At 40.3% G+C, this 230,686-nt stretch carries 188 protein-coding genes, 3 tRNA genes and 1 pseudogene (2 of these 192 only partly in view); 126 read left to right on the top strand and 66 right to left on the bottom strand.

The annotated features are described in order from the left end of the window. From ACULLH_RS14580 to ACULLH_RS14535, 10 genes are all read left to right on the top strand, one after another. Positions 1-463, top strand: the 3' portion of a protein-coding gene (locus tag ACULLH_RS14580; protein WP_454089488.1) for a PKD domain-containing protein. Its footprint begins 1,505 nt before the window's first position; only the last 463 of its 1,968 coding nucleotides appear in the window; its start codon lies off the left edge, out of view; its stop codon occupies positions 461-463. A gap of 78 nt (positions 464-541) precedes the next feature. Further along, entirely contained in the window at positions 542-1,456 is a 915-nt protein-coding gene (locus tag ACULLH_RS14575) for a polysaccharide lyase family 7 protein (protein WP_454089487.1), read from the top strand. 56 nt (positions 1,457-1,512) lie between these two features. Beyond that, a complete protein-coding gene (locus ACULLH_RS14570; RefSeq protein ID WP_454089486.1) occupies positions 1,513-2,400 on the top strand; it encodes a polysaccharide lyase family 7 protein in 888 nt (295 codons plus the stop codon). 166 nt (positions 2,401-2,566) lie between these two features. Beyond that, positions 2,567-3,268: a FadR/GntR family transcriptional regulator gene (locus ACULLH_RS14565; protein WP_454089485.1), complete on the top strand. Its 702-nt coding sequence runs from the start codon at positions 2,567-2,569 to the stop codon at positions 3,266-3,268. Between the two features lie 226 nt (positions 3,269-3,494). Then, on the top strand, positions 3,495-4,772 hold the full coding sequence (locus ACULLH_RS14560) for an MFS transporter (protein ID WP_454089484.1): 1,278 nt from the start codon (positions 3,495-3,497) through the stop codon (positions 4,770-4,772). A gap of 24 nt (positions 4,773-4,796) precedes the next feature. Then, positions 4,797-5,558: an SDR family NAD(P)-dependent oxidoreductase gene (locus tag ACULLH_RS14555; protein WP_454089483.1), complete on the top strand. Its 762-nt coding sequence runs from the start codon at positions 4,797-4,799 to the stop codon at positions 5,556-5,558. An 8-nt stretch (positions 5,559-5,566) separates the two neighbouring features. Then, complete coding sequence (locus ACULLH_RS14550; protein ID WP_454089482.1) at positions 5,567-6,322, top strand: SDR family NAD(P)-dependent oxidoreductase; 756 nt, start codon at positions 5,567-5,569, stop codon at positions 6,320-6,322. Between the two features lie 33 nt (positions 6,323-6,355). After that, on the top strand, positions 6,356-7,402 hold the full coding sequence (locus tag ACULLH_RS14545; protein WP_454089481.1) for a PfkB family carbohydrate kinase: 1,047 nt from the start codon (positions 6,356-6,358) through the stop codon (positions 7,400-7,402). Positions 7,403-7,409: 7 nt separating this feature from the next. Then, positions 7,410-8,078, top strand: a complete 669-nt coding sequence (locus tag ACULLH_RS14540) for a bifunctional 4-hydroxy-2-oxoglutarate aldolase/2-dehydro-3-deoxy-phosphogluconate aldolase (protein WP_454089480.1) — start codon at positions 7,410-7,412, stop codon at positions 8,076-8,078. Between the two features lie 4 nt (positions 8,079-8,082). Continuing rightward, complete coding sequence (locus ACULLH_RS14535; RefSeq protein ID WP_454089479.1) at positions 8,083-9,360, top strand: NRAMP family divalent metal transporter; 1,278 nt, start codon at positions 8,083-8,085, stop codon at positions 9,358-9,360. A 27-nt stretch (positions 9,361-9,387) separates the two neighbouring features. Here ACULLH_RS14535 and ACULLH_RS14530 read toward each other — a convergent pair whose 3' ends face one another. Further along, complete coding sequence (locus ACULLH_RS14530; RefSeq protein ID WP_454089478.1) at positions 9,388-9,984, bottom strand: RNA polymerase sigma factor; 597 nt, start codon at positions 9,982-9,984, stop codon at positions 9,388-9,390. Positions 9,985-10,182: 198 nt separating this feature from the next. On the opposite strand from ACULLH_RS14530, the gene ACULLH_RS14525 reads away from it, so the two are divergent. From ACULLH_RS14525 to ACULLH_RS14490, 8 genes are all read left to right on the top strand, one after another. Further along, complete coding sequence (locus ACULLH_RS14525; RefSeq protein WP_454089477.1) at positions 10,183-11,337, top strand: FecR family protein; 1,155 nt, start codon at positions 10,183-10,185, stop codon at positions 11,335-11,337. A gap of 178 nt (positions 11,338-11,515) precedes the next feature. After that, positions 11,516-14,860: a TonB-dependent receptor gene (locus ACULLH_RS14520; protein WP_454089476.1), complete on the top strand. Its 3,345-nt coding sequence runs from the start codon at positions 11,516-11,518 to the stop codon at positions 14,858-14,860. 10 nt (positions 14,861-14,870) lie between these two features. Further along, entirely contained in the window at positions 14,871-16,376 is a 1,506-nt protein-coding gene (locus ACULLH_RS14515; RefSeq protein WP_454089475.1) for a RagB/SusD family nutrient uptake outer membrane protein, read from the top strand. A 16-nt stretch (positions 16,377-16,392) separates the two neighbouring features. After that, positions 16,393-17,193, top strand: a complete 801-nt coding sequence (locus ACULLH_RS14510; RefSeq protein WP_454089474.1) for a hypothetical protein — start codon at positions 16,393-16,395, stop codon at positions 17,191-17,193. Positions 17,194-17,469: 276 nt separating this feature from the next. Next, positions 17,470-19,722 (top strand): prolyl oligopeptidase family serine peptidase, encoded by a 2,253-nt coding sequence (locus ACULLH_RS14505; protein ID WP_454089473.1) that lies wholly within the window; start codon positions 17,470-17,472, stop codon positions 19,720-19,722. A gap of 47 nt (positions 19,723-19,769) precedes the next feature. Next, positions 19,770-21,302 (top strand): M43 family zinc metalloprotease, encoded by a 1,533-nt coding sequence (locus ACULLH_RS14500; RefSeq protein ID WP_454089472.1) that lies wholly within the window; start codon positions 19,770-19,772, stop codon positions 21,300-21,302. After that, a complete protein-coding gene (locus tag ACULLH_RS14495; RefSeq protein WP_454089471.1) occupies positions 21,302-21,703 on the top strand; it encodes a hypothetical protein in 402 nt (133 codons plus the stop codon). The genes ACULLH_RS14500 and ACULLH_RS14495 overlap by 1 nt, the downstream gene beginning before the upstream one ends. A gap of 165 nt (positions 21,704-21,868) precedes the next feature. Continuing rightward, a tRNA-Arg gene (locus tag ACULLH_RS14490) sits at positions 21,869-21,942 on the top strand. Positions 21,943-22,049: 107 nt separating this feature from the next. On the opposite strand, the gene ACULLH_RS14485 is transcribed toward ACULLH_RS14490, so the two are convergent. The 3 genes from ACULLH_RS14485 to ACULLH_RS14475 are packed head-to-tail and all read right to left on the bottom strand — an operon-like array spanning position 22,050 to position 23,497. Further along, a complete protein-coding gene (locus ACULLH_RS14485) occupies positions 22,050-22,307 on the bottom strand; it encodes a hypothetical protein (protein ID WP_454089470.1) in 258 nt (85 codons plus the stop codon). A gap of 24 nt (positions 22,308-22,331) precedes the next feature. Continuing rightward, positions 22,332-22,910 (bottom strand): hypothetical protein, encoded by a 579-nt coding sequence (locus ACULLH_RS14480; RefSeq protein ID WP_454089469.1) that lies wholly within the window; start codon positions 22,908-22,910, stop codon positions 22,332-22,334. Beyond that, complete coding sequence (locus ACULLH_RS14475) at positions 22,907-23,497, bottom strand: hypothetical protein (protein WP_454089468.1); 591 nt, start codon at positions 23,495-23,497, stop codon at positions 22,907-22,909. Before ACULLH_RS14475 ends, ACULLH_RS14480 begins: the two co-directional genes overlap by 4 nt. A gap of 157 nt (positions 23,498-23,654) precedes the next feature. Here ACULLH_RS14475 and ACULLH_RS14470 point away from each other — a divergent pair, with 157 nt between their 5' ends. Next, positions 23,655-24,200: an RNA polymerase sigma factor gene (locus ACULLH_RS14470; RefSeq protein ID WP_454089467.1), complete on the top strand. Its 546-nt coding sequence runs from the start codon at positions 23,655-23,657 to the stop codon at positions 24,198-24,200. Between the two features lie 9 nt (positions 24,201-24,209). Beyond that, a complete protein-coding gene (locus tag ACULLH_RS14465; protein WP_454089466.1) occupies positions 24,210-24,992 on the top strand; it encodes a hypothetical protein in 783 nt (260 codons plus the stop codon). Here the strand turns inward: ACULLH_RS14465 and ACULLH_RS14460 are convergent. Further along, a complete protein-coding gene (locus ACULLH_RS14460; protein WP_454089465.1) occupies positions 24,984-28,073 on the bottom strand; it encodes a CHAT domain-containing protein in 3,090 nt (1,029 codons plus the stop codon). The two genes, ACULLH_RS14465 and ACULLH_RS14460, sit on opposite strands and share 9 nt — an antisense overlap. Positions 28,074-28,310: 237 nt before the next feature. Here ACULLH_RS14460 and ACULLH_RS14455 point away from each other — a divergent pair, with 237 nt between their 5' ends. The 16 genes from ACULLH_RS14455 to ACULLH_RS14380 all read left to right on the top strand — a co-directional run bounded on the left by ACULLH_RS14455 (position 28,311) and on the right by ACULLH_RS14380 (position 57,461). Beyond that, complete coding sequence (locus ACULLH_RS14455) at positions 28,311-28,898, top strand: RNA polymerase sigma factor (RefSeq protein ID WP_454089464.1); 588 nt, start codon at positions 28,311-28,313, stop codon at positions 28,896-28,898. 122 nt (positions 28,899-29,020) lie between these two features. Next, complete coding sequence (locus ACULLH_RS14450; RefSeq protein ID WP_454089463.1) at positions 29,021-30,250, top strand: FecR family protein; 1,230 nt, start codon at positions 29,021-29,023, stop codon at positions 30,248-30,250. An 81-nt stretch (positions 30,251-30,331) separates the two neighbouring features. Continuing rightward, a complete protein-coding gene (locus tag ACULLH_RS14445; protein ID WP_454089462.1) occupies positions 30,332-33,928 on the top strand; it encodes a SusC/RagA family TonB-linked outer membrane protein in 3,597 nt (1,198 codons plus the stop codon). 9 nt (positions 33,929-33,937) lie between these two features. Continuing rightward, the gene (locus ACULLH_RS14440) at positions 33,938-35,326 is read left to right on the top strand and encodes a SusD/RagB family nutrient-binding outer membrane lipoprotein (protein WP_454089461.1); all 1,389 of its coding nucleotides are present in this window, start codon (positions 33,938-33,940) and stop codon (positions 35,324-35,326) included. 142 nt (positions 35,327-35,468) lie between these two features. Next, positions 35,469-36,650: a M14 family metallopeptidase gene (locus tag ACULLH_RS14435; RefSeq protein ID WP_454089460.1), complete on the top strand. Its 1,182-nt coding sequence runs from the start codon at positions 35,469-35,471 to the stop codon at positions 36,648-36,650. Further along, entirely contained in the window at positions 36,631-38,214 is a 1,584-nt protein-coding gene (locus ACULLH_RS14430; protein WP_454089459.1) for an N-acyl-D-amino-acid deacylase family protein, read from the top strand. Before ACULLH_RS14435 ends, ACULLH_RS14430 begins: the two co-directional genes overlap by 20 nt. Positions 38,215-38,241: 27 nt before the next feature. After that, positions 38,242-39,774 carry a glutamate racemase gene (locus tag ACULLH_RS14425; RefSeq protein ID WP_454089458.1) on the top strand — a complete coding sequence of 511 codons (1,533 nt, stop codon included), beginning with the start codon at positions 38,242-38,244 and terminating at the stop codon, positions 39,772-39,774. Positions 39,775-39,784: 10 nt separating this feature from the next. Beyond that, the gene (locus tag ACULLH_RS14420) at positions 39,785-41,035 is read left to right on the top strand and encodes a M14 family metallopeptidase (RefSeq protein ID WP_454089457.1); all 1,251 of its coding nucleotides are present in this window, start codon (positions 39,785-39,787) and stop codon (positions 41,033-41,035) included. 321 nt (positions 41,036-41,356) lie between these two features. Next, positions 41,357-44,092, top strand: coding sequence for a LuxR C-terminal-related transcriptional regulator (locus tag ACULLH_RS14415; protein ID WP_454089456.1), 2,736 nt, complete (start codon positions 41,357-41,359; stop codon positions 44,090-44,092). 234 nt (positions 44,093-44,326) lie between these two features. Continuing rightward, the gene (locus ACULLH_RS14410; RefSeq protein WP_454089455.1) at positions 44,327-47,350 is read left to right on the top strand and encodes a SusC/RagA family TonB-linked outer membrane protein; all 3,024 of its coding nucleotides are present in this window, start codon (positions 44,327-44,329) and stop codon (positions 47,348-47,350) included. Between the two features lie 10 nt (positions 47,351-47,360). Further along, positions 47,361-48,908: a RagB/SusD family nutrient uptake outer membrane protein gene (locus tag ACULLH_RS14405; protein ID WP_454089454.1), complete on the top strand. Its 1,548-nt coding sequence runs from the start codon at positions 47,361-47,363 to the stop codon at positions 48,906-48,908. Positions 48,909-48,926: 18 nt separating this feature from the next. After that, positions 48,927-50,717 (top strand): LamG-like jellyroll fold domain-containing protein, encoded by a 1,791-nt coding sequence (locus tag ACULLH_RS14400; RefSeq protein WP_454089453.1) that lies wholly within the window; start codon positions 48,927-48,929, stop codon positions 50,715-50,717. Between the two features lie 41 nt (positions 50,718-50,758). Next, positions 50,759-52,132 carry a glucoamylase family protein gene (locus ACULLH_RS14395; protein WP_454089452.1) on the top strand — a complete coding sequence of 458 codons (1,374 nt, stop codon included), beginning with the start codon at positions 50,759-50,761 and terminating at the stop codon, positions 52,130-52,132. Further along, on the top strand, positions 52,122-53,504 hold the full coding sequence (locus ACULLH_RS14390; RefSeq protein WP_454089451.1) for a glucoamylase family protein: 1,383 nt from the start codon (positions 52,122-52,124) through the stop codon (positions 53,502-53,504). The genes ACULLH_RS14395 and ACULLH_RS14390 overlap by 11 nt, the downstream gene beginning before the upstream one ends. A 42-nt stretch (positions 53,505-53,546) precedes the next feature. Continuing rightward, positions 53,547-55,838 (top strand): beta-glucosidase BglX, encoded by a 2,292-nt coding sequence (gene bglX / locus ACULLH_RS14385; protein WP_454089450.1) that lies wholly within the window; start codon positions 53,547-53,549, stop codon positions 55,836-55,838. Between the two features lie 9 nt (positions 55,839-55,847). Then, the gene (locus ACULLH_RS14380) at positions 55,848-57,461 is read left to right on the top strand and encodes a sulfatase family protein (protein WP_454089449.1); all 1,614 of its coding nucleotides are present in this window, start codon (positions 55,848-55,850) and stop codon (positions 57,459-57,461) included. 21 nt (positions 57,462-57,482) lie between these two features. Here the strand turns inward: ACULLH_RS14380 and ACULLH_RS14375 are convergent, their stop codons facing one another. Genes ACULLH_RS14375 through ACULLH_RS14360 form a run of 4 tightly spaced genes read right to left on the bottom strand, consistent with a single transcriptional unit; the run spans position 57,483 to position 64,659 of the window. After that, a complete protein-coding gene (locus ACULLH_RS14375; RefSeq protein ID WP_454089448.1) occupies positions 57,483-59,027 on the bottom strand; it encodes a hybrid sensor histidine kinase/response regulator in 1,545 nt (514 codons plus the stop codon). A gap of 1 nt (position 59,028) precedes the next feature. Next, positions 59,029-59,631 carry a chemotaxis protein CheB gene (locus tag ACULLH_RS14370; protein ID WP_454089447.1) on the bottom strand — a complete coding sequence of 201 codons (603 nt, stop codon included), beginning with the start codon at positions 59,629-59,631 and terminating at the stop codon, positions 59,029-59,031. Beyond that, positions 59,597-60,424, bottom strand: a complete 828-nt coding sequence (locus ACULLH_RS14365; RefSeq protein ID WP_454089446.1) for a CheR family methyltransferase — start codon at positions 60,422-60,424, stop codon at positions 59,597-59,599. Before ACULLH_RS14365 ends, ACULLH_RS14370 begins: the two co-directional genes overlap by 35 nt. Then, positions 60,424-64,659, bottom strand: a complete 4,236-nt coding sequence (locus ACULLH_RS14360) for a response regulator (RefSeq protein ID WP_454089445.1) — start codon at positions 64,657-64,659, stop codon at positions 60,424-60,426. Before ACULLH_RS14360 ends, ACULLH_RS14365 begins: the two co-directional genes overlap by 1 nt. Positions 64,660-65,020: 361 nt before the next feature. Between ACULLH_RS14360 and ACULLH_RS14355 the strand changes: the two genes are divergently transcribed. The 8 genes from ACULLH_RS14355 (at position 65,021) to ACULLH_RS14320 (ending at position 73,979) form a co-directional block, all read left to right on the top strand. Continuing rightward, positions 65,021-66,154 (top strand): PQQ-dependent sugar dehydrogenase, encoded by a 1,134-nt coding sequence (locus tag ACULLH_RS14355; protein ID WP_454089444.1) that lies wholly within the window; start codon positions 65,021-65,023, stop codon positions 66,152-66,154. A gap of 253 nt (positions 66,155-66,407) precedes the next feature. Further along, positions 66,408-67,892, top strand: coding sequence for a xylulokinase (locus ACULLH_RS14350; RefSeq protein ID WP_454089443.1), 1,485 nt, complete (start codon positions 66,408-66,410; stop codon positions 67,890-67,892). Position 67,893: 1 nt separating this feature from the next. Continuing rightward, on the top strand, positions 67,894-69,219 hold the full coding sequence (gene xylA / locus ACULLH_RS14345) for a xylose isomerase (RefSeq protein WP_454089442.1): 1,326 nt from the start codon (positions 67,894-67,896) through the stop codon (positions 69,217-69,219). 6 nt (positions 69,220-69,225) lie between these two features. Then, the gene (locus ACULLH_RS14340; protein ID WP_454089441.1) at positions 69,226-70,842 is read left to right on the top strand and encodes a sodium:solute symporter; all 1,617 of its coding nucleotides are present in this window, start codon (positions 69,226-69,228) and stop codon (positions 70,840-70,842) included. A gap of 31 nt (positions 70,843-70,873) precedes the next feature. Continuing rightward, positions 70,874-71,893, top strand: a complete 1,020-nt coding sequence (locus tag ACULLH_RS14335; RefSeq protein ID WP_454089440.1) for a LacI family DNA-binding transcriptional regulator — start codon at positions 70,874-70,876, stop codon at positions 71,891-71,893. Between the two features lie 105 nt (positions 71,894-71,998). After that, on the top strand, positions 71,999-72,520 hold the full coding sequence (locus ACULLH_RS14330; RefSeq protein WP_454089439.1) for a 5' nucleotidase, NT5C type: 522 nt from the start codon (positions 71,999-72,001) through the stop codon (positions 72,518-72,520). 8 nt (positions 72,521-72,528) lie between these two features. Further along, positions 72,529-73,254, top strand: coding sequence for a carboxylesterase family protein (locus ACULLH_RS14325; protein WP_454089438.1), 726 nt, complete (start codon positions 72,529-72,531; stop codon positions 73,252-73,254). After that, positions 73,254-73,979: a M15 family metallopeptidase gene (locus ACULLH_RS14320; RefSeq protein ID WP_454089437.1), complete on the top strand. Its 726-nt coding sequence runs from the start codon at positions 73,254-73,256 to the stop codon at positions 73,977-73,979. Before ACULLH_RS14325 ends, ACULLH_RS14320 begins: the two co-directional genes overlap by 1 nt. On the opposite strand, the gene ACULLH_RS14315 is transcribed toward ACULLH_RS14320, so the two are convergent. The 3 genes from ACULLH_RS14315 to ACULLH_RS14305 form a co-directional block, all read right to left on the bottom strand. After that, positions 73,976-75,088, bottom strand: coding sequence for a THUMP-like domain-containing protein (locus ACULLH_RS14315; protein WP_454089436.1), 1,113 nt, complete (start codon positions 75,086-75,088; stop codon positions 73,976-73,978). The two genes, ACULLH_RS14320 and ACULLH_RS14315, sit on opposite strands and share 4 nt — an antisense overlap. A 73-nt stretch (positions 75,089-75,161) precedes the next feature. Continuing rightward, positions 75,162-76,262 (bottom strand): AI-2E family transporter, encoded by a 1,101-nt coding sequence (locus ACULLH_RS14310; protein ID WP_454089435.1) that lies wholly within the window; start codon positions 76,260-76,262, stop codon positions 75,162-75,164. Positions 76,263-76,265: 3 nt separating this feature from the next. Beyond that, positions 76,266-76,916, bottom strand: coding sequence for a DUF4159 domain-containing protein (locus ACULLH_RS14305; protein ID WP_454089434.1), 651 nt, complete (start codon positions 76,914-76,916; stop codon positions 76,266-76,268). Positions 76,917-76,955: 39 nt separating this feature from the next. Between ACULLH_RS14305 and ACULLH_RS14300 the strand changes: the two genes are divergently transcribed. After that, on the top strand, positions 76,956-77,738 hold the full coding sequence (locus tag ACULLH_RS14300) for a DUF1223 domain-containing protein (RefSeq protein ID WP_454089433.1): 783 nt from the start codon (positions 76,956-76,958) through the stop codon (positions 77,736-77,738). On the opposite strand, the gene ACULLH_RS14295 is transcribed toward ACULLH_RS14300, so the two are convergent. From ACULLH_RS14295 to tsaD, 3 genes are read right to left on the bottom strand one after another with little or no spacing between them, the layout of a single operon-like run. Then, a complete protein-coding gene (locus ACULLH_RS14295) occupies positions 77,735-78,439 on the bottom strand; it encodes a 16S rRNA (uracil(1498)-N(3))-methyltransferase (protein WP_454089432.1) in 705 nt (234 codons plus the stop codon). The genes ACULLH_RS14300 and ACULLH_RS14295 overlap by 4 nt on opposite strands. Then, positions 78,440-78,769 (bottom strand): TfoX/Sxy family protein, encoded by a 330-nt coding sequence (locus ACULLH_RS14290; protein ID WP_454089431.1) that lies wholly within the window; start codon positions 78,767-78,769, stop codon positions 78,440-78,442. Between the two features lie 43 nt (positions 78,770-78,812). After that, positions 78,813-79,835 carry a tRNA (adenosine(37)-N6)-threonylcarbamoyltransferase complex transferase subunit TsaD gene (tsaD, locus tag ACULLH_RS14285; protein WP_454089632.1) on the bottom strand — a complete coding sequence of 341 codons (1,023 nt, stop codon included), beginning with the start codon at positions 79,833-79,835 and terminating at the stop codon, positions 78,813-78,815. 108 nt (positions 79,836-79,943) lie between these two features. Between tsaD and ACULLH_RS14280 the strand changes: the two genes are divergently transcribed. The 4 genes from ACULLH_RS14280 to ACULLH_RS14265 all read left to right on the top strand — a co-directional run bounded on the left by ACULLH_RS14280 (position 79,944) and on the right by ACULLH_RS14265 (position 87,427). Further along, on the top strand, positions 79,944-84,356 hold the full coding sequence (locus tag ACULLH_RS14280) for a translocation/assembly module TamB domain-containing protein (protein WP_454089631.1): 4,413 nt from the start codon (positions 79,944-79,946) through the stop codon (positions 84,354-84,356). A 140-nt stretch (positions 84,357-84,496) separates the two neighbouring features. Then, positions 84,497-85,483 (top strand): 6-phosphofructokinase, encoded by a 987-nt coding sequence (pfkA, locus tag ACULLH_RS14275; protein ID WP_454089430.1) that lies wholly within the window; start codon positions 84,497-84,499, stop codon positions 85,481-85,483. Positions 85,484-85,503: 20 nt separating this feature from the next. Further along, positions 85,504-86,505 carry a type I glyceraldehyde-3-phosphate dehydrogenase gene (gap, locus tag ACULLH_RS14270; protein WP_454089429.1) on the top strand — a complete coding sequence of 334 codons (1,002 nt, stop codon included), beginning with the start codon at positions 85,504-85,506 and terminating at the stop codon, positions 86,503-86,505. Positions 86,506-86,575: 70 nt separating this feature from the next. Then, positions 86,576-87,427, top strand: a complete 852-nt coding sequence (locus ACULLH_RS14265) for an N-acetylglucosamine kinase (protein WP_454089428.1) — start codon at positions 86,576-86,578, stop codon at positions 87,425-87,427. Here the strand turns inward: ACULLH_RS14265 and ACULLH_RS14260 are convergent. Both ACULLH_RS14260 and ACULLH_RS14255 read right to left on the bottom strand, forming a co-directional pair. Next, positions 87,420-87,800, bottom strand: a complete 381-nt coding sequence (locus ACULLH_RS14260; RefSeq protein ID WP_454089427.1) for a RidA family protein — start codon at positions 87,798-87,800, stop codon at positions 87,420-87,422. The genes ACULLH_RS14265 and ACULLH_RS14260 overlap by 8 nt on opposite strands. Before the next feature lie 28 nt (positions 87,801-87,828). Next, entirely contained in the window at positions 87,829-90,519 is a 2,691-nt protein-coding gene (locus ACULLH_RS14255; protein ID WP_454089426.1) for a putative LPS assembly protein LptD, read from the bottom strand. Between the two features lie 130 nt (positions 90,520-90,649). Here ACULLH_RS14255 and ACULLH_RS14250 point away from each other — a divergent pair, with 130 nt between their 5' ends. The 9 genes from ACULLH_RS14250 (at position 90,650) to ACULLH_RS14210 (ending at position 101,422) form a co-directional block, all read left to right on the top strand. Further along, positions 90,650-91,858, top strand: a complete 1,209-nt coding sequence (locus tag ACULLH_RS14250; RefSeq protein WP_454089425.1) for an N-acetylmuramoyl-L-alanine amidase family protein — start codon at positions 90,650-90,652, stop codon at positions 91,856-91,858. A gap of 66 nt (positions 91,859-91,924) precedes the next feature. Next, on the top strand, positions 91,925-92,884 hold the full coding sequence (locus tag ACULLH_RS14245) for an MlaD family protein (RefSeq protein ID WP_454089424.1): 960 nt from the start codon (positions 91,925-91,927) through the stop codon (positions 92,882-92,884). Between the two features lie 3 nt (positions 92,885-92,887). After that, positions 92,888-94,210, top strand: coding sequence for a 4Fe-4S dicluster domain-containing protein (locus tag ACULLH_RS14240; RefSeq protein WP_454089423.1), 1,323 nt, complete (start codon positions 92,888-92,890; stop codon positions 94,208-94,210). A 10-nt stretch (positions 94,211-94,220) separates the two neighbouring features. Further along, on the top strand, positions 94,221-95,006 hold the full coding sequence (locus tag ACULLH_RS14235; RefSeq protein WP_454089422.1) for a (Fe-S)-binding protein: 786 nt from the start codon (positions 94,221-94,223) through the stop codon (positions 95,004-95,006). Next, positions 95,007-95,489 carry an ABC transporter ATPase gene (locus ACULLH_RS14230; RefSeq protein WP_454089421.1) on the top strand — a complete coding sequence of 161 codons (483 nt, stop codon included), beginning with the start codon at positions 95,007-95,009 and terminating at the stop codon, positions 95,487-95,489. 92 nt (positions 95,490-95,581) lie between these two features. Beyond that, positions 95,582-98,494: a glycoside hydrolase family 3 N-terminal domain-containing protein gene (locus ACULLH_RS14225; RefSeq protein ID WP_454089420.1), complete on the top strand. Its 2,913-nt coding sequence runs from the start codon at positions 95,582-95,584 to the stop codon at positions 98,492-98,494. A 29-nt stretch (positions 98,495-98,523) separates the two neighbouring features. Then, positions 98,524-99,666, top strand: coding sequence for an N-acetyl-alpha-D-glucosaminyl L-malate synthase BshA (gene bshA / locus ACULLH_RS14220; protein ID WP_454089419.1), 1,143 nt, complete (start codon positions 98,524-98,526; stop codon positions 99,664-99,666). Positions 99,667-99,735: 69 nt separating this feature from the next. Next, on the top strand, positions 99,736-100,125 hold the full coding sequence (locus tag ACULLH_RS14215; protein WP_454089418.1) for a hypothetical protein: 390 nt from the start codon (positions 99,736-99,738) through the stop codon (positions 100,123-100,125). A 121-nt stretch (positions 100,126-100,246) separates the two neighbouring features. Further along, positions 100,247-101,422, top strand: a complete 1,176-nt coding sequence (locus ACULLH_RS14210; protein WP_454089417.1) for an OmpA family protein — start codon at positions 100,247-100,249, stop codon at positions 101,420-101,422. Between the two features lie 101 nt (positions 101,423-101,523). Here ACULLH_RS14210 and ACULLH_RS14205 read toward each other — a convergent pair whose 3' ends face one another. From ACULLH_RS14205 to ACULLH_RS14190, 4 genes are all read right to left on the bottom strand, one after another. Next, positions 101,524-102,714 carry a hypothetical protein gene (locus tag ACULLH_RS14205; RefSeq protein WP_454089416.1) on the bottom strand — a complete coding sequence of 397 codons (1,191 nt, stop codon included), beginning with the start codon at positions 102,712-102,714 and terminating at the stop codon, positions 101,524-101,526. After that, positions 102,707-103,303, bottom strand: a complete 597-nt coding sequence (locus ACULLH_RS14200) for a DUF7151 family protein (RefSeq protein WP_454089415.1) — start codon at positions 103,301-103,303, stop codon at positions 102,707-102,709. Before ACULLH_RS14200 ends, ACULLH_RS14205 begins: the two co-directional genes overlap by 8 nt. Positions 103,304-103,406: 103 nt before the next feature. Next, entirely contained in the window at positions 103,407-104,432 is a 1,026-nt protein-coding gene (locus tag ACULLH_RS14195) for an ATP-grasp domain-containing protein (protein WP_454089414.1), read from the bottom strand. 30 nt (positions 104,433-104,462) lie between these two features. Further along, positions 104,463-105,791 (bottom strand): CoF synthetase, encoded by a 1,329-nt coding sequence (locus ACULLH_RS14190; RefSeq protein WP_454089413.1) that lies wholly within the window; start codon positions 105,789-105,791, stop codon positions 104,463-104,465. Positions 105,792-106,240: 449 nt separating this feature from the next. On the opposite strand from ACULLH_RS14190, the gene ACULLH_RS14185 reads away from it, so the two are divergent. Then, positions 106,241-108,349 (top strand): fibronectin type III domain-containing protein, encoded by a 2,109-nt coding sequence (locus ACULLH_RS14185; protein ID WP_454089412.1) that lies wholly within the window; start codon positions 106,241-106,243, stop codon positions 108,347-108,349. 84 nt (positions 108,350-108,433) lie between these two features. Next, the gene (locus ACULLH_RS14180; RefSeq protein ID WP_454089411.1) at positions 108,434-109,804 is read left to right on the top strand and encodes a tyrosinase family protein; all 1,371 of its coding nucleotides are present in this window, start codon (positions 108,434-108,436) and stop codon (positions 109,802-109,804) included. Positions 109,805-109,861: 57 nt separating this feature from the next. Here ACULLH_RS14180 and ACULLH_RS14175 read toward each other — a convergent pair whose 3' ends face one another. Together ACULLH_RS14175 and ACULLH_RS14170 are read right to left on the bottom strand one after the other, a co-directional pair. Further along, positions 109,862-110,224, bottom strand: a complete 363-nt coding sequence (locus tag ACULLH_RS14175) for a heavy-metal-associated domain-containing protein (protein WP_454089410.1) — start codon at positions 110,222-110,224, stop codon at positions 109,862-109,864. A gap of 9 nt (positions 110,225-110,233) precedes the next feature. Continuing rightward, on the bottom strand, positions 110,234-112,438 hold the full coding sequence (locus tag ACULLH_RS14170; protein ID WP_454089409.1) for a TonB-dependent receptor: 2,205 nt from the start codon (positions 112,436-112,438) through the stop codon (positions 110,234-110,236). Between the two features lie 224 nt (positions 112,439-112,662). On the opposite strand from ACULLH_RS14170, the gene ACULLH_RS14165 reads away from it, so the two are divergent. After that, entirely contained in the window at positions 112,663-113,043 is a 381-nt protein-coding gene (locus tag ACULLH_RS14165; protein ID WP_454089408.1) for a hypothetical protein, read from the top strand. A gap of 40 nt (positions 113,044-113,083) precedes the next feature. Continuing rightward, positions 113,084-114,469: a CoF synthetase gene (locus ACULLH_RS14160; protein WP_454089407.1), complete on the top strand. Its 1,386-nt coding sequence runs from the start codon at positions 113,084-113,086 to the stop codon at positions 114,467-114,469. Between the two features lie 23 nt (positions 114,470-114,492). Here the strand turns inward: ACULLH_RS14160 and ACULLH_RS14155 are convergent, their stop codons facing one another. Beyond that, a complete protein-coding gene (locus ACULLH_RS14155) occupies positions 114,493-115,119 on the bottom strand; it encodes a sugar transferase (RefSeq protein ID WP_454089406.1) in 627 nt (208 codons plus the stop codon). A 327-nt stretch (positions 115,120-115,446) separates the two neighbouring features. Here ACULLH_RS14155 and ACULLH_RS14150 point away from each other — a divergent pair, with 327 nt between their 5' ends. The 19 genes and pseudogenes from ACULLH_RS14150 to ACULLH_RS14060 all read left to right on the top strand — a co-directional run bounded on the left by ACULLH_RS14150 (position 115,447) and on the right by ACULLH_RS14060 (position 137,742). Further along, entirely contained in the window at positions 115,447-117,501 is a 2,055-nt protein-coding gene (locus ACULLH_RS14150) for a hypothetical protein (protein ID WP_454089405.1), read from the top strand. Between the two features lie 227 nt (positions 117,502-117,728). Continuing rightward, complete coding sequence (gmd, locus tag ACULLH_RS14145; RefSeq protein ID WP_454089404.1) at positions 117,729-118,844, top strand: GDP-mannose 4,6-dehydratase; 1,116 nt, start codon at positions 117,729-117,731, stop codon at positions 118,842-118,844. Positions 118,845-118,850: 6 nt separating this feature from the next. Next, positions 118,851-119,951 (top strand): GDP-L-fucose synthase family protein, encoded by a 1,101-nt coding sequence (locus tag ACULLH_RS14140; RefSeq protein ID WP_454089403.1) that lies wholly within the window; start codon positions 118,851-118,853, stop codon positions 119,949-119,951. Between the two features lie 39 nt (positions 119,952-119,990). Beyond that, on the top strand, positions 119,991-121,316 hold the full coding sequence (locus tag ACULLH_RS14135; protein WP_454089402.1) for a flippase: 1,326 nt from the start codon (positions 119,991-119,993) through the stop codon (positions 121,314-121,316). Positions 121,317-121,440: 124 nt separating this feature from the next. Then, positions 121,441-123,294, top strand: coding sequence for an asparagine synthase (glutamine-hydrolyzing) (gene asnB / locus ACULLH_RS14130; protein WP_454089401.1), 1,854 nt, complete (start codon positions 121,441-121,443; stop codon positions 123,292-123,294). 462 nt (positions 123,295-123,756) lie between these two features. After that, a pseudogene (locus tag ACULLH_RS14125) lies at positions 123,757-123,931 on the top strand (DapH/DapD/GlmU-related protein); the annotation flags it as partial. 126 nt (positions 123,932-124,057) lie between these two features. Further along, the gene (locus ACULLH_RS14120) at positions 124,058-125,215 is read left to right on the top strand and encodes a glycosyltransferase (protein ID WP_454089400.1); all 1,158 of its coding nucleotides are present in this window, start codon (positions 124,058-124,060) and stop codon (positions 125,213-125,215) included. Positions 125,216-125,220: 5 nt separating this feature from the next. Then, positions 125,221-126,402 carry an O-antigen ligase family protein gene (locus ACULLH_RS14115; protein WP_454089399.1) on the top strand — a complete coding sequence of 394 codons (1,182 nt, stop codon included), beginning with the start codon at positions 125,221-125,223 and terminating at the stop codon, positions 126,400-126,402. A gap of 95 nt (positions 126,403-126,497) precedes the next feature. Then, positions 126,498-127,379, top strand: a complete 882-nt coding sequence (locus ACULLH_RS14110; protein ID WP_454089398.1) for a glycosyltransferase family 2 protein — start codon at positions 126,498-126,500, stop codon at positions 127,377-127,379. After that, on the top strand, positions 127,380-128,501 hold the full coding sequence (gene wecB / locus ACULLH_RS14105) for a non-hydrolyzing UDP-N-acetylglucosamine 2-epimerase (RefSeq protein WP_454089397.1): 1,122 nt from the start codon (positions 127,380-127,382) through the stop codon (positions 128,499-128,501). Positions 128,502-128,521: 20 nt separating this feature from the next. Beyond that, complete coding sequence (gene wecC, locus ACULLH_RS14100) at positions 128,522-129,715, top strand: UDP-N-acetyl-D-mannosamine dehydrogenase (RefSeq protein WP_454089630.1); 1,194 nt, start codon at positions 128,522-128,524, stop codon at positions 129,713-129,715. 21 nt (positions 129,716-129,736) lie between these two features. Beyond that, positions 129,737-130,810: a glycosyltransferase gene (locus tag ACULLH_RS14095; RefSeq protein WP_454089396.1), complete on the top strand. Its 1,074-nt coding sequence runs from the start codon at positions 129,737-129,739 to the stop codon at positions 130,808-130,810. Positions 130,811-130,815: 5 nt separating this feature from the next. Next, positions 130,816-131,463 (top strand): CatB-related O-acetyltransferase, encoded by a 648-nt coding sequence (locus tag ACULLH_RS14090; protein WP_454089395.1) that lies wholly within the window; start codon positions 130,816-130,818, stop codon positions 131,461-131,463. Positions 131,464-131,475: 12 nt separating this feature from the next. Continuing rightward, positions 131,476-132,480 (top strand): polysaccharide biosynthesis protein, encoded by a 1,005-nt coding sequence (locus ACULLH_RS14085; protein WP_454089394.1) that lies wholly within the window; start codon positions 131,476-131,478, stop codon positions 132,478-132,480. Then, the gene (locus ACULLH_RS14080; RefSeq protein WP_454089393.1) at positions 132,480-132,908 is read left to right on the top strand and encodes a WxcM-like domain-containing protein; all 429 of its coding nucleotides are present in this window, start codon (positions 132,480-132,482) and stop codon (positions 132,906-132,908) included. The genes ACULLH_RS14085 and ACULLH_RS14080 overlap by 1 nt, the downstream gene beginning before the upstream one ends. A 5-nt stretch (positions 132,909-132,913) precedes the next feature. Continuing rightward, positions 132,914-134,059, top strand: a complete 1,146-nt coding sequence (locus ACULLH_RS14075; protein WP_454089392.1) for a polysaccharide biosynthesis C-terminal domain-containing protein — start codon at positions 132,914-132,916, stop codon at positions 134,057-134,059. Positions 134,060-134,075: 16 nt separating this feature from the next. Further along, positions 134,076-135,209, top strand: a complete 1,134-nt coding sequence (gene wecB, locus ACULLH_RS14070) for a non-hydrolyzing UDP-N-acetylglucosamine 2-epimerase (protein WP_454089391.1) — start codon at positions 134,076-134,078, stop codon at positions 135,207-135,209. Next, positions 135,197-136,396 (top strand): glycosyltransferase family 4 protein, encoded by a 1,200-nt coding sequence (locus ACULLH_RS14065; RefSeq protein WP_454089390.1) that lies wholly within the window; start codon positions 135,197-135,199, stop codon positions 136,394-136,396. The genes wecB (ACULLH_RS14070) and ACULLH_RS14065 overlap by 13 nt, the downstream gene beginning before the upstream one ends. Before the next feature lie 110 nt (positions 136,397-136,506). Further along, positions 136,507-137,742: a GNAT family N-acetyltransferase gene (locus ACULLH_RS14060; RefSeq protein WP_454089389.1), complete on the top strand. Its 1,236-nt coding sequence runs from the start codon at positions 136,507-136,509 to the stop codon at positions 137,740-137,742. A 25-nt stretch (positions 137,743-137,767) separates the two neighbouring features. Here ACULLH_RS14060 and ACULLH_RS14055 read toward each other — a convergent pair whose 3' ends face one another. From ACULLH_RS14055 to ACULLH_RS14045, 3 genes are all read right to left on the bottom strand, one after another. Beyond that, positions 137,768-138,556 (bottom strand): hypothetical protein, encoded by a 789-nt coding sequence (locus ACULLH_RS14055; RefSeq protein ID WP_454089388.1) that lies wholly within the window; start codon positions 138,554-138,556, stop codon positions 137,768-137,770. Between the two features lie 167 nt (positions 138,557-138,723). Next, complete coding sequence (locus tag ACULLH_RS14050; RefSeq protein ID WP_454089387.1) at positions 138,724-140,055, bottom strand: UDP-glucose dehydrogenase family protein; 1,332 nt, start codon at positions 140,053-140,055, stop codon at positions 138,724-138,726. Positions 140,056-140,273: 218 nt separating this feature from the next. Continuing rightward, positions 140,274-141,299, bottom strand: coding sequence for an NAD-dependent epimerase (locus ACULLH_RS14045; RefSeq protein WP_454089386.1), 1,026 nt, complete (start codon positions 141,297-141,299; stop codon positions 140,274-140,276). A 289-nt stretch (positions 141,300-141,588) separates the two neighbouring features. Between ACULLH_RS14045 and ACULLH_RS14040 the strand changes: the two genes are divergently transcribed. The 4 genes from ACULLH_RS14040 to ACULLH_RS14025 are packed head-to-tail and all read left to right on the top strand — an operon-like array spanning position 141,589 to position 147,850. Further along, positions 141,589-142,722, top strand: coding sequence for a DegT/DnrJ/EryC1/StrS family aminotransferase (locus tag ACULLH_RS14040; protein ID WP_454089385.1), 1,134 nt, complete (start codon positions 141,589-141,591; stop codon positions 142,720-142,722). Then, on the top strand, positions 142,719-144,665 hold the full coding sequence (locus ACULLH_RS14035; protein ID WP_454089384.1) for a polysaccharide biosynthesis protein: 1,947 nt from the start codon (positions 142,719-142,721) through the stop codon (positions 144,663-144,665). Before ACULLH_RS14040 ends, ACULLH_RS14035 begins: the two co-directional genes overlap by 4 nt. Before the next feature lie 13 nt (positions 144,666-144,678). Then, complete coding sequence (locus ACULLH_RS14030) at positions 144,679-145,443, top strand: polysaccharide biosynthesis/export family protein (RefSeq protein WP_454089383.1); 765 nt, start codon at positions 144,679-144,681, stop codon at positions 145,441-145,443. A 37-nt stretch (positions 145,444-145,480) separates the two neighbouring features. Then, positions 145,481-147,850: a GumC family protein gene (locus ACULLH_RS14025; protein WP_454089382.1), complete on the top strand. Its 2,370-nt coding sequence runs from the start codon at positions 145,481-145,483 to the stop codon at positions 147,848-147,850. On the opposite strand, the gene ACULLH_RS14020 is transcribed toward ACULLH_RS14025, so the two are convergent. Both ACULLH_RS14020 and mnmE read right to left on the bottom strand, forming a co-directional pair. Then, positions 147,851-148,594: a tyrosine-protein phosphatase gene (locus ACULLH_RS14020; RefSeq protein WP_454089381.1), complete on the bottom strand. Its 744-nt coding sequence runs from the start codon at positions 148,592-148,594 to the stop codon at positions 147,851-147,853. Between the two features lie 81 nt (positions 148,595-148,675). Beyond that, complete coding sequence (mnmE, locus tag ACULLH_RS14015) at positions 148,676-150,046, bottom strand: tRNA uridine-5-carboxymethylaminomethyl(34) synthesis GTPase MnmE (RefSeq protein ID WP_454089380.1); 1,371 nt, start codon at positions 150,044-150,046, stop codon at positions 148,676-148,678. A 155-nt stretch (positions 150,047-150,201) separates the two neighbouring features. Between mnmE and ACULLH_RS14010 the strand changes: the two genes are divergently transcribed. Next, positions 150,202-151,512, top strand: coding sequence for a CoF synthetase (locus ACULLH_RS14010; protein WP_454089379.1), 1,311 nt, complete (start codon positions 150,202-150,204; stop codon positions 151,510-151,512). A 47-nt stretch (positions 151,513-151,559) separates the two neighbouring features. On the opposite strand, the gene ACULLH_RS14005 is transcribed toward ACULLH_RS14010, so the two are convergent. Then, positions 151,560-152,381, bottom strand: coding sequence for a hypothetical protein (locus tag ACULLH_RS14005; RefSeq protein ID WP_454089378.1), 822 nt, complete (start codon positions 152,379-152,381; stop codon positions 151,560-151,562). A gap of 343 nt (positions 152,382-152,724) precedes the next feature. On the opposite strand from ACULLH_RS14005, the gene ACULLH_RS14000 reads away from it, so the two are divergent. Continuing rightward, positions 152,725-153,090, top strand: coding sequence for a DUF4870 domain-containing protein (locus ACULLH_RS14000; RefSeq protein WP_454089377.1), 366 nt, complete (start codon positions 152,725-152,727; stop codon positions 153,088-153,090). 104 nt (positions 153,091-153,194) lie between these two features. On the opposite strand, the gene ACULLH_RS13995 is transcribed toward ACULLH_RS14000, so the two are convergent. The 6 genes from ACULLH_RS13995 to ACULLH_RS13970 all read right to left on the bottom strand — a co-directional run bounded on the left by ACULLH_RS13995 (position 153,195) and on the right by ACULLH_RS13970 (position 159,333). Continuing rightward, positions 153,195-154,298, bottom strand: coding sequence for a hypothetical protein (locus ACULLH_RS13995; RefSeq protein ID WP_454089376.1), 1,104 nt, complete (start codon positions 154,296-154,298; stop codon positions 153,195-153,197). Positions 154,299-154,483: 185 nt separating this feature from the next. Further along, the gene (gene dnaN / locus ACULLH_RS13990) at positions 154,484-155,602 is read right to left on the bottom strand and encodes a DNA polymerase III subunit beta (RefSeq protein ID WP_454089375.1); all 1,119 of its coding nucleotides are present in this window, start codon (positions 155,600-155,602) and stop codon (positions 154,484-154,486) included. A 110-nt stretch (positions 155,603-155,712) separates the two neighbouring features. Then, positions 155,713-157,365, bottom strand: a complete 1,653-nt coding sequence (gene gldG / locus ACULLH_RS13985) for a gliding motility-associated ABC transporter substrate-binding protein GldG (RefSeq protein ID WP_454089374.1) — start codon at positions 157,363-157,365, stop codon at positions 155,713-155,715. Positions 157,366-157,376: 11 nt separating this feature from the next. Continuing rightward, positions 157,377-158,108 (bottom strand): gliding motility-associated ABC transporter permease subunit GldF, encoded by a 732-nt coding sequence (gldF, locus tag ACULLH_RS13980; RefSeq protein ID WP_454089373.1) that lies wholly within the window; start codon positions 158,106-158,108, stop codon positions 157,377-157,379. 91 nt (positions 158,109-158,199) lie between these two features. Further along, on the bottom strand, positions 158,200-158,502 hold the full coding sequence (locus ACULLH_RS13975) for a putative quinol monooxygenase (protein WP_454089372.1): 303 nt from the start codon (positions 158,500-158,502) through the stop codon (positions 158,200-158,202). After that, positions 158,503-159,333 carry an SAM hydrolase/SAM-dependent halogenase family protein gene (locus tag ACULLH_RS13970; protein WP_454089371.1) on the bottom strand — a complete coding sequence of 277 codons (831 nt, stop codon included), beginning with the start codon at positions 159,331-159,333 and terminating at the stop codon, positions 158,503-158,505. A gap of 121 nt (positions 159,334-159,454) precedes the next feature. On the opposite strand from ACULLH_RS13970, the gene ACULLH_RS13965 reads away from it, so the two are divergent. From ACULLH_RS13965 to ACULLH_RS13950, 4 genes are all read left to right on the top strand, one after another. Further along, positions 159,455-160,408 (top strand): PhoH family protein, encoded by a 954-nt coding sequence (locus ACULLH_RS13965; protein ID WP_454089370.1) that lies wholly within the window; start codon positions 159,455-159,457, stop codon positions 160,406-160,408. A gap of 6 nt (positions 160,409-160,414) precedes the next feature. After that, positions 160,415-161,371 carry a phosphoribosylaminoimidazolesuccinocarboxamide synthase gene (locus tag ACULLH_RS13960; protein ID WP_454089369.1) on the top strand — a complete coding sequence of 319 codons (957 nt, stop codon included), beginning with the start codon at positions 160,415-160,417 and terminating at the stop codon, positions 161,369-161,371. A 94-nt stretch (positions 161,372-161,465) separates the two neighbouring features. Continuing rightward, positions 161,466-161,720 carry a DUF4212 domain-containing protein gene (locus tag ACULLH_RS13955; RefSeq protein ID WP_454089368.1) on the top strand — a complete coding sequence of 85 codons (255 nt, stop codon included), beginning with the start codon at positions 161,466-161,468 and terminating at the stop codon, positions 161,718-161,720. 3 nt (positions 161,721-161,723) lie between these two features. Next, positions 161,724-163,499, top strand: coding sequence for a sodium:solute symporter family protein (locus ACULLH_RS13950; protein ID WP_454089367.1), 1,776 nt, complete (start codon positions 161,724-161,726; stop codon positions 163,497-163,499). Between the two features lie 52 nt (positions 163,500-163,551). Here ACULLH_RS13950 and ACULLH_RS13945 read toward each other — a convergent pair whose 3' ends face one another. Together ACULLH_RS13945 and ACULLH_RS13940 are read right to left on the bottom strand one after the other, a co-directional pair. Next, positions 163,552-164,307, bottom strand: a complete 756-nt coding sequence (locus ACULLH_RS13945; protein ID WP_454089366.1) for an SDR family NAD(P)-dependent oxidoreductase — start codon at positions 164,305-164,307, stop codon at positions 163,552-163,554. An 82-nt stretch (positions 164,308-164,389) separates the two neighbouring features. After that, entirely contained in the window at positions 164,390-165,253 is an 864-nt protein-coding gene (locus ACULLH_RS13940) for a helix-turn-helix domain-containing protein (RefSeq protein ID WP_454089365.1), read from the bottom strand. A gap of 123 nt (positions 165,254-165,376) precedes the next feature. On the opposite strand from ACULLH_RS13940, the gene acs reads away from it, so the two are divergent. Together acs and ACULLH_RS13930 are read left to right on the top strand one after the other, a co-directional pair. After that, complete coding sequence (gene acs / locus ACULLH_RS13935) at positions 165,377-167,284, top strand: acetate--CoA ligase (protein ID WP_454089364.1); 1,908 nt, start codon at positions 165,377-165,379, stop codon at positions 167,282-167,284. 53 nt (positions 167,285-167,337) lie between these two features. After that, on the top strand, positions 167,338-167,733 hold the full coding sequence (locus ACULLH_RS13930) for a DoxX family membrane protein (RefSeq protein ID WP_454089363.1): 396 nt from the start codon (positions 167,338-167,340) through the stop codon (positions 167,731-167,733). 64 nt (positions 167,734-167,797) lie between these two features. Here the strand turns inward: ACULLH_RS13930 and ACULLH_RS13925 are convergent. Further along, positions 167,798-167,871 (bottom strand) — tRNA-Met (locus ACULLH_RS13925). Positions 167,872-168,007: 136 nt separating this feature from the next. Here ACULLH_RS13925 and ACULLH_RS13920 point away from each other — a divergent pair. Together ACULLH_RS13920 and ACULLH_RS13915 are read left to right on the top strand one after the other, a co-directional pair. After that, positions 168,008-168,391, top strand: coding sequence for an START-like domain-containing protein (locus tag ACULLH_RS13920; RefSeq protein WP_454089362.1), 384 nt, complete (start codon positions 168,008-168,010; stop codon positions 168,389-168,391). Between the two features lie 54 nt (positions 168,392-168,445). Next, positions 168,446-169,291 (top strand): aminotransferase class IV, encoded by an 846-nt coding sequence (locus ACULLH_RS13915; RefSeq protein ID WP_454089361.1) that lies wholly within the window; start codon positions 168,446-168,448, stop codon positions 169,289-169,291. A 2-nt stretch (positions 169,292-169,293) separates the two neighbouring features. Here ACULLH_RS13915 and ACULLH_RS13910 read toward each other — a convergent pair whose 3' ends face one another. From ACULLH_RS13910 to ACULLH_RS13890, 5 genes are all read right to left on the bottom strand, one after another. Next, entirely contained in the window at positions 169,294-169,854 is a 561-nt protein-coding gene (locus ACULLH_RS13910) for a YqgE/AlgH family protein (RefSeq protein ID WP_454089360.1), read from the bottom strand. A 120-nt stretch (positions 169,855-169,974) separates the two neighbouring features. After that, positions 169,975-170,247, bottom strand: coding sequence for an HU family DNA-binding protein (locus ACULLH_RS13905; RefSeq protein WP_073176939.1), 273 nt, complete (start codon positions 170,245-170,247; stop codon positions 169,975-169,977). Positions 170,248-170,423: 176 nt separating this feature from the next. Continuing rightward, a complete protein-coding gene (fmt, locus tag ACULLH_RS13900) occupies positions 170,424-171,383 on the bottom strand; it encodes a methionyl-tRNA formyltransferase (RefSeq protein ID WP_454089359.1) in 960 nt (319 codons plus the stop codon). Beyond that, complete coding sequence (locus tag ACULLH_RS13895; protein ID WP_454089358.1) at positions 171,370-173,256, bottom strand: RecQ family ATP-dependent DNA helicase; 1,887 nt, start codon at positions 173,254-173,256, stop codon at positions 171,370-171,372. The genes fmt and ACULLH_RS13895 overlap by 14 nt, the downstream gene beginning before the upstream one ends. Then, complete coding sequence (locus ACULLH_RS13890; RefSeq protein WP_454089357.1) at positions 173,256-173,819, bottom strand: AAA family ATPase; 564 nt, start codon at positions 173,817-173,819, stop codon at positions 173,256-173,258. The genes ACULLH_RS13895 and ACULLH_RS13890 overlap by 1 nt, the downstream gene beginning before the upstream one ends. An 88-nt stretch (positions 173,820-173,907) precedes the next feature. Between ACULLH_RS13890 and ACULLH_RS13885 the strand changes: the two genes are divergently transcribed. The 3 genes from ACULLH_RS13885 to murA all read left to right on the top strand — a co-directional run bounded on the left by ACULLH_RS13885 (position 173,908) and on the right by murA (position 176,255). Then, positions 173,908-174,195, top strand: a complete 288-nt coding sequence (locus ACULLH_RS13885) for a DUF493 family protein (protein ID WP_454089356.1) — start codon at positions 173,908-173,910, stop codon at positions 174,193-174,195. 83 nt (positions 174,196-174,278) lie between these two features. After that, entirely contained in the window at positions 174,279-174,932 is a 654-nt protein-coding gene (locus tag ACULLH_RS13880) for a DUF4290 domain-containing protein (RefSeq protein WP_454089355.1), read from the top strand. Between the two features lie 15 nt (positions 174,933-174,947). Further along, positions 174,948-176,255, top strand: coding sequence for a UDP-N-acetylglucosamine 1-carboxyvinyltransferase (gene murA, locus ACULLH_RS13875; RefSeq protein WP_454089354.1), 1,308 nt, complete (start codon positions 174,948-174,950; stop codon positions 176,253-176,255). Positions 176,256-176,273: 18 nt separating this feature from the next. Here the strand turns inward: murA and ACULLH_RS13870 are convergent, their stop codons facing one another. Then, positions 176,274-177,137, bottom strand: a complete 864-nt coding sequence (locus ACULLH_RS13870; protein ID WP_454089353.1) for an AraC family transcriptional regulator — start codon at positions 177,135-177,137, stop codon at positions 176,274-176,276. 98 nt (positions 177,138-177,235) lie between these two features. Between ACULLH_RS13870 and ACULLH_RS13865 the strand changes: the two genes are divergently transcribed. Beyond that, the gene (locus tag ACULLH_RS13865; RefSeq protein ID WP_454089352.1) at positions 177,236-177,952 is read left to right on the top strand and encodes a phytanoyl-CoA dioxygenase family protein; all 717 of its coding nucleotides are present in this window, start codon (positions 177,236-177,238) and stop codon (positions 177,950-177,952) included. Between the two features lies 1 nt (position 177,953). Beyond that, positions 177,954-178,763 (top strand): sugar phosphate isomerase/epimerase family protein, encoded by an 810-nt coding sequence (locus tag ACULLH_RS13860; RefSeq protein WP_454089351.1) that lies wholly within the window; start codon positions 177,954-177,956, stop codon positions 178,761-178,763. On the opposite strand, the gene ACULLH_RS13855 is transcribed toward ACULLH_RS13860, so the two are convergent. The 7 genes from ACULLH_RS13855 to ACULLH_RS13825 all read right to left on the bottom strand — a co-directional run bounded on the left by ACULLH_RS13855 (position 178,747) and on the right by ACULLH_RS13825 (position 187,024). Continuing rightward, positions 178,747-179,616: a polysaccharide deacetylase family protein gene (locus tag ACULLH_RS13855; protein ID WP_454089350.1), complete on the bottom strand. Its 870-nt coding sequence runs from the start codon at positions 179,614-179,616 to the stop codon at positions 178,747-178,749. The genes ACULLH_RS13860 and ACULLH_RS13855 overlap by 17 nt on opposite strands. 48 nt (positions 179,617-179,664) lie before the next feature. Next, positions 179,665-181,458 carry a tetratricopeptide repeat-containing sensor histidine kinase gene (locus ACULLH_RS13850; RefSeq protein ID WP_454089349.1) on the bottom strand — a complete coding sequence of 598 codons (1,794 nt, stop codon included), beginning with the start codon at positions 181,456-181,458 and terminating at the stop codon, positions 179,665-179,667. 264 nt (positions 181,459-181,722) lie between these two features. Beyond that, positions 181,723-182,727 carry a pirin family protein gene (locus ACULLH_RS13845; protein ID WP_454089348.1) on the bottom strand — a complete coding sequence of 335 codons (1,005 nt, stop codon included), beginning with the start codon at positions 182,725-182,727 and terminating at the stop codon, positions 181,723-181,725. A gap of 2 nt (positions 182,728-182,729) precedes the next feature. Continuing rightward, the gene (locus ACULLH_RS13840) at positions 182,730-183,614 is read right to left on the bottom strand and encodes a VOC family protein (RefSeq protein ID WP_454089347.1); all 885 of its coding nucleotides are present in this window, start codon (positions 183,612-183,614) and stop codon (positions 182,730-182,732) included. A gap of 60 nt (positions 183,615-183,674) precedes the next feature. After that, positions 183,675-185,102, bottom strand: a complete 1,428-nt coding sequence (locus ACULLH_RS13835) for an amidohydrolase (RefSeq protein ID WP_454089346.1) — start codon at positions 185,100-185,102, stop codon at positions 183,675-183,677. A gap of 117 nt (positions 185,103-185,219) precedes the next feature. Continuing rightward, positions 185,220-186,530: a cryptochrome/photolyase family protein gene (locus ACULLH_RS13830; RefSeq protein ID WP_454089345.1), complete on the bottom strand. Its 1,311-nt coding sequence runs from the start codon at positions 186,528-186,530 to the stop codon at positions 185,220-185,222. Beyond that, entirely contained in the window at positions 186,527-187,024 is a 498-nt protein-coding gene (locus ACULLH_RS13825; RefSeq protein ID WP_454089344.1) for an SRPBCC family protein, read from the bottom strand. Before ACULLH_RS13825 ends, ACULLH_RS13830 begins: the two co-directional genes overlap by 4 nt. Before the next feature lie 196 nt (positions 187,025-187,220). Here ACULLH_RS13825 and ACULLH_RS13820 point away from each other — a divergent pair, with 196 nt between their 5' ends. After that, positions 187,221-188,063, top strand: a complete 843-nt coding sequence (locus tag ACULLH_RS13820) for a DUF2911 domain-containing protein (protein WP_454089343.1) — start codon at positions 187,221-187,223, stop codon at positions 188,061-188,063. Between the two features lie 47 nt (positions 188,064-188,110). On the opposite strand, the gene ACULLH_RS13815 is transcribed toward ACULLH_RS13820, so the two are convergent. From ACULLH_RS13815 to ACULLH_RS13785, 7 genes are all read right to left on the bottom strand, one after another. After that, on the bottom strand, positions 188,111-189,817 hold the full coding sequence (locus tag ACULLH_RS13815) for a sodium:solute symporter (RefSeq protein ID WP_454089342.1): 1,707 nt from the start codon (positions 189,815-189,817) through the stop codon (positions 188,111-188,113). A gap of 110 nt (positions 189,818-189,927) precedes the next feature. Next, positions 189,928-192,459, bottom strand: a complete 2,532-nt coding sequence (locus tag ACULLH_RS13810; RefSeq protein WP_454089341.1) for a PIG-L family deacetylase — start codon at positions 192,457-192,459, stop codon at positions 189,928-189,930. Between the two features lie 100 nt (positions 192,460-192,559). Next, positions 192,560-193,507 (bottom strand): septum formation inhibitor Maf, encoded by a 948-nt coding sequence (locus tag ACULLH_RS13805; protein WP_454089340.1) that lies wholly within the window; start codon positions 193,505-193,507, stop codon positions 192,560-192,562. A 35-nt stretch (positions 193,508-193,542) separates the two neighbouring features. Next, positions 193,543-194,145, bottom strand: coding sequence for a Maf family nucleotide pyrophosphatase (locus ACULLH_RS13800; protein WP_454089339.1), 603 nt, complete (start codon positions 194,143-194,145; stop codon positions 193,543-193,545). After that, on the bottom strand, positions 194,138-194,665 hold the full coding sequence (locus tag ACULLH_RS13795; protein WP_454089338.1) for a KdsC family phosphatase: 528 nt from the start codon (positions 194,663-194,665) through the stop codon (positions 194,138-194,140). The genes ACULLH_RS13800 and ACULLH_RS13795 overlap by 8 nt, the downstream gene beginning before the upstream one ends. Next, on the bottom strand, positions 194,649-195,410 hold the full coding sequence (locus tag ACULLH_RS13790) for a Rossmann-like and DUF2520 domain-containing protein (protein WP_454089337.1): 762 nt from the start codon (positions 195,408-195,410) through the stop codon (positions 194,649-194,651). The genes ACULLH_RS13795 and ACULLH_RS13790 overlap by 17 nt, the downstream gene beginning before the upstream one ends. A 157-nt stretch (positions 195,411-195,567) precedes the next feature. After that, complete coding sequence (locus ACULLH_RS13785; RefSeq protein ID WP_454089336.1) at positions 195,568-195,939, bottom strand: hypothetical protein; 372 nt, start codon at positions 195,937-195,939, stop codon at positions 195,568-195,570. A 99-nt stretch (positions 195,940-196,038) separates the two neighbouring features. Between ACULLH_RS13785 and ACULLH_RS13780 the strand changes: the two genes are divergently transcribed. From ACULLH_RS13780 to bshB1, 6 genes are all read left to right on the top strand, one after another. Next, positions 196,039-196,719: an RNA polymerase sigma factor gene (locus ACULLH_RS13780; protein ID WP_454089335.1), complete on the top strand. Its 681-nt coding sequence runs from the start codon at positions 196,039-196,041 to the stop codon at positions 196,717-196,719. A 173-nt stretch (positions 196,720-196,892) separates the two neighbouring features. Next, a complete protein-coding gene (locus ACULLH_RS13775) occupies positions 196,893-198,218 on the top strand; it encodes a hypothetical protein (protein ID WP_454089334.1) in 1,326 nt (441 codons plus the stop codon). Positions 198,219-198,459: 241 nt separating this feature from the next. After that, complete coding sequence (gene ccsA, locus ACULLH_RS13770) at positions 198,460-201,627, top strand: cytochrome c biogenesis protein CcsA (protein WP_454089333.1); 3,168 nt, start codon at positions 198,460-198,462, stop codon at positions 201,625-201,627. 174 nt (positions 201,628-201,801) lie between these two features. Continuing rightward, positions 201,802-203,211 (top strand): MATE family efflux transporter, encoded by a 1,410-nt coding sequence (locus ACULLH_RS13765; RefSeq protein WP_454089332.1) that lies wholly within the window; start codon positions 201,802-201,804, stop codon positions 203,209-203,211. A 36-nt stretch (positions 203,212-203,247) separates the two neighbouring features. Beyond that, on the top strand, positions 203,248-204,417 hold the full coding sequence (locus ACULLH_RS13760; RefSeq protein ID WP_454089331.1) for a trans-sulfuration enzyme family protein: 1,170 nt from the start codon (positions 203,248-203,250) through the stop codon (positions 204,415-204,417). A 1-nt stretch (position 204,418) separates the two neighbouring features. Then, a complete protein-coding gene (gene bshB1, locus ACULLH_RS13755; RefSeq protein WP_454089330.1) occupies positions 204,419-205,141 on the top strand; it encodes a bacillithiol biosynthesis deacetylase BshB1 in 723 nt (240 codons plus the stop codon). Here bshB1 and ACULLH_RS13750 read toward each other — a convergent pair whose 3' ends face one another. Next, positions 205,142-207,091, bottom strand: a complete 1,950-nt coding sequence (locus tag ACULLH_RS13750) for a tetratricopeptide repeat-containing sensor histidine kinase (protein ID WP_454089329.1) — start codon at positions 207,089-207,091, stop codon at positions 205,142-205,144. 438 nt (positions 207,092-207,529) lie between these two features. Between ACULLH_RS13750 and ACULLH_RS13745 the strand changes: the two genes are divergently transcribed. Then, positions 207,530-207,605, top strand: a tRNA-His gene (locus tag ACULLH_RS13745). A 266-nt stretch (positions 207,606-207,871) separates the two neighbouring features. Here ACULLH_RS13745 and ACULLH_RS13740 read toward each other — a convergent pair. Then, positions 207,872-208,177 (bottom strand): hypothetical protein, encoded by a 306-nt coding sequence (locus tag ACULLH_RS13740; RefSeq protein WP_454089328.1) that lies wholly within the window; start codon positions 208,175-208,177, stop codon positions 207,872-207,874. Between the two features lie 106 nt (positions 208,178-208,283). Beyond that, entirely contained in the window at positions 208,284-208,976 is a 693-nt protein-coding gene (locus ACULLH_RS13735; RefSeq protein WP_454089327.1) for a hypothetical protein, read from the bottom strand. Positions 208,977-209,455: 479 nt separating this feature from the next. Here ACULLH_RS13735 and ACULLH_RS13730 point away from each other — a divergent pair, with 479 nt between their 5' ends. Continuing rightward, positions 209,456-209,620, top strand: a complete 165-nt coding sequence (locus tag ACULLH_RS13730; RefSeq protein WP_454089326.1) for a hypothetical protein — start codon at positions 209,456-209,458, stop codon at positions 209,618-209,620. 268 nt (positions 209,621-209,888) lie between these two features. Here ACULLH_RS13730 and ACULLH_RS13725 read toward each other — a convergent pair whose 3' ends face one another. Both ACULLH_RS13725 and ACULLH_RS13720 read right to left on the bottom strand, forming a co-directional pair. Then, positions 209,889-211,448 (bottom strand): M28 family peptidase, encoded by a 1,560-nt coding sequence (locus tag ACULLH_RS13725; protein ID WP_454089325.1) that lies wholly within the window; start codon positions 211,446-211,448, stop codon positions 209,889-209,891. Positions 211,449-211,519: 71 nt separating this feature from the next. Next, complete coding sequence (locus tag ACULLH_RS13720; RefSeq protein WP_454089324.1) at positions 211,520-212,362, bottom strand: AraC family transcriptional regulator; 843 nt, start codon at positions 212,360-212,362, stop codon at positions 211,520-211,522. 131 nt (positions 212,363-212,493) lie between these two features. Between ACULLH_RS13720 and ACULLH_RS13715 the strand changes: the two genes are divergently transcribed. The 4 genes from ACULLH_RS13715 to ACULLH_RS13700 all read left to right on the top strand — a co-directional run bounded on the left by ACULLH_RS13715 (position 212,494) and on the right by ACULLH_RS13700 (position 216,663). Next, positions 212,494-213,399, top strand: coding sequence for a dihydrodipicolinate synthase family protein (locus ACULLH_RS13715; RefSeq protein WP_454089629.1), 906 nt, complete (start codon positions 212,494-212,496; stop codon positions 213,397-213,399). After that, a complete protein-coding gene (locus tag ACULLH_RS13710) occupies positions 213,400-214,410 on the top strand; it encodes a 4-hydroxyproline epimerase (protein ID WP_454089323.1) in 1,011 nt (336 codons plus the stop codon). 1 nt (position 214,411) lies between these two features. After that, positions 214,412-215,668 (top strand): NAD(P)/FAD-dependent oxidoreductase, encoded by a 1,257-nt coding sequence (locus ACULLH_RS13705; RefSeq protein ID WP_454089322.1) that lies wholly within the window; start codon positions 214,412-214,414, stop codon positions 215,666-215,668. Between the two features lie 119 nt (positions 215,669-215,787). Continuing rightward, a complete protein-coding gene (locus ACULLH_RS13700) occupies positions 215,788-216,663 on the top strand; it encodes a hypothetical protein (RefSeq protein WP_454089321.1) in 876 nt (291 codons plus the stop codon). Between the two features lies 1 nt (position 216,664). On the opposite strand, the gene ACULLH_RS13695 is transcribed toward ACULLH_RS13700, so the two are convergent. After that, positions 216,665-217,060 (bottom strand): VOC family protein, encoded by a 396-nt coding sequence (locus ACULLH_RS13695; RefSeq protein ID WP_454089320.1) that lies wholly within the window; start codon positions 217,058-217,060, stop codon positions 216,665-216,667. Positions 217,061-217,064: 4 nt separating this feature from the next. Next, positions 217,065-217,700, bottom strand: coding sequence for an alpha/beta hydrolase (locus ACULLH_RS13690; RefSeq protein WP_454089319.1), 636 nt, complete (start codon positions 217,698-217,700; stop codon positions 217,065-217,067). A 72-nt stretch (positions 217,701-217,772) separates the two neighbouring features. Between ACULLH_RS13690 and ACULLH_RS13685 the strand changes: the two genes are divergently transcribed. From ACULLH_RS13685 to ACULLH_RS13625, 13 genes are all read left to right on the top strand, one after another. Then, the gene (locus ACULLH_RS13685; RefSeq protein ID WP_454089318.1) at positions 217,773-218,192 is read left to right on the top strand and encodes a PaaI family thioesterase; all 420 of its coding nucleotides are present in this window, start codon (positions 217,773-217,775) and stop codon (positions 218,190-218,192) included. Then, a complete protein-coding gene (locus ACULLH_RS13680) occupies positions 218,176-219,237 on the top strand; it encodes an isochorismate synthase (RefSeq protein WP_454089317.1) in 1,062 nt (353 codons plus the stop codon). The genes ACULLH_RS13685 and ACULLH_RS13680 overlap by 17 nt, the downstream gene beginning before the upstream one ends. Positions 219,238-219,291: 54 nt before the next feature. Next, positions 219,292-221,028: a 2-succinyl-5-enolpyruvyl-6-hydroxy-3-cyclohexene-1-carboxylic-acid synthase gene (gene menD, locus ACULLH_RS13675; protein WP_454089316.1), complete on the top strand. Its 1,737-nt coding sequence runs from the start codon at positions 219,292-219,294 to the stop codon at positions 221,026-221,028. Positions 221,029-221,060: 32 nt separating this feature from the next. Next, positions 221,061-221,402, top strand: a complete 342-nt coding sequence (locus tag ACULLH_RS13670) for a DUF2853 family protein (protein ID WP_454089315.1) — start codon at positions 221,061-221,063, stop codon at positions 221,400-221,402. Between the two features lie 76 nt (positions 221,403-221,478). After that, positions 221,479-222,309: a CvfB family protein gene (locus tag ACULLH_RS13665; RefSeq protein ID WP_454089314.1), complete on the top strand. Its 831-nt coding sequence runs from the start codon at positions 221,479-221,481 to the stop codon at positions 222,307-222,309. 154 nt (positions 222,310-222,463) lie between these two features. Continuing rightward, on the top strand, positions 222,464-223,063 hold the full coding sequence (locus ACULLH_RS13660; RefSeq protein ID WP_454089313.1) for an SPOR domain-containing protein: 600 nt from the start codon (positions 222,464-222,466) through the stop codon (positions 223,061-223,063). Between the two features lie 2 nt (positions 223,064-223,065). Next, complete coding sequence (gene menA / locus ACULLH_RS13655) at positions 223,066-223,974, top strand: 1,4-dihydroxy-2-naphthoate octaprenyltransferase (RefSeq protein ID WP_454089312.1); 909 nt, start codon at positions 223,066-223,068, stop codon at positions 223,972-223,974. A gap of 32 nt (positions 223,975-224,006) precedes the next feature. After that, the gene (locus ACULLH_RS13650; RefSeq protein ID WP_454089311.1) at positions 224,007-224,762 is read left to right on the top strand and encodes a LytR/AlgR family response regulator transcription factor; all 756 of its coding nucleotides are present in this window, start codon (positions 224,007-224,009) and stop codon (positions 224,760-224,762) included. A 539-nt stretch (positions 224,763-225,301) separates the two neighbouring features. Continuing rightward, entirely contained in the window at positions 225,302-227,263 is a 1,962-nt protein-coding gene (locus ACULLH_RS13645; protein ID WP_454089310.1) for a sensor histidine kinase, read from the top strand. A gap of 127 nt (positions 227,264-227,390) precedes the next feature. Continuing rightward, positions 227,391-228,443, top strand: coding sequence for an o-succinylbenzoate synthase (locus ACULLH_RS13640; RefSeq protein ID WP_454089309.1), 1,053 nt, complete (start codon positions 227,391-227,393; stop codon positions 228,441-228,443). After that, positions 228,434-229,372, top strand: a complete 939-nt coding sequence (locus ACULLH_RS13635; protein WP_454089308.1) for a CPBP family intramembrane glutamic endopeptidase — start codon at positions 228,434-228,436, stop codon at positions 229,370-229,372. The genes ACULLH_RS13640 and ACULLH_RS13635 overlap by 10 nt, the downstream gene beginning before the upstream one ends. Next, the gene (locus tag ACULLH_RS13630; RefSeq protein WP_454089307.1) at positions 229,347-230,432 is read left to right on the top strand and encodes an AMP-binding protein; all 1,086 of its coding nucleotides are present in this window, start codon (positions 229,347-229,349) and stop codon (positions 230,430-230,432) included. Before ACULLH_RS13635 ends, ACULLH_RS13630 begins: the two co-directional genes overlap by 26 nt. 99 nt (positions 230,433-230,531) lie before the next feature. Then, positions 230,532-230,686, top strand: the 5' portion of a protein-coding gene (locus ACULLH_RS13625) for a TonB-dependent receptor plug domain-containing protein (RefSeq protein ID WP_454089306.1). It continues 463 nt past the right edge of the window; the window shows 155 of its 618 coding nt (coding positions 1-155); it begins with the start codon at positions 230,532-230,534; its stop codon lies beyond the right edge, outside the window.

Below are 230,686 nucleotides of genomic sequence, written 5' to 3'. Positions count from 1 at the left end.
TCCCCTTTGGGATAACGGTGCATTGGATAGCTGGCTTGAGGCAGAATATGGTGATAATAGTGAGCAAGCTGGATCTACCAGCGATGGTAACAATGGAACAAGGGGAGCAAAACTGGATGAGACAGGTCGTCGTTTGTACCAAGTAGTTACTGTTCAGCAAGGATCAACATATACATTCTCAATTGATGCACGGACCACGGCTGCAGGAATAACCTCTGAAGTATTTATCCTAAACACCGAGATTGCCGATGAAACGGGTATTAATGCCAATCTAGGTGCAGACCCGGATGTTGATGCCTATTTTGCAATTCCGAATATTTTTGACACAAATGGTGATGCCTATGCCACACATACATTTCAATTCACGGCTTCGACAAATCAGATTGTCATTTACGTGAGAAACATAGATGTTGTTGATGGTTCGGCCGAAGCATTCTTTGATAATGTAGAAATTACTGATTAACAAGAAACAATCCATTGTTTTAGATAAAACCACCCAGGCCACAGATTGGGTCTGGGTGGTCTTTAAAAGAATTTAGAAATGAAAGTTTTCCGAAAGAAATACCTGGCTGTTCTTTTAATGGCATTTCTTGCTGCCAATGCTACTTCCCAAGATAAGAAGAGTAGTGTTGCGGAATCGGACGTTAAAATTGAAAAGAAAAAAAGGAAAAAGAAGAAAAAGGTAAAACTCCCAAACATAGATTTGAGCCACTGGAAAGTTACTATTCCAAAAGGTAAGGGAAAAGGGGGAGCCATAAGTGTTGATCCACCTGAGATTTTGGATTATGCCAACAATGAAACTTTAAAGCCATACATGTATAACGATTCCACATCTGGTTCCTTGGTGTTTTATGCATTTCCTTCCAATGCGACCACGGCGAATACAAAATATTCGAGATCGGAATTACGGGAGCAAATGGTTCCTGGCGATAATAATACCAACTGGACCTTTGCCCAAGGCGGGATACTCAAGGCTAAAATTGCAATGGATGAGGTGACCAGGGACAAAAATGGGAAATACCATAAAGTGATCATCCTTCAAATTCATGGCCGTTTAACCAATGAACAACGTGATTTGATTGGACAAAAAGACAATAACGCGCCGCCCATTTTAAAAATATACTGGCATAATGGTAAAATCAGGGTGAAAACCAAAGAACTGGTAAATCCAGCGGTTTCATCAAAGGGAATCTTATACAAGGAAGCATGGAAGGATGACAAAGGGCAAAACTTTGAAGAAGAAGTGGGCTTTAGAAAGTTCAATCTGGAAATCAAGGTGGCTGATGGAAAAATGGTCGTTTCCCTTAACAATAATGAATTCTTTGTTTATGATAGCCCAAGTATAAAACGATGGGGTGTATTTGAAAACTATTTCAAGGCCGGTAACTATTTCCAATCAAGGGATGAAGGTGCCTATGCCAAGGTAAAATTCTTTGACTTATCAGTAACACATTAAATAAGATTTTGATTTTAACTAATATTCATATCAACTTTTTTTCACTTTTTCTCATTATGGGATTGACCGTTGTAAGTTGCGAATCCTCATCTGAAGATATCCCAGAAAAAAAACAAACCACGGATGAAGTTGTAATTGATGAAGAAGCAGCTGATGATGGGCAATCAGAAACTTCAGAGCCTGATTACTTACTTCCAGAGATAGACCTCAGCCATTGGAAAGTAACCTTGCCCATTGGTCGTCCAGATGAAGTAAAACCACCGGAAATTTTGGATTATGCCACGAATGAAGAGTTGCTGCCATTTATGTACAACGATTCCACCGATGGGTCTTTGGTGTTCTATACATATCCTGGATCTTCCACACCTAATTCCTCATATTCGAGAACGGAGCTGAGAGAACAAATGGTGCCGGGAAGCAACAATACCAATTGGACTTTTGCCCAAGGCGGTACCATGTCGGGAACGCTTTCAGTTCCTTCGATTTCCGAAGATGAAAATGGGAAGAAACATCGAACTATAATCATGCAGATTCATGGTAGATTGACAAATGAACAACGTGATCTGATCGGAGAGGATGACAACAATGCGCCCCCGGTCTTAAAGATTTATTGGAACGACGGTAAAGTAAGGGTGCACACAAAAAAATTGAAGGATTTGAATGCTTCCAATGAAGAAATGTTGCATACCTCTGCTTGGGAAGATGATGAACCCTACTCTTTTCCGGAGGAAGTGGGTACGGATAAGTTCTCATTGAAAGTAATCGCTTCGGAGGGAAGGATCGAGGTAATTCTGAACGACAATGCATTTTTTGTGAAAGAGGACGTAAATATGGAAAAGTGGGGTGTTTTTGAGAATTATTTTAAGGCTGGAAACTATTTGATCAGTAAAGATGAAGGAGCTTCCGCCAAAGTAAAATATTATGATTTGATAGTTGAACATTGAGTTAGTTTGGTTAATAACTATTGGCCGATTTAATCGGCCAATAGTTAAAAAACTAACCTAAAAATTATCAGGTTGATAATAGTAACAACGATACTTTTCTTGTTACGGCAAATTGATTAAATTTAACAAACCAATCTGGTTAACCAGTTTTGATTGAGATAGTTTTATGAGAGTTGATATACTTACAAAGAGCGAAAATCGTGAAATACAAAAGGAGCTGATTTCCAAATTACGCGATTTCATAAATTATAAAAACCTGGAGCCTGGCGACAAATTGCCTTCTGAAAGAATGCTATCGGAAAAATTCGGTGTGAGCAGGAGCAATGTCAGGGAGGTTATTCAAAAATTGGAGTTTTTCGGGATACTGAAATCCAGACCCCAAAGCGGAACCTTTATCGCGGATATTGGTCAGATAGCCATGAGCGGAATGATGGATGATATTTTGCGATTGGAAGACCCCGATTTTAAATCTTTGGTAGAAACCCGAATCCTATTGGAACTTAAAACGGTGCGTTTGGCTGCATTAAGGAGAACGGATGAAGATCTTGAAAAAATGCGCCAAGCTTTGGATGCTTACAAAGAGAAAGTTTTGAACGGAAAGGATGCCGTTCAAGAAGATTTGCTGTTCCACTTGGCCATAGCGCAGGCAAGCAAGAACAGCACCATGAATACTTTTATGTTGATTATTACGCCAGAGATCATAACCAATTTTGAAAAGTACCATGTCTGTGATGCCAACCTGTCGTTCAAGGGAATCCAGGAACACGAAGATATTTATGAGGCAATAAGGGAACAAGACCCAAAAATGGCCAAGGAGAAAATGAAGACCCATTTTAAAATCCTGTACCAGTACTGTTATAATATTTAAGAAGAATTGTTAGGGGTAAAAACAAAATTGCACGCTTAAGTTTTTGCCGTTTTGAAATATTTGGAGGGAAGAAAGCTAAACAAAATACGATATCATGTCCTGCTCGTCTGAGTGACCAATATATCATGTTTAAGTTTAAAAGTGTTTGATGAAAAAGGCTGATTTCAAAAAGAATCATTTAGCCTTTCGTGTAACGCTGTTCACTCTTCCCTAAAACTTTAAAAAGATGAAATTAAAAGGCTTACGATGGTGGGTGATCACATTGATTTGTATTGCTACCGTTATCAACTACATTGATAGAACCGCATTTGGGGTAATGTGGCCCGAAATGGGTAAGGATTTAGGCATGGATGAGGCAGATTACGCAGTCATGTTGAATGTTTTCATGATTACATACGCGCTGGGCAAGTTCTTATCGGGCAAACTCTACGATAAAATTGGCACAAGATTAGGTTTTGTTTTTTCAATTGCCCTTTGGTCCGCTGCAGCTATACTCCATGCCTTTGCCAGAGGCTTGATGTCGCTTTCCGTAGTTAGGGCTATGCTAGGTCTTGGAGAAGCAGGTAATTGGCCCGGTGCGGTAAAGAGCAATGGTGAATGGCATCCGATAAAAGAGCGGGCCATCGCGCAAGGGATTTTTAATGCAGGGGCCTCGTTGGGTAGTGTAATCGCTCCCGCTCTGATCGCCTTTTTGTATGCCCAATTCGGTTGGCGTACCACTTTCATAATACTTGGTTTAGTTGGATTTGTATGGATATTCCCTTGGTTGATTATCAATAAGGCAAAGCCAGAAAAACATCCGTGGATTACGGAAGAAGAAAAGAAAATGATTCTTTCTGACCGAATAGAGCCCGTAGAGGAGTCCAAAAAGGAAAAAGGGTCTTCCTTGGCAAAAATTTTAAGCTATAGGGAATCATGGGGAGTTTTGGTCTCTCGATTTTTCATAGAACCGATCTGGTGGTTGTTTGTGGGATGGATGCCCTTATATCTGAATTCCAAATTTGGCTTCAGTATAGAGGAAATAGGATCTACCATTTGGATTTCATACCTAGGCGGAATGGCGGGAAGTATTTTAGGTGGATGGTTCTGTGGGAAACTGATGGAAAAACACTCCGTTGACTATTCCCGAAAGATTTCCATTTTAATCGGAGGGATTCTAATTTTCTTAGGGTTGATGGGCATTATCTTCTTTGTAAAAGGCAACAATCCTATGACCTTCATCTATATCGTGGCCTTGGTGCTTTTTGGTTTTCAATTCGCTATTGGAAACATACAAACACTTTCAAGCGATTTGCTTAAAGGTCCATCAGTCGGAACATTGGCGGGTCTTGCAGGTACCGTAGCTGCAATTTCAGTGATTATTATGAACTGGCTCATACCAAAAATAACCACGGTTTCATACACCCCGGCATTTATAATAATTGCAGTGCTCGCTCCATTGGCAGTGCTATCAATATACATTTTAATTAGAAAAATAAAACCAGTCGAACTCGATTCGATATAACAAAATCAAATAAAAGAATAACAAATGATTTCAAAAGGAAAAGTAGCCGTTATAACCGGAGCAACAGGAGGTATAGGTTTTCAAGTAGCAAAAAGACTTGGAAAGGATGGATATACCGTAATTTTGAATGGAATAGAAGATGAAGTTGGAGAGCAAAGGGTGAAAGAGCTTGCCGCAGAAGGCATTACGGCGGAATACCTTGGTTTTGACGTTACCGATGAGGAAGCGGTCAATACCAACATTGGCAATATTGGAAAAAAACATGGTAAAATAGATGCCTTGATAAACAACGCAGGAGGTTTGGGTGGAAGATCCAGATTCGAAGATATGACCACAGAGTTTTACAGGGGCGTAATGGCATTAAATCTTGACTCGACGTTTTTTGTTTCAAGAGCGGCCATTCCTTTTCTAAAGAAAGCAGAAAATGCTTCGATTATCAATTATACGTCTATCGCTGGTTGGAACGCCGGCGGACCTGGCGCTGGTATTTATGGCACATCCAAAGCTGCAGTGCATGCCATAACAAGGGCATTGGCCAAAGATTTGGCAGAATATGGTATTCGCGTGAATGCGGTATCACCCGGTACAATAGACACACCTTTCCATACACAGATTAAATCAACTAAACCAGAGGTATTTGCCTCATGGAAAAATAATATACTACTTGGACGCTTGGGGGAACCTGAGGAAGTCGCTTCGGTTATTTCATTCCTTGTGGGTAGTGATGCTGCTTTTCTAACCGCTGAAACTATTCAAGTTGGCGGTGGACAAGGTTTAGGAATATAAAATAAAAAATGAAGAAACTAGAAGGGAAAATAGCCGTTGTAACTGGAGGTTCTAGAGATATAGGACGAGCCATTGCTATCAAGTTGGCCAAAGAAGGCGCCAAAGTGGTCGTTAATTACTATAATTCTGAATCAGGAGCAAAAGAGACGGTTGAAGAAATAAAATTACTGGGACAAGAAGCAATTGCTATTAAGGCAGATGTGTCCAACCTTAAAGAAATTGAAGATTTAAAGGCAAAGGTTATTGATGCTTTTGGCAATAAAGTCGACATCCTCGTGAACAATGCGGGTGGTCTTTTCGCCAGAAAAACATTGGGCGAATTTGACGAAGCCTTTTACAATCTGGTTATGGATGTAAATTTCAAATCCACTGTGTTTGTGTCCCAGGCTTTTGAACCGCTTATGGGTAGCGGAGCTTCAATAATTAATCTTTCGTCCCTAGCGGCTAGGGATGGTGGCGGTGGTGGCTCTGCTTTATACAGTTCTTCCAAAGGCGCGGTCAGTACCTTCACAAGGGCCATGTCCAAGGAACTTGGCCCCAAGGGAATTCGCGTAAATGCTGTATGTCCTGGTCTTATAGGAACCAAATTCCACGACGATTTTACTAAAGATGAGGTAAGGAAAAAAGTGGCAGCGGGAACTCCGCTGAGAAGGGAAGGGACTGCGAAAGAAGTAGCAGATTTAGTGGCGTACTTGGCCTCTGATGAAGCCTCATTTGTAACCGGAAACAATATTGATATAAACGGCGGCTTAGCTTTTAGCTGAAAAATAAATAGCAATTAAAATTTAAACTTTAGAATGAAAAAAGTAGTGACGTTCGGAGAGATCATGCTCCGTTTGGCTCCTCAGGGATTTTTGAGATTTTCGCAAGCAAACAGCTTCGATGTAGTTTATGGTGGAGGAGAATCCAACGTAGCGGTATCTTTGGCCAACTATGGAGTGGCAGTGGATTTTGTCACCCGACTCCCGAACAATGATATAGGACAATGCGCCTTAATGGAAATGCGCAAACGTGGTGTTGGAATGGATAAAATTGTTTTTGGCGGAGATCGTCTTGGCATCTATTTTTTGGAAACTGGTGCGGTAAGTCGCGGTAGCAAAGTAGTCTATGACCGTGCTCATTCCTCCATGGCGGAAATTGAAAAGGGGATGATCGATTGGAAATCAGTTTTTCAAGGTGTGGAATGGTTCCACTGGACAGGAATAACTCCAGCAATTTCGCAAGGGGCTGCTGATGCATGCCTGGAAGCGGTGGAGGCCGCAAGCGATTTGGGAGTGACCATTTCAACGGATTTGAATTACCGCGCAAAGCTTTGGAAATATTGCGATGATGCAAAAAGAGAGGAAATTATGTCCGAATTGACATCTTATTGCGATATTGTATTGGGGAACGAGGAAGATGCTGAAAAACATTTTGGAATAAAACCTGAGGGATTGGACATTACCACACAAGGAGAGCATGTTAAGGCTGAAGCTTTTCTTTCGGTTTGCCAACAGATGATGAAACGGTTCCCTAGAGCGAAAAAGGTAATCACAACATTAAGAGGTTCCTTGTCGGCATCCCATAATACGTGGGCGGGAGTGCTGTATGATGGCAAGACCATGTACAAATCCCCTGAATATCAAATAACCCACATCGTGGACCGCGTTGGTGGTGGTGATTCATTTATGGGAGGTCTCATTTATGGATTGCTCAAGTATCCTGAGGATGACCAAAACGCACTGAACTTTGCTGTAGCAGCTTCGTGCCTTAAGCATACCATAAAAGGTGATGCAAATTTGGCTACGGTAGCTGAAGTTGAAAAATTGATGAGCGGAGATGCCTCTGGCAGGGTAGCTAGATAACTATACCATGGCACAATATACTAGAATTAAAGTAGTAGAAACTATGGGGAGCACCGGAATGGTTCCCCTTTTTTATCATCCCGACGTGGAGTTGGGCAAAAAAGTGCTCAAAGCATGCTATGATGGAGGTGCGCGATTGATGGAATTTACCGCTCGTGGCGATTTTGCATTTGAGGTTTTTTCCGAATTGAACAAATACGCTCTAAATGAGCTCCCAGGAATGATTATGGGAGTGGGCTCTATTACGGACGCAGGAGCAGCTTCAATGTTTATGCAAATGGGTGCTAACTTCGTTGTGACACCATCCCTTCGGGAAGACATTGCGATAGTCTGTAACCGACGAAAAATATTGTGGTCGCCCGGTTGTGGTTCTTTAACGGAAATCAATCGAGCTGAGGAATTGGGCTGCGAAATTGTCAAGCTGTTTCCAGGTTCCACCTACGGTCCTGGTTTTGTAAGAGCGATCAAAGGTCCGCAACCATGGACTAGCGTAATGCCCACAGGAGGGGTAAGCACTGAAGAAAATAATTTAAAAGCTTGGTTTGATGCCGGTGTTACCTGCGTTGGAATGGGATCTAAGTTGATAAGCAAAGAAATCTTGGCCGACAAGGATTTTAAAGCGCTTGAAAATTTGGTAAGAAAAACATTGGAAACCATCGCTAAGGTCAGAAACTGATCAAATGGAAAGTCAACAATCGACAAAGAAATCGTTTTTAAAAAAACTGCTTGCGGTGGTGTTGGCTTTTGGCCCCGGTATTTTTGCTATAGGCTATACTATTGGTACTGGAAGTGTTACCTCAATGATCGTGGCAGGAAGCACCTATGGGATGCAACTTTTATGGGTACTTCTGCTTAGTTGTTTTTTTTCAGGGATACTTATGTTTGTATATGGCAATTACACCTTGCTGACAGGCGAGACTGCCCTGTTTGCCTTCAAAAAACACTTGAAATGGGGTAAATTGATTGCCATACTGATCATTATCGGAATTGCTGTTGGTCAATGGAATTCCTTAATGGGTATAATGGGTATTTCTGCCAATATCATCTATGAGATATTTGCAATTTACTTCCCAGAGATTACACCTTTCAAGTACGAGGTCGTGCTATTCATTGCCATTTTGGTAACTGTGGCCATGTATGCATTGTTATTGGTGGGGAGGTACAGTTTTTTTGAGAAGATTCTTGTCATTTTTGTGAGCATCATGGGGTTCTCATTTCTGATATCACTTTTTTGGGTGTACCCCTTACCGTCTGAAGTTCTTAGTGGTCTTGTTCCTTCCATTCCCCAAGTTGAAGGTGGACAGATGTTAGTGGCCGCCTTTGTGGGTACAACCATGGCCGCAGCAACGTTTTTATCCCGTCCCCTTTTCGTAAAAGGTAAGGGTTGGACCGTCAAACACATTAAAGAGCAGAAAAAAGATGCAATTTTGGCCGCTATCCTGGTTTTTGTGATTAGTGCGGCCATCATGGCGGTAGCTACCGGTGCACTCTTTTATGATGGAAAACCTGTGACCAAAGTTTTGGATATGGTCAATACCTTGGAACCGGTCGCCGGTAAATTCGCGTTGACGCTTTTCTTTTTTGGAACCTTGAGCGCAGGTCTTTCCTCAATTTTTCCAATTTTATTGATTGTCCCCATTTTAATTGCGGACTACCAATCTGGGGAATTGGATACCAGTTCCCGTCAATTCAAAAGAATTACTGCCTTCGCCTGCTTGTTTGCCCTGATTGTACCCATGTTTGGGTCAAATCCTGTTGAGATGCAGATTCTCTCCCAGATTTTCAATGTGTTCGTATTGCCCTTGGTCATCATTGGCATCATTTTACTGATTAACAACAAAAAATTGATGCAGGGATATAGAACAGGTGTAGGGATAAATATTGGCCTTGTAGCCGCTCTATTCTTTTCTTTGGTGATATCCTATAATGGGATATTGGCCCTATTGAATCATTTTTAAAGAATAATCAAAGCCTATTTCTCTCCACTAGTTTTTTGGAATTCTCCGAAATCCGAACAAAAGGAAAAGGATAACATCGGTCTTGCCACCCACGTTTTCACGAATTTTTGAAAAGGCGATGGTAATCTGTCTTTCAATGGTGTTTTTGGAAACATTCAAATACTCTGCGATTTCCACATTGGTCAATCCCTCTTTCTTACTTAAAAGGAAAATTTCTTTGCATTTCGGAGGTAACTCCTGAATTGCTTCTTTAACCAAGCCAATCAATTTCTCCAAGGCTGCTTCATCCTTATCCTCAACAATACGATCTAACTCTTCAATGTATTTCTTTTCCAAAGCAGTGACCGATTGATTCTTTTTGTACTCATTGATACAAGCATTGTATACGGATTTGTACAGATAACTTTTAATGGAAAAATTTGGGTTCAAGTTATCGCGCCTTTCCCAGACCCTAATGAACACATTTTGAACAATATCTTCAGCAATGGGAATGTCGTTCATTAAACTATTGGCGTACAAACATAATTTATGGTTGTAGGTATCCACCAAATAGGCATAGGAATCCGCATTTCCTTTTTTCAATTGGAGAATTAAGTCCGAGTTTTTAGTGAGGTTGTTTTTCATAATTGAACTTGACTCTAAGTGAATGTTTGGGAATTCGACTATAATTCAAATGATCAAATCCCCATTTTCAGCTATCAAATTTATTGATATGAACGGAACAGGAAAAAAAAATTACGAAAACATTAAAAAAAATAACAAAATATTGGTGGTGTGATAAAATTGCATTGTAATAGATAAAAAGACTAGGGCAAAAAGAAGATGACGAACATAGAAAAGCTCATTGTAAAATACCTTACTAACTCTATTTCAAAAAAAGAATGGGATGAACTGAATCTTTGGTTTGAGCAATCCAAGGATACACAGACATTCCGGGAGTATATAAAAATTAATTACGCAATAGAAGATTTAATGAGCGAGTTCGATACGGAAAAGACCAAAAAATTCATCTTAGAAAAAATAAAAAGGGACAAGCGTTCCGTTGTTACCCTAAGAATTACCCGATTCATAAAATATGCTGCCATAGCGATCTTGCTTTTAGGTATAGGCTTTATGTATGAACAGGATTACTTTTCCGACGTATTCAATAAGTCCGTAGACATAGCTTCTCCGGCTGAGGACACCATTGTTTTGGAACATGAAGATGGAAACCTTGAGATAATTTCCGAAGGTGAAGTCACTGAAATAGTGAATTCAAAAGGGGAGGTTTTAGGGAAGCAACAAGGCAATAGATTGATATATAATGATGCTAATACTAATCCGGAAGAATTGATCTACAATCAATTAACGGTCCCATATGGAAAAAGATTTGAGTTGGAATTGTCCGATGGAACAATTGCCCACTTGAATGCAGGTTCTTCCTTAAAATATCCCGTTCGATTTTTAAATAAAGGAAATAGAGAAGTCTTTTTGGTGGGAGAGGCATATTTGGATGTAGCAAAAGACTCTGAGCGGCCATTCATTATAAGCACTTCCGATAACTTGGATGTTCAGGTCTTGGGAACGCAGTTCAATGTTTCCAACTATCCAGAAGATACAACCACCGAAGTTGTTTTGGTAGAAGGTTCGGTGGGTCTACAAACTGATGACAAAAGCGATACTGTTGTGCTTGAACCTGGTTTCAAGGGAAGTTTTGATAGACAGGCCCGCGATATTTCCACAACTCCAGTTATTACAAGTATATATACTTCTTGGGTTAAGGGAGAATTGGTATTTAGGGGAATGAGCTTGGAAAATATCTTGAAGAAACTGGAAAGACATTATAATGTGGCCATCACAAACCAGAATATGGAGTATTCCCAAAAGAGATTCAACGCGAACTTTGGAAATCAACCCATAGAAACCGTATTGAATTATTTCAAGAATACTTATGGAATAGATTACACCATTAACAATAACAACGTCACTCTTAAATAATAACTCGATTAAACCAAACGGCCAATGAAATAAACTAACTAATTCAAACTATTTATCTAATAGAAAAGTCTATTGTCCACTTTATAGCAAAGAAAAATCGGAAAATGCGCTAACACTTCCCGATTTACATAAAGTGTGATTAGACTAAAATTTAACCACATTAATACACTGTAAAATTATGAAAAATCTTCTGAAACAATCGGAGGGCTATACTTCGTTGTTCAAATTTGATTTAAAAATGAGAATTAGCGTTCTTCTGTTGTTGACCAGCATATTTGCTCTACAAGCAAATGAGAGCTACTCTCAGCGCACCAAGGTTACCTTGAATCTGAAGAACATCACCGTCGAAAGACTCATTGATGAAATTGAGGATAAGACAGAATTCAGGTTCCTCTATCTTCTCGAGGATGTCAACTTAAAAAGAATTGTATCAGTTAAAGCAAGAAGGGAAAAAGTAAATGCCATCCTAGATAGAATTTTTTCAAACACAGAAACAGTTTATCAAATTGACGATAAGCAAATATCCCTTGTAAAACGTGAGAAACCTAAGGTTAAGGTTAAACCAATAGAACAACCCCAAAATTCTGTTCAAGGGACAGTTTTTGACGAATATGGAGCTCCTTTGCCGGGAGCAAACGTGATTATTAAAGGAACGTCGACCGGTGTGGTAGCCGATTTCGATGGAAAATATACCGTACAGGTAGAACCTGGACAGACATTGGTGTTCTCTTACCTAGGTATGAAGGACAAAGAGGTAGTGGTCGGAAACAACACTGTCCTCGATGTGGTCTTGGAAGAAGACGTAGCTTCATTACAGGAAGTGGTGGTGGAAGGATATCGAACTGTCGCCAAAGAGAAATCGGTTATCTCAAGTGTCCAAGTCACTTCCGAAGCGTTGGAAGCTAGACCGAATGCAAGTTTTGTACAATCCTTATCGGGTCAAATCGCAGGTTTGGACATACAGACAGGTAGTGGACAACCAGGAGCCAATTCTTTGGTACAAATACGAGGGGTTAGTTCGATCAACGGTAATACTGAGCCACTCTTTTTGATGGACGGTGTTCCTATCAACGAGGACAACTTCAGGAGTTTAAATCCTAATGATATTGAATCCATCTCTGTAATCAAGGATGCCGCTGGATCTTCAATCTTTGGAAGTAGGGGAGCTAACGGGGTGATTGTCATTAAAACCAAAAGGGGGACAAAAAATTCTCCCTTGAAGGTCACCTACACGGGTATAACAAGTTTTTCTACACTCCAAAATCACGATTACGACTTTTTAACCGCTCCTGAATATTTGCGTTTTGAGCGCGATGTACTGAATAGGGGAAGGGGAGTAGGCCTGACAGACGCGGAAATCGATGCTACACCTACTACGGATTGGGAGAGTTTGTTCTTTAGAACTGGTAATACGCAAAACCATACCCTTACATTTCAGCAAGGTGGTGAGAACACCTCTAGTTTTACCTCGTTGGGTTATTTTAACCAAGAGGGAATTCTTAGAACTACAGGATTACAGCGTTTCACTTTTAGAAACAACCTAAATGGAAGTTCTGCGGATGGTAAATTTAACTACAGTACAAGCTTTACGGCAAACTACTCTAAAAATAACGAACCCACAGGTGTCGGATCATTTGGGGTAACAACTAACCTACTTTATGGGGTAAATGCGTCGCTTCCGTATATCTCTCCAGACGAGTATATAGACGGTGCGGATTTGGCAAGTCGAGGATTCTCTCTTGCGATTACTCCACTATATCTTATAGATAGGTTGAGAAATTACGAATACCTAGAGGAAGAACTTAAGGTTATTGCCGGATTTTCTGCAGACTACAAATTCGCCAACGATTTAACCGCTAGGATAAACTTGGGGATCGATTACGAACATGTGACCTTTCAAGAAGTGGTCCCTCCAAACGCCTATAGGGCGCTTGTTTTTGCGCAACCTGGGAACAATACCCCAGGCTTCCAAAGTCAAGACACCAATAGGGACGTTTCCTTTAACAACAATCTGTCTTTAAATTATAACAAATCTTTTGGCAAACACACAGTAGATGCCACCTTGTTTTCTGAATACTTTAGGGCATTCCGTCGAGGATTTGGATTCTTTGCCAGAGGTTTAAATCCAAGGAATTTTGCCCCGGGGGATGATAGTGCGTTCATTAGTGATAATGCAGACAATGATTTCTTCGTGGACGACGCCAATGCCTTTAGGGTTGATGCAGGTTTGTTCTCATACTTCGGAAATGTGGATTATGATTATGATGGTAGGTTTGGACTCTCGGCCACGTTAAGACGTGATGCTTCGTACAGATTTTCCTCGACAAATAGATGGGGAACCTTTTATTCCGTAGGAGCACGTTGGAATATCTCCAACGAAAACTTCATGGAAAATTCTGTGTTCAACGACCTAAAACTGAGAGCATCTTACGGTACTACAGGAAACCAGAGAATTAGGGGAGGAACGTATTTCTCATCTCCTGATTTATCCGAATCTTTTTATGCCACAAGTAGTACGGGCTACGGAAATGCAAATTCCTTGTTTTTGAGTCAAATAGGAAACAATACCTTGAAATGGGAAGAGGTGACCCAGACGAATATTGGCCTTGATTTTCAAGTTTTCAATAGCAGATTGAGAGGTAGCTTGGATGTGTACCATAAGAAAACAGAAGATCTATTTCAGTTTACACAGATATCAGCAATCAATGGTACTACAGGAATCGATTCCAATACTGGGGATTTGACCAACAGAGGTATCGATTGGGTATTTCACTACGACCTTGTCAGAAACAAAGATTTGAACTTAACATTGAACTTTGTGGGTAACTACAATGAAAATGAATTAAGCAATTTGCCTTCTGAAACAGGTGAAATACTTGGTATCGGTAGAAATGGGGGCAAAATTTTTGAACAAAAGTTGGTTCGCTATGCTGGGGTAAACCCAGGGAATGGTAATCTGTTGTTTTTGGACATCGACGGTAATTTAACCGAAAATCCAAACCCTGATACAGATGCTGTTTGGACCAACAAAAATGCCACTCCTGATGCTACCGGAAGTTTTGGTTTCAATTTAAACTACAAAGGATTCTATTTAGATACCCAATGGAGCTATGTTTTGGGTGTTGATAGGCGAGATGTTATTTATTATGAGCTAATAAATAATGGTTTTGCCCTTACCAATTTTCAATTGTCAAGGGATATTCTCAATGCTTGGACGCCTGATAACAGAATTACGGATATTCCTAGTATAACATCCACCAATGCAACCATATTGAGGGATACAAGTGACCGTTTTTTGAGCAGTTCAGATTTTTTAAGACTACGTTTTTTAAACATCGGATACATTTTCCCGAAAGAGTTTCTACGAGGTACCGGTTTAACAAATCTTAAGGTATTCGGCTCTGCAGAAAATTTGGTGACCTTTTCCGAATGGAGAGGGTATGACGCCGAATCACGGGTTACCGAGACAAGACAATATCCAACTCCAAGGATATTATCGGTAGGAATTGAAATAGGATTATAAAAAAAAAATCATGAAGAGAATATTAACATATATATTTTGCGTGGCACTTTTCACGGCTTGTGAAGATGCCATAGATATTGACCAGGTTGGTCGAATTACTCCTGATGTAGCTTTTCAAAATCTACAAGATTTACAAGATGGATTGATCGGTGTTTATACCAAATATGACTTGGTACAAGATATAGCCCATGCCTCAACTTTTACCGACGAGCTTTCTGTAGGATTTATTAGTGGAGGGCAAAGAGTTCAGGATTACCAATTTATCTTGGATGCCACATCGCTGTCTGCTTTCACATTTTGGCAGAGAGGTTATGAGGAAATCAATGAAGCCACAAGGTTGCTTATAGCTGCTGAGGATGTTCCTTTGGAAGCTGGTGAACAAGCGGCTTTTAACAACATATTAGGTCAGGCGCATGCACTGAGGGCGTATTCACATTTTAAGTTGTTGTCTTATTATTCAACAGATTTGAGCAGTGATGCTGCCTTGGGGGTCATTGCGGTAGATTTTGTGCCAAGTATCGATGATGTTTTTCCCAGAAATACCAATGGAGAAGTTTTTGCCCTGATTGAAGCAGATTTACAAAGAGCGGAAGATCTATTACAAGATCAGAGCAACGCCACTTTTGTATCCAGGGATTTCGTTACAGCGCTTAGGGCACGTATGGCTACCTATCGTGGGCAATACGGCATGGCAGCTAATTACGCACAACAACTGTTGGATAGATATCCCATCGCCGATAGAACACAATACACCAGTATGTTTTTAGATGAGGATAATACCGAGATTATTTTCAAACTTGAACGCACTAGGGGAGATGTATTTGATCGTGCTGGTAATGGTGTATCCAACATGGCGAGTCAAAGTAGGGCTGGAGCCAAGTTTGCCTTTACCAATGAAACCATTAATGGAGGGCCATTTTTTGAAATAGGTCGGTCTTTGTTCAATTTGATTGACCCGAACGATGTCAGGTTTGATGTGAATGTTGGACCAGAGTCTGTAATCTCACCTGATTATCAAAATGCTGTAGATTTTGAAAACGAGGATATTCTGCTTGTTTTTAAATACCCAGGATCGGAAACTCAACCTTTAATGAACGATTTGAAGGTTTTCAGATCTTCTGAAATGTTGTTGATTTTGGCTGAGGCAGCAGCTGATGGGGGTAACTTTAATGGAGCGACCAATACTACAGCGGCTTATATCAAACAACTACGTGATGCCAGATTCGGAACGGATCAGCCATTGCCTTCATATGCTAATGAAACTGAGGCTTTTGCTGCAATTTTGAACGAACGTCGGGTAGAATTGGCTTTCGAAGGGCATAGATTTCATGATTTAAAACGATTGGGGACCCGTGCCAACCAAGGTGTCTTGCGTGATCCCTTGGATTGTAATGTTATTGGGGTGAACGGGGCATGTTCATTACCTGCTTCGGACCATAGGTTCACATTGCCTATTCCACAGTCCGAGTTGATTGCCAACCCTAGTCTTCGTGAACAGCAAAACCCTGGCTATTAACCATAAAAAAAGTATCATGAAAAAATATATAGTAAGTTTTATTACAGCATGCGCTCTATTGGTATCCTGTGAGCAAGACAGGACGATTTTTAATGAGAGTCAAACCTTTTTAAAATTCAACCAATCAAATTTGGACCTTCCCATAATTATTGATGGTGAAGGCTCGGCACAAGTCACTATTAATGTAAGTAGTATTAGCGAGTCAGAAAGAACCTTTGAAGTTAACATTGTAGAAGAAGAAACAACCGCCGAAGCTGCTTCGTATACTGTGGGATCGATTGTTGTCCCTCCAAATTCGTATGAAGGTACACTTACCATAAATGGTGTGGACAACAACGTTACCACAGACCCAAAAGTTTTGGTGCTTTCGGTGCCCACAAGCCCGGATTTGGTAGCTAGTGGTAATTTGACGGTAAGTATCTTTCAAGTATGCCCTGTGGATGAAACACTTTTTACCGGAATGTATTTGCTAGAGGAAATTATTCCAGTACCATTTGGACCTGGATTGCAATCTGGCGATGTACTTGAGATAACGGCAAATGGTTTGGCGCGGACCTTCAACAGCATAAATTTTCCAAATTTTTGTAGTACACCGATTCCGTTTACGTTTAATCTCGTGTGTAATGAATTCGTGGTTCCCCTTCAAGACACAAATTGTCATTGTGGAGACGGATCTAACTATTGGGGCCCAAGTACTGTAGGTCATGCTACATATGATATCACGGATGACTCCGTTTTCGAGGTGAATTTCACCAATGATGTACAATCCAATTGTGGCTCACCGGCACAAACTACATATCGGTTCACCAAACAATAGTAACGGCTAACAGTCTGATTATTTAAATAGCTTGATTATAGCTATCGAGCATTATGACAATATATTAATTGAAATCTTTCAGTAGGATTTGAGTTAGTAGTTTTGAGTTAGTTTTTTAGTCAAAAGCGCAGATGTCCCGTCTGCGCTTTTTATCCAGCTCTTAATTTTTGTCATTGAATTTTATAACCCAAAGTATCGCAAAACATATCGATTTGTATTTGGGAAGATTTTTAAACGATGGTTCGTAGTATGAACAAAATGAAGCAAACATTTAAAATGAAGCATGTATATGTTTTGATCGCTCTAGCGGTACTATCGCTAGATTCGATCAATGGTCAGAATATCACCAAAAAAGATTACGAAAGAGCTGTTGGCTATCTGTACGTCAACTATAATAACAAGAAGGTTTTTAACTTGGATACCCGAATAAATTGGTTCAAGGATAATTCGGGATTTTGGTTCACGGACCATAGCGACAAAGGGAGTTTTTACAAGACAATGGATGTCAACACGCATCGGATAGCATTTTTGTTCGACCATTCAAAAGTATCCCAAGCTATAAATGAACTCTCGCAAAAAGAAACCGAAGCGAACCAGTTGGAGCTTTACAATATTGATACATCCAGGGAAGGACAGCTTTCATTTGCGCACGATGGTCAATCGTATATCTTAGACCTGTCAACCTATAAACTCACGATTGATAAGGAAAAAGAAGTGGAGGAAAGTCCTTTTGAATCCAAATCACCAGATGGGGAGTGGGTTGCATATACAAAAGACTACAATCTCTTTATAAAGTCGACCAAAACGGATCAAGAGTTTCAATTAAGTACGGACGGAAGAAAAAACTATGAATATGGATCTTGGTATGGTTGGTACGATAAAATGGAGGGGGAAGACGGAGATCGTCCCGAACGCTTTACGGTAAACTGGTCCAAAGATTCCAAATGGATTGCGACAAATGTTGTCGATTTGCAACGAGCGGAAAAAATGTATCTCCTCGATTACAGCATCGATTCACTGTTCCGCCCAAAACTATGGTCTTATTACCGAGGTTCCCCAGGAGATACCACAATGGTCTATGAAAAACCGGTATTCTTCAATGTGGAAGACAAAAGTGAAGTTGTCACTAAGCTACCCACAGGTACGCATATAAACTCTGTTTCCGTACAATGGACCGAAGAACCAGGGGTCGCTCTTGCATATTACTTGGAGCGGGGTTTTAAAAAAGGCTATGTAAAACGTGTGGATTTAACCGCAAATAAAGAACAAACACTAATAGCGGAAAGCAGCGATACCAATATTGACAATTTTGACTTCAGGTATTTGAAGCAAGACCAAAAAATCGCATTTCTTTCGGAAAGAAGCGGTTGGCGTCAATTGTATCTTCTCGACTTGAAGACCAATAAAACTGTCCCACTTACCAACGGAAACTATTATATATCAAATATTCAACATATTGACGAAGACAATGAGACTATTTATTTCGTTGCCAATGGAAGAGAAGAAGGGAACAATCCTTACCATAACCAATTGTATAAGGTAAGTTTTAAAGGGAAGGTCAAGCTGTTGACCCCGGAATTGGTGAACCACGATATTTCGTTCTCCAATGATGGAAAATATTTTGTGGACAGCTATTCGACCGTAGAGATCCCTACAAAAACTGTTCTGAGGGAAGCAAAATCAGGGAAAATATTGAAACCAATAACAGAGGCTAGCATTTCCATGGCGGTTTCTGAAGGATGGAAGGCTCCCGAAACCTTTGAGTTTACGGCGAAAGATGGTAAAACCACAGCGTACGGAGCTATTTGGAAACCCACCAATTTTGATGCCTCCAAATCGTATCCCTTGATAGACCACACCTATACGGGTCCACATACCCATATGTTTCCTGAGCGATTTTCCAGTGCGTTTCGCAATCAGGCCTTGGCCGAACTTGGTTTTATTGTAATGCAGGTCGACGGTCTGGGTACATCAAAACGGTCAAAAGCCTTCCATGACCACTCCTATAAGAATATGGGAAACAATTTGGAAGACCATGTTTTGGCCATCAAACATTTGGGAGAAAAATACCCTTGGATAGATATGGAAAGAGTTGGAATTTTTGGGCATTCGGCCGGAGGTTTTGACACCGGAAGGGCAATGTTGGCATTCCCAGATGTGTATAAGGTTGGAGTGGCAAGCTCAGCTGATCATGATTTTAGGATGGAAAAAGCTTGGTGGCCAGAAATGTACCAGGGTTGGCCCGTAGATTCTACCTACCACAAGGTGTCGAACATTACAAACGCCAAAAACCTGAAAGGTAAATTGCTCCTGGTCCATGGGGGAATGGACGATAATGTCAACCCGTCTGCAACATTTAAACTTGCCGAAGCGTTGATTAAAGAGGATAAAGAGTTTGACCTCCTAATAATGCCCAGCCAAAGACACGGATATGGAGGAAAGCATCGAAGTTATTTCATGAAAAAAAGATGGAATTATTTCGTTGAGCATCTAAAAGATGAAGAACCCATCTGGAATTTCGAATGGTAGATGGGTTGTGCAACAGCTAGAATGTTGCGGAACTAAAAAATGAAACTATGAAAAGTAAAGTAATCCTATTACTGATATTTCTGGTACAAGTGGGCTTTGTGCACGAAATACAATCCCAAGTAAATTGTGGAGCCTCGGAGGTCAACAAGACCTATTTGCAGCATAATGTTTCTGCTCGACAAGAGTATATGGGTTTCAACCAAAAATCAAAAAAAACCACCCTAGCGAATAAGGCCACATCTTATCAAATACCTGTAGTATTCCATGTCTATGGTTCATCGTTTAACGGAAGGTCGGTGAATGATGACCTGATTCAAAGGGCGTTGGACGATTTAAACAAGGATTTTCAAGGATTGAACGATGATTTTGGGTCGGTGCATAGCATGTTTTCGGATATCAAGCAATCCATGAACATAACCTTTAGACTTGCCAAAAAAGACCCAGACGGGAATGAAACGACAGGTATTGTATACTATTCAGAAAAAAGTGGATATGGTAATGCATCCAGCAGCGATGGTGAAATAATGGCTGATGCATGGGACAACTATAAGTACATGAACGTTTATATTCAAAACGACCTGTACGATGATGGCGTTACCAATAATTCTGGAGTGGCCTGGTATCCTTTTAGTCATATGTCCGATAATAATTTGGCTCGCGTGGTATATAACGGCGCTTATCTGGCCACAAATACGGATAAAGAATTTGCTTCCACTTTGACCCATGAATTTGGACATTGGTTAAACCTGATACATACGTTTGAGGGCGGCTGTGACGGTACTGATGAGGTTGACGACACCCCGAAAGAAGATGGATTGCATACCCTAAAATGCTCAACGGGCTCCAATTGTGATGGAGATTTTGTCAACACCGAAAACTATATGGGGTACAACGGTGCATCGGGCTGTTATAAAATGTTTACCCAAGGTCAGGTTGACAGAATGCTTTTAGCCTTGGAACATCCAGCAAGGATGACCTTGTGGCAAACCCAAAATCTAATAGATACCGGGTTACTGGTCTCCCAAACGGATAATTTGGCCCCTGAAGTCACAATTAATGATCCGGTGGATGATGCTAGTTTTGAGGAAGGAGCAGCTGTTGAGGTAACTACCACGATATCTGATCCGAATGGCACTGACGATATAGACAAGGCTGAATTCTACGTAAATGATGTTTTGGTCGACACCGTTGAATTGTTGCCTTTTGAGACAACCTTATCCAATTTGACCGTGGGGAACCATGTTATAAGGGTCACTGCGTATGACTTTGGTGGGTTATCAAGCTCAGATGAGGTTTCCATTACGGTAATACCAAAGATTAATTTTCCTGAAATTTCATGGATTTCTTCCAATGAGGTTTACAGTGGGAACAATCTTCAATTTGCTACCGGCGAGACAACACGAAGAATTGAGATCAAAGCGATTATCGATACACACGACATTGTTGTAAAAGGACCTGATTTCGAAGAATCGTATACAACTTCACTCGAAGAAACACTTATAATAGATGATTTAGCCCAGGGAACCTGGACCGTGGAAATACCTAGTTTAAACAAAAAAATCTCCAAAACAATTAACTAATGAAAAAGTTTGTTTTGATTACCCTAGCATTACTGGCAGTTCTTTCATGTAGTAAAGATGAGGAACCCGCGACATTGGCAACCCCTTCGTTGGAATGGAGTCCAGTTTCAGTATCGGGAAATACACTCGAGATTTCAGTTACAATAAGTTCATCGGACGATTTACCAGCAGGTACATTGGAATTTAGTGTAGATGGCAATCGAATAGGTTCGTTCCAAGCAACAAAGGGTACAAAAACCTATAGTACGGATTACAGCTTCACGGATACGGAATCCCATACAGCTTCGATTTCTTATACGTTTAGTGATGGACGTAGTGCCCTGAATAAAACCATAAACATCCAAAAATCGGTGCAAGCGGTTACGCAGAAGTCGTCTAAAAGCGATTGGATAGATTTTTGAAGGTAATTAAAGCATGGATAATCAAAGGATTGGTGTGATTTGCTAGAGCCAACTGCGATTTCTGTGGATGAGGTCAGAATCGGTCAACGCATTTTTGACTTCATTATATTTTCCATATTATTCTATAGTTATTTCATCTTTATTGTATATTTGCACCCGCAAAAAGGTCGCGTAGCTCAGCTGGATAGAGCATCTGCCTTCTAAGCAGACGGTCGAAGGTTCGAATCCTTCCGCGATCACGAATTGAACAGAAGCTTACAAGAAATTGTAAGCTTTTTTTGTTGCCAAAAGTCCTATTGTATTGCTTAGGAAAAATGGCATATGAAAGGTGAATGTATTGCTCGATTTATGGATATACTTGATAGCAATCATCAGAATTGCCCGTAGGTGGACAATAGGAAGCTTTGCAAGCGCTTCCCTCTTTTTCCTTGGCAATCTCTACGCACCTGGACTCTGAAACAAAAGGATGGTTTGTCTGGACAAAGGGTTGACTTGTGCCAAATCCTCCACAGCTAATGCTGCAATTTCCTCCTTCGCCATCAGAGGAACAGGAAAATGAAAATAGTAGAACGAGTATTGTAAAATATTGGAAAAGTGGTTTCATAACTTTTGGTTGTCAAGGTTTTAATCATTCTTGGATAATACATGCTGCGGGTTCCATTAAACTCGCTTGTAGATTTTTGTTGCGTATTTCGTAGTCGAAGAAAGTACCTGTTTCATCGAGTCCCAATTTCTCTTCGGACACTTTGTCCGAGGAGAAATATACTTTGACATAAGCCACAGGCTGGGAGGCAAATAATTGCATGTGCTCAGCACTTATTTCGTAATATGGACGATTGATTTCGGTTGTTACCGGCAATGTGAACTTACCAAGCAATGTCCTATCGGGAAATAAGGTGAGCACACTTTCGTCCTGAAATCGAACTATGAGCGGGTTATCTTTTAAAATATCAATTCTGCGACCCAATTCCCGGACCAATACCAAAGACAGGTAGTAGTTTTCCTCTGATTTCACAAAGTTGGCAGATGCAGCTTGGCTGAATTTGGAGAACAAAGGTTTTAGTTTCGTAGCCTTTGTTATTTTTTCTTCTTCAAAGTGCTTGTTAGCCTTTCGCACCCTCTTTTCGGAGTATTTGCATTTTTGTCCGAAAGACATGGTACAAAGGCATAGTGCCAGTATGATGGTAAAACATAAATGTTGTTTCATATTTTCATTGTGATTTTAATGGTTGCAACACCCATTTCAGGCGAAATGTCGAATTGTAATGGAATGTGAAGTCCAACAGCGTTTTTATTTAGGTATACTGATTTCCATTTGGGTACCAGAAGTCCCACCAACGCCCCCAAAGCAGCTCCCCCGGCCGTCATGGCCAGATAAAAACCAGCATCTTTTTCTTGCGGGCGACCCAATGCATCAGTATCCAGATCTATGAGAAGAGAACTTAAGGCCCCGGTCGCTGCACCAAATGATGTCCCTATCAGCACATGATTTCCTTTGGGTATTTTTATAAAGTCAACAGCGTCAAGCGTCGTACTTTGCTGCGTACCAGCTTTTGAATCCAAAAAAGATGCCTCTGTTCCCCTGATTATAAAATCCCTTGCGTTAATAATTTTATGGTCTTTTAGGTAGACCTTTGCTCTGGGATAATAGTTTTTATCCTGGGTCTGCGCTATCCCACCGAATACTATTAGGAATACCAATAATGTAAAAACAGCATACTTCATATTGATAATTCTGGTTGTGCACAAGGCCTGCAATGCTGCGCCAAAAAATGTGTTCTTCTTTTTTAGCATGTGTGTATTTGTTTGGTTAAGGCGTACTACGCTAATTAATAGACTCCGAAAAGGGCTGTTTTTTCCCGACGTTCAAGCAAAAAGGTTTAATGAATTGAAAAGGCCTTCGGGAAAATTTTAGCTATTTTGTAGTCATTAAACCGATACCTCGACCTCAATGGGTAGATCTAATCGAAATGATGATGCCGATGTTTTATGGGACAATTATTTACAAGGGGATAGGTCCGCGCTCAAAGAACTGATTGGTAGATACAATGATTCGTTGCTCATGTTCTTGCTCGGAAAGACCAAGAACAGGGAAATCGCTAGAGAGATAGCCCAGGAAACCTGGCTTAAGATGGCCAAGCATAAAAAGGGCATCAAAAACTTCAAGGCATATCTATATAAGGTCGCATCTAATGTATGGGTAGACATGAACACCAAAAACAACAAAATAAAGAGTGTCGAGAATCCTGCGCCAGCCATCAATGGCATAGCGGTAAAGCCCGAAGTTCTCCATAAGCTGGGAGCCGAAGATATTGTCAAAATGTACCGCTCCTGTCTGACCGATGGAGAGTATGAATTGTGGAACCTGCATTGTGACGGATATAACAGTAAAGAAATAGCGCAACGTCTTTCAATTCAAAGAAAGACTGTGGACAACAAAAAATCCATCATCCGAAAAAAGTTGATAGTGGAAATTAAAAACCGTACAAATAGTTAATGTGGTCTTATGAATGATCTTTCAACCCATAAAGAGCACATAGCATTGGAAGTACTTATCGACTATGTTGATGGTATTTTGGATGCTACATCTCGAAAGAAAATCGAGGAACACATCAAAAGAAATCCGGAGAGTTCGGAAATTGTAGAGAACATTAAATGGTATTATGAAACCTTTGGTCGGGACAGGGAGAAACTTGAAGAGTATCTGGACGAAACAAAAAAAGGAATATTAGCGGCCTTGGATGTAGCTTTGGAAGAATCATCAGCCAAACATCCAGTACGTCCATTATGGTATCGAATCTCAAGGGTTGCGGCGATTGTGATTCTTTTGATAATTCCCACCATATTTTTATTGAATAGGACAAAATCCACATCCGACCTTTTGGAAGACCACCTTTCGGCACCATACGATAACCCGCCAGTTACCAGAGGTGAAGCCAACCAAAATTCAATACTATGGAACCAAATGGCCCTTGCCTACGGAAACCAAAATTATGGAGGCGCCATTACCTCCTTAGAGGCCATAATCGACAAAGGAGAAACACTTGCAATGGCTCATTTTTATACAGGTCTTTGCTACCTGTATTTGAAAGATCCTGAACCGGATAAGGCAATACCACACTTTCAGAAAGTTGTGGATAGCGAAAATACGTTTATGGAACAGGGTCTATGGTTCTTAAGTCTGGCCTATCTACAGAACAACCAAGAATCACTTGGCAAACAAACCCTGGAAAGTATTACAGGTTATAAAATGGAAGAAGCTCAAAAGTTGCTTGCTGAGTTAGACTGATGAGTTGCTTGCAAATTTTCTTTTTCTGACCAAAATCAACAAAATTAAACCTGTTAAAAGGGCCGCGACGGCATAGGTATAAGCTGTTGTGTTCTGGGATTCAATATGCAGCGGTTGGGTATTTCCATGAACCACAAAACCTGCCCAAAAATAGGGATGCTCGTAAAGAGGATTTTCCACATTTTGGAGATAATTCAATTTGGCCTTTTGCAATGCCTCGTCAATGGGCATACCGGCCATAAGTTGGTCATAGAAATCCATCATGGGTGCGACGGTGGTTTCATCCGGAACCTTCCATAAACTAGCAACCAAACTCGGGCATCCTGCATAGGCAAAAGCACGTGAGAGACTCATCATGCCTTCTCCCTTGTTTATTTTTCCGAAACCACTGTCGCATGCGCTCAGTACAGCCAAATCAGCATTGAGGTCCAAATTATAGATTTCTGCAGCATTTAACTGGCCATCCTCATTACCTTCCTGGTTTTGGGTGAACAATAGCTTGGAAAACATCGGATCGGTATCATCGAGAAGCCCGTGCATAGCAAGATGGAGTATTTGAAATTCCCCTGCTGTTTCCTTGAAAACCTCTTCAGTGGCAGCAGTACCAACCCAAGCTTTGCCCTCTAACTTTTCAGCAATGCTACGAACCTCCTTTTCCGCTCCTGGGAGCCTCATTAAATCTATATTGTTACCAGGTGACGTTGGTGTCGCTAAGGCATAATCCGATGCATATCCTCCGAAAGTGGATTTTCTGTTTTGGTTTGAACCGATTTTGGGAGTTGCTATTGAATTTCTTAAGAATTTGGACGAGTACGCATAACCTACGGTATACTCTTTAAGAAGGTAGTGCAAATCTTTGTACTTAAAACTTCCCGCGTCAGCAGGAGCGCTAGTCAACAAGGCTTCAAAATTCAGGTAGCTCAACGCTCCGTCCGGGATTACAATGATTTTCCTTACGTATTGGCCCGTTCCATCCAACGGTTTTTTTAATAACATTCCGTACAAGCCATAGGCAGCTTCAGCAAAGGCTTGTTTGGTTTTTGGGTTGGCTTCGATTACATGTTGATAGTTGGTCAAACCTTCCCTGAAATCCTTTATCCATTTGTTATAGGTAGCTGTTTTTTCTATGGTGAAGATGCTATAATCATCTTGTGTAACACTGAAAAGATAAAGTTGATCTTCTCCTGCAAAGAATTCCAACAGCAGACTTTGGTCGTCCAATAGTTCTTTCTGTACATCTCCCACTGTAAATTCATCCATCCCATACTTTAACCGATGATATCGGCTATATCGATGCTCAATTTCTTCCCTGATCGACTCATATGCTGTTCTTGCCTGCAGGAGTTTGTCTCTATAAGCTTTTGTTTTTGATGAATCTTTTTTTCGAATTGCTGAATGCAGTTCTCCTTTGTAGAAAGCCAATTGTATGTTTAGTGAGTTTTCCTTTTGAATAACACTGTCGGGAATCCCTGCGTACTTCTTGATTTCGGCATATTTGAGTTCTTGTAACAGAAGAAAAGCCTTGCTTTTTTCTGAAAATTCGAATGCCTGTTTTAAATATTTCTTGTCATTATTCCTTTTAAAGAGTTCATAGGAAACTTCAATTGATTTTTCGTAAACGGGGATTGATTTTTCAATAAGCTCTTGTTTTGAAATGGAGGAGGTAATTTCAAATTTGAGCTGGTCAATCAGTTCCAAAGCAACCTGGCAGGTTGAGAAACTACCTTCTAAATCCGATATATTTTGATTGGATTTTTTATAACGGGATAACAAGACCTCTGACTTTGCATCCAGCAAATCCAAAACAATATTTTTTGAGGTAAGCTGCTGCGGGGCAGCATGGGCATAACTATCGGTTTCGTCGAAATCCTCGGATAAAGCTGCCAAACCTTTTTGAAAATAGGAGAGGGCATTGTCCCATTGATGCAGCTTTGCGAAATGCGACCCAATGATGTAGCAAGAGCTTGCATATTCCGGATGGTTTGGACCAAGTACCATACCCTGAATGCTTAACCCAGTATTGAAATAGTCCAAGGCCTTCACTTCTTCTTCAAGAGTTCCAAAACTTTTACCCAAATTAATATAGGTTGTGGCTACATAAGGATGATTAGCCGGTAGGGCAGCAGTGAATATGTTTAATGCTTTTTCGTGGTAGTTGATGGCTTTCGCTGCATTTCCATTGTTATGCCACGCCGCTCCCAGGTTATTATAAAAAATACCGGCATATACATGCTTTTCACCTAGTAGTTTGGTCAAAACCTCCAATGCATTCTCATAGGCAACAATGGCCTTGTCGTACTCTTTTTGTGCATCCAAAGATTTGCCAAGATTTGAATATCCTATGGCCTTAAATTGATTTTGTTCGCCGGTTGCACCTTCCATGACGTCCAATGCCCGTTGAAAATATTCCTGTGCATTTTTGAACTCGCCCTTGCTTAAATAAATAGCACCAATATTGGTATAGTCCTGGGAAAGACTGAAATCATTGGGGTCTACCGATTTAAGACGGGTATCCAATCCTTTTTTCGCTGTGGTCAAAGCATTTTCATAATCACCACGATACTTATAGCTAACCGATAAACTACTATAGGTTTGGGCCACTTTAGGGTGGTCTTCCCCAAGCTTCTCCAATCTAATTTGCAATGCCCTTTTATAGTTGTCAAATTGCTTATCGTAATCTCCCTGTCTACTCCAATCAAACCCTAGGTTTTGAAAGGTGTCGGCTATTTCCGGTACTTCTCCAAGCCGTTCAAGACCGGTGGACAAGGCCAATTGTAAATATTCCTGGGCTTGCTTATGCTCTGATAATAAGGTATGGCAAGCACCTAACCCGTTCAATGATTTTATGTGCCCCGGCCAATAAGTTGCTTTTTCATAGCCCATCAGCGCTTTTTGGTAATACGAAATAGATTGTCTGTAGTCCCCAGCATCACCAAATTTTCGAGCTTTTTGATAATTCTCATAAGCAGTTATGGTATCAAGTTCTTGACCCAGCAATCCTTGACAAAGCATTAAGAGTGCAAACAATAGGTTGCTCCAGACCTTTGTTATACCAAAACACTGTATGTGATGCGCTACCAAAACACTGATTTTGAACAGTTAACTAAATATGAGTGGATGATAATTTGAAATAAAGTACGATAAAATCATTCCCATACAAAATCGAATCTGTGAAAGTCAACTTCCTGAATTGATTGTTGACCCATGGTACCCTTGGTTAGCCAAATTTGGGTTTGGGACAAGGTTAAATATATTTTTTAAGTTTGTTTATAGTCAATTAAGAGCCAAGGTTGAGCTCAAATATGCGCTAGATTGTATATGGATCAGGGTAATTTATGGTCAAAATTTAAGGCGGGGGATAAAACGGCGTTCGAATCGGTCTACAGATTATGTATTGATGATATGTATGCTTATGGGCTAAAGCTGGACTCCGATAAAGAACTGGTCAAAGACAGCATCCAAGAGGTTTTTATTGAAATTTTTGAGCACAGAAATGCAATATCCGAACCTCATAACATCAAGTTTTATATTCTTAAAGCGCTAAAACATACCATTTTCAGAAAACAAAAAAAGGAAAGAAAAAAAGTAAAGCTATTTGAACAGCCCAAACCCAATTTTAGTGCAGGTCATAATTTTGAGGACAAAAGAATTTTATCAGAGCTTGATGAAGAAAAAAAACGCCTTGTCAATGAAGCTTTGGAGACGCTGACCTCCAAGCAAAAGGAAATCATGTATTTGCGGTTCAGTGTTGGATTAGGCTACACAGAGATTTCTGAAATTGTAAAAATTGACCATTCTTCAGTCAGAAAACAGGTATACCGAGCTGTAAAAAAACTTCGAAACAGTAAGGCCTTTGACGATTATAAGGGAATTGTTCTGTTCTATTCGATGCTCAGGATATTCTAGGGTTTCAGACTTTCCAACGCTTTGAAAAAGCATTTCTCAATCGCCGAAAATTCATCAAATCAGAAAAAAACTTAAAAAAAGTTTAAAAAAAGTGTCCACAAAATGTAAACTTCTGTCCCTATGTGATAAATAGCTTGACATTGGACGATTTTACCAAATATCTGGATGACGAAAAATTTGTAGATTGGATTGCCAATCCCACGGATGAAAAAAATGCGTATTGGGAGGATTATATCAAAGAAAATCCTGCCGAGAAATCCAAAATCGAAATCTTAAAGGAATTTCTGGAGACACTGGAAGCGAACAACCAGCAGCTCTCCACAAATGAGAAACAAGAAATATTAGATAGGATATTGGACAAAGTGGGCTTAGAAAAGTCCCGTAGAGGCCCAATTTATTTAAGCATTTTAAAATACGCTGCAATATTCATAGTACTTATAGGTACGGCTATTTATTTTGGAATAGATACTCCCAAAACCAATAAGGCCAATATAGAATCTTTGTTACAGGTTTCCATAGACTCTGCAACAGATACCAAATTGATTTTGGAAAACGAACATGAGATTGCTATCGACCAAAAGCGATCCATCATTAATTATTCTGGTAACAACAATTTGGTAATCAACCAAAGAGATACCCTGGCTATTGGTGAGACGGATGGTTCAGAAGAGATTCAAATGAACCAACTTATAGTTCCATTTGGAAAACACAGCAGGATCACACTCGGCGATGGCTCTATCGTACATGTGAATTCCGGCTCAAGATTAGTGTTCCCGCAACGTTTTATAGGAGATACACGGGAGGTTTATTTGGATGGCGAGGCGTTTTTTGAGGTTGAATCCAATGTCAACAAACCATTCACCGTGAAGGTCCTAAAAGATGATGCATTTGCAATCACCGCTGTTGGAACCAAATTCAATGTGAATTCCTATAGCAAAAATGATAAAGTTACCACCGTTTTGACGGAAGGTGAGGTGCATTTGACAAATCAACCTAGCAATAGTCTGTTCGGAAAGAAAACGAAAACGGTTATGAGACCTGGTGAACTGGCTGAATGGAACATATCCTCTAAAACAATCCAAAATAAAATGAAGGTGGACACCGAGATTTATATTTCGTGGATTAAAGGATTGCTCATTTTCAGGGGAGAAACGTTGAAGGACGTTGTCAGACGGGTAGAGACATATTATAACGTCAAAATAGAACTAACTGAAAATATTAACCAACAATTTAGGCTGACGGGTAAATTGGATTTGAATGATTCGATTGAAGAAACCATGGAAAATCTGGCGGTTTCTGCCTCAGCTAAATATGAAAAAAATGGAATCAATGGATATTTGATTACCAAATAAAAAACCAGAGCATGTTCGTACCATGCTCTGGCGGGTAACCTGTAAAAACAGGAATTGTTTAAACAAACAACTAACTAAATTATGGAAAAAAAGGGGTTTCCATATGATTGCCTTGGCAATTTTATGGACAAAATCAAAAAAGTGATGAGGTTTCTGACACTATTTTTATTGCTCTTCACACTTTATTCTTACACTGACGCTTACTCACAAAAGACAAAGTTAAAAGTCAATTTAAAGGATGCTACACTGTTAGATATTATTTATAGCATCGAGGACCAAAGTGAGTTCGTTTTTATGTATGGTGAAGATTTGCTGCCGGCTTTGAACCAAAAGAAGGGAGATCTTAAAATCAAGAACCAGACTATCGACACTGCGCTGGAGCTGCATTTTAAACCTAACAGCATCGACTACCATATTAACGGTAGACAAATAGTGCTGAAAAAGAATGAGGTTCAGCCTAAACCACGCACAAAAGATGAGGGAATGCAGATGGCGGTCTCCGGTACGGTTACCGATGATACGGGACCATTACCAGGAGCGAGCATTGTGGTTAAAGGGACCACTTCGGGTACCACAACGGATTTTGATGGTAACTATACCCTTGAAGTTCCAGATGGCGATGCGATATTGGTGGTTAGCTATATTGGGTATACCACTGTTGAGGTTCCTGTTAATGGGCAATCGACCATAAATGTGGTTTTAAAGGAAGATGCCCAAGCATTGGATGAAGTTGTGGTCACCGCCTTGGGTTTTGAAGTACGTACGGATAAATTGGGTACTGCCGTTTCAAGCGTAAAACCTGAAGCCTTGGTACGATCTGGGGAAACATCGGTAGCCAACGCTATTCAAGGTAAAATGGCCGGTGTAAACATAACCAGATCCAATGGTGATCCCGGAGCAGGTTCCAATATTAGAATTCGGGGAGCAAATACCATTTTTGGAAGCACTCAACCTTTGATTATCGTAGATGGAATTCCAATAAGTAATGCCAGTACACAAGGTGGAGCAAGTAGTGCTACGGGAAATGGTACTTCACAACAGTCCCGTTTAAATGATATAAACCCGAATGACATTGAAACACTTCAGGTGCTCAAAGGTGCATCGGCAGCAGCATTGTGGGGGTCTAGGGCTTCAAACGGTGTGGTTATCATCACCACCAAATCCGGGCGAAGAGGTTTTAGGGTCAACTTGAAGACTTCCGTATCCTTGGATGAAGTAAATGCTATTGCACCCTTGCAATCAAATTATGGGCAAGGACTTGACGGTAGGTTTAGATTTGGCTATTTACATGGATGGGGAGACGAAATTTCCACGAGATCTGGTGGTCAAGATGATTTTGATACTTCTGGTGGATTTTTTATCGGCGACCAAACCGGTCGGACTTATTATCCGATTGCAGATGGAACAACAGATAACCTTCACGGGGGTAAAAACTCCAGGGAAACGTTCTTGGATGAAAACCAAGATCAAGTTTTTAGAACGGGGGTTCTTCTGGAGCAGTCCGTCAGCATAAGTGGAGGGGATGAGAAAAGCAACATTTTCTTCAGTCTTGGAAATACGGATCAGGAAGGTATTATCCGAAATAATGACTACAGACGTCACACCGTAAACTTGAGTGCTTCGCATAGATTTAATGAGTACATCAACCTAAAACTAAAAGGGAAATACTCTAGGATCAGTGCCAACAGAATCCAACAAAATTCAAACACTGCCGGATTATTATTAGGTTTTTATAGAAATATCTCCGATTTCAATATTGAAGATTATACGGGAACCTATGTGAGCGATACGGGAGCTGAATTCAGTGGCCGACATAGATCCTACAGGAATCCTGTTGGAGCGTCTGAAAGGCCATTTTATAACAACCCTTTGTGGACCACCAATAAACAAAAGGCTCCGAACATTGTTAACCGACATATTTACTCCGCTGAGATTGATGTATATCCGGTTAATGGATTGAACATCAAACTGCGCGGTGGTGTGGATACCTATAGTGACGACCGAACCTATTTATACCCACGTGGATCTGCAAGAACAGGACTTATACCTAGGTTGGAAGGTAACCTGACCTTTGAAAGTTTAGGCGCCACAGAATTGAATTTTGATGCAATTGCCAAATACGATTCCAATTTAACGGATGACATCACCTCGTCTTTCATTTTAGGTTGGAACATCAACGATAGAAAATTTAATCGTGAAACAACGATTGGTAGTGACTTCATCGTTAATGACGAGATTTATACGCTGACAAATTCAAGAATAATCCAAGGAGATAATTTCATCAGCCATAGAAGGTCCAACAGAGGTTTTGCCACAGCAAACTTTGGACTATATGATCAGCTTTATGTTGACTTGTCAGGTACCATTGAAGCTGCTTCGACAATTCAAGATCCGTTCTTTTATCCATCGGCAAGTGTTGCATGGCAATTTTCTGAAGCGGACTTCTTTCCGGAAGATAGCTTCATAAGTTTTGCCAAGGCCAGATTGAGTTGGGGTAAAGTGGGTATTCAACCGGATATTTATAGAAGTACCACAAATTATGAAGGTGACTTTACCTATAGCAACGGAATTTTTGGAAACCTGTCCTCCACCAATCATGGAGGTGGTTTCAGATTGGATAACCAATTGGGAAATGCCAATTTAAAACCTGAGATAAAAACAGAAATTGAAGGAGGTCTTGAATTCCGGTTCTTCGATAACATGTTGAACACAAGTTTTACCTACTATACGAATGATATAGAAGATATTTTGTTGACTTTGGACAGACCTTCATCTAGTGGTTTTTCTAGTATTTATACAAATGGAGCTTCTATGAAGAACCGAGGTTTTGAATTTGAATTTAGTGCAAACCTGGTTCGGAACAGCAACAATTGGACGTTTACTCCATACGGGAACTTTGCGACCAACAAAAATGAAGTGACAAGTTTGGCTGGTGCAGATGTGCAGCGACTGACAGGTTTCGGTACTGGTGATTCCGTTGCAGCGGTTGGGTTTCAAATGGGAGCAATCTTCGGTGGGAAATTGCCTAGAAATGCTGACGGAAGTATTGAATTGGATGCCAATGGATTCCCAGTCGGGACTCCGGAATACGACGTTATTGGAGATCCGAACCCTGATTGGACGGGAGGACTTGGATTTAATGTAGGATTCAAAAACTTGGCACTTAATGTCCTATTTGAGCACTCTCAAGGGGGCGACTTTTACGATATGACACGCCAGATTAATAGCCAGAGAGGTTTTAGCAGGGAATCAGGGAACAAAGTTACAATACCAACAGATGGAATCAATGATGTCACCGGAGCGACGTATTCTGCTGGTGAGGTTGTCAGGGGTAATTTGTATGATTTCGGCGCTGGACCTGTGCTTTTGGAGCAGAACTGGTATCGAGGAAATGGAGCTGGGAATAGGGGCTTCAGCGAACTATGGCTTCAAGATGCTACTTGGACCCGTTTAAGGGAATTGACCCTAACGTATTCCTTGAGCAAAAAAATAGTTGAAAAATTAAAACTATCTGATTTAAGTCTGAGCTTCACAGGGCGTAACCTAGTGCTTTGGACAGATGTAATCGGTAATGACCCGGATAAGAATTTTGCTGGGGTAGGGAACTCAAGAGGATTGGATTACTATACGAATCCATCCACTAAGTCTTATTTGTTCAACTTGAGTTTAACATTTTAAAAAAGAGTTATGAGATTATTTAAAATAGCAACAGGTATAGTAATTCTTTTCAATTTTCTTGCATGTCAAGAAATAGTTGATGACATAAACGATAACGACCCGAATACGATTAGTAGGGTAGATGGCCAGACCTTGTTTACAGGAATGCAGTTGGCCGATATCACTGCCCAATTGGGATATTTAAACTGGGCAGCAGGAGTATGGACAGGTAATTTTGTGGGAAGCGGAAGATTTGCGCCAATTCAGGAATATCAATATGGAAACACCAATTCCGATACTCCTTGGTTCAACATTTATGTGGGAGTTGTACAGCAGGCTAGGGAATTGCGAAGCGGTATCCCGGTGACCAATCAAGATTTTTTCTTTGGAGCATCAAAAGTTTTGGAAGCCCATGCGCTTGGCACAGCGGCAAGTATGTTCGGAGATGTTCCGTTTACCGAAGCGGTTAATGCTGACATCCCAACCCCAACATACGATGGGCAGCTCGCTGTTTATACTGGGGTTCAAACCTTGTTGGATGAAGCAATTGCAAATTTGCAAGCTTCAGGCACAACAGGAGGAATCTCTGAAGATCTATTCTTCGGAGGGGACTCAAGTAGTTGGATCAGGGTGGCATATTCGCTAAAAGCTAGATTATACCTTGAAACAGGTGATTATAGCAGTGCAATTTCTGCGGCTCAAAACGGAATTTCGTTGCCATCCGAATCCATGCAATATACACCTCCAGCTGTTGTACTTACAGGGGATACCAATCTTTTGAACCAATTTTTTACAGGAAGTTTTCCTGATGATTTAACAACAGAGGGTGGATATTTGATTGAACTGATGACCGGTGCCACCAACAGAAACAATGCAAAGACCGATGAGGTCGATAGGGCCGCGTATTATTTTGATGGAACCCAGATCAATCTCAATGGAATTGCCGGAGTGGCCGAACCTATGAACTTGATATCCATTCAAGAAACATTGTTGACATGGGCCGAAGCGGCGATACGCTCAAATGATTTTACGACGGCTTTGTCAAAATTGAATGAGCACAGGGCCAACCTGAGAACTGGAGAATATTTTGCAATAACCACAGGGATATATGACGACTATGTGGACACCGATTTTGATGCCGGAGGAATTGAAAATGTCGATGGTTCACTGTCTAGGGAAGATGCGCTGTTGAGGGAAATCATCCAAGAACGCTATGTTTCTTTCTTCGCTGAACTGGTCAGTTTCAATGATCTTCGAAGGACAAAGAATGACCCTACTGCCATACAGGTTGGGGTTCCGTTCAATGTTGGAACGCAACATCCTGAAAGGTTCCTATATCCGTTCTCGGAAGTAAACACCAATGGGGACAATGTCCCAGACATTACGGACATCTTTATAAAAACCCCCGTAAACCAATAAATCAACGCATAGAGTTAGTTAGCGTTTAGTGATTTGAGATTAAGTGATGTTCTGTAAACAGGCTGTTCAAACCAATTCTGAACAGCCTGTTAACCAAAACGGATTGCACCTTTTTTTATTAACCAATCGATTAAATACCAAGATGTTTTCAAAGTTTTCAACATACGTGCTATGCGCTATCATGCTATTAATAGCATGCAAGAATGAAAAAACTGGGAACAAAGGGAGTGAAGTATTTTTCGATACCTCATTCAAGAGTGCACGATTAAGTGATATCAAAGAAGTAGAGGAGAATACCTATAAGGCAAAAGTGCTCCCGGAATCGGAACCGGTAAATAAAAGTCCATGGTATTCTTTTGCAGTACATGCAAAGAATGACAGAGACATCAAGCTGATTCTGGATTATGGGCAGTACCAACATCGTTATATACCTAAACTTAGTTGGGACAGGATGCACTGGAAGGCATTGGATTCTTCAAGAGTTGAAATAGATACTTTGGCCCATACAGCTACCTTACGGCTTCAGGTTTCGACCAAAAAATTGTTTGTTTCTGCCCAAGAAATTGAGACTTCGGAAGACACCTATGCCTGGATGGGAAAATTTATTGGGGAATCATATGAGACCGAACAAATCGTGGCAGGTAAAACCGTTATGGACAATGACAACTTTGCCTTGGTTTATGAGCAGGATGGAATCAAGGATTTTATTGTTTTGGTTGCACGACAGCATCCTCCTGAAATACCTGGAGGAACAATTGGATTCAAAAGTTTTTATGAGACACTTTTTGACGAAACAGATAACGCCAAGGCGTTCAGGGAGAATTTCAACATCTATACTTTTCCTTTATTGAATCCTGATGGGGCCGATATGGGCAACTGGAGACACAATGTCAATGGGGTGGATTTAAATAGGGATTGGATCGATTTTACCCAACCCGAAACCAAAACGGTCAAACACTTTGTGGAGGAAAAGGTAAAACAAGGCAAAAACATCCGTTTTGCACTTGATTTTCATACATCGTATAGTGGGCCATACCTGCTGGTGCTCGACTCGATAAATGAGGTTAAGACCCCAGGAATTATTCCAGAGTGGATTGATAAAATAGAAGCTTCATCTTCATTTAAAGTAGAGGCAAGGCGCAGAAGCCAGGAGCTGCCGTATTGTTACAACTACTTTTTTAATGCCTTTGGTGCTGAAGCGGTAACTTATGAGGATGGAGATGAAATTGACAGGGACACCATTCGTCATAGAGCAAATGTCTATGCCAATACCTTAATGCAAACCTTATTGGAAAAACAAAAAAATGGCGCATTTAAAAAGTAGAGTTTTCCTTTTGGTTTGGGCACTTGTCGCCAACGTTGCATGTTCAGAACAGCAGCTCAAAGTCGATTTGCTCATAGTAAACGGAACAGTGTACAATGGAATTGATCAAGAACCCAGCTCATCGGCAATAGGTGTTAAAGATGACAAGATCGTTTTTGTTGGAGAAGAAACCGAACACATAGTTTCGTTGAAAACAATTGATGCTACTGGATTAATCGTTTCGCCGGGATTCATCGACCCGCATACCCATGCTGATAGGGACTTAAATAAACCGGACACCTCCCATAACCTTCCTTTTTTGATGCAGGGAGTGACCACCATTGTTGCGGGCAATGATGGAGACAGCTTTTTTCCATCAAAAACTTATGTCGAAAAATATGAAAAGCATGGCATCGGCACCAATGCAGTATTGTTGATTGGTCATGAGACCATGCGAAAAGAGATTATTGGCTTAAGTGATAGGGTGGCCACTGATGAGGAGATTGTCCGCATGAAGAAACTTCTGGATAAAGAAATGAACGATGCTGGAAACTTTGGCATGTCAACCGGTTTGTTCTACGCTCCAGGAAGCTATGCTGAAACCAAAGAAGTGATTGCACTGGCAAAGATGTGTGCAGAAAATGGCGGGATATACGATTCACATCTTCGCGATGAAAGCACCTACACCGTTGGACTAGTTGCAGCCGTAGAGGAAGCCATAGAAATTGGGCGACAGGCCAAATTGCCCATTCATATTTCGCATATAAAATGCCTGGGGGTCGATGTCTGGAAACAGAGCGATTCAATCATTACAATGGTTGAAAATGCGCATAAGGAAGGTATTGACGTAACGGCCAACCAATATCCTTATGAGGCTTCTGCTACTGGATTAAGAGCGGCCACAACACCAAAATGGGCCCAAAGTGGAGGACAGGATTCCCTATTGCTTCGGTTCGATGATCCATCACTCAGGGAACGAATATTACGGGAAACCAAAAACAATATCAGACGTCGCGGCGGTCCCGAATCGCTATTGATTGTAGTAACCGCAAATCCAGATTATCGGAACAAAACCCTAAAACAAATCGCGATAGAACTCAATTTATCACCAGAGGAAGCTGTGTATAAGATTTTAAGGACAAAAGGAACTGTTCGGGTTGCTTCCTTTAATATGTCCAACTACGATATCCAAAACTTTATGCGACAGGATTGGGTGACCACTGGCTCCGATGGTAATACGGGCCATCCAAGAAAGTATGGTTCCTTTCCAAGAAAATATCGCAAGTATGTAATTGAGGAAGGTGTTTTGAATTTGTCCTCATTTATTAATGGAAGTTCCGCTAAAACTGCCGAGATTTTCAAAATCCCATATCGAGGTAAACTAAAGGAAGGGTATTTCGCTGATATTATTCTGTTCAACCCTGAAACTTTTAGGGATAAGGCCGATTACAGAAATGCATTTGATTATGCTGAAGGATTGGAGTATTCCATCATTAATGGCAAACTAGCGGTTGAAAAAGGAGCATACACCAACGGATTGTTGGGCAAAGTGTTGCGGAAAAATGATTCAAACCAATCCAACTAAACAAATTTGTCAACTAAAATGAAAAATATGAGAAAACACTATCTATTTATTTTGGCTTCAATGGTCGTCATGGGTTGCAAGGAGGGTCAGAAAAAGGAAATTACGACCAAAGACACGACCCAAGCTGATATAGTCAATACGATTATTGATAAAGAGGATAGTTTCTATTATATCGACTTCAAAAACTATCCAACCAAGGATAAAACCCTTCCAATTGGAGTTTTTGATTCCGGTACGGGCGGTTTGACGGTGTTGAAAGCAATAGTGAACTACGATGAAAATAACAATGATGCTTTGACCCATGGGAGCGATGGACAACTCGATTTTGATAGGGAAGCGTTTATTTATCTGGGCGATCAGGCCAATATGCCCTATGGCAACTATTCCGAAGTCGAAAAGGTTGATTTGTTGAAAGAGCACATTATCAAAGATGCACAGTTTCTACTAGGGAATAAATATTACTCCAATGGAGCTGACAAAGAGATAAATGTGGACAAAAAACCGGTAAAAGCCTTGGTTATTGCATGTAATACAGCAACGGCTTATGGTAAAGATTATATCGAAGAGTTTCTGGAAAAGGCCAACACGGATATCAAAGTAATCGGCGTAATCGACGCAGGGGTCAGGGGAACGCTGGAAGGTATTTCCAAAACCGAGGATGCCATCATTGGCGTTTTGGCCACGGCGGGCACAGTGTCCTCAAAAGGGTACCACAATACCATTTTAAAACTTAAGGATGAAATGGGGTATAAAGGTAATATCGAGGTGTTTTCCCAGGGAGGAGTTGGTATTGCGGAAGCCGTCGATGAAGATCCTGATTATTTTGACAAAAACTTAACCCTGCCCCGAGAAGATTACAAAGGTCCTGGGCTCGAAGGGAATCTTCAAATTGATAAAACACTGTTTGAGATTTACAATTTTGACTTCGAAAACAACAAAATGCTCTGTGATTCAAAAAATAAGGATGACTGCACCATGTTACAGATCAATGATGCCGAGAACTATGTGCGTTTCCATTTGGTAACACTTCTGGAAAAAATCAGAAAATCAGGAACCAAAAACAAGCTTAAATCCTTGATATTGGGTTGTACCCATTATCCGTATATGACAAAAGAAATTGGTAAAATCCTAAAGGAATTACGCAATTATAGATTCAAAAATAATGACTTCCCATATAGAGCTTTTATGGCTGAGGAAATCCAATTGATTGACCCAGCTGTTGATACCGCTAAGGAACTCTATGCACACTTGAAACAGGAGTCACTTTTTAATCCGATGGGAAGCATGAAAGAAAGTGAGTTTTATATTAGTGTTGCGAATAAGGATAACATGGCCAATAAGATTGATGAATCAGGACGTTTCCCCTATGATTTCAAATACGGAAGAAACGCTGGGGAAATTCAGGAGTACGTGAAGGTCGTTCCTTTTAGCAGGGACAATATTTCAGACGATATTTTGACACGCTTTCAAAAACAGATTCCTCACGTATACCAGTTGATGCAGAATTTTAATGCAACGAGTGGGAAAACCACGGATTTAAAAGAAGAAAGCAAAATTTAACCCATCAAATATGAAATACATCAAAAAAGAACTGATATCCAAGGGAACATGGCTTTTTATGGTTTCCGCATTATTCCTTTTTATCAATTGCTCCGGACCCAAAAAAGTGAAGTTTGAAATACCTGTTGACACCAAGGATAAGCCCATCAGTTTTCAAACGAAAAAAAGTTATCAGTTTAAAGACTTGGGTGTTTCGGTCAGCAATGAATTTGATGGGGCTAGATTGAATGCGGCATCCCAACTTAATGATACAACTATTTTATTGCAATTTGATCCTGAAAACACACCGATAAACAAAAGCCCTTACTACGGTTTTAAGGTATGGTCGAACAGTCCAAAACAAATGTATTTCAGGTTTGCTTACCCGGAAGAATTTGAGCATCGATACATGCCCAAGAAGAAAATGAATGGGACCTGGAGTATAGTTGATTCTTTGGATTTCGCACAGACAGAGAACGGGCTACTGCTAAAACTCAATTTGGATGATAAACCTCAAACCATAGCCTCCCAAGAAATTAACACTTCCAAGGATGTACAGCAGTGGTATACCAATGAAATTATTAAAAACAGGGATTTTATTCGTGAAGGAAGCGTGGGACAGTCCAAACTGGGCAGGAATATTCCGGTTTTGGACATATATCATGGCAATTCCCAAGGAAAACCTATAATAATTTTGTTGACCAGACAGCATCCTCCCGAGGTTACCGGATATTTTGCATTTCAGCATTTTCTGGAAACTCTAGTGGATCAATCCGAACTTTCCACGCAATTTTTAAACAAGTACCGAGTACTGGTTTTTCCAATTATGAATCCTGATGGAGTAGATCTTGGGCATTGGAGGCACAATGCCAATGGGATTGATCTTAATCGCGATTGGTCTAAATACCGTCAACCTGAAATTAAAAATGTGGCAACACATATCCTCGATACCAGTAAGGAAAGCAATGGAAAAATTGTTTTGGGTCTTGATTTTCATTCAACCTACGAAGATGTTTTTTATACCAATGTTAAACGGGAAGGAACCACATTGCCCAATTTTATAGATGACTGGTTTGAAGTTTTGGAAAGAGATATCGAAGGCTATAAAGTAAATGAGGCAGCAGCGAACAGTACCCGCCCTGTATCCAAAGGGTGGTTTTTATATGGACATAATGCGACGGGAGTTACCTATGAAATAGGGGATGGTACCCCAAAAGAAAGAATAGCACAAATAGGGACAACCTCAGCAAAAGCAATGATGGAAGTCCTCCTAAAAGAATAAATGGGCAGCTTCCCCAGATTTTAGAGCTACCTACTCGCTCTCGGATGTTTATATAATGGGAATTAAATCGGCCTTGGGGTAAACCAACTCTCCAAGGCTTTTTTCTTTTCTGAATTTTACCATTGCAACGAAAAAACTCAAAAGCTCTAAATTTAATGCAGTTTCATAAGTGCTATCCAAAAATCGGATATGCTTTGCACCAATTCCCTAAAGCTTGTAACTTGTTGGACTTTATCAGTCATTCTTTTTAATTGTGTTGAACTTAGGAAAGTGAAATTCGATATTCATGACAAGTTTTTGAAGAAAATGTGGAAGCACACAATGTATCTTCTTGCATTGCTGGTTTTCCAAGCTGGTTTTGGTCAAAACCTGTTGCCACCAATTTATAACTACAAATTATCGGAGTACAAAGGGGCTAGTAAAAACTGGGGAGTTTCCATCAACGAAAGAGGGGAACTTTTTGCAGCGAACAATCAGGGATTGTTGTATTTCAATGGTGAAAAATGGGAACTTCATAAACTTCCAAACAATACAATTATTCGATCAGTCGCTGTTGTTGGTGACAAAATCTTTACGGGATCCTACGAAGAGTTTGGTTTTTGGAAGAAAAACGAAACAGGTGCCCTTCACTATACCTCTTTGACCCATTTAATCAAAGACCACGAATTTACAAGTGAGGAATTTTGGGAAATAATACCGATAAACGACAAAGTTCTTTTTAGATCGTTTTCTACCATTTATTGTTACGAAGATGAAAAAATCACTTTTATCGACCCTCCTCAGATTATATCGGATATTTTGATCCATCAGGACCGTTTTATAGTTGCTGCGGGTACAGAAGGTCTTTTTGAATTAAAGAACAAAGAATTGGTTCCCTTGCCAAACCAGGAAGCACTTTACGGCAAGACCTTAACCGATATGGTTTCTTTGGGGGACGATATTTTGATCGGGACCAAACTCAATGGCTGCTATATCTGGAATGGACAAGACATAGCACCTTGGAGCGTGGAGCTCAACCAAATCCTAAAACAACATCAACTTAATAAGATTTTAAAGCTGAGGGAGGACCAAATTGCTTTTGGAACCATCAAGAACGGTGTCTACCTCTTCGATGTCGGTACCAGAAATTTTAAAGTATTGAACAGGGAAGCAGGCCTTCAGAATAATACTGTGCTTTCCATGCAAGTTTTTCAAAATCAATTGTGGTTAGGTCTGGATAATGGCCTAGCACGCACCAAGTTGGACAATCCCATTACCTATTACACGGATTTTTCGGGCACTTTGGGCATGGTGTACGACATGGCATTGCATAACAGCCACCTTTTTATGGGAAGCAATACCGGTGTCTTTTATTTCGAAGGAAATGAACTAAGGTTTGTAAATGGCTCCCAAGGGCATGTTTGGGACCTCGAGGTCGTAGAAGGAGATTTGCTTTGTGGGCACAATACCGGAACTTATCGTGTTGGCCCAAACAGCTTCGAAAAAATTTCTGATTTTTCCGGGGGGTATGGATTTGAAAGGGTTCTCGAACAAGAAACGATGTACATTCAGGGAACCTATAATGGTCTGGCGAAATATGAAAAGGATATAAATGGAAAATGGAATGTCTCTAGGATAAATAATTTTGCGGAACCCGTTAAACACCTCTGTTTTGAAACTCCCAATATACTGTGGGCAGCGCACCCCTATAAAGGATACTATAGGCTGGAACTGGACAATACCTATGAAAATGTAATCACTCAAAAAGAGTTTACGAATGAAAACGCTCCCAGCGAATACAACATTAAACTCTACAACATCAAGAACCAGATTATATTTCGCGGTGAAAAATCATGGTACAAATACGATCCCATTGTGGATAGAATTGTGGTTTTTGAGGAATTTCAAAAATTCAATGACTTGGAACTTCTGTTCTATGACCATGATTACTTTTGGTTTGTTAACCGGGATGGCAAAAAAGAGATCGTACAAACCAACCTCAAGCAAGATAGCCTTACCATAGCTGATTTTTCGCTTGATGAACGATTGGCTCCGGATTCCCAAAATATCATCAAAGCAAATGATTCAATATCCTATATCACATTAAGTGACGGATTTGCCAAGGTCAATAGAAATACTTTGGAAGACTGGTTGAGTGGATTAAATCTTCCAATTCCGCATTTAAATACAGTTCGGGATGAAAGTACCATTCATCCAAATTCCCAAAACTCCACCCACATTGCATATAAGAATTCCCAGGTGATATCTTTCGAGGTATCTTCTCCGGAGTTAATGCAGCCTAGGTATCACTATACGCTGAATGGACCTAAGAACTATGCAGATTTTGTTGAAGATGGACTTATTCAATTTCAGAACCTTCCACACGGAAAATATCTGTTTCAAGTGTCTACCGTAGGGCAGGACAATGAAATTTCTAAACCTGCCTCCTTCAATTTTGAGATTGCACCTCCGTGGTACTTGTCAAACATGAGCATTGCGCTATATGCCCTTTTGGGTATAGTTGTGATTTTTGTAGTTCGGTATTACAACCGAAGAAAATTTGATCGAAAGCAAAGAGAACTTGAAAGACAAATGAAATTGGAGCAAGAAGAAAAACTTGCCGCATTGGAAAAGGAAAAATTGGCCCGTGAAATAAAACTCAAACAAAATGAATTGGCCAGTACCACCTTGAACATTGCCAAAAAGAACGAGATGATCCTTGAGCTTAAAAATATGTTATTGGTGAATAAAGATAAATTCTCCAACTCCCAGCGGTATCGTTCCTTTATCAAAAAGCTCAACAATTCCATTCAAGATACCGATGACTGGAAACGGTTTGAAGTCAACTTCAAAGAACTCCATGAAGACTTCTTTGAAAGATTGCTCAGGGAATATCCCAATCTTACCCCAAAAGATCTTAAGCTATGCGCCTATCTTAAAATGAATCTTTCCACAAAAGAGATTGCCCCACTGATGGCCATTTCGGTTCGTGGGGTGGAAATACATCGGTACAGACTACGTAAAAAGTTGGAAATTGATAGCTCCAAAAGCTTGTCCAACTTCTTAATAACCTTCTAAGCACCTTGGATACAGAAGTTTTCCTACACAATCCGATAAAAATCGAATACATCATTACTACGTCAAAATCAAAAAATTCTTTCTCATTTAACCAAAAACACTACTGCAAAGCCCACAAAAATGGACTTCTCCAGCGACTTTCCAAATGATGTATTTTTTATGTACCCCATTTCGACTTGACTGGACTGGTCCATTATTAATTTAGCAAAAACGCAACTCAACTATTAAATAATTATGAAAATTAGAAACGTATTATTAGTAATATTTCTTTTATTCACCCAAATCCTTGCATTTGGACAAAGTGATATTACAGTTTCGGGAACTGTTACCGATGAACAAGGAGAACCTTTACCAGGGGCTTCTATTATTCTAAAGGGTACAACAATTGGAGTGCAGACGGATTTCGATGGAAATTATTCCCTAACCAATGTTGATCCTTCTGGTATTTTGGTTTTTAGCTATATCGGTTATAGATCCCAGGAATTACCTGTAAATGGCCAAGTTACCATAAACGTTGCTCTGCAGGAGGACACGCAATTTCTGGATGAGGTTGTGGTAGTTGGTTATGGGGAACTAAAAGTTAAGGATTTAACCTCAGCGATTACTACCGTGAATTCCGAGGTATTGGACCTTGCTCCAGTGGGCCAACCAATGCAAGCACTACAGGGTAGGGTAGCTGGACTTCAAATTGTGAACAACGGAGGGCCCGGGCAATCGCCTACGGTCCGTGTTAGGGGTATCGGTTCCTATGATACGGGAGCGTCAGGACCTCTATTTGTTGTTGATGGTGCTTTCTTTAATGATATTGCTTTTTTGAATCCAACCGATATTGAATCGGTTTCTATCCTAAAAGATGCCTCCGCAGCGGCTATCTATGGAGTACGTGCTGCGAATGGAGTCGTTTTAATAGAGACCAAATCCGGTAAGTTCAATCAAAAGGCACAAATAACGTACAATGGCTATTCCGGTTATCAGGTCCCACAGAATGTGCTAAAAATGGCCAATGCCGAACAGTTTACCAATCTTGCTTTGGAATCCGGTTCTGCTCCTGATGCTGAATTTATTCTGAATGCAATGCAGCGATATGGACGTAGCAGGATCAATCCCAATGTACCTGATGTAAACACGGATTGGTATGATGAGGTAATGCGCTTGGCACTTATTCAAAACCATAGTGTGGGAATTACAGGTGGAAGTGATACAGCAACCTACGCTATTGGTGCCAATTATTTTGAACAGGGAGGACTTCTTAGAATGAAGAATGAATACGAACGGTTCAACCTAAGAAGTAAGATTGATTTTAAAGCTACGGATTGGTTGAAGGTTGGAGGAAGTGTGGTGCTGAGTAATTCAACTCGTTTTGATGCAGAAAATTCAGCATGGCGTTTAGCATACTACGCGGTACCAATATTACCTGTTTTTGACCCGCTATTGGCTGAGGATCCTAATGTTTTTCCAACACCATATGCCAACGCCCAAGATTTGGGCTATCGAGGCGGCCAGAACCCGTTTCCAACTATGGATTTTAGCGAGAACCGTTCCAAAATCAGAAATATTGTGGCCAACTTCTATGCGGAGGTTGACCTGATTCCTGAAAAATTAAAATTTAGAACGGCTTATAACCACAACTTTGAAAGTGTAAATCGAAGAGAGGTAAGATTACCTTATTTTATTGGGGACAACTTTCAAAGGGTTGATGCAAACCTGCTAAAACGCAGTATTACAACGTCCAATCAAATATGGGATAATACCTTGACCTTTACAGATTCCTTTGGAAAGCATAACCTAACTGTTTTAGGAGGTACATCTTTTAGAGATGAAGCCTTGGATTTGATCCAAGCCCGGGGTCTTAATTTCCCATTGACGGGCGAAGAGGCATATTTCATCAATTTGGCGCAGACCATTGTTGAGGAAGATACCTTTGATGGTGGAGCCAGGGAATTTGGTTTTTCCTATTTCGGACGGATATCCTACAACTTTGACAACCGCTATTTACTGTATGGAACTTTTCGTGCTGATGGTACAAACAAGTACCAGGAAAAATGGGGCTATTTCCCCACTATAGGTGCCGGATGGGTAGTTTCTGAAGAATCCTTCTTCCCAGAAAATAACGTGGTAAGCTTTTTAAAGTTAAGAGGAAGCTGGGGTGAATTGGGTAACGATAGAATACCTTCCAGTGAAGGTTCCATTACATCAGAAGTAGTGACTACCGCTCTTGGCGATATCCTTTTCAGTGGTTTGAATACAAGTAGTGACTTTACGGCTTTAAAATGGGAAGTTACCGAAGAAATCAATGCAGGTCTTTCGGCAAGGATGTTCAATGACAACCTTTCTGTTGAGGCAGATTACTACATTAGGGATACCAAAGATGCAGTGATACCAGTACTGCGCCCCTTGATTCCTGGGGCTACGCGCCAGAACGTTGGTGAAATCCGAAATACCGGTTTGGAGATAGCGCTGAATTGGGATAAAAGGGTTTCTGACGATTTCAGCTATTCCATAGGGGCAAATTTTGCCACTTTGGACAATGAAGTTCTCGGTCTTGGTGGCGCTGAATTTTTGGATGCGGGAACTGCGGAATTCCGTCAGCGTTCCATTGTTGGTGAATCAATCTTTGCTTTCTATGGAAGGGAGATTGTAGGCGTATATCAAAACGATGCTGAAATACAGGCCGACCCTGTCGCTGTGGCCAATAATCTGGAACCTGGGGATTTTATTTATAGGGACATCAACGGCGATGGCGATATCAATGATGACGATCGTACCGTTTTAGGATCTTTTCTTCCTTCTTATTCCTTCGGATTCAACGTTGGCTTCAACTATAAGAACTGGGACTTAGCTGCTAGCGCAATCGGTCAGGGAGGTAATTCCATCCTAAATAGAAAAAGAGGAGAGGTCATTTTTACCAATGATACCAATTGGGATCGTGATTTTGCAGTAAACAGATGGCATGGTGAGGGAACAACCAACAGTTATCCGTCATCAGCGGGTATCAGAAAAGGATGGAACCAGAGACTCAATGATTTCTTTATTGAGGATGGAGATTTTTTCAGGATTCAAAATATTACCCTCGGATATACCATCAACAAAGATGGTGCCCACCAAGGTATTCCGCAGGTAAGAATCTATGCAACCGCAGAAAAACCTTTGACCTTGTTTGACTACAATGGATTTAATCCAGAAGTAGCCAACGGAGTGGATAACGAAACTTACCCAGTGCCAGCAGTCTACACTATTGGCGTCAATGTAAAAATTTAAAAAAAAGAAAATGAAGCTAATCGAGAAAATTAAAACAATTACCCTATCGGCCATACTAGTATTGGTCGCGATAGGATGTTCGGACAAATTGGATGAGCCTCAACTCAACAACAATTTTGCCGGGGGTACCGATTTTACACAAACCCAAGATATGATACTGTCCATTATTGGGGTGTACGAAGCATTTCAATCCAGAGGTTGGGAACAACCTCTATTAATAGCGGTCCGAGGGGATGATGTTAATGCAGGAGGACTTGGAGACCAACAGGATTTTGCCGAGACAGACCTTTTCAATTATAACAAGGATTACTGGATGTACAATTCCGTTTGGCAAAATATCTATGCTGATATCATTACTGCCCATACAGGGATGGAACAAATTGGCAGGTACCAGGAATTGGCCGATTTGGATGGTCAAGCTTTGGGAGACCAATATATTGCTGAAGCCAAAGTACTTCGGGCCATAATGTTATTTCACATTGCACAGGTTTGGGGCAATGTATTTATTCCGACCTCTTCCGAAACAGCAGATTTGCTCGATGTGGAAACCCTTCCTAACCAAGACGAGGTGATGCAGCATATTTCTGACCAAATGGATGAAGCTGTTTCTTTTCTTCCTGATATGCGTCCTAATGAAAGAACTGACCTTCCCGGAGGAGTAACACGATATACTGCTTTGGCGATTAAGGCTTTGGCCAATCAAGAATTGGGAAATTATCAAGTTGTGGCGGATGCTTGTGCGCAAATCATCAACTCCAACAGGTTTAGCCTATATCCAGATTTTTACGAACTATTTAAAACTCCTGGAAAACTGAGTGATGAGGTTATATTGGATATGCAATATTCCGACTTTGGTCAGGGAGAAGGTGACCGCGAAGGGCATCTGTACGCACCTTACGGACCACAAGGGTGGACACCAGCTGTAGATGGGGCATCAAGTGGTTGGGGCTTTTTTGAGCCTAGTATGAAATTCATCAAGTTTATGTTGGACAGAGGCGAGACCGTAAGACTGGAAACCAGCGTGCTTTTTACCGATCGTGGTATAGCTGAATTGCAAACTGATCCTGCCTACGCGACATTGCCTGCCTTTGTAACGAACACCACTCGTGATGGCGATATTATCAACGATTATGCTCGAGCACTATTTGCCAGTGGGAAGCACTATTTACCTTCCAACCAATTGATTCCAGGAAGAACGGCGTATGGAAGTAATAAGAATTTCAATATCATCCGTTATGCAGAAGTCCTATTAATGTATGCCGAAGCGTTGGCGCAAGGAGCTTCTGGATCTGGAATGTCAGCAGACGCCGCCGTTAATATGGTTCGTGCCAGATCAGGTATGGCACCGTTGGCTGGTGTGACCGTAGATCAGGTGCTGGACGAAAAATTTGCCGAGCTTTCAATGGAGTGGGGTAAACGCTATTACGATATGATAAGATTGGGTAGAACCGGCGAATTAAGTTATGATGGTAGAACCTTTGATCAAAGTCAGGCATTCCTACCTTATCCGCAAGCCCAGGTAGATCAGTTTCCAATCTTGGAAGAACTAAACCCATAAACCTAAAAGATAAGAATCATGAAAAATTTGTATAAAATATTCGTTGCATCCTTCGCTCTGATTGGGTTTATGGCCTGCGATCAAGGAATAGATGCCATAACTTTTGTAGATCCTGGAGCCGATGCATCAGCACCTCAGGTTACCATAAATTACCCTGTGGAAGGCACAACAATAAAAGTTTTGGAAGAGATTACCTCAATCACTGTGGATTTTGAAGTGACAGACGACATTGAAGTCTCCAAAGTAGATGCACTTTTGGACGGTAAAAACATAGGTAGCCTTACTAGCTTTAAGGATTATCGTCGTGTTTTGGTAGATGATATTACCTACGATAAATTGGACGATGGCGACCATCAATTTACGGTAAATGCCACGGACACGGATGGAAAAACAACTTCTGTAACCGTAAACTTCGTCAAAGAACCTGCCTATGTTCCCTTGTACACCGGGGAGGTACTTTATATGCCTTTTGATGGGGATTATTTCGATTTAGTAGGTTTAAGACCTGCCAATCAAGTAGGCTCACCATCATTTGCGGGAGAAGGATTTGTTGGGCTCAATGCCTATGCCGGTGCTACTGACTCCCACCTTGAATTGTCCACGGAAGATATGCTTGGCGATGAGTTTAGTGCTGTATTTTGGTATAAAGTGAATGCAGACCCCGATCGAGCTGGAATTTTAGTTATTGGACCACCAGACACGGAACGCGTTGGTTTTCCAGAAACACAGAACTTAAGAACAAGTGGATTCCGGTTCTTTAGGGAGAATGCAGGAGGAGAACAGCGATTCAAACTGAATGTTGGACGAGGGGATGGAGATTCTTGGTTCGATGGTGGTGATGCTGCCGATATACCTGCAGATGCAAGTTGGACCCATATGGCTTTCACAATATCCCAAAGTAGGGCAACCGTATATATCAATGGTGAAATTGTAAGCCAGGGAGACTTTAGTGGAGTTGATTGGACAGACTGCGACTTGCTTTCAATCATGTCTGGAGCGCCTCGTTTTACCCAATGGAACCATCTTTCGGATTTAAGTAATATGGATGAGCTTCGTATGTTCAATAGGGAACTTTCGCAAGGCGAAATCCAAAATATTATGACCACGGAAGCTGGAGGTTTTGTGGGGACCTTCGAAGGTGAGATGTTCTATATGCCTTTTGATGGTGATAATACAGAAATGTTTAAAGATCTGGAAGCCACTGCAGTGGGAAGCCCGACATTTGCTGGAGAAAGTGTTGCTGGTAGTGATGCCTATGCCGGAGCAACCGATTCATACCTAACGTTCCCTACCAATGGTTTGACAACTGAGGAATTCAGCGCCTCCATGTGGTATAAGATTAATGCGGCACCGGACCGCGCGGGAATCCTGGTTATGGGTCCTCCAGATACGGAAAGACCCGAATTTCCGGATATTCAAAACCTTAGAACCAATGGATTCCGATTTTTCAGGGAAGCCGGAGGTGACGGACAGATATTCAAATTGAATGTAGGACGCGGCGATGGAGATTCCTGGTTCGACGGTGGTGTAACGGCATCCATACCTTCCGATACGGCAGAATGGGTTCACTTGGCATTTACCATTTCCAATTCGGAATGTGTTGTGTACATTGATGGTGAAGTAGTTGCACAAGGTGATTTTACTGGAGTGGATTGGACAGGATGTGATATTCTTTCCATCGGTTCCGGTGCGCCTAGGTTTAATCAATGGAACCATCTTTCGGATTTGAGTTATATAGATGAGTTAAGGCTTTTTGATAAGGCTTTGTCCCAATCTGAAGTTCAATCCGTTATGAATTTTGATCAATAAAAACGAACAGCATAAATATATTTTGAGTTAGTTAATTTTCAATGAGGTTAGTTTTAATTTCAGTCTCTTTGGTCGTTGTATCCTTAGTAGCAGGGTGCAATGGCCAAAGAGCTTCTAAGGACCATGCTAAAGCAGAACATACTGCAAAAAAAGCCTATTCCGATACCGAATTGTTGGATTTGGTACAGCAGCAGACATTCAACTATTTCTGGGAAGGAGCGGAACCTATTTCTGGTTTGGCTCGTGAACGAATCCATTTAGATAATATATATCCAAGCCATGACAAGGACATTGTAACCATTGGAGGTTCAGGTTTTGGTTTGATGGCCATTCTAGTAGGTATTGAGAGAGGATTTGTGACAAGATCCCAAGCTTTGGACAGATTTGAGAAAGCTGTCGACTTTCTTGAAAAAGCAGATCGTTTTCATGGAGCTTGGCCCCATTGGCTTATGCCGAATGGACAAACCGCTCCCTTCAGTCCCAAAGATAATGGTGGGGATTTAGTTGAAACAGCATTTTTGATACAAGGTTTGCTAACGGTAAAGGAGTATTTCAGTCAGGGCAATGAACGGGAACAAAAGCTTTGTGCAAAGATTCAGGAACTCTGGGAAGGTGTGGAATGGGACTGGTACACCAAGGGAGGCGAAGATGTGTTGTATTGGCATTGGAGCCCGGATTATCAATGGGAAATGAATTTTCCCGTCGGCGGTTATAATGAAGCTTTGATCATGTATATCCTTGCCGCCAGTTCTCCCACACACACCATCGAAAAAGAAGTATATCAAAAAGGATGGGCAAGAAATGGTAAAATTACTGAGGGAACCAATTACTATGGACTAGAAACGGAATTAGACCATTATGAGCACGATAGCGCACCTGTTGGACCTTTGTTTTGGGCTCATTATTCCTACCTGGGACTGGATCCAAACGGACTATCGGATTCCTATGCCGATTACGAACTTTTGAATGTTAACCATGCCTTGATTCATTATAGACATAGTATGGAAAACCCCAATAAATTTAAGGGCTATGGAGAAAACTGTTGGGGATTGACCTCAAGTTACTCTCCCAAAGGTTATGCAGGTCATAGACCAGACCAGGATATCGGGGTCATTTCACCTACGGCAGCCCTTTCCTCCATGCCCTATACCCCTGAGGAAAGTATGCGATTTTTAAAGTTTTTGTACACTGAGCAGGACAGTCTTATTGGTAAATATGGCCCTTATGATGCATTTAGTCTTGAAAAGAACTGGTATCTGCCAAGATATCTGGCAATTGATCAAGGCCCGATTCCTGTAATGATTGAAAACTATAGAAGTGGTTTGTTATGGAAACTTTTTATGGCAAACAGTGATGTTCGCAAAGGTCTTAAAAGATTAGGGTTTCAACATAAATATGACAAAAATGAAGGGTAAGTACACATCCTTTATTTTGCTTTTCACCCTGCTGTTTATGGCTTGTGGAGAGGATGATTATTCCTATTCCCCAACCCCTTTTCCAGAGGATGATTCCGTTACACCCCCGGAACCTACCATAAGTGATACAGAGCTGTTGAACCTCACCCAACGTGAAACCTTCAAATACTTTTGGGATTTTGCTGAAGCGAACTCTGGCGGAGCACGGGAACGCTACCACCCAAACGAACCTGGCAGGGATGCACATGTGGTAACTTCCGGCGGAACCGGTTTTGGTTTAATGGCCATTTTAGTGGGGATAGAACGGGCTTATGTCACCCGTGAGCAAGCTGTGGAACGGATTGCAACCCTATTGGATTTTTTGGAGAATGCGGACCGATTCCATGGAGCTTGGTCCCACTGGATTAATGGAAACAATGGATCTGTAATCCCTTTTAGTCCGTCCGATAACGGTGGAGATTTGGTGGAAACCGCCTTTTTGGTTCAAGGCCTTATTTGCATCAAGGAATATTTCAAAAATGGATCTGATTCCGAGAAAGCCCTTGCGGAGCAAGCCGATAATCTATGGAAAGGCGTAGAATGGGACTGGTTTACCCAGAATAAAAATGCCCTGTATTGGCACTGGAGCCCAAATTTTGGATTTGATATCAATTTAGAACTTAAGGGGTATAATGAGGTATTGATTACCTATGTTTTGGCAGCAGCTTCGCCAGATTATGGTATTACAAAAGAGGTGTATACCAACGGATGGGCGTCCAATGGTGGTTTTACCTCCTCAAATACACAATACGGATTACCACTTTTGGTAAGACATCCAGGAGCCCAACAATATGGCGGTCCTTTGTTTTGGGCCCATTATTCCTATTTGGGCTTAAATCCAAATGGACTTTCTGACGACCATGTGAGCTATTGGAATGTAAACGCCAACCATAGTAACATCAACTACCAATATTGTGTGGAAAATCCCAAAAACTTTGAGGATTACGGACCAGATTGCTGGGGGTTGACCGCCAGCTATTCCAGAAACAATGACGGTACCCGTGGATACAATGCGCATCATCCGGCCAATGATATTGGGGTGATTTCTCCTACTGCGGCCATTTCTTCTATCCCATATACGCCTGACAAATCCATTAGGGCCATGCATTATTTCTATAGGAATAAGGATAAATTGTTGGGACCTGCCGGATTTTATGATGCATTCAGTCCAGAGCACAATTTTTGGGTGGCAGATGCTTATTTGGCAATAGACCAAGGACCTCAAATTATTATGATTGAAAACCACAGAACTGGCCTATTGTGGAATCTGTTCATGCAAAATGAAGATGTGCAAAACGGCCTAGACCTTTTGGGATTTCAATACCTCAAGTAAAATAGCGGAAGTAACTATTTACCGCTGATGCAATACAATACAATGAAAGTAAAACACCTTATAACAACTTTTGTCCTCTTTCTTTTATGCCTTGATGGTCTGTTGGGGCAGTCCAATGGCGCCATTCCTCAAGTAGAGGAGTTGGTAAAAAAAATGACCTTGGAGGAGAAGATAGGACAGTTGAATCTACTTACCCCTGGCGGCGGAGTTGCCACTGGTGCTGTGGTCAGTAAAAATGTTGAAGCCAAGATAAAAGCAGGTCAGGTCGGAGGTCTTTTTGGGGTTTCTGGGCCCGAAAAGGTTCGAATGGCCCAAGAAATGGCCGTAAACCATACGCGTCTAAAGATTCCATTATTAATAGGTGCTGATGTAATCCATGGCTATAAAACTACCTATCCTATCCCGCTGGGTCTTTCATGTAGTTGGGACATGGATTTAATAGAAAAAGCTGCTAAAATGGCTGCTTCCGAAGCAACAGCCGATGGTATTATGTGGAATTTTTCTCCCATGGTCGATATTGCCCGTGACCCCAGATGGGGACGAATTGCCGAAGGAGCAGGGGAGGACCCTTTTCTTGGATCTGCAATTGCCAAGGCTATGGTGAACGGTTATCAAGGAAATGATTTAAGCGCTTCGAACACCATGTTGGCTTGTGTAAAGCACATGGCCCTTTATGGAGCTTCCGAAGCAGGAAGGGATTATCATTCGGTTGATATGAGCAAGACAAAAATGTTCAATCAATATCTACCTCCGTACAAAGCTGCGGTTGATGCTGGAGTGGTAAGTGTAATGAGTTCTTTTAACGATGTAGATGGTGTACCTGCTTCTGGAAATAAGTGGTTATTGACCTCCTTACTTCGAGAGCGCTGGGGTTTTGATGGTTTTGTGGTTTCAGATTATACTTCCGTCAATGAAATGGTGGCCCATGGACTTGGAAATCTACAAGCCGTTTCAAACCTCGCCTTGAAGGCAGGACTTGACATGGACATGGTCGGCGAAGGCTTTTTGACTACCCTAAAAAAATCGGTGGAAGAGGGGACGCTTACAGAAGGGGAAATTACCAAAGCCTGTAGAAGAGTTTTGGAAGCCAAATTTAGAGCGGGACTCTTTGATGACCCTTATCGTTATTTGGATGTTGACAGAGCCAAAACTGAAATTCTATCAGCGGACAACAGGGCTTTGGCCCGTAAACTTGCGACGCGTTCGTTTGTGCTGCTCAAAAATCACAATCAAATTCTTCCTTTACAAAAGACCGCTAAAATTGCACTGATTGGCCCTTTGGCCCATAGCCGAAACAACATGTTGGGAACCTGGGCCCCGACTGGAAACACTGATCTGGCGGTAACCGTTTTGGAAGGATTCAAAAATGCCATACCAAATGCAACTATTCAATATGCAAAGGGTGCGAACATTTCGGATGATGTAGATTTTGCCAAAAAGGTGAATGTTTTTGGACCCAGGATTCAAATTGATGAACGCTCACCAGAAGTACTGTTGGAGGAAGCAAAACAGATTGCCAGTTCATCAGATGTTGTAGTGGCAGTGCTGGGTGAAGCTACAGAAATGAGTGGTGAGGCTGCAAGTCGAACCGACCTTTCAATTCCTAAGAGTCAAAAGAAGCTATTAAAAGCGTTAGTGGAAACGGGTAAACCTGTAGCGGTCATTCTTATGAGTGGAAGACCATTGACCATCCCAGAAGAGTATGACATGCCAATTGCTTTATTACAGGTGTGGCATCCCGGAGTAGAAGCCGGTAATGCAATAGCGGACGTTGTTTATGGAGCGTACAATCCTTCCGGAAAACTAACGGCTACATGGCCACGAAATGTGGGACAGATTCCCATTTATCACAGCTCAAAAAATACGGGGAGACCAGCTCCAAAGGAGTTTAAGAAATTCACCTCTAATTATTTGGATGTTGCCAATTCACCGTTGCTGCCTTTTGGGTATGGTTTAAGCTATACCTCATTCGAATATTCTGATTTAAAACTGAGTAAAAAACAAATTGCCCAAGAAGAGTCCATTGAGGTAACCGTAACGGTTAAAAACAAAGGTGATTTTGATGGAGAAGAAGTCGTGCAATTGTACCTCAGAGATGTAGTTAGAAGCATCACTCCACCTAAAAAACAGCTCAAGGGATTTAAAAAAATACGCATACGAAAGGGAGAAAGTAAAACGATCACACTGAATTTAGAACCAGATGATTTGAAATTTTATGATAGTAATATGGAATTTGTTGCAGAACCTGGAAAGTTTGAGGTTTTTGTGGGTTCGAATTCTGATGCCGACCTAAAGGAGGCATTTACCTTAAAAGATTTGTCAGGTCAATATTAATCTGTCGGTATGAGTTGGAGACTAATGGTAATTGGGATTTTGCTGTTTTTGGCTTGCAAGACGGAGAAAGTGGAAAACCCACCGCCCAACATTGTTTTTATAATGGCCGATGACCATGCATTTCAGGCCATAAGTGCCTATGGGCACGAATTATCCAAACTGGCGCCGACACCAAACATTGATCGTTTGGCCAAAAATGGCACAATTTTCCAAAATAGTTTTTGTACTAACGCTATTTGTGGTCCAAGTAGGGCGGTAATTCTAACCGGAAAACATAGTCATGTTAATGGGTTTCGAATGAATGGAGAAAGGTTTGATAACAGTCAAGCGACACTGCCCAAATACCTTCAAAAACTGGGTTACGAAACATCCATAATAGGAAAATGGCATTTACATGGTGAACCTACAGGTTTTGACCATTGGGATATTTTAAATGATCAAGGAAATTATTACAATCCGGAATTTATAAAGGGCATTGACACCACCATGGTGGAAGGTTATGCGACAGATATCGTGACCTCAAAAAGTTTGGATTGGTTACATGGAAGAAACAAGGATAAACCTTTTTTCTTAATGGTCCACCATAAGGCCCCACATAGAAATTGGATGCCTGCACTCCGGCATGCGAATAAGTATGATTCCATTACATTTCCTTTGCCAAAAACCTATTTTACTTCGCATACAAATCAAGAAGCGGCCCTACAGCAACAGCAAACCATATTTACGGATATGTATGAGGGACATGACTTAAAAATGACTGTAGCTTATGGCAGTAGTGAATTGGCACACAATCCATGGACCACCGATTTTGACCGAATGTCACCGGAGCAGCGAAAAGAATGGGATGCTACCTACAAGCCAAAAAATGATGCATTCCATAAGGCCAAACTTTCAGGAAGAGAGCTGGCCGTTTGGAAAGGGCAAAGATATTTGCAAGATTATCTTGCTACAGTGGCTGCCGTTGACGAAGGTGTTGGTAAGATATTGGATTACCTGGAGGCAAACCAACTGCACCACAATACGCTGGTGGTATATACCTCGGATCAGGGATTTTACCTAGGGGAAAAAGGATGGTTCGACAAACGCTTCATGTATGAAGAATCGCTTCGTATGCCCTTGCTTATGCAGTTGCCAGGGGTAATAGAACCCAATACTTCAATCGATGCCATGGTCCAAAACCTTGATTTTACACCTACTTTTTTGGATTTGGCTGGAGGAAAGGAATATACCGAAGCTATGCAAGGAGAATCTTTTAGGCAACTTCTTGAAGGTTCAAAACAGGATTTTAAAGACGCTATATATTATCATTATTATGATTATCCAGCATTTCATATGGTAAAAAAACAATACGGAATTCGGACAAAGCGCTATAAACTAATCCATTTTTATGATGATATTGATGCTTGGGAATTTTATGACTTGGAAGAGGATCCCCGAGAGCTATACAATGCCATTGATGATGAAGCTTATGTTGATGAAATTAAATTGATGCATCAAAAGCTGGATAGTCTCCAATTACACTATGAAGTAGATGAAAAAGAGTTCGAAAAGGCCTCTGCTGATGAAATAAACAAAGCTTACGAATCTTTCAAGCGACTTCGCGGAACCCCGATGTCAAAATGAGTGTGGTCCACAGTTTGATTTCTATACCACTCGCTCTTCACAGACTTGTGAAATTATATGCTTAAGCATGGTTTCAACAGGTGGTTTTTCGTAAACACCGTCCATTCCCGATTTCTTGGAAAGTGATTGTACCTCATCGTTGATCAAGCCTGTCAACCCAAAAATTGGTATGGATACACCTTTGCTTCGCATTTCCTTTACAAGCTCATAACCACTGATTCCCGGCATATTGATATCGGTAAAAACTAAATCAGGATTTAAGGAATCCACTTGATCAAGAAGCGAGGCTCCATCTTCTAGCATTGTGATATTTCCACCAATTTTGCTGAAGACCACCTCAGTTAGTGTGCGCATCAAAATGTCATCATCTACCACCACAATGTTTAATTTTTCATCCTCAAGTTGGATTTCTTCACCAGCAATCTGCTCAGATTGTGTTTCTGTCGGCTCCAGTTCCTTAATTGGAAGTTCAATTTTAAAGCACGAACCAACTCCGACCTCGCTGATTACTGATATTTTGGCGTTGTGGGCATCCACTATTTTTTTGACTATCATGAGTCCAAGTCCCGTGCTTTTTTCCCCGGCGGTTGATTTTACCGATGTTTTAGCGAAGGGATTGAATAATTGGTCAATTTCACTTTTAGGAATACCCAGACCTTCATCTTGAAGGGAAAGGATTAGGGTGTTGCCCTTTTTTTCCGCCTCGAGGCGAATGGTGGTACCTTCATGTGAAAACTTTATAGCATTGGTGATCAAATTATTGAGCACCTGGTTCATTTTGTTTTTATCAAAGGCCGATGTAAGCTTATCTACCTTGATCTTGCTCTTTAGGCTTATGTTCTTTTTATCTGCGAACACTTGGTTGAATCGAATGTTGGTCTCCAAGAACGATTGAACCTCTACCATTTCCTCGGTCAAATCTATATTCCCGGATTCCATTTTACTGATGTCAAGGAAATCGTTTACAAGGTTTTGGGCAAACTTGGTAGACACTACAATGTTCTCGAGTTCTTGGATTTTTGATGCATCTTTCAAGACAAGTTTTAATTCTGTTAGCAAGGATTTGGAGTAGAACTCAATGATTGCCAGCGGATTTCTGATGTCATGGGCTGCCATGCCCAAAAACTTGCTTTTTAGCTTGTTCAATGCATCCAACTCCCGGTTTTGTAGCTCCAACGCCCGTTTTTGGTTGAAAAGCGTAACAAAAATGTCAACCTTGGCCGATACAATATCTGGATCTAAAGGTTTGTATAGATAATCCACGGCACCTTCAGAGTATCCCTTGATCACATATTGCTTTTCCTTATTGATGGCCGTCGCAAATATTACAGGAATGTGCTTGTTTTCTTTTTTGCTTCTAAAGATTTCCACAAATTCAAAGCCGTTCATTTCAGGCATTTGAACATCGGTGATGACCAAGGCAAATTCATGGGTTCTGGCCAATTTTAGAGCCTCGTTTCCACTGGTGGCCGATATTATCTCCCGATCTTCGTTTTCAATGATCTGTTCCAAAGAGTACAGATTCTCCACCAAATCGTCTACAATAAGAATTTTGGCTTTGTCCATTTTAAAAATATTTAGCTGCTGTATTATAAATTTCGTTTGCAGGTACAATGCTGTCCACCTTTTCTACGGCTTCAATCGAAGCACACGGCATGGCTTTCGCAAAAGCTTCAACAGGATCCTGCACAATAATTTTACCTCCTCGTTTTCGAACCCATTTTACCCCATTGGCTCCGTCGGAATTGGCGCCACTAACAATAATGGCAATCAAATGGTCCTTAAGGTTATAGGAAAAAGATTCCAACGAAACGTCTGCTGAAGGTCTGGAAAACATAACCTTTTCACTGAGGTCAAGACTTAAGGTCTTGTTCTTTTCCAGAATGCAGTGGTAGCCAGCAGGTACCAGGTAAACCACTCCTTTTTCCAATTTTGTTCCGTGTTCCACGGTCTTTACTGGTACATTTATTTTTTTGTCCAGATAGTTGGTCAAATGATCATGAACATCAACTTTTCGATGCAATACCACTACGATGGCAACCTTAAGGATCTCTTCCAGGCTTGACAAAAAGAGTTCAAGTACTTCAATGGCTCCAGAAGAACCACAAAAGAGTACCACCTTAAGGCATTCCGTGCTATCTTTTTTTTCTGTATATCTTGAGTTTGCCATTGATTATTTCCAATTCATTTAAAACAGATGAGAAAATTGCACTTTCCTTTGACCCCAAAATCAAATATCCACGCGGAACCAAACTGTCTATAAACAGACGTAGGATTCTATCCTGTTGTTCCGAAGTCAGATAAATGAAGACATTTCGGCACATGATCATATGCATTTGGTTGAATGAGGTACCATTTACCAAATTATGTTTTGTATATACCATGTTCTTGCTCAGTTCATTGTTCATTTTGACTTTCCCGTACTGCGCCACATAGTAATCGGACAGTGATAGCTCACCACCTGATTTTATATAATTGGTTGAGTACTCCTTCATTTCCTTCAACCCATAGATTCCTTTCTTGGCCTGACTTAGGGCATCAGAGTTAATGTCCGTGCAGTACTGGATCGATCTTTTCAGCAGGTTCTGTTCCTTCAGCAATATGGCAAGACCCAAAGGTTCTTCACCGGTTGAACATCCTGCATGCCAAATATTGATTCTTGGATAGGTCTCCAAAACACTAAAAACCTCTTCCTTTAAAAATCTGAACACTCCATGATCCCGAAACATTTCTGTGGTGTTGACCGTGATTTCATTTAACAGATCATCATCACTTAAACTTTGATTGGCAAGAAAGTACTTGAATGCGGTAAATGAGTCACATGCCTTGAGTTTCATAAGTCGTAATACACGCCTTCTAAGGGATTCTTGTGCATAGCCTGAAAAATCAAGTCCGTATAAATTGTTGGATATCTGAATAAAATCAGCCAACTCATTTTCTGATATTTCGACAAATGTTTCCATTAATTATATAACCAAACTTTTAACAGCGACAACAGTTTTTCCACATCAAGGGGTTTTGACATATAGTCGTTTACCCCAGCCTCCAAACATTTTTCCCGGTCTCCTTTCATCGCTTTGGCGGTAAGGGCGATAATGGGCAGTTTTTTGTGTCCCATGGCCCTAATTTTTTCCGTGGCTTCGTAGCCATCCATTACGGGCATCATAATATCCATTAAGACCGCATCAAACTCACCTGTTTTGACTTCTTCAACGGCTTCTGCACCGTTGGTGGCAACGGTTACCTGTGCTTTCTCAGCTTCAAGAACCGTTTCCAAAGCGTAAATATTTCGCATATCGTCATCTACAATAAGGATTCGCTTTCCCTTAATGATATCTTCCGAATTGAATTCTTTAGGGGGTAGAACAGGATATTCGGTCTGCGTGGAATTGAGCATGTTCAAAAAGAGCTCTGTCTCCTCAGAAAGTCGATCATAGGACTTGGTGGTCTTCAAAACCACGGAAGTATCCTTATGGCGTTCAATTTGTTTCAGTTCCTTTTTGGTCAATTCACGACCTGTAAACACGATTACCGGAACTTCTTTTTTCTGTGTTTTTAACTCACTCAATAATTCAATGCCATCGATATCCGGAAGTCCAAGATCCAAAACAACCAAATCTGGGTGTTCATTTTTGAACAATACCCTGGCATCCTTGGCATTTTTTGCTGCAATCGCTTCCAAGCTCTTACTTTTGACCATCTCCTGCAAGGCCTGATTATTGGATTCATCGTCCTCGATGATGAGAACTTTCTTTACATCTGCTCCGTTTATACTTTTTGAAATCGAGAAGAAAGTCTGTTCCAAGGTTTCAAGGGCAATAGGTTTTACCAAGTATTCAACAGCGCCCAATTCCAATCCCAATTTGGTTTTGTCTATTCCTGACATGATATGAACCGGGATATGTGCGTGATTTTCATTCGCCTTTAACTTTTTAAGTACTGTCCAACCGTCCATCACAGGAAGTTGCATATCTAAAATGATGGCATTGGGATTATAGACTTCGACATGTTCAATAGCTTTGTCACCTTGATCGGTCACCAATACCTTAAAACCATTTTCTCGCGCTTGGTCGAGCAACACTTTTGCAAATTGAAGGTCATCTTCAACAACCAAAATCACAGAATCACCTTTTTGTAGCTGATTGCGGTCATCTGCGATCACAGCTTTAAGTTTTTTACCAGCACTTTTTGTTTTGGGTTTGTCGGAAGGCGCTGCCTCTTCTTTTTGAGGTTCGATGATTTCATTTTCGGTAGAAACTACTTCATGCTCAACTTTTTCAACATAGGATTCCGTATGGGCCGCTTCGGAACTATCAAAAGGCAGGAATAAAGAGAAAGTAGAGCCTTTTCCAACCGTACTTTCTACAAAAATCTCCCCACCAAGAAGTTTTACAAGTTCCTTGGAAATACTCAAACCAAGACCTGTTCCTCCATATTTTCTTTGGGTCGTGCCATCTTCCTGTACAAAAGCTTCAAAAATAGAATCCAACTTTTCAGGTGTGATACCGATGCCCGTATCCGTTACAGAGATCTGTAAGACGTTTTCATGTTTTAAAAGTGATGGATTTGAGAACTTGGGAAGGGTTTTGGAATTTTTATACTCCAACGTCACCGTTCCATCTTCATCGGTGAACTTAAAGGCGTTGCTGAGCAGATTTTTTACTACTTGATTTAATCGTTGGGTGTCTGAAACGAAGGTTTCCGGAAGTGATTCATCAACCTTTAATACAAAATTCACTTTATTGTCTTCAGCAATGGCTACAAACGTCTTTTTGCTCTCCTCGGCATAAGTGCGCAAGTCATGGGATTCAATTTCCAATTCAATTTTTCCAGATTCCACCTTGGCCAAATCAAGTACTTCGTTGATTAAATTGAGCAAGTCTTCCCCTGATTTGTTGATGATTTGGGAAAACTCAATCTGTTTATCCGTAAGGTTTTTTGATTTGTTGTCCTGCAGCAGTTTTGAAAGGATAATTACACTATTAAGGGGTGTTCGAAGCTCATGGGACATGTTGGCCAAAAATTCAGATTTATACCTCCCACTTTTTTCAAGCTCCTCCGTTTTAATGACCAACGCAGTTCTGGCTTGCTCCAAAGCTGCATTCTTTTCTACCACACTTAAGTGTTGCTCTTCTAGTTGCTGGGCTTTTTCTTCCAAAAGCACGTTGGCTTTTTCAAGCTCCTCCTGCTGTTGTCTCAATTCCTCCTCCGAAGCCTGCAGCAAGCTTGCTTGTTTGGTCAATTCCTCGTTCGATACCCTTAGTTCCTCTTCCTGGGCCTCAACCACTTCTTTTTGCTTTTGGACCTCAAACTGGATTTCCTTTTGTTCAGTAATATCAACCGCTATTTTGAGAATTTTATAGGGTTTGCCCTCCGAATCCAGTATGGGGTTGTATGAGCCCTGAATCCAAACAGGTTTTCGATCCTTTCTTCTGCGTTCAAACTCTCCTTGTTTGAATTCTCCGTTTTTGAGCTCCTTCCAGAAATCTTTGTACTCATTTGATTTGGAATAGTTGCTCCCAACAAATATTTTATGGTGTTTTCCTTTGATTTCTTCCAAGGTAAAGCCCATGAGGTCAAGAAAAAGGTCATTCGCTGTGAGTACATGGCCATCCAAATCAAACTCGATGGCCGCATTGGATCTATTGATGGCAGAGATTTGATTGTTAACTTCAATGGAAAGTTCCTCGGTTCTTATTTGTTGAATTTTTTGTTGAGTAATATCAACGGCGACCTTAAGAATCTTATACGGTTTTTCATCGACATCAAGAATGGGATTGTATGAACCCTGAATCCAAATGGGTTTACCATCTTTTCCTTTTCGTTCAAACTCTCCTTGTTTGAATTCCCCATTTTTGAGCTCTTTCCAAAAATTCTTGTACTCTGCAGATTTTGAATACCCTGCTTCAACAAATATTTTATGGTGCTTTCCTTCAATCTCTTCCAAAGGATATTCCATAAGTTCAAGAAAAAGATTATTGGCGGTTAGAATGTTTCCTTCAAGGTCAAATTCGATAGCTGCATTGGAGCGGTTAATGGCCGAGATTTGATTGTTGACCTCAATAGAAAGTTCTTCCGTTTTGGTTCGTTCAACAATTCCTTTTATTATAATACCAATAGAAGAACTTATTTCTTTAATGAATTCCTTTTGAGCCTCATTGAAACTGTCCACAGTCCCAAACTCCATGACTGCTATAATTTCCTTGTTATGTTTTATAGGAATTATGGATATTTCCTTGGGAGCAGTTTTTCCGGCACTTGAATTGATTTCTAAGTAATTTTCAGGGATATCCTGAACATAAATGGGTTCTCCTTCTAGAGCGCATTGACCGACCAGTCCTTCACCTTTTTCAAGACTTTCGGGCAAACCCGTTGTGTTCCTGAAAGCATAGCTCCCATAAAGTTTTAATTTTGTGCATTCACAGTCGAAGAGGTGTTGGCTTAGATAAAATGTGCCTACGGAAGCTTTCAATAATTTGCTTATTGCACCACTCAGTATTGTTGTTAATACGCTTATGTCCTGTACTCCTTTGGTAACCTCATAAACTTGCGATATTGCCGTTTTTATCCAGCGCTGTTTTTCGAGTTCCTCGGTTCTTCTCTCAATTTCTTCTTGTTGTAAGGTATCTTCTGTAAGGTCACGAAATACACCTGTCCATATCTTGGTGTCGTTTACATTGACCTCGGTGATGGACAAAAGTGCGGGAAATGTGGTTCCATCTTTTCGTTTACATATAACTCTGTGATTCTTGTTGGTGAGTTGGATATTTTCCAATACTTCATTGGATACATTGGATTGATCGGACAAGAGGATACCAATATTTTTGCCCTTGATCTCCTTATACTCATATTGAAACAGATTTTCCGCAGTTCGATTATAAGATGAAATGGTCAAATCTTCTTTTAAGGTGATAATGCCATCGGAGGCATCTTTTAGGATAGCTTTGTTCTTGGCATCATTCTGTAGGAGACGCTGCCCAGCATAAAACATCTTTTTGATACTCCTATATGAAAATGTTCCGGTAATTAGGATTGAGGCGAGTAGAACAAATGCCACTGTCCAAGTAGATGAGGTAAATTCATCTTGGCTCAACCATAGGATAAAAATGGATAAAAGTATGAAGGCCAACAGCGAGGAACATACAATCAAAGCGACCGAGTTTTTTAGCCTTTGTTGAGAAGAAATTGTTCTGTGCATGGAATACTTATTTGTTAGTACTGGTTTTTTCGTTTTTCAAAAGTGTCTCGTAATCCAATGCGCTAGCAAAGCGATGTCAGTAAAAAATCATAATAATCTCTATTTTAAGTAAGTTTTTACTTACAACGTGAAATATGGAAGATTTGTATACATAACATAGAAAGTTTTCCAAGTTTTTGATTTGCTCCACCGCTTTCGCGTATGATTTGGACTAGAGCATACAACCAGAAATGTAATTTGGAAGTGTTTGATTTACCGAAACAGTAGATTACGGATTTATAAATCCATCATAGTTTTATTAGAATTGGATAGCCCATTCTAGAAGATATCAACAAATTCCAGAAAATTAATTTTCTGGCTTATGCATTACAAATATTACTCCCTTGCCTTTTTGGTCATTTTAGTGTTAGGAACAACGGTAGGTTGCAATGATGTTGGCAAATCGAAAATCTACAAAAGTGAATTACTAAATTTTGAATTGGAAATGGTTACCGATGGCATCCGGGTTCCCTTTGGGATGACCTTCCTTCCAAACGGAAAGATGTTGGTCACCAATCGTTTTTCTGGTGAAATCATCCAAGTTGATATAGATTCAGGGGATAAAAAAATACTCAAAGGTATTCCGAAGTCGTATTCCCGGGGAGATGGGGGTGCATTGGACATTCTTCTACATCCGGACTATGATACGAACGGATGGCTATATTTTTCCCATTCCATAGGTGATTCGATCAGCAGCTCCATGGCTATTGACAGAGCGAAACTAAATGGTGACTCTTTGATGAATGTCCAACGCATTTTTACTGCCTTTCCATTTTATCAGTCGCCCAGTCATTATGGCTCCAGAATGGTTTTGAAGGATGGATATTTGTTTTTTACCATGGGAGATCGTTACGATTTAATGGATTCCGCACAGACTCTGGACAATCACTTGGGAAAAGTGATGCGAATTTTTGAGGACGGAAGAATACCCAAATACAATCCTTTTGTCGATGTAGAGGATGCTAAACCCGAAATTTGGTCACTCGGTCATCGAAACCCACAGGGATTGACGTTACACCCCAAAACGGGGGAGTTATGGTTGCATGAACACGGTCCAAAAGGAGGGGATGAACTCAACTTGATTAAATCTGGTCTTAACTATGGATGGCCTATAATTTGTCATGGAATCGACTATGATGACAATCCCATTGGTGACGGAATCACCCATAAAGATGGGCTGGAACAGCCAATACATTATTACACCCCATCCATTGCTCCCAGTGGAATGGTGTTTTATCATGGAGATAAATTCAAAGCATGGAACGGTAACCTCTTTATCGGGGCCATGGCATTGACCCATTTAAATCGGTTGGTTTTGGAAGATGGGAAGGTGGTGCACGAAGAAAGGATATTGGAAGATTTTGGAAAACGAATACGCGTAGTACGACTAGGTCCAGACGGATATTTATACATCGGGGTCGATGGAGGGGCCATTTACAGATTAAGACCGCTTTAGCTATTAAAATGGCAATTTGGATTCCTTGAAGATAAAAGTCACCAACGGCACGAAAAAATCACGAAAACCTTTTCGAAAATTTTTCGTTAAACAAAAATTACTTTTAAATGATTGATATTCAATGATTTGAAATCAAATACAAACACTGCTTATTGGTGTTGTTATTTTGATTTTTAAATAGAATCCTTCTGCTAAACTCCTTATTAGGTCTAACATTTTTTACATTTGAGTAGTTCCATCAAACTAAAAATCAATGTATTATTTGGGGATAGACCTTGGAAGCTCATCTATTAAAGTTGCGCTCATAGAATCTGCGAGCGGAAAGAGCGTTGGGGTGGTCCAAGAACCCGAGGAAGAAATGTCAATGCTTGCCCCACAAAGGGGATGGGCCGAACAATCGCCTGAGGACTGGTGGGAACACGTTTGCAAGGGAATTGCCAAGCTAAAAGGTGATTACGGCATATCGGAACATGAGATAAAGGGGATAGGAATAGCATATCAAATGCATGGTTTGGTTTTGGTTGATGAAAATGGAAAGTCCATTCGAAATTCCATTATTTGGTGTGATAGCCGAGCCGTCGAGATTGGCAACAGTACCTATGAAGGTATAGGTCAAGGGCATTGTGATAAGCATTTGCTGAATTCCCCGGCCAATTTTACAGCTTCTAAGCTTCGTTGGGTCAAAGACAATGAACCTGGGAATTTTAATAGGACCCATAAGTTCATGCTACCCGGGGATTATATTGCCTATAGATTTTCTGGGACTATCAGCACAACAATTTCAGGCTTATCGGAAGGCATCTTTTGGGATTTTGAACAAGACAAGGTTTCGGAAGATATTCTAAGCTATCATGGTTTTTCCAAAGATTTAATTCCCGATGTGGTGGATACCTTTAGCGATCAAGGACAGGTTTCACAAACCGGAGCCATAGAAAGTGGACTTTTAGAGGGGACACCAATTCTGTATCGGGCAGGAGATCAACCCAACAACGCTTTGTCCCTAAATGTTTTTAACCCTGGTGAAGTTGCGGCCACAGGTGGTACATCTGGGGTGGTGTATGCGGTTACCGATAATCTTTCGGTAAAAGAAAGTTCACGCGTAAACAATTTTGCCCATGTAAATTATAGCAAGGGTAAAACACAAAACATCGGAAAGTTACTCTGTATCAACGGTGCAGGCATTCAATATCGATGGTTGCTGAACAATTTGGATGTTTCTTCCTATGAGGAGATGAACCAATTGGCCAATGAAGTCAATATAGGTTCAGATGGTCTTTATGTCATTCCTTTTGGTAATGGAGCTGAACGTATGCTGCTAAATCAAGATGTGGGCACGCGAATTGTCAACATGGATTTAAACCGTCATTCCAAAGCACATTTTTGCCGAGCTGCTATCGAAGGTATCGCCTTTGCTTTTGTGTATGGTATGGAAATTATGAGATCTGACGGAATCAATTCAAAGGTCATACGAGCAGGTAACGACAATCTCTTCCAATCGAAGATTTTTGCCAATACCATTTCAACATTGACAGATCAGGAAATTGAAATTTATAATACCACCGGAGCCATTGGTGCTGCCAGGGCTTGCGTCATTACTTTGGATGGATATGAGGCGTTTTCAAACTTTATGAAGAGCGACTATGTAATGACTTTTTCACCGGATAAAAACAAATCAAAATATAAAGAGGCTTATGAAGCCTGGAAAAAAGAACTCGAACTAATAATAAATAGCATTTAACATGGCACTTTTAGGAGATAAAGAATATTTCAACGGTATAGGAGAAATCAAATTTGAAGGAAAAGATTCCGATAATCCTTTAGCATTCAAATTTTACAATCCGGAACAAGTTGTTGCCGGAAAGACGATGCGCGAACATTTTAAGTTTGCCATGGCGTATTGGCATACACTATGTGGTACTGGAGGTGATCCTTTTGGTCCTGGAACCAAAGACTTTCCATGGTCTACCGCTGCGGATCCGATACATGCAGCCCAGGAAAAGGCTGATGCCGCTTTCGAATTCATGACCAAAATAGGTTTTGACTACTATTGTTTTCATGATTACGATTTGGTGGATGAGGCAGGCACATTATCCGAATCCGAGAGTAGAATCCATAAGATTGTAGAATATCTTCAGCAGAAACAAAAGGCATCTGGGGTTAAGTTGTTGTGGGGTACATCCAACTGCTTTTCCAATCCCAGGTATATGAACGGAGCTGCTTCGAATCCGGATTTCAATGTTGTGGCAAGGGCAGGAGCGCAGGTGAAGATAGCCTTGGATGCTACGATTGCACTCGGAGGTGAGAATTATGTTTTCTGGGGTGGCCGCGAAGGCTATATGTCCTTGTTGAACACGGACATGAAAAGAGAACAGGACAATATTGGCCGATTTTTAAATATGGCCAAAGATTATGCTCGTGGACAAGGTTTTAAGGGAACTTTCTTTATTGAACCAAAGCCCATGGAGCCCACAAAACACCAATATGATTTTGATGCGGCGACATCCATTAATTCCATTCGCGAATACGGACTGGAAAATGACTTTAAACTCAATATAGAGGTGAATCACGCCACTTTGGCCCAGCATACTTTTCAACATGAACTTCAGGTTGCGGCCAATGCTGGAATGTTGGGCAGCATAGATGCCAATAGGGGAGATTATCAAAACGGATGGGATACGGACCAATTTCCTAATAACACTTTGGAGGTTGCAGAAGCTATGCTTGTGTTCCTAAAATCTGGTGGACTTCAAGGTGGAGGTGTGAATTTTGATGCTAAAACCAGGCGAAACTCCACGGATTTGGAAGATATCTTTTTAGCCCATATCGGTGGGGCCGACACTTTTGCTAGAGCTCTGTTGATCGCAGATGCAGTAATACAGCAATCACCCTATGAATCCCTGTTAAATAAGCGATATGCCTCTTTCGATTCTGGAAAAGGTGCTGATTTCGAAGCTGGAAATTTATCGTTGACAGATTTGTATGACTATGCTGGTGCCCAGGGAGAACCAAAGCAAATAAGTGGGAAGCAAGAATTGTTTGAAAACATCTTGAATCAATATACCTAAAAACATATGGAATCAATATTGGAAACTGCCGATTGGTGGGTGCTAGCCGCCTATCTCTTGGCGCTTATCGGAGTTGCTGTTTGGGTGGTTCTTCAAAAGAACAAAAACACCGAAGATTACTTTCTAGCAGGACGGAATGTTGGCTGGTTTGTAATAGGAGCATCCATTTTTGCCTCCAATATTGGTTCGGAACATGTAGTGGGATTGGCAGGAACCGGTGCTGAGTCGGGAATGCCCATGGCCCATTACGAACTCCATGCATGGATTGTTTTGCTTTTAGGATGGCTGTTTTTGCCATTTTATTTCAGGAGCAAGGCTTTCACTATGCCGGAGTTTCTGGAAAAAAGGTTCGATAGTCGCTCCAGGTGGTTCCTCTCCGTTTTTTCGTTGGTGGGTTATGTGATAACCAAAGTATCTGTTACAATTTATGCTGGTGGAATTGTTGTTTCCGAACTACTGGGGATTCCTTTTTGGTATGGCGCTATTGGCATTGTGGTTTTTACTGGGGCCTATACTGTTATCGGTGGAATGAAAGCAGTTATTTATACTGAGACATTGCAAACCGTTATCCTTATTGCAGGTTCGTTGATCATAACATACCTTGGTTTACAAGAAGTGGGGGGATGGGAAGAACTGCGTTTGGTCGCTGGAAGCGAACATTTCAATATGTGGCGACCCATTTCTGACCCGGATTTTCCATGGACAGGCATGTTGATAGGGGGAACTATTGTTGGTATTTGGTACTGGTGTACGGATCAATATATTGTTCAGCGTACTCTGGCGGCCAATAATATAAAGATTGGTAGGAGGGGAGCTATATTTGGCGCTTACCTTAAGCTGTTGCCCATCTTTATTTTCTTGATTCCCGGAATCATTGCTTTTGCCTTGGCCAAACAAGGAGTACTGACCTATGAAAAAAGTGATGAGGTCTTTCCGGTACTTGTAAAAACCTTGCTTCCGGTTGGCTTAAAAGGTTTGGTAGCTGGAGGTCTTATGGCAGCACTGATGAGCTCTTTGGCTTCAGTTTTTAATTCGTGTTCCACCATTTTTACTATCGATATCTATAAAAAATTAAAGCCATTGACGGCCGAAAGCAAACTCCTCCGAATAGGCAAAATCGCAACAACCATAGTTGTGGTATTGGGAATTATTTGGATTCCGATAATGGAAAAAATAGGGGGTGGGGTACTTTATCAATATTTACAGAGCGTTCAATCTTATATTGCTCCACCGATAACAGCAGTATTTCTCTTGGGAATACTGTGGAAACGGGTAAACTCAAAAGCGGCTATTGTCACGCTTTTTTCCGGCTTAGTGGTGGCCGCACTTCGGATTTTAGCTGAAATATATCAAGCGGATCTATCGGGGGTTCTTTTGTCCTTCGCAACGATCAATTTTGCCCATATGGCAATCTTCATGTTTATCCTATCCGTAGTGATTTGCATAGGCGTTAGTTTGGCGACCAATCCTCCGAATTATGCCCTGATCAAAGGACTTGCGTTAGGGACCTTATCCGATGAGGACAGGCAACTAAACAGAGAAAGTATGTCAACCATTGATATTGTGCTTTCTGTGGCATTGGTGGCAGTGGTTATATTCATTCTGACCTATTTCACTGGGTAAGGTGTTCCCTTGGCTCTAAACTTAATGGATTATGAAAAAACTTACCTTAAAAGATATTGCTTCCCATTTTGGGGTGTCCATATCCACCGTCTCTAAAGCGCTTAAGGATAGTTCAGAAATCAGTCCGAAGGTAAAGCTCAAAATACAGAGATTCGCAAAGGAAAATCATTACAAACCCAATCGCATTGCACTTAACTTATTGAGTAAATCCACAAAGGCCATTGGAGTAGTTGTCCCCAATATTTTAAACTATTTTTTCACCCAGGTTTTTTATGGAATTGAACAATCCGCCAATGCCCGGGGTTACACGATCATAAGTTGTATTTCTGATGAATCTTACAAGAAGGAGCTTCAAACCGTTGAATTATTGGGCTCTGGGATTGTCGATGGATTGATTTTGTCTTTGTCCGAAGAAACACAAGCCAAAGGCGATACAACACATCTTCAGAACGTAATGGAGAATCAAATACCCATGGTATTGTTCGATAGGGTAAGTGAACAAATAGATTGTGATAAAATTGTTGTGGATGATTTTGAAGCAGGGTACAATACAACAAAATATCTATTGAACACAGGCTGCAAAAAAATAGCCATCGTCTCAGCCATTTATAATTCCAGTGTTGGAAAACTAAGGGTAAAGGGATACAAGAAGGCGTTGTTGGAAAATAATTTGGACTACGTTGAGAAAAATGTGGTCAAAGTTGGTAAAAATGATGACCTCCAACTTTTGATGTCCTTACTGCTCGATGATAAGGAAATTGATGCGATAATAGCCCTGGATGAAATGACCGCGGTGGACACCCTGAATATCCTAAAACTGAAGGGAATTGAGGTTCCCGACCAGATATCAATTGTTGGATTCACCAATGGCAGATTATCCAAATATGTTTCCCCTGCGTTGACGATGGTAAGTCAACATGGAAAATACATCGGGGAGCTGGCGGCCAATATTCTTATAGACCGTATCGAATACGAAGGGGAGATGCCCTATACGACCAAGTTGGTAAAAACCAGCCTTATCGAGCGGGATTCAACACGACGCATCGAATAGCCATATTTTGATCTACTCATGAAAGGTTAATTTTCAATTATATTTTGCAATTGGAGTTTGTGGTTCTTCCATTTTTTCATTCCTTCGAGACTTAATTTTTTTAGAATGACACTATTTGTTGACATGGACGAGGTAATTGCCGATACCTATGGGGCACATTTGGATTTGTATAAAGAAAAGTATGGTGTGCAGCTTAATCTTGAAGATTGTCACGGTAAGGAGGCTTGGGAAAGTGTACCAGCGGAGCACCGTGAGCAAGTAATGAATCATGCTTGGCAAGTTGGTTTTTTTAGGGATTTAAAGCTTGTTGAGGGAAGCCAGGAAATTCTGGCCGAGCTGGACAAAAAATATGAAGTATATATTGCTTCGGCCGCCATGCAATTTCCTAATTCATTAAAAGAAAAGTCAGATTGGCTGGATGAATTTTTCCCTTTTATTCCATGGCAGAGACGTATACTCTGCGGACATAAGTTCATTTTGAAGGGCGATATCCTAATTGATGATAGAAGCTATAATTTGGAGAAGTTCGATGGCCGTTCCATCCTGTTCACATCCCCACACAATGTAAACAGTAACGGATTCGAACGCGCGAACTCATGGGATGAAATCGCAGCTAAACTTTTGTAACTTAGGGCATGCGATTACCAAGAATGCTCCGGGTATCTTTTTTGTTTCTTAGCCTTTTTTTATTGAACGGTTGCGCCGCCCAATCAAGACTCATTGAAGATGAAATTCAAACGGTAAATACCGAAAACCTAAAGTATTATTTGTACTATCCCGAAGCATACGATTCGGATAACAACGAAGACTTTGGGCTGTTGTTGTTTTTGCACGGAGGAGGCGAAGCAGGTGGTAGTTTGGAGGAAGTGAAAGAAAATGGTCCACCCAAGCTCTTGGTTGAAGGGAAACAATTCCCATTTTTGGTGTTGGCTCCACAAAATCCGCATAAGAAAAAGTGGTGGAACACGGAGGCTGTGATGCAGCTGTTGGACTCGGTTGTTGAAACCAATCGAGTGGATAGGAAAAGAATCTATCTTACTGGCTTGAGTCGAGGAGGAGGTGCAGCATGGAGCCTAGCCACCCAATATCCCGAAAGATTTGCTGCCATGGCCGTGGTTTGTGGTATGACTCCTTTGCCTTACGCCCATTGGATAGACAAAAACATGCCAATTTGGGTGTTCCATGGCGACGAGGATAAAGTGATTTCGGTGGAAGAATCCGATAAAATGGTCGCCAAACTGAAGCAAATGAACTATGATGTGAAGTACACCCGGTACAAAGGGGTTGGCCATAATTCATGGAGCAGAGCTTATATGAACGATTCCCTGTACACATGGTTTAACCAACAAAAGCGAGATTGATGAAGAAACTTATTGTATTCACCGCAGCCATCATTTTATGTGCATGTAAAAGGAATGAAAATGTTTCTAAAAGCACGGTTTTAGAAGATTCTGAAGCAGAAAAAGAGGTAATGCTGGATACAGTGGCCAAAGAACCCGTTCAGGATAGGACATTGAAATCATTTGAAGGTTTGGCGGACACCACCTTCGTGCGATTGGCTGACTTCAGCGATGATTTTGCATATGATATGAGATATGCTACAGAGAATAATTTTCTAAAAGCCAAGGTGTATGATTGTCCCGAATGTTATACCCGTGTAAAAACTGCCAAAGCACTTATTAAGGCAAATAAGGCCTTTATGGAAAAGGGGGTGAAAATCAAGTTTTTCGATTGTTATAGACCGAATTCAGTGCAGTACAAAATGTGGGAAATTGTGTCCAATCCGCAATATGTGGCAGACCCAGTCAAGGGTTCAATACATAACAAAGGAGGTGCTGTGGATATTACTTTGGTTGATTTGGAGGGAAATGAGTTGGACATGGGAACGGATTTCGATTTTTTTGGAAAGCGAGCGTATCATGATAATTTGGACCTTCCCCAAACCATTCTTGACAACAGAAAATTACTAAAAGAAACAATGGAGTCCTTTAACTTTTGGTCCATCAGAACAGAGTGGTGGCATTACAATTTGTCTGATGCTTCAAATGATAGAGTGGCTAACTTTAAATGGGAATGCGTAGATTAAATCTTTTTACAAACCAATACGATTAGCTTATCGTTTGAATCTGTTGTAAAAAAAAGATAGTGCTCCCCACCGTCCTTTATTTTGTGTTTTTTGCGAAGCTCTGCTACTGAAGTTGGGAAGTTTCTGGTCGTGATATTCACTTTGCCAAAACCTGTGTCTTTTAGCGTCTTTTTGGAATAGGGTAACACTTGTTCAATTTTAAACTTTCTCCCTGGAAAATCAATCAAATGGGTTGATGTATACAAATGGGAATGCTGATGCAATTTTTTAACCGCAAGGGTATTGGCAATCGATTTGAATCCCCCAGATTTAAGAATGGCTGCATTGGGTTCATACAGATAGGTTTCAGGAGAACCTAAGGTTGTAGTCGCTTCCTGTTCTTGATGAAATACAAATTGAAATGTCTCTTCATTGTCTTGAATAAGATTGACCGTTTTAATTGAGATATCATCTGCAAATCCTTTTTCCAATACGAAAAGCAATTCTTTTACTTCATTTCGCACAGCAACCACATGGACTTCTTTTACAAAATCAAGTTCTTTTAACCCTTGGGAGATATCCAAGAGGGGAGAAGTCTTGACCAGAACGTTGTCAGTTTTTTCGAAAATTGCAGGAAGGTGCATTGGTAAGTTCGGGATACAATCTTTCAATAAAAAAACTTTTCCCTTGTGGTCACTTCTACGTGAGGGGTCGATATAAATCCAATCAAAATTTTGACTGGATTCCCTCAAATATTCAATGCCATCTTTGGAAATGCAGGAGATGTTTTTTCGACCTAAAATCTGGAAATTGTGCGCACCGATTTCACTTAAATCTGGATTGATTTCACAATGAAAAACAGTATCTATTTTCTTTGAAAAAAAGTAACTGTCAACACCAAATCCTCCGGTCACATCAAGCAGCATTTTCCCGTCCACCAACCCCGCTTTGTAAGCAGCAGTTTGTTCTGAACTGGTTTGCTCAATATTCAATTTGTTAGGGTAATAAATACTAGCTGTATTGAACCAAGTAGGTAGCTTTTCCTTGCACTTTTTTTTGGCTTCAAGCTGTTCCGAGAGCTCTTTTTGAGAAATTCCCTCGAAAATAGGTTTTTTAAGCAAAACTGACACGATGTCAGTGCTCCAATTTTTTTCTATAAAATTCTGTACACCAGTATTTAATATCAATTTATTCAAACTGATACTATAAATTTTTAGTTAACTTTTTCACAAACGAATTTTCGGCCAAAAACTCCTTCAAAATTACCTTTATAGCGGTATATCCGGGTACAGCGACCACCATTCCTACGACTCCAAAAACGAGTCCTGCAATAATGATGACCAGGAAGATTTCAAGCGGATGGGATTTAACGCTTGTGGAAAAAATAAAGGGTTGCGAAAAGAAATTATCGATGAGCTGACCGATGATTAAACCTATCAAAACATAGAGCGCTTTTGGTAAAATTACCGTGCTGAAATCCGCCCCCAAAAAACTGGTCATTGTGAGCGTGATCATGATGGCACCACCGATGATCGGACCGATGTAGGGAATGATGTTGAACAGGGCGCACAAAAATGCAATTACAATGGCATTTTCAACTCCAACGACCAACAACGCAATGGTGTAAATGACAAACAAAATAAAGAGCTGTAACAAGATCCCTGCGAAGTATCTTGAAAGCAATCCGTTGATTTTGTCAACCGATTTTACAAGATTACTTTCTTTATTATCCGGGACAAAAATCAGCATCCCATTTTGGAACAACTTGCTATCCTTTAAAAAGAAAAAGGAAATAAAAAGCACCGAGAAAAGACCAATGCTAAAACTACTTAATGTATTTACAAAGGAGTTCAGAAAGTTAGGAATGAAGCCTAAATCCAATCCTTCCAAAACATTCTTTTCGAGTTCTGTATCGTGTATAAGGTCGTTCACCCGATCTGTTGAAGCACCGAAATATTCCAAAATTTGAAGGTACAGGGTATTTACATCCCCCTTGAGGGCATCAATATCCAATAAGGAAAGATTCTTGCTCTGTTCCGAAATGAGCGGAATAAACAATGCGAGTATCCCCATAAAAATGGCCAACATAAAAACCATGGTCACAATCACGGCCAGGGTATTTGGAAACTTCAGTTTTCTTCTTAAAAACAGAACCACGGGCCTACCGAGTAGAGCTATCACCGCGGCAATGGCCAAATAGGCCAGTACGGATTGAATCTTGAAAAGAAAATAGGCCAATAGTACCACACCGGTAATTATGGCTACTGCCCTTAATATTCCATTTGCTATTATTTTTGAACTCATGCGTTAACTTTTAAAGGCGTACTCCAAAATATTGGCACCCATTTGCAATGCTTTTAACCGTACTTCCTCGGGGTCGTTATGAACGGATGGATCTTCCCAACCATCTCCTAGATCACTTTCAAAAGTAAACAATAACAGCAATCTGCCCTTTTCGAAAATTCCCAGAGCTTGGGGTCTCTTGCCATCATGCTCGTGTATTTTGGGCAATCCCTCGGGAAAAGCAAAACTTTGGCTAAAAATGGGATGGTCCGCTCCAAGTTCTTCCAACTGTTTTTCAGGAAATACTTTTTCCAGTTCCCTTCTCAAATAAGGTTCCATGCCATAATTATCATCTATGTGCAAAAAACCTCCAGAGAGAAGGTATGTCCTTAAATTTTCGGCTTCTTCCTGCGAAAAGAACACATTACCGTGCCCGGTCATATGTAAATAAGGATATTGAAAAATGGATACACTTCCGACCTCCACGGTTTCCGGCTTCAAGTTGATTTTGGTGCCGATGTTATTGTTGCAGAATGCAATGAGATTTGGCAATGCAGTTGGATTGGAGTACCAATCACCACCACCTCCATATTTAAGAATGGCTATTTGCTGTGCACGACTTTGCCCAATCACAAAAAAAGTTAAAAAGCAGCATAGCAGGGTAAGTTGTCTCATGTAGGTGCGAATAACTATGTAATCAAAAGTACAGTATTCATGTTTAAAAAAATCTTAATTCCTTCATTTGTGTTTTTTGGAATGTCTTTGATCGCGCTTTATGCTGCGAGAGCAGAAGATAAGGGAAAAGAAGAAACAAAAATTGAGACCGGGATATACGAGCCCGTCGTGGTATTGGAACTTTTTACATCGCAAGGATGTTCAAGCTGTCCCCCAGCTGATGTATTACTGGAAAGAGCTAAAAAACAACACCCCAATGAGGTTTTTGCCCTGTCATATCATGTGGACTATTGGAATTATATCGGATGGGATGATCCTTTCAGCAAATCCGCATACACAAAAAAGCAAAGGGATTATAATAGAAAATTTAGATACAGAAGCAACTATACCCCACAATTGGTGGTAAACGGAAAGGAACACTTTGTCGGGTCAAATAGTTCAAAACTTGCCAGCAAAATTGCGGCATACAAAACCAGAAAATCCGAAAACAATGTTGCGCTAAAAAATATTGTGGCGTCCGATTTCGGAATCTCATTTGACTTTGATGTGAAAGGAACAAAGGAAGGGAAACAACTTCGTGCGGTTTTGGTGTTGGATGAACGAACCACCTCGGTGAAACGGGGCGAAAACAGAAACCGAACTTTAAAGAACAGCAATATTGTTGTTGCTGAAAAATATATCCCTTTACATTCATCAAGAGGAAAATCCTCCGTCTCCATACCAAGCATTGTATCAAAAGGTGAAGATTTGACCTTGATGCTGCTTGTTGAGGATGATAATCTTGATGTAACCGCTGCCGCAAAAGCCTCAGTGAAGCTTTAATTGTTGATAATGGAAACTGTGGAGCAGGCCACTATGGCAGCGGTTTCTGTTCGTAAACGGGTGTTGCCAAGGGAGACAGGAACAAATCCTTTTTCTAGTGCAAGCGTGATTTCAGGTGCGCTGAAGTCTCCTTCAGGACCAATTAATATAGTGACATCCTTGTCTGCGGCAACCCGTCTTTTCAATTCCATTTTTTCACCTTCATCGCAATGCGCTATAAACTTTAAACCCTTTATCTCTTGTTGAAGAAACTCTTTATAGGAAATGGGAGGGTTCAGCTTTGGCAAAAAGGTTTGCAGCGACTGCTTCATTGCGGACTGCAAAACACGCTCCATGCGGTCCAATTTTAGGGTCTTTCTTTCGGAATGCTCACAAATTATGGGCGTAATCGCATCGATGCCGATCTCGGTGGCTTTTTCTAAAAACCATTCATATCGGTCGTTCATTTTGGTAGGAGCAACTGCCAAATGCAGCTGATAACGTTTGGGAATACTTTTCTCCTCAGAAATGATTTGCGCTTTGCACTTACGCAGATCAGCAATCAAAATTTCAGCTTCAAAAAGATAGCCCTTGCCATTTGTGATATGCAAAATATCGCCCTCCTTTTTGCGAAGCACTTTCACGATATGCTTGCTTTCTTCCGCAGGAAAGAAAAACTGCTTAAAGCTATTATCGAGTGTCGGATTATAGAAGAGTTGCATTTATTTCAATTTACTTTTTGCGTGCTCCAGGCCCAATTCTATCCATTTTTGTAATTGTTCTTCGGTTTTAAAACCATCTGGAGACACGAAAATGAATTCTTTCATCGGTTTTCCGGTAAAATCCATAGGCCGAACATGTTCTTGTTGCAGTATGTTTTCCATTTTGGAGCCAATGACCCGAACCATCAAATCATTTTTGACCGGGCCCACGGTCATTTTTCCCTGGTATAAAAAGGCAACTCCCCCGAACATTTTCTTCTCGGCGAAATCCTCAGGAAATAATGCTGTTGCATGTCGAATGCGTTTAGCCAATTCTTCGTTGTAAGCCATAACTCAAAGTTAAAGGTTCAAACTTAAAAATCAAGGAAATGAATCAACTCCCAATGCTGTAACGCGCTTTGGCGGCAACCTTTTGGTCGGTAAACTTTCCTTCCAAGAATTTCAAGTACCCAACAATTCCTATCATGCCCGCATTGTCGGTGCAATAGGAAAACTTGGGGATAAAGGTCTGCCAGCCCATTGTTTCCTCAGCTTTTTTAAGTCGTGCCCTTATCCCGGAATTTGCTGCAACGCCACCACCAATGGCGACTTGCTTTATTCCGGTTTGTTTTACGGCAAGTTTCAATTTATCCATCAGGATTTCCAAAATGGTATATTGGACCGAAGCGCAAATATCTTTGATATTTTCAGATACAAAATCAGGGTTCTTCCGGACTTCGCGTTGAAGAAAGTAAAGGATGCTTGTTTTTAACCCGCTGAAACTGAAATTTAAACCATCTACCTTGGGTTTGGGAAATGGAAATGCTTTTGGATTCCCTTCACGGGCATACTTGTCCACCAAAGGACCTCCAGGATAGGGAAGTCCCATGAGTTTGGCACTTTTATCAAAGGCTTCTCCAACAGCATCATCCAAAGTTTCACCAAGAACTTCCATATCAAAATAACTGTTTACCCTAACGATCTGGGTATGTCCGCCACTTATGGTCAGTCCCAAAAAAGGGAATTCTGGAGCACTCATCCCTTCATCCTCAATGAAATGGGCCAAAATATGGGCTTCCATATGGTTTACCTCGATTAAGGGAATATCTAGGCCCAAGGCCAACGATTTGGCAAATGAGGTTCCAACAAGTAGTGATCCCATAAGCCCCGGACCTCTTGTAAAAGCTATGGCCGATAGTTGTTTTTTATCGATATTTGCTTTGGCTAAAGCTTGATGTACTACTGGAACAATATTTTGTTGATGTGCCCTAGAAGCCAATTCTGGGACAACACCTCCATATTGCTTGTGTATTTCTTGTGTAGCCACCACATTACTCAATACTTTTGTATTGCACAATACCGCTGCAGAGGTATCGTCGCAAGAAGATTCTATTGCAAGAATGTAATTTTTTTTGATTGCCACTGATTTTGGAACAAAAATTGGTCGAGCAAAGGTAAAACATAAAGCCCTATCAGAAAACTTCGGAAAATACTGCTTCGCATACTATTGGCTATTCTGCTGATTATGGTCTTGGGCTCCTTGATTCTCTCACTACCGGCCGTGCAGACCAAGATGGCAAAATATGCCACCGAATCGCTCAATGAAGAATTTGGAACCAATATTCAGATTGATCGTTTAGGATTGTCATTGTTCAATCTGAACACAGGCATTAAGGGTATTTATGTTGAGGATTATAAAAAGGATACCCTAGCGTATATCCGAAAACTCTCTACTTCCATTTTGAACATCCGAAACATGGTGAATGGTAAAATGGAATTTGGAGATATTGATGTCGAGGGACTGTTTCTGAATTTAAAAACTTACGAAGGGGAGCGAGACACGAATTTGGATGTCTTTGTCGACAAATTAGATGATGGTCAACCCAGGGCTCCTGGAACACCGCCCTTTTTTATGTCTTCTGATGAAATTCAGATTTCCGAGGGTAGATTCCGATTGTCCGATGAGAATTTGGAAACAGAGGAGACCCTGAATTTTACCGATATGGAGGTGTTTGCGACCGATTTTCAGATTTTAGGTCCAGATGTTTCCATTAATATTGAAGACCTCTCCTTGATGAGCAAAAGAGGTATTGCGCTTGAAAAACTTTCAACAGATTTTAAGTATACCAAGCAACAAATGCGGTTTGACTCTTTAAGAATCAAGACGAAAGAGTCGGAACTAAGAGGGGATATGACCTTCAACTATAATCGTGAGGATTTGGCCGAATTTATTGATCGGGTGCAAATTGAAGCGGATTTTGATGAATCCACCATTGCGTTGAATGAGGTCAATAGTTTTTACAACGAGTTTGGACAGAATAAACAATTGTCCCTTGCCGGAAGCTTTAGCGGGGTGCTTAATCGACTTAAGGTTAAAAACCTGTTCATCCAATCTGAGAACACTGGGATTCGGGGAGATTTTGAGTTTGATAACATGTTCAGTAAAGAAGCTCCATTTATAATGAGGGCTGACATGAAAAATCTTACGTCAAGTTATTATCAACTTCGGTCAATCTTACCAAACATTCTTGGAAAGAGCATTCCAGCATCGTTCAGAAAACTGGGACAATTCACCATTCGGGGTGATGCAGAAGTCACGGAAACTTCGTTGGATGTCCAAATAAATCTGAATACGGACATTGGAAGTAGTTATGCTGACCTTCAAATGACAAATATACACACCATAGATGATGCATCTTATATTGGTTTTATCTCATTAATCGATTTTGATTTAGGGGATTTCGTGGAGGACGAACAATTGGGACTGGCTACTTTGGATGTAAATGTAGAAGGAAAAGGCTTTATCTCGGAATACTTGAATACCGAGGCCATAGGGGAAGTATATAAATTGGAGTACAATAATTACATGTACAATAACTTGAGGGTTTCAGGGATATTGAAGGACCAGCTCTTTGATGGGTCCTTGGTAAGTAGTGACGAAAACTTCAAATTTGATTTTAAGGGGTTGGCGGATTTTGGTTCGGAGGTAAACAAATTCAACTTTATAGCCTCGGTGGACCATGCGGATCTAAAAAAGCTCAATTTCATCAACGATAGCGTGTCCATTTTTAAGGGGAATCTAAATATGGATATTGAAGGAAGTTCCTTGGACAATATAATTGGTCAAGTTCGCTTTTCGAACACTACCTACCAAAACATCAACCAAACATATTACTTTGAGGATTTTGCGGTTTCCTCGTCGTTTGATCAGGATACCACAAGAACCATCGAGATAAACTCACCAGATATCATTACCGGCTATGCCCAGGGGAAATTCAAGGTCAATGAGCTTGGAAGGTTGATACAGAACTCAATAGGAAGCATATATACCAATTACAAACCATTTGAAATTTCAGAAGGACAGCGGTTGAACTTTAATTTTAAGATTTACAATAAGATTGTGGATGTGTTCTTTCCAGAGGTCGTTTTTGGCGCCAATACATTTATCCGCGGAAATATTGTTTCAGATGAAGGAGACTTTAAACTGACTTTTAAATCGCCCAGTATAAAGGCTTATGGGAATGAATTTGACAATATTGAACTCAAAATCGACAATAAGAACCCCCTATTCAACACTTTTGTGGCCGTTGAGGACATGTCAACAATCTATTATGATGTAAAGGACTTCAACTTGATCAATACTACCTTGAAGGATACCCTATTCTTTAGAACGGAGTTTAAAGGAGGAAGGGGATACGATGACAGATATAACCTAAACTTCTACCATACCTTCAACAAGGAGAATAAATCGGTCATCGGACTCAAAAAATCGGATATTAACTTCAAGGGGAACACCTGGGTGCTGAATAAGGACGCCAACAATAAAAACAAGGTCATTATTAACAGGACTTTGGACAGTATTCGAATTGAGGATGTGGTCATGGATAATGAAAACAGGGAACAGATTCGACTTCGGGGAGAATTGGCGGATTCAACCTATAAAGACCTGGACCTTCAGTTTAAGATAGTCTCCTTGAATAAGATTACACCTGTGGTGGACAGCCTAAAACTTGATGGTTCTGTTGATGGTTTTCTCAATATTTTGCAAAAGGATGGTAAATATCTACCAACTTCTAGTTTGAATATTTCAGATTTCAGTGTGAACAACAGGCGATTGGGTGACCTTGAAATTGGAATTTTCGGAAATAACGACCTATCACAATTTGGGGTAAGCACCTGGTTGAATCAAAATGGCCTGGAGAAGATGAGCGTAAATGGAAAGGTGACCAATATTAATAATAAGCGGGAACTTGATTTAGCCGCTAACTTCACCGCTTTTGATTTAGAACCTTTCAGTCCTTTGGGAGAAGATGTTATCTCCAATATAAGAGGAAAGCTGGATGGGTTTGCTAAAATCACCGGCGCCGTGGAGAACCCTTCCATAAATGGCACCCTTAGCTTAAATGATGCAGGAATTGGTATACCCTACCTTAATGTGGATTACAATTTTGCACCATATTCACGGGTTCGTCTTTTTGATCAGACCTTCTATTTTGAGAATATTCGCCTTTCCGACGTTGAAGAAGGTACCACCGCCACCTTGGATGGAACCATAAACCATACAGGATTTGGTGACTGGTCGCTTGATTTGGATGTTGACACCAAGAACAATCGCTTCATGATTTTGAACACCGAATTTGATGAGGAGGCATTGTATTATGGTGCTGGTTTTATAAATGGAACCGGTAGTATTTATGGTTCCACGGATGCACTTAATATTTCTGTGGATGCGACCACGGCCAAAGGCACGTCGTTAAAAATACCCTTAAGTGATGTAACCAGTGTTGGTGACTATTCCTTTATAAACTTTATTGAAAAAGGAACCTCAGAATCTTTCCGTGAAGAACGAACGCTGCAAGATTATCAAGGTCTGGAAATGGCTTTTGACCTTGCTGTAACACCTGATGCAGAAGTGGAGATCGTTGTGGACCAAAATACAGGGAGTTCTCTAAAAGGAACGGGGGAAGGAATTCTTTTGATTGAGATCAATACCAATGGCAAGTTCAATATGTATGGTGATTTTGTGGCGGTGACTGGGGAGTATAACTTTAGATATGGGGGTGTAATCGATAAAAAGTTCCAGGTACGTCCAGGGGGCACCATTCTTTGGGAAAGAGACCCACTGGCAGCACAACTAGATTTAGAAGCGGTTTACGCTCTCAACGCAAATCCTGCTCCACTTTTGGACAATCAAAGATTTAGCGGAAGGATTCCAACTGAGGTTGTTGTTAGATTGGAAGGGGAATTGGAAAGTCCTACAATTGATTTTGACATAGATTTTCCGAGAACTAATTCCGTGGTAAAATCAGAATTGGAATACTCTCTCCAAGATCCTACAGTAAAGGAACGTAATGCCTTTTTCTTGTTGGCACAAGGTACCTTTGTCAACGAACAGACGGGAATTAACCAACAGGCAGTTACCGGTAACCTTATACAAACAGCTTCGGGACTGCTCAACCAGATTTTGGCTGGGGACAATGACAAGTTCAATTTAGGAGTTTCATACGAGCAGGGGTATGACGACCGCAATGCTGATATCTTGACCGAGGACAGAATTGGTGTAACCGTATCCACCCAAATTTCGGATAGGGTTTTGGTAAATGGTAGGGTAGGGGTTCCAGTAGGAGGAGTTTCTGAAACGGTAGTAGCCGGAGATGTGGAAGTTCAAGTGTTATTGAATGATGAAGGAACCCTAAGCGCCAAAATTTTCAACCGCGAAAATCAGATTCAAGAATTTTTGGCGGAAAGACAAGGTTACACCCAAGGAGTTGGTCTTTCCTATCAAGTGGATTTCAATAGCTTCAAAGAATTAATGCAACGCGTGTTCAAAAAAAGAAAAAAAGAGACCGTTTCTCCCAAACCTGAACAGTCCACTGAGGTGATGGGAAAAGATAGTTTGATTCGGTTCATCCCGAAAAAAAACACAATCAAAAAATAGGCGTAATCAAATTACATTTTTCACAATTTTTCCACATATTTATTACGAAAACGTTTGCGAAATTCCCTGAATACAAATTAGTTAATAAGTCATTCGTATTTTAAATAAAGTTTCCTAGTTTTGGGCTCTTAAAATTTTGAATGGCGACAGAAATTAAGAAAATAGCAGTGTTTACATCAGGCGGAGATTCCCCTGGAATGAATGCCGGAATACGATCGGTTGTTCGAACATGTGCCTATTTAAATATTGAATGTGTAGGTATCTATCGAGGATACCAGGGAATGATTGAGGGAGACTTTAAACCCATGGATGCGCGTAGTGTAAACAACATCATCAACAAAGGGGGAACAATCCTCAAATCTGCGCGTTGCGAAGAGTTTAGAACCAAAGAAGGACGCAAAAAAGCATACGATCAATTAGTGAAAGAAGGCATTGATGCTTTTGTGGTTATAGGTGGAAACGGAAGTTTCACCGGAGCCTTGCTGTTTAATGAGGAATATAACTTCCCAATAATGGGTATGCCGGGAACCATTGATAACGATATTCTTGGGTCTACCTATACCATTGGTTTTGATACCGCAATAAATACAGTAGTCGAGGCTATTGACAAGATCCGCGATACCGCAAGTTCGCATAACCGCTTGTTCTTTGTTGAGGTCATGGGACGCGATGTGGGCCATATTGCCTTAAATGCCGGAGTAGGCGCTGGTGCCGAGGAAATACTGATTCCAGAGCAAAACTTAGGATTGGAACGATTGGTCGATTCACTCAAGCGAAGTAAGAAATCAGGGAAGTCCTCGAGTATTGTAATCGTTGCGGAAGGAGATAAAATTGGAAAGAACGTTTTTGAACTGAAAGAATATGTTGAAGAACACCTGCCTATATATGATGTAAGGGTATCGGTACTCGGACATATGCAAAGAGGTGGAAACCCAACATGTTTTGATAGGGTCTTGGCCAGTAGAATGGGCGTAAAGGCCGTAGAAAGTCTATTGGAAGGGAAATCCAACTATATGGTTGGCATACGGGATAACAATCTTATTCTTACCCCAATCAGCGAGGCCATCAAGGCACATACGGAAATCGACGAAGAACTCATTCGAGTTTCAGATATAATGACTACATAATAGAAACCAAATACAGTAAAATGTCAAATTTAAAAATAGGAATCAACGGATTCGGTAGAATAGGAAGATTGGTGTTTAGGGCCACAGTAAAGAGGGATAATGTGGATGTTGTTGCAATCAACGATTTGTTGGATGTAGAGCATCTTGCATATTTGTTGGAGTACGACTCTGTCCATGGAAGGTTCGATGGAACAATTGAGATCAAGGATGGTAACTTAGTGGTAGATGGGAAGACGATTCGTATCACTGCCGAGCGCGACCCTAAGAATTTGAAATGGGATGAAGTCGGAGCGGATATTGTAGCGGAATGTACAGGTATTTTTACCACTTTGGAAACCGCCCAATACCACATTGATGGTGGAGCTAAAAAAGTAGTTATTTCTGCTCCATCCAAAGATGCCCCTATGTTTGTAATGGGTGTTAATCATGATGAAGTAAAAGCATCTGATACGATCGTGTCCAACGCATCTTGTACCACCAATTGTTTGGCTCCCATGGCCAAAGTCTTAAATGACAAGTTCGGAATTGAAGAAGGATTGATGACCACGGTACATGCTGCTACGGCAACCCAAATGACCGTGGATGGACCTTCAAGAAAAGATTATAGAGGTGGGCGAAGTGCCTTAATGAATATTATTCCTGCATCAACTGGAGCGGCTAAAGCGGTTACCAAAGTTATCCCTGAACTTAATGGGAAACTTACCGGAATGGCGTTTAGAGTGCCTACAGCGGACGTTTCTGTGGTGGATTTGACCGTTAGACTGGAAAAGGAAACCTCATATGACGAAATCAAAAAAGCTTTTAAAGACGCTTCTGAAGGTTATTTGAAAGGAATACTTGGCTACACGGATGAAGCTGTGGTTTCCCAAGATTTCGTTGGAGATGTTCAAACCAGCATTTTTGATGCAGGCGCGGGAATTGAATTGAATCCCAAATTTTTTAAGGTTGTATCATGGTATGATAACGAAACGGGTTACTCAAACAAATTGGTAGACTTGGCCGAGTATGTTGCCAGCCTATAAATTATTATCTTACAAATAAGTCCTGGAGAGGATAGTGCTCCTCTTCAGGGCTCAACCAAAAACCTGATTTATGATTTTGATTGCGGATAGCGGCGCTACCAAATCAGATTGGATTGCCCTAAATGATAAAGGAGAACAATTGTTTTTGACCCAGACTTTGGGGTTGAGCCCTGAAGTGCTCACCAGGGAGGTCATCGAAGACCGATTGGCCAATAATTATGAGCTCTCCAAGAATAAGGAAGTCGTAACTCAGTTATATTTTTATGGAGCCGGATGTGGCACCGACCGCATGAAGAAGTTTTTGAAGGCTATTTTCAAGGACTTTTTCCCCAATGCTAAAGCAGAAGTAAGGGAGGACACCTTTGCTGCTATCTATGCGACTACCCAAATTGGACATCAAGGAATTGTGTGTATTCTTGGAACAGGTTCTAATTGCAGCTATTACGATGGGCACCAGCTTTTTCAAAAGGTAACCTCTTTGGGTTACATTTTAATGGACGATGGAAGTGGTAATTTCTTTGGAAGAAAATTACTGCGTGACTATTATTTCCATAAAATGCCCCAAGATTTGGGAATAAAATTTGCCAAGGAATACAATTTGGATGCCGATGTAATCAAAGAAAACTTGTACAAGCAACCTAATCCCAATACCTATTTGGCCACATTCGCCAGATTCATTATCGAGAACAAGGACCATCCTTACTGCAGGGGGGTAATCGATAAGGGGTTACAGCAGTTTGTAAATAACTACATCATGCAATTTGAACTGGCCACCAAAGTACCTATTAGCTTCGTGGGAAGTGTGGCTTATTTCTTAAGAGAAGAGCTTGCTATTGTTTTGGAACGCAACGATTTGATCTTAGGCGTTATTCGACAACGTCCCATTGAAGGATTGGTCGAATTTCACCAGAAAACTATTTAATAGCGATCATAGAGATTTCCACGTTCACGAACCTGGGAAGATTGGCTACTTCGACAGTTTCCCTGGCAGGGGCTGTATCAGCATCAAAATAGCTGCCGTAGACTTCGTTTATTTGGGAAAATAGATGCATATCCTTAATGAAAATAGACGTTTTGACAACATGATCAAAGGTCATATCGGCCTCCTCTAGAATTGCCTTTAGATTTTCCATCGATTGTTGGGTCTCCTTTTTAATATCTCCCTCTACCAATGAACCTGTTGAAGGATCAATAGGAATTTGTCCAGAAATATAGAGTGTGTCCTTGATTAGCACCGCTTGATTGTATGGTCCTATGGGAGCAGGTGCTTTTGATGTATTGATTATTTTTTTCATAAGGAAAAGGTAAGAATTAAATAAACTACTATCTAAATGGTTGACTACGGTTTTCCCACTTAAGATCACTAAGGATGGAACTTTTTATCCCTATAAAGAAATACCAGCGTTCGAATCGACCGAAGGGCGTCCAGTCAAAACTAAGTCGGAAACTGTCCAAATCCCTTTTAAAATTAAATCGTGTATCGGTAAACCCTTTATTTTTCAAATCATAACCTGAATTGAAACCCACTTCCCATTTTGGGGTGAGTTGAATGTTTCCGGAAAACATCAAGGAATGATTAGTGATTTCCCGTTGTCGGTTATTATTATTGTACGATGCCACATAGGTAAGCCGCATGTCCCACGGTGTTTTGTTGCGGTAATGCTCACTTTCAACTTCCTCATCATCAGATTGTCTTTCATCCCTATTAAAAAAAGACTCATCGTTCCGTGATCCCTGCAGTTCAAAAGGGTTGGCGCCATAATCAGGGTCTTTGGATTTTGAATCACCTTCTTTTTTTTCTCCTCCTTTTTGAAACATCTCACTATTAAGAGAAAAACCCGTGTTAAGTCGAGCCGAAGTCAACCTAACCAATCCACCTCCATTATTTATATTGAAAGTGTTTATCCGCCGTCCATTGTTATCTATGGCATAGGGGTCGAAGGTGGCCGCGAAGTTTATCGGTACATTTTTAATGATTTCCGTAGCTCCACTCATGTTGATTGGACTCAACTTCAAGGAATCCGCCTCAAAATTGTAACTGGCGTTTAAGGTGAGGTTACTCAAAATACTCACCTTTCTGGGTTCGGTAACCGTGGAATCCTTATCCCGTACTTTGGCTTCAAGTGTATTTTGTAACGAAAAGCTCAGGGAATTACTTTTACCAAGTGAAGGCCTCCCATAAATGCTGGTTTCAAAAGGCGTATATTGTACATCGTCTCCGTCCCCATCAGTATAGGTTTCATAAAACTGCTCAAATGAAGGCGCATAGGAATAACTGATGGAAGGTCGCACAACATGCCGTATAGCCTGAATTTTTTTGTCTTCCCCAAAATTTACGGTTCCATATAAGGTGGTTCCAATACTTGCTCCAAGGTTATATCGATTAAAGCGGTCGAAACCGGGAATGGTATCTGTAACCACCTCCTGTTCATCCTGATCAAACCTCCGGCGCACAGTCTCAAGGGTCCATACATCCTCATAGCTTCCACTTAAGGAAACACTCAAGTATTTGGCAACCTTAAAGTTGGTGCTCAACGGAATTCTGTGTCTAGCCCCAATTCGCGCATCCTCGAACATTTTACTGGTAAAAAAGTCCTCTTCAGTGGTTGTTATACTATTCTGGGCGTTTACGTCGTATTGAAAATTTATATTTTGGATAAGTCCCTTTTTGATTCCATCCCTTTCTGCAAACGGAAATATCCGTTCCATACTGGCTTGGAACGTAGGCAGAGACATACTGATGGCTTGCGTACGTGAGTTCTGCGTATGCGTCAGTGTCAAACTCGCATTTACCGACGGATATGCCGGAAATGTTTTAGAGTAGCTTATAGAAGATGCAAACGTATTGGTCTGGGTGTTTGATCTGTTGACCTGATTCAACGAATTGGTAAAGAACTGACTACTACCGAGGTTAACCGAGGCAGAAAACCGTGAATATGGATTGGACTTTGGATCTTGTGTGTGTTGTATCCGAATGTTATAATTACTGGTCCTACTGAAATCGTCGAATCCTTTTTGGCTTCGTATCAAATTTTCATAGCTGAAATTGACATTGCCCCTAAATTTATAGCGTTTGGTGTATATAGATTGCCCTCTGAAACCGTAGCTGCCATTCGTATAGAAATCTCCCGTGACGCTTAAATCCACATAGTCACTTATGGGTAAATAATATCCACCATTTTGAATAAAATATCCCCTTTGGGGATCGTTGCCAAAAGTTGGAAATATCAATCCAGCAACGCGCCCTGAGGTCAGCGGAAAATAAGCAAACGGCAATGCAATCGGGGTTGGGACATCTACGATGTATATGTTACTAAACCCAGCAATAATTTTCTTTTTGGGAACAAATTTAGCCTTTCGCACCCTGATATAATAATCGGGATCTACGGTATCCTTTGAAGTCGTAAGTTTGCCTTCACTTAAAAAATACACCGAATCATTCTCTTTTTTGGTGACTTCCGCATACACTTTCATGGCATCGGAGCCCAATTGGCCAAGACCTGCCTGTTGCTCAGTTCGCGAATTCCAAATAAGCGCTTTTTGGGTATCAAAATTAAATCGAATGGAATCGGGCCGCACCTCATTGTCGCCTTGCTTAAAAAAGGGCAACTGCGAATATACACCGGTAGAATCTTTCAATCTTCCTGCATAGACCTCGTTTTTAATGTAATCCATAACAATGACCCCTGCTTTGAGCTCGGTGTCTTGGTAATAGATTTCTGCCTCGTTATATAGATAGATTTTATTGTCTTTTTGACTAAGTTTGACGTAATCCTTGGCTTTATACTGGATTTTATCCAGCAAAAGGGGCTGCTTTCCCTGGACAGTATCCACCTGCACGGAATCTCTTGCAATAGAGTCGTTAAGAATATTTGGGGGAAGCAATGGCGCCGTAATTGTATCCTCGACAACTTTGATGGGCAAAGGTCTGATAAGATCTTCTTGGGCCGTAAGTTTTGCCGTACTGCCAAGGAGAATAAATAGGAATACTAAAAGATGTTTGTTTGCTTGCAACGCGATAAATCCTATTTTTGTGGTAGTTTGGCTTAGTTTTTGGGCTCAAACTTACATATATTTTTTGTTCCGATTATTGAGGATTACAATATTTTTAACCTTAATGGAACGCTATAATTACGTAGTTCTTATGAAAAAAAGTCAGTTAGGTTTTTTAATTCTTCTTATCGCAGTCTTACCCCTGACTTCGTTTACCAAAAATGATACCGAAATACCCCCAAAAGATCAATTTGTTGTGGTTTTGGATGCTGGTCATGGTGGTCATGACCCGGGCAATTTAGGTAACGGTTATCTGGAAAAGAACATTGCACTAGCAATTGTTTTGAAGGCGGGTGCCGAATTAGAGAAACATCCGGGCATCAAAGTTGTTTACACACGCAAGGATGATACCTTCGTGAATTTATTCAAACGTGGCGAAATAGCTAACCAGGCCAATGCGGACCTTTTTGTCTCTGTGCATTGTGATTCCCATGGTTCGGATGCTCATGGAGCGGGCACTTTTGTCCTGGGTCTTCACGCCAATCGACAAAACTTTGAGGTGGCCAAAAAGGAAAACTCCGTAATATACCTTGAGGATAACTACGAACAAAAATATGCCGAATACGACATCAACTCACCTGAATCTGTAATTGGACTTACCATAATGCAGGAAGAGTTTTTGGAACAGAGTATATTACTGGGAAAAAAATTACAGGATAATTTCACAAAAAGGCTACAAAGAAAAGATAGAAAAGTCAAGCAAGCCGGTTTTATTGTTTTGCACCAAACCTTTATGCCAAGTGTTTTGGTTGAGGCCGGTTTTCTGACCAATAAGAACGAAGGAACCTATCTCAACTCTTCAAAAGGACAAAGCCAGATGGGCAAAGCAATTGCAGATGCCGTTGTAGCGTATAAAAATGATATTGCAAATGGCTTTGAAGCAGATAGCACACCAGTAGTTATTGAAGATTCTTCAGGAGCACTCCATACCACTTCAAAAGAAGAACAACAAGCACCTAAAGAAGATAAAAAGCCCTTAGTCAATACTAAAACCGAGGTAGCTTCCGACACCAAAAAAGAAGAACCGGTCAAGCCAGCAACGCCAAATGACATCATCTTTAAAGTGCAACTTATGGCAAGCGCAAAGAACATTCCGTTAAACGGATCAAACTTTCGAGGCTTGGATATGCTATCAAAAGAACCATACAAAAACCTTTACCGTTACATGTATGGCAAGGCGAGTTCTTATGACGATGCCAAGCGCTTAAAATCAAGTGCGGACGCCAAGGGGTATACTACTTCTTACATCGTGGCGTATAAAAATGGTACAAGGGTATCTCTAAAGGAAGTCCTTAAATAGGATAGATTACATAGTCCCTTTGTTAAAAATATTCCTAATTTTGTTAGGAACAGAAAACTGAATCTTTTGAAACTATCAAGGGAACTTAAGACTGGGATTATTGTACTTACTGGGATCCTGGCATTTGTTTTTGGACTGAGCTATCTAAAATCATCCTCCTTATTTGAAAAAACCAAAACGCTATATGCTGTTTATGATCATGTTGGCGGAATTCAATCAGGTACTCAGGTCACCATAAATGGGGTTGTGGTAGGAAATGTTATAGGGATTAAGTTCAAAGACGACAGGTTTCAATCTGTTGTCACATTTTCGGTCGATGAGGAGTATGAATTCTCCAAAAACAGTCGTGCTGAAATTTACGATACTGGAATTATCGGAGGAAAAGGAGTGCAGATTCACCCAGTTTTTGATGGTGCTCCTATGGCAAAATCCGGTGATACACTAAAATCAAGCACAAAGCCTGGTATTACAGCATTAGTTCAGGAAAAGCTGACACCATTGCAATTAAAGGTTGAAGGGGCCGTTTCCCATGCGGATTCATTGTTGATGAATGTGAACTCAATATTGGATGAGCCAACCAAAAAGGATTTAAAGTTGACCATAATTTCCCTGAATAATACATTAAATTCTTTTAAGGAAAGTGCAGATAAGTTTAATACCTTTCTAGCTAGTGAAAAATTGAGGAATTCATTAAATAATGTGGACAAGATCACAACCAATTTCTCTCAACTTTCCGATTCGTTGGCAAATTCGGGATTAGCTGAAACTGTGGCCAATTTCCAAACTACTGTGAACCGATTGAACACGGTATTGGGCAAAATAGAAAAGGGAGAAGGATCTTTGGGCAAGTTGGCCAATGATGAGAAACTATATGAGAACCTGACGGAAGCCTCAAGACAATTGGAGCTGCTGCTTCAAGACTTCAGACTCAATCCTAAGCGCTATGTGAATGTTTCCGTATTTGGCAAGAAGCAAAAAGATTACGAGCTCCCCGAAGACGATCCCGCTGAACAAAACCAGAATTAGTATATGGAATATCTGCCCAATGTGCTTTTTGTCATCGCCTTGGTCTTCGGTATCGGATTTTTTACCAAGAACATAAAAAAACTATCTAGAAACATCAAATTGGGAAAAGATGTCGATGTAGGCGACAATAAATCCCAACGTTGGAAGAATATGGCCCGGATAGCTTTGGGGCAGACCAAAATGGTAGTCCGACCTGTGGCTGGCTTGATGCATATCCTTGTGTATGTTGGTTTTATCATTATCAATATTGAGGTGTTGGAGATCATTATTGATGGTATTTTGGGTACTCACCGAATTTTCGCGCCACTGGGGGCACTTTATGATTTCTTGATAGGGTCGTTTGAAATATTGGCACTTTTGGTCATAGTGGCCGTAGTGATTTTTTGGATCAGAAGAAATGTGATAAAACTTCAACGGTTTATCAAACCGGAAATGAAAGGCTGGCCGGAAACGGATGGAAACCTGATTCTTTACATAGAGTTTGTGTTGATGATTTTGTTTTTGACCATGAACGCGGCCGATTTTCAACTACAGCAGTTAAATGCACCACACTACACCAAGGCCGGAGCTTTTCCGATCAGCCAATTTTTGATGCCGATTTTTGATGGAATGTCCGTTTCATCCCTTATTTGGGTCGAAAGAACTGCGTGGTGGCTGCATATTTTGGGAATTTTGGCATTTCTGAACTATCTGTACTATTCGAAGCATCTTCATATCCTATTGGCTTTTCCGAACACCTATTACGGAAAGCTTAAGCCACAGGGGGAATTCAATAACCTTGAGGCGGTTACCAATGAAGTGAAATTAATGATGGACCCTTCAGCAGATCCCTTTGCAGCTCCTGCCGAAGACTCACCTGAACCCGAAAAATTTGGAGCTTCGGACGTGATCGACCTTAATTGGGTGCAATTACTGAATGCATATACGTGTACGGAATGTGGAAGATGTACTTCTGAATGCCCGGCTAATCAAACTGGAAAAAAATTATCGCCACGCAAGATAATGATGGATACCCGGGACAGATTGGAGGAAGTCGGCAAGAACATTGATGCTAACAAGGGTGAATTCGTACCTGATGGGAAACAACTTTTGGACGACTATATCAGTCGTGAGGAACTCTGGGCCTGTACAACCTGCAATGCATGTGTTCAAACTTGTCCGGTGAGTATTGATCCTTTATCCATAATTGTGGAGATGAGACGATTTTTGGTAATGGAACAGTCGGCAGCGCCATCAGAATTGAACAATATGATGTCCAATATTGAAAATAATGGTGCTCCCTGGCCGTATAATCAAATGGACCGATTAAACTGGGTAAACGAATAAATCTGGTATTATGAGCGAAGCACTTAAGGTAAAAAGCATGGAAGAATGGATGGCTGAAGGTAAGCAGCCAGAAATATTGTTCTGGGTGGGTTCAGCAGGGAGTTATGACGATAGGGCAAAAAAGATTTCCAGGGCTTTTGTGAAAATCCTCAATAAAGCCAATGTTGAATTTGGGGTTTTGGGACCAGAAGAAAGCTCTACAGGCGACGTGGCAAAGCGAGCCGGCAATGAGTTCTTGTTCCAGATGCAAGCCATGATGAATATCGAAGTATTGAATGGCTACGAAATAAAGCGGATAGTGACCTGCGACCCGCATTCCTTCAATACACTTAAAAATGAATACCCAAGCTTAGGTGGAAAGTATGAAGTTTTTCATCATACCCAATATATCAAGGAGTTGATAGATAGTGGACGCTTGTCCGTTAAAGGTCAAGTATACAAGGAAAAACGAATTACCTTTCACGACCCGTGCTATTTGGGTAGGGCCAACTCGGTCTTTGATGCACCAAGAGACCTGTTAGGGAAAACCAGTGCTACCATTGTGGAAATGAAGCGTCATAAGAAAACAGCCTTGTGCTGTGGAGCGGGAGGAGCACAAATGTTCAAGGAACCGGAAAAAGGTGATATGGATATCAACGTGCTCCGCACAAAAGATGCATTGGAAACCAACCCCAATATTATTGCTACCGGTTGTCCCTACTGCAATACCATGATTACAGATGGCATTAAGGCCCACGAAAAAGAGGATAGTATCACTGTTTTGGATGTAGCTGAACTTATTGCAAATTCTTTTTAAATGTTAGTTGACTTTTCAACCCTTCCAGACAATGCCAGAATTTGGATCTACCAATCCAACAGAAGTTTTTCGGATTCTGAAATGCAGGAAATTCAAATAGGATTGACCTCCTTTTTAAAACAGTGGACAGCTCATGGCAGTGATTTAAGTGCCGGTTTCGAAATTAAGTACAATAGATTTATTGTAATAGGACTGGACCAGACTAGCTCCAGTGCTTCGGGTTGTTCTATCGATGCCTCAGTCCATTTTATACAACAGTTGGAGCAACAATACGACGTGAATCTTTTAGATCGTATGAATGTTTCGTTCAAGCAGGGAGAGTATGTTGCCTACAAATCCCTCACGGATTTCAAAAAAATGGCCAAGGACAAAGCCATTTCAAAAAATACCATCGTTTTCAATAATCTTGTGGCCAATAAATTGGAGTATTTGGAACATTGGGAAGTACCCGCAAGTGATAGTTGGCATTCGCGATTCGTCTAAGAATATCCTTAATTTATCTTAATAATTATACATTGTTCGATGAAATGCAATATTTTTAAGCGTTGTAAGTTCATGTCCTAGACAAGATATTTATGCGGATAAACCTTTACTTTCCCATTTTCTTATTGGTTTTATGTAGCATCCATGGTCAACAAAATCCATTGGTTGCCAAGGATTCCTTGTCCCAACAAAATTGGATCGAAGCCAAATACAGCAGCATGTCACTCGAAGAACGTGTGGGACAGTTGTTTATGGTTAGTATAGCTTCCAATCAAGATAGGTCCGCAGCAGAGAGAATAAAGGACCTTATCAGAGAACACCATATTGGCGGAGTTGTATTCTTACCAGGAGGACCGGGAAGGCAAGCAAAGCTTACCAATGAATTTCAATCCGTTTCAAAAACGCCACTGATGATCGCTTTGGATGCGGAATGGGGCCTTGCAATGCGCTTGGATTCAACCTACGCCTTCCCATGGAATATGACCCTTGGAGCCATTCAAGACAGTTCCATCATCGAAAAAATCGGATTTCAGATAGGCAAACATGCCAAACGACTAGGCGTACACATAAATTTTGCGCCAGATATAGATGTAAACAACAATCCGAAGAATCCGATTATTGGTAATCGTTCCTTTGGTGAAGATCCCTTGAAAGTGGCACAAAAGGGAATCGCATTCATCAAAGGAATGGAACAGGCGGGAATATTATCGTGTGGAAAGCATTTTCCGGGACATGGTGACACGGCAACTGATTCCCATAAGTCATTGCCAGTGATTTATTCAAACCGGCAGCAATTGGATTCCATTGAACTATATCCATTTCAAAAACTGATTGATAGCGGGGTAAGTTCCGTGATGGTGGCCCACTTGGATGTTCCCAATTTGGAGATTCGGGAAGGATTGCCTTCGTCCCTTTCCGAACAGATTATTTCTGGGGTTTTGAAGGAAGAGATGGGTTTTGGCGGACTGATTTTTACCGATGCCCTAAATATGAAGGCGGTTACCCAATTTGCTCCTGAAGGAGAAGTGGAATTGGAAGCCTTCCGTGCCGGGAATGACATGCTTTTAATGCCGGAAAATGTTTTAAAGGCCAAGGAAAAAATCATCGAGGCCTATAACAATGGCATGATCAGTGAGCAACGTCTTTCCTATTCAGTCAAGAAAATCTTAATGGCCAAGTATAAGGTGGGATTGAATGATTATACGCCGATTAACTTGGAAAACCTTTATGAAGATTTGAATGGCGTGGAAAATGATGTGATCTACGAAAAAGCCATAGAGAATGCTGTTACCGTGGCTAAGAATAATTTTTCCCTTCTTCCGGTCAAAAAATTGGAAAACAAAAAAATTGCTTACGTACAATTTGGCGACGACTCTGGGGATACATTCTTCGAGACCTTGTCCAAATACGCGAAAGTTACGCGCATCAAGGCTATGGATGCGGCCGGCTATAAGAAAAGTTTGGCCGATTTTAATTTGGTGATCATAGGATTGCACAAAAGCAATAAAAACCCTTGGAAGTCCCATAAATTTTCCAAGAATGAACTATTCTGGTTGCACGAAATAGCAAATCTAAGAACCAGTAATACCATCTTAAGTGTATTCACAAAACCGTATGCACTGCTGGATGTATTGGACTTTAGAACCATAGATGGGTTGATTATGGCCTACCAAAACAGCGAAATGGCCCAAGAGGCAGCTGCTGAGGTCATATTTGGAGGAATCGGAGCAAATGGAAAACTACCGGTTTCGGCTCATCCGGAATTTCCGGTGAACACGGGTATCGATTTGAAACCGCTACAACGTCTGGGTTACAGTATCCCGGAAAGCGTTGGTTTGAGCTCATCGCGATTGGCCATGGTAGATAGTTTGGTAAACTCTGGCTTGGATTCACTGATGTTTCCAGGCGCCCAAGTGTTGATTGCCAAAAGAGGAAAGGTGGTGTACAACAAGAGTTTTGGAAAACCGACGTACAAATCCGAAGAGAATATCAGGGAGGAGCATATCTATGATTTAGCTTCCTTGACCAAGATTTTGTCCACTTTACCGCTCATTATGAGAATGGAAGAGGAAGGTAAAATCGCGTTGAATGATACCTTTAAGGACCTGATTCCAAAATACGATTCAACAGAAATCAAAGATGTTACTGTTCTAAAGGCGCTTTCTCATTATGGCCGTCTTCCGGCATGGATTGCTTTTTATATTGATACATTGAGCAAAAACCGGAAGCCATCCAATCAGTTTTATAGAAATACCCCGACCGAAGGTTTCTCGTATAAAGTGGCTGATAATTTATATCTGACCGATGCATACAAGGATTCTATTTACAATCGAATAGGTCGTCAGAGCTTGAAATCCAATCGCTACCGATATAGCGATGTCGCTTATTACGTGTTCAAAGAGTATATTGAGGACACTTATGGAAAATCATTGGATAAATTGATTCAGGAGTTTTTGATCAGTCCCATGGGGCTTCATCACACGGCGTTCAATCCACTTGAAAAATTTCCAAAGGAAACCATTATTCCATCCGAAGAGGACAATTACTATCGTTATCAAACGGTTCAGGGCTACGTGCATGATATGGGAGCTGCCATGCAAGGCGGAGTAGGGGGACATGCAGGCTTGTTCAGTAATGCCATGGATGTTGCCAAGATAATGCAAATGTACTTGCAGGGAGGTGTTTATGGCGGGAAACGCTTTTTGACCGACCGGACCATTAAAAAGTTCAATACCTGTTATTTTTGCCATAAGGATGTACGGCGTGGTGTCGGTTTTGACAAACCTCAATTAAAGGATAGCGGCCCAACCTGCGGCTGCGTTTCGCGCAAAAGCTTTGGGCATAGTGGATTTACTGGCACATATACATGGGCCGACCCGGATGAGGAGTTGGTCTACGTATTTTTGTCCAATAGGACATATCCATCGTCCAGCAACACCTTGTTGATTAAATCTGGACTTCGAACACGGATTCAGCAAGCTATTTATGATTCTATTATAAATTAAGAAAAAAATATTGCCTTAGATTTGTTCTTATGAAGATAGCTATAGTTTGTTATCCCACTTTTGGAGGTAGTGGAGTTGTTGCTACCGAATTGGGGATTGCCCTTGGAGAAAGAGGGCATGAAGTGCACTTTGTTACATATAAGCAGCCAGTAAGACTGGGACTTTTGAGCAATAATATTCATTTTCATGAAGTGCATGTTCCAGAATACCCACTTTTTCATTACCAACCCTATGAATTGGCTTTATCCAGCAAATTAGTGGATACCATAAGGTTATATGGGATAGAACTCCTGCATGTTCATTATGCAATACCACACGCATATGCAGGTTATATGGCAAAAAAAATGTTGCAAGAGGAGGGAATTTTCATTCCCATGATTACCACTTTGCACGGAACGGACATTACTTTGGTAGGGAAACATCCATTTTACAAACCAGCGGTAAACTTTAGCATCAACAAATCCGATGTGGTGACTTCGGTATCTGAAGGGTTGAAAAAAAGTACTTTGGAGATTTTTGATATTGAAAAAGAAATTGAGGTGATTCCCAACTTCATCGATTCATCGAAATACCAACCTGATTACACAGATTGTGAGCGCTCTTTGATGGCCAATGAAGATGAAAGAATTATCACCCACATCAGTAACTTTAGAAAGGTAAAGAACATCCCCGATGTGATTAATGTATTTTATAGGATACAGAAAGAAATACCCGCGAAACTTATTATGGTGGGGGAAGGACCTGAAAAGGAATATGCCGAACAACTTTGTGATGACCTTGGATTAAAGGGAAAAGTCGTTTTCTTAGGAAACAGCAATGAAATTGATCGGATACTATGCTTTTCGGACTTATTTTTATTGCCATCCAAATCGGAAAGCTTCGGTTTGGCGGCTTTGGAAGCTATGATCAACAAGGTTCCAGTGATATCAAGTAACACTGGAGGTATTCCAGAGGTGAACAAACATGGGGTTTCTGGTTATCTGGCCGATGTGGGCGATATTGAGGAAATGTCGTCAAAAGCGTTACATATCTTGAAAGATGATGATGTGTTGGAGCAGTTTAAAGAGAATGCTTATAAAGTTGCTTCCAAATTCGATATCTTAAATATTTTACCTTTATATGAGGAGCTCTATGAAAAGGCCTATAAATCTAGATTTAAGAACACTTTTTGATTGATGAAATATTTTTTGATTATATCCTTAATATGTCTATCAGCTTGCAAGGCACAAAAAGAAGCCAAAATGAATTCGAATGAAACTGGTGATTTCGAATTGGTTGCCACTGATGGCTATAGTGGAATTGAGGCCTATGAAGCATCAATTATATCCGATACCAAATCATTGAATAAGTTTTATTCTAGAATCAATAAGACTAGAAAACCTGGGTTGCCTGTTCCCGCTATAGATTTTTCCAAAGACGTCCTTGTTGTGATGTGTTTGGGAGAGCAAAATGACAATATATCTCCCATGCTCAAAAAAGTGGAATCAGAAGATAATATTCTGGTTACCATTGAATTATCAAAAGAATCGGATGTCTCGAAGACTGAAAATCCATTAATTTCCTACCCGTTTTATATCTACAGTTTGCCTAGGACTTCCAAGTCGATAAAAGTTCAAAAAATGGGGTTTTAAAGAGCAAGTATCACCCAATTTTACTTCTTGTCGAATATTAGAGCACTTCAAAGTACAAAGCGAAAAACTAATATAGTCTTGATTTAGCTTTGTGCAATAAAGAACCTCAAATCTTATTCATATGAAAAGTGTAAGACCTATTCTTGCAGTGCTTATGTTATCTTGTTCTCTCCATATGGCTGGTCAAGATGTCCGGTTGACTAAAAAAGATAGTATTGTAAACAGTTTTTGGTTGGTTTCTCTGGGAACTAACTTTGTAGATGATTCTGGAGACGAATTTGGTAAACTATTCGACTTGAGCGATGGATGGCATACCGTTCCTTATCCCTCACGTGCCAGTATTGGCCGTTATTTTGAAAATGGATTGGGTTTGGAAGCCATAGCTAGTTACAATAAATACGATGCAGGAAAAATCGTTGATAACGCTGTAAATCCCGAAGATGTGAGTTATTTCGGCCTGGATTTTCGTGTGAGCTATGATTTGAATAAGATACTTGGCGAAATGGGCTTTTTTGACCCCTATGTCGGAATTGGTGTTGGTTATACGGATGCGAACAATCAGGGTAGAGGTACTTACAATGCAGTTGTTGGTTTTAGGACATGGTTTTCAGACCATTGGGGATTGGATTTCAACTCTACAGGTAAATGGACCATGAACACGGAAAATTCCACGAACCACATTCAACATGCTGTGGGAGTTGCTTACCGTTTTAACGTCAAGAAAGGTCTTTCAAGAAAGGGTGAAGAAAAGTTGGCATTACTTAAGGAATTGGAAGAAGAACAACAAAGAGTTCAAGATTCTATTGCAGCAAAACAAAAGGCAGATGAGGAAGCGCGATTATTGGCGGAACGTTTAGAAAGAGAAAAGGAAGCTGCACGTTTGGCTGCAGAAAAGGCCAAAAAAGATGCACAGGAAGCAGAACTTGCCAAAATAAAAAATGCAATCGACAAATTGTCCAACGTATACTTTAGGTTAAATTCATCCTACCTTACAACGAATGACAAAGACATATTGGATAAGCTGGTGGCTTTAATGGAAAATACACCAACTCTGGTTATTGAGATTTCTGCCCACACCGATTCTAGAGGTACGGATAAATACAACCAATGGCTATCGGAAAGAAGAGCGGAAAGAACTGTTGAGTACATGCTATCAAAAGGTATTGCAAAAGATAGGATATTGCATGATGCTTTTGGTGAAACCAAATTGGTCAATGAATGTGAAGATGGCGTTAACTGTCCCGAAACCAAACATAGCGAAAACAGAAGATCGGAATTTAAACTGATTTCATATTAATGGTGTAAGCCTAAGAAAAGACAGTTAACTGTAACAAAAAATATAGTGATAAATAAAAAGGGGGCTTTTAAGCCCCCTTTTTATTATAATTTAAAACTGCACTATTTTTCACAGTTTGCTAGTTTGGTTTTCATTGATTCTTGATTTTCCATAAGAATCCTATTTTGCTCCAATAACTGTTTTATTTGCTTGTTCTGTTCAATGGTGTATAACGTCAATTCCTCAATCTTTTGAAGTAGTAAAGCATCCATTTCACCAAGATCTACACCATCCGTCTTAATTTCTTCCTGCGAAGGGATATTGGGTAAGTGCCCATTCTGCTTTATAAATTTATCTACATCCTCCAACTTAGGTAATTTGTAATTATCCTTGAACACAAAGTCTGGCCAATCAGCGTTCAGTCTTACATTTACACCCTCTGCGATAATACTTCCCAATACTGCGAACTGATATCCTGTCGGTACCGTTGCGGTACCAATACCTACCGTACCTTGGGTATACGATATGTCATTTCCACTTACGTCCCACACTGGCGTCTCAATCGGAGTTCCATTGATTAGGAGCTGTGTGGCATTCACGGATCCGTTCACATCCAAAAGAAATCCGGGGTTGGTGTTCCCGATACCAATGTTACCGGTGTTATAATAAACATCGTTGCCCGAAGTGGTCCATTGCGTCGTTTCAATAGGGGTCCCGTTCAAAAGCAGTTGTGTTGCGTTCACCGCGCCAGAAACATCCAGCAGAAATCCCGGGTTGGTGTTCCCGATACCAATGTTACCGGTGTTATAATAAACATTGTTGCCCGAGGTGGTCCATTGCGTTGTTTCAATAGGGGTCCCGTTCAAAAGCAGTTGTGTTGCGTTCACCGCTCCGGAAACATCCAAAAGAAATCCGGGGTTGGTGTTCCCGATACCAATGTTACCGGTGTTATAATAAACATTGTTGCCCGAGGTGGTCCATTGCGTTGTTTCAATAGGGGTCCCGTTCAAAAGCAGTTGTGTTGCGTTCACCGCTCCGGAAACATCCAGCAGAAATCCCGGGTTGGTGTTCCCTATACCAATGTTTCCTGTATTGTAATAGGCATTATTGCCCGCCGTAATCCAGGGCGATTGTAGCAGCGGCGTTCCATTTAAAAGGAGCTGAGAGGCATTCACGGATCCATTTACATCCAACTCCACAGTTGGGTTAAGGGTCCCGATGCCAACATTTCCTGAGGCAGGAAATAGGTTCTGTGCATTGGATTCAATGCACAAAACCACAAATAATATTGTAAAAAAACTAAGCTTATTCATATTCTCTAATTTCAAATGAAAGATTATCAAAATTATCCTGGAAAAAATTGATACCGTTTTGCAGTTCCAATTGAATGCTGTTCTGACTCACCACCTCCCCGCGAACATTTGTATGGGTATTTGGGGTTGAATAAAAAATCACAGTTTTAGAAAGATCAATGTTCTTATCTAAAGTGCCAACATAAATACCTGCGGATTGTCTTACCCACGAAATGTTTAGTTCCAAGGTATTTACGAGGACTGAACTTGTTGGATTTTCGTCGTTGGATTGACTAATTAACGAAACGTAATTTGTGTAAGGAAAGTCAGGTTCTGTAAGGTTACAGATAAACTCCTCTTGTGTGATTTCTTCGTTATCAAGTTGTCCATTTCTATTAAGGTCTAGGCCAGATCCAATCTTATAACCGCCATTGGGACAGTTGGTTCCCGGTTGCTCAACAACTACTTGAAGAGCGCTGTTTAAACCGTTGACACCATTGAGGCCATCTGTGCCATCCTCGCCATCTTCTGGGCTACACCCAAAAAAAACGGACAGCAATATCAATAAAGTAAAAGCACGGGTTGTGCCAAATGTTCTTAATACTTGCATTTGATTATGTAGTTTGTATTAGCAATGGGGTTGAAGTAAATGAGGGGATTGCAAAGTTACAAAACACCCGTATATAAATTACATTTTCTTTCTTAGCCAGTCTCTAATCCACAGAAATCTTCATTAGATTATCATATTTGGAAAATGCTAGTCCTTCTGTAAAATTATTGAACTTGTCTACGTCGGAATCTTCATTGAGCCAGGCTAGGTATATCGACGGGGTGTCAATACCCGCCTCATGGGAAAATGGATAACCACCACCAAATCTGGGGTTCATCTCCAAGTAATAAACGTCATCTCCGTCAACAAAAAAGTCACAATCCATATTGCCTATATGCCTTGTTTTTTCGGCAATCACCCTTGCAATATCCGAGAATTTTTGGTCAATCACTGACATGGCCTTATCCGTTTCCCCGGACCTCATGGCCAATTTTTTTCTTACAAACGAACCGTAATGATTTCCATCAAAGTCGTTAAGAATGTCAATTCCATATTCTTCTCCATTTACTTTTTCCTGAATCAACACACTTTGTTCGATATCTTCAGAACTGGCATTACTCAAGATGGATTTACGCACCTTTATGTTTTGCAGCTCATAGGCCAATCTCAACTCTTGTTCATTTTCGGCGATATCAATTGAAATGGAAGCACTTCCCCATCTTGGCTTTACAATTAATGGGTAGTCCACCTCGGATTTCTGAACAGCTTCGATGGCGTCATTTAGGGTTAAATAGGTTTTGGGTGTTTTAATCCCAATTTCTATAAAGAAGTTGAAAGTTCGCCATTTGTCAAACGCGGTTGCTATCACTTCAGGGTCCGATATGATGACTTTTGCACCCAAGTCTTCAAGTTCGGCTTTGTGAGCAGAAAGGATTGGAAGTTCCAAATCATTCAAAGAAATAACGGCGGCAATATTTTCTTCTTGAATGATTTTTTTTAAAGTGGTAATATAGGTCGTATCATAGATACCGGGCACTTTGAGTGCAACATCGGCATCAACAAGAGCTGGTGCCGATAACTGCATATCTGCGGCCACAATATTGCCATGGGAACCTAATGCTTCTTTGAAATAATTAATTAAATAATTCCTTCGTCCAGCGCAGGTAAAAAGTATGTTGGTTTTCTTCATTTACTCAGTTGGATGGTAATGGTGAACTTTTTAAACGTACTGAAGACTAAGTTCCGTATACAAATTTCGTGTAAATTTTCTTTTCTTCGAGCTTAGCAACGGGATTTCATCCACGTATTCCAAAAAAATTTCCGCGTCACACCCCAGACAGTCCCTGGTTTGGGCCAACAACTCCTCTTCTCTGGTAAATTCACCCTCCAAGTTAAGTTTGATCACATAGGATTTCTTCTCGGTTTGGATAAACTGCATTTGCTTGAATTCGGGGTAATTTGGAATTACTGACATCAGCTTGAATGGGCTTATTAATTCTCCCGTTGTAGACAAAAGGATGTCCAATTTTCTACCCTCCACCGTTTTAAGTACTGGAAAAGCTTGCCCAGGATTAAAAATCATTGCTCCAATGTCCCCAGTATCATATCGAATCATGGGCATGGCGCGATTGTACAGGTCGGTAACAACTATTCTGCCCAAGGTCCCATGATTTACAGGCACATCCTCTTCAAAACCTAATATTTCTATATAATAACTGGCCCAATTGATTTCAAAGTGATTACTATCGGTGGCTTGTTGGGCCAAAATTCCATTTTCGAAATTGGAATACCTAGAAACCATGGGGGTGTTAAAATAATACCACATTCTACTTCGTACATGGCCGCTTAAACCCTCTGACATTCCAATACTGGACTTCACATTGCATTCCAAAGGTTTAGAGTTGATGGAATCCAAGTAATCACAGATTTTCTCCAGTGCTGAGGGGTAGGCCAACCAACCCTTTGGGGATTTGTCTTTTTGAAGCCAATCTAGCAATTCCTTAATCTTTTGCGGTTCCAAGTCGTCGACATTCAATTGTTCTATATTTTGAAGAAAAGAAGCTATTTTTCCTTTTTTCAAATTCTCGTTCCAAAGTCTTAGATACAGTAATTTATCTCCAAGCCTAAAGCCTGCCTTACCAGCAAAATATATAGTATCCGCTGTATTCCTTGTTTTTTTTCTCTGTGTTTGATAAATGGTAAAAGGAGTACCCGTGGAACCACTGGTGAACAATGTGTGAAGCTTTCCAAGACGAGAGGGATTCTTATGTTTTAAACCTTGATTTTCACGTATGATGTTTTTGTTAACAACCGGGAAATCCTGAAGTGAACTAAAGTTTTTCAAGTTTTTATAAAACGAAAAATTTTGGACAGCATGGCCCAGTAATTCTTTGATTTTAGAATCATTCTTTTTTTGAAGTTGGCCAAAAGAATCCATCGTTAAGGATTCTTCAATATCTTTTAAATCTTTTTTGACTTTTCCGCCCTTAAGCGTATCAAGAAGCCAAAAAGATGCATATCTAAGTTGGTTGAGGAAAGGATGTCTCATTGGGGCACGAGGTTAGGTACATTTTAATAACGTTGGCGTTAATTTTAAGTTCTTCGGATACAGCTTCCGATCTTAGCATGGGAAACGCTTTATTAGAAAACGTCACATTTAGGGGCAAATTGTAGTGTAAATATACAATGGAAGTTAACACGGTCATAATAGCATTGCTAAACTACATTTCATGGAGTGCAATAATTTGACCAAATCCTTATTGATAAAGGGTTAAGCAATATTTATTCGGCATTTGCCGGCATGGATGATTTTTAAACAGTTTGCTTGACTCTTGATCTTTAAATCGACAGGGTAGTTTTATAGAATTGAAGGCAATGATTCAGTCAAAGGTTTTTTTTGCGTTTCATCGATATTTTAAATGAAAATAATCGATTCTATAATAGGTACTATACTTTTGTGTTGTTCTCCCTTTTATTCAACCATAAAACCAGTTTTCGATGGTAAAGAAATTACTCTTGTATTCCTTTCTTTTAGGTTTAGGAACATTAACCGCTACATCACAAAATTTGCACTCGCAAGCCAATGCAGCGTCAATTGAAAATGAAGCAGATGCCACAACTGGTTGGACAGGTTTAGGAGTGGTGACTTCTGACAATACCGAGGCGCAAACAGGTAATTTCGCCATTAGGGTGGAATCTACGGCTAACAATGGAAGAACTTTGGAATATACTTTCAACGCGACCGTTGGAGTGGACTATACGATAAGCATATGGGCCAAACAGGGACCTATGGTATCTACCACGGGCAACCCGGCATTTGCCAACTGGGTCGGTATGCAGGGATTTGCCACTACTACTATTCTGGGTACGGATTGGGTTGAGTATGTATTCAATGTCACAGCTACAGGCACTAACCCAATAATAAGACTATATACCAGTCCTTTTAGTCAAAGATTTGTTGCCGGAAATACGGTAATTGTTGATAGCGTCTCAATTACGGCTGATGGAAGTGATACGGAGGCACCAACCGCAGTAACCGACTTGAGTTCCTCCAATACGACAGAAAGCACAACGGATTTGTCATGGAGTGCTTCAACAGACAATGTGGGCGTTACCAATTATGAAATATTCCAGGATGGGATCAGTATTGGAAATTCAGGTGTTAACACAAACTTTATTGTATTAGGACTTACACCAAATACGAGCTACGATTTTACCGTTGTTGCTGAAGATGCCGCAGGAAACACTTCAACGGTGAGCAATACAGAGACTGTAAATACCTTGGCGGACGCTCAGGCCCCTAGTGCCATAGTTGATTTGAGTTCGGCCAACACTACCGATACCACTACGGACCTTTCATGGAGTGCTTCCACGGACAATGTTGGGGTGACCAACTATGAGGTGTTCCAAGATGGAATAAGTATTGCAAATACAGGTGTCACCACCAATTTTAATGTAACAGGACTCACGGCAGAAACAAGTTATGACTTCACAGTTTTTGCTGAAGATGCTGCTGGAAATACTTCACTTGTAAGTAACACGGAAACTGTTGTTACAACAGCTGCTCCAGATACCGAAGCTCCCAGCGCCATAACCGATTTGGCATCTGCAAATACTACGGCTACCACCACTGACCTCTCATGGAGTGCTTCAACGGACAATGTTGGGGTGACCAACTATGAGGTGTTCCAAGATGGAATAAGTGTTGCAAATACAGGGACAACCACAGCTTTTAACGTTACTGGGCTGTCACCTAGCACAAGCTACGATTTTACCGTCTTTGCCGAAGATGCGGCAGGAAACACTTCCAATGTAAGTAATACGGAAACGGTAAACACGCCGTTTGTTCCTGATAACGAAGCTCCTACAGCGGTTACGGACTTAACTTCGTCCAATACAACGTCTACAACAACGAGCTTGAGTTGGACTGCATCTACAGATAATATTGGAGTTACCAATTATGAGATTTTCCAAGATGCGGTAAGCATTGGAAATTCTGGAGTGAATACAACTTTTAATGTAACAGGGTTAACGCCCAGTACAAGCTATGACTTTACAGTATTTGCTGAGGATGCTGCTGGTAACACATCACCCGTTAGTAACACAGAAACGGTTCTCACCAATTCGGGTGGGGGTGTTGTGGACTATACGTCCGAAAACTCCAACATGACAACGGTCGACTGGACTGCAAGAGACTTGTTTGCTGACAGAAATGTTGGAATTGGTACTACAGATACACAGGGCTATAGACTAGCCGTAGCAGGTAATGTAATTGCTGAAGGAGTTAAAGTGGAGTTGCAGGGCAACTGGCCAGATTTTGTGTTCTTGAAGGACTATGATCTAATGCAATTGGATCAAGTACGGGAATTCATTAAAGAAAACGGACACTTACCAAATATCCCCAGTGCCAAGGTGGTTGCAGAAGAAGGGATTGATTTGGGCACTATGGATGCTAAGTTGCTGCGAAAAATTGAAGAGTTGACGCTTTATTTGTTGAAGCAAGAAGAAGAAATCCAGCGTTTGAAGAAAGAGAACGAAGATATCAAGGGAATCTTGAGTAGATTGGAAAAAGTAGAAAAACAACTTGATAACAAAACTGGGAACTAGTTAATTATCACTAATTAAAAGTTGGAATTTCGACCTATGTCTTTCAAGAAAACCTCACATGTTAAAAACATCAGCTTCCGTCATATGGGAAAAAATTATGCTATTATCACCCTTATCTTAAGTATTCTGGTCTTTCAGTCGACATTTGGCCAAAGTATCCGAAAGAACTTTACGGAGATGACGGATTATGAAAAGGCTGAATTGGTCAGCGCATTTTATCAATTGCGAACAGGGCCTGATCTATTCAACGACTTGTCAGATTTTCACGCGCAGTTTTTCAATTTTGATAATGCTGCCGATCCCACTCAACCTGATTTACACTTTAATTTGCAAGATGAACAGGAACGAGAAATCTTTCTAGCTTGGCATAGGCGACAAATGTTTGAAATGGAACAGGCCGTACAAGATATTAACCCAGAAATTAGTTTGGTCTATTGGAATTCCGCGGTAGATCAAAGTACTACAGGACCTTTATGGGCAGCTGATCTTCTGGGGCCTTTTGATGATGACTGGTCACTAAACCGAAATTTAGGAGGCAACGGTCCAATGCCTACCCCAGCCGACATTGCGGATTTATTAACCGAGACAAACTTCTTCACCTTTTCCAACAGACTGGAACGACAGGCAGTTCATCGTGGGGCGCACGTTTGGGTGGGAGGTGCTATGCCCACGCCATTGTCTCCAAGGGATCCTGTTTTTTATTTTCACCATACCCATGTGGATAAAATTTGGGATGACTGGGAAGAAATCCATCAAAATTCAGCTTATATAGCAACTTCAATGTTACGCTATGATGGCACATATGTTTTTGACGGACAGACACTGCCTTTAGTTGATCCAAATGATATTACCGATACAAGATCTTTGGGTGTTTTCTATGCGGAAAATGGACTGGCAGAGTTGGACAATTACATTGTGAGCAATACTTATAACCCAGAAGAGGTTTTCTATTATCAATTTAATATACAGGCAGGCAGTAACTTTTTGGTACCCAATGGAACGGTTGCAAGATTTGAGTCTGTGAATGAAATAAATTTACAACCAGGTTTTGAAGCAGTTCCTGGATCAACTTTCGAAGCACTTATTGACACTCAAAATGGAGGTACAGGTAAGTCTGGACCTGTCCGGATTGTAAAACCGTATCCTTACTCGGAAAAGCTGTTTGAACCTATCGTTTGGGAAGAGACTGATCCATTGGTCAACGAAAAGCCAGTTATAATTACGGCCCATCCAAATCCTTTTACGGAAAAGATCACTATCAATTTAAGCAAACGTACAGATTGCATCATTGAGGTGTTCAACATGATGGGAATGAAAATCAGGGAAGAGTCCTTTCAAAATACCGATTCATTGGTCATTAAAAACTTATACGGACTGTCATCTGGCTTTTATGTAATTCGCGTAAGTGATGGCAATGGCAAACTCCTTATTGCGAAAAGAGTAATCAAAATGTAGTCAAGACTTCTATATAAAAAAATAAAGCCCCGTTATCGGGGCTTTTTTATTTGATATCTAATGTTTTCCGTGGTCCATATGGGAACTTTCGGGATCCCTGTACTTGCAACAAGCAGGTAAGTTTTGATAAACATCCTCAGGCGCGATAAATTCACCGGTATCATGACCAATCAATGCTATTTTTTCCTGTACGTCGGACACGGAGCATTTGCGTTCATCTATGATGGCTTTGAATTCTTTACTTTCTGAATCCCAGGAGGCAAATTTCACTCCCTTCATTTTGATTGCCGTTTTTTCTATTCGGTTTTTACACATCCAACAATTTCCCTTGACCTCAAAGGAAACGGATTTGTTTTTTTCTTGACTGTGTCCAAGGTTCAATCCTAAAAGGACAAATAACAAGAGAACAGTTTTTTTCATAGATTGAATTTAAATTTTATACCTGAACCCTAAATAGTAGGCACTTTCCAAGACAGGACCATATAGTATAACACTGTCAAAATAGGTGCCAAATGGGTCATTTGGTGCAATTATGGGTGAATTTTGTGTGAAATTATTAATATTTTCCCCGCCAAGATACACCTCAAATTTTTTGGAAAATGCCTTGGTAACCTGGGCATTAATCAAAACGTAGGAAGGGGAGTGGCTCCCCAACTGAAACTCTAAAGGATTGTCACTTGTATTTGGCAATCGCTGTCTGCCTAGCCAATTGGCCGTGAAATCAAATCGCCATTGGCCATAAGAGTCCATTAAGGTCTCGTAGTTTAAGTTGATGAAAAATCTATATGACGGTTGTAGAGGCTTATCCAATCTACCACTTTCATAATCCGTTTCCACATTGAAGTATTTGTAGGTAGCCCTCAGATGAAAATCCTGCAGCATCTCATAGTTTAAATCGATTTGAAGACTATTTGAAAAACTTTTTCCTTCAAGATTATAAAAACTTACTTCCCTTGGATTTTCCCAATCAACGATAACCTGATCTGTAAACTGTGTTCTATAAAAGTCTATGGAAAAGTCCATGACCCTATCCCACAGATATAGTTTTTGTATGAAGCTCAACCCATAGTTCCATGCCTTCTCCGGATTTAATCCATAGTAATTCCCATTACTGCCGTTAATCACAATTTGCCTAGAAGATGCAAACAACTGCTGATTCTCTGCGAAGATGTTGGTTCCTCGTTTCCCTCTTCCAAAAGAGGCCCTAAAGCTTGCTTTGTCCCATAAAGAATATCTCAAATGGAACCTTGGGGTCAAGAAGTTTCCTAAATTGTTATGAGTATCAGCCCGTAGTCCCGCCACGAAGCTCAAACCTTCCAGATTGTCAAAAGTATATTCAAAAAAAGCACCGGTAGAAGTGTCTTTCCGCTGATAAGTATCGGTATTCACCAATTCGTCATAATTGTCATAGGTGACACTTATTCCAGTCTTGAATTTGTGTTGTGTACTTCCAATTATGCTATTAAAAATAAAATTGGTATAGAAAGAATTGTGGTCAATATCGTACTGATTTAACCCATAGTAGGAATCTTGGGAATGATTACTGTAAGCAGTTTGAAAACCAAAACTTTGATAGGGTAAATCTGGAAAGACATAACCTAATTTGGAGGACAGGTCCAATCTAGAAGTGTTGATTTCACTACCCCAGGTGTTAGTTGTGAGCCTATCAGTATCTGGATTAAAATCCAATTGCCCCAATTCTTTGTTATCTGATAAGTATTGAATGTTGGCATAGCCCACCCAGCCATTTTCCGGGTTCATGTATTGCCAACGATTCATGAAGTTGATTTGCTTGGCCAAAGGTGTATCCAAAAATGAATCCCCATTGTTATCGATGGAGCCGTTCCTTAGGTTGGCATGAATGTATAGACCCACGCCCAACTCATCGGAAAGGTTTTGGTTAAAACGGCTATTAAACTCGTAGCGCTCATAATTGTTGGCGTACATGTTTAAGAAAAAGCGTTTATCGGTAAGTGGTTTGACCAGCTCACTGTTGATATGTCCCGAAATACTTTCAAAACCGTTGAGCACACTTCCAGCTCCCTTTGTAATCTGAATCCCTTCAATCCAGGACCCCGGGATAAATGATAGCCCAAAAATTTGGGAAGCTCCACGTATGGATGGCATATTTTCCTGGGTGAACATCAAATATGGACTATTGAGTCCCAACATCTGGATCTGTTTCGCGCCGAGTACGGCATCCGAGATGTTGACATCCACCGATGGATTTGTTTCAAAACTTTCCGACAGGTTACAGCACGCAGCTTTAAGCATTTCCCGGCTATCAACGGTAACCACATTTTGGACATTGAATAATGACTTTTGCAAAGGAGCAACCCTTTTTTCTAAAACAATCTCTTCGAGCTCAACAATTGGGTACAGAAGAATGTTCCCTAAGTTAGGCCTATTTACCAAGATGGTGTCTGGTCGGAAACCTACAGAACTAATGACCAACTGCTTCAGATCTGACCGAAAGGGTATTGAAAAATTACCAGAAGCATCGGTAGTGGTACCCACTGTACTTTCTACATAATATACGTTCGCTTCCGGTAGCGGAATATTGTCCTTTTCACTCCTGTATTCCAAGACTTTTCCCTTAACCTGAATTTGAGCATTTGCACAGGTTCCAATCAAAATTAAAAAGAGAAGAAGAAAAGTTGTCCTCATCAGAAAAAGCAAGCACAATTAGGGTTTAAAGCTATGCTTTTAAAAGCTTATTTCCATTTATTCCCACTAACTTTAACAATGGTATGTAGTTCATAGATTTTTTTTGATTTTTAACAGATTTAAAAATGGACGGAAGCTCTTTAGCGTAATTTTATCCTGTATAGGTTAGTGTTCCTGTTCTTTATTAAAAAATGAAGGCATTTGTAGGCTTGTTATTTGGAGTTTTTATTGCAATCCTAGTGGGAACATCACGGAATTGTAATGCTGTTCAGGGGCAAGAGAAGGATGTGATTAAAATTAGGATTGTGAACAATAGTGACAAAGGATTTACCAATGTCTCATTGTTTTCCATGAAGTTCCCGGATTTGCAGCAGATGGACACCTCGGAATACAAAGAGTTAAGGTATGATTCCCTGAAACACGATCCGTTGATCTATTGTATGAACAATGGGTTCAATTATGGGCGGTATGTTGTTATTCCTGAGGATGGCCCGGGTCATTATACCTATACAATTGACAGTGTAAACAACAAGTTGATCTATGTCAGTTTGAATAAAACTGATGATAATTAAAATATTTGAGAACAAATTTTCCCCCAAGAAAACTTTAGGTATGGTTAAACTATTGGAACAGCTGAGAAGGATGACGTTTTGGATTCTCGATTGGTGTAAGGGTGGAAGTATTGGACGACACTATAAAGAAATAAGGTACATTCAGAACAATCCGAAAACGGAAAAGGCCAAACGGATAAGACAACAAAATTTGGCCAAAGTACTTGAGCATGCGGTTACAACAGTACCATTTTACTTTGATATTTCTGCAAAAGAGGCTGAACTGGATTACTTTCCTCTGATTAACAAGCAAATAGTAAGGGAAAAGTTTGAACTTCTTAGAAGCCAGCCTTACATCAATAAGTACAATCATCAAGTTTTGACCAGTGGTTCTACGGGAAAACCATTTAAAATATTCCATGATAAGAACAAACGGGATAGAAATACCGCTGATACCATATTCTTTGCTGAGCGGGCAGGTTTTAAAATTGGTGCCAAACTGTACTATTTAAGGTTATGGGACAGACAATATAAATTGGGAAGAATTAAATCCTTCTTGCAAAATATGCGAGCGCAGTCCGTAGATGATTTAAGTGAGACCAGTATTGCCAAACTTGTGGAGGAGTTTGAGCAGGGTAAATCCAAAATAAATATCCTGGCCTATACATCGGCTTTGGATTCCATTTGCAAATATTTGGACCAACATAGGAACGGACCGTTGGATTGCAGGACAAGTTCGGTAATTGCGGTGGCGGAGGCGCTTGGCCCGGAAGTAAAGGAAAAAATTGGAAAATACTTCAATGTTGAAGTGGTGTCGAGGTATTCCAACAGTGAAAATGGGATACTGTCTCAGCAGCCACTTAATGGTGACGAAGGGCATTTCGAAATAAACAGTGCAAGTTACCATGTTGAGATATTGGATTTGAACCATGATAGACCAGCAAATCCAGGCGAAGTCGGAAGAATTGTAATTACAGATTTGTTTAATTACTCCATGCCATTGATCCGTTATGACACCGGAGATGTTGGTGTGATGAAAGAAGATACAGATAGTGGCAACTTGGTTTTCACCAAAGTGGATGGAAGAAAAATGGATATGTTTACCAATACAAAGGGTGAGTATATTTCGTCCCACATAATTCATCATATCCTGCAGTATAAGGGAATTCAACAATTTCAATTTGTACAAGAAGACAGCGGGATATATGTAATTAAGTTGAAAGTATTGGAAAAACTGGACCCAAGGGATGAAGACGCTCTTAGAGACCAGTATTTGGAATACTTTGGTGACGATGCCCAATTGACAATTCAGTACGTAAAAGATATTCCATTGCTTCCTTCAGGAAAGCGGAAATTGGTAGTGAATAAAACACCGCAGGTTCAAAATGATTTACGGCAGAAATCTGAAAAAAAGGAAGATAGTATGGATTTTTTAATATCCACCTAGCAAGCTGACCTTAACCATTTGAACTATTTGCTGGCGGCTTGGTTCTGTCTAAGGACATCAAAATCAGGCATTCCAGATTCTGAATCCAGGGCAACATCCTGGCTTGAAAGTACTTTTAGAAAAGTCTTGAACAAGATTTTCACGTCCAAAGCAAAAGAAAGGTTATTTACATACTCGATATCCTTTTGAAGCCTAGTGTCCCAATCCAAATTATTTCTTCCAGAGATTTGGGCGAGACCCGTTACACCCGGTCTAACCGTATGCCTTATTTGTTCTTCTTTGGTGTAGTAGGGCAGATATCTAACACGAAGCGGTCTTGGACCAATCAAGCTCATGTCCCCTTTTATAATACTCAATAACTGGGGAATCTCATCAAGACTTGTCTTACGAATAAAAGTTCCAAATTTGGTGACTCTTAGCTCATCAGGAAGCAATTTTCCATCCGGCCCCTTTTTATCCGTCATGCTCTTGAATTTTAAAATGGAAAAGACCTTTTCGTTTTTACCGGGCCGTGGTTGCAAGAAAAAAGGTTTTCCATTGTTTACAAACAACAGTATTGCCCAAACAATCGTAAACACGGGAAATAAAAGAATAAAGCCTATAATGGCTAAAACAAGATCCAAAAGTCTTTTAAAGAAAAGTCGGTACATATAAATCTTTCGTATTTAGCTTTTTTTGTTATAGAAAGAAATTCTAGTGATTTTATTGTTTTAACATTGAGATATTTGCAAGCAAGGATAGCTATAAAATGCACTTGGCAATCAAAATAAGGTTCCAACACCAAAAAATCGACCGATTTTGCCTGCAAGTGTTAAGCGATGTTAAAATTTACTGTATTTCATCGATAAATTTATTATTCTGAAATCCAAATTTTTTGCAATTCCGTATTGAGTGTGTATTTCGTCGAATATTTTTGATTTTGGACGATTTAACTTTGAACATGTATTATTTTTAAACCCCGAAATCACCTCATAACTATGAAATTGAATCGCACCCTACTGATTATGCTATTATTGGCCACATTTACCTACGCCTTATCATCGTGCGCCAAAGATAATGACCTTTTTTATGAATCTATCATAGAACAGGAAGAAGAAATTGAAGAAACCGATGAGGTATCTGATGAAGATCCGGATGGTGAGACCGATCCAGAAACTCCGGAGGACCCTGATGACCCAGAAACTCCAGATGATCCTACTGATCCAGAACCTCCTGTTGATCCAACTGACCCCACCAACTCTAATAAGATTGTAGGGACATACTATCCGTCTTCTTCTGCAGAAATAACCGATCCAGCGAGGGCAGATCACAAGGCCATCATTACGGAATCATTCGATTGTAATGGCTGTACGTTTGCAGCAAATCAGACTATTGAACCAGCTGGTGGAGTAATTACAGGATCTAATATAAATGTTAACGGAGCGTTTATCGAAAACACTTACAAACAGGCTTTTGGTTCTTCTGTTACCTTTAGTGAACTTTATGAAAACTCAAGGATAAGTCCCGAGCTTTTTGGTGCAACATCTGGAGACAGTGGCGATGATAACGATGCCATAGATGCCATGGTCGACAACTGTTTATTGGCTGCAGGATCTAAAGATGGTTCCTATATCAAGAATAAGCCATCTTATTATAGAAGAACTGGAAAATTCAATTGGAACATGAATGGATCGGTTGTAAAAACAACGAGCGCAGCGAATTTTGATAATTTCAAAGTTTCTGTTGATTTTGTTTTTCACTGGGTCAATATTAGCCCTACCATTTATAATGGAGAATTTGATGGAACGAGGAGTTACGGAAGATTAATGTATTTGGATGGACAAGAACATTATGTTTTTAGGGATTTGTACATACATGATTACTATTCCCCTACCACAGTAAGAGCTAAGGCTTTCCAAATAAATTTACGACCTGTTAGTAAAGGCTTTACATACGGAGAATTTTCGAACATAGTAATTAAGGACATTATAGCTCAAGGAGATGGGAATTACAACAATTCCCCGGCTGGAGTGTCAAAAGGATGGTCCTATGGTGTATATGAAATTAATCATTCCAATCCTTTTACCGTAATCCATAAAGACAATAAAGTATCCAATATAATCGGAGATGATGCTGAGGCATTGTACATGATTAACAAGTCTGGAGGTAGTAACCTTAATAATGAGAGTAGATTTATATTAGAAAGAGAAGATTACAGATACTGCTCAAGAAGGGCCATTAAAGCCAATGTTTCCAATGTTAGTGTAACTGATAGTTATTTTGAAGAAATACCAGATTCAATGTTTTCTGCTGCGCAGCAAATGGGAACAATGGTTGATTTTTTCAGTATAAGCAGCGGTTATATGATAAAAGATATTGTTTTTAAGAGAAATATCTTAAAATCAACTTCTGATTCGGCACACTATCACTTTTTATCACTTTCTGAGGTTGACGGGGCAGATGTTAGTGAAAATGTCATAGAGCATGCTAATGTAGAAAACTATGCTGGAATTAGGTTGGGTTCAGGTACCTCAACATATGATGGAAAGTTGAAGGATATATCAATTAAAAACAACGAATTCATTAATTGTGGAGTTCAGGTATTGCAACGATATGCACCAGTAAACAATCAACCTATAACCATAGATAATAATACTTTTAATTATACACCGGACACTAGTGATAGTTGGGGGCAGCATCAGTCCGCATTAAGATTTAGCGCGACCAGCGGTTCATATGGATATGTAAATATGTCTAATTCAACGATTAATGTCAACATTAGCAGTTCCAGCAATATTTTTAACGGGGCTATTTCAAGCCTTGGGGCAAATATTGTGAATTGTACACTAGATAATGTAGATATAGTCTACACCAATTCAGGTGTAAATAGACCGTTTGGGTATATGCAAGGAAATTTCGATAGCTCGAATTTAGTGCAGGATTGCAGTCTTTCTGGAGATGTCGGCGCAGGAGCAATAGAGGTATCAGGTACACAATCTGTTAGAGTCGTGAATAGCACAGATAGTAACGGCAATCCAATATCGGTAAAGTAGAATATGGTAATATTTCTTTAATGAAATTAAGTTGAATTTCAACTAAAGGATGGAAGGAAACTTATTAAGGGTGGAGGACATATGTCCTCCACTCTCATTTAAGGATATTGGTAAAGTATGGGATAACAGAATAAAATATGCAGCCTATCTAAAAAAAATGCATTTCGTACAATATCACTTGTTATCTCCTGCTTAATGTTCATCTTTGTGACAAAAATCCAAAAACCGTGACAAAAAAAGCATTGATTACCGGGGTAACCGGGCAAGATGGAGCCTACTTAAGTGAATTTTTGTTGAAAAAAGGATATGAGGTACACGGCATAAAACGTCGCTCTTCCCTTTTTAATACAGACCGAATTGATCACCTGTACCAAGATCCCCACGTAGAGAATCGGAATTTTATCTTGCATTATGGAGATATGACCGATAGTACCAATTTGATTCGAATAATTCAGGAAGTACAACCTGATGAAATTTACAATCTAGCTGCGATGAGCCACGTGCATGTAAGTTTCGAAACACCCGAATACACTGGAAATGCTGACGGATTGGGTACTTTGAGAATATTGGATGCAGTTCGTCTCTTGGGATTGGGTGAGAAAACACGTATTTACCAAGCGTCAACCTCAGAACTATACGGTAAGGTACAGGAGGTTCCTCAAAGCGAAACTACACCTTTCTACCCTAGAAGTCCATATGCAGTGGCAAAGATGTACGCGTATTGGATCACTGTTAATTATAGAGAAGCCTATAATATGTACGCATGTAACGGAATTTTATTCAACCATGAATCTCCGGTCAGAGGAGAAACTTTTGTTACTCGAAAGATTACAAGAGCTACTTCTCGTATTGCACTGGGCCTTCAAGATAAATTCTTCCTTGGAAATTTAGATGCGCAAAGGGACTGGGGCCATGCCAAAGATTATGTACGGATGATGTGGATGATTTTACAGGCCGATGAGCCAGAGGATTGGGTCATTGCCACAGGAAAAACCACTACGGTAAGAGATTTTGTCAGGATGAGTTTTAAGGAAGTTGGTATTGAGTTGGATTTTAAAGGTAAAGGAGTAGAAGAAAAAGCTTATGTGAAAGCTTGTAACAATCCTGAATTCCAGGTAGAAATTGGGAAAGAAGTGCTTGCTGTGGACCCGAAATATTTTAGACCAACAGAAGTGGATTTGTTAATTGGAGACCCTACCAAAGCAAAAACCAAATTGGGTTGGATTCCTGAATATGATCTTCAAGGACTGATTAAAGATATGATGCAGAGTGATGTTAAGCTCATGCAAAAGGAGCAATACCTTAAAGATGGAGGTTATCGTATTCTAAATTATTTTGAATAAAAGGGGATGACAAGGGATGCTAAAATTTACGTGGCAGGACATAGGGGTTTGGTAGGAAGCGCCCTGGTAAAATCCTTGAAATCAAGAGGGTATAACAATTTAGTTACAAGAACGCATGCAGAATTGGATTTGACCAATTCAGTGGAGGTAGCAGGCTTTTTTGAAAGGGAAAAACCAGAATTCGTATTCCTTGCCGCAGCCAAGGTAGGTGGAATTGTAGCAAACAATACCTATAGAGCCGATTTTATCTATGCCAACCTGATGATTCAGAATAACGTAATTCACCAGAGTTATCTGCATGGCGTTAAGAAGTTGTTGTTTTTGGGAAGTACCTGTATCTACCCTAAGAACTGTCCGCAGCCTATGCGAGAAGATTATTTACTTACCGACATTTTGGAATATACCAATGAACCTTATGCCATTGCAAAAATTGCAGGGATCAAACTATGTGAAAACTATAATCTTCAGTACGGGACGAACTTTATTTCGGTAATGCCTACAAATTTATATGGGCCCAACGATAATTTTGATTTGGAAAAGTCCCACGTGCTTCCGGCTTTGATGCGAAAAGTTCATCTAGGAAAGGCTTTGGAGAATGATGATTGGGACGCAATAGATAGAGATCTGGACCAACTTCCTATAGAAGGAATTTCAGGCGCAAATACCCATGATGAAAAACTTTCCATTTTGAATAAGTATGGAATGACACAGAATGAATCGGGGGAAGTTTCTGTTGAAATCTGGGGGACAGGAAAACCCATGAGGGAATTTTTATGGTCCGAGGACATGGCGGAGGCTTGCGTCTTCATTATGGAGAACCGAAATTTTGAGGATACCTATCAAGAGGGGCAAAAAGAAGTAAGAAACACCCATATCAATATAGGAACCGGCGTGGATATTTCCATAGCTGATTTAGCCACATTGATTAAAGAACACATTGGCTTTGAAGGAAATTTTAGATTCAACACCAATAAACCGGATGGGACCATGGTAAAGCGGACAGATGTGACCAAACTCCACGGTTTGGGATGGAAACATGATATGGATATCAATAAAGGTGTAGCCACAATGTATCAATTTTACCTTGGTCAAACCGTAGAATGCTAGTAGTGTTAAAACAAATTCTTTCACCCTTGTACCAGACTATTGATTACTAAAATTTCAAACTATCTAAGAAACAATTCCGGTTTCGCCAAATACTTAAAAAACACCTCTTGGCTTATGGCCGAAAAGGTGGTACGTCTTCTTTTGGCTCTTAGTATTGGTGTTTGGGTTACCCGGTATCTAGGCCCAGATCAATTTGGGGTTCTTAGCTATGCCCGAAGTTTTGTGGGCATTTTCGCTGCATTTTCATCGTTGGGTCTAAAGGATATAGTTGTAAGAGAGTTGGTAAAATCCCAAAACGATAAAAATATCTTGCTGGGGTCTTCATTTGGGTTGCAGACACTGGGGTCTTCTTTTATAATGTTGATTCTGGTAATCAGTATTTTGCTCAACGATAATGACCCTTTGACAAATAAAATTATAATCATATTGGGGCTGTTGACTTTTATTAACAGTTTTAATGTTATAAACTCATACTTTCATAGCGTAGTAAAGGGAAAGTACTATGCAATTTCTGGACTGACAGGGGTAATGGTGTCGGCTTTGATAAAAATCTACCTAATACTTGGTAACTATTCCTTAATTTACTTTGTTTATGTATTGGCGTTTGATGTGATTTTCATTGTAACCGGTCAGATATGGTTCTACCTGAGATCTGGAAATTCAGTGTTTGCATGGCATTTTTCTTGGAAGGTCTCCAAAAACTTATTGAGGGATGCTTGGCCTCTAATCTTAAGCGGTATAATTATCTCCATTTATATGAAGATTGATCAGGTAATGATCAAGGAGTTTATGAGTAATAGTGCCGTAGGTCAATATTCCGCTGCAGTGCGATTAAGCGAAGCATGGTATTTTATTCCAACCATAATTTGTAGTTCCTTGTTTCCGGCGATCATCAACGCTAAGTTGAGAAATCAAGAGTTGTATATGGCCCGGTTGCAACGACTGTATAATCTTATGGTTGTCTTAGGTGTGGTTATAATTTTACCCGTTTTGGTTTTTAGCGACTGGATGATTAATTTTCTATATGGATCGGCATTTGATCAATCTGCCGCAGTGTTGAATATACATATTTTGGGAAGTGTCTTTGTGTTCTTGGGGGTGGCCAATCAAAAATGGTTTATTAGTGAAAATTTCCAGAAATACAACATTATATGTTTGGGCTTCGGTATGGTGACCAATGTTGTCTTAAATATAATATTGATACCTAAATATGGAATAATCGGAGCCGCGTATGCAACATTTATTTCTCAATTTATAGCTTCAGTACTAGCACCGGTATTTTTTACAAAAACCAGAAACTCCTTCTTTATGATGATACGAGCATTATTTTTTGTTCAGGTATTTAAAGAAAGAAAGTTGCTGTAGAAAAGGAATTTATGGAACAATTTTTAAATGCAAAAGGAGTTTTAACATTGGCCCATATGGTCATGGAACAGTTTCCATGCAATTTGATTAGAAGAAAAGAATTTCAGTAAACAAACTAAAAGATATGTGTGGTATTCTAGGAACGGTACCTTCGACAGAATTCAATCGGTTTAAACATGCTTTGGACACCTTGACCCATAGAGGTCCGGACAGTTTTGGGATAGAGAATATTTCTGATGAGGTTTCTTTGGGGCATCGTAGATTGTCCATTTTGGACCTTTCCGAAAATGGGCATCAACCCATGTTCCATGAAAGTAGGCGGTACGCCATTATTTTCAATGGAGAGATATACAATTTTATAGAAATCCAAAAGGAATTGGAAGCCTTGGGACATAGCTTCAAGTCCTCTTCCGATACCGAGGTTTTACTAAAAGCATATATACAGTGGGGAGAAAAGAGTGTTCTAAAATTTAATGGTATGTGGGCCATGGCAATTTGGGACGCGGAGGAAAGAAGCTTGTTCATGTCCCGAGATCGCTATGGTAAAAAACCGTTGTTTTATGCTGAAATAAACGGCAAATTTGTCTTTGCTTCCGAAATGAAGGCAATTTTTCCCTTCATGGATAGATTGGAAGTTTCGGACGACTTCCACTGGATGAAAAAGAACATTTTTTTCTACGAAGCCACAGAAAAGTGCCTAATTAAAGGAATTAAGAGATTTCCTGCCGGTTATAACGGACACTTCAAAAACGGGAAACTAAAGTTGGATAGGTATTGGAATACTCTGGATCACCTGGTTGAAGTTCCCAAAACCTATGAAGAACAGGTAGAGCGTTTTAGGGAGCTGTTCATGGATTCTTGTAAGCTAAGAATGCGTTCTGATGTGACTATTGGAACAGCACTCAGCGGTGGGTTGGACAGTAGTGCTACTATTGGAGCAATGGCTAATTTGGCAAAAAACAACAATAGTTATTCCGATGATTGGCAACATGCATTCGTTGCTTCATTTCCAGGAACGCCCTTAGATGAGTCCCATTATGCTAAAATGGTAACCGACCATTTGGGTATTGGTGCCACCTTTGTTGATATTGATCCCTTGAAGCATTGGGACAAACTAGAACAGTATTTCTATCTTTTTGAGGATTTATATATTACTTCTCCTTTACCCATGATTATGTTATATGGAGCCGTAAAGGAGAATGGCACAACAGTAACGTTGGATGGACATGGTGCCGATGAACTCTTGAGTGGTTACCAACGGGGAACCCTGGAAAGTCTGTGGGATGCAAAGTTTAATGCAAAGAACACAAAGGATATTTTAAATATTTACCAAGGTTCGGTCAATGAAAATAAGGTTCAATATGATAGAGTAGGGAACTTTAAATTGTATACAGACTATATGACCAAAAAGCTCGGTAAAAAAGTTCTAGGAAAAAAAATGCCATCGGCCGACAATTCTCATGTCAATTTTGGAAAATTGGATAACCATGCCCAATATCTGTATGCCATGTTCCATGAAAATATTTTGCCCACACTTTTAAGAAATTATGATCGATACGCCATGATCAATAGTGTGGAAATAAGAATGCCATTCATGGATCACCGAATTGTAAGCTTCGTAAATTCTTTACCTTATTCGAGTAAAATTGGAAACGGATATACCAAAAGGATTGTACGCGATGCTTTGGATCCTTACTTACCCAAAGAGGTAACTTGGAGGAAATCAAAGATTGGATTTAGTTCCCCGATTGTGGATTGGATGCAAAACGATTTGTCCGAGTGGTTTATGGATCTGGTAAACTCCAATTCTTTTTTGCAGTCAGAATTGGTTTCCGACCCTGAGCAATTACGTTCCAAAATTACGGCGATAGTCAACAAAGAAAATCACAACTTTACTGCGGCGCAAAAATGCTGGTCAGATTTATCTCCCTACATTTGGGGCAAAGCGGTACTGAATACAAATACTGTTGCAGTATAACATCCTTGACTTTTTTATTTGGGATGCATATTGTCAAAAACCTGATTCATGACCAAAACATTAAAAAAATGGGTGCTTTCAAGCTCGATATTATCAAGAGCAGCTATTTTTTTTAGAAGGATTCACTTAAAAAGGACCAAGGGAATCACCTATCAAAAAAATGCATTCATTGGTTATTCAGTGCAATGTGAGGGAAAAAACGGTTTTGGTAAAAATAGTGCTATTGTATCCTCAAAAATAGGGTTTGCTTCCTACATCGCCGAGGGAGCTAAATTGGCTAAAGCCAGTATCGGTAGATATTGTTCCATTGGACCTAGGGTAAATTGTATTTTTGGTAAGCACCCTTCAAACACTTTTGTTTCCACGCACCCTTCCTTTTTTGCGGTCAGGACTCCAAGTGGATTTGCATATACAGATAAACAACTATTTGAGGAATTTCCGGAACCTCATGAAAATGGTTACAGCATAACCATAGGGAATGATGTATGGATAGGCGCCAACGTTTCCTTGATGGATGGGGTTAAAATAGGTGATGGGGCCATTGTGGCAGCCAATGCATTGGTTACAAAAGATGTTGAACCTTATTCTATTGTGGGGGGAGTACCCGCCAAGGAAATCAAAAAGCGTTTTGAAGCGGAAGAGATCGATTTCCTTTTAAAGTTTAAGTGGTGGGATAAACCTGAAGAGTGGATTCAAGACAATGCCGCCAAATTCAGAAATATAAAAGACTTTGTACAACATTTGAAATCCAGTGAGCAATAAGATGAAAATTCCCATTGTTGTGGTAGCCTACAATAGACCAAGGTCTTTGAAGCGATTGCTAAAATCTATTGCCGATGCGAGATATCCCAATGGTGATATAGAGTTGATCATTAGTATCGATAGGGGGGATGACAATCAAAAAGTATTGGAACTGGCCAATCAATTTGATTGGAAGTTTGGAACAAAGAAGGTGATTTATCAGGAATCGAATTTGGGGCTACGTAAACATATTCTAAAATGCGGAGGACTTAGCTTGGAATATGGAGCCGTGATAGTATTGGAAGACGATTTGTTCGTTTCTCCAAATTTTTACCTGTTTACAGAACAAGCACTGAGATTTTCATCTTCGGATTCCTTCATAGGAGGAATTTCATTGTACAATCACCAGCTCAATGTTCATAGCAGGGATAACTTCTCAGCTTTGGAAGATGGTTACGACAATTGGTATTTTCAATTTGCATCTTCCTGGGGACAAGCTTGGACCAAGGAGCAATGGAGTGGATTTGCAAAATGGTATGATCAAAACCCTGATATAGGTTCGAATCCTGATATTCCTGCTTATGTGAGAAGTTGGTCATCCAAATCATGGCTCAAATATAACATTGCCTATCTCATTGAAAATAACAGGTATTTTCTATACCCAAAGATATCATTGACCACTAATTTTAGTGATGCCGGAACACATGTCGGGAACGACAGTACAATTTATCAAGTGCCTTTGGACTATGGTCCAGATCGGGAGTATAAGTTTTCACGGATAAAAGAAGCTTCTGCGATTTATGATGCATATTACGAAAGTACAGTACTCCATAAAGTTCTGAATATTGACGAAACTGAATTAAGTACGGATTTGTTCGGATACAAACCCCACGGGGCAAAAAGATATGTCCTAACCTCAAAGGTGCTGGATTTTGAAATTGTAAAATCATTTGGTAAGTCATTGAAACCTCATGAGGACAACATATTTAGAGACATAGGCGGTACGGAACTTTTTCTTTATGATACCATGGTACCGACAAAAAACCCAAATAAGCTCGTTTTTGAAAGGAAAGTCATATATAACTTCAAACAAATTCCATTCAAGACGGTAAAAAAACTGTATTGGACAATGTCCAAAGCACGATATGGACGCGTTCTGAAAAAACTATTTAAAAGATAAAACTGGTGCTAAAGGAAATTCGAAATATAGGTTTACCTTTTGTGGCGCTGTTTTTTATCTATCTGGTGAACCCATACGGACTAGGTATTTATATTTCCTATTTGTTGGCTGGACTTATGCTGCTTCAGCGTGATTTTTGGTTCAACAATTTGGACAGGAACCTTATGGTATTATTACTGTTTTCCCTGACTTATGCGGCATTTTTTATGTTTGAGCCCAAGGCTGGTAACCAATACATTATAGTGTACGCAATTGCGCCATGTACCTTTTATCTTCTTGGAAAACTTTTTGCTGAAAGAATCAGTCATACAAGTGACTCTTTGGTACTTCTTTTGTTAATAGCGGGAAGCGTTTTCTCTATATCTGCTATACTTTCGGTATTTACGGATATTCTTCAAAGTGGATATAATGTAGTCGATAGAAATCTGCCGAACTACTGGACTGGACAGATTATTCCGGCTACCATTATGGGGGCCTATTTCACATTTGTCATGGCAATACCAGCTCTTCTTATTCCAAGGATCAAAAAGTTACCTTTTTTGATGAAAATTCTACTGTTGGTAATATATGTGATTGCTATAGCCTGTGTACTTAGAATTGGAAGTAGAACACAATTGAGTATTTGCCTTATAACACTTTTGATTTCCTTGTTTTATGTAATGCCAAGGCAGTCGTTTCGTAGAAATCTATTCATGTTCGCATTATTTGGACTGATCGTTTTTTACGTGATCAGTTCTGTGAATTTTGATTTAGACCAGGACTGGTTATCTGCATTTGCAGGAAGAATGGAGGATAATGGGTCAGCAGATTTGGCTTCGGGAGGGGGTAGAACCGAACGGTGGTTTATGTCTTTGGAAAACCTTTTTAAAAAACCACTGGGCTGGAGCGAGGCCGAATTTGGGCATGCACACAATTTATGGTTCGACGTACTTCGAATAGGAGGCTTTATTCCTTTTTTTGTATTGATAGCCTTTACTACAAATTCTTTTATTCTGGTTCGTAAAGCAATTAATAAAAATAAGACCGTTTATGCGCTCAACAACCTTATCTTAGTATTTGTTTTTGCATTTTGTATGGTCTTCTCAGTGGAACCTATAATGGAGGGAATGTTTGATTTATTTGCATTTTTCTGCTTTTTCATTGGGGTAGTGAAAAAATATAATACCGATTATCCCGTAATTGGATAGTATCATCCAAAAATATACCCCCTCTTTTATACTTTACTGTATTTTTGTGGCGTTAAAAGCATGAATTATTTAACTACTGACCATTAACCCAGTTTATGCAAAAGCTAGCCGTACTGCTAACATGTTTTAATAGGAAGGATAAAACTGTGGCAGCCCTAACTGCTCTTGATAATGCCTTCAAAAATTCACCTGAAAATTGGCAGATGTCCATTTACCTTACAGATGATGGGTCTTCTGATGGAACCTCAGACGCGGTCGCGGCAAATTTCCCTGATGCAAATATTCTTCAAGGTGATGGATCTCTGTATTGGGCCGGTGGTATGAGAAATTCTTGGGGTCAGGCAATCAAAGGGAATTATGACGCTTATCTTTTGTTGAATGATGATACTAATGTTTCCTCCAATTTGTTTGATTCCGTTGCAAAAACTCATAAGTTTTGCAAATCTAATTTTGAAAAAGGAGGAATTTATATAGGCACAACGGTCGATGCCGAAACCAAAAAAGTTACCTATGGAGGTTCTGTTTTCAAAAACCGATTTTTGGCTAAAATGTCCAGGATACAGCCAAAAGATCACCCGGTTCCATGTCAGCTGGGAAACGCCAATATTATGTGGGTTTCTAAAAATGTCGTAGATGCTGTCGGAATTCTTTCCGAGGGTTATGTGCATGGTATGGCTGATTATGATTACACCCTAAAGGCTGGTAAAAAGAAGCTTCCAGCGCTGGTAATGCCAGGCATAGTTGGAGAATGCACAAATGATCATAGCGATAAATACGTCAAGTTTTTTGAATTGCCAATGAAGGAAAGGCGTAAAATGTTGTACCATCCCCTTGGTTTTGATTTTGTTTCTCAAACCCACCATATGAGAAAGCACTTCCCCCTTAGATACCCTTTTTTTGTAATGGTTGGCTATATAAAAGTATTGTTCCCCAAAATATATTATCACTTATTGTACAAAAGAAGAAAGAGCTTATAAATGGTTAAAAAAAATCTTATCATATTCGGAACTAGACCTGAGGCTATAAAAATGGCACCGCTGGTCAAAGCTTTTCAAAAATCCAAAGAATTTGAGACCAAAGTCTGCGTTACGGCACAGCATAGGGAAATGTTGGACCAAGTTTTGGATTTTTTCGAAATCACACCGGATTACGACCTTAACTTGATGAAGCCCGGTCAGAACCTTTACGGTCTTACCGCTGCCATCATCACCAATTTGCAAGAGGTATTGGAATCCTACAAACCGGACTTTGTATATGTCCATGGAGATACCACAACAACTATGGGATCCAGCATTGCGGGTTTCTATTCTGGAGCTCGGGTTTGTCACGTAGAGGCAGGTTTGAGGACTTTTAACAAATGGGCGCCTTTTCCTGAAGAAATCAATCGAAGAGTAACGGGACATGTGGCTGATTTTCATTTTGCACCTACACAAACTTCATTTCAAAATCTAAGAAAAGAAGGAGTCCAAGAGAACACGATTACAATAACAGGAAACACCGTTATTGATGCTTTGCACGAGAGTGTTAATAGGGTTCAATCTTTGGATACACCGGAAATAAAAGATTTGAAATCCATACTTTCCAAAGATAAGAGGCTAATACTGGTCACTGGCCACAGACGGGAGAACCATGGTCAAGGATTTATTAATATTTGCCAGGCCCTCAAAGAAATAGCTGAGAAATTCGAGGATGTTGAAATTGTGTACCCGGTTCATCTGAATCCAAAGGTGCAAAAACCCGTCTACGAGCTTTTGGGCGATATGGACAACATCAAACTTATAGACCCATTGGCCTATCCGGAATTTGTTTGGTTGATGGATCAGAGTTATTTGGTAATAACCGATAGCGGTGGAGTGCAGGAGGAAGCCCCAAGTCTGGGCAAACCTGTTTTGGTTATGAGAGATACAACTGAAAGGCCCGAAGCCGTTGATGCCGGAACTGTGATTCTCGTTGGAACGGATAAGACCAAAATCATTGATGAGACCACGGCGCTGTTAAGCGATCCCGAAAAATATAAGAATATGAGCAGATTGCATAATCCCTATGGAGATGGCAAAGCTTGTGAACGCATTGTAGAATTCATGAAAAAACAAGAATAGTGACGCCAAAGAAAGTAACTATGATGGGGCTTGGCTACATAGGCCTTCCCACCGCAGCGCTAATAGCGGGTAAAAAAACCTTTGTTAATGGAGTTGATGTGAATCCAAAAGTTGTGGATACAATCAATCAAGGAAAGGTTCATATTGTAGAACCAGATTTAGAGGGGGCAGTTTCTGAAGCCGTTAAAGGTGGGTATTTGAAAGCCAGCTTGCAACCATCTGAAGGGGATGCTTACCTTATTGTGGTACCCACACCGTTCAAAGAAAAAAATGAGCCGGACATATCCTATGTTGAAGCGGCTACAAAGGCCATTTTACCGCTGTTAAAAGAAGGGGATCTTTATATTATAGAATCTACATCACCGATTGGGACCACTGAGAAGATGAAAGATCTGATTTTTGGGGAAAGACCTGAATTGAAGGACAAAATTTATATGGCTTATTGTCCTGAACGTGTACTTCCGGGTAATGTAATGCATGAATTGGTGCATAACGATAGGGTTATCGGCGGAATTGATGCAGAATCAACAAACCAGGCTGTAGCATTTTATAGCGAATATGTAAAAGGCCAGTTACATCATACCAACGCTAGAACAGCAGAGATGTGTAAATTGGTAGAAAATTCATCACGCGATGTACAGATTGCCTTCGCCAATGAACTTTCCTTGATTTGCGATAAAGCTGATATCAATGTATGGGAACTTATTGCGTTGGCCAATAAACACCCTAGGGTGAATATTCTTCAACCTGGTTGTGGTGTCGGAGGACACTGCATTGCCGTAGATCCATACTTTATTGTTTCGGATTACCCTATGGAATCCAAAATCATTGGAACGGCAAGGGAGATTAACAATTACAAATCCTTTTGGTGTGCAGAAAAAGTCCAGACGGAAAAATTGAAGTTTGAATTGGAACATGGCTATAAACCTAAGGTAGCTCTAATGGGACTGGCGTTCAAACCCAATATTGACGATTTGAGGGAATCTCCTGCGAAGTATATCGTTCAGAAAGTGCTGCAAAATGTAAATAACGAGGAATATTTTATTGTAGAGCCAAATATTGATACCCATAATGTATTTAAGCTTACAAATTATAAAGAAGCATTTGATGAAGCTGATATTATTGTTTATCTAGTAGCCCATAATGAATTTAAAAAGCTTCCAAAGAATAGCGATAAAAGGATAATTGATTTTTGTGGAATCATGGAATTTTGAGCAAATCGTTGCTAAACAATTATGAAAGTCCTTTTTGTAACATACAAGCTCCAGAGTTATAGAATTCCAATTTTTGACAGAATTGGTAAGGAAGAGAATATTGAACTAACGGTTTTACATTCAGCGAAAAAATCTGATTACAATGGTGGGAACTTTGAAGAACGAACCATCAACTTTAAAAAATTGGGCAGCTTCACCTACTACAATAAAGAGTTTACAAATTTGGTAAAACAACACGACGTTGCGGTCTGTATGTTTTATTTGTTTAACCTTTCTTTTTTGAAACTTGCTCTTAATGGAGGAAGAAACACAAAGCTGATTTTTTGGGGAATTGGGGTTAGAGCTTCCTACAATTCGAATTTTGATGACCCAACCATTATGAATCATGTACGCTATTTTCTGGCTAGAAAAAGCAATGCCATGTTATTCTATTCAGATTATGCCAAGAAAAAATACGCTAAGAAGGGTGTTTCTGAAGAAAAGCTTTTTGTCATGCCAAATACAGTTGAGGTTCTCGACAATCGAAACCAAAATGTGGAAAGAAATAGAATCTTGTTCATTGGGTCACTTTATAAGCAAAAGAAAATTTTTGAACTTCTAAATGCATACAAAATTGCTGTTGATAGATTCGATGGTCGACCACTGGAATTGCACATTGTTGGCGGTGGGGGAGAATTTGAAGCAATCAAAAAGTGGATTTCTTTTAACGAACTAGGGCAAAGTATAATTATGCACGGCCCGGTATTTGAAGAACAGAAATTAGCTGAACTTTTTACCTCGGCCCTTGGGTGTATTTCCCCGGGACAGGCAGGTTTATCCGTGCTCAAAAGCTTTGGATATGGGGTTCCCTTCATTACCCATGAAAATGCTATCACAGGAGGGGAACGATTAAATATAGAGCATCAAAAGAATGGGATTTTGTTTAAAGAATACGATGAGCTTCCCGACATTATATTAAACATCTTCCAAGATCCTAATAGATTTATTACAATGGGTGAAAAGGCCAGAGCGTTCTACTATAACCAAAGAACCATTGAAATAATGGCCCAAGGATTTATAGATGCCTGTCAATTTGCAACAAAAAACACTAAATAACCAGAATGAAAGCGTATTTAAAATCAATTTTTTCAAGACGAAAACTAACATATCCGCTTGTATCTTATTCTGCATTCTGGACAAGAAACTGTGAGTTTCAAAAGTCTTCTGAAATCAAGAGTTTTGCTGTACTCAACAATTCCAGTGTCGGGCGATACTCAAGAATAAATTCTAATTGTAAACTTGTGTTAACAACCGTAGGTAATTTTACAGCAATTGGAAAGGGTTCGATAATTGGGTTTGGTAGACATCCTCTAAATTATGTATCCACAAACTCTATTTTTTATAAAAGAAATAGAATGCGGAATGATTGGATTACCCCAATAGAGTTTAAGACGAACTTGCCTATCGAAATTGGCAATGACATTTGGATAGGACGCGATGCTAAGATTATGGACGGAGTTACCATCGGTGATGGGGCAGTTGTTGCAGCTGGAAGTATTGTTACCAAAGATGTTCCCCCATATGCCATTGTGGGTGGAGTACCGGCAAAAGTTATAAAATATAGATTTGAACCAGAAACTATTGAAAGTTTATTGAAACTTAAATGGTGGGATATGTCCGATGAGGATATATCAAAACATAAAGATTTTTTCAACGAAAAAGATTTAACTCCAGAAGTTATTGCTAAACACTTCGATTTAAAGAAATAAAAAAGTTTAATAATGTTTAAAGGCAAAACACTACTAATCACAGGAGGTACTGGATCCTTCGGAAATGCAGTTCTGGATCGCTTCTTGCAAACCGATATCGGTGAAATTCGAATATTTAGCCGTGACGAGAAAAAGCAGGACGACATGCGTACCCGTTTAAGAAATCCAAAGATTAAATTTTACATTGGGGATGTTCGGGACTACAACAGTATTCACCACGCCATGAATGGAGTGGATTACGTTTTTCATGCCGCTGCACTGAAACAGGTTCCTTCTTGCGAGTTTTTCCCTATTGAGGCCGCGAAAACCAATGTTTTTGGCACTCAAAATACCATTGACGCTGCTGTGGCGAACAATGTTGGAAAGATAATTTGCTTGAGCACGGACAAGGCAGCCTATCCCATTAACGCCATGGGAATAAGCAAAGCCCTTATGGAAAAAGTAGCTGTAGCAGCCTCAAGGAACATTCCGGAAGGTTCCACAACCGTCTGTTTGACCCGTTATGGGAATGTAATGGCTTCAAGGGGCTCCGTCATCCCACTATTTGTGAACCAAATCAAGGAGGGAAATCCCTTAACGGTTACGGATCCGAATATGACCAGATTTCTAATGTCCCTGGAAGATGCGGTAGACTTGGTATTGTTTGCTTTTGAACATGGAAATCAAGGAGACCTTTTTGTGAACAAGGCACCGTCCAGTACTATCGGAGATTTGGCTGAAGCCGTAAGAAGTCTTTTTAAAGCTGACAATGACATAAAGGTTATAGGTACCAGACACGGGGAAAAGCTGTATGAAACACTTTGTACACGTGAAGAAATGCAAAAAGCTGTTGATATGGGGGATTTTTACCGTATTCCAGCAGACAATAGGGATCTTAACTATAGTCGATATTTCTCCGTGGGGGAAACAGACACTAGTGCTATTGAAGATTACCACTCGCATAACACCAAGCTTTTGAATGGTGAAGAGCTAGAAAAAACGCTTCTGGGCCTCGATTTCATCAAAGAAAATCTGTAATGGCGGATTATGACTTGATTCAAGGAGAGATATTTGAGGACGAACGGGGGAAGTTACGTTTTATTAACGCCTTCGATATGTCGGAAATAGTAAGGTTTTATGAAATTGCTCCCAAAAATCAGGAAATAATTAGAGCTTGGCAGGCCCATGAACATGAAAAAAAATGGTTCCACTGTATGGCAGGCTCTTTCATAATAAACTTGGTAGAAATAGATAACATTAAAAATCCATCGGATCAACTGATTCCCATGCGAATTGAACTGAACGCCGAATCACCACAAATCTTGGAAGTACCTGGGGGTTACGCTACCGGAATTAAGGCAGCTTCCAATAATTCCAGACTACAAGTGTTCTCCAATTTTGGATTAAGGGAGTCAGGAGCTGATGATTATCGGTTTCCATTGGAAAAATGGTCCGCTTTATGGTAAATAACATGAAAAAACAAAGAATTGGAATAACGGGCCAGGCAGGTTTTGTGGGCAACCATTTATATACCACGCTAAGTTTAAGGGAAGATATAGAGTTGGTTCCCTTTAAGCGTTCTTTTTTTGAGGATAATGAAGCGCTTCGCCAATTTGTATCCAATTGTGATACGGTGGTTCATTTAGCAGCGATGAACCGTCATGAAGATCAAAATGTTATCTATCAAACCAATTTGAAATTGGTGGAAGATTTGATTGCGGCCAATGAAACCACAGCATCCACACCACATATTATATTTTCTTCCTCATCCCAGGAAACAAGGGACAACCTCTATGGAAAATCAAAAAAGGAAGGAAAGGAAAAGTTAATGACCTGGGCAGCTAAATCTGGCGGAAAATCCACCTCGCTGACCATCCCCAATGTATTTGGCCCTTTTGGGAAACCCAATTACAATTCTGTGGTGGCAACCTTTTGCCATAAAGTGGCCCATGAAGAGGAACCGACAATTATCAACGATGGGGAGGTAGGTCTCATTTATATCAATGACTTGGTGAAGATTTTTATTGATGTCATTCTTGGTGAACAACAGACCACCAAGTTGGGTTCCAACAGTTTTGAGGTAAACATTGAGCCTAACCACTTTGTCAAAGTCTCAAGAATACTTGAACTCTTGAATAAATTCAAATCGGATTATGTGCAAAATGGTGTTTTTCCCAATTTGGGAGATCATTTTGAGAAGTCTTTGTTCAACACATTTAGGTGCTATATTCCTGAATCACATTATCCTGTTAAATACACCAAACATACGGACCCTAGGGGTAGTTTTGTGGAAATTGCAAGAACCCAGACCTCTGGACAGTTCTCCTTTTCCACCACGGTTCCTGGCATAACCCGTGGTAACCATTTCCATACAAGAAAAGCGGAGCGGTTTGCGGTAATTAGCGGAAAGGCCAGAATTCAATTGAGGAAAATAGGGACGGATAAGGTTATAAATTATGATTTGGATGGGACGGAACCAGCGTATGTGGATATGCCCATCTGGTACACACATAACATTACCAATGTTGGTGATGACGAGTTGATTACATTGTTTTGGATTAACGAACCCTACAATCCAGAGGATGCTGACACCTATTTTGAAGACGTAGAAAAATAAACCTAAATACAGACCATTGAAAAAGCTTAAAGTACTAACCGTAGTTGGAACAAGACCGGAAATAATCCGTTTGGCATGTGTGCTAAATGCCCTTGATGCCAATGAAGCTATTGACCATACCTTGGTTCACACAGGTCAGAACTATGACTACGAGTTAAACGAGATATTTTTTGAGGATTTTGGTATCCGAAAACCAGATCATTTCCTGAACGCTGCTGGCAAAAATGCCTCAGAGACCGTCGGAAAAATTCTGATTGCCATTGACCCTCTTCTGGAAGAAATAAATCCTGATGCATTTTTAGTTTTAGGGGATACCAATTCCTGTCTTTGTGCCATTCCTGCTAAAAAAAGAAAAATACCAGTATTCCATATGGAAGCTGGGAATAGATGTTTTGACCAAAGGGTGCCCGAAGAAACAAATAGAAAAATTGTTGACCACGTAGCCGATATCAACCTTACTTATAGTGATATTGCTAGGGAATACCTTCTGCGTGAAGGCTTATCCCCGGATAGGGTGATTAAGACCGGTAGCCCTATGTATGAAGTACTGCACCAGTTTAAGACGAAAATTGAGGCATCTTCGGTTTTGAAAGATTTGGGACTGGAAAAGGAAAAGTATTTTGTAGTGTCTTCGCATAGGGAGGAAAACATTAATAACCCCAAAAATTTTGAAGGACTGATCGAATCCTTAAATCAAATTGCGGAAACCTATGACTTTCCAGTTATTGTGTCCACCCATCCTAGAACTAGGAATATGTTGGATTCCAAACAGGTTAAGGCACATAAAAATATACAGTTTTTAAAACCACTTGGTTTTTCGGATTATAACGCACTCCAGATAAATTCTTTTGCCGTGCTGTCGGATAGCGGAACCATTTCTGAAGAGTCATCTATATTGAATTTCAGAGCATTGAATATCCGCGAGGCACATGAGCGTCCTGAAGCAATGGAAGAAGCATCGGTAATGATGGTAGGCCTAAATCCAGAACGTATCCTGCAAGGGTTGAAGGCTCTGGAGGTCCAAAAAAGAAGCCCGGAAAGAAACTTTAGGGAGGTTTCTGATTATTCCATGCCCAACGTAAGCGAAAAGGTAGTACGGATTATCATTTCCTATGTGGACTATGTAAACCGAGTTGTATGGCAGCAGTAAAAAAGGTCATTTTTGTTGCCTTGGGTTTTCCAAATGTGGAAGTTCGGAGGTTTCTTTACTCTAATCTTATGTTGGAATACCATAATGATGGTCATGAGGTTTTTGTTATTGCAGCCGACAATACCATAAAGCGTTCAGCAATAAGTGTTGAAGGAGGTATGACGATCCTTCGGGTTCCTTCACTAGAACTTTATGGAGACAATAAATTAATAAAAGGTCTTTCCAATATGTTATTGCCCCTGTTGTACAAAAGGGCTCTTAAAAGACATAAGATCAAGTTGGACTTCGATTTAATTTTTATGCCCACACCGCCAATTACCTTAATCGATGTGGCATTTTGGCTAAAAAAGAAGACCAAGGGGAAACTCTATTTGATTCTAAGGGATATCTTTCCTCAAAATGCAGTGGATTTAAAGATGATGAAACCCAACGGATTTATCCATTCCTATTTCAGAAAGAAAGAAATCAAACTTTATAAAACATCCGACTTTATTGGTTGCATGTCCCCTGCAAATGTTGAATATGTCAAAAAACATAATTCCTATTTAGATCCAGAGAAGTTGCATTTGCTCCCAAACTGGGCTGCTGTTAAGGAACTGGATGGAGTGGATCATGAGGCAACCAAAGAGCAATTTGGGTTGGGAGGGAAGACCGTTGCGATATTTGGAGGTAATATGGGGCTTCCGCAGAAATTGGAAAACATAATAGATCTGGCCAAGAATTGCCAAGATATGGATGATTTGGTGTTTTATTTGGTGGGAAAGGGAACCCAACAAAAAAAAATTGCAAAGCTGATTACCGATTTAAAGCTCGATAATGTAATCCTTAAAGAGCATCTACCTAGAAATGAGTACAATGCATTACTTAGCGTGGCCGATATTGGATTGATATCCCTACATGAGGATTTTACCATCCCTAATTACCCATCCAAGGTATTGGCCTATTATCAATTTAAAAAACCGGTATTGGCCTCCGTTGATGTGAATACGGATTTTGGAAAGTTTCAAGAGGAAATAAACTGTGGTTATTGGTCTGAAGCTGGTGATACCGATGCCTTAAAGAAGAATTTGTTGAAGCTATACAAGGATAAAAAGTTGTGTGAGGAAATGGGACAGAATGGCTTTGATTATTGGATAAACAATCTCACACCAAACCATGCATATAAGATAGCAAGTAGTCAGGTTTAAATTTCGCTTCCCCCTTTTCCTGCGCTACTACTTAGAAATATGATTTAAAAATGAAGTAACATGCTTCGCGTCTTATGTTTATATTTTTATAACGTTTGTATCTTTCAACTATGACCAACAACCCATACAACACCAACAAGTTCGCTGAGATTTGGCTTAGACATTTCATGGACCCTAGCACAAAAGCGCAGCGATTCGATTACATAGAAGGCGTAAATTTTTACAAGAGCAAACGATTTCCGTTGTACATAAACATTGGGAGAAACCTCACCAAGGGCTTCTATTATACGGTCGATAAGGATAAGGTTAAAAGTTCGCATAACATTTTCTTGATAAGGGATATTCCAACGTATTACAAGGTGCCCGAAATAAAGGGAGTAAAGCGGTTAAAAGCAGTAAGAGCCAGGCAATACAACGGCTATTTGACCTATTTGGACAAGTATTCCAATATAGACGACTTTTTAAGTGATAAATACAATTCTTCCGGTAGAAATGTTTTGCGCAGACGTACCAAGGGGCTCGAAGGCAGTTTTGATATTGAACATAAAGCCTATTATGGTGACATTACCAAGGAATCCTATGATTTGATTATCGAAAAATTCCATGAGTTATTGGTAAAGCGCTTTACCGATAAGCAGACCGATTACCATATTTTGGATAAATGGGATTATCTGAAGGAATTGATTTACCATATGGTCCTGAACAAAGAAGCCGTTTTGCTGGTAACCTATGAAAGTGGAAACCCCATTGGGATGTATCTCAGTATTTGTATGGACAAAGTTGTTTCTGGAGCAATTCCAGTTTTTGATACGGATTACTACAAATTTGGACTAGGTACTTTGCTGACAAACAAAATGATAGAGTGGAGCATTGAAAATCAAATGGAAATATTTGATTCTTCAAAAGGAGATTATGGGGAAAAAGCACGAATCAGTGACTTAAAATATTCTTTTGAATATCACATACTTTATAACCCTAGATCAATTATTTCATCCGCTATGGCCTTTGGTTTGGGTTCATTCTTTAAATTAAAGCAGTTTTTGCGCGAAAAGGAGGTACATTCCCTATATCATAACATAAAATTCAAGCTAAGCCCTGGCAAAGCGAAAAAAGCGGCTCCAGCACGATTTCAATTTGAAAACCACGAATCCAGCACTTTTGATAAAAATGGAAATACTATTATTGATCTAATGGATGCACGCAATAGTTTTCTCAAAAAGATGGTGTTCGACTTTTTGTATAAAAGCCGAGATCATATAAAGGATGTCGAGGTCTACAAGAATGAAAAAACGGGAAGTTTCTTTGTTGTTGGTAAGGATAAAACCTTGGAAATAATCCCAGCTTAAAATATAAGCAGGATATTACTTGGTTCTACCCCTGCTGTTTTTCCTTCAATGAGTCAATGAGTTGCACGTATGCCTCATCTATTTCTTTGTTTTCGTAAACAAATTGCTTCATCAAACCTGTGTTTTTTTCAGATTTTTCTAGCCTTGCTTTTTCGCTTATGAGTTGTTCCAATGTAGGAACAAAATCCTGAAGATCTTTGATCCATACATAGTGCACATTTTTAAGCTGACCTGTTTTTTCGGTGAATGACATATAGAACTTTATCAGTTTGGAAACCACTTCTAATTTTTCCTCTTCCGAATACTCAAAAAAGTTAGCAAGGTCCACACCAACTATTTTTTTCCAGAAAAGCTCGTTGGTCCAAAAGTAATGCTGTCCGTATCTTTTTACTTGATACCAATGGTTGACCACTGAAGTAGCCCATGAACATGGTTTTCGCAATACACAAATGTATGTTAGGTCCTTTCCAATAGGATGATTTGCCAATTCATCTATATAGGCCGACCAAAATCCCGAAGCTTCTATTTTAAGGTTCAAAGAATTAAGTCTACGGATAAAGTATCCATCAAAATCCTCGCCCATTTTTTTTACTGAAGCATGATGTATAGGTTCGTGTCGGGCAATATCATAGTCAAAACAACTTGCCAAAAATGTGGTCCCTGTTTTATAGGGAGAAATACTGTAGATGGTTTTGTGGTCAAGAATTTTTGTGTTCTCTTTAGACCAGTTTCTATAAATTTTTTGTGCATTGAGCTTTAAGGCCGTTTTGTGCAAAGGTGATTGAACGATAAGCTTGTTGATTTGTCTAAGCATGTGCCAAATTTTGATTGGAACCTCAAAGTAGGGAAATTGTTTTCAAATAGATGAACAAAAAACGACCATTGGTAGGAAACATAGATAGGAGGTAATAATTTAAAATAGCCAACCCCATGAGCGTGTCAGGTGATTGATGCGTTATGTATTACCAATTATGTTGTGATTTAACTAGTTTTCCCAATTTGATAATAAGTGAACCCTAGCTGCTGCAACCTTTCATCATCGAATTGATTTCGTCCATCAAAAATTACCGGTTGCGTCAGAGCATTGTTGATTTCCATAAAATCCGGTGAACGGAATTCTTTCCATTCTGTCAATAATAAGAGCGCATCTGCATTGTCGAGAGCCTCATATTTGCTTTTGGCGTAGGTGATGTTTTTAATGTCCTTTAAATAGAAGGTTTCCGCCTCGTGAACCGCTTTAGGGTCATAGGCTTGAATCTTGGCCCCTAACGAGGTCAATTTTTTGATAATATAAATTGATGGTGCTTCCCTCATGTCATCTGTCCCCGGTTTAAAGGAAAGACCCCAAATGGCAAAAGTTTTATCAGAAAGGTCGTTACCATAATGTGCAATGACCTTGTCCGCAATCACAAATTTTTGACGGTCGTTAACGTCTTCAACTGCATTGAGTAACTGCGCATTGTAGCCTTCTTGCTCCGCAGTCTTTTTTAGAGCTTTTACATCTTTTGGAAAACAAGACCCCCCATATCCACTACCAGGGTAGATAAAACTGTATCCAATTCGGCTGTCGGACCCAATACCTATTCTTACCTTATTAACATCCGCGCCAACACGTTCACAAATATTGGCTACCTCATTCATGAATGAAATTTTGGTTGCTAACATGGCATTGGCCACATATTTGGTCATTTCTGCAGACCTAACGTCCATAACCAGCATTCGATCCATACTGCTTCTGAAAAATGGGGCATATAATCGACGCATTGCTTCTGCGGTTTCTTTATGCTCGGTACCAACAACAACGCGGTCCGGCTTCATAAAATCACCCAAGGCATCACCTTCTTTCAAAAATTCAGGGTTGGATACAACATGAAACTCAATGTTTTCACCTCGTTTTTTTAACTCGGCTTCAATGGTGGCTTTTACCTTGTCCGCAGTCCCAACCGGAACCGTGGATTTATCCACTACAATCAATGGAGAAGACATATGCTGCCCAATTTCCCTTGCAACCTGCAACACATATTGTAAGTCTGCCGAACCATCTTCGCCCATAGGTGTTCCAACCGCTATAAAAGCCATATCACAATCGTTAAGGCATTGTTTTAGTTCGGTATGGAAATGCAAGGTTTTATTTGCCACATTGCGTTTTACCATGGCTTCAAGTCCAGGTTCGTAGATGGGAATAATACCATTTTTAAGATTTTCAATTTTTTGCTCATCAATGTCCACACATGTCACTGTATTTCCCATTTCAGCAAAACATGTTCCGGTCACCAAACCTACATACCCAGTACCTACAATTGTAATTTTCATATTTGTATTTGCTTATTCGCTACTAGCTATTTTATTACGTTAAATTCTTGGCAAAGATGCAACAAAGTAATTAATCTGGGTTGCGATATAGATGAACTATTTATAAAATGGATGAAATGTACTTGTAGCTATGAAAATACCTGTTGAAGGAATACTTTGAAGTTGCTTTTTATACTCTTACAAAGCTTCAAACAACATCTGTATCGATAAATGTTTATTTACAGATTATAGTATGCTTTATACCAATCAATAAATTGTTTGACACCCGATTTGATGGTAGTATTTGGGCGATAATCATAATCTCTTTCCAGGTCTGTGACATCGGCCCATGTCCTAGAGACATCCCCAGGTTGCATGGGAAGCATATTCTTGCGAGCGGCCATATACAAATTATTCTCAATTTCATCTATGAAATCGAGGAGTTTAATGGATTTGCTATTTCCAATATTGTACAAATGATAAAGTTCCTTACGATTATAGGAATCAGTGAAATTGTCTTGAGTAATTCTTGACACCCCTTCAATGATATCATCTATATAGGTAAAATCCCGCTGTAGATCACCGTTATTAAAAACATTGATTGGTTTGTCTTCCAACATGGCTTTAGTGAAAAGGAACATGGCCATATCAGGTCGCCCCCAAGGCCCATATACTGTGAAGAAGCGCAGCCCTGTAGTTCTAAATCCATATAAATGGCTATAGGTGTAGGCCATTAGTTCGTTGCTTTTTTTGGAAGCCGCATATATACTTATGGGATGGTCCACGGAATGGGATACTTTAAAGGGTATTTCCTTGTTCATGCCATAAACACTCGAACTACTGGCATAGACCAGGTGTTTTATCTTATAGGCTCGACAAGCCTCCAATAAGTTTAAAAATCCAACAATATTGCTGTCCACATAGCTCTCAGGATTCTCCAAACTGTACCGAACACCCGCCTGGGCAGCAAGATTGCAAACCACTTCAAATTTCTCTTCCTTAAAAAGCCTTGGCAACTGCTTCCGATCTTCCAAATCCATCCTTATGAATTTAAAGTGTGAAGCATTGTTGGCTTTTACGGATTGATGAAAAATTGAGGCCTTATCTTTATCTATCCCCAGTGCTTTAAGTCTGCCATATTTTAGGTTGACGTCATAGTAGTCGTTGATATTATCCAATCCGACAACCTCGTGTCCGTTTTCCAGAAGTCTTTTGCTCAGATGAAAGCCTATAAAACCAGCTGCACCGGTAATTAATATTTTCATTTTTTTAGGATAATACTATGGATTGATTATACAAAGATGATAAATTATTAAAAGAAGATAAAAGCTGGTGAACTGTCCTGATATTCTAAGGGACAATATAGAGTCCATTCGTTTATTTTACAGCGGTTTAGCGCATTATTCCTCGATTTTGGCCGTGCGGCATATAGATATGGTTTTGGCCATTAGTTTCAATTTATCGAGTTTTTAGAACATAGGACGAATAGTCAAATTGATTTTCGTTCAATAGTTCGTTAAGAAGTACTTTAGTGTAAATTTCCAACTATTGTACATGGAGACCACCCTACAAAAAAAAATTTGGCTTTCATCTCCACATATGGGAGGGACAGAGCAGGACTATGTCCAAGAAGCTTTTGAAACCAATTGGATAGCTCCTTTAGGGCCCAATGTAAGTGGTTTTGAGAGTGATATCGAAAACTATATTGGACATGATACGTATGCTGCCTGTTTGAGTTCTGGTACTGGAGCAATTCATTTGGCTCTGGAGTTGCTAGGGGTTGGATTGGGAGATGAGGTACTTTGCCAGAGTTTTACCTTTGCCGCGTCGGCGAATCCCATTACTTATTTGGGAGCCACTCCAATTTTTATCGACAGTGAGCCCGATACTTGGAACATTTCTCCAGAACTTTTGGAAAAAGCGATAGTCGATAGGATTGGGCAAAATAAAAAACCAAAAGCCATAATCGCGGTCCATTTATATGGAATGCCCTACAAGGTTGATGAAATCATTGCAATTTCAAGAAAGTACGATGTTCCAGTGATAGAAGATAGTGCCGAGGCGCTTGGGAGCGAATTTGAAGGAGTGAGATGTGGAAGTTTTGGTGATATGGCCATTTTATCCTTTAATGGGAATAAGATTATTACCACTTCTGGTGGAGGGGCATTGTTGACCAAAGACTTGGAAATGAAGAACAAAGCTGTTTTCTTGGCTACACAAGCTAGAGACGAAGCTCCTCATTACCAACATTCACATATTGGATATAATTATCGAATGAGCAATGTTCTTGCCGGTATTGGCAGGGGACAAATGGAAGTTCTTCCCGAAAGAGTGGAAGCAAGAAGAAGCAATTTTCATTTTTATAAAGATAGCTTATCCGAAATTCCAGAAATCACTTTTCTTGAGGAACCAAATGGATATTATTCCAATAGATGGCTTACTTGTATTTTGACGCCTTCCTTTGAAATACGTGAGAAAATTAGAACCGTTCTCGGCAATGAAAATATTGAATCCAGACCACTTTGGAAGCCTATGCATTTGCAACCGGTTTTTAAAGATGCCATAAAATATGAAAACGGGGTAAGCGAAGATCTTTTTAAAAGAGGATTGTGCTTACCAAGTGGTTCCAATTTAGCCCAGGAAGATTTGAACAGAATTTCCGATATCATAAAAAGCCTACTTAGATGATTAAAAAATACATTTTTGATAATAGTAGACATTATGCATCCAAATGGACAGTTCTATTTGTAGATCTGTGCATTGTAAGCGTTTCGTTTATTCTAGCCTATTTTATAAGGTTTAACCTTAGCTTTAATTTTGACGTTCAAAGGTTGTGGACACAGTTACCAGTTGTCATTTTATTGTTCCTAGGAGCATTTTTGATTTCAGGCAGCTACAAAGGGGTTGTAAGACATACGGGAATAAAGGATGTGTATGCAATCTTTAATGCAATTTGTCTGGCCAGTATTGGAACTATTGCTATTATTTTAGTGAATAGGTACATGAACTTTATAGAAGGGTTCACCATTCCACTTTCAATTATCATCATTAATAGCTTACTTACTTTTATCACTCTTACCGCATCTAGATATGTTTTTAAAATATGTTATGAAAGCCTGATAAACAGTAATGAAACACCGATCAAAAATCTCATGATTTACGGAGCTGGTGAATCGGGTATAATTACATATAATACGTTGACGAACCATTCAAAAATGAAAGTCAAGGTTGTAGGCTTCGTCGATAATAACCTTCAAAAAGTTGGTAAACAGATCAATGGGGTAAAAGTCTATGACAAGTCCATTTTAACAAAAGACTTTGTTCGGTTCAATAATATCTCTGAGGTTATTTTTTCAATTCAAAGTATCCGTCCGAGGCAATTGCGCACTTTGGTCAATGAGATTGTTGACCTACCTGTAAAAGTTAAAATTGTACCTCCGGTTGAAGATTGGATCAACGGTGAGCTAAAAGTTTCGCAAATAAAAAGGGTTCAGATAGAGGACCTATTGGAACGGCCACCTATTAAAATAAAGAATAGCCGGGTCATGAAGGATTTTGAGGACAAGGTTATTATGGTAACAGGAGGGGCCGGATCCATAGGAAGTGAGTTGGTCCGACAAATATGTAAATACAATTACAGGACCCTTATCGTGATAGACCAAGCGGAATCTGCTCTTTATGATTTACAACAGGAGTTGAAACAGGCCGGCTTTTATAATTTCATTCCAATAGTTAGTGATATTAGGGATAAAAACAAAATGAGAGTCTTGTTTGAGGAACACCAACCTGACCGTATTTTTCATGCAGCTGCATACAAACATGTTCCGTTAATGGAATGCAATCCTTATGAAGCGGTCAAGATAAATGTTGCGGGCACCAAAACCTTGGTGGATCTGGCATTGGATTATAAGGTCGAAAAATTTGTTTTTGTTTCCACGGATAAGGCGGTGAACCCAACCAATGTAATGGGCGCTACCAAGCGAATCGCTGAGATGTATATTAGCTGTAGACAACAAGAGGGCAAGACAAAATTTGTAACTACCCGATTTGGAAATGTTTTGGGGTCGAATGGCTCTGTTATTCCTTTGTTTAGAAAGCAAATTGAAAAAGGAGGACCTTTAACGGTAACCCACAAAGATATTACTAGGTATTTTATGACAATCCCTGAAGCATCCCAGCTTGTATTGGAAGCAGGAGCAATGGGCAAAGGGGGCGAGATATTTATTTTTGATATGGGAGAGTCCGTTAAGATTATGGATTTGGCCAAAAATATGATTAGATTATCTGGTCTTCATTACCCAGATGAGATTGATATCAAGATTACAGGTCTTCGTCCAGGGGAAAAACTTTATGAAGAATTATTGGCTAACGGAGAGAATACACTACCAACCTATCATGATAAGATAATGATCAGCAAAGTTAGGGACATAGATTATGCTAAAACGCGTACTATGATAGATGAACTTTGTATTTCAAATCTATTCTTTAAGGACAATGTTGTGCAACTAATGAAAAGTATTGTGCCAGAATACATTTCCAACAACTCCGATTTTTGTAAATTGGACGACAGCAAGAAGAAGTCGGAGACGGAGGAAAATCCGGAATCCAAAATTGCACAACTAAACAGCTAAATACAAATACTTTATGAACCCAAAATTCAAATTAGTGTGTTTGTCATTATTGACACTAATGGCAATTTCATGCGGCCCCCAAAAGGGAGTGGTCTATTTTCAGGATGCCAATCAATATGAAACGCTTGTGGATGATAATTCGTTTACAACTAAATTCAAGGTAGATGATTTGGTAAGTATTCATGTTTCTACATTGGACCCAGAAGCCAGTGCACCATTTAATTTGTATAGAGGGGCGGAAGAAAATGGGATAAGGCCGGAGCAGGTCAATTATCTGGTAGACAAGAACGGCGAGATTGATTTTCCGGTGATAGGAAAGGTGAAAATTGTAGGATTATCTCCTGCAGAAACCCAGGAACTCTTGCGTGATAAGCTCTCAGATTATCTTAAGGATCCGATTATCAATATACGGATTAGAAATTTTACGGTTACGGTCCTGGGCGCTGTAAACAGACCGGGCACCTATGAGGTAAACGGTGAGCAGATTACCATAATGGAAGCTTTGGGATTGGCTGGTGACATAAATATTAAAGGTAGACGAGATAACGTAATGGTTATTAGGGACTTTGACGGGACAAAGGTTTACAACAGGATCAATCTAAATCAAAAAGGAGCTCTTAAATCCCCGGTTTATTATCTTACCCAAAATGATGTGGTATATGTAGAGCCCAATCAGTCTGGAAAAACAGCTTCCAATTTGGATCAACGTGCTTCTATTGCAGTCTCAATAATTTCTGTTCTAATAACATCTACGGTTGTTCTATTGACAAGAAATTGATTTTAGTTTAATCCATTATTCCCCAAAAAAAATTGCAATGTCAAATACCTCAGACTTAAACCTCAAAACCTTGTTGGATATATGTCTTAGGAATTGGAAATGGTTCTTGATTTCAGTAGTACTAAGCATATCCTTATCACTTTTATATCTAAGGTATACCGTTCCAGAGTATAGCGCAACAGCTAAAATTCAAATTCTAGAGGAATCAAACCAAGCCTCGGAGTTAAGTGTTTTGGATGATTTGGATATTTTTTCTTCGGGAAAAGCCAAAATTGAGGATGAAACAGAGCTTTTGGCGGCTAGGGATAATTTTATCCATATTGTAGAGCAATTGAACTTGAACGTCCAGTTTTTTGTATTGGGTAATATTAGAAACACGGAGATTTACAGGCAAGAAAACATTCCTTTTACAATCAATTTTTTGGCCAATGACTCCATAGTTGACAATGCCAAATCCAATTTTTATATCACGATTTATTCCAGCACGTCATTTGGTTATAAAGAGAAGGAGGATAAAGCTGAGAAAAAGTATGATTTTGGGGATAAAATAAGCACTCCTATTGGAGACGTAATTTTAACACCGAAAAGAAAGCTTCCCTCATACAAAAACAAGCAACTTCAGGTTGTCATCAATCCTATTGAACTTGTTGCGGATCGCTATAGGAAAAAAACGTTGATCAAAGCAAATGATAAGAAGCTATCAAATATTATAAACATAACCTTGACAGATCCCATTGAGCAGCGTGCCATCGATGTGATAAATGAATTAATAGGAATAAACAACTCTAACGCTGTTTCTGATAAAAAAGCCATAGCAGATAGAACATCGCAATTTATTGAGGATAGAATTTCGGATATATACAGTAGTCTGTCATCTGTGGACGAATCAGCCGAGACTTTTAAATCGAGTAGGGGAATAGCGGATTTGGGGTCGCAGTCAAGTGTGAACTTTAATCTAAGTGCGGCAAGTGAGCAAGAACTGCAAAATGCTAACATTCAGTTAAGCATTGCCAGTTCAATGAGAGAGCTTATTGATGGACAAGAAAGCTATGATATTATTCCAGAGGTGGGACTGTCCGATCAGGGTATTTCAAGTACTGCACAACGTTATAATGAATTGGTAGCGCAAAGAAATAGATTGTTGGAGAGTTCGGGTGAGAAAAACCCTGTTGTGGTGAAGTTGGACCAACAATTGGAAGATTTAAAAAGGGGAATGCAGTCAAGTTTGAACAATGTGACCAATAACCTTAATTTACAGGTAAACAGCTTGAGTAAGCAGCTTTCCCAAATCAATTCTAGAATCTATGCAGCTCCAGGTAATGAAAGAGCTTTAAGGGATATTACAAGACGACAACAAACTACTGAGTCACTATATCTATATCTTTTGCAAAAAAGGGAGGAATCTCAGATTACATTTGCTTCTGCATCACCAAAATCGAAAATTATTAATTCTGCCTATGGATCTAATTTTCCCGTTGCCCCAAAAAAGAGAGCGATATACCTGGCATCCTTTATCTTGGGGTTGTTAGTTCCTTTTTCAATAATCTACACCAAGGATCTATTGGATAACAAAGTGCATAATAAACTTAGTTTGGAAAAGACCATTGCGAACCAAGCCCCAGTGCTTGCCGAATTACCAAAGGTTGGGAAGAAAGAAAGTAAGCTGATTTCAAGTATGGACAGAACGGTATTGGGCGAATCGCTCCGTATATTAAGGACAAACTTGGATTACGTGTTAAAAAAGAACGTAAAGCAAGACCGGGGAGGAGTAATTTTGGTGACCTCGAGCGTACCTGGAGAAGGAAAAACATTTTTGTCTTCCAATTTGGCCATGGTTTTTGCGAGTACAAAAAAGAAGGTTTTGTTGATAGGGGCGGATATACGCAACCCTAAACTATACGATTTTTACTCGGATTTAAGCGTTACCATTGACGGAATCAATAAAAGAAGAAAGGATTTAACAGGGCTGACTGAATATCTACATGACGATGATGTTAGAATAGGAGAAATTATATCGCCCATTCGGGTCAACGAAAATAGCGTGGATATTATATTTTCCGGACAAATTCCACCAAATCCCGCTGAACTGCTGTTAAGCGATCGTTTCAAAGAGCTTATAAAATATAGCACTTCGGTTTATGACTATGTTATTGTGGATTCCGCACCTCTCATTCCCGTTACGGACACTTTGTTGATAAATGAATATTCGGATCAAACCGTTTATGTAACCAAAGCTGGGGTGACCGAACAAAAAGTATTGGAATATCCAATAAAACTTCAACAAGAGAAAAAGCTGAAAAATCTGGCTTTTGTGGTCAATGGTGTTAAGGAATCCGATCTTGGATATGGCGGCAAATATGGATACGGCTACGGAAAAACTGTAAAGAAGTGGTGGAGCTTTTCTTGATCAATAAAAAGTTCTGATCGTATTTTCTATCACCGGTAAAAGTAAATTCAACATTTTATTGGAAATTCTCATTTCTTTGATGGATGATAGCTGGCGCATGTTATGCACATCCGAAGCAATAAAGTTCACGAGTCCATCCTCCAAAAGTTTTTGAGCGGTTTTCTGCACTTCTTTCCCATAAATGTCCGGAACAAGGGACAGCATGTTTATTTGGAACAAAATACCTCTCGATTTAAGGTCCGAATAGACATTGGGCTTGTTGTGGAAATAACCATACCTTTCTGGATGTGCCAAGATGGGGAACAAACGCTGTTTTGAAATTTGCTTAATCGCCTTGTTGAAGTTTATTGATTGTTGCAAATAAGACATTTCAATAAGCAAATAATCTTGTTTTAGTGGCATTATCCCACCATTTTCCAGAATGTTCTCAAAATTGTCATCAATCATGTGCTCGGCTGCAATATCCATGGAAATATCACCTAACTCACTGTTTTCCAATTCGGTTTTTAACGCATTGTGGGCATTTTTGATAACTTCTGGAGTATTCGGATAATAGTTGTGCATAATATGGGGTGTACACACAAAATTTTTCACGCCAAGATTCCCAAAAGCCCGTACCAACTCCATGGATTCTTCAACACTCTTTGCTCCATCATCTATTCCGGGAAGTATATGATTATGCATATCTACCAATCCGTGAAGGTAATCTGCCAAAAATCTTTTCTTTTGGAAAAAAGTGAACATGATTAAAATTTGGAAAGCAAATATAAGTGTTTAGTACTAGCTTAGTTTTATGAAATAGTGCTTTGCAATAGCTGTGCCAATCTATTTTCCAATGCAAAAGTTTGAAAAAATATTTCCGAGCAGATCGTCTGTGGTAACACTTCCTGTGATTTCTCCCAAATGATGAAGCGCCTCTCTAATATCAATGGCCATCAAATCGCTTGACAACCCTATTTCCATGCCCTCTTTTACTTTTTGTATCTCTTCTAAAGCCTTTAGCAAAGAATCGTAATGCCTGCTATTGCTAACAATGGTTTCACCGCTGCTAAGTGCTCCTGAATCCATCAGTGAAAGCAATTTGCTCTCCAAACTGGAAATGCCTGCTCGTTGCTTCGCAGAAAGAAAAATAGTATCGGGCATTTGTTTTTGGATAGCATCAATCTCCGCCTCATCCAGTAGGTCAATTTTGTTGCAGATGGGTAGAATTTCTTTGTTCGGGTACCTGTGTTTAATATTTCCATACTGAGAAGTGTCCGTATTCAATTTATCGAATAGATAGATGATCAACCTAGCCTTTTCAACCTTATCAAAAGTGCGTTCAATCCCTATTTTTTCAACGACATCCGTAGTTTCACGGATTCCCGCAGTATCAATAAATCTAAAATTTATTCCTTTGAGACTGATTTGATCCTCGACGGTATCACGTGTGGTTCCGGCGATGTCGCTGACGATGGCTCGTTCTTCATTCAGTAAGGCATTCAAAAGCGTCGATTTTCCCACGTTGGGTTCTCCAACTATAGCTACAGGGATACCATTTTTTATCACATTGCCTAAAGCAAAAGAATCAATAAGTTTTTTTAGAACTTCGCTGATCCTGTTTAAAAGTTGATTAAACTGCCCTCGATCTGCAAATTCCACATCCTCCTGTGAAAAATCGAGCTCCAGTTCAATGAGGGAAGCAAAATTCAAAAGTTCTTCTCGGAGTTGTTGGATTTCGTTGCTAAAACCCCCGCGCATCTGTTGCATGGCGATCTCATGGGAAGCTGCACTGTCACTGGCAATAAGATCGGCAACCGCCTCGGCCTGGCTTAAATCCATTTTACCATTCAAAAAGGCACGTAGTGTAAACTCCCCAGCAGAGGCCATTCTACAACCTTTTCGCAAAAACAGATTTAGAATCTGCTGTTGAATATAGGGTGAGCCGTGGCAGGATATTTCCACCACATTCTCCCCAGTATACGAATTGGGGGTTTTAAAAATCGAAACCAGCACTTTATCCAAAATTTTGTCTTGCTCGATAATATGACCTAAATGGATGGTGTGACTTTTTTGATCTATCAAATTCTTGTTTCCGATGGGTTGGAATTGCCAAGCGGCAATTTGTATTGAATCCGGTCCAGAAATACGGATTACTGCTATAGCACCCATTCCGGAAGGGGTGGCCAAGGCTACGATGTTATCTGTTTTTGACATAGGGTCAAAAATACGAATTCATTTTCCGTGGAAACGTTATCCTGGAATTTGAAGATACCATCGGAATTATGGAAAGTAAAGAAAACAAGATGGCCCAGAAAAAACATTTTTTAATTTAGAGCGTTTAAATGATAGATAGAAAGTAGATTTTTACAATGAGTAAACTGATGCAGGGCCTCCGACGCAAAGGTTACTGGCTTATCGATTATATTTCTGGAAGAAAGACCAAGAGTTTTTATGACGAAGTAAAATATGTCGTTGAAAATCCTAAGAGTCCGAAAGCACATGAAATCCGAAAGGGAAGATTGGAGCAACTTCTTCTTCATGCCACGAATACAACGCCTTTTTACAAAGCATTCAAAAGCTATGACGACCTCAGTGATTTTCCCATAATAAACAAGAATATAATTCTTGAAAATTATGAGGGCTTTAAATCTGCAAATTACAGAGGTTCGGACCTGTTCAAGGCATCGAGTAGTGGTTCTACGGGTATCCCTTTTAGTATTTTTCAGGACAAGGATAAACGACACAGAAATACGGCTGACGTGATTTATTTTTCGGAAATCGTGGATAGTCTTCTAGGAAATAGATTGATCTATCTTAAGTTATGGGATCACACCAATGTCAAGAAGAAATCCACAATGTTTTTGCAAAATATTTTGGCGCATAATGTCATGGACGCTTCGGATGGAGCCATTGAGAAGTTGATTTCCAGAATTGCAAAGGATAAATCTGTAAAGAATATTCTTGGATATCCCTCCTTTTTTGAAGAAGTATGCAATTATCTCGACAGGCAACAGCACTTACCCAAGATTGTGAATGTGAGCTCCATAATTTCGTTTGCAGAGAGCCTGAAGGATTCAGAAAGACATCAGATGTCCAAATACTTCAATGCACCCATTTTTGAGAGGTATTCCAACCAAGAAAATGGAATACTGGCCCAACAAACCAAAGACAGTGGTGGCAAGTATGTATTAAACTGGGCAAGTTACTATTTTGAAATCTTGGAATTGGACTCAGATGTACATGTAAAAGAAGGTGAACTGGGAAGGGTTGTTGTAACCGACCTATTTAACTTTTCCATGCCGATGATACGATATGATACAGGTGATATGGCCATATATGAAGAAACACAAAATGGGTATCCTGTGTTATCCAAAATTTATGGTAGAAGAACTGATACCATATACAACACAAGTGGCGAAATTGTTTCCCCGTTTATTTTTTATATGGTTTTGGATTTTTCCAAGATCAGACAGTTTCAGTTTATACAGAAGGGTAGAACAGAATATCTTTTTAAGCTCAATGGCGATTCGCAGGATGTGCAAGAAGCGGAAATCGTGGAATACTTTAAGGGCTATTTGGGTGGGGATGCCGTTATCCAGTTCGAATATGTACAAGAGATACCCTTGTTATCCTCTGGTAAGAGGAAAAAGATAGTGAACGAATTCATTGAACAGGTATAAAAAAAGTGGACAATTTATTGTCCACTTTTTAATTGTGCTCATTGGGCCTAATATCTTCCCCAATACCTTTTAGAAGAACATTTGAATTTTTTACGTCCGTAAGATCTTCTCCATTTTTTCTTTTTATGCTTACATCCCCATTTGTAGCATCTCCAAGTACGGTATTTTCTCTTGCAAATGCTTCCAACATTTTCACATTTTAATTCATAAGGAACAAAAACACTTTGAAGGTTGTTGGTCGGAACAAGAACAACTGCTAAAGCATCACCATCTCCTGGTTCAAATCCTTCTCCACTGGCAAGAGCCATATCTACAATTTCCTGTCCTTTGGTTCTGCTCCAATCATCTCCTAAATACGCACAACTTTGACAGTTTCTGTCATCGATAAGCTCCCAGATTGCCCATTGGATATCACCAAAGGTATAAGCACCACCGCTTTGGCTTTCCATTCCAATAAAATTTTGGTTCAAGATCCAGTTGACCAAATCAAAATTTTCAGGATGCTCAAATTTCCCGGCTGGTAGATCTTCATAGCTGGAGTATACATCTGCTTCAAAACATTGATCGGCATCTAAGGATAGGTCAACGTCCACACACCATGCACCATAATCACCTGCAAGTTCTGTGTTGTCAATAGTCAAATTGAAATAACTGTCGTCCGCATCTACACCCTTAGCCGTGGTACATGCGCTAATAGTAGCCGGCAGTTCCGGCGTTACGGTAATTTCACACTTCTTTTTCTTCCATCTTTTGTAGCGGTAAGAATGATTGACCGCTTCCAAAGAGTCTTCAATTTCTGCGACCTCTTCCGTTTCGCAACTAACGAAAGATACGGTCAAAGCAAGTGCTAAAAGGTAAATTTTTTTCATCGTAATCGATTTTTTGTGTTTACTGGTTTTAACAAAATTCTAACTATTAGGGCGAACTCCCAGTAGAATTGGGTGAACGGGCGTATCTCTAGATAAGATGCAGCGAAGGGTTTTATTTTTGGGTTTTCAGAGATATTTTTCTTACAAAAGAGATGTCTTTTGATCAAAATTTACAGCAATTATTAATTTTAATCACCTGATAATCAAATACTTAATTACAATTTCATCGATGAGTTGTCAAAATTATGGATGATATGTATAAAATTGATCTTTACTACTGACTTGTAACATTTTAGAGATATGATATACCCATAAAGTGTAGAACATCAAAATCAATCAAAAAATGGAAGTCATCAATCAAAATCAAAATGTTGTTAGAAGGGACAACACATTGTTGTCTATAGCACACCTTACTCAATTATTGCACTATGTAACCGGATTTGGCGGTTTTATTGTTCCCTTGACCATTTGGCTAACGTCAAGAAAAAATGTTCAGGGAATGGAGGAGCATGGAAGATCCATAGTCAATTTTCAGTTGAGTCTATTGCTATACTTGATAATCAGTATCCCGGCAATTTTATTGTTTGGATTGGGAATTCTTGGACTAATTGCCGTCGGAATTTTAGGATTTGTATTACCCATCGTGAACGCTATTAAAGCTTCAAATGGGGAACCTCCTTCCAACTTTCTTACAATTCCCTTTATATAAAATATAAAGAGGGCGGTAAATCCGCCCTCTTTTTTATTCGCTAGGATGTATGATGTTAACGAATTTACCGTGATTTAGTGCCTGAAGAAAGGAACCATTATGGCTTAATCGTTATCATTGTCGTCTTCGTCATCACCGCAAACAACAGCATGCGCGATAACATAGATATCTCCAGATAGGTTGTCTTCAATACTATACTGACCCGGGGCTACTGTCGGATCACCATTTTTTGTGGGGAACATATCGTTACCGGCATAAGTATGCGTTTCACTTACAACTACACCATCAAAGAAGTTATAGGTCACTTCAACATCACCAACCGCATAGGACACGTCAACAGTTCCAACCAACTCTCCTTTAGAAATATCACACTGTCCAGCACCAGAATAAATCTCATAGGTTGCACTTGTCCCTTCGGAAAGTGGCCCAATAGTCCATCCCCATCTGCTAAATCCTTCGTCCAAGAAACAGGTATTCCCGTCGTTACCTCGTGCGAATGCTGTCTCACAACCTTCGCCACTAGGCTCACATTCTATTGGAATGGTAATAAAAACTGGCTGACGATTGTTTGTAGGAATGAGGACAACAGCCAATACTTGACCTTCACCAGGCTCAAAACCTTCACCATTGGCAACTGCCGCGTCTACTATCTCCTGACCTTTTTCTTCGCTCCAGTCATCGCCTAAAAAGGCACAGGCTTGACAGTTATTGTCATCGATTAGCTCCCAAATGGCCCATTGCACATCTCCAAAGGTATAAGTACCGCCACTTGGGCTATCCATACCAATGAAGTTTTGATTGACAATCCAATTTACCAAGTCGAAGTTCTCGGGATTCTCAAACGCTCCAGCTGGTAAATCCGCGTAACTGGAATATACATCGGCATCAAAACACTCGTTTCCAGTTAATGATAGATCAACATCAATACACCAAGCGCCATAATTTCCGGCTAATTCGGTGTCATTGATGGTCAAGTCGAAATAAATGTTGTTTGCATCAACGCCTTTTGCTGTTGTACAAGCATTCACCATGGCAGGTAAATCCGGTAAGAGGTTGATTTCACATTCTTCCTCTTCTTTCTCTTTTTCGGGCTTTACTTTGCTTTTGCCCTCGATCCCTCCAAGGACCTCAGAATCAACAGGCTCCGACTCACAAGAGTACGCACCAACAATAAATACGGCCAAAGTGGCCAAAAGTAATTTTCTCATGTTTTTCGATAATTTAGTTAACGTTAATGCTGGTGGATTACCAAATCTATAAATAGTGAAGGCAGGACTTAAAAAATAACGCTAAACCGTTCAGAAAATCGGTAAAAAACAGGTGGTGTGAGCAGGATTTCCAACATTGATCAAAAGCAGAACATAAATGTAGGAAGTGGCCTACTAATAAGTAGTTAGCCATTCAGCATTACTGGCATTACCAGCATGGTCACCAACTCACCTTCGTCCAATCCATCAATAGGGGTTAAGATTCCAGCGCGATTAGGTAAACTCATCTCCAAAGACACATCATCAGAGGACAAATTACTCAACATTTCAACCAGAAATCTTGAATTGAAACCTATCTGCATGTCATCTCCTTGATACGAACAGGAAAGTCTTTCTTCCGCTTTATTGCTGTAGTCAACATCTTCCGCCGAAATATTTAATTCAGCACCCGCGATTTTCAAACGAATTTGATGGGTGGTCTTATTTGAGAATATGGAGACCCTTCGAACCGAACTCAAAAATTGATTCCTTGAAATGGTCAGCTTGTTCGGGTTTTCTTTTGGAATGACGGCTTCGTAATTTGGGTATTTCCCATCAATCAGACGACAAATCAATTCCGAATTATCAAAAATGAACTTCGCATTGCTGTCGTTATACTCAATGGTCACCTCAGATTCAGAACCGGAAAGAATTCCCTTAAGCAAATTCAACGGTTTTTTGGGCATGATGAATTCAGCAACTTGTGATGCGCTAACGTCGTTTCGTTGATATTTTACCAATTTGTGGGCATCTGTAGCCACAAACGTCAAGTTTTCAGGAGAAAACTGGAAGAATACACCACTCATAACGGGTCTCAAATCATCATTGCCCGCGGCAAAAATGGTCTTGTTGATGGCCGTTGCCAAAACATCACCCAGAAGGGTGGTGGAACTTGGATTTGAAACTTCCACCGCTTTTGGAAATTCAGCGCCATCGGCATAAGCCAAAGCATATTTACCGTGATTTGAACTGATTTCAACCGTATTGTTATCCTCAACGACAAAAGTCAGGGGTTGTTCCGGAAAGGTCTTTAAAGTATCCAATAATAGTCTGGCAGGAACCGCAATGGCACCTTCAGCATCAGAATCGACCTCCAAAACGGAGCTCATGGTCGTCTCAAGGTCCGAAGCGGACACCGTTAACTTGTTCTGTTTTAAATCAAACAAGAAATTATCAAGAATGGGCAAGGTGTTGCTGTTGTTGATTACACCTCCTAAAACCTGCAATTGTTTTAATAAATATGTACTGGATACAATAAACTTCATTAAAGAAATTCTTTTAACATTGATGCCCTAAAAGCTGTGTTCGGGCAGATAAATCGATAAAAACAAATATATTTTAAAACCCTTTAGCAAAGAAACAAACTTATTAACATCTACTGGGCATATTTCCGTTTGCGGTAATAACCAAAGAAAAGACCCGCAACCAATGTTAAAAATACGGGAACCCCGATGTTTATTAGCTGCCACTTTCCCTTTTGAGAAGCAATTTTCTCGGCATCAAGCAAAGGAATTGAGACCCTTTTGTTTCTAATGTTTATAAGTCCGGTATCATCCAAGAGGTAATTGATGCAGTTCACCAAAAATTCTTTGTTCCCATAGGTGGTGCTGGTCCATTTATCAAACCCAAGTTCCAAGGGTCTTCCGTTCCGCAATTGGTTTTTGATGAGATCACCATCCGAGATTACGATCATCTTGTTTTCTAAACCTTTTTCAGCAGTATTTTTTAGGCTTAGGGGTTTTATCCTGTTTTGGTACATGGAATTGAACTTTCCCTCGATTAGAACGGCCAAGGGTTGGTTTCCATTGGTGTAGGATTCCCTGTCCGGGGGATTGTCTAAAACACTCAATCCAATTTGTTTGGGCGTTCCCTCCGTTTTTGACAAAGGGGAGCTTTGGAGCAGTATGGTTTTGTCATAACTGTTTTGCAAAATATCCATCGGACTGGTAAACTGATAGCGGACAGCCTCAATATTGGTGTTGATAGGATGGTTGTTTTGTGAAAATACCATTGGATTATAGTACCAAGGGACTGGATTGTATTGTGAATCATTTCCTTCTCCGGAAGCCAAGACAATCTGGGTGAAATAGAGATCATTCACGAGAAGAGGATTGATGCGAATTCCATAATGAAAAAAGAAATCCCTGAGATTCAAATCCCGAGGGATGGCCAAAGCGCTTCCATCACCGCTAAAAATACTGTCCACCTCCATGGCTACTTGATCCATGAGCCAAATGGACCTTCCACCATCAACGATAAACTGATCGAGAACATATTTTTCCTCATCGGTAAAAGTTTCTGTTGGTTTGGCCACCAATGCAAGATCAAACCCCTTGAGCTGATCCAGGACTTTTTGGGGATTTCCTGCCACGGAATCCAAGGTAATCGCACCAATGTTGTAGTAATCTCGAATGGTGGTCAGATAATCGGCTATAAAAATATCGTCTAGTTCTCCATTGCCCTTGATGACCGCGACGCGCTTTTTCTCCGCGATATTTAACTTGGTGAACGCATCTGCGAAACCATACTCCAATTGTTGTACGGAATTGTTGATACGGTCCTCCATGGATGAACCCAATTTATTTTTGAGCAGGGAGACTTTTACGGTTTGATTTTTATAATTTACCATCGCCCACGGGAAAACCAATTCTTGTGATATTTTCCCGTTTTCTTCAATAGTTACATTTGCCGCTTGGAGACCCATGCGCTGTAGATCGGCAATAGTTTGTTGGGTTTGGCTCTCATCTTCCAAGGGATTTACCAAATTGAACTTGATGTTACTATTTTCTGTAGCAAACGACTCCAACAACTGGACGGTTTCCACTTTTAATTTGGCAAATTCTGGAGGAATGTTTCCATCCAAAAGAATATCAATAATTACGGGAGAATCAAATTTTTTGGCAGCATCGATGGCGGGTTGCGATAATGTAAACCTATTATCTTCGGTTAAGTCGAACCTTGCATAAAAAAAGCTTCCAGCAACGTTCAATACAATTACCGCCACCAAGACCTTTAGAACTGAAATCATGAACTTCCCCATTAGCGTGGCAACTGTTTTAAACGTTGAAAAGTCAGATATAAAAAGAACAAGGAAATCGATATAAAAAATATGAGATCCCTGGTGTCAACGATTCCCCGAGCGATACTATCAAAATGTGCTTTGGCGCCTATACCTTGAATAAATTGTTGCATTTCTCCATTGGAAAACAGGGAAGAAATGGCTTCAAAACCATTGAACATCAAAAAGCAAATAAGAATGCCAATAATGAACGATACAATTTGGTTATCGGACAAGGTCGATGCAAAAATCCCCATGGACGTATAGGCGGCAATCAAAAAGAAAAGTCCAAAGTATGAACCTAGTACTACCCCGGAATCAAAATTTCCTTCCATTATTCCCAAACTGGAGATTGCAAATAGATAAATGATTGTTGGGATTACGGCAATGACACAGAGCAAAAAAGCGCCCCAAAACTTGCCTAAAACCAGTTTCCAAATGGATATAGGTTTTATTAAAAGCAATTCCAGTGTACCCACTTTACGTTCCTCAGAAAAGCTTTTCATTGTAATGGCCGGGACCAAAAAGATAAAGATCCAAGGAGCCAACAAAAATAGGTTGCCCAAATCGGCAAAACCATAATCAAAAATGTTGTAGTCACCCCTAAAGACCCATAAAAACAGCCCATTGAGCAATAGAAACAGCCCAACAATCAGATAACCTATGGGTGATGTGAAAAAAGATTGTACCTCTCGTTTAAAAATCGCAAACATATCAATTATCAATTGTCAATTGACAGTTATCAATGGTGGTCAATAATTTGACTTTACTTTGATTGTAATTTATACTTGATATGTACATTGTTTATTGTCCACTGTTAATTGAATGTTGTTTTACACTCCAAGCTTCGGGCTTTTCTGCAAACAATTGTTTGGTTTTGCTCCAAACCTCTTTAAAAAAATCCGATGTTCTATAATTTTCCAAATCTGATTCGTTGTCCCAAAGGCTATAGGTGAAAAAGATACTTGGATTTTTAAGGTCTTGGTATAATTCTACCGAGTTGCACCCTTCAAAACCCGTGATCCCTGATTTTGATGTCTCAAAGATTCGTTCAAAACTAGGAATATTTTCGGGTTTAATGGTGAGTTTAACGATACGTATCAACATTTATAAAAAATTTATTGTCACGGTATCCCTGTAATTCAATCCAAGAAGAGTAGAGGCCCCACCAACAGTATTTAAATCACTTTTGTAGATGGCTAGTTCAATGTACCCCACGGAATTGAACAATGCCAAGGCATCACCCGGCCCTTTACGTTGTGCCTTGTCCAAATCAAAATTGACAATACCATTGTAACTACTATGGACGGCAGTTATTTTGTTGGTTCGAGCTATCACTTCAAAATCCCTACCATTGCGATATGCCTCAAAAAGACTTTTTTGAATATTGGTGATTACATTGCCATAGTTATCAATATACACCACATTGCCAACGATGGTTTTACCGTCATTGGAAATGCGCGGCTCAAACTCCTTAAGCTCTTTCAGTGAATCAAAGGGTTTACCGATGACCTCCAAAGTACCACCTCTTGAAATATGGCAGGCTACCTGCACGAAGACATTTAGTACTGGGAACGAGCTCGGGCTAAGATCAGGAATGCTTATTTCCACGACCTTTTCGGGGTTTATTTCAGAAGTGATCAAGGAGATTACACCATTGTTTGCACTGATAAAATAATGTCCGTCTACCTGCACCGCTATATGTTGGTTCTCGGGTGATTGTTCAGAATCAACACCTACAATATGAACGGTTCCTGTGGGAAAGGAACGATAGGCATTTTTGAGGATATAAGCGCACTCCTGGATATTGAACGGATTTATCTCATGTGAAATATCAACAATAGTAACATCGGGTAAGTTGTTGAGAATAGTTCCCTTTATCGCACCAACAAAGTGATCTTTATGTCCAAAATCAGTGGTTAAGGTTATTATTGCCATGCAATACTGTTGATATGTTTTTCCCCGTTCAAATCGATTTTTGGTTAAGTTTGTGGGGTAAAATTAAGTAAAAAGAAAGAATAAAATTTCTTCAGAAAATAACCTTTAAATACCCCATTTATTGAACGAGCTGATTATTGAACTGACGGAGATTAGCCCACAAGAATTCTTTGGGCAGCAGAATGAGAATATTGAGCTACTTAAAAAGTACTTCCCAAAGCTTAAAATTGTGGCCCGAGGGAGCAAAATCAAAGTATATGGAGACGAAGAATTACTAGAGGAATTCGACAGACGTTTTGATATGCTCACCGCCCATTTTGCCAAATACAACAAATTGGATGAAAATTCCATAGAGCGGGTATTGACCAGCAATGGGCAGGAGGATTATAGCTCATCCAAAAGTAGTGGCGATGTTTTGGTCCATGGCGTAAGCGGTAGATTGATAAAAGCCCAGACCGTTAACCAACGCAAATTGGTGGATGCCTGCAAAAAGGACGATATGGTCTTTGCCATTGGTCCTGCGGGAACCGGAAAAACCTATACGGGTGTTGCTTTGGCTGTAAAGGCACTTAAGGAAAAACAGGTACGACGCATAATTTTGACCCGTCCAGCTGTAGAGGCAGGCGAAAATCTTGGATTTCTTCCAGGAGATCTAAAGGAAAAATTAGATCCTTATATGCAACCCCTCTATGATGCGCTTCGTGATATGATTCCTGCAGAAAAATTAGAAAAGTACATTGAGGACGGGACCATTCAGATTGCCCCAATGGCCTTTATGAGAGGTAGAACGCTCGATAATGCCTTTGTTATTCTGGACGAGGCCCAAAACACTACGCATGCCCAAATGAAGATGTTCTTGACCCGTATGGGAAAGAATGCTAAATTCCTTTTGACCGGTGATCCAGGACAAATCGATTTGCCACGTAGGGTTATTTCAGGCTTAAAAGAAGCCCTTCTAATACTCAAAAATGTTCAAGGTATTAGTATCATCTACTTGGATGATAAAGATGTAATCCGCCATAAATTGGTCAAAAAAGTCATTGACGCTTACAAGAATATTGAGCACCAAAACTAGCTTAGCATGCCAAACACATTGATGGATACCAATTTCCATTTTTCCGGTCAAAAATCCATTTACAAAGGAAAAGTGCGGGAAGTTTATACCTTGGAAGATGATATTTTAGTCATGATTGCCACCGATCGCTTGTCAGCTTTTGATGTGGTAATGCCCAAAGGAATTCCATATAAGGGACAAATTCTTAATCAGATTGCCACTAAGATGATGCAGGCCACAGAGGATATTGTTCCCAATTGGCTAATGTCCACGCCTGATGCCAATGTGGCCATTGGTAAAGCTTGTGAGCCTTTTAAGGTTGAAATGGTAATCAGAGGGTATATGTCAGGTCATGCCGCGCGGGAATACAAGGCCGGAAAACGGATTTTATGCGGAGAGCCCATGCCCGAAGGGATGCAAGAAAATGATAAATTCCCGGAAGCCATAATTACTCCGGCCACCAAGGCAGAACAAGGGGATCATGATGAGGATATTTCCAAAGCCGAAATTTTGCGTAGGGGAATCGTTTCAAAAGAGGATTATGAGATTTTGGAGAAATACACCAAAGCGCTTTTCCAAAGGGGAACTGAATTAGCAGCTAAAAGAGGTTTGATTCTCGTGGACACCAAATACGAGTTTGGAAAAACAAAAGATGGGGAGATTGTGTTGATTGATGAAATCCACACCCCGGATTCCTCCAGGTATTTCTATGCGGATGGTTATGAAGAGCGGCAAGCCAAAGGGAAACCCCAAAAACAATTATCCAAAGAGTTTGTCCGCCAATGGTTGATTTCCAATGGATTTCAAGGACTAGAGGGGCAAACACTCCCCGAAATGAGCGATGAATACATCCAATCCGTGTCAGAGCGCTATATTGAGCTGTATGAAAGTATCATGGGAGAGCCTTTTGAAAAGGCCGATGTTTCCAACATTCAGGAACGTATTGGCAGTAACGTATCCAAATATCTCAATACCCTTCGTTAAATATCAATTTTAACCAATATTTTGTGAGTGCTTGTAATTTTAGGTAAACAGTTGTGTGAGATTTCATATATTTCAAGAATAAACCAACCTTGGAATGGACGCTTCGCAACGCAAAAAATATTGGCGGGAGAATCTAAGATATCTCGCTATTCTTCTCATAATCTGGTTTTTAGTTTCGTATGGATTTGGAATTCTTCTGGTGGATGAATTGAACACCATTCGTTTGGGAGGATTTAAACTAGGCTTCTGGTTTGCGCAGCAGGGCTCTATTTATGTGTTCGTAATTCTCATATTTGTCTATGTGCGCCTGATGAACAAGTTGGACAAAAAATACAACGTTAACGAGTAACTTATGGGAATTCAAACATGGACGTTTATCATCGTCGGGCTCACTTTTGCATTATATATTGGAATTGCTATTTGGTCCAGGGCCGGTTCAACCAAAGAGTTTTATGTGGCTGGTGGAGGAGTTTCCCCCTTGGCCAATGGATTGGCCACTGCGGCAGATTGGATGTCCGCAGCCTCCTTTTTGGGGATGGCGGGAATCATTGCCTTTTCGGGTTATGATGGTTCTGTGTATTTAATGGGTTGGACAGGAGGCTATGTGCTGTTAGCACTGCTGTTGGCACCCTACTTAAGAAAGTTTGGAAAGTTTACGGTTCCTGATTTTATAGGAGACCGCTATTATAGCAATGTTGCCCGAACCGTTGCGGTTATTGCTGCACTTTTTGTTTCCTTCACCTATGTTGCCGGACAAATGCGTGGTGTCGGGGTGGTTTTTTCCCGATTCTTGGATGTTGAGGTGAACACGGGGGTCTATATTGGGATGACAGTGGTTTTATTCTACGCTTTTTTAGGTGGAATGAAAGGAATCACATACACCCAGGTAGCCCAATATTGTGTCCTCATTTTCGCCTTTATGGTTCCAGCCATATTTATTTCGATTATGGCCACAGGAAACCCGATTCCGCAATTAGGATTTGGCTCAGCTGGGGAAGATGGTATTTACTTATTGGATAAATTGGATGGCTTGATGACGGATTTGGGATTTACCGCTTACACCGATGGTTCTAAGTCGACCACAGATGTCTTTTTTATCACTGCGGCATTAATGTTGGGAACCGCAGGTTTACCCCATGTGATCATCCGTTTTTTTACGGTACCAAAGGTACGGGATGCCCGTAAATCAGCTGGGTACGCATTGTTGTTCATTGCGATTCTCTATACAACAGCCCCTGCCATTGCCGTTTTTGCCCGCACCAACCTCATGGAAACTGTAGAAGATACACCTTATCAAGAAATTCCACCTTGGTTTACCAAATGGGAGGAAACGGGACTGATTGCGTGGACAGATAAAAATGGAGATGGAAAAATCCAATACCTTCCCGGTTCGGCAATTGATGGTAAAAAGCCATTGTTTATTGAAGGAAAAGGGGACCATGGACAGCGAAAGATTTCCAACGCAAGTGGTACGGCCAACGAACTTTACGTAGATCGCGATATTACCGTTTTGGCAAATCCGGAAATTGCCGGATTGCCCAACTGGATCATTGCCTTGGTCGCGGCAGGTGGATTGGCAGCGGCTTTGTCCACTGCAGCCGGATTACTATTGGTGATATCGACCTCTATTTCCCATGATTTGATCAAAAAGCAATTTGCTCCGGACATTTCCGATAAAAAGGAACTATTGATTGCACGCCTTGCGGCGGTTCTTGCTGTTACGGTTGCTGGATACTTTGGAATCCATCCTCCCGGTTTTGTGGCCTCGGTGGTCGCCCTGGCGTTTGGTTTGGCGGCTTCCTCCTTCTTTCCGGCTATAGTAATGGGAATTTTCAGCAAACGAATGAATAGGGAAGGGGCTATTACAGGTATGATTGCGGGATTGGGGATTACCACCTATTATATCGCACGGTTTAAACTGGGTTGGATTGGGGATGCGGAAACCAATACCGCCAATGATTGGTGGTTCGGGATTTCCCCCGAAGGTTTCGGAACCGTAGGAATGCTGGTCAACTTTGCGGTAGCGCTTATAGTTTCAAGATTTTATGCAGCACCTCCAGAGTCCGTACAGGAAATAGTGGAGAATATTAGAATTCCAAGTGGGGCAGGAGATGCCTTGGAACATTAAAATCCCATCAAAATACAATGATGGGATTTAAGAGTTTCCTAATAGTTAAGATTTAGTTTCTTCCAGCCATCACACCTCCATCAATATCCCAAACGGCTCCAGTTACCCAAGAGCTTTTGTCCGTCAGTAAAAAATGGATGGTTTGTGCGATGTCCTGGGCACGTCCAACACGTCCGATAGGGTGGAAATCGTTAAAACCTTGAAGGGTCTCTTCAATTTTATCTTTTTCAATGAAGGCACCGTATATTGGAGTGACCACCACAGCTGGAGATACGGCATTTACGCGAATATTACGTTCCGCCAGTTCCATAGCCAAGTGCTGCGTAAGCGAATGTAATCCTGCTTTTGCCATGGAATAAGCCGAGGAAGGCGTCGCCTTTATGGCCTGTTTGGCCCACATGGAACCTATGTTTACAATAGATCCACCTCCGTTTTCGATTAGAATTTTTGAAGCTGCTTGGGTGATGAAGAAAAACGCCCTATTAAAGTTGTGGTAAATGTCGTAGTCATCTTGCGTATGCTCCAAAAAAGATTTCGGGCTGAAATATCCGGCCGCGTTCACCAAATATACAAGGTTTGGTAATTGGCTTGGCAAGGTCGAAATGAATTCACTTACCGCTCTATCATCATTCAAATCCAATTGAACCGCTTTAACGGTACCAAATTCAGAAAGTGCTGAAGCAGCGCTTTTAAGGTTGGAATCATCCCGCCCAACCACGGTTACCTCGATGTTGTCTTTTAGTAATAGTTCTGCGGTGGCCTTTCCCATTCCGGTTGTACCACCTATTATCAATGCTTGTTTGCTCATATGCTATATGGATTTAATTTCCATACAAAGTTCTTATGCGCGCTTTGAAAAAAATGGTGATCTACAGGTGAATGCTGGTAATTTAGAGAAAGGTTTTTTGAAATTCCTTTGGAGTATGACCAACGCCTTTTTTGAAGTATTTGGTAAAATAGGTAGGATCATCAAAACCCAGGCTATAGGCAATCTCTTTTATCGAAATTTTTTGATTGGAAAGCATACGTTTGGCCTCAAGAAGTTTACTTTCCCTGATTACCTCGGCAGGTGTGGTAAGCAAGATTTTTTTACTGACGTTTGTCAAGGTCTTTGAATTTGTACCCAAAGCTGTGGCATACGCATCAATGCTATGGAATTCATGGATTTGTTGGTTGATCAGTCTTTTAAACTTAAAGGCGAGTCCAAAATCCATGTTTGCGTTGAAATCTATGTTACTCTCTTTTTTTCGAAGTCGCTCAATTTGAAGCAGAATGATCTGAAAGTAATGATACACCTGTTCCTTGTAAAAAGATTCCTTGGAAGTCAGCTCCGATTGGATGGAAGCGGTAATACCATCGAACTTTTCAGCTTCTGCGGGGTCCAAATTCAAACAATAGCCTCCTATTTCGTTAAAAATTGATACGGCAAACCTGTCCATCAAACCAGCATTCCTAGCATTGATAAACTCATCGTTGAAGTGAAATAAAAAACCAATATTTGAGGAGTCGGGACAGAAGTAATGAATCTGGTTTTTATTGATGAAAAAAATGGAGTTTGCGTCGTGATCTATCACTTCATAATCCACATAATGTCTTCCATGCTCCTTAAACCAAATGAGTTGATAAAAACTATGCCGATGGGGTACTGAAGCCGGTTTTTTGTTCAATTCATAGTAAGGTTGGGCATCCTTGACCTCAAAATGAAGCTTGGAAGGGTCATTTTTATGCAGATGGTATCTCTCTATTTTAGTCATTCGTCGATCGTGAAAAGTAAGTCGAAGTTACTGATTTCCCTTACGTCGATTAATCCCCAATTGTTAAAGCTACTGCTTCTTTTTTGCTATTTTTAAGGCTCACTAAATTTTTGAGGACTACGTATGAGCAACTACCACATTAAACATTTGGAGGAGTACTTTCAGGTTTATAGAAAATCTGTAAGAAACCCTGAGGCATTTTGGGAAGAAATCGCAGAAGAACATTTTGTTTGGCGCAAGCGATGGGACAACGTTTTGGAATGGGATTTTTCCAAGCCGGAGGTAAAATGGTTTAATGGGGCACAGCTCAATATCACGGAGAACTGCATCGACAGACACCTGCATATTCGTGGCGATAAGACGGCCATTCTTTTTGAACCCAACAGTCCGGATGAGGAAGCCGAGCATATTACCTATAAACAACTGCATGAGCGTGTTGGCAAGTTCGCAAACGTTTTAAAGGATAATGGAGTCAAAAAGGGAGATAGAGTGGTCATTTACTTGCCCATGATTCCAGAACTGGCCATTTCGGTGCTGGCATGTGCCAGAATTGGCGCTGTGCATTCCGTGGTTTTTGCAGGATTCTCATCAACCGCTTTGGCGACACGTATCAATGACTGCGAAGCCACAATGGTATTGACTTCTGATGGTTCCTATAGAGGCGGAAAAACTATTGACCTGAAAGGGATTGTGGATGAAGCCTTAAAGCAATGTCCGGATGTTAAGACAGTTTTGGTGGCGAAACGAACCAATGCTGAAATTCATATGGAAAAAGGCCGTGACCAATGGCTACAACCTTTATTGGATAAGGCGTATTCGGACTGCACACCAGAAATTATGGATGCGGAAGATCCATTGTTCATTTTATACACATCGGGTTCCACCGGGCGTCCCAAAGGGATGATGCATACCACGGCCGGGTACATGGTCTATACCGCATTTACGTTTAAAAATGTGTTCCAATATCGAGAAGATGATGTGTATTGGTGTACCGCAGATATTGGTTGGATTACAGGTCATTCCTATATCGTTTATGGACCCTTGGCGAATGGAGCTACGACCGTAATGTTCGAAGGAGTACCGTCCTATCCAGATTTTGGTAGGTTTTGGGATATTGTTGAAAAGCATAAAGTAACGCAATTCTATACTGCTCCTACCGCAATTCGCGCACTGGCCAAAGAAAATTTGGATTTTGTAACCGATCGTGACCTTTCCAGTTTGAAAGTATTGGGTACCGTGGGAGAACCTATAAATGAGGAAGCGTGGCACTGGTATAATGATCACGTGGGTGAAAAGAAATGTCCGATTGTGGACACATGGTGGCAAACCGAAACTGGAGGTATATTGATTTCGCCCATACCGTTTTCAACACCGACCAAACCAACTTACGCTACATTGCCCATGCCAGGTGTACAACCCGCTTTGATGGATGAGAACGGGAATGAAATCCACGGCAACCAAGTGGACGGACGCCTTTGTATCAAATTCCCATGGCCCTCCATGGCCAGAACTATCTGGGGAGACCACCAACGTTATAAGGACACCTATTTTTCCGCTTTTGAAGGGAAATACTTCACAGGAGACGGCGCACTGCGCGATGAGGTAGGTTACTATCGAATTACCGGTAGGGTAGATGATGTTATCATTGTTTCTGGGCATAATCTGGGTACTGCACCCATTGAAGATGCCATCAACGAGCATCCTGCGGTGGCTGAATCCGCTATTGTTGGATTCCCGCATGACATTAAGGGTAATGCCCTGTATGGTTATGTAATCTTAAAGGAGACTGGCGAATCCCGTGATCGTGACAATCTAAAAAGGGAAATCAACCAAATGATTACCGAGCATATCGGACCGATTGCCAAGTTGGACAAGATTCAATTTGTTCCGGGACTGCCCAAAACCCGTAGTGGAAAAATCATGAGACGTATCCTCCGTAAAATAGCGTCAAAAGATACTGGGAATCTTGGTGATATTTCTACTTTGCTGAACCCAGAGGTGGTGGAGCTGATCATGAAAGAGAGCCTATAAATGTAAGGTAGGGCAGTAGTCCAAGACCAAGAAACCACTAAACCATTAGGATTATGAAAAACGTTGTTTCGTGGGTGTTGCGGTTGGCGGCTGCCATTATTTTATTACAAACGCTCTTCTTTAAGTTTACCGGAGCACCGGAAAGCATCTATATATTTGAAACCGTTGGTATGGAACCTTGGGGTCGATACGGCAGTGGGATTGCTGAACTGATAGCCAGTGTCCTTATATTATGGCCCAGAACAACAGGTTTGGGGGCACTTATGGGCCTTGGCGTAATCTCTGGAGCTATTTTTTTCCATCTGACCACTTTGGGTGTTGAAGTACAGGGGGATGGCGGACTCTTGTTTTATCTCGCTTTGGTGGTTTTTGTGTCCTGCACAATTTTGCTAAAGCTATATTGGGAGCAACTGAAAAACCTTTTGCTTTCTTCTGTAGGAGGTAATTAGTAACTGAAATCAAACCATCCTCTATAAAAGTGAAAACCCAAGACGAAAATCTTGGGTTTTTTTGTAGCGAGAGGGAGACTTGAACTCCCGACCTCAGGGTTATGAATCCTGCGCTCTAACCACCTGAGCTACCTCGCCATGGTTTGTTTAAGCGGGTGCAAATATAAAGTTTAATTTTCGCCGAATCAAAATTCATATTAATTTATTATTTGATATTTATTTTTATATCTTCCCGATTATTATATAATGTCGAAAGGAAAAACCGATCATAAGAATGAGTGATAAGATTAAATTTGAATTGGAGTTTGTAATACAAGCCTCGCCACAATTACTTTATCAATATATTTCCACCCCTTCAGGCCTATCCGAATGGTACGCCGATAACGTAAATTCCCGTAGCGAGCTGTTTACCTTCATTTGGGATGGAGCTGAAGAAAATGCCAAGATGCTTAAACGCAAGAGTGATGAATTTGTCAAATTTGCGTGGGAAGAGAATGATGATGACAGTTATTTTGAGATGCGAATCATTGTGGATGAGATTACCAAGGATGTATCACTTTTTATAACGGATTTTGCTGAAGAAGATGAGGAGGACGAAGCTAAAATGCTGTGGGAAAACCAAGTATCGGATTTAAAACAGGTGTTGGGTTCAAAATAGTTGTATTCTGAACTAAAACGTATATTTGGTCCCGATAAAATCGGGACTTTTTTTATGGTCAATTTCAATGGTGACATTTGTTCTAATAACGAAGCAATCCTGACCCATGATAATAGAGGATTAAAGTTTGGCGATGCCCTTTTCGAATCGGTACGATGTGTCAATGGGACGATTTTCTTCTGGGAAGACCACTATTTTAGGCTGATGGCTTCAATGCGCATACTGCGTATGGAGATTCCTATGAATTTTACGTTGGAATTTTTGGAGGAGGAAGTTATCAGAACGGTAACAGAAAACGGTTTACAAAATAGTCCAGCTAGGGTACGACTGACAGTTTTCAGAAAAGAAGGTGGTTTGTACGGTCCAGCTACCAATGAAATATCCTATTTAATTGAAGTGGATTCCATGGAAACACCTTTTTATCTCGCTCAGGATGGACCCTATGAAGTAGAGCTGTTCAAGGACTATTACGTAAATAAGGATATGCTGTCCAATTTAAAGACCACCAATAAAATTCTCAACGTAGTGGCAAGCGTCTATGCCAAGGAAAATGGTTATGGGAATTGCCTATTGGTCAATAATGAGAAAAATGTGGTTGAAGCTATCAATGGGAATTTGTTTTTGGTCAAGGATGGAAAAGTCAAAACTCCACCTTTAACTGATGGCTGTTTGAATGGTATCATTCGAAAAAAGCTTATTGAAATTCTGTCCGCATTGGAGGACGTTGTTATTGTGGAAGAGTCGATTTCCCCGTTTGAACTACAAAAAGCGGACGAGCTTTTCATAACCAATAGTATCAGCGGAATAGTTGCTATAACCAAGTATAGAAAGAAAACCTACGATACCGGTTTCAGCAAAAGTTTAGTCGGAAAATTGAATGTTAAAGCAAGAGTTGGCTAGATCTAATTGAGTGAAGGATTTTCGGGGGCATTGGACCACAATAGGTAATCCCCGCCCAGTTCCACCATCTTTTCTTTCCAAAAAGCGTTGGCGGATTTTTCCAAAATACTGCTCTCGTACTCATTTTGTACAACTACCCACGATTTGGATAAAAGCTCCTGGTCCAGTTGGCTCGAGTCCCATCCGGAATAACCGAGAAAAAATCGAATATCTTGTTCCGTGATGGTTTCGTTATTGATGAGCTCAACAGTTTTTTCAAAATTACCGCCCCAAAAGATACCATCTGAAATTTCAACACTATCGTGAATCAGGTGCGGTACTTTATGAATGAAGTATAGATTATCCTGTTCAACAGGACCGCCATTAAAGACTTTAAAAGGAATGGTAATTTCAGTGATAAGGTCATCTATGGTATAATCCAAAGGCTTGTTCAGGATAAATCCTACCGACCCTTCATGGTTGTGCTCGGCAATCAAAACCACGGATCTACTGAACGAAACATCACCCGAAAGCGTCGGTTCCGCAATCAATAATTTTCCTTTTGTTGGCTTGTGACTAACCATAAGCAATAATTCTTATTACTAAATGTAACATAATATATGGTATTTACAAAACCTCGATTTAGTACAAATAAAAAAGCACTTCCGTGAGGAAGTGCTTCTATATATCGTAAAAACTATTGATTAGTTTACCGAACCACTCAATTCAGCTCCTGCTTTGAACTTTACTACGTTCTTCGCTGCTATCTTGATGGTTTGTCCAGTTTGAGGATTTCTTCCTTCTCTAGCGTTTCTTCTAGATACTGACCAAGAACCAAAACCTACCAAAGAAACTCTGTTTCCTTTTTTAAGAGATCCCTCAACATTTCCCAAGAAAGATTCCAATGCTTTTTTAGCCGCTGCTTTTGTGATGCCTGCATCAGCTGCCATAGCATCGATTAATTCTGTTTTGTTCATAATGGAATTAAATTAATTGTTGTTAAAATAATTTTAATGCTGAACAAATTTATACGGATTTGCGTGCAACGCAAGTAAAACCTAGGGAAATCCGGCTTTTTGTTGATAACTTGAAACGTTTGTTGATAAAGTTGAAAAAAAATAGGGGCATTTGCCAGCCTAGTAATGGTAAGGGTTTAGAGAAGTCGAGCAAATTCATCAAGAGTTAACCCATTCAAAACCTGCTTGATATCCATTTTCCTTTTTCCAGGAAATTGCACCTCCAAAAGTTGAAGATAACCTCCTTTGACCGCAACTTTCATTTCCTTTTTCGTCCAAAATAATTTACCTATTATATGGTCATGTTCTTCGGATTCCATTTCTGTTCTATATATTTTAATGCTTTCCTTTTGATCATTATTGATGAGATAAGACCAAGCGGCAGGATAAGGACTAAGTCCTCTCACATGATTATGAATTTGTTCCAATGGAGCGTTCCAATCTATTTTACAGGTTTCTTTATGGATTTTATGTGCGGTCTTTAAATCTTGGGATTCTGGTTGGATAAAACTGGAAACTTCTCCGGATTCAATCTGCCGACAGGTTTCCACCACCAATTCGGCACCTGTTTCCATCAAACGATCATGCAGGTCCCCAGCATTGTCCTCGGGCAGTATCCTTTCTTTCCGCTGGAGAATGATTTTTCCAGTGTCTATTTTGTCGTCTATAAAGAAGGTAGTAACACCAGTTTCCGTTTCTCCGTTGATAATTGCCCAATTTATTGGTGCTGCACCTCGATATTGGGGTAGCAAGGAAGCGTGAAGGTTAAAGGTACCATACTCGGGCATCTGCCATACAGCTTTGGGAAGCATACGAAATGCGACCACTACATTTAAATTAGCTTTTAAGTCCCGCAATTCATTTAAAAAATCTTCATTCTTTAAATTGGTAGGCTGTAGTATGTTCAATTCCCGTTCCTCAGCGAACTGCTTTACAGCGGACTTTTGAATTTTTCTTCCTCTTCCTGCTGGTCTGTCAGGAGCCGTGATGACTCCAACTACATTGAATCCCGCTTGCAAAATGCTCCTTAGGCTCCCAACGGCAAAATCAGGAGTTCCCATAAACACAATTCGTAAAGGTTCTTTATATAAGGACATACTCATTTTTATGGTTCAATCGTATTAATTCATCTTCAAGCAATGCCTGCAAAACTTCCAACACCACACTTTCTTCCAACTTTGACTCCTGCACAAGTGCTCTTGAGGTGTACGGCTTGACCTTGATAAGCTCAAAAAGTACATTTCTTGATGCTGCCGTTGTTTGGCTTGGCCCAGTGCAAATATCGCATACCCCGCACTTATCCTTCGCCTTTTCGCCAAAGTAATTTAGCAAATAGGAGCTACGGCATGTATTGGTGTTGTCCACATACCCCAGCATGGCATTCATATTGTCCTCTTTGGTCTTGTTTAACGCCTTTATGTTGTTGGCAAAGGTATTTATGGTTCTATCATCTTCGCGCGGTACCAAAAAAGTAATCTCGATATCGCTCGCAGAACTTTTATAGGTGACAATTCCATCATCGTGCAGTTGCTCCAACAACTTCTTTATGTCCTTTTCAGATACTCCCGTTTTCTTTGAAACCAATACTAAATTGATTTTGGTCTCGTATTCTGTAATACCTCCATAGGTGCGAAGAATGGTTTGGATGACAGGTGCAGACTTACGATGCTTTTCCAAATAATCAAAAATTTCATTTTTGGAGGCGACAAAGCGTAAAGTTGTTCTTTCCGTGTAGCTTTCTGATAAGGATACTACGGAATTTTGATCAAGGATCCTTAGACCATGATAAGCCATATTGGAATTTAGCTCATAGCGCTTACAAAAGGTGTTGAATTCAAAATCCAGGGTATCTTGAACCAATTCACCAAATGGAATTTGAAAATAATTGTTCAGCTGGAGATACAGCTTTTTCACAAATGCAACATTGGGAAGGTGTGCTAGAAACTGTTGTACAGCCCGTTCCCTGTCCTCATGGGAAGTAAGTAATATTGCGGTCGCGCGTTTCCCATCTCTTCCGGCCCTTCCGGCCTCTTGAAAATAGCTTTCCAAGCTATCGGGAATTTGATAGTGCACAACCAGTCGCACGTTGGATTTGTCCACCCCCATGCCAAAAGCATTGGTCGCTACCATTATATGCACTTTTTCATTCAGCCATGAATTTAATCGCTCCTCTTTTGCAGATTTTGAAATACCTCCATGAAAATAGGAGGCCTTGAATCCGTTCTTGTTTAAAAATTCGGCCAAAGAAATGGTCATGCGACGTGACCTGACATATACAATTGTACTTCCAGTGGATTCTCCAACAGCACTTTTTAAATGATACAGCTTGTCCTCTGTGTGTTTGACCTTGAACACAATATTGGAACGTGAGAAGGAATCTTTAAAAACCTGGGCCTGATTTAGGTTGAGGTTTTCCAGTATATCCTGCACCACCTTTGGTGTTGCCGTGGCCGTAAGTGCTACCATTGGGACGTTTGGAGCAAGTTCCCTCAATAGGGCACAATCCAAATAGGCCGGCCTGAAATCATTGCCCCATTGCGAAATACAATGTGCCTCATCAATGGCTATGAGATTTACATTCATCTCTCGAATCCTTTCCTGGACCACGGTCTGCTGTAGGCGTTCCGGAGATAAGTATAACAGCTTATAATTCCCGTAAATACAATTATCGAGTAGATTGCCAAGTTCCTCAAATGAAATGCCACCGGCCAATGAAACCGCCTTGATTCCTCTAGATTTCAATTGACGTACCTGATCTTGAATGAGGGCTACCAACGGTGAGACCACGATACATATGCCTTCTTTGGCCAGAGCTGGAACCTGATAACAAATGGATTTACCACCACCAGTTGGCATTAGGGCCATTACATCCTTGCCCTCAAGAATGGCATTGATAATTGACGCTTGGGAGCCCCTAAATTCTGAATGTCCCCAAAATTCCTTTAAAATACGTTTAGGAGATTGTTGCACTACATCTGGTTAAGTGTTTCCAAAACAAAAGATACCCTATCTGGAATTGGTTTTTTGGGGATGATGATAGGGTTATAACCAAATTGGGTATAGGTATGCATCAAGGCGTCATGAATTTTCTGGGCCTCATCAAAAGTCTCCAATCGCTCGTTGTCAGAAATGTAGATTTCTTTCCAAGGAGGCGCAATGAAAATAGCGTCGTATTTATGGTTTTCACATGCGGTGATGAATTCAGGACCATATTCCTGATCAAAAAAGTCCATATAGGCCAATACATCTGGAATGCCGCGGTCAAAGATATTTATGGGAGCTACGGAATTCAAGGATTCTTTAAAATGAGCCGCCCTTCCGTATAAAAGGTCCTTGTTGAACTGTAATGCGTCATCGACAAAGACCAAAGGGTTGGAAACCATGTTCTCAGGATTACCTTCTTTCTTTGCTTTGGACGTCATGTCCCGAATAATCTCGTGAAAGCACTGAAATCCTTTGCCCTCCAATCCGTTTACAATGGATGTTTTTCCTGTTCCTGGAGCCCCTGTGATAACAACTTTGGTACTATTCAAATAGAAATGTTTTACAGCACAAAGTAATGAAATAGGGAGAAGGAAAAAAAATTGTGCGCTAAGCCATATATTTGTATAAAATAGCAACATGGAGAAGGAGAAATCCGATGAATTTTACGCGAGACTTAAAGAACAGTTGTTGGAAAACACAAAATGGCCATCCAATTACCTATATAAGTTTATTGTTCCTACGGATGAAAAACGCATTGAGCAGATAAACAATATCTTTAACAATACCGGTGCAGTTATTGAGTCAAAAAAATCCAAAAAAGGAACCTATACCAGTATTTCTATTACTGTCCACTTAAAAAATCCGGATGAAGTAATAGCAAAGTATAAGGAAGTATCTACCGTTGAAGGAGTTATTTCCCTATAAGACGGCCGATTGGCATAATTTTATTAATTTGCAAACGTTATCGGATAGACTTCCCGATAATTTAATTTCATAAATACTTTAGTTTGAATTTAGTAGAAAACTTAGAATATAATACGGAGCGTCCTAAACTCCACATTCCTGAATATGGGCGTCATTTTCAAAAAATGGTCGACCACGCTGTATCTATAGCTGATAGGGAAGAGCGAAACAAAGTGGCTAAGTCCATTATTAGTGTAATGGGTAATCTTCAGCCCCATTTACGGGATGTGCCCGATTTTCAGCATAAATTATGGGATCAACTTTTTATCATGTCCGATTTTAAGTTGGATGTAGATTCACCTTTTCCCATTACCTCCAAAGAAGTGTTACAGCAACGTCCTGAGCCATTGGAATACCCGCAAAACCATCCGAAGTACAGATTCTATGGAAATAACATCAAAAGAATGATCGATGTGGCCATAAAATGGGAAAAAGGCGATATGCGATCAGGTCTGGAATATGCCATCGCAAACCATATGAAAAAATGTTACCTAAATTGGAATAAGGATTCAGTGGAAGACTCTGCGATTTTTGCCCATCTAAAGGAATTGAGCGATGGACAGATTGACCTAGCTCCAGATGGAGAAAACTTAACGGATAGTGGCCAATTTCTTAAAAACCGTTTAGCCAAATCCAACAGAAACGGAAGTAACAACAAGAAAGGGCAGCGAAACTACAAGGGTAAAAAAAGATATTAAATTCCAGAGGAATTCATGGGAACATTTCGAATAGAGGGTGGCCACCAATTGCATGGTGAAATTACTCCTCAAGGAGCAAAGAATGAAGCACTTCAAATTCTTTGTGCGGTATTGCTTTCACCGGAAAAAATCACAATAAATAACATCCCTGATATCATCGATGTGAACAAATTGATCGCATTGTTGGAAGACTTGGGTGTCAAAATCCAAAAAAAAGGAAAGGGGTCTTATACGTTTAAGGCGGATGATATTAATCTTGATTATCTGCAATCCGACCAGTTTAAGGAGGATGGACGTGGACTTCGTGGATCTATTATGTTAGTAGGACCATTGTTGTCCAGATTTGGAAAGGGCTATATTCCCAAACCAGGCGGTGATAAGATCGGTAGAAGACGTTTGGATACCCATTTTGAAGGTTTTATTAAACTGGGTGCAAAGTTTCGGTATAACAAGGAGGAGTATTTCTATGGTGTTGAAGCCGAAAAACTCCAAGGAACCTATATGTTATTGGATGAGGCCTCGGTTACGGGAACAGCAAATATTGTAATGGCTTCGGTACTTGCCGAAGGCACTACCACAATCTATAATGCCGCTTGTGAGCCCTATTTGCAGCAATTGTGCAAGATGCTGAATAGGATGGGGGCAAAGATCAGCGGAATAGGATCAAATCTATTGACCATTGAAGGCGTGGAGTCCCTTGGAGGAACAGAACATACCATGTTGCCCGATATGATTGAAATTGGAAGCTGGATAGGATTGGCCGCAATGACAAAAAGTGAGCTTACCATTAAAAATGTAAGCTGGGACGATTTAGGTCAAATTCCGAATGCCTTTCAAAAATTAGGAATTCAGCTGGAACGGAGAGGCGATGACATCTACATCCCAAAGCATGAAAATGGATATGAGGTCCAGAACTATATCGACGGTTCGATATTGACCATTGCCGATGCGCCATGGCCAGGATTGACTCCCGATTTGTTGAGTATTCTTTTGGTTGTGTCCATTCAAGCTAAGGGCGAGGTGGTAATCCACCAGAAAATGTTCGAGAGTAGGCTTTTCTTTGTAGATAAATTGATTGACATGGGAGCTAAGATCATTCTTTGTGATCCGCACAGAGCCACGGTAATAGGCCATGATTTTAAATCGACCCTAAAGTCGACCACTATGGTTTCCCCTGATATTCGCGCCGGAGTTTCCTTGCTGATTGCGGCCCTATCTGCCAAGGGAACATCAACAATCAATAACATAGAGCAAATTGATAGGGGTTACGAGAATATTGATGAGCGCCTTAGAGCCATTGGAGCCAAGATAGTACGTGTTTAAGCGTCCGGAACAATCGTATCAACTTTGCTTTAAGGATTTCTTATAGGTTTTAGGCGAGCATCCCGTGTATTTTTTAAAAGTTGTCGCAAAGTATTGGGAGGAACCAAACCCCAGTTCAAAGGCTACGGCTGTAATGGTTTTTTTATCCGCTAGACTTTCTTTGGCCTTTTCGATTTTCAACCTGTTGATGTAAGAGCGGGGGGGAACTCCAAAATTCTGCTTGAACCAAGTTTTTAAATAAGGAACGGAGAAATCCAGTAGAGCCGCTAACTCATCTACATAAATAATTCTGTGGAGATTACTCTCGATAAAACTTTTAACCACCCGAACCTTTTCAGTATCCGCTATTTGTTGGGGTGCTTCGGAGAGCAGTAAGGTCTCTACCAAAAGTTGTATGATCAACTGATTGGCTTGAAGTTGTTCAAAAGTACTTTGATGGGTTTGGAGAAGTTCACGCAGCCTCTCCAGCGTATTTTTTAAATGAAATGAGCCGCTGAACAATTGTCCACCATGTTCGTTTAATTTATGCAACAAATAGTTTGATTGCTCAGACGGAAGATTACAAAAAGAACTATTTTCAGTATTAAACGAAACCTGTATCCAATATAGTTCGCCAATATCTTCAGGATAAACTCCGGTGCTATGATCAACGTTTGGTGGTACAATTAGGATGGTATTCCCCGTTAGTTTGAGCAATTCATCACCAATTTGATAATATTGTTGCCCCTTCAAACAATAACATATTTCCATTACATCCTCATGCCTGTGTTCATTTAATACAGGCTCAACCGTATTGTATCGATAATAGCCAAAATCAAGACAACCGGAATACCCTAATATATTGAGTTGATGTACTATCCTCTTATTTGTTAGCTTTTGCATGTAAAACGTATAAAAAAGTATGGTGCTACTAATTTAGAAGACTTTAATCAAAATACGAGCTTATTTTACCTTGATTATTGTAAAAATTGGATACTGGCATGAAGAAAAAGTTTTTGACCAATGGTTTTGTGAAATTGGACAGGCTAATTCCCAATACGGAAGTTGTAAAACTCAGACAGCTTTATGATGAGTTATTAAAGGATAAAAAGCGCACGGCTGGATTGCGAAGTGATTTGGGAGGAAATGGAAATTCTGAAAAAGAGATTGAGAAAATTACCCAAATTATGCGACCCAGTATGATTGAGCCCAAATTATCGGATAATATCACGTATACTTTGGCATTGGACCATGTGAAGGATATGTTGGGCGATGACATGGAGCTCGACTTTGATATGCTGATCAATAAAGCACCACAGACCAATACCCCAACACCTTGGCATCAAGACGCGGCATACTGGATAAAAATGCCGGATAAAAGATCTGCAAGTTGCTGGATTGCCCTTGACGAGGTTTATGAGAGCAATGGTTGTATGTGGTTTATACCCAAGGAAGATGAACAGATTAAGCCCCATAAGCATTATTCCCAGGGTGGGGCTCTGTTTTGCGAGGCGGATATGAGCAAAGCAAAATGTATTCCGCTTAAATCAGGGGGATGTACGTTTCATGATGGTTTTACGTTACATTTTAGTAAAGGAAATACTACAGATTCACAAAGACGTGCATTAATACTTAATTTTCGCCCTAAAAAAATGATTGAGTTGGAACGAAGTCAAGGTGTGGATCATACGGGCGAACGAAAAGTAAGAAACAAATAATATGGAGCTCAAATTTATTTATCCTCGATGGGGAAGTGCTGATATTCCGTGGTCTGAGTTTTTGCAAAAAGTAAAGAATCAAGGGTATGATGGTGTGGAAATTGATTTACCACTAGGGAACCAGAAACAGGAAATTCTTTCCATGCTGAAGGATTTTGAACTGAATTTTGTTGGGCAGCACTGGGAAACCAAGGAGGTTAATTTTGAAAAACACAAAGAGCAGTATAAAAGGCACCTGTATAATTTGGTTGAGGGTAATCCGCTTTTGATCAATTCGCATACTGGAATGGATTTTTTCTCCTTCGAACAAAACGCAGCCTTGATCCAACTGGCTTTCGACATTGAAAAGGAAGCGGGAATAGCCATTACCCACGAAACACACCGTTCCAGATTTTCCTTCGCAGCTCATGTTTGCCATGCTTTTTTGACAGAATTTCCAGCGCTTAAATTGACTTCTGATCTTTCTCATTGGTGTTGTGTTGCCGAAACTTTGCTTGAAAATCAGCAATATGCCGTGAAATTGGCTATAAAACACAGCTATCATGTTCATGCTAGGGTAGGATCCGGACAAAGTCCACAGGTCATCGACCCGCGCAGCGATACCTACGCGGTTGAATTAAAACAATTTAAACTGTGGTGGAAACAGATGCTTCTTAATGCCGATGGAGAAGGTCGTGACTATATTACCATTACGCCCGAATACGGCCCGGAGCCCTATGCGCTCTTGCATCCTGAGACTAAACAATTACTGGGGAATCAATGGGACATAAATCAATTCATTAGGGCGGAAATCATCAAGGATTGGACATAAGCTCCCCGATGTCCTTCCAGGTAATGAGCTGTGCTTTGCTCTTTTTGAGTTGGGCTTTGAGGCTATCGCTTGTAAACGTGTCAAAATCAATTTGCCGCCATGCTGAACCAAAATTAGGATGGTTTACAGTAATTCCCCTCATTTCTGGATCGTCAAAAGCAGGGTGGATTAAAATAACGTTGAGTCCTTCGACCAATTCTTCAAAAGCATTGTGATAGTACGTATCAAGTTCTCCTTTTTCAAAATATTCGAACTTCCCAATATGCACTTTGTCAACGAGCAAATCGGTATCATTTATGTTCTTATCAGCCTCGAGACCCACCATTTCCATGAGTTGTCGACTTAGCTGGACGGGAAGTCCGTATCGTTCGCCCAATTCCTTGTATATCTGAAGAAATTCAGGTTTTGACCCAACACTGTACATATGTGAATCCAAATGGGTAGGGGTCAAGCCAAATTTCAAGGCCTTTTCAATTTGAGCCCTTAACTCTTTTCTCACATCTTCGGGTTGGGCGTTGTTTCTGACTCCATCCCTATTTTTAAAAAAGTGACCATTTTCATCCACTAGACTTGGGACCTCTGAAATGGGCAAAACCGGACCAAACTTGTAGTTTTCCCACTCACAGGTAAGGGTTAAATGCACACCATAATCATAATTGGGGTTGTTTTTTGCGAAAAGGGCGGCTTCCTCGAACCATGGACACGGCACCATAATACTGTATGAATTTACAATACCTTTTTGGAGGGATTGGAATGTAGCCTCATTTTCAGAATGTGAGAGTCCAGCATCATCTGCGTGGATAATAAGTAGCTTTGTGTCGTCAGAAAAACCTAGCGCTTTTGACAAGTTCATTTAAAAAGTGTTTTACCCTATTACAAATAACCATAGCCTTGAGGAACCCTAATCCTTAGGGATCAATATGATTACCTTAGTTCCTGTTTTATTTCCATTGTTTAAATTCTCAACTGTCAACAACTCTTGGTTTGAAAACCGCTTTAAAGCCTCGATCCTTTTGGTTGTTATTGACATTCCTCTAGAAGTAATTCTAGATTTTGCTTGTTTTGCCTTTGTATCAAATCCAACACCATTATCCTCCACAATACATGCAATATGATCTTTTTGATCCACAAATGAAATGGAAAGCTTTTTATCTCCCTTTTTTGGCATTAGCCCATGAATAATGGCATTCTCAATAAAAGGTTGCACAAGGAGCATCGGCACTTCATATTTATGGACATCGAGATTTTCGTCTATATGAAAGGCATAGTTGAAAGAGCCATCAAACCTTAAAGACTCCAACTCCACATAGATCTTGAGCAATTCGATTTCTTCTTCAAGTACCAAACTAATATTTACCGAAGTTTCGAGAACTTGGCGCAGCAACTTGGAGAATTTGGTCAGATAGGTAAGGGCCGTAACCTTGTCTCCTGAATTGATAAAGTGTTGAATGGAGTTTAGCGAATTGAAGATAAAATGAGGATTCATTTGAGCTCTAAGCATGCTCTTTTCAAGCTCTTCATTCATTTTTTCAATAGCATACTTCTGTTCTGATATCAGTTTATTTTTTTCACGAAATATCCTGTTGGACTTTTTCTTTCCCAAATATCTGAAATAGAGCAGTCCAGCTGAAAAGAGTAATAAAAGAGCAATTATGGACAGGTAGAGCAGTCGTTTTTTGTTTTGGGAGACCCTCGTGTTAAGCAGTGTCAATTGAAGTTCGTTTTCCTTGATTTCCCTATCCTTTAGGTAGACATCATGTTGTATTTGAAGGTTTTGGATTTCCCTTACCTTGACCTCATTGAGCAAACTATCCTGATAGATCATCGTCTGTTCAAGATGATAAGCAACCTTGGAGTATGATCCCACCTTTTCATAGATCTTAGCGGCTAGGGCATGGGCTTTTTCCTTGTACTCATATTCACCCATTCCCTGCAAGGCTTTAATATTCTTTTCTGAATAAAGTATTGCCTCTTCCAGATTGTCTTGTTGCAGTTTTAGGTTGGCAAGATGGCCATTGGTAACCGCAATTTCCTGCTTTAATGACAGCTGTTCGGCAATCCGCAACGATTCAAAGAGATATTTTTCGGCTAGGTCGTACTGCTTTAGGTTTATATAGCAAAAACCAATGTTGCCATAAACATGGCCTAGTGGCACACGGTCGTTTTTTTCAGCAAATGCTGCTCTTTTAAAGAATTTGGCCAATGCCGACTCATAGTCTTTTCGTTCAAGATCAATTTCTGCGAGATTTGCCAACACGTTCATTTCAATTTCATCATAATCGGACCCATAATGCATGTCGAGAGCCTTTTGGTAGCTGTCAATGGCTTTCTGTTCCTGATTCATTAAGTCATACAATATCCCCAGATTGATGTAGATTCTGGAAATAGAGGGATTTTCATATTCTTGGATTGAATCCACCAATTTTAGACTCTTTAGGTAATAATCTTGACTAGTAGTGTAGTCTCCGATGCGCTTGTATACAATGCCAAAAGACATATAGATGCTTATAATCAAATCAAAATCTTGGTCTTTTTTCGCTAGTTTAAGACACTGGTTAAAATAGTCCAATGACTGAGGGTAGTCACTGGTCATTCCATACGTGTTGCCTAAATCAAAAAGAGCTCTAATTTGACCTTTAAAGTGTCCAATTTCTTTTGATTTTTCCAAACCCTGGAGACTATATTGTACTGCCATGTTCTTATCAACAGATCTTGAGCGAATAGCAAGCATTCTTAATATATTAACCTGAGTTGAATCGTCAGCAGTAGTAAGTAAACTTTTTAAACTGTCCAACTCCTTCGTTTGGGCAGAACAATGGACAACGAAAAGGAGGTAAATAAAAATCGCTCGGCGTGATCCTCGTGGCAGCTTCATGGCATCTCAATTTATACCAAATTAAAACACCCTGGACAAAATCACTTGAAAAACAGGTGCTTTTTCACAAAAACAGGTGGGAAACTAGCTTTTCTCTATCAATTTGCCGTCAGGATATAGCGCGAAACGGCCCTTCTCCTTTTCATGGACATTATCCGGGTATGGCCAGGGCCATCCTCCAAATTGGGTCAATCGATATTCCTCCATGGCCTGTTGAATTTCCTCCTCCGTATTCATCACAAAAGGGCCATATTTGGCAACAGGTTCATCGATAGGCCTACCTTGTAACATCAACAGGCGGGCTTTTTGCTTACCAGTTTTGATGACCGTATCCATAGACGGATCTAAAGCAATTCCAAAATTGGGATTTATTTTTCGTTCTAGAATCTGTATTTCGTCCCCCTCATAGAAATAGAGTGTTCGGGTCACCAGGGTTTTTGAACTTGGAAGAATGTACTCAGAATCGGGTTCAATGTGAATGTTCCAAATGGCCACTTCATTTTCGGTTTTAGCGGCCCAAGAGTTGGGTGCGGGATCATTGGCCTGAGCTCCATTGTAATTTCCCGCAATTACTTTGATCTGTGCATTTTCTTCGGTAATTACAGGAATATCTTCATGCCACAACATTTTAAAATGTGGTTCCACAAACTTATCTGCCTTGGGAAGATTCAACCAAATTTGAAACAGTTCCAAAGGATTGTCCTTTTCCGTATTGAGTAAAGGAAACATTTCGGAATGTTGTACACCTCTACCAGCGGTCATCCATTGTACATCGCCCTCTCCAAACCTTCCAGCTGCGCCAAGGGAATCGGAATGATCGCAATATCCTTTATTTACAATGGTTATGGTTTCAAATCCACGGTGTGGATGATATGGAAATCCTGGAATGGTTTGACCATGGTACATACGCCATCCATCTTTTATGGTAAAATCATTACCGATATTTCTTCCTTCAAGGAGTTTGGGGTCAGGTCCCATTTCTCCATTACCCTTCGGGTAGTGATCTAAATGGTAAACACAGAACAAAAAAGGATCTTGGGTTTGCCAGGGAAAACCTAATGGAAATGTTTGGAGTACGGGGTCGTTCATGATTAATGTTTTGCAGTATTGATTTCAATCCAGTAGCCTTCAGGATCTTGTATATAAATCTGTTTCACACCATCGGCTCTATCCGTAACCGAATTTTTATTTCCAGGCCAATCGTAGAACTCAATATTCTTGGAGACCAATTTTTCTATAAAACTTTCCAAATCGTCAACCGATAAACACAAATGCATGCTCTTGTTTTTCTCGAATTCGGCATACTCTTTTTTGATCAAATGCAATTGTGAGTTTTCATACATGTTGAACCAGCGAAAGCCTGGTTTGTTTTCTGGATGCGGGATTTCCTCAAACCCAAAAACATCTTTATAGAAATCCCCTGTTTTCATCAAATTGGTCACCACCAATGATTGATGGTCAAAAACAAAATGCGATTTTGAAGCATTTTCTGCTTTGAACTGGGTTTTAAGATAGACCTGTTTCCATTGGCCATTTTCATAGCTGCCAACAGTGAAGTTGTACGTATTGTCATCAACATATTCCCAATAATCAGTCACTACCGATTCTCCATACGCATAGGTGTATATGATATCCTTTCCATTTGCCTTGACCGTACCCGTGGTAACTCCACCGAAAACATCAAACTCCCAAAATTGAATGGTTTCACTTTCTTTATCCCATTTTCTGATGCCATGGTTTCTCGGGCCGTATGTTGTTTGTTCCTGGTTGGTAAAACCTTTTGCATCCGAAATGACTAAAGCACCTCCCAAGTCGAATTTAAACTCAATCTCTTGCTTGAACTTAGTGTTATTTCCCCATTCTCCTTTGGCGAACCAGGTCTTCCCAACTAAATTTTCAAAAACGGACAAAGGTTCTTGTCCTTGACTTTGGATGCATATACCCAAAGCCAACAATAGCATTAATTTCTTCATCATTCTCAATTGCAGTTAAAAGATTTGGTTTTGTCCGTTTTATCCAATTAAAATTACGAGGGTTTAATTATTTCCAATTGGGGGAGGACCATCTATCATGGCCTCATATTTTTCATTTCCTTTTCTTGTGTTGAATTCTTCCTTGACTTTGGTGACCAATTTTGGGTTTTCAAAAAGGTCTGCCATGGTCATGGCCATGGCCTTCGAGGCATAGATCATCCCTTTGTGCCCAATGCTCATTCCGCCACAGGCAACTACCGCCCAGGAATGCCATGGCGTATCTTTTGGTGCTACGGTAACACTTAGGTTGATATTGGGAACGTTCCAGCTTACATCGCCCACATCGGTAGAACCTCCACCGGGATTCTTTTCTGTTTCCCGCAAAGGTTCAATTTTACTGTCCATACCTATTTCTGGTTTTCCAGTTGCATTCTGAATGGCTTTTCCAAAAGCTGTTTCCTCTTCCGTATAGGAAATTGGACCCAAGAGCTCTAAGTTTTTCTGCATAATCTCTCCCCCAGCTCTGTTTACCAAAACTTCGTAGATTCCGGATACCAAGGAAATTTTGTAATCCACATTGGCCATAATGGCTGCACCTTCTGCCATCTTTTTTACTCGCTCATAGGTGGGAAGCATAATTTTTCTTTTTGGGTCACGAACCCGGACCCAAATTTTAGAATAATCAGGTACCACGTTGACTACCTGTCCGCCTTCCTGAATGTGATAATGAATTCTAGAGGTTGGCTTAATATGTTCCCGATAATAATTGATTCCCGTGGTATATAATTCCAAGGCATCAGAAGCACTACGCCCGTTCCAAGGGTCTGCCGATGCATGGGCCGCCTGCCCATAGAATTCTACAATAAAGTCGATTAGCGAAAGACCGCTTTGGACATCTGCTTCAATTTTGGAGCTAGGATGCCAACTCACATTTACATCAACGTCATCCCAAAGCCCGGCTTCTACCATCCAAACTTTGGCAAAATATTTTTCCTCAGCAGGAGTACCCAAAAACTTGACGGTTCCTTTAAGCTTACCAGCCTCAATTTGCTCTTTTATCGCTATGGCTGCTCCCAAACTTGCTGCACCGAACATATTGTGTCCACAGCCATGGCCTGGTGCACCTTCCGCAAGGGGATCTTTGGTAGGAACTGTTTTTTGGGAAAGACCGGGTAGGGCATCAAATTCTCCCAACACACTGATAACAGGTTTGCCTGAACCATAGGTAGCGGTAAATGCAGTTGGAATATCGGCAACACCGCGAGTTACGTTTAACCCATTTTTTTCGGCATAGTCCGCCAATACTTCAGCAGATTTCGACTCGTTGAAAGCTGTTTCGGCCAATGCCCAAATAGAGTCACTTATTTGGATTAGGTTTTCTTTGTGGGCCTCAACAGATGCAATAATTGCTTTTTTGTTGGAGCTTAGTTTCTGCGCGGTTAGGTTGAGTGAGACCAAACATAGCAGCACTAGGGTAGAGAATTGTTTCATTTTATATGATTTGAATTAGTCCGAATTGATAAGGCAAGTATTTTTTGGGCTCCAATCACAACTTTTCTTCCCAGCGCCCTAAAAATAAAACCGGGTATTAAAAATACTGAAAATGCATCAACCAACAGCTGTCTTGTAGACATTAAGACAACGTTCACGGGCCATTTTGTGGTCGACCATGGGTAGGGGATAGGTAAGTTCTTGAAGCTCAGGTACCCACTTATTGATATAGCTTTTTTGGGAATCAAATTTATCGATTTGGGTAGTGGGATTGAAAATCCTGAAATATGGGGCAGCGTCAACGCCACTACCTGCGGCCCATTGCCAATTGCCCACATTGCTCGCCAGGTCAAAATCGAGCAGCTTTTCTGCAAAATACGCCTCGCCCCAACGCCAGTCGACCAGGAGATGTTTACAAAGAAAGCTGGCAACAATCATTCTAACCCGATTGTGCATATATCCTGTGGCGTTGAGTTCACGCATTCCAGCGTCGACAAAGGGATAACCCGTTTTTCCGGCTGCCCAAAGTTCAAACTCCGCTTTATTGTTTCGCCAAATAATTCGATCGTATTTTGGTTTGAAGGACTTACTAATGGTATGTGGAAAATGCCATAGAATCTGCATGAAGAACTCTCTCCAGATCAATTCGTTCCAAAAAACTTCGTTTTTCTCCGCGATGGCTTTCTTTACAATTTTTCGAATGGAAACTGTACCAAAACGAAGGTGAGGGCCCAGACGTGATGTTCCAGACTCATGAGCGGGATAGTTTCGGGTGCCCTCGTAGTTTTGGATTAAACCTGAAGTTATATTGTATTTGGAAACTAAGATGCTCGATGGTTCAAAACCAATGTCGCCAAGACTTAGATAAGGAAGGTTTTTGGACTTAAGGAGTTTTTCAAAACTTGCAAAAGCGTCAAAGTTGGCAAGATGGGTTTTAGGGTCAAATCGTTCATTCCACCTTTTATTATAGGGTGTATAGACCACATAGGGATTGCCATCATCTTTGACCACTTCATTTGTTTCAAAAATAACTTGATCCTTAAAGGAATGAAAAGCAACATCATCCTTCGCCAATAACTTTTTTATTTCCTTATCGCGTTTGATGGCATAAGGCTCGTAATCGTGATTGGTAAAAACCGAATTGATTTTATATTGATGCAGTAATCGAACGAAAACTGAAATTGGATTCCCTTGATACATTGCAATCCCACTTTGGAATTGCGACTGCAATTCAGCATTCATTTTTTGGAGTTGCCCATGGAAAAAAGAAACCCTTGCATCATCTTTTTGGAGTTTCTCCAGAATTTCGGTATCGAAGATAAATATGGGAAGCACGGTATGGCCGGTTTGAAGGGCGTGGTACAAACCTACATTGTCATCCAACCGAAGGTCTCTTCTAAACCAAAATATGGAGATTTTGTTTTTCAAATTGACCTTATTTCAAGGAAATTGGGAACTCCTTCTATTTTTCCAAAAAACTCTGTTAGCTTTTGCTCTCGATATTTGAAAATTTTCTGAAGTTGACGCTTCACCAAAATAGGATATGTCAATCGTCCCAGAATCCCAAAGGGTAGTTTAAAATCTATGATATCTTCCATTTGTACTCCTTCGGGAACTTCTTTTAAAAAATGCTTATGATGCCATAAAGCATAGGGGCCAAAACGTTGCTCGTCAACAAAATAGCTACCTTCGGCCATATGGGTTATCTCAGTTACCCATTTGGTGCCGACACCAGGGAACGGATTTACCTTATATTGAATAATTTGACCAGGGAACATCGGTCTGTCAATATCGGATAATATATGAAAGCCCATATGGGCTGGGGTAATTTCTTTCAGGTTTCTCGGGTTCTTTAGAAACTCCCATGCTTTTACTTTGGATATGGGCAGTGTTTGAACTGCATAGAGTTGGTACAAACGCATGTGCTTTTCTTCAAAAATACAAAATTGTTTAATAATTTATAAAATAAGTTAAACAAAATATCTTTTGAAGATTCACTAACATACGAATTGGGGTCAAAAAGCTGTGCATGACAACCTTCTTTTAAGTGTTTGTTAACAAGCCGACCCTACCTTTATATTTAGCTTTGTTTTACTAACAAATCTAAAATTCTTACAAATGAAAAAACTAGCATTATTTGCATTTGCTGCGCTGCTTGCCGTCACTGTAGATGCGCAGTTGCAAACTCCTCAACCTAGCCCTGATGCGAAACTGAAGCAAACAGTGGGTCTTACAGAAGTAAAGGTTGAGTATTCAAGACCTTCCATGCGCGGAAGAACAATTTTTGGGAATTTGGTTCCTTATGATAAATTATGGAGAACAGGTGCCAACAAGAACTCTACGATTACTTTCAGTGATGACGTTACTATAGATGGACAAGAGGTTAAAGCTGGTTCTTATGCCATTTTCACAAAGCCAGGACAATCTTCTTGGGAAGTTATCTTCTATGCTGATACCAATAACTGGGGAACACCTAGGGAGTGGGATGACAGCAAAGTGGCTGCCAAAACAACGGCTCAAGTTTACAACATGCCAATGTCGGTTGAGACTTTTACCATGACCATTGATGATCTTCATAACAATGGGGCTACGCTTGGGATGCTTTGGGATAAGGCCTATGTAGGAGTAAAATTTGAAGTACCCACTTTGGCTAAAGCCGAAAAAAGCATAGAAGCGGTTATGGCCGGACCAAGTGCCGGAGATTATTATGCTTCTGCTTCATATTACTATGAAGAAGGCAAAGATTTGAACAAAGCTAAGGAGTGGATTGCAAAGGCTGTTGAAATGCGACCAGATGCTTTTTGGGTTATGCGCAGACAATCTTTGATATTGGCCAAACTTGGTGATAAAAAAGGAGCTATTGAAGCGGCCAAACAATCATTAAAAGTAGCCGAAGAAGCAGGAAATGCTGACTACGTTAAACTTAACAAGGATTCCTTGAAAGAATGGGGAGCGCTTTAAGCACAACCCAATAAGTCATTTAAAACCCGTGATCATCACGGGTTTTTTTATGCTTTTAATGGAGGTTTTCGCAAGAAACTATCAAAACTCTCAATCAGTATGGCAAGGAAAATAACCAATAGACATCCGAAGGCATTCAACCACAAATAGGACATCCAGTCCATATACCAACCGATTATCACTATTACCTGCGTTGCTAGAGCGGCTATGAATACTGCATTGCCCTTTACAAACTTGAAGAAAAAAGCCAAGAGAAAAATACCCAATACATTACCGTAAAATATTGAACCGATGATGTTCACCAACTGAATTAGGTTATCAAAAAGGTTGGCAACACAGGCTATGATAATGGCTATAACGCCCCATAGCAGAGTGAAACCCTTTGTCGCCAAAACATAGTGCTTTTCGTCTTTTTCCACTTTTAGATTTCTTTTGTATAGATCCAAGGCGGTGATGGTACCCAACGCGTTCAACTCGGAAGCAGTGGAGGACATTGCCGCTGATAGAATAACCGCCAAAAGCAATCCAATGAGACCTGCAGGCAGATTGGTCAGGATAAAATGAATAAAGACATAGTCCTTATCATTGGTCTCCACCGAATCATCAGCTTTTGTAATCAATGTTCTGGCCGTATCCCGGTTTGCTTTTTCTTTTTGATTGATTTTGGCGATATCCTGTTTGGCCTGTTGAATGGCATTGTATTCCTTTAATGCCAAGGCAGCGGAAAATGAGCTTTGTGCCATTTTCTTTTCTTGTTCCAGTTCCAGATGCCCTTGCTCCAATAACCTATAATCTCCAACATATTCGGATTCCATTACTGCCTGGGTGGCAGCTGGGTTAAAATTGAGGGGAGAAGGGTTATATTGATAAAAAACAAACACCATGGTCCCCACCAATAGGATGAAGAATTGCATCGGAATCTTAAAAACTCCATTGAAAATTAATCCCAATTGACTTTCCCGAATCGATTTTCCCGATAAATAACGCTGTACCTGGCTTTGGTCGGTACCAAAATAGGCCAAGGCCAAAAAGAAGCCACCGGTGATGCCACTCCAGAAGGTATATCTGTTGTTGGTATCAAAACTAAAATCCAATATTTGAAGTTTATCGTTGGCACCGGCAATCTTAAGTGCCTCGCCAAAAGAAACTCCTGTTGGAAGTGAACCCAGAATAAAAAAGAAAGCAAAGAACATGCCCACCATAATAATGAACATTTGCTGTTTTTGGGTTACGCTTACCGCTTTGGTGCCACCGGAAACCGTATAAATGATTACCAGAATACCGATTATGATGTTCAGTGTACGTAAATCCCATCCCAAAACGGCAGAGAGAATAATGGATGGGGCAAAAATCGTAATTCCGGCTGCCAAACCACGTTGAATCAGGAACAGTATAGCTGTCAAACTCCGGGTTTTAAGATCGAACCGTCCCTCCAACATTTCATACGCCGTAAAGACTTTGAGTTTTCTATAAATAGGAATAAAGACCAAACAGATAAAGATCATGGCCAAGGGCAATCCAAAGTAGAATTGCACAAAGCCCATACCGTCGTGAAATGCCTGTCCAGGGGTGGACAAAAAGGTGATGGCACTGGCCTGCGTAGCCATAACGGACAGACCAATGGTCCACCATTTGGCATCTTTACCGCCCATTACATAATCGGTTACATTTTTACTTCCTCGGGTTTTCCATACACCGAAGCCTACAATAAAGAGTAGCGTGCTACCCAGAACTATCCAATCTAATGCGCTCATTAAGCTATTAGTTATTTTGTGTCATAATGAAGTAGAAAATCAAGATATACAGGATATTCAGTAGGAGTACAACGCTGTATTCCTTCTTCCATTCCATCTTGTTATCCATATTATCCTTTGACATTGCTTTCCGATTTTACCTCACTCTTTCCTATGGAAAGCATGTTAGCGAAGAGTTTATAAGCCCCAGATACTCCAGCCGGTAATTCCCTGAAAAAACTCAAGCCAGTATAAATGTAGTGGCCATCACCGTAAGGGGCCACCAGCAAACTACCTTCGGTTTCGGATTCTCCGTCATCTGCCATGGAGAGTATTGGTGTAAATTCTGGTCCCCATTCTTTTGGAAAGTAAAGACCTCTCTCTTGCACCCATCCATCAAAATCGGACTCTTTGATCGTATTCGGAAAGTTAACTAGGGAATGATTATTGGCTACAATGCTGACCTTGGCTGTTTCATCGGTTACACGATCACGCGAAAGGGTAAGGTCGTACGGGGCAATATTCTCAAATTGCTTGCTCCAACGTCCCGCAGTATTGTATTGGACGATTAAATTCCCTCCTTTTTCAACATAATCGAAGATATGGGGTTGCTTAAATTTCAAGGCATCCACAACATTGTAGGCTCTGATACCTACAACGACAGCATCATATTTGTCCAATGAACCTGCTTGAATATCGTCGGGGTCAATGGTGTGCACTTGATATCCAATCTGCTTTAAACTTTCAGGTACTTTATCACCGGCTCCCATAATGTAACCGATATGTTCTCCGGATTTTTGGATATTCATTCGCACCACTTTAGCCTCTGATGGTAGCAAAACGGATTGCTTGGGAATATGGTCATACGCAATTTCAATCAGCTCCTTATCATAGGTTTTACCATCAATCTGAACCAAAGGAATAATTTTACCCTCGCTATCGCTAACCGGCGGGGTGACTTGAAAGGTTACCGATTGTTCTTGTCCCTTTTGCTCAATGGAAAATGGAATTCTTTCCGGTGAAATGGTCCAACCAGCAGGGTGTTTTAACGTTATTTCCCCTGACACATTGTTTTTTCCTGCTTTGACACTCACCAGTACATCTTTTGTTTCTGTATCGGAAAAAATCAAGACTTTTTCCGCAATAGAGGAGGTTACTGGTGGAAGCACTACAAAAGGTTCATGCAGTTCACCTTTTTCCGGTTTGGAATAACGACGAATAACGGGTCTTTCGAAACCAATTTCAACACCATCAAAACTTAGGACGAACCGGGCAGAAAATGCACTTGGTGTTTCTGCTTTGCCTATCATTTTTTGGTCATCCACATCGTACATTCCCAAACTCCAAGGGCTATTCAACCAATACGGGCCTGAATTCTGCGTCGTTTGTGATACTGTAAACTCCAATTCAAGGTTTTCCTTTTTATTGTTGGCCAGCACTTTGTTCGGACTCAAATTGTCATCAGTACCGATTACTTTAATTTCTTTTAAGGTGATGGGCTGCCCACTTCGGTTCAATGCTTCAATATTTATTTTGACATTACCTTCGGTGGTTGTTGAAGCAGTTGCGGAATTTGCTTCTAAATACAAGCCTGCACAATCCAAAATAATGGATTCCAATTCTTTTGATTTAAGCATTTTCCAATGCTCGTCCCCAACATTCTGAAGTAGCTGATATGCTTTTACCAATTCTGGGATATGCGCGGATGGATTGGAGAAATTGAAATTCTTTTCCACTTCATACAAGATGTCTCCGATGGCTTTTCCTCCTTGTATTCTTGACCAAGAAGTGTCTATGCCATCAAACAAATTATTGCCGGAAGGCAAATCTCCTTTCAGCAATTCAACATATTCGTCCTGGGAACCTCGGGTAGTAATGCGCCCAAAGCCTTGACAAAGGTGCTGGCTGCTTGCCATTGAAGCTATTTCGTTGTTGGAGAGTCCCAATTCGGGATAATAAACACCCACATCCAACTTGATCATATTGGATTTATCAGCTTTCTCGAAATTTTCACGGCTTCCATAAAACCACCATGATGTGTTAAAAAATATCCTTCTGGGCTTCCAGGTATCGATAAGCTGGAGTTGTTCCGGGTATGCTTTGGAATCATTGGCCAAATCAAAAGCTTCAACGCTCAGCATAGCTGATGAGGTGTGATGACCATGCGTGGTGCCAGGAGTCCTGTGATTAAAACGATTGATGATCACATCAGGTTTTAAGTTTCTAATCGCCCATACCACATCGCCCAAAACTTTGTCCTTGTCCCAAATTCGATGTGTCTCGGTTGGGTGCTTGGAGTAGCCAAAATCATTGGCACGGGTAAACCATTGTTCACCTCCGTCGACCCTTCTTGCTGCCAAGAGTTCCTGTGTCCGAAGGACTCCCAAAAGCTCTCTTAACTCCGAGCCTATCAGGTTTTGTCCTCCATCTCCTCTGGTCAACGACAGATATGCTGTTCTTGCCTTATCATGATTGGATAAGTACGAAATTAACCTTGTGTTTTCATCATCAGGATGGGCAGCTACATACAGCGCCGTCCCCAAAAAGTTCAGTTTTTGAAGATTGTGATGAATTTCGGTGGAAGAGGGTTTGTTCGGCCTTTGGGCAAAGGAATTTGAAACTACTGCAGTTAAAGTCAATACACTGACCCAAAAGTTTCGCATACAATTGTTTTTAGTGGTTGCTCCAAATATAGAAAGATTCGAACCACGCCCGATGTTATTTAGAACATCTTTAACAGGATGGATTTAGGACAAATCAGCGCTAGTTTAGCCCCAAACTGTCCCGTAGAACGACGTCTTCATTTCCATTCTGACCCCAATAAGCAGTGCTTATGGATTTTAGCTTCGTGGCCCGCGTTGTCAACACCTTCGCTTTTGGCCCAAAACCACTTTTAAATTCCTCGGTCCAGCTTTCAATGCTATAAGGAAATTCAGCTTTGAAATTTATGGTCAAGCTTCTTTCAAGAGCCGGATAGGTGATGGTATAGCTGCTAAGACCATCTTGGGTCGACAAACTGGCAATGGCATCGTATGCCTTAAGTTCTTTATGACGCAACCGTATATATTCCAATGAAGGAATCATTTTAAGGTTTCCAGTTGGGAGGTTCAATGGATTGATTCTAATCTTATTCCAGATTTCATTTTCCAAAACATCTTTTTCCAGGGATACGTTCTGATCTGCCTCACTTTCAAAATAGGAATGGGAAGTGAACTCAAACTGTCCCCTATTGTTGATTTGGGAATACATATGACCACACCATTCTTGCATTGACAAACTGGTTTTAATCGCATGCTGATTGTCATAAACCGGGTAAAATGTACTTCCCATAACGGAATAGGGATAAATACCGGTAAGATATTTTTTGGTTGCATTTAATTTTAGAACAGAAACATTTTCTGGATTGTTTCGGTCCGCTTTTACCTGTTTTTCTGGCAAAAAGGGTTCTGTGACATAGATCAAAACGGAATGTCCATCCCGAATCTGTCCATACCTCGCTTGTTCCAGTTTATATGACGTGATTTCAGCCTTTCCATTGTACCAGTACTTTTTGAAATCTTCAGAAAGTGGTTGTTTCGGTTTAATGGCCTTTGTGATAATAGGCTCATCGTTCATGGCCATTTCTTTATTGGAGGTCTTGCTTTTATCCGCACAGGAAGCAATCAACAAAAGCCCAATAGCGATCAATTCAATTTGGAAAAGCTTTTTCATGTCCTAAGAATTTGTATAAAGTTAAGCATACACGATTAGGAAACCATGTCTGTTAACGTTTTGTAAACTAAATGAGTGGGGAGTCCGACCACATTGGTATAGGAACCCTTTATTTCCGAGATGCCGATCATTCCAATCCATTCTTGGATACCATAGGCCCCTGCCTTGTCAAATGGCTTACATAGACCTATATAATGATTGATTTCCGCGTCGCTAAAATCCATGAATTTCACCCAAGTTGTGGCGCTCACAGTCTTTTGGGAAGTAGCAGTAGTAAAACACACCGATGTGATTACCTCGTGCCAGTCACCTGATAGCGTGCGAAGCATCTGATAAGCTTCATCGGCGTTGGAAGCCTTTGCCAGGGATTCGTTTTTGAACCAGACTACGGTATCTGAGGTAAGCACAATTTCGTCGGGTTGAAGTTCTTTTTTAAAAGGAGTCGCTTTTAGCTCTGCTAAAAACCTTGATATTTCCTCTCCCTTTAAATTTTCTGGATAAATTTCCTCGACGGATTTAGGACGAATCTCAAATTGAAGCCCCAAATCTTCGAGAAACTGTTTTCTTCGGGGAGAACCAGAGCCCAGAATAAGCTTATAGTCCTTTAATTTTTCTTGTAGCGGATTACTCTCAGTCATTTTTTGCACTGAAATTATCATTCCAGTCCCCACGTACCTTCAGTACTTGTTCTATGATATCCCTAACGCATCCATCACCGCCATTTTTATGGGAAACATAGTCGGAGATTGCCTTAACCTCTGCCACAGCATTCTGGGGCGATGTTGCTAGCGCTACCTTTTTCATGGGTGGAACGTCAGGAAGATCGTCACCCATGTAAAGCACATTTTTCGGGTCGATGTTATAAATGTCCAAGTACTCATCCAAAGGTTCTTCCTTATGATGCGCTCCCAAATAAATGTCTGTCACCCCGAGACCTTTCAGACGTTCCTTGACCCCAGGATTGGTTCCCCCAGAAATCACGCAAATATTATAGCCTTTTTGAAGAGCTGTTTTAACCGCGTATCCATCTTTGACGTTCATTTTCCGCAGCATTTCCCCATCCGTGGTCACCAACAATGAACCATCGGTAAACACACCATCTACATCAAAAACAAAGGTGGTAATTTCGCTAAGTAGTTCTTTATAGTTTTTCTTCATATGCTTTTTTTATGGCTTCGCTGAACAAGTTGTAAAGTTCGACATGTTTTTGATTATTCAGCAAACTTAGGTGACTTTTTATACTCGCTGTATCTCCTCTTCGAGCTGGCCCTGTTTGGGCTTCCAAAGGTGATATATCTTGGACTTTTTCGGCTGTTTCTTTTATCAAGGGTTTTAAGAGTGAGAAGGAAAGCCCTTCCTTTTGACAAATATTTTCGCCAATTTGGTATAAATGATTTGTAAAATTATTGACAAACACCGCGGCCAGATGAAGCTTTTTACGTTGTTGTGAATCAATTGCGTGGAAGTTGTCTGAAATTTGTTCTGCCAGGGATTTCAAGACATCAAAAGAGGATTTTTGAGTAGTTTCCAGACAGACAGGTATGTCCTTCCAATCCAAAGTTTTTCCTTTGGTAAACGTCTGAAGAGGGTAGAATACCCCTCTATTGGCAACGGGGATACAATCCATATTCATTGCCCCGGAAGTATGGACCACAATTCCTTTTTTCGACCCAATCAGTTGGGCTACTTCCCGTATGGCATCATCTTTTACGGCTATGATATACACATCCGCATCTTTGATTTTTGTGGAATCCGAACATACTGCTGTCCGCGATTCAAAGCGTTTAAGTTTTTCCGGATTTCTTCCATATACCTGCGCAATTTCGACCCGGGGCGCTTTAATAAAGGCATCAAAAAGATGTTGGGCCAAATTGCCTGTTCCAAGAAGGATAATGGAATACATGGTTCAAAAATAGCAACTCAAAACAAATGGTTAAAAGAAAAGCCACCTTATTTAAGGTGGCCGATATTGTTTCTTATTATGTTGAATAGACTTAGGCTTCCATTTACCAAGATGTTGATGTTTAAAAGATAAATGCTATGGTTGTATTGTTTAACTATTAAGACGATTCGGAGGTATACAATTTGGCTAAAGAAAATGCACCAACAGCCATGACCAAATCCCGAACGGCAACATCAATAAACTTGCCACTGAAAACCAGGACCAAGGCAATTGCAACCAACCAAGACATTACAACCAACGCTCCCAACTTGGGTTTTGTTAGTACAAGTATACCGGCTACAACCTCAATGACGCCCACGATTACCATAAACGTTCCAGCTTCCAGAGGAAGTATCTCCGACAACCCAGGGGAAACATACTGTCCCCAATCGGCCAATAGGTTGGTGAATTTGTCCAGTCCTGCCAAAATAGGAACTAAACCATAGGTAAACTTCAATACAGACTTTACCAATGCAATATTTGACTCCATAATTTTTAAGTTTTAACTTTAGATAGGTAAGGGGAAAAAAGGTTACAAAATTTTGTAACTATTTGTTGGATTTGATATCTAAAGGCAAAGCAACTAAATATGGAACCCATTCAACTTGGTAGTTTTAAGTACCATAAGCTTTCCGAATCGGAAATCATAAAGCGTATTCTTTCCGGGGAGCGGGAACTGTATGAGATACTCTTGAGGAGAAACAATCAAAAACTCTTTCGGGTAATCAGAAGTTATATTAAGGATGAATCGGAAGTAGAGGATATCATGCAGAATACATATTTAAAGGCATTCGAAAAGCTGTATCAATTTAAACAATCTTCCGCTTACGGAACATGGTTGATAAGGATAGGAATAAACGAGGTTTTGGCAAGGTTAAAAGAAAAAGACAGGGTTGTTCATCTTTACCAGCGACCTTCGGAAACAAAACAAAATACCATTTTAGAAATACCTGATAAGAATCAACTGAATCCCGAAAAGCGCATTATCAGAAACGAAGCAAAGCAACTTTTGGAAAATGCCATTGATGCCCTGGACATCAAATATCGAACAGTTTACATACTAAAAGAGATTGAGGAAATGTCCATCAACGAAATTTCTGACTGTTTGAACATTACCAAGGCCAATGTGAAAGTTCGCCTGCACAGAGCCAAGAATACGTTAAAGGAAAAGCTTTACGAATTGGCTGCAAGCAAAGAAGATGTATTTGGTTTTGGCTTTAACAGGTGCGACAACATAACCGAAAAAGTGATGGTCTCCATACTGTCCTAAACCCTATATAAGTTGATTGCGCAAAAACCTTGTGAATTTTGTAACCTTTTCTAAAGTTTCCTATCAAAAGATAGAAGTATAGTATGTTCCAAGCAATCAGATCCTGTTTGCTTATGATCTAGCTGCCCGGCATCTACGCCAGAAATATTTTGAACCTTAAACTTCTATCTGTTATGAAAACGAAAAAAATACTTGGCCCCTTCCTGCTTTTGTTGGTTTTGTTATTGTTTGCGAGATGTTTTAAAGGAGACGATGGCCCTGACATTCGAGAATTGATTATTCCGCCACCAATCCAATTGGATTTGAATCCCACGCTTGTCGCCGAGGGCAAAGAAATTTTCAGGTTTGACACTTTTGGCGATGAAGCCTTTTGGAGTGGAGTGCTTAAACTTGATAAAGCCGTTTTAGGAGAGAACAACGGAGGATTTGGTCCCGGGGTGAGCCCAAACACGGCCTTAGCTGTTGGACTAAAGGTTGATGTGGATGCATTGCCTCAGAGTGTTTTGGATGCAATTGCATCAGGGGATGTGGATTTGGATGATCCTGCAACAACAGCAGCTTTACTAAGTCTCAATGCGGTTGTGGGGGTCAAAGGAAACTTCGATGATGCTGGAAGTCTAACTTCAGTAGGAATTTCCTGTGCACTCTGCCATTCCACAGTTGATGACTCTTTTACTACTGGAATAGGGAAGCGACTTGATGGCTGGCCCAATCGGGATTTAAATGTCGGAGCCATTATCGGAATTACGGATAACGCTCCCCTAGCCGAATTGCTTGAGGTAGATGTTGCCACGCTGAATGTTGTATTGAATGCTTGGGGTCCTGGACGTTTTCCTGCGGCACTTTTATTGGATGGCAAAGCTACCAAACCTGATGGGTCCATTGCAGCTAATTTAATCCCTCCAGCACATGGACTACAAGGACTCGAGAAAGCAACATATACAGGATGGGGAGATATAACCTATTGGAATAGGTTTGTTGCCGTTTTGGAAATGGGAGGACAAGGTAACTTTGCAGACCCAAGATTGAACGACCCGGTCAAGTTTCCAATAGCAGTTAAAAGAGGAGCGTTCGACGTCATGGTGGAGGAGGACCTGGTTGGCCCAAAATTGGAAGCTCTTCGTGAATATCAATTATCTCTTTTGGCTCCTGAACCGGATGACGGCGGTTTTGAGGTTAAAGCGGCCATACGCGGCAGAAAAATTTTCGAACACAAGGCAAAATGTGCGGGTTGCCACCCGGCTCCCGTTTTTAGCGATGATGAGCTTCATTCACCGGAAGAAATTGGAATCGATGGCTTCGAGGCGGATAGATCACCTACAGGAAAATATCGCACACCTCCACTTCGAGGCCTTTTTGCAAAATCCAAAGGTGGATTTTATCATGATGGCAGATTCACGGATTTGGATGATGTGATAGACCACTATAATGACCATTTTAATCTTCGTATGAACGGTAGACAAAAAAGTGATTTAAAGGCATATTTGAACGCATTGTAACTTGATAATAGCACTATGAACTAGAAAGTAATAGAATCTTCAAATTGTTCCTTATAGGAGTGTTTAGACATCGGGCGCGGAACTCTTATTAGGGACATTTTTTTTAGTTTCATAAATGTTGACAAAACTGTAACATGAATATCCTTACAGTTTTGGATCAGCTGACAAATGGGTTTCATGTTTATATGGATTTTAACCATTTAGTAGCTACCTTTGTGGCCTTTTACTTAGACTCCCGATTATGCTGGAAAAACTTTCCAAAACACTGTTCTCAACACGATTAATGGCCATTCTTTTTTTGATTTTCGCTACTGCAATGGCCTTTGGAACTTTTGTGGAAAGTTGGTACAGCACCGAAACAGCGCGGATTTATATCTACAATGCCACCTGGTTCGAGGTCATCATGGTTTTTTTTATGATAAACTTTATCGGAAATATTTTCCGATATAAGCTACTGAGCTGGAAGAAATGGCCCGTGCTCGTCCTTCACCTTTCATGGATATTGATTATCGTCGGAGCATTCGTTACGCGCTACATCAGTTATGAGGGGATTATGCCCATACGGGAGGGAAATGTAGAAAACCGCTTTTTTTCTGATAAAACCTATTTGACCGCTTTTGTTGATGGTCAAATCAATGGTGAAACTAAGCGCAAAGTTTTAGAAGATGACCTGATAGTTACTGCTGAGGGGAAACGTTCAAGTCTTCCATGGAATTCCGATTTCAATGGTCAACCCTTTACCATTTCCTATGTAGGTTTTATTGATGGGGCAGAGGAGGGGCTAATTCCCGATGAGAATGGCAAGGAATACCTCAAAATTGTTGAAGCAGGCGACGGGCAAAGGCATGAGCATTTTCTGGAAAACGGGACCGTAGCCAGCATTCACAATGTATTGTTTTCATTGAACAAAGAGACATCAGGTGCTATTAATATCTTCTCGGATGGAGGTAATTATCAAATAAAGACGCCTTTTGCAGGTGCTTTTATGCGCATGGCGGACCAGTTTCAGGGGCAGGTGGTTAACGACAGTCTTCAACCCTTGCAGCTGAGGTCATTGTATACTATGGCAGGAATGCAGTTTGTGATTCCGGAACCCATGCTAAAGGGAAGTTATGGTGTTGTCAAGGTACCGGAAAACGAAATTACCGAAGCTACCCAAGACGCGCTGGTGGTTTCCATTTCGGTCAATGGCGAAACCTTTGAACAAAAATTGTTAGGAGGAAAAGGATCTTCCAATTTTTCAAATAAAATTAATGTCGGGGGATTGGCCTTTTCGCTGAGCTATGGCTCCAAGGTGTATGAGCTCCCATTTGCAATTCGATTGAATGATTTTATTGCTGAAAAATATCCGGGGACGGAAACAGGCTACGCCTCGTTCATGAGTAAGATTACCGTCGATGACAAGCGTCCTTTCGATTACGATATATATATGAACCATGTTTTGGATCATCAGGGATATCGATTTTTTCAATCGAGTTTTCATCCAGATGAGAAAGGAACAATTCTATCTGTAAACCATGATTTCTGGGGAACATGGATAACCTATATTGGTTATTTCCTGCTCTATATTGGTTTAATGGGGATTATGTTCTTTGGAAAGACCAGGTTCAGGGATTTACAACAAGCTCTTGAAAAAGTAAAGGTCAAGAAAGCGGCATTGACCCTTTTGATTTTTATGGTATCCAGTCTAGGTTTCGCACAAGAAGATTCGGAGGAAGGCCATGAGCATTCGAATTTACCTTCAAAAGCACAGGTAGATTCCATTATTATGTCAAGTGTGGTGGATGAGGGCCATGCCGAGAGATTTGGAGCCTTGGTAATTCAGGATGAAGGAGGCCGTATGAAACCTATCCACACCTTTGCATCTGAGGTTTTACGAAAGTTAAGTGGACAAAGTACCTACAACGGATTGACCGCCAATCAGGTGTTCTTGTCCATGATGATGAATCCTGGGGTTTGGTACAATACCGAGGTCATCAAATTGGCCAAAAGAGAAAATGACAGTATAAGAAAGATTATTGATGTTCCTAAAGGAACAAAATATGTGAAGGCCACTGACTTTTTTGATTCAAAAGGCAATTTTAAGCTTGCACCTTATGTAGAAAAGGCAACCTCTACCACCAATCCATCCAATTTTGAAAAGGATTTTAAAAAGGTCTTTGAACGATTGAATTTGTTGGACATTGCCCTTAGCGGACAGATTGTAAAGATATTTCCGTTACTGAATGATGAAAACAACAAATGGATTTCGGCCATAGAATATCGGTCCGGTCAATACCAGGTTTCAGACTCGTTGTACTCCAATTTCATTAAAAATGCAATGCCCTATTATCTGGGTACTTTGAGAACCTCCATTGCATCGAACGATTATTCCGAACCTGATAAGTTGTTGGAGGCCTTCAAACAAAACCAAAAGAATCATGGCGCGGAGGTTTTACCCGATGAGAAAAAGATAAAAGCCGAGATTCTGTACAACAAACTGGATGTTTTCAACAGATTGTATCAGTATTACGCTCTTGTTGGAATATTGCTATTTGTTATCTTGATTCTTCAGATTTTCAAAGAACGGGAAACCCTCAAGGCCGCGGCCTATCTGTTAAAAGGCACCATTGTATTGTTTTTTATTTGGCACACGGCGGGACTGATTATGCGTTGGTATATCTCAGGGCATGCTCCGTGGAGCGATGCCTATGAAAGTATTCTCTACGTCTCATGGGCTACACTGGGAATTGGACTGGCATTGGGAAGAAAGAGTGAACTTACAATTGCAGCAAGTGCCTTTGTTACATCAATGTTACTCTGGATTGCACATCAAAGCTGGGTCGACCCTTCAATCTCCAATTTGGTTCCGGTTTTGGATAGCTATTGGCTTATGATTCACGTTGCGGTAATTGTAGGGAGTTATGGACCATTGACCGTGGGAATGATACTTGGCGTGGTCTCTTTGTTGTTGATTGTTTTGACCACGGAAAAGAATAAAGCCCGAATGGAACTCAACCTAAGGGAGTTGATAATTATTAACGAACTGGCTCTTACCGCAGGATTGGTAATGCTTACTATAGGTAACTTTTTAGGAGGACAATGGGCCAATGAAAGTTGGGGAAGATATTGGGGCTGGGACCCGAAAGAGACCTGGGCCTTGATCTCGATTATGATCTACGCTTTTGTATTGCACATGCGTTTGGTACCGGGGTTACGGGGAAAATGGACGTTTAGTTTTGCCAGTATTATTGCTTTCGCCAGTATCATGATGACCTATTTTGGGGTCAATTTTTATTTAGTGGGATTACATAGCTATGCCAGTGGAGACCAAGTAATCACACCCTCTTTCGTTTGGTATACGGTACTTGGAGTGTTTATATTGGGAGGGGTAAGCCTTTGGAGATACCGCGTCAATTATGTTAAATAATTGAGGGAAACGTTTTCAACTTCAAAAAAAAATCCCATATTTGCGCCATCATGAAGTTATAGAATTATGTACGCTATAGATGTCACCATGGGCTTTAAGCCCAAAATGTAACCGAAAGAACCTCTTTCGGAATCGTGACATTTTCACTCTTTTCTTACACATAATTCTTTAATAATGACAAATTCAAATACATTTTCTTTAAAAAAATTCTTTAAATATTTCTGGATAGCTGTTACCGGAAAGGAAACCGAATTTACTTCTGGCAGTATTCGCAAGGCTATTTTCATGCTTTCCATTCCTATGATTTTGGAAATGCTGATGGAATCCATTTTTGCGCTGGTGGACATTGCTTATGTCTCTCAAGTTAGCGTGAATGCCGTTGCAACCATTGGTTTAACGGAATCGGTAATTACGCTGATTTATGCCTTGGCCATCGGTTTAAGTATGGCTGCCACCGCAGTTGTTGCCCGACGGATAGGCGAAAAAGATGTTCAAGGTGCGCGGGTCGCCGCGGTGCAAGCTATAGGTTTGGGAGTTTTGATTTCCATTGTCCTTGGTATTGTGGGCATATTGTTTTCCAAGGAAATTCTGGCCTTAATGGGAGGGGAGCCCGATCTTATTGAAGAGGGGTATGGATATACCAAACTCTTGATCGGGGGCAACATCACCATTATGTTGTTGTTTTTGATCAATGCCATATTCCGTGGGGCAGGTGATGCTTCAATTGCCATGTGGACTTTGGTGCTCTCCAATGGATTGAACATAATCCTTGATCCAATTTTCATTTTCGGATGGGGACCAATTCCAGAATATGGTGTAATGGGAGCGGCAATTGCGACCAACATTGGCCGGGGTACCGCCGTATTGTTTCAGCTGGGTATCTTGTTTTTCGGTTGGAGCAAGATAAAACTTGTGGCGAAGGATATTGTGGTGAATATGGGAGTGATGATGAATCTTATCAAGGTTTCGTTAGGTGGAATCGCCCAGTTTTTAATTGGAACTTCCAGTTGGGTCTTCTTAATGCGGATCATGTCCGAATTTGGAAGCGAAGTGTTGGCAGGATATACCATTGCCATTAGGGTTATGATGTTCACCTTGATGCCATCATGGGGTATGAGCAATGCTGCGGCAACCTTGGTAGGTCAGAATCTTGGTGCACAAAAACCTGATAGAGCTGAAATTTCCGTTTGGAAAACAGGAAAGTACAATGCCTATTTCATGGGAGTGGTTTCTTTGATCTATCTGTTCTTTGCCAAAACCATCGTCACATGGTTTAATAGCACTCCTAGTGTTGTTGAAAATGGAGCACTTTGCTTACAAATTATAGCAGCGGGCTACGTGTTCTATGCCTATGGAATGGTAGTTTCCCAAGCTTTTAATGGAGCAGGGGATACAAGGACACCAACCAAGATCAACTTTATCTCATTTTGGTTGTTCCAATTACCGGTTGCCTATATTTCTGCCTTGATTTTAGGCTGGGGGGCCATGGGAGTGTTTATTGCCATTACCACAGCAGAAGTGCTGCTGGCAATAATAGCTATTGTATGGTTCAAAAAAGGAAATTGGAAGCGTGTTCAAGTATAGGTGGTTTCGTATCTTTAGCTTTAAAAATTTGGCATAATGAGCGAGACCAAAAAAGGAATGAACACCATCTGTACCCACTTCGGCAGCGTTGAGGATACCAAATTCAAGGGAGCGGTTTCTCCTTTGTATATGAGTTCCTCCTACGCCTTTGAAAATGTGGATGCAAAGCGTTACCCGAGATACTTCAACACGCCCAATCAAGAAGCATTGTGCAAAAAAATAGCAGCCTTGGAGCATTCCGAGGCTGCTCTAATTTTTAGCAGTGGAATGGCTGCTATCAGCACCGCTTTGATGACCTTTCTAAAGGCGGGAGATCATGTTGTTCTCCAGCAAACCTTATATGGAGGGACCTATAATTTTGCAGTTACCCAATTTGAAAGGTTTGGAATTTCGTATACTTTCACCAATGGTTGGAATGTTGAGGATTTTGAAAAGGAAATCAAAGACAACACAAAGGTAATCTACATAGAAACTCCTTCAAATCCCTTGCTGACCATTACGGATTTACAGGGGATTTCAGACCTGGCAAAAAAACATGGAATCATATCCATAATAGATAACACTTTTGCAAGTCCGGTTAACCAAAACCCAGCAGATTTTGGCATAGACGTTATTTGTCATAGTGCTACCAAGTACATGGGTGGACATTCGGATATGTGCGCAGGATCGGTTTCTGCATCCCAGGAACTTATAGATAGAATTTACGCCACTGCCATCTGTTTTGGAGGCAGTTTAAGTGACTATACGGTGTGGCTGTTGGAGCGCAGTATGAAGACCATGGGCATTCGTGTAAAAGCTCAAAATGCAAATGCCATGGGAATGGCAAAATACCTCTCCTCGAATATTGATGTTGAAAATGTATATTACCCTGGACTTGAAACCCACCCGGATCACAAATTGGCGAAGTCGCAGATGAGAGGTTTTGGTGGAATGTTGTCGTTTGAATTAAATTCTGAAATCGATATATCGGAATTTTTCAAACAACTAAAACTTATAAAACCCTCGATGAGTTTGGCAGGACTGGAGAGTACGGTAATTTCCCCTGTAAAGACATCGCATGCCTTGATGAGTCCTGAGGATCGGGAAAAGCAAGGCATAAAAGATGGTTTGATAAGATTTTCGTTAGGAATTGAGGAAATAGAAGACTTAATCGAAGATTTGGAACAAGCCATAGCCAAGGTAAAATCCATAGCATTACCCATATAATATGAAATTAGACATTTTAGTGTTTGGCGCCCATCCCGATGATGCTGAGTTAGGTGCGGGTGGTACCATTGCCAAAGAAGTTTCTCGAGGAAAAAAAGTTGGTATAATTGATTTGACCCGAGGTGAGTTGGGTACTCGGGGCTCCGCAGAAATTCGGGACAAGGAAGCTGCTCATGCTGCCAAAATTCTTGGTGTTTCGGTACGGGAAAATATGGAATTTGCAGATGGATTTTTTGTGAACGATAAGGAGCACCAACTGGAAATCATCAAAATTATTAGGAAATATAGACCGGAAATAGTCTTGTGCAATGCCATTGACGATCGGCATATTGATCATGCCAAAGGCAGTGAATTGGTAAGTGACGCCTGTTTCTTGAGTGGTTTGGTCAAAATTGATACCAAGATGGATGGGGATGATACGTGGCAAGATGCATGGCGCCCCAAGGTGGTGTATCATTTTATACAATGGAAAAACTTGGAGCCTGACTTTGTGATGGACGTCTCAGGATTCATTGACAAAAAAACTGAGGCTATCCTAGCCTATAGCTCACAATTTTATGACCCAAAGAGCAATGAGCCGGAAACGCCAATAAGCAGCAAGAACTTTATTGACAGTGTAATATATAGGGCTAGGGATCTAGGCAGATTGACAGGTGTTGAACATGCCGAAGGATTCACGGTCGAACGTTATGTCGCTGTGGATAATCTGGATGACCTGATATAACTAGCTGGCCTGCTGATATTTTTTCTCAGCTTTTGGAACAGTAAAAAAGAAGGTAGTTCCCTTACGGAGCACACTTTCTACCCATATCTCACCTTTGTTTTTGATGATCATTTCCTTACACAGGGAAAGACCTAAGCCGGTTCCACGTTCATTATTGGTGCCGTAGGTGGTGATATTGGTGGTGTCCTCAAAGATCTTTTTCTGAATCTCTTTGTTCATGCCAATTCCAGTATCTCGAATCATTACCTGCCACATGTTTCGCTTTTCTTCAGCTTCGATGGTAATAAGTCCGTTGTCGGGAGTGAATTTTATGGCATTGCTCAATAGGTTTCTTACCACAATATCGATATGATGTTGATCAGCCCAAATCTGGGGATTTTCTGGCATTTGGTTCATGATCTTTATAGTCTTACTTGCAGCAACTTCAGAAAGCAATTTTACATTGGCGCTTACAATTTTATCCAAAGAGATGCGCTTTGGTTTTGTGGCCACGCCATTGAGCTGTGTTTGACCCCACGAAAGCAAATTGTTTAACGCAAAGGAAATATTTTCTACATCCGATTTCAATTTTGGAATGAAGGACAAGAACTCGTCCTTTCCTATTTCTCCATCGGTGAACAGTTTCAATATGCCTTGTAATGCACCAATAGGTCCTCGAAGGTCATGACCAATAATGGAGAAAAGTTTGGTTTTGGTCCTATTGATTTCGTTTAATTGCTCTTCCCTTTCACTTACAACTACGGACTTCTCCTTTAATTCCCTATTCAATCTTTTTAGCGTTTTCTCATTGCGTCGAACAACTAAAATAATGACACTTAGTATCAGTAAGATGATTACGGCAAAGTAGATATAGTTTCGTTGCTTGGCCAGGGCTACTTGGTTCGCAGCGATAAGCTCTTTTTTCTCTTGCTGGTATTCCATCTTGGTTTCCAAAAGAGCAAGACTCTGTTTGTTTTTATCCTTGAAAAGGGAGTCGGACAGTTTTTTGAAGGATTCCAAATAGTTAAGGGCCCCGACATTGTCCTCTCCTTTTTTATGGAGCTTATATAAGGTTTCGGAACAATCTATCTGACCTTGGATGGAATTGATTTTTTTGGATAATCGCAAACCCTCATTGGCATATGCCATGGATAGGCTATCCCGCCCCAAGCCTAGATATACTTTTGCCATACCGTTCATCAACTGAATTTTTTCCCTATCATCCTGAAGATGTTCCTTATGGAGCATATCACTCTGGTCGTACCAATATAAAGCCCATTGGTATTTCTTTTGTTCTAGATAAATACTGCCCTTTACTTCGTAAGCATATGCCAACCAATCATAGACTTTATATTTTTCAAAGGTTGTAATACTCTTGTTGATATTGAACATGGCGTATTCAAAGTTCCGGGCATCCTTGTATAACGAAGCCATGTTACTTTGGGTCTCAGCATGGATTACCTCATTCCCCAATTCGCGGTTCACCGCTTGTACGGTATCATAAAATACAAGCGCATTTTTAAAATCTTTTTGGTCGGAGTATAGCGTGGCAATATTTTCATTTAGGATCGACAACATATTTTTGTTGTCTGTTTTTTTGGCAATATCAATAGCCTTGAGATATAAATTCAGAGCTTCGGCATAATTACCTTCATAGCTGTGCACATGGGCAAGTCCATTGATAACATTAAGTTCTGCATCCTGGTTACCATTTTCACGGGAAAGTTCCAGGGCCTTTTTAAAGAAGCGCATGGATTTTTTTCCATTTCCTTGGTCGGAATAATAATTTCCCAACGCTTCAAGAGCATTAATCTTACCATAATCATAGTTTACTGCCTCACTTAGTTTGAGTGCTCGATTTGAAATCGATAATAAGCTATCGTTATTGACATAGCGATATGAGAAAGCAAGGTTAACCAGTAATTTAATGTGGGTAGTATCCTTTGGATTGAATCGATTTGTCGATTCCAAGTGCTTCAGTTTAAATATTAAACTGTCTTTTTTGTTTTGTTGGGCGTGAAATGCAAAAACGCAGAAAAGCACGCAGCAAAACATAGGGAGTTTTGCACGAAAACGGTTAAGTTTTACGATAGTTGTCAGAGACATAAGGCCATAATATCTGTATAGTAAAAATAAATTCTGAACGACTGTTTGGAAATTAATTGTTGTGAACACTCAAAAATTGTGTGTTTTAGCTGTTAAAATGGGTATTTTAACGAGGAAATGCCCATAATTAGCATAGTCGCGTTGAAATTTTGACTTTGACTTCCAAGATGAAAATCATTGGGTACTGCATCCTTTTGGGTTAAGTTTCATGATGATATGTTCCTTTTGAATTTTTATTTGGGGTAAAACCCAAATTCTTTTGATTGAATTAAGAAAAAAAGGTATTTTTGCCTCCGCTTAAATGGTGGTTGTAGCTCAGCTGGTTAGAGCGCTGGATTGTGGTTCCAGAGGTCGCCGGTTCGAACCCGGTCTTCCACCCAAGATAACCCTTCGTTTCTGGAGGGTTTTTTTATGCACCGATTTTAGATAGATATCGAATTAGGGTGAGAAGCCTGTCCTGAGCTTGTCGAAGGGAACCCGGTCTTCCACCCAAAATAACCCTTCGTTTTTGGAGGTTTTTTTATGCATTGATTTTGGACAGCTATAAAATTAGGGTGAGAAGCCTGTCCTGAGCTTGTCGAAGGGAACCCGGTCTTCCACCCAAGATAACCCTTCGTTTTTGGAGGTTTTTTTTATGCACTGATTTTATAGACCTATTCTTTTTTTCTCCCGCTCGGAATGAAATATTCCCCTCGAAAATTTACCGGCCAAGACTGCCAGTCTTCGTTTACTGAACTTGGAATTGCTTTGGGTGCTTAAATAATGGTACCGGTTATTGTGATAAAAACAGAACAGCGCCCAGAAACCTTGATTCAGTTCTTGGGAATGTATCATCACTGTTCCAAGATTACTAAAATAAAAACCTTGCTGATAGACAAGGGTTTGGTACTCAACAACTTCAATATCGGCATATGGACTTTTGTGTGGAATTGAAAATTTAGATTTTATCATGGCTTCTTTAGATTAATTCGCTGCCAGAATTAACCTGAAGTATGGGGGATATAAGGGAGTAATTTAACTTATTTCATTATGAATTGAACACACATACCATGAAGTTTTATGGATTGATGGACTTGTAATGCTCTTTCAGACTTTTGTCAAGTTTATCCATGATGATTTTTCGTTCCAGTTTTAGCCTTGCTAGTATCTCCTGTTTTTGTTCTGGACTGACATTATGGTTATTAAGGGATTCCAGCATGTTGGCATTTTTGAGTAGTCCAAATACATGCGTATTCCTTATTTCAACCAGGAAATTGGCAATCATATTCCTCAACTCCTTTATACCTGTAATTTCACGGGAAATGAACATGAGGAACATCACAAACACAATTGTGGTCGGGATGCTGATTAGCATGGCAAAAGCAATTTCGATACTATCCGTCCAATAAGGTTTGTCGGTAAAAATCCAACTCAAAAAGAAAAAGGCCAATAACAGCATTAACACGGCAACAAAACGGAACAGTTTTTTGGATTGGGATTTTTTAGGATGAAACACAGTGGATATCCACATAAGCGAACCGAAGGAAAGAAAGGATAATTCCGTTCCAAAACTGTATAAAAAAGCTGACAACCACCTGAAACTTATGAAATTACCTTCCAGGTCGTTATCTCCAATAAAGCCCAAGTATAACAGTTTCCCGGCAACGGCACTGATAATAAATAGGCTAATTGTTAGTACCTGGAGCTTTAATTTTAGATTTGTCAGGTGATTGGATTTCAATATCTGTGACGAGCGAACTTTCTTCTTCATCTGTGGATAAAACTGAGCAGGAAACTGTAAAAGCACAGATTCCGATTAACAATAAAATTTTGAATACTAAATTTTTCATGATAAGTAAGTTTAAGGGTTTAAAGCCTGCAAACTAACTTATACTGACGCAGTTGATAATAGTTGAGGAAGTACTTATCAACAATTTTCGTCTTAATCTGAATGGCAATATACATAAGGGGTTTGACTTTTGAATGCATAAAATCCTTATAAATATTGTGGTTTTTCTTGTTAACAAAATCTTAAAATTTTACCCTTCAAAATCCTGGTTACCACCATTGTCGATGTACTAAGATGCCCAAATACTCAAACAGAACTAACCAAAATGCCCTGGTTTTTTGGTCTGGATTTTCGATGTATTTTCTTTCAGTCAAAAATTGAAAACAAGGTTTTGTAAATCGTATTTAGCTGTACATCAATTGAATATACATGAATGACACCTGAAAAACTAAGTTTACAGCATGATTGTTTTTTGGACTGTAGTTGTTCTTGCGAATCTTGCCTTCATTTATCTTCTATCCAGATTGATTAAAATGATCAGCGCATCCTCAGTTTTTAGAATCAAATTGAAGGAGAATCAAGAGTTTGCCGAATTCATGGACGGGGTTGACAAATATTTTGACTAGTAACCTGCTCGAAGAATATGAATCGATTGACATGAAGCGGCAAAAGCAGCTATACCGGAGACAATTTAAAATCTAAAAACCTTGAATATGATGTTAGACTATTTGATTTTTCCGGTGATTTTGATAATCTATGTACTACAAGTGTACTTTGACGACTTTATAGGTAGGAACGGTAGGTTTTAAATTACCTCCAGCAAAGCTTTCAAATTTTAACTCGGTTTCTGAAATTAAACCCACCAAAAATACCCTTTGCTTTAACCTAAATGAGTTATTTGGCAGCCTTGTCCACAACCACCTTGTTCTCTCTGTTGGCCACTTCCCAGGCTGTGTAAAAAACCAGTCGAGTTCTATTTTCCAATAAGTCATAATTTATCTTGTCTGGAGTATCTCCCGGACGGTGATAATCGGCATGCGTGCCATTAAAATAGAAAATTATGGGAATGTTGTTTTTGGCAAAATTGTAGTGATCGCTTCGGTAGTAAAAACGGTTGGGATCGTTTTCATCATTGTACTTATAATCCAATTCAATATTGGTATACTTTGCATTTACCGCTTCCGATAGATTATGTAATTCCGTACTCAACTTATCGGAACCTATGAGGTAGATATAGTTGCGGTCTCCGGTTCTTTTTGGGTCGATCCTGCCGATCATATCAATATTCAAATTGGCCACAGTTTGGGAAAGCGGAAGAATAGGATCAAAGTCGGTGTAATAACGTGAACCCAATAATCCCTTTTCCTCACCGGTAACGTGCAAAAATACAATAGAACGTTTGGGCCCTTTTCCTTCATTGGCTGCCGATTTAAATGCTTCGGCAATTTCGAGTAGCGCGACACTTCCAGATCCATCATCATCCGCACCATTGTTTATGTCACCGTTTGCTGAAACGCCTATATGATCCAAGTGGGAAGAGATTACCACATATTCGTCCGGCTTCTCACTTCCTTTTATTATGGCCACTACATTTTCGGAATCGACTTGATCGTTCGCACTTTTCACGTTCAAAGCGATATCCGTGCTTAGGCTCTTTGGAGCACTATCCTCTTCAATATTCGCTTTTAAAGCGGTGGCGGAATTCTGGTTCAACAAAATTAGAAAGCCGCTATTGTCTTCTTGTTTTAAGGACATTTTCCCGCTTCCGTTGTTTTTCATAAACTCAAAATACCCCTTAAATCTTGAAAAGTTCTTTTCATCATAATACAAAACCCCACTGGCCCCTTTGTTCTTTGCCAATTCGGTTTTTTTGCCAATACCTTCCGACATATTGCTCCAAACCGATTTTTCAGCTGTTCCCGATACAACATAGGTACCATCGGTATTTACAGGTTCACCAGCTTTGATCAGCACCAATTTTCCAGCGACATCCAATCCTTTGTAATCGGAATATTGAGGCTCTTCGATACCATATCCCACGTAAACAATTTGGTTGAAATTTCCGTTGGCAGCTGTGAAGGTTAGCACATCATTTCCCAATTCAAACACCTTACCATTAATAGCAATGTTCCCTTCTGGAACCTTTGCAACTTCAAGGGGTACTTTTTGAAAGTAGTCGCCATCAGATTTTGCCGCTGGGATATTCAATGCTTCATACGCTGCTTTTAGGTAGGCAATGGCTTTTTTCTGTCCAGCTGTTCCGGTTTCCCTGCCCTCAAACTCGTCCGAAGCATAAATGTAAAGATGCTCTTTGAGTTCATCCTGGGTAATGGTTTCAGCATAGGTTACTGGATTCGTGGGAATACTCGGTATTTCTGTCTTTTTATCAACAGTTTTTTGAGCGGAATTGCAAGACACAGCCAAAACTGCAACCAACAGCAGTACTTTTTTCATTTTTGTTTGTTTATCGGATAATTCGCCAAAAATAAGAAACAAAAGTTATCCAGTGTTTTGACAAGAACAATTTAACTCAATGATTGGATGTATCTCGATGGATTAACTCCTTTTATTTCCTTGAACTTTCTATTGAAGTTTGAAATAGAGTTGAATCCCGACAAATTCGCAACCTCCAAAACAGAAAGGTCCTTATTGTGGAACAACAACTGGGAGGCGTGTTCTACCCTAACTTCTATTAAAAATTTAAAGAAGGTTTTGTTGGTACGCTGTTTAAAGAAACGGCAAAATGCATTAGGGGTCATATGGGCCAAGTCGGAAACAGTTTCCAGCGCTATTTTTTGATTGAAATTTTGCATCACAAAATCGAAAACCGACCGTAATCTTTCGCCGTGGTCATCTGAAATCTCCTTAGGATAGGTAAAATTGGAAAGCTTGGTCTTTTGTTTTTCACTCAGTTTTTTTAGCAACTGCATGAGTGTCATGAATCTTGAAAAATGGTCCATGGATATCACGGATTTCATAATTTCTGGGATGGACTCTTCTGGGGAGCTTAACTTGAAACCCGATTCAGCATACTGGAAAAAACTTTTGAGTCCGTCCATCTCCCTGCGTTCAAAAAAGGTATCGCCAAACGAGGTCTCCGTAAAGAAAACTGAGATCATAAAAGAATCCTTGTCACTCTCAGTGCTTTTGAACAAATGGGGGAGTCCGCTGCCTATCACAAAAAAATCACCATCCTTATAAGAGTGCACGGTTCCGCCAACAATCAGTTTTCCTTGCCCTGCTACCACTAGGCTTAATTGGATTTCTTCATGTTGATGTAGTTTGTCAAAAAACACCGGACCCTTATCGCACTGGACAATGATATTCTCACCTGGCTTTTTGGGTATTTTAAACGCATATACCTTCATGTGATGTAAAATTATCTAAAATAATTAATTTTAGCCCTATCATAAGATAATATAGTATCATGAATGGATAATTTAACGTGATATAGGCCAGAACAGATGCGCTACTTTTGGAACAAAATAATTTAACTATGATGTCATTTGAATGGAAGGGTGTAATGCCTGCCGTTACCACAAAGTTCACCAATGAGGACACATTGGATTTGGAAATGTTCGCTACCAATATCAATGCCCAACTCGATGCTGGAGTAAGCGGAATTATACTGGGAGGGACGCTCGGGGAAGCCAGCACTTTGGATGAGGATGAAAAACGGATTTTGATAGAACATACGGTGAGTTTGGTAGCAGGAAAAGTTCCTGTGGTCATGAATATTGCAGAGCAATCCACAAGAGGAGCGATTCAGGCAGCTGAAAATGCTGAAAAGCATGGCGCAAGTGGACTTATGATGCTTCCGCCGATGCGTTACAAATCGACCGATTATGAAACAATGACCTACTTTGAGGCAGTGGCAAAAAGTACTTCATTACCTATTATGGTGTACAACAATCCTGTAGACTATAAGATTGAAGTTACCTTGGATATGTTCGAGGAATTGTTGAAGAATGATAACATACAGGCAGTAAAAGAATCCACTAGGGATATTACCAACATTACAAGGATAAGAAATACATTTGGAGACCGACTTAAGATTTTAGGTGGCGTGGATACTTTGGCCATGGAAAGTCTTTTGATGGGAGCCGATGGATGGGTGGCAGGATTGGTTTGTGCGTTTCCAAGGGAGACCGTAGCCATTTACAAATTGGTCAAAGCTGGAAGGATAGAAGAAGCAACAGAGATTTATCGTTGGTTTATGCCCCTATTGGAATTGGACATCAACCCACAATTGGTTCAAAATATAAAATTGGCCGAAGTTGCCACCGGAATAGGAACGGAGACCGTAAGGGCCCCTAGATTACCCCTTGTGGGAGAGGAGCGCAAAAGAGTATTATCAATTATTGATGAAGGTGTAAAAACAAGACCAGAAATTCCCACTTTATAAATGAGTGTACATACCTTTAAGTGCATAGATGCCCATACCTGTGGAAATCCTGTAAGACTTGTTGTTGAAGGTGGTCCCCAATTGGAGGGGAGTACCATGGAGGAAAAAAGACAACATTTTTTAAAGGAATATGACTGGATTCGGACTGGCTTGATGTTCGAGCCTCGAGGGCATGATATGATGAGTGGAAGTATACTGTTCCCCCCACATGATCCCGAGAATGATGTTGCCGTGCTATTTATTGAAACCAGTGGTTGCTTACCTATGTGTGGTCATGGTACCATTGGTACGATTACTATGGCTATGGAAGAAGGATTGATCAAGCCTAAAGTACCTGGTAAAATTCGCATGGAAGCTCCTGCCGGTTTGGTTGAAATTGAATACCATCAACCGGATAAAAAGGTAGAATGGGTCAAGCTTACCAATGTAAAGAGCTATCTGGCAGCTGACGGATTGATTGTTGATTCATCTGTCTTGGGAGAATTGGTATTTGATGTCGCCTTTGGAGGTAATTTTTATGCTATCGTTGACCCGCAGCAGAATTTTTCCGGGATCCAGGATTTTACCGCAAGCGAATTGATTGGGTATTCAAGGGAAATTCGAAAGAAAATCAACAAAAAATATCCCACACTTTTCGTTCACCCTGAAAATTCGAACATCAATCATGTATCCCATATTCTATGGACCGGAGACCCAATCCATACAGGCTCTTCTGGAAGAAATGCGGTGTTCTACGGAGATAAGGCGATAGACCGTTCCCCTTGCGGCACAGGGACTTCCGCGCGCATGGCGCAACTCCATGCGAAGGGGAAGTTAAAATTAAGCGAAGAATACGTGCATGAAAGCTATATAGGTTCTAAATTTGTTGGAAAGGTGGAGCAAGAGACCTTTTTGGAAGGTAAAAAGGCGATTGTTCCAAGTGTGCAGGGATGGGCAAAAATCTACGGCAGAAATACAATTACAATTGACACCGAAGATGATCCCTACGCACATGGCTTCCAAGTAATATAGGATGAGCACAAACAAAAATGTAGTCGTAGTTGGCGGCGGAATAATAGGGTTGTCAACCGCTTACTTTCTTCAAAAGGAAGGCCATAAGGTCACCGTATTGGATAAATCAGCAATGAATGGAGGGGCATCCTACGTCAATGCTGGTTACATTACTCCCAGTCATATTGTGTCGTTGGCGTCTCCAGGAATGATTTCCAAAGGAATTAAGTACATGTTCGATTCCGCCAGTCCATTTTATATGAAACCCAGATTCAACATGGATTTCATCAAATGGTCTTGGTATTTTAAAAAATCGTCCACCAAGGCCAAAGTGGAAAAAGCCATGCCGGTCATCAGGGATATTAATTTGTTGAGCCGAGAGCTTTACGAAGCCATAAAAGTTTCCGGTGAGCTGGGAGATTTTCATCTTGAAAAGAAAGGATTGCTCATGGTATACCAGACAGAAAAGGAAAGGGACCATGAACAATTTGTAGCAAAAAAAGCTGCAGAATTGGACCTAGAGGTTGGCCATTTAGACAAAGAAGGACTAAAAAAAGTAGAGCCGAACATTGAACTCAACGCCATGGGTGCGTTCCACTACGAATGTGACCGTCATACCACGCCCACCCAGTTTATGGAGCAGCTGATTGCCTATCTTATCAAGGAAGGGGTATCCATTCACAAAAACGAGGAGGTAGTGGATATTGGGTCAAAAGGAAATAAAATTTCTGAGGTTAAGACCAACAAAGGAAGTTATTCGGCCGACGAAGTAGTTTTTGCAGCTGGGTCTTGGACATCTCAACTCTCCAAGAAATTAAAGGTGAACCTTCCGTTGCAGGCAGGAAAGGGATATCGAATAAATGTTGAATCGCCCACCAACATATCAATGCCAGCCATATTGATGGAAGCGAAAATGGCTGTAACACCCATGAAAGGCTATACACGCTTTGCCGGAACCATGGAGTTTTCCGGAATCAATAACACCATCAGAAAAGAGAGGGTGGAAGCTATAGCCGCAGGAGCAGAACGGTATTATAAAGGGCTTAAAATTCCAGAAGCCGATAAGAACAATGCGCAATGTGGATTAAGGCCCGTTACTCCTGATGGACTTCCCTACATTGGGCGAGCCAAACAGTTCAATAATCTTACAATAGCTACCGGCCATGCCATGATGGGGTGGAGTTTAGGTCCGGCGACTGGAAAATTGGTTACGGAATTGATCTCGGATAAAAGACTATCCATGGATATAAACCCGTTTATGCCAGAGCGCAAATTTTAGATTGGCACATTTTATGTAGTTTCAAGATGGAATGTTTTCGTAATTGTTTCATTTAAGAGTAACTTTACCCTATGCTAAAAAACTACATCTGGTTTTTCTTTTTGTTCCTGAGTCTAAACATGTTTCCCCAAGAAATACAAATATTTAGGGTGAACGATTTTGACCTTCGAGGAAAGGTGAAATCATGTTTGGTTATCACTGATTATGGAAGAGAGCTTTTTGAGTTCAACGAAGAGGGCCTGCTTACCAAAACGGTTACCCAGTACAACGAAACAGATCAAGATATAACCTATTACAAGTATTCTGGAGGGGAGTTGTTGGAAAAACGGATGGAGAGCTATAAAAACAATGTTTTGGACGCAGCAACGTCCATGGCCAATTTCTACACGATAGATACTGTTCCGAATAAAAAGATTTCCGAAAAAATAATCTCTTATGACAAAGAGTTTTTAGAGCTTCAGGAGTACCTATTTGATGAAAACGACCGGTTGACAAAGATTACGACCTCCAATGCGGAGGGTGTGGACGAGACAGTTTTGGAATACACATCCTATAAAAGGGAAAGCACTGTAAGCCATATTGTTAACGAAATCCTAGAAAAATCTGTTCGAACCTCAGAAAAAAAGACATCCAAAGGTGTTCAGAAAGCAGTGTTGACCAAAGAATATATCGATGGAGAACCCAATGTGGCTTTTGAAGATGTTTTTGATGCTGAGGGGAAACTGATTTCCAAAGAAACCTTTAGTTACGATCTGACGAAGAAGAAATTTGTTGCTGACAAAAAGAAGTTCTGTTTGTACGATGCCGATGGAATGCTGGAAAAAGAGGTCACCAAAACTCCAAACGCTGAATCCACTAAGGAATACATCTTCCAGTTTGACAACAATGAGGAGAAAAATTGGATCAAGCAGATCATCACACCGGACAATAGTTACATAACACGGAGAATTACATACTATCCAAAAGAGCAGGTAGAAGAGGACCCCAACAAATAGGTTATCTCATTTGCAATAGATCCCAAAGGTTGCCATAAAGGTCTTCGAAAACCACCACCGTCCCATATGTTTCTTCCCGAGGTTGTTCCTTAAAAACAACTCCCTTGGATTTCATCGCTTCGTAATCTCCCCAGAAATCAGTGGTATGCAAAAAAAGAAATACCCTGCCTCCAGTTTGGTTTCCAATGGCCTCCCTCTCTTTGTCATTTTTAGCTTTGCCCAATAAAATATCGCAGCCAGATTCGTTTGGGCTAACCAATACCCATCTTTTTCCATCGCCCAAATCAATATCCGCTTTTAACTTGAAACCCAACTTTTGGGTGTAAAATTCAATGGCTTCGTCATAATCCCTGACCACCAAGGTCACATGCATCACTTGTCTATCGCTGGTTTTCATAGATTCAAACGAGATTTTGTATGATTTCAGGTTTTAGTTCATGTCCGCCTTCAAAGGGGATCACCTCTAGGTTATCATCAAATAACAACTTCATCTTTTTCTCCTCCATGAGCAATCTGTCGCCCTGTAGGTATTCATCCAAATTGCCATAGATAACCTTTATTTTCAAAGTGTCCCAATCAACAAAATCAAGATGTTCTTTTTTGAGTTCGTTGGGAATTCCGCCAGCATAAAGAATCAAATGGCCGCACTTGATTTTTCTTTTAACCATCCAACGCAATGCAATGGAAACTCCTTGGGAGAATCCAAAGATGATCAAATTACAATCTGAGGGTATCTGCTCTGCTTCGAAAACTGCATCCACATAGCTGAGCACATTTGCGGTTTCTGAAACCGTATTTTCCTTGGTAAGCCAACTGGCACCCACGTATTTAAACTCATCTTTTAAGTAATATTTGGAGGGTGCTTGGGGGCCTATGATATAATTTTCATCGGGATCAAGTTTTTGAAAGTGTTTGATGAAAAAACGGCTTAAAAAACCCATCCCATGAAACACAATCCAGACATTCTTCGTTTTTTTGGTGAGGGCATTTAAGGTGTGGTAGGTATTTGTTGTTGAATAAGTGACGGTTTTTTCCATTGAATTCAGTTTGTCTTGGGAACGAAATCAAATATTGCAATAGCTTTGTGTAATTTTACGAAAAATAGATAGATGAGCGAGGATAAAGAGAAAATTCTATCCATATGTAATGCAATTTCCAAGAGGACGCTAATGGAGACTTTGGATATCACATATACCGATGCGGGAAAAGATTTTTTGGTGGCCCGAATGCCGGTAACTCCCAAGGTACACCAACCAGATGGTGTCTTGCACGGGGGAGCAACGGTGGCCTTGGCCGAAAGCGTTGGTAGTGCCGCAGCCCATATTTTTTTGGATACCAAAAAATTTGCAGTTAGGGGGATTGAAATTGCGGCCAACCATGTCAAGGGAATTCGTGAAGGTTATGTTTATGCCAAGGCAACCATACTGCACAAGGGGCGCACCACCCAACTTTGGGAAATAAAAATCACCAACGAAGAGGGTAACCTAATTTCCAACTGTAAACTCACCACCATTGCCCTTCCAAAATAATAAAGCGTTTGCCCAACTTTTGACCGAGACTGGTCTTAGTATCGAAAATAATCAGCCATTTGTGCTCTACAGAAAACCCAAAGAGCAGGAAGTGATTGGTATCTTCCAATCCAACGATGGGCTGAATTTAGCCATTGATTTCACGGAAAGTGGATTTGTTTTTGCTCCCTTTGATGACAATCAGGATGCTGTGCTGATTCGACCTGACAAGATGATCACTTCAAATTTTGAGGTGGAGGCAGCACGGAATTCTTCAAGCATTGAGATGTCCAACGAAGGAAAGGAAACACATCTGAAGTTGGTTGAAGCCGGGATCGGCGAAATCAAAAAAGGAAACTTGGAAAAAGTAGTCCTAGCTCGGAGAATTGAAGTCACGCATTCCAAAAACCCGGATGAAATGTTCACAGATCTTCTAAGGAGTTACCCTAACGCTTTTTGTTATTGGTTTTTTCACCCTAAAGTTGGTATGTGGTGTGGTGGCACTCCAGAAACCTTGGTGAAAATCAAAGGAAACGAGTTAAGAACCATGTCACTGGCCGCCACATTGCCCATTGACGGATCGAATCCACCAAATTGGGGAACTAAGGAAATCGAGGAGCAGCGAATGGTTTCTGACTATATCCAAAAACGACTGGCCGATAAAATGGATACTTTGGAAATTGGCCAAGCGGAATCCATCAAAGCTGGGAAACTCTGGCATCTAAAATCAGAAATAAAAGGATTAATCCTTACCGGAACCAACTTAAAGGAAATCGTTGCCGCCTTGCATCCGACTCCGGCAGTATGTGGAATACCTGTTGAATCCGCCAAAGCTTTCATTGCAAAAAATGAAAACTATGAACGTACTTTTTATACTGGGTTTTTAGGAGAATTAAATCTTGACAGCGGGCGAGAAATAGCACTTTATGTGAACCTGCGATGTATGGAATTAAAGGATCAAAGCGCTGCGATTTTTGTGGGCGGGGGGATCACTATTGCCTCGGACCCGGAAAAGGAATGGATTGAGACCCAGAACAAAAGCCGGACCATGCTCAACATTCTCTAACTTCCTTCGTCCGATTTTGGGCAAATATACTTTTGGAACGTATTTTTGTATGCAATGACGTATTCCAACATTCCCTCTGCACAGACATTAGTTCTTTATTTCAAAACTAGGGGGATTCAGAACATAGTGATTTCGCCAGGTTCGAGAAATGCTCCTTTGACTTTAAGCTTTACAAAGAATCCCTATTTCAATTGTTTTAGTATTGTTGATGAAAGAAGTGCTGGCTTTTTCGCGTTGGGTATGGCCCAGCAATTACGCGAACCGGTGGCTGTTGTTTGCACCTCGGGCAGTGCCTTGTTGAATTACTATCCAGCCGTCGCTGAGGCATTTTACAGTGATATTCCGTTGGTGGTGGTTTCCGCAGATAGACCTAGCTATAAGATAGATGTAGGGGATGGGCAGACCATTAGGCAAAAAAATGTTTTTGAAAAACACATTGCCTACAATGCCAGTTTAGAACAGGACGTTTCACATGCTGGGGATACTATTGCTGAGTTTGCTCCGGACTATTTGGCCAAATCACAAGATGAAATCCAAAGACGCAATGAAAGAGAAATTGATAGAGCTTTACATACAGCAATTGCGAATCGAGCGCCTGTTCATATCAATATTCCTTTTGAAGAGCCACTGTATGGCATAACAACGGCTTCCGAAATAGAAGCCCCTCAATCTCCGGAGAATGTTGATCAGGAAGTTAATGGGATAGATTGGGAAAAAATCAAAACTGTTTGGAACAGCAGCAAACGGAAAATGGTCTTGGTAGGGGTAAATCACCCGAATACCATTGATGATAAAACCTTGGAACAACTCGCAGCGGATGAAAGTGTTTTGGTATTTACGGAAACTACCTCAAACGTACATCACCCCAATTTTTTTCCTAGCATTGACAGTATTGTAGCGCCCATTGAAAAATCAGAAAATAAGGCAGCACTTTTTAGCGAATTGCAACCAGATGTTTTGGTAACTTTTGGGGGGTTGATCGTATCCAAAAAAATAAAGGCCTTTCTTCGAAAATATAAACCCAAGACTCATTGGCATGTTGATCAGAAGAAGGCGTATGATACATTTTTCGGTTTATCAGACCATATCAAAGTAGACCCAAATATGTTTTTTGAAAACATTCACGATTCTACCAGTACTAAAAGCGAATATCGCGAGCATTGGAGTAGAGTAAAGAACAGATACGAAGAAAAGCGTCAAGAATATTTAGAACAAATACCCTTTTCAGACTTCAAGGCGTTTGATTGTTTGCAAAGAAGCATTCCGAATGCGTACCAAGTACATTTGGCGAATAGCTCGACGGTACGTTATACACAACTGTTTGCAATGCATTCCTCATTGGAAGTGTTTTGTAATCGGGGAACCAGTGGTATTGATGGCAGTACCTCAACAGCGGTAGGGGGCTCCGTCCACAATACAAAGCCAACGCTTTTGATAACCGGCGACCTTAGTTTTTTCTATGACAGTAATGGACTCTGGAATGACTACATCCGTTCTGATTTTCGCATAGTTCTCATTAACAATTCTGGTGGCGGAATCTTCCGGATATTGCCAGGAAAGGAGGATTCAAAGGAGTTTTCGACCTTTTTTGAAACAAACCATGAGCTTAATGCCGAGCATTTGTCGAAGATGTTTGGATTTCAATACATAAGTGTTGAAAATGAAACCAGTCTCAAGGAGGAATTGGTGGACTTCTACGATGCTTCAGAACGTCCAAAAATCATGGAGGTATTCACTCCGAGATTGGAAAATGACAGGATTTTGCTTGAGTATTTTGATTTTATATCTTAGGTCGATTTTTAGACTAAATAACCAAAAACACCATGAGTAAAAGAGACGATTTGATTAAAAAATATGCAATCGACATCCAGGATAAATTTGGCGAAACCCCAAATATGGATTTATTGACCAAGGTTACCGTAGGATTGGGCCCATCCATTTATAATTTGGATTCCTCGCGGGTTTCCGGCTCCAGCGAGAAAGAATTGGACACGGTTAAAAACAATTTTTTGATAGGGAAATTGGGTTTATCTGATGGACCTGAATTGTTGGATACCATAAACGGCGTCATTGATACTTATGGAAGATCGGATAAAAACAAGTATAGAGCCGTAATTTATTATATGTTGACCAAACATTTTGGCAAGGAATCCGTATACAATTAACATACTACCCAGCTTAAATGGAGCCACCCTTAGGTGGCTTTTTTTATACCCATAATTTCCATCTACCTTTGCGCCTATGATAGAATTGGGAAACTATAATACTTTAAAGGTCTTGCGTAGCACAAGTGTCGGACTATTTCTTGGGGATGATGAAGGAACTGAAATTCTTTTGCCCAACAAATATGTACCTCATGATTTTCAAATTGACGCAGATCTTGAGGTCTTCTGTTACCTCGATAATAACGAAAGACCAGTTGCCACAACTTTAAAACCGCATGTGGTTCGTCATGGTTTTGCGTTTCTTGAAGTTGTTGAGGTGAGTTCGTTTGGAGCCTTTGTGGATTGGGGATTGGAAAAGCATTTATTGGTTCCCTTTAGGGAACAGACCAAGCGAATGGAAGCTGGCAAAAAATATGTGATCCATTGTTATTTGGATGAGGAAAGCTTCAGATTGACCGGCTCCAATAGAATTGACAAATTTTTGTCCAACACAGAGCTGACATGCAAGCCCAATGAAGAAGTAAATCTTTTGGTATGCCGAAGAACACCTTTAGGATGGGAAGTGATCATAAACAACAAGCATAAGGGGCTAGTGTTTGAAACGGATGTTTTTAAACCGATAGCGATAGGGGATAAGCTTACCGGGTATATCAAAAATGTTAGACCGGATAATAAAGTCGATGTGGCCTTACAACCCATTGGAGCCAAAATGTTGGAACCTACGGCGCGAATGGTTTTTGACAAGCTTCAGCAGAACAATGGTTTTTTGCCATTACATGATAAATCCTCTCCTGACCTAATCAAATCGCAACTCCACTTAAGCAAGAAATCCTTCAAAAAAGCAATCGGGATTCTGTACAAAGAGCGAAAAATAACCATCGAGGACGACGGAATTCACTTGGTATAAAGGATGCGAGCTATTATAAAGTAGCTTTTCAACAGTTTATTTTCTATGGTTTCGTTTTTTTCTTTTCACAAAAATTTTACATTTGTAAGTACGAGATTAACTTATTGACAATTATACTATTAGCATGGTGTAAGAAATTAAAAACTAGCCTAATATGCCCTTTATCGAAGAAAGTGATTTGCTGGACCTGCACAAGGATATCGACAAGGCCCAGATAATCAACGAAAGACTTTTAGACCAAATAAAATATAAGAACAAGGATCTGCGAAAAATCAGACTTCAACGAAATGTACTTTTGGGGATTACCATTCTCTTCGTTGTTGGAACCTTGGCTATCACTTCGTTTACCGCAGGTTTAAGTAGTAAGAACTCCTTCGAGAGCCAGAGCAATCTTTTGGTTTCCATCGATAGTTTGGATGCTATCAAGACTCGGATTGACAATCTTAAATCCCAGAACGAGGAGCTGAGTCTGGTACGTGAATTTTATTTGGCAAAGGCATTTTTAGATAAGGAAACCATCTATTCCGTACAGGTGAAATCCTTTGTTGATAATAATGTGACTCTCGCTTCTGAAGCGCTTACCAATACGCTTTTTGTGAAGACCAATCCTTTTTATGCATACTCCCTTGGAAATTTTGAAACCTTGGATGAGGCACAATCCTTTAGAAAACAATTGGTGAACATGGGCTTCAAAGATGCTTTTGTAGCTTCTTACCAAGATGGAAAAAGGGTAAAAATTGAAGACCCCTATTAATCTTGGGTAACTTTAAGGCTTGGGTACAGGCCGCACGACTCCGTACTTTACCTTTATCATTATCAGGAATCATTGTAGGTACCGCTTTGGCGGGAATGGAAGATTTCTTTGACCTTACCATCTTTTTACTGGCGTTGTTGACCACGGTCGCTTTTCAAATTACATCAAACTTTGCCAATGATTATGGTGATGGTGTAAAAGGAACGGATAATGAGGACCGGATTGGACCTGCCAGGGCATTACAAAGCGGATTGCTTTCGAGATCGGCTTTGAAACGCGGTGTAATCGTTTCGGTCATTGTCAGTTTACTTTTGGCGCTGCTATTGATTTATGTTTCCTTCGGGATTGAAAATCTTAGGCTTATTCTTCTTTTTGTGGTTTTGGGCATTCTTAGTGTCTGGGCAGCCATTCGATACACTATGGGGTCAAATCCTTATGGATATAAAGGCCTGGGAGATGTCTTTGTTTTTCTTTTCTTCGGTCTGCTGGGGGTCTTGGGCAGTATGTTCTTGTTCACCAAAAGTTTGGACTGGACTTCCTTTTTGCCTGCAACAGCCATTGGATTATTATGTGTAGGTGTTTTAAATCTCAACAATTTAAGGGATGTGCTTTCAGACGAAAAGCATGGAAAAATTACAATGGTGGTTAAAATGGGATTCGACAATGGTAAGCGATATCATTTCTTTTTGATAACCGCGGCCTTTGCTTGCTTACTTTGCTTCACTTGGATCAAAAATATTCCAATACAGAACACATTTTATCTATTCGCCTTTATACCGATTTTTATCCATTTAAAAAGAGTTATGGGCACAAAAGAACCCGTAAAATTGGATGGAGAACTCAAAAAATTGGCGTTGAGCACCTTTCTATTGTCCATAATGTTCTTCTTGGCAGTTAAGATTTTTTTGTAATTTTGAGGTTAACCCACTAAACATTAATCGACTTGGAACACCCTATTAAGATTCTAATTGTAGAGGATAATGTAATAATTGCAGATGACATGCAATCGATGCTTGAGGAAATTGGGTATGAGATTGTGGACAATGTAATAGTTTACGAGCAGGCCGTAGAAGTACTCAAGAACAATCATGTTGACTTAGTGTTGATTGATATTATTCTAGCTTCCGACAAAACAGGTATAGATCTTGGAAAACATATTAGGGATGTATATAACATTCCGTTCATATTTGTGACCTCAAACTCTGACAGAGCAACAGTTGAAAATGCTAAGACCGTAAAACCAGATGGTTATTTGGTTAAGCCTTTCGAACAGCAAGACCTATATACTTCCATTGAAATTGCCTTGTCCAATTTCAATTATGCACGAAAAGAGAAGACCAAAGAGATAGCAGGGAATGAAGGCGACGCCTTTACGTCCAATTCTGTTTTGAAAGATTCAATTTTCGTTAAGAAACAACATTTGTATTATCGCATCCAATTTGGAGACATACAGTTTATCAAAGCGGATAATGTATACCTGGAGGTGAATACTGTGGATAAGAAGTTCTTGGTACGTTCACCATTAAAGGATTATTTGGAGAAACTGCCAAAGAACAAGTTTTACCGCGCTCATAAGTCTTACATTGTAAATGTGGACCATATTGATGCGATAAACTCCAAGGATATTATGATCAACAATAATCTAATCCCTATTTCCAAAGATTTCAAGGAATTTATTATATCATCCATGAATAGCTAAAGGATAGGAAATACATGATATTTGAAGTGCCCTTTTTTAGGGCACTTTTTTTTGTTACAAATACATTTAAATCAATGACCACAACTTTTGAGGAGTTCACAACAATAGTTTTCATTACTTGGTCCATGCCTATACTTTAGCAGTGTTATTAGTTCAGAAAAGTAATTTTTTCATTTTCATATAGTGTTCTCGTAAAAGGGTCTTGTTCGAAAGGATAAGGCCTTTTTTGATTGAAATAAGTTTTTGTATTCCATGAAATGCACAAAACATCGACAAAGTGGTTTTTTGCATACGGTCAAACACGTTTCACAACAGAAATTGACACTTTCACAACAATAGTGAACAAGTCAGTTATCAAGCTTTTAATTTTGTAGGTAAACCTACGTTCTAATAATAGAATGGTCACTTAAAAACTTGCCAGGTATTTCGTGTTTGGCATTGGGGCATTCAAACCGAAAATAGGTTCATTTTAAATAAAAATGACACAATAAATTGTAACAAGTAGTTCAACTTTTGCTGCAGATACCTTTGGTAAATTCATGCTAGACTATTTTAGAAAAATAACCCCGATATTCTTCCTCGCTTTTCTATTGGGAGCTTCCGCCCAATCCGAGAAAAATGATGAAATCAGTGCATTAAGGGAATTCCAGGCCGAGAATGGCTCCGCGAACCGATTCGATAGCTTTTTTGGCTCGGTCAATCGCTACAATGTCCATTCCGCATACGATTGGTTGGATACGATAAAAATCTACTTGTCCAATGCACAAAAAACCAACGATACCATTGCTTCCTATTTATATATGGTAATGCAAACACAGGTTTATAACGATTTGGGGGAGTACGATAAAAGTACGGCCTTGGCCAAGGAGCTTTATGCTTTAAAGGATACGTTGGACCCGGATTCCAGAAAAATCGTTCTTGATGTGTTGGATGATAATTATGCAAATCTCCAACTTTATGACAAGCAAATTGAGGTGCGAAAAGAAAAACGAGAACTTGGGTTTACCGATAACGTAGCTTTTTATGATATCTATAGCAATCTTGGATTGCACCGAAAGGCCAGAAACCAGTACATAATGGAGGTTAAGCCGACCATTGCCGATAACGATTCATACGGATTGGCAAAATACCATAACAAGGTCGGGAATTACCTAAGACTGGATAATTCAGCTCCCACAGCGGTAAGCGAACTTAAAAAAGCTAAGGCCTATCTCGATGTTTTTATTAACGATATTTCCGCACAGAAAACGGAGGAACAACTCTTCGAGAGCGATTTGTTGAAAGCTGAAATTGAGGGTAACATTGGTAAATGCCAAGTACTTTTAGGTGAATACGAAGAAGCAATACCATTGCTCGAAAGTAGTATCGAAGCATTGTCATCTGCCCCGGACACCCACTATAGAAATGAAGTTATAGAAAACACCTTAAATCTTGCCGATGCCAATTTACAACTGGAAAAGTATTTGGCTGCCAAGAGGAGTTTGGACATGGGCTTTGAAAACATCAACATGCTCCAAAACATCAAGCGTAATAGCTTGTTGGCTGCTTACTATGACAAGGTTGAAAACTATAGAAATGCCGCCACATACTACAAGCGCAATGAGAGAATCAAGGATTCTTTGGCCCAAAAACAATCTTCAATTATCAAACAACAACTGGTAACCATTGTTGCTAACGAAGATTTGGAAAACTCCCAGCGTTTGATTGATGAGCAAAAGAGAATCAATGAACTGGCCCGAAGTGAAATGAAGGCCAAAGATGAACGCATCAACTTGGTGTTTATATCATTGATTTTTACACTTCTTGGCTTTGCTGGCTTGGTATATGCATACTTGAAAAGTATCAAGAATCAACGTTTGATTGCGGAACAAAAACATATTATAGAAAATGCTTTGGTGGAGAAGGATTCGTTGTTGAAGGAAATCCACCATAGAGTAAAGAACAACCTCCAAATGGTGTCAAGTTTGTTGAGCTTACAGACCAAAAACACACGGAGCAAGTCGGCCATTGAAGCACTGGAAGAAGGAAAGAGTAGGGTAAAGGCTATGGCATTGATCCATCAAAAACTTTACCAAAACGATGATCTATCCGTCATTGAAATGCAGGGGTACATCGAAAGCTTGATCAATAGCGTTCAATCCGTATACAAGAAAGGAGGACATAATATTAGCATTACCATTGATGCCGAAGGAACCGAATTGGATATCGACCGAGCCATCCCATTTGGATTGATTTTGAACGAGCTTGTGTCCAACTCTTTCAAATATGCCTTCCCAGAGAATGATGAAAATGGAAAAATCTATATCCATCTCAGAAAAAATGGTGAGCAAGGCTATTTTGAATATACAGATAATGGTGTGGGCCTTCCGGAAGATACCGAAGAACGGACACATTCATCTATGGGTATTCGCTTAATGAACAGGTTAGTGAACCAGCTACAATCCAAACTCAACATCGATAAGGCGGATGAAGGGGTTCGATTCTGGTTTAACTTTAGTTAAGTAATAGTAGCTACAATTCAAGGATTCCATATTGTAATCCCACGCTTGCCTGCAATTGGCTTTGTTGCACGGTCTAGGAATTTTCAACTTTTTTAGATTTAAAATATGACTAAATTTGGGCAACCGCATGAAGGCTGTCTACAAAAAGTATATTCTTGATTTTAAAATTCCCAGTGGAACATCCAGAGGGATAATGACCCATAAGGAAACTTGGTTCCTCATCCTTGACAATGATGGCAAACTTGGTATTGGAGAATGTGGAATTCTTCGAGGACTGAGTATTGATGATGTACCGGACTACGAACAAAAACTTGTATGGGTTTGTGATAACATTCACTTGGGAGAAGAGCAATTGTATGCCCAACTCGCAGAATTCCCCTCGATTCAATTTGGTTTGGAACAAGCTATTCTATCCCTTCAAGCTGAAACACCTTTTCATTTATTTCCTTCGGAATTCACAAAGAGTGAAGCCCCAATTTCAATTAACGGCCTGATTTGGATGGGTGACGAGGCTTTTATGCTTTCCCAATTGGAACAAAAGCTTGAGCAAGGCTTTGGATGCATTAAAATGAAAATTGGTGCTATCGATTTTCAAAAGGAACTTGATATTTTGCAATCCATCCGCAAGAACTTTACAGTAGATGAAATTGAACTCCGGGTCGATGCCAATGGGGCGTTTTCACCAACAGAGGCTCTGGACAAACTAAATAGGCTTTCTGCCTACGAAATCCATTCAATTGAACAACCCATAAAGCCTAAAAATTGGGAAAGAATGGCCGAACTGTGTGAGGATAGCCCTTTACCCATCGCATTGGATGAAGAATTAATCGGCATTTTTGATGTAACGGAAAAGCAACAATTGCTACAAACCATACAGCCTCAGTATATCATTTTAAAACCAAGTTTGGTTGGTGGTTTTAAAGGCTCCACCGAATGGATAGATTTGGCCGGGCAAAAACAAATAGGATGGTGGGTCACCAGTGCATTGGAAAGTAACGTGGGACTTAATGCAATTGCACAGTGGACATTTGCGAAGAATACCTCCTTGCCCCAAGGTTTGGGAACAGGAAGCTTGTATACCAATAATTTTGACTGCCCTTTGGAAGTTGCAAACGGAAAATTGTATTATAGGGGCGCAAAAGAATGGAAAACTAATCTAATAGAAGATTTATGTATATAGAACAAGGATATAAAGGGAATATTGGACTTTGGAAGTACTTTGTAATCCCTGTGCTGTTTATTGGCTTTATGGCGTTGAATTATATAGCTACGGTTACTTCTCCCGTAAGTGTGGAAGATGCCATGCAGCAAATGATTGACCAATTGGGCTCCAATGTAGTTTTGATTATTCTTTTGGCACCATTGGCGGCAGGCTTGTTTTTTGTTTTGGGCTGGACTTATTTGGTACACGGGCAATCCATCACCTCTTTGACCACTTCGCGCAAAAAAATAGATTGGAAGCGAATATTCTATGCGTTCGCACTTTGGGGTGGAGTTACAATTCTGTTGACTGCTATAGACATTTATTTTTCCCCGGACGACTACGTATTTAATTTGGATTGGTCCAAGTTCATTCCCATGGCAATAATAGCTATTATCCTCGTTCCTTTGCAAACGAGTTTTGAGGAGTATTTGTTTCGTGGGCATATGATGCAGGGACTTGGCATTCTGGCTAAAAACCGTTGGGTGCCTTTAGTGGTCACTTCGGTGTTGTTTGGAGTGATGCATATTGCCAACCCTGAAGTGGAAAAACTGGGAATGGGTATTATGATTTATTATATAGGAACCGGCTTTTTCTTGGGTATCATGACGTTAATGGACGAAGGCCTGGAACTTGCCCTAGGCTTCCATGCCGCAAATAACCTAATTACGGCACTTTTGGTAACCGCTGACTGGACAGCTTTTCAGACCCATTCCATTTATAAAGATATTTCCGAACCGGCTCTAGGGCTGGATGTATTAATCCCTGTACTGGTGGTCTTCCCAATCTTATTAATTGTATTTGGCAAAAAGTATGGTTGGACAAACTGGAACCAAAAATTATTTGGAAAAGTATTGACCAAGGAAGAATTCGTGACGCGAAATGATGCAGAATCAAACATGGCGTAAGGTTCACCCTGATTTTAAACTAAATGGAGTCCATTATAAGTTTGATGAGCTTCAAGAGGTGGGATGCAGCCTTGTTAAGGAGGGGTCGGATTACGAAATACCTATGGGCGAGTTCTTGTTGGATTGGTCCACAGATAAGTCCGCTGCAGAAGTTTATACCTCTGGTTCCACAGGGAAACCCAAGAAAATCGAACTAAAAAAGTTGCATATGGTAAATTCGGCCATAGCTACGGGGAAACACTTTGGACTTTCTCCAAAAAACACAGCTTTACTTTGTTTACCGACCTATGGAATAGCTGGAAAAATGATGTTGGTCAGAGCTATGGTCTTGGGCTTAAATTTAAGGTCTTTAGCCCCTTCCTCAACGCCATTATTAGGTATTGAAAACAACTTTGATTTCGCGGCTATGGTGCCCATGCAGGTAGAAAACTCCATTGCACAACTATCACAAATAAGTACATTGCTTATAGGGGGAGCGCCTGTTTCCACATCTTTGGGAGAAGCCTTGAAAGATACACCTACTGATGTTTATGAAACCTATGGAATGACCGAGACCATTACCCATATAGCAGTAAAAAAGTTGAACAATGTCAGTTCGAGCGTAGTCGAGAACAGCTTTAAAACACTTCCTGACATCTCCATTTCGACAGATGACAGGGATTGTTTGGTGATTACAGCTCCAAATATTTCGGATCAAGAAGTTATTACCAATGATGTGGTTCAGATAACGGGCGAAACTACTTTTGAATGGTTGGGCAGATATGATTCCATTATAAACTCTGGTGGAATTAAACTAATTCCAGAACAAATAGAAAAAAAACTGTCCCCCATTATTGATGGTCGTTTTTTTGTTGCCGGTATTCCTGATAAATCCCTAGGACAGAAATTGATATTGGTGGTTGAATCCTCTAACATTTCCAGAGAAGAGCTCCTGAAACAAGTAGGAACAATAAAGGACTTTGGTAAATATGAGATCCCAAAGGAGATATTTCAAATTGACGCCTTTGTTGAAACCGAGAGTGGAAAAATCCATCGGTCACAAACCATAAAACTTCTATAACGTTAGCTTTACTCATTAAAAACACTTGTTCCCTAATTGGTTGTTTTTATTTTTTTAATGTCCATGTAGGTTTGTTTGGAAACTTAAACAATTACCAACATGAAGAAAAAAATTGTATTTCTAGTATTAATATTGGGTGCAATAAACCTTAAGGCCCAAAATGAAAATTCTGCTACAAAAGAAGACCCAATTATTATAAGATGCGGAGCTACTTTAATTGAAGATAAAGAACCCCTATATGTTGTAGATGGAGT

Source organism: Flagellimonas sp. 2504JD4-2 (genome assembly GCF_053642935.1).
This window is presented reverse-complemented; position numbering and strand designations above follow the sequence as displayed.

What these genes read in the sequence shown, in the direction of transcription:
- ACULLH_RS13860 (WP_454089351.1), top strand. Translation starts at nt 177,954, where the DNA reads ATGGAGCTCAAATTTATTTATCCTCGATGGGGAAGTGCTGATATTCCG.
- ACULLH_RS13910 (WP_454089360.1), bottom strand. Translation starts at nt 169,854, where the DNA reads ATGGTTAGTCACAAGCCAACAAAAGGAAAATTATTGATTGCGGAACCG.
- ACULLH_RS13850 (WP_454089349.1), bottom strand. Translation starts at nt 181,458, where the DNA reads ATGGCAGTACAATATAGTCTCCAGGGTTTGGAAAAATCAAAAGAAATT.
- ACULLH_RS14530 (WP_454089478.1), bottom strand. Translation starts at nt 9,984, where the DNA reads ATGAAAAACAACCTCACTAAAAACTCGGACTTAATTCTCCAATTGAAA.
- ACULLH_RS14150 (WP_454089405.1), top strand. Translation starts at nt 115,447, where the DNA reads ATGAAATTGAATCGCACCCTACTGATTATGCTATTATTGGCCACATTT.
- ACULLH_RS13765 (WP_454089332.1), top strand. Translation starts at nt 201,802, where the DNA reads ATGACAAATTCAAATACATTTTCTTTAAAAAAATTCTTTAAATATTTC.
- ACULLH_RS14565 (WP_454089485.1), top strand. Translation starts at nt 2,567, where the DNA reads ATGAGAGTTGATATACTTACAAAGAGCGAAAATCGTGAAATACAAAAG.
- ACULLH_RS13905 (WP_073176939.1), bottom strand. Translation starts at nt 170,247, where the DNA reads ATGAACAAAACAGAATTAATCGATGCTATGGCAGCTGATGCAGGCATC.
- ACULLH_RS14440 (WP_454089461.1), top strand. Translation starts at nt 33,938, where the DNA reads ATGAGATTATTTAAAATAGCAACAGGTATAGTAATTCTTTTCAATTTT.
- gldF (WP_454089373.1), bottom strand. Translation starts at nt 158,108, where the DNA reads ATGTTTGCGATTTTTAAACGAGAGGTACAATCTTTTTTCACATCACCC.
- ACULLH_RS13695 (WP_454089320.1), bottom strand. Translation starts at nt 217,060, where the DNA reads ATGAAAACCAGCGATAGACAAGTGATGCATGTGACCTTGGTGGTCAGG.
- ACULLH_RS14515 (WP_454089475.1), top strand. Translation starts at nt 14,871, where the DNA reads ATGAAGAGAATATTAACATATATATTTTGCGTGGCACTTTTCACGGCT.
- asnB (WP_454089401.1), top strand. Translation starts at nt 121,441, where the DNA reads ATGTGTGGTATTCTAGGAACGGTACCTTCGACAGAATTCAATCGGTTT.
- ACULLH_RS13950 (WP_454089367.1), top strand. Translation starts at nt 161,724, where the DNA reads ATGGGAATTCAAACATGGACGTTTATCATCGTCGGGCTCACTTTTGCA.
- ACULLH_RS13845 (WP_454089348.1), bottom strand. Translation starts at nt 182,727, where the DNA reads ATGAACGACCCCGTACTCCAAACATTTCCATTAGGTTTTCCCTGGCAA.
- bshA (WP_454089419.1), top strand. Translation starts at nt 98,524, where the DNA reads ATGAAGATAGCTATAGTTTGTTATCCCACTTTTGGAGGTAGTGGAGTT.
- ACULLH_RS13810 (WP_454089341.1), bottom strand. Translation starts at nt 192,459, where the DNA reads ATGCGAAACTTTTGGGTCAGTGTATTGACTTTAACTGCAGTAGTTTCA.
- ACULLH_RS14090 (WP_454089395.1), top strand. Translation starts at nt 130,816, where the DNA reads ATGAAAGCGTATTTAAAATCAATTTTTTCAAGACGAAAACTAACATAT.
- xylA (WP_454089442.1), top strand. Translation starts at nt 67,894, where the DNA reads ATGGCACTTTTAGGAGATAAAGAATATTTCAACGGTATAGGAGAAATC.
- ACULLH_RS13760 (WP_454089331.1), top strand. Translation starts at nt 203,248, where the DNA reads ATGAGCGAGACCAAAAAAGGAATGAACACCATCTGTACCCACTTCGGC.
- ACULLH_RS14510 (WP_454089474.1), top strand. Translation starts at nt 16,393, where the DNA reads ATGAAAAAATATATAGTAAGTTTTATTACAGCATGCGCTCTATTGGTA.
- ACULLH_RS13670 (WP_454089315.1), top strand. Translation starts at nt 221,061, where the DNA reads ATGAGTAAAAGAGACGATTTGATTAAAAAATATGCAATCGACATCCAG.
- ACULLH_RS14290 (WP_454089431.1), bottom strand. Translation starts at nt 78,769, where the DNA reads ATGGCTTACAACGAAGAATTGGCTAAACGCATTCGACATGCAACAGCA.
- ACULLH_RS13780 (WP_454089335.1), top strand. Translation starts at nt 196,039, where the DNA reads ATGGAACCCATTCAACTTGGTAGTTTTAAGTACCATAAGCTTTCCGAA.
- ACULLH_RS14535 (WP_454089479.1), top strand. Translation starts at nt 8,083, where the DNA reads ATGGAAAGTCAACAATCGACAAAGAAATCGTTTTTAAAAAAACTGCTT.
- ACULLH_RS14175 (WP_454089410.1), bottom strand. Translation starts at nt 110,224, where the DNA reads ATGAAAAAAACTGTTCTCTTGTTATTTGTCCTTTTAGGATTGAACCTT.
- ACULLH_RS14420 (WP_454089457.1), top strand. Translation starts at nt 39,785, where the DNA reads ATGAAATACATCAAAAAAGAACTGATATCCAAGGGAACATGGCTTTTT.
- ACULLH_RS14280 (WP_454089631.1), top strand. Translation starts at nt 79,944, where the DNA reads ATGGTCTTGGGCTCCTTGATTCTCTCACTACCGGCCGTGCAGACCAAG.
- bshB1 (WP_454089330.1), top strand. Translation starts at nt 204,419, where the DNA reads ATGAAATTAGACATTTTAGTGTTTGGCGCCCATCCCGATGATGCTGAG.
- ACULLH_RS14445 (WP_454089462.1), top strand. Translation starts at nt 30,332, where the DNA reads ATGGAAAAAAAGGGGTTTCCATATGATTGCCTTGGCAATTTTATGGAC.
- ACULLH_RS14225 (WP_454089420.1), top strand. Translation starts at nt 95,582, where the DNA reads ATGCGGATAAACCTTTACTTTCCCATTTTCTTATTGGTTTTATGTAGC.
- ACULLH_RS14340 (WP_454089441.1), top strand. Translation starts at nt 69,226, where the DNA reads ATGGAATCAATATTGGAAACTGCCGATTGGTGGGTGCTAGCCGCCTAT.
- ACULLH_RS13960 (WP_454089369.1), top strand. Translation starts at nt 160,415, where the DNA reads ATGCCAAACACATTGATGGATACCAATTTCCATTTTTCCGGTCAAAAA.
- ACULLH_RS14025 (WP_454089382.1), top strand. Translation starts at nt 145,481, where the DNA reads ATGTCAAATACCTCAGACTTAAACCTCAAAACCTTGTTGGATATATGT.
- ACULLH_RS13930 (WP_454089363.1), top strand. Translation starts at nt 167,338, where the DNA reads ATGAAAAACGTTGTTTCGTGGGTGTTGCGGTTGGCGGCTGCCATTATT.
- ACULLH_RS14365 (WP_454089446.1), bottom strand. Translation starts at nt 60,424, where the DNA reads ATGGAAACATTTGTCGAAATATCAGAAAATGAGTTGGCTGATTTTATT.
- ACULLH_RS14020 (WP_454089381.1), bottom strand. Translation starts at nt 148,594, where the DNA reads ATGTTCACTTTTTTCCAAAAGAAAAGATTTTTGGCAGATTACCTTCAC.
- ACULLH_RS14050 (WP_454089387.1), bottom strand. Translation starts at nt 140,055, where the DNA reads ATGAAAATTACAATTGTAGGTACTGGGTATGTAGGTTTGGTGACCGGA.
- ACULLH_RS13825 (WP_454089344.1), bottom strand. Translation starts at nt 187,024, where the DNA reads ATGCGTTTGTACCAACTCTATGCAGTTCAAACACTGCCCATATCCAAA.
- ACULLH_RS14320 (WP_454089437.1), top strand. Translation starts at nt 73,254, where the DNA reads ATGAAGAAACTTATTGTATTCACCGCAGCCATCATTTTATGTGCATGT.
- ACULLH_RS14160 (WP_454089407.1), top strand. Translation starts at nt 113,084, where the DNA reads ATGGTTAAACTATTGGAACAGCTGAGAAGGATGACGTTTTGGATTCTC.
- ACULLH_RS13995 (WP_454089376.1), bottom strand. Translation starts at nt 154,298, where the DNA reads ATGAGAAAATTACTTTTGGCCACTTTGGCCGTATTTATTGTTGGTGCG.
- ACULLH_RS14430 (WP_454089459.1), top strand. Translation starts at nt 36,631, where the DNA reads ATGGCGCATTTAAAAAGTAGAGTTTTCCTTTTGGTTTGGGCACTTGTC.
- ACULLH_RS14465 (WP_454089466.1), top strand. Translation starts at nt 24,210, where the DNA reads ATGAATGATCTTTCAACCCATAAAGAGCACATAGCATTGGAAGTACTT.
- ACULLH_RS14155 (WP_454089406.1), bottom strand. Translation starts at nt 115,119, where the DNA reads ATGTACCGACTTTTCTTTAAAAGACTTTTGGATCTTGTTTTAGCCATT.
- ACULLH_RS14360 (WP_454089445.1), bottom strand. Translation starts at nt 64,659, where the DNA reads ATGCACAGAACAATTTCTTCTCAACAAAGGCTAAAAAACTCGGTCGCT.
- ACULLH_RS14525 (WP_454089477.1), top strand. Translation starts at nt 10,183, where the DNA reads ATGACGAACATAGAAAAGCTCATTGTAAAATACCTTACTAACTCTATT.
- ACULLH_RS14505 (WP_454089473.1), top strand. Translation starts at nt 17,470, where the DNA reads ATGAAGCATGTATATGTTTTGATCGCTCTAGCGGTACTATCGCTAGAT.
- murA (WP_454089354.1), top strand. Translation starts at nt 174,948, where the DNA reads ATGGGAACATTTCGAATAGAGGGTGGCCACCAATTGCATGGTGAAATT.
- ACULLH_RS14210 (WP_454089417.1), top strand. Translation starts at nt 100,247, where the DNA reads ATGAAAAGTGTAAGACCTATTCTTGCAGTGCTTATGTTATCTTGTTCT.
- ACULLH_RS13955 (WP_454089368.1), top strand. Translation starts at nt 161,466, where the DNA reads ATGGACGCTTCGCAACGCAAAAAATATTGGCGGGAGAATCTAAGATAT.
- ACULLH_RS14485 (WP_454089470.1), bottom strand. Translation starts at nt 22,307, where the DNA reads ATGAAACCACTTTTCCAATATTTTACAATACTCGTTCTACTATTTTCA.
- ACULLH_RS13740 (WP_454089328.1), bottom strand. Translation starts at nt 208,177, where the DNA reads ATGATAAAATCTAAATTTTCAATTCCACACAAAAGTCCATATGCCGAT.
- ACULLH_RS13730 (WP_454089326.1), top strand. Translation starts at nt 209,456, where the DNA reads ATGATTGTTTTTTGGACTGTAGTTGTTCTTGCGAATCTTGCCTTCATT.
- ACULLH_RS14330 (WP_454089439.1), top strand. Translation starts at nt 71,999, where the DNA reads ATGACACTATTTGTTGACATGGACGAGGTAATTGCCGATACCTATGGG.
- ACULLH_RS14065 (WP_454089390.1), top strand. Translation starts at nt 135,197, where the DNA reads ATGGCAGCAGTAAAAAAGGTCATTTTTGTTGCCTTGGGTTTTCCAAAT.
- ACULLH_RS13715 (WP_454089629.1), top strand. Translation starts at nt 212,494, where the DNA reads ATGTCATTTGAATGGAAGGGTGTAATGCCTGCCGTTACCACAAAGTTC.
- ACULLH_RS14560 (WP_454089484.1), top strand. Translation starts at nt 3,495, where the DNA reads ATGAAATTAAAAGGCTTACGATGGTGGGTGATCACATTGATTTGTATT.
- ACULLH_RS14120 (WP_454089400.1), top strand. Translation starts at nt 124,058, where the DNA reads ATGAAAATTCCCATTGTTGTGGTAGCCTACAATAGACCAAGGTCTTTG.
- ACULLH_RS14185 (WP_454089412.1), top strand. Translation starts at nt 106,241, where the DNA reads ATGGTAAAGAAATTACTCTTGTATTCCTTTCTTTTAGGTTTAGGAACA.
- ACULLH_RS14035 (WP_454089384.1), top strand. Translation starts at nt 142,719, where the DNA reads ATGATTAAAAAATACATTTTTGATAATAGTAGACATTATGCATCCAAA.
- ACULLH_RS13975 (WP_454089372.1), bottom strand. Translation starts at nt 158,502, where the DNA reads ATGTTGATACGTATCGTTAAACTCACCATTAAACCCGAAAATATTCCT.
- fmt (WP_454089359.1), bottom strand. Translation starts at nt 171,383, where the DNA reads ATGTCCTTATATAAAGAACCTTTACGAATTGTGTTTATGGGAACTCCT.
- ACULLH_RS13710 (WP_454089323.1), top strand. Translation starts at nt 213,400, where the DNA reads ATGAGTGTACATACCTTTAAGTGCATAGATGCCCATACCTGTGGAAAT.
- ACULLH_RS14470 (WP_454089467.1), top strand. Translation starts at nt 23,655, where the DNA reads ATGGGTAGATCTAATCGAAATGATGATGCCGATGTTTTATGGGACAAT.
- dnaN (WP_454089375.1), bottom strand. Translation starts at nt 155,602, where the DNA reads ATGAAGTTTATTGTATCCAGTACATATTTATTAAAACAATTGCAGGTT.
- ACULLH_RS14405 (WP_454089454.1), top strand. Translation starts at nt 47,361, where the DNA reads ATGAAGCTAATCGAGAAAATTAAAACAATTACCCTATCGGCCATACTA.
- ACULLH_RS13865 (WP_454089352.1), top strand. Translation starts at nt 177,236, where the DNA reads ATGAAGAAAAAGTTTTTGACCAATGGTTTTGTGAAATTGGACAGGCTA.
- ACULLH_RS14165 (WP_454089408.1), top strand. Translation starts at nt 112,663, where the DNA reads ATGAAGGCATTTGTAGGCTTGTTATTTGGAGTTTTTATTGCAATCCTA.
- ACULLH_RS13640 (WP_454089309.1), top strand. Translation starts at nt 227,391, where the DNA reads ATGAAGGCTGTCTACAAAAAGTATATTCTTGATTTTAAAATTCCCAGT.
- pfkA (WP_454089430.1), top strand. Translation starts at nt 84,497, where the DNA reads ATGGCGACAGAAATTAAGAAAATAGCAGTGTTTACATCAGGCGGAGAT.
- ACULLH_RS14045 (WP_454089386.1), bottom strand. Translation starts at nt 141,299, where the DNA reads ATGAAAATATTAATTACCGGTGCAGCTGGTTTTATAGGCTTTCATCTG.
- ACULLH_RS14375 (WP_454089448.1), bottom strand. Translation starts at nt 59,027, where the DNA reads ATGGACAAAGCCAAAATTCTTATTGTAGACGATTTGGTGGAGAATCTG.
- ACULLH_RS14000 (WP_454089377.1), top strand. Translation starts at nt 152,725, where the DNA reads ATGGAAGTCATCAATCAAAATCAAAATGTTGTTAGAAGGGACAACACA.
- ACULLH_RS14005 (WP_454089378.1), bottom strand. Translation starts at nt 152,381, where the DNA reads ATGAAAAAAATTTACCTTTTAGCACTTGCTTTGACCGTATCTTTCGTT.
- ACULLH_RS14380 (WP_454089449.1), top strand. Translation starts at nt 55,848, where the DNA reads ATGAGTTGGAGACTAATGGTAATTGGGATTTTGCTGTTTTTGGCTTGC.
- ACULLH_RS14010 (WP_454089379.1), top strand. Translation starts at nt 150,202, where the DNA reads ATGAGTAAACTGATGCAGGGCCTCCGACGCAAAGGTTACTGGCTTATC.
- ACULLH_RS13735 (WP_454089327.1), bottom strand. Translation starts at nt 208,976, where the DNA reads ATGAAGAAGAAAGTTCGCTCGTCACAGATATTGAAATCCAATCACCTG.
- ccsA (WP_454089333.1), top strand. Translation starts at nt 198,460, where the DNA reads ATGCTGGAAAAACTTTCCAAAACACTGTTCTCAACACGATTAATGGCC.
- ACULLH_RS14540 (WP_454089480.1), top strand. Translation starts at nt 7,410, where the DNA reads ATGGCACAATATACTAGAATTAAAGTAGTAGAAACTATGGGGAGCACC.
- ACULLH_RS13725 (WP_454089325.1), bottom strand. Translation starts at nt 211,448, where the DNA reads ATGAAAAAAGTACTGCTGTTGGTTGCAGTTTTGGCTGTGTCTTGCAAT.
- ACULLH_RS14085 (WP_454089394.1), top strand. Translation starts at nt 131,476, where the DNA reads ATGTTTAAAGGCAAAACACTACTAATCACAGGAGGTACTGGATCCTTC.
- ACULLH_RS14215 (WP_454089418.1), top strand. Translation starts at nt 99,736, where the DNA reads ATGAATTCGAATGAAACTGGTGATTTCGAATTGGTTGCCACTGATGGC.
- ACULLH_RS13665 (WP_454089314.1), top strand. Translation starts at nt 221,479, where the DNA reads ATGATAGAATTGGGAAACTATAATACTTTAAAGGTCTTGCGTAGCACA.
- ACULLH_RS13705 (WP_454089322.1), top strand. Translation starts at nt 214,412, where the DNA reads ATGAGCACAAACAAAAATGTAGTCGTAGTTGGCGGCGGAATAATAGGG.
- acs (WP_454089364.1), top strand. Translation starts at nt 165,377, where the DNA reads ATGAGCAACTACCACATTAAACATTTGGAGGAGTACTTTCAGGTTTAT.
- ACULLH_RS14395 (WP_454089452.1), top strand. Translation starts at nt 50,759, where the DNA reads ATGAGGTTAGTTTTAATTTCAGTCTCTTTGGTCGTTGTATCCTTAGTA.
- ACULLH_RS13835 (WP_454089346.1), bottom strand. Translation starts at nt 185,102, where the DNA reads ATGAAACAATTCTCTACCCTAGTGCTGCTATGTTTGGTCTCACTCAAC.
- ACULLH_RS14390 (WP_454089451.1), top strand. Translation starts at nt 52,122, where the DNA reads ATGAAGGGTAAGTACACATCCTTTATTTTGCTTTTCACCCTGCTGTTT.
- ACULLH_RS14415 (WP_454089456.1), top strand. Translation starts at nt 41,357, where the DNA reads ATGTATCTTCTTGCATTGCTGGTTTTCCAAGCTGGTTTTGGTCAAAAC.
- ACULLH_RS13795 (WP_454089338.1), bottom strand. Translation starts at nt 194,665, where the DNA reads ATGAAGAAAAACTATAAAGAACTACTTAGCGAAATTACCACCTTTGTT.
- wecB (WP_454089397.1), top strand. Translation starts at nt 127,380, where the DNA reads ATGGTTAAAAAAAATCTTATCATATTCGGAACTAGACCTGAGGCTATA.
- ACULLH_RS14335 (WP_454089440.1), top strand. Translation starts at nt 70,874, where the DNA reads ATGAAAAAACTTACCTTAAAAGATATTGCTTCCCATTTTGGGGTGTCC.
- ACULLH_RS14250 (WP_454089425.1), top strand. Translation starts at nt 90,650, where the DNA reads ATGAAAAAAAGTCAGTTAGGTTTTTTAATTCTTCTTATCGCAGTCTTA.
- ACULLH_RS14075 (WP_454089392.1), top strand. Translation starts at nt 132,914, where the DNA reads ATGAAAAAACAAAGAATTGGAATAACGGGCCAGGCAGGTTTTGTGGGC.
- ACULLH_RS14260 (WP_454089427.1), bottom strand. Translation starts at nt 87,800, where the DNA reads ATGAAAAAAATAATCAATACATCAAAAGCACCTGCTCCCATAGGACCA.
- ACULLH_RS13915 (WP_454089361.1), top strand. Translation starts at nt 168,446, where the DNA reads ATGGTCAATTTCAATGGTGACATTTGTTCTAATAACGAAGCAATCCTG.
- ACULLH_RS14295 (WP_454089432.1), bottom strand. Translation starts at nt 78,439, where the DNA reads ATGCAACTCTTCTATAATCCGACACTCGATAATAGCTTTAAGCAGTTT.
- ACULLH_RS13790 (WP_454089337.1), bottom strand. Translation starts at nt 195,410, where the DNA reads ATGTATTCCATTATCCTTCTTGGAACAGGCAATTTGGCCCAACATCTT.
- ACULLH_RS14325 (WP_454089438.1), top strand. Translation starts at nt 72,529, where the DNA reads ATGCGATTACCAAGAATGCTCCGGGTATCTTTTTTGTTTCTTAGCCTT.
- ACULLH_RS14235 (WP_454089422.1), top strand. Translation starts at nt 94,221, where the DNA reads ATGAGCGAAGCACTTAAGGTAAAAAGCATGGAAGAATGGATGGCTGAA.
- ACULLH_RS14110 (WP_454089398.1), top strand. Translation starts at nt 126,498, where the DNA reads ATGCAAAAGCTAGCCGTACTGCTAACATGTTTTAATAGGAAGGATAAA.
- ACULLH_RS14265 (WP_454089428.1), top strand. Translation starts at nt 86,576, where the DNA reads ATGATTTTGATTGCGGATAGCGGCGCTACCAAATCAGATTGGATTGCC.
- ACULLH_RS14520 (WP_454089476.1), top strand. Translation starts at nt 11,516, where the DNA reads ATGAAAAATCTTCTGAAACAATCGGAGGGCTATACTTCGTTGTTCAAA.
- ACULLH_RS14555 (WP_454089483.1), top strand. Translation starts at nt 4,797, where the DNA reads ATGATTTCAAAAGGAAAAGTAGCCGTTATAACCGGAGCAACAGGAGGT.
- mnmE (WP_454089380.1), bottom strand. Translation starts at nt 150,046, where the DNA reads ATGTCAAAAACAGATAACATCGTAGCCTTGGCCACCCCTTCCGGAATG.
- ACULLH_RS13700 (WP_454089321.1), top strand. Translation starts at nt 215,788, where the DNA reads ATGTTTCCCCAAGAAATACAAATATTTAGGGTGAACGATTTTGACCTT.
- ACULLH_RS13945 (WP_454089366.1), bottom strand. Translation starts at nt 164,307, where the DNA reads ATGAGCAAACAAGCATTGATAATAGGTGGTACAACCGGAATGGGAAAG.
- ACULLH_RS14195 (WP_454089414.1), bottom strand. Translation starts at nt 104,432, where the DNA reads ATGAAGAAAACCAACATACTTTTTACCTGCGCTGGACGAAGGAATTAT.
- ACULLH_RS13820 (WP_454089343.1), top strand. Translation starts at nt 187,221, where the DNA reads ATGAAAAAACTAGCATTATTTGCATTTGCTGCGCTGCTTGCCGTCACT.
- ACULLH_RS14055 (WP_454089388.1), bottom strand. Translation starts at nt 138,556, where the DNA reads ATGCTTAGACAAATCAACAAGCTTATCGTTCAATCACCTTTGCACAAA.
- ACULLH_RS14355 (WP_454089444.1), top strand. Translation starts at nt 65,021, where the DNA reads ATGCATTACAAATATTACTCCCTTGCCTTTTTGGTCATTTTAGTGTTA.
- ACULLH_RS13805 (WP_454089340.1), bottom strand. Translation starts at nt 193,507, where the DNA reads ATGAAAAAGCTTTTCCAAATTGAATTGATCGCTATTGGGCTTTTGTTG.
- ACULLH_RS13645 (WP_454089310.1), top strand. Translation starts at nt 225,302, where the DNA reads ATGCTAGACTATTTTAGAAAAATAACCCCGATATTCTTCCTCGCTTTT.
- ACULLH_RS13840 (WP_454089347.1), bottom strand. Translation starts at nt 183,614, where the DNA reads ATGATGAAGAAATTAATGCTATTGTTGGCTTTGGGTATATGCATCCAA.
- menD (WP_454089316.1), top strand. Translation starts at nt 219,292, where the DNA reads ATGACGTATTCCAACATTCCCTCTGCACAGACATTAGTTCTTTATTTC.
- ACULLH_RS14435 (WP_454089460.1), top strand. Translation starts at nt 35,469, where the DNA reads ATGTTTTCAAAGTTTTCAACATACGTGCTATGCGCTATCATGCTATTA.
- ACULLH_RS14550 (WP_454089482.1), top strand. Translation starts at nt 5,567, where the DNA reads ATGAAGAAACTAGAAGGGAAAATAGCCGTTGTAACTGGAGGTTCTAGA.
- ACULLH_RS14410 (WP_454089455.1), top strand. Translation starts at nt 44,327, where the DNA reads ATGAAAATTAGAAACGTATTATTAGTAATATTTCTTTTATTCACCCAA.
- ACULLH_RS14305 (WP_454089434.1), bottom strand. Translation starts at nt 76,916, where the DNA reads ATGAGACAACTTACCCTGCTATGCTGCTTTTTAACTTTTTTTGTGATT.
- bglX (WP_454089450.1), top strand. Translation starts at nt 53,547, where the DNA reads ATGAAAGTAAAACACCTTATAACAACTTTTGTCCTCTTTCTTTTATGC.
- ACULLH_RS14475 (WP_454089468.1), bottom strand. Translation starts at nt 23,497, where the DNA reads ATGCTAAAAAAGAAGAACACATTTTTTGGCGCAGCATTGCAGGCCTTG.
- ACULLH_RS13940 (WP_454089365.1), bottom strand. Translation starts at nt 165,253, where the DNA reads ATGACTAAAATAGAGAGATACCATCTGCATAAAAATGACCCTTCCAAG.
- ACULLH_RS13660 (WP_454089313.1), top strand. Translation starts at nt 222,464, where the DNA reads ATGCCCTTTATCGAAGAAAGTGATTTGCTGGACCTGCACAAGGATATC.
- ACULLH_RS14180 (WP_454089411.1), top strand. Translation starts at nt 108,434, where the DNA reads ATGGGAAAAAATTATGCTATTATCACCCTTATCTTAAGTATTCTGGTC.
- ACULLH_RS13800 (WP_454089339.1), bottom strand. Translation starts at nt 194,145, where the DNA reads ATGACTGAGAGTAATCCGCTACAAGAAAAATTAAAGGACTATAAGCTT.
- ACULLH_RS14575 (WP_454089487.1), top strand. Translation starts at nt 542, where the DNA reads ATGAAAGTTTTCCGAAAGAAATACCTGGCTGTTCTTTTAATGGCATTT.
- ACULLH_RS13885 (WP_454089356.1), top strand. Translation starts at nt 173,908, where the DNA reads ATGGAGAAGGAGAAATCCGATGAATTTTACGCGAGACTTAAAGAACAG.
- ACULLH_RS14200 (WP_454089415.1), bottom strand. Translation starts at nt 103,303, where the DNA reads ATGCAAGTATTAAGAACATTTGGCACAACCCGTGCTTTTACTTTATTG.
- ACULLH_RS13690 (WP_454089319.1), bottom strand. Translation starts at nt 217,700, where the DNA reads ATGGAAAAAACCGTCACTTATTCAACAACAAATACCTACCACACCTTA.
- ACULLH_RS13630 (WP_454089307.1), top strand. Translation starts at nt 229,347, where the DNA reads ATGATGCAGAATCAAACATGGCGTAAGGTTCACCCTGATTTTAAACTA.
- ACULLH_RS14310 (WP_454089435.1), bottom strand. Translation starts at nt 76,262, where the DNA reads ATGAGTTCAAAAATAATAGCAAATGGAATATTAAGGGCAGTAGCCATA.
- gldG (WP_454089374.1), bottom strand. Translation starts at nt 157,365, where the DNA reads ATGATTTCAGTTCTAAAGGTCTTGGTGGCGGTAATTGTATTGAACGTT.
- ACULLH_RS14095 (WP_454089396.1), top strand. Translation starts at nt 129,737, where the DNA reads ATGAAAGTCCTTTTTGTAACATACAAGCTCCAGAGTTATAGAATTCCA.
- ACULLH_RS14500 (WP_454089472.1), top strand. Translation starts at nt 19,770, where the DNA reads ATGAAAAGTAAAGTAATCCTATTACTGATATTTCTGGTACAAGTGGGC.
- ACULLH_RS14350 (WP_454089443.1), top strand. Translation starts at nt 66,408, where the DNA reads ATGTATTATTTGGGGATAGACCTTGGAAGCTCATCTATTAAAGTTGCG.
- ACULLH_RS14300 (WP_454089433.1), top strand. Translation starts at nt 76,956, where the DNA reads ATGTTTAAAAAAATCTTAATTCCTTCATTTGTGTTTTTTGGAATGTCT.
- gap (WP_454089429.1), top strand. Translation starts at nt 85,504, where the DNA reads ATGTCAAATTTAAAAATAGGAATCAACGGATTCGGTAGAATAGGAAGA.
- ACULLH_RS14480 (WP_454089469.1), bottom strand. Translation starts at nt 22,910, where the DNA reads ATGAAACAACATTTATGTTTTACCATCATACTGGCACTATGCCTTTGT.
- ACULLH_RS13870 (WP_454089353.1), bottom strand. Translation starts at nt 177,137, where the DNA reads ATGCAAAAGCTAACAAATAAGAGGATAGTACATCAACTCAATATATTA.
- ACULLH_RS14140 (WP_454089403.1), top strand. Translation starts at nt 118,851, where the DNA reads ATGACAAGGGATGCTAAAATTTACGTGGCAGGACATAGGGGTTTGGTA.
- wecC (WP_454089630.1), top strand. Translation starts at nt 128,522, where the DNA reads ATGATGGGGCTTGGCTACATAGGCCTTCCCACCGCAGCGCTAATAGCG.
- ACULLH_RS14060 (WP_454089389.1), top strand. Translation starts at nt 136,507, where the DNA reads ATGACCAACAACCCATACAACACCAACAAGTTCGCTGAGATTTGGCTT.
- ACULLH_RS13635 (WP_454089308.1), top strand. Translation starts at nt 228,434, where the DNA reads ATGTATATAGAACAAGGATATAAAGGGAATATTGGACTTTGGAAGTAC.
- ACULLH_RS13685 (WP_454089318.1), top strand. Translation starts at nt 217,773, where the DNA reads ATGAGCGAGGATAAAGAGAAAATTCTATCCATATGTAATGCAATTTCC.
- ACULLH_RS14400 (WP_454089453.1), top strand. Translation starts at nt 48,927, where the DNA reads ATGAAAAATTTGTATAAAATATTCGTTGCATCCTTCGCTCTGATTGGG.
- ACULLH_RS13855 (WP_454089350.1), bottom strand. Translation starts at nt 179,616, where the DNA reads ATGAACTTGTCAAAAGCGCTAGGTTTTTCTGACGACACAAAGCTACTT.
- ACULLH_RS14230 (WP_454089421.1), top strand. Translation starts at nt 95,007, where the DNA reads ATGTTAGTTGACTTTTCAACCCTTCCAGACAATGCCAGAATTTGGATC.
- ACULLH_RS14240 (WP_454089423.1), top strand. Translation starts at nt 92,888, where the DNA reads ATGGAATATCTGCCCAATGTGCTTTTTGTCATCGCCTTGGTCTTCGGT.
- ACULLH_RS14545 (WP_454089481.1), top strand. Translation starts at nt 6,356, where the DNA reads ATGAAAAAAGTAGTGACGTTCGGAGAGATCATGCTCCGTTTGGCTCCT.
- ACULLH_RS13815 (WP_454089342.1), bottom strand. Translation starts at nt 189,817, where the DNA reads ATGAGCGCATTAGATTGGATAGTTCTGGGTAGCACGCTACTCTTTATT.
- ACULLH_RS14190 (WP_454089413.1), bottom strand. Translation starts at nt 105,791, where the DNA reads ATGAGACATCCTTTCCTCAACCAACTTAGATATGCATCTTTTTGGCTT.
- ACULLH_RS14080 (WP_454089393.1), top strand. Translation starts at nt 132,480, where the DNA reads ATGGCGGATTATGACTTGATTCAAGGAGAGATATTTGAGGACGAACGG.
- ACULLH_RS14040 (WP_454089385.1), top strand. Translation starts at nt 141,589, where the DNA reads ATGGAGACCACCCTACAAAAAAAAATTTGGCTTTCATCTCCACATATG.
- ACULLH_RS14370 (WP_454089447.1), bottom strand. Translation starts at nt 59,631, where the DNA reads ATGGCAAACTCAAGATATACAGAAAAAAAAGATAGCACGGAATGCCTT.
- ACULLH_RS14455 (WP_454089464.1), top strand. Translation starts at nt 28,311, where the DNA reads ATGGATCAGGGTAATTTATGGTCAAAATTTAAGGCGGGGGATAAAACG.
- ACULLH_RS13775 (WP_454089334.1), top strand. Translation starts at nt 196,893, where the DNA reads ATGAAAACGAAAAAAATACTTGGCCCCTTCCTGCTTTTGTTGGTTTTG.
- ACULLH_RS14205 (WP_454089416.1), bottom strand. Translation starts at nt 102,714, where the DNA reads ATGAATAAGCTTAGTTTTTTTACAATATTATTTGTGGTTTTGTGCATT.
- ACULLH_RS14030 (WP_454089383.1), top strand. Translation starts at nt 144,679, where the DNA reads ATGAACCCAAAATTCAAATTAGTGTGTTTGTCATTATTGACACTAATG.
- ACULLH_RS14495 (WP_454089471.1), top strand. Translation starts at nt 21,302, where the DNA reads ATGAAAAAGTTTGTTTTGATTACCCTAGCATTACTGGCAGTTCTTTCA.
- ACULLH_RS13785 (WP_454089336.1), bottom strand. Translation starts at nt 195,939, where the DNA reads ATGGAGTCAAATATTGCATTGGTAAAGTCTGTATTGAAGTTTACCTAT.
- ACULLH_RS13970 (WP_454089371.1), bottom strand. Translation starts at nt 159,333, where the DNA reads ATGGCAATAATAACCTTAACCACTGATTTTGGACATAAAGATCACTTT.
- ACULLH_RS14570 (WP_454089486.1), top strand. Translation starts at nt 1,513, where the DNA reads ATGGGATTGACCGTTGTAAGTTGCGAATCCTCATCTGAAGATATCCCA.
- ACULLH_RS13920 (WP_454089362.1), top strand. Translation starts at nt 168,008, where the DNA reads ATGAGTGATAAGATTAAATTTGAATTGGAGTTTGTAATACAAGCCTCG.
- ACULLH_RS13720 (WP_454089324.1), bottom strand. Translation starts at nt 212,362, where the DNA reads ATGAAGGTATATGCGTTTAAAATACCCAAAAAGCCAGGTGAGAATATC.
- ACULLH_RS14425 (WP_454089458.1), top strand. Translation starts at nt 38,242, where the DNA reads ATGAGAAAACACTATCTATTTATTTTGGCTTCAATGGTCGTCATGGGT.